Annotated in this window: 209 protein-coding genes, 1 tRNA gene, 3 pseudogenes and 3 riboswitches; of the genes and pseudogenes, 131 read left to right on the forward strand and 82 right to left on the reverse strand. The window is 58.0% G+C overall.

Features of this window, described 5'->3' with window-relative positions; genetic code table 11:
- Together ACR0J8_RS10900 and ACR0J8_RS10905 are read right to left on the reverse strand one after the other, a co-directional pair.
- Positions 1-233, reverse strand: a pseudogene (locus tag ACR0J8_RS10900) (hypothetical protein); the annotation flags it as partial.
- A gap of 54 nt (positions 234-287) precedes the next feature.
- Positions 288-929 carry a uroporphyrinogen-III synthase gene (locus ACR0J8_RS10905; protein WP_480890146.1) on the reverse strand — a complete coding sequence of 214 codons (642 nt, stop codon included), beginning with the start codon at positions 927-929 and terminating at the stop codon, positions 288-290.
- Positions 930-1,098: 169 nt separating this feature from the next.
- On the opposite strand from ACR0J8_RS10905, the gene tsaD reads away from it, so the two are divergent.
- The 5 genes from tsaD (at position 1,099) to ACR0J8_RS10930 (ending at position 5,316) form a co-directional block, all read left to right on the forward strand.
- Positions 1,099-2,196: a tRNA (adenosine(37)-N6)-threonylcarbamoyltransferase complex transferase subunit TsaD gene (gene tsaD, locus ACR0J8_RS10910; RefSeq protein ID WP_480890149.1), complete on the forward strand. Its 1,098-nt coding sequence runs from the start codon at positions 1,099-1,101 to the stop codon at positions 2,194-2,196.
- Positions 2,193-3,155, forward strand: a complete 963-nt coding sequence (locus ACR0J8_RS10915) for an NAD(P)H-dependent glycerol-3-phosphate dehydrogenase (protein ID WP_480523034.1) — start codon at positions 2,193-2,195, stop codon at positions 3,153-3,155. Before tsaD ends, ACR0J8_RS10915 begins: the two co-directional genes overlap by 4 nt.
- A gap of 1 nt (position 3,156) precedes the next feature.
- On the forward strand, positions 3,157-3,426 hold the full coding sequence (locus ACR0J8_RS10920) for a YciI family protein (protein WP_480523035.1): 270 nt from the start codon (positions 3,157-3,159) through the stop codon (positions 3,424-3,426).
- Positions 3,426-3,848, forward strand: a complete 423-nt coding sequence (locus tag ACR0J8_RS10925; RefSeq protein ID WP_480523036.1) for an EVE domain-containing protein — start codon at positions 3,426-3,428, stop codon at positions 3,846-3,848. Before ACR0J8_RS10920 ends, ACR0J8_RS10925 begins: the two co-directional genes overlap by 1 nt.
- A gap of 154 nt (positions 3,849-4,002) precedes the next feature.
- Positions 4,003-5,316: a hypothetical protein gene (locus tag ACR0J8_RS10930; RefSeq protein WP_480890153.1), complete on the forward strand. Its 1,314-nt coding sequence runs from the start codon at positions 4,003-4,005 to the stop codon at positions 5,314-5,316.
- Between the two features lie 236 nt (positions 5,317-5,552).
- Here ACR0J8_RS10930 and ACR0J8_RS10935 read toward each other — a convergent pair whose 3' ends face one another.
- On the reverse strand, positions 5,553-5,894 hold the full coding sequence (locus tag ACR0J8_RS10935) for a DUF2853 family protein (protein WP_170807098.1): 342 nt from the start codon (positions 5,892-5,894) through the stop codon (positions 5,553-5,555).
- Between the two features lie 191 nt (positions 5,895-6,085).
- Here ACR0J8_RS10935 and ACR0J8_RS10940 point away from each other — a divergent pair, with 191 nt between their 5' ends.
- Positions 6,086-6,733, forward strand: coding sequence for a DUF899 family protein (locus tag ACR0J8_RS10940; protein WP_480523038.1), 648 nt, complete (start codon positions 6,086-6,088; stop codon positions 6,731-6,733).
- A gap of 50 nt (positions 6,734-6,783) precedes the next feature.
- Here ACR0J8_RS10940 and ahcY read toward each other — a convergent pair whose 3' ends face one another.
- Together ahcY and ACR0J8_RS10950 are read right to left on the reverse strand one after the other, a co-directional pair.
- Positions 6,784-8,172 carry an adenosylhomocysteinase gene (gene ahcY / locus ACR0J8_RS10945; RefSeq protein WP_480890157.1) on the reverse strand — a complete coding sequence of 463 codons (1,389 nt, stop codon included), beginning with the start codon at positions 8,170-8,172 and terminating at the stop codon, positions 6,784-6,786.
- 101 nt (positions 8,173-8,273) lie between these two features.
- Positions 8,274-8,588, reverse strand: coding sequence for a hypothetical protein (locus ACR0J8_RS10950; RefSeq protein WP_480523040.1), 315 nt, complete (start codon positions 8,586-8,588; stop codon positions 8,274-8,276).
- Between the two features lie 206 nt (positions 8,589-8,794).
- Here ACR0J8_RS10950 and ACR0J8_RS10955 point away from each other — a divergent pair, with 206 nt between their 5' ends.
- A complete protein-coding gene (locus ACR0J8_RS10955) occupies positions 8,795-9,388 on the forward strand; it encodes an HD domain-containing protein (protein ID WP_170680079.1) in 594 nt (197 codons plus the stop codon).
- A 28-nt stretch (positions 9,389-9,416) separates the two neighbouring features.
- On the opposite strand, the gene ACR0J8_RS10960 is transcribed toward ACR0J8_RS10955, so the two are convergent.
- From ACR0J8_RS10960 to ACR0J8_RS10975, 4 genes are all read right to left on the reverse strand, one after another.
- Complete coding sequence (locus ACR0J8_RS10960; RefSeq protein ID WP_170612820.1) at positions 9,417-9,812, reverse strand: DUF805 domain-containing protein; 396 nt, start codon at positions 9,810-9,812, stop codon at positions 9,417-9,419.
- Between the two features lie 84 nt (positions 9,813-9,896).
- Complete coding sequence (locus ACR0J8_RS10965) at positions 9,897-10,391, reverse strand: lactoylglutathione lyase family protein (RefSeq protein ID WP_170612818.1); 495 nt, start codon at positions 10,389-10,391, stop codon at positions 9,897-9,899.
- A gap of 131 nt (positions 10,392-10,522) precedes the next feature.
- Entirely contained in the window at positions 10,523-11,077 is a 555-nt protein-coding gene (locus ACR0J8_RS10970) for an ActR/PrrA/RegA family redox response regulator transcription factor (RefSeq protein WP_170612816.1), read from the reverse strand.
- 76 nt (positions 11,078-11,153) lie between these two features.
- Positions 11,154-11,774: an SCO family protein gene (locus ACR0J8_RS10975; protein WP_480890162.1), complete on the reverse strand. Its 621-nt coding sequence runs from the start codon at positions 11,772-11,774 to the stop codon at positions 11,154-11,156.
- Positions 11,775-11,865: 91 nt separating this feature from the next.
- On the opposite strand from ACR0J8_RS10975, the gene regB reads away from it, so the two are divergent.
- From regB to ACR0J8_RS11025, 10 genes are all read left to right on the forward strand, one after another.
- Positions 11,866-13,263, forward strand: coding sequence for a sensor histidine kinase RegB (gene regB / locus ACR0J8_RS10980; RefSeq protein ID WP_480523041.1), 1,398 nt, complete (start codon positions 11,866-11,868; stop codon positions 13,261-13,263).
- Positions 13,264-13,327: 64 nt separating this feature from the next.
- On the forward strand, positions 13,328-14,836 hold the full coding sequence (locus ACR0J8_RS10985; RefSeq protein WP_480523042.1) for a PAS-domain containing protein: 1,509 nt from the start codon (positions 13,328-13,330) through the stop codon (positions 14,834-14,836).
- A gap of 41 nt (positions 14,837-14,877) precedes the next feature.
- On the forward strand, positions 14,878-15,351 hold the full coding sequence (gene tsaE, locus ACR0J8_RS10990) for a tRNA (adenosine(37)-N6)-threonylcarbamoyltransferase complex ATPase subunit type 1 TsaE (RefSeq protein WP_480890166.1): 474 nt from the start codon (positions 14,878-14,880) through the stop codon (positions 15,349-15,351).
- Entirely contained in the window at positions 15,348-16,352 is a 1,005-nt protein-coding gene (locus ACR0J8_RS10995; RefSeq protein ID WP_480523044.1) for an aminoglycoside phosphotransferase family protein, read from the forward strand. The genes tsaE and ACR0J8_RS10995 overlap by 4 nt, the downstream gene beginning before the upstream one ends.
- The gene (locus ACR0J8_RS11000) at positions 16,349-17,035 is read left to right on the forward strand and encodes a nucleotidyltransferase family protein (protein WP_480523045.1); all 687 of its coding nucleotides are present in this window, start codon (positions 16,349-16,351) and stop codon (positions 17,033-17,035) included. The genes ACR0J8_RS10995 and ACR0J8_RS11000 overlap by 4 nt, the downstream gene beginning before the upstream one ends.
- A complete protein-coding gene (gene addB / locus ACR0J8_RS11005) occupies positions 17,028-19,955 on the forward strand; it encodes a double-strand break repair protein AddB (protein ID WP_480523046.1) in 2,928 nt (975 codons plus the stop codon). The genes ACR0J8_RS11000 and addB overlap by 8 nt, the downstream gene beginning before the upstream one ends.
- Positions 19,952-23,311 (forward strand): double-strand break repair helicase AddA, encoded by a 3,360-nt coding sequence (gene addA, locus ACR0J8_RS11010; protein WP_480890169.1) that lies wholly within the window; start codon positions 19,952-19,954, stop codon positions 23,309-23,311. Before addB ends, addA begins: the two co-directional genes overlap by 4 nt.
- Positions 23,312-23,371: 60 nt before the next feature.
- Complete coding sequence (trxA, locus tag ACR0J8_RS11015; protein WP_170612799.1) at positions 23,372-23,692, forward strand: thioredoxin; 321 nt, start codon at positions 23,372-23,374, stop codon at positions 23,690-23,692.
- A 268-nt stretch (positions 23,693-23,960) separates the two neighbouring features.
- Positions 23,961-24,311: a Lin0512 family protein gene (locus ACR0J8_RS11020; protein WP_480523048.1), complete on the forward strand. Its 351-nt coding sequence runs from the start codon at positions 23,961-23,963 to the stop codon at positions 24,309-24,311.
- A complete protein-coding gene (locus ACR0J8_RS11025; protein WP_480523049.1) occupies positions 24,308-24,670 on the forward strand; it encodes a Lin0512 family protein in 363 nt (120 codons plus the stop codon). Before ACR0J8_RS11020 ends, ACR0J8_RS11025 begins: the two co-directional genes overlap by 4 nt.
- 57 nt (positions 24,671-24,727) lie before the next feature.
- On the opposite strand, the gene ACR0J8_RS11030 is transcribed toward ACR0J8_RS11025, so the two are convergent.
- A complete protein-coding gene (locus ACR0J8_RS11030; RefSeq protein WP_170612793.1) occupies positions 24,728-24,922 on the reverse strand; it encodes a DUF1127 domain-containing protein in 195 nt (64 codons plus the stop codon).
- Between the two features lie 199 nt (positions 24,923-25,121).
- Between ACR0J8_RS11030 and hslV the strand changes: the two genes are divergently transcribed.
- On the forward strand, positions 25,122-25,679 hold the full coding sequence (hslV, locus tag ACR0J8_RS11035) for an ATP-dependent protease subunit HslV (RefSeq protein ID WP_170680110.1): 558 nt from the start codon (positions 25,122-25,124) through the stop codon (positions 25,677-25,679).
- Here hslV and ACR0J8_RS11040 read toward each other — a convergent pair.
- Both ACR0J8_RS11040 and ACR0J8_RS11045 read right to left on the reverse strand, forming a co-directional pair.
- On the reverse strand, positions 25,671-26,912 hold the full coding sequence (locus tag ACR0J8_RS11040) for an MFS transporter (RefSeq protein WP_480890172.1): 1,242 nt from the start codon (positions 26,910-26,912) through the stop codon (positions 25,671-25,673). The two genes, hslV and ACR0J8_RS11040, sit on opposite strands and share 9 nt — an antisense overlap.
- 116 nt (positions 26,913-27,028) lie before the next feature.
- Positions 27,029-27,430, reverse strand: a complete 402-nt coding sequence (locus ACR0J8_RS11045; protein ID WP_480523052.1) for a DM13 domain-containing protein — start codon at positions 27,428-27,430, stop codon at positions 27,029-27,031.
- Positions 27,431-27,629: 199 nt separating this feature from the next.
- Here ACR0J8_RS11045 and hslU point away from each other — a divergent pair, with 199 nt between their 5' ends.
- From hslU to ACR0J8_RS11060, 3 genes are all read left to right on the forward strand, one after another.
- Complete coding sequence (hslU, locus tag ACR0J8_RS11050; protein ID WP_170612785.1) at positions 27,630-28,937, forward strand: ATP-dependent protease ATPase subunit HslU; 1,308 nt, start codon at positions 27,630-27,632, stop codon at positions 28,935-28,937.
- 96 nt (positions 28,938-29,033) lie between these two features.
- On the forward strand, positions 29,034-30,134 hold the full coding sequence (locus ACR0J8_RS11055) for an alpha/beta hydrolase (protein WP_170680116.1): 1,101 nt from the start codon (positions 29,034-29,036) through the stop codon (positions 30,132-30,134).
- Positions 30,131-31,351, forward strand: a complete 1,221-nt coding sequence (locus ACR0J8_RS11060; protein ID WP_480523054.1) for an MFS transporter — start codon at positions 30,131-30,133, stop codon at positions 31,349-31,351. The genes ACR0J8_RS11055 and ACR0J8_RS11060 overlap by 4 nt, the downstream gene beginning before the upstream one ends.
- On the opposite strand, the gene ACR0J8_RS11065 is transcribed toward ACR0J8_RS11060, so the two are convergent.
- From ACR0J8_RS11065 to ACR0J8_RS11075, 3 genes are read right to left on the reverse strand one after another with little or no spacing between them, the layout of a single operon-like run.
- Complete coding sequence (locus ACR0J8_RS11065; protein WP_480523055.1) at positions 31,348-31,935, reverse strand: Smr/MutS family protein; 588 nt, start codon at positions 31,933-31,935, stop codon at positions 31,348-31,350. The genes ACR0J8_RS11060 and ACR0J8_RS11065 overlap by 4 nt on opposite strands.
- Positions 31,935-32,975 carry a murein transglycosylase A gene (mltA, locus tag ACR0J8_RS11070; protein WP_480523056.1) on the reverse strand — a complete coding sequence of 347 codons (1,041 nt, stop codon included), beginning with the start codon at positions 32,973-32,975 and terminating at the stop codon, positions 31,935-31,937. Before mltA ends, ACR0J8_RS11065 begins: the two co-directional genes overlap by 1 nt.
- On the reverse strand, positions 32,972-33,628 hold the full coding sequence (locus ACR0J8_RS11075) for a Tim44/TimA family putative adaptor protein (RefSeq protein ID WP_480523057.1): 657 nt from the start codon (positions 33,626-33,628) through the stop codon (positions 32,972-32,974). The genes mltA and ACR0J8_RS11075 overlap by 4 nt, the downstream gene beginning before the upstream one ends.
- A 108-nt stretch (positions 33,629-33,736) precedes the next feature.
- Between ACR0J8_RS11075 and ACR0J8_RS11080 the strand changes: the two genes are divergently transcribed.
- Complete coding sequence (locus ACR0J8_RS11080) at positions 33,737-34,237, forward strand: FxsA family protein (RefSeq protein ID WP_480890177.1); 501 nt, start codon at positions 33,737-33,739, stop codon at positions 34,235-34,237.
- 54 nt (positions 34,238-34,291) lie between these two features.
- Positions 34,292-34,789 (forward strand): protein-export chaperone SecB, encoded by a 498-nt coding sequence (gene secB / locus ACR0J8_RS11085; RefSeq protein WP_170680123.1) that lies wholly within the window; start codon positions 34,292-34,294, stop codon positions 34,787-34,789.
- 27 nt (positions 34,790-34,816) lie between these two features.
- On the opposite strand, the gene dnaQ is transcribed toward secB, so the two are convergent.
- Genes dnaQ through ACR0J8_RS11105 form a run of 4 tightly spaced genes read right to left on the reverse strand, consistent with a single transcriptional unit; the run spans position 34,817 to position 37,551 of the window.
- Positions 34,817-35,539 carry a DNA polymerase III subunit epsilon gene (dnaQ, locus tag ACR0J8_RS11090; protein WP_480890180.1) on the reverse strand — a complete coding sequence of 241 codons (723 nt, stop codon included), beginning with the start codon at positions 35,537-35,539 and terminating at the stop codon, positions 34,817-34,819.
- Positions 35,532-36,125 carry a dephospho-CoA kinase gene (gene coaE / locus ACR0J8_RS11095; protein WP_480890183.1) on the reverse strand — a complete coding sequence of 198 codons (594 nt, stop codon included), beginning with the start codon at positions 36,123-36,125 and terminating at the stop codon, positions 35,532-35,534. Before coaE ends, dnaQ begins: the two co-directional genes overlap by 8 nt.
- Positions 36,122-36,955: a shikimate dehydrogenase gene (locus ACR0J8_RS11100; RefSeq protein WP_480890186.1), complete on the reverse strand. Its 834-nt coding sequence runs from the start codon at positions 36,953-36,955 to the stop codon at positions 36,122-36,124. Before ACR0J8_RS11100 ends, coaE begins: the two co-directional genes overlap by 4 nt.
- Positions 36,952-37,551: a Maf family protein gene (locus ACR0J8_RS11105; RefSeq protein WP_480523060.1), complete on the reverse strand. Its 600-nt coding sequence runs from the start codon at positions 37,549-37,551 to the stop codon at positions 36,952-36,954. Before ACR0J8_RS11105 ends, ACR0J8_RS11100 begins: the two co-directional genes overlap by 4 nt.
- Before the next feature lie 404 nt (positions 37,552-37,955).
- Here ACR0J8_RS11105 and ACR0J8_RS11110 point away from each other — a divergent pair, with 404 nt between their 5' ends.
- The 7 genes from ACR0J8_RS11110 to ACR0J8_RS11140 all read left to right on the forward strand — a co-directional run bounded on the left by ACR0J8_RS11110 (position 37,956) and on the right by ACR0J8_RS11140 (position 45,324).
- On the forward strand, positions 37,956-38,405 hold the full coding sequence (locus ACR0J8_RS11110) for a CopD family protein (RefSeq protein WP_170612763.1): 450 nt from the start codon (positions 37,956-37,958) through the stop codon (positions 38,403-38,405).
- 122 nt (positions 38,406-38,527) lie between these two features.
- Positions 38,528-39,799 carry a transcription termination factor Rho gene (rho, locus tag ACR0J8_RS11115; RefSeq protein ID WP_480523061.1) on the forward strand — a complete coding sequence of 424 codons (1,272 nt, stop codon included), beginning with the start codon at positions 38,528-38,530 and terminating at the stop codon, positions 39,797-39,799.
- Between the two features lie 30 nt (positions 39,800-39,829).
- A complete protein-coding gene (gene mnmE, locus ACR0J8_RS11120; RefSeq protein ID WP_480523062.1) occupies positions 39,830-41,116 on the forward strand; it encodes a tRNA uridine-5-carboxymethylaminomethyl(34) synthesis GTPase MnmE in 1,287 nt (428 codons plus the stop codon).
- A gap of 12 nt (positions 41,117-41,128) precedes the next feature.
- Complete coding sequence (mnmG, locus tag ACR0J8_RS11125; protein WP_480523063.1) at positions 41,129-42,997, forward strand: tRNA uridine-5-carboxymethylaminomethyl(34) synthesis enzyme MnmG; 1,869 nt, start codon at positions 41,129-41,131, stop codon at positions 42,995-42,997.
- Entirely contained in the window at positions 42,994-43,614 is a 621-nt protein-coding gene (gene rsmG / locus ACR0J8_RS11130) for a 16S rRNA (guanine(527)-N(7))-methyltransferase RsmG (RefSeq protein ID WP_480890189.1), read from the forward strand. The genes mnmG and rsmG overlap by 4 nt, the downstream gene beginning before the upstream one ends.
- Positions 43,607-44,410, forward strand: coding sequence for a ParA family protein (locus ACR0J8_RS11135; RefSeq protein WP_480523065.1), 804 nt, complete (start codon positions 43,607-43,609; stop codon positions 44,408-44,410). Before rsmG ends, ACR0J8_RS11135 begins: the two co-directional genes overlap by 8 nt.
- A 20-nt stretch (positions 44,411-44,430) precedes the next feature.
- Positions 44,431-45,324, forward strand: a complete 894-nt coding sequence (locus ACR0J8_RS11140; protein ID WP_321249903.1) for a ParB/RepB/Spo0J family partition protein — start codon at positions 44,431-44,433, stop codon at positions 45,322-45,324.
- Here the strand turns inward: ACR0J8_RS11140 and ACR0J8_RS11145 are convergent.
- Genes ACR0J8_RS11145 through rph form a run of 4 tightly spaced genes read right to left on the reverse strand, consistent with a single transcriptional unit; the run spans position 45,314 to position 48,139 of the window.
- Positions 45,314-45,667 carry a YbaN family protein gene (locus ACR0J8_RS11145; protein WP_170612749.1) on the reverse strand — a complete coding sequence of 118 codons (354 nt, stop codon included), beginning with the start codon at positions 45,665-45,667 and terminating at the stop codon, positions 45,314-45,316. The genes ACR0J8_RS11140 and ACR0J8_RS11145 overlap by 11 nt on opposite strands.
- A gap of 3 nt (positions 45,668-45,670) precedes the next feature.
- Complete coding sequence (gene hemW / locus ACR0J8_RS11150) at positions 45,671-46,825, reverse strand: radical SAM family heme chaperone HemW (protein WP_480523067.1); 1,155 nt, start codon at positions 46,823-46,825, stop codon at positions 45,671-45,673.
- Positions 46,815-47,429, reverse strand: a complete 615-nt coding sequence (gene rdgB / locus ACR0J8_RS11155) for an RdgB/HAM1 family non-canonical purine NTP pyrophosphatase (protein WP_480890194.1) — start codon at positions 47,427-47,429, stop codon at positions 46,815-46,817. The genes hemW and rdgB overlap by 11 nt, the downstream gene beginning before the upstream one ends.
- A complete protein-coding gene (gene rph, locus ACR0J8_RS11160; protein ID WP_480523069.1) occupies positions 47,426-48,139 on the reverse strand; it encodes a ribonuclease PH in 714 nt (237 codons plus the stop codon). The genes rdgB and rph overlap by 4 nt, the downstream gene beginning before the upstream one ends.
- A 112-nt stretch (positions 48,140-48,251) precedes the next feature.
- Here rph and hrcA point away from each other — a divergent pair, with 112 nt between their 5' ends.
- Complete coding sequence (gene hrcA, locus ACR0J8_RS11165) at positions 48,252-49,316, forward strand: heat-inducible transcriptional repressor HrcA (protein WP_480523070.1); 1,065 nt, start codon at positions 48,252-48,254, stop codon at positions 49,314-49,316.
- A gap of 10 nt (positions 49,317-49,326) precedes the next feature.
- Entirely contained in the window at positions 49,327-49,890 is a 564-nt protein-coding gene (locus ACR0J8_RS11170; protein WP_170612739.1) for a nucleotide exchange factor GrpE, read from the forward strand.
- A 58-nt stretch (positions 49,891-49,948) separates the two neighbouring features.
- On the opposite strand, the gene mutS is transcribed toward ACR0J8_RS11170, so the two are convergent.
- The gene (mutS, locus tag ACR0J8_RS11175; protein WP_480890365.1) at positions 49,949-52,564 is read right to left on the reverse strand and encodes a DNA mismatch repair protein MutS; all 2,616 of its coding nucleotides are present in this window, start codon (positions 52,562-52,564) and stop codon (positions 49,949-49,951) included.
- Between the two features lie 162 nt (positions 52,565-52,726).
- Here mutS and ACR0J8_RS11180 point away from each other — a divergent pair, with 162 nt between their 5' ends.
- Together ACR0J8_RS11180 and ACR0J8_RS11185 are read left to right on the forward strand one after the other, a co-directional pair.
- On the forward strand, positions 52,727-54,982 hold the full coding sequence (locus ACR0J8_RS11180; RefSeq protein WP_480890198.1) for an NADP-dependent malic enzyme: 2,256 nt from the start codon (positions 52,727-52,729) through the stop codon (positions 54,980-54,982).
- A 3-nt stretch (positions 54,983-54,985) separates the two neighbouring features.
- Positions 54,986-55,858 carry a ribokinase gene (locus tag ACR0J8_RS11185; protein WP_480523072.1) on the forward strand — a complete coding sequence of 291 codons (873 nt, stop codon included), beginning with the start codon at positions 54,986-54,988 and terminating at the stop codon, positions 55,856-55,858.
- On the opposite strand, the gene msrA is transcribed toward ACR0J8_RS11185, so the two are convergent.
- The 3 genes from msrA to ACR0J8_RS11200 all read right to left on the reverse strand — a co-directional run bounded on the left by msrA (position 55,855) and on the right by ACR0J8_RS11200 (position 58,277).
- A complete protein-coding gene (gene msrA / locus ACR0J8_RS11190) occupies positions 55,855-56,526 on the reverse strand; it encodes a peptide-methionine (S)-S-oxide reductase MsrA (protein ID WP_480523073.1) in 672 nt (223 codons plus the stop codon). The two genes, ACR0J8_RS11185 and msrA, sit on opposite strands and share 4 nt — an antisense overlap.
- Positions 56,527-56,624: 98 nt before the next feature.
- Positions 56,625-56,906 (reverse strand): SCP2 sterol-binding domain-containing protein, encoded by a 282-nt coding sequence (locus ACR0J8_RS11195; RefSeq protein WP_480890201.1) that lies wholly within the window; start codon positions 56,904-56,906, stop codon positions 56,625-56,627.
- 144 nt (positions 56,907-57,050) lie between these two features.
- Positions 57,051-58,277, reverse strand: coding sequence for an argininosuccinate synthase (locus ACR0J8_RS11200; RefSeq protein WP_170612729.1), 1,227 nt, complete (start codon positions 58,275-58,277; stop codon positions 57,051-57,053).
- A 141-nt stretch (positions 58,278-58,418) separates the two neighbouring features.
- Here ACR0J8_RS11200 and ACR0J8_RS11205 point away from each other — a divergent pair, with 141 nt between their 5' ends.
- The gene (locus tag ACR0J8_RS11205; RefSeq protein ID WP_480890204.1) at positions 58,419-59,180 is read left to right on the forward strand and encodes a hypothetical protein; all 762 of its coding nucleotides are present in this window, start codon (positions 58,419-58,421) and stop codon (positions 59,178-59,180) included.
- Positions 59,181-59,238: 58 nt separating this feature from the next.
- A complete protein-coding gene (gene ilvA / locus ACR0J8_RS11210) occupies positions 59,239-60,465 on the forward strand; it encodes a threonine ammonia-lyase IlvA (protein WP_480890207.1) in 1,227 nt (408 codons plus the stop codon).
- A 16-nt stretch (positions 60,466-60,481) separates the two neighbouring features.
- Here ilvA and ACR0J8_RS11215 read toward each other — a convergent pair whose 3' ends face one another.
- Entirely contained in the window at positions 60,482-60,811 is a 330-nt protein-coding gene (locus tag ACR0J8_RS11215) for an Hpt domain-containing protein (RefSeq protein WP_480523077.1), read from the reverse strand.
- Between the two features lie 162 nt (positions 60,812-60,973).
- Between ACR0J8_RS11215 and ACR0J8_RS11220 the strand changes: the two genes are divergently transcribed.
- Positions 60,974-62,248: a PP2C family protein-serine/threonine phosphatase gene (locus ACR0J8_RS11220; RefSeq protein ID WP_480890210.1), complete on the forward strand. Its 1,275-nt coding sequence runs from the start codon at positions 60,974-60,976 to the stop codon at positions 62,246-62,248.
- Here ACR0J8_RS11220 and ACR0J8_RS11225 read toward each other — a convergent pair.
- Positions 62,245-62,688: an NUDIX hydrolase gene (locus ACR0J8_RS11225; protein WP_480523079.1), complete on the reverse strand. Its 444-nt coding sequence runs from the start codon at positions 62,686-62,688 to the stop codon at positions 62,245-62,247. The genes ACR0J8_RS11220 and ACR0J8_RS11225 overlap by 4 nt on opposite strands.
- Positions 62,689-62,764: 76 nt before the next feature.
- Between ACR0J8_RS11225 and hslO the strand changes: the two genes are divergently transcribed.
- From hslO to ACR0J8_RS11265, 8 genes are all read left to right on the forward strand, one after another.
- On the forward strand, positions 62,765-63,751 hold the full coding sequence (hslO, locus tag ACR0J8_RS11230) for an Hsp33 family molecular chaperone HslO (protein ID WP_480523080.1): 987 nt from the start codon (positions 62,765-62,767) through the stop codon (positions 63,749-63,751).
- Positions 63,726-64,340, forward strand: coding sequence for a CoA pyrophosphatase (locus ACR0J8_RS11235; protein ID WP_480523081.1), 615 nt, complete (start codon positions 63,726-63,728; stop codon positions 64,338-64,340). The genes hslO and ACR0J8_RS11235 overlap by 26 nt, the downstream gene beginning before the upstream one ends.
- The gene (locus ACR0J8_RS11240; protein ID WP_480523082.1) at positions 64,337-65,491 is read left to right on the forward strand and encodes a CCA tRNA nucleotidyltransferase; all 1,155 of its coding nucleotides are present in this window, start codon (positions 64,337-64,339) and stop codon (positions 65,489-65,491) included. The genes ACR0J8_RS11235 and ACR0J8_RS11240 overlap by 4 nt, the downstream gene beginning before the upstream one ends.
- A 192-nt stretch (positions 65,492-65,683) precedes the next feature.
- The gene (locus tag ACR0J8_RS11245) at positions 65,684-67,522 is read left to right on the forward strand and encodes an ABC transporter ATP-binding protein (RefSeq protein ID WP_480523083.1); all 1,839 of its coding nucleotides are present in this window, start codon (positions 65,684-65,686) and stop codon (positions 67,520-67,522) included.
- Positions 67,519-69,351: an ABC transporter ATP-binding protein gene (locus tag ACR0J8_RS11250; protein WP_480523084.1), complete on the forward strand. Its 1,833-nt coding sequence runs from the start codon at positions 67,519-67,521 to the stop codon at positions 69,349-69,351. The genes ACR0J8_RS11245 and ACR0J8_RS11250 overlap by 4 nt, the downstream gene beginning before the upstream one ends.
- 59 nt (positions 69,352-69,410) lie before the next feature.
- On the forward strand, positions 69,411-70,640 hold the full coding sequence (locus tag ACR0J8_RS11255; protein WP_480890214.1) for a class I SAM-dependent RNA methyltransferase: 1,230 nt from the start codon (positions 69,411-69,413) through the stop codon (positions 70,638-70,640).
- 20 nt (positions 70,641-70,660) lie between these two features.
- Positions 70,661-71,446: an ion transporter gene (locus ACR0J8_RS11260; protein ID WP_480523086.1), complete on the forward strand. Its 786-nt coding sequence runs from the start codon at positions 70,661-70,663 to the stop codon at positions 71,444-71,446.
- Positions 71,447-71,507: 61 nt separating this feature from the next.
- A complete protein-coding gene (locus ACR0J8_RS11265) occupies positions 71,508-72,026 on the forward strand; it encodes a L,D-transpeptidase family protein (protein WP_170612703.1) in 519 nt (172 codons plus the stop codon).
- 2 nt (positions 72,027-72,028) lie between these two features.
- Here the strand turns inward: ACR0J8_RS11265 and ACR0J8_RS11270 are convergent, their stop codons facing one another.
- The 7 genes from ACR0J8_RS11270 to cysQ all read right to left on the reverse strand — a co-directional run bounded on the left by ACR0J8_RS11270 (position 72,029) and on the right by cysQ (position 80,032).
- Positions 72,029-73,453 (reverse strand): nodulation protein NodH, encoded by a 1,425-nt coding sequence (locus tag ACR0J8_RS11270; RefSeq protein WP_480523087.1) that lies wholly within the window; start codon positions 73,451-73,453, stop codon positions 72,029-72,031.
- A 6-nt stretch (positions 73,454-73,459) separates the two neighbouring features.
- A complete protein-coding gene (locus tag ACR0J8_RS11275) occupies positions 73,460-75,160 on the reverse strand; it encodes a DUF5927 domain-containing protein (RefSeq protein WP_480523088.1) in 1,701 nt (566 codons plus the stop codon).
- Complete coding sequence (locus ACR0J8_RS11280; RefSeq protein ID WP_480523089.1) at positions 75,157-76,143, reverse strand: glycosyltransferase family 2 protein; 987 nt, start codon at positions 76,141-76,143, stop codon at positions 75,157-75,159. Before ACR0J8_RS11280 ends, ACR0J8_RS11275 begins: the two co-directional genes overlap by 4 nt.
- Positions 76,144-76,329: 186 nt before the next feature.
- A complete protein-coding gene (locus ACR0J8_RS11285) occupies positions 76,330-77,373 on the reverse strand; it encodes a glycosyltransferase family 2 protein (RefSeq protein ID WP_480523090.1) in 1,044 nt (347 codons plus the stop codon).
- A gap of 7 nt (positions 77,374-77,380) precedes the next feature.
- Complete coding sequence (gene galE / locus ACR0J8_RS11290) at positions 77,381-78,364, reverse strand: UDP-glucose 4-epimerase GalE (RefSeq protein ID WP_480523091.1); 984 nt, start codon at positions 78,362-78,364, stop codon at positions 77,381-77,383.
- Positions 78,365-78,434: 70 nt separating this feature from the next.
- A complete protein-coding gene (locus ACR0J8_RS11295; RefSeq protein WP_480523092.1) occupies positions 78,435-79,235 on the reverse strand; it encodes a 3-deoxy-manno-octulosonate cytidylyltransferase family protein in 801 nt (266 codons plus the stop codon).
- Positions 79,235-80,032 carry a 3'(2'),5'-bisphosphate nucleotidase CysQ gene (cysQ, locus tag ACR0J8_RS11300; protein WP_480523093.1) on the reverse strand — a complete coding sequence of 266 codons (798 nt, stop codon included), beginning with the start codon at positions 80,030-80,032 and terminating at the stop codon, positions 79,235-79,237. Before cysQ ends, ACR0J8_RS11295 begins: the two co-directional genes overlap by 1 nt.
- A 122-nt stretch (positions 80,033-80,154) precedes the next feature.
- Between cysQ and ACR0J8_RS11305 the strand changes: the two genes are divergently transcribed.
- The gene (locus tag ACR0J8_RS11305) at positions 80,155-80,976 is read left to right on the forward strand and encodes an ABC transporter permease (RefSeq protein WP_170824985.1); all 822 of its coding nucleotides are present in this window, start codon (positions 80,155-80,157) and stop codon (positions 80,974-80,976) included.
- Here the strand turns inward: ACR0J8_RS11305 and ACR0J8_RS11310 are convergent.
- The gene (locus ACR0J8_RS11310; RefSeq protein WP_480523094.1) at positions 80,973-81,575 is read right to left on the reverse strand and encodes an alpha-ketoglutarate-dependent dioxygenase AlkB family protein; all 603 of its coding nucleotides are present in this window, start codon (positions 81,573-81,575) and stop codon (positions 80,973-80,975) included. The two genes, ACR0J8_RS11305 and ACR0J8_RS11310, sit on opposite strands and share 4 nt — an antisense overlap.
- A 214-nt stretch (positions 81,576-81,789) precedes the next feature.
- Between ACR0J8_RS11310 and dnaK the strand changes: the two genes are divergently transcribed.
- From dnaK to radC, 13 genes are all read left to right on the forward strand, one after another.
- On the forward strand, positions 81,790-83,697 hold the full coding sequence (gene dnaK, locus ACR0J8_RS11315) for a molecular chaperone DnaK (protein ID WP_321249926.1): 1,908 nt from the start codon (positions 81,790-81,792) through the stop codon (positions 83,695-83,697).
- 74 nt (positions 83,698-83,771) lie between these two features.
- Positions 83,772-84,917: a molecular chaperone DnaJ gene (gene dnaJ / locus ACR0J8_RS11320; protein ID WP_480523095.1), complete on the forward strand. Its 1,146-nt coding sequence runs from the start codon at positions 83,772-83,774 to the stop codon at positions 84,915-84,917.
- 262 nt (positions 84,918-85,179) lie between these two features.
- Positions 85,180-85,286: riboswitch (TPP riboswitch) on the forward strand.
- A 45-nt stretch (positions 85,287-85,331) separates the two neighbouring features.
- Positions 85,332-86,135: a bifunctional hydroxymethylpyrimidine kinase/phosphomethylpyrimidine kinase gene (gene thiD / locus ACR0J8_RS11325; protein WP_480523096.1), complete on the forward strand. Its 804-nt coding sequence runs from the start codon at positions 85,332-85,334 to the stop codon at positions 86,133-86,135.
- The gene (locus ACR0J8_RS11330) at positions 86,132-87,109 is read left to right on the forward strand and encodes an FAD-dependent oxidoreductase (protein WP_480523097.1); all 978 of its coding nucleotides are present in this window, start codon (positions 86,132-86,134) and stop codon (positions 87,107-87,109) included. The genes thiD and ACR0J8_RS11330 overlap by 4 nt, the downstream gene beginning before the upstream one ends.
- Positions 87,093-87,287, forward strand: a complete 195-nt coding sequence (thiS, locus tag ACR0J8_RS11335) for a sulfur carrier protein ThiS (RefSeq protein ID WP_480523098.1) — start codon at positions 87,093-87,095, stop codon at positions 87,285-87,287. Before ACR0J8_RS11330 ends, thiS begins: the two co-directional genes overlap by 17 nt.
- A 2-nt stretch (positions 87,288-87,289) precedes the next feature.
- A complete protein-coding gene (locus ACR0J8_RS11340; RefSeq protein WP_480523099.1) occupies positions 87,290-88,060 on the forward strand; it encodes a thiazole synthase in 771 nt (256 codons plus the stop codon).
- Positions 88,057-88,653 carry a thiamine phosphate synthase gene (locus ACR0J8_RS11345; RefSeq protein ID WP_480523100.1) on the forward strand — a complete coding sequence of 199 codons (597 nt, stop codon included), beginning with the start codon at positions 88,057-88,059 and terminating at the stop codon, positions 88,651-88,653. The genes ACR0J8_RS11340 and ACR0J8_RS11345 overlap by 4 nt, the downstream gene beginning before the upstream one ends.
- Positions 88,650-89,615, forward strand: coding sequence for a HesA/MoeB/ThiF family protein (locus ACR0J8_RS11350; RefSeq protein ID WP_480523101.1), 966 nt, complete (start codon positions 88,650-88,652; stop codon positions 89,613-89,615). Before ACR0J8_RS11345 ends, ACR0J8_RS11350 begins: the two co-directional genes overlap by 4 nt.
- A gap of 20 nt (positions 89,616-89,635) precedes the next feature.
- Positions 89,636-90,571 (forward strand): ABC transporter substrate-binding protein, encoded by a 936-nt coding sequence (locus tag ACR0J8_RS11355; protein ID WP_480523102.1) that lies wholly within the window; start codon positions 89,636-89,638, stop codon positions 90,569-90,571.
- A complete protein-coding gene (gene tenA / locus ACR0J8_RS11360) occupies positions 90,568-91,242 on the forward strand; it encodes a thiaminase II (RefSeq protein ID WP_480523103.1) in 675 nt (224 codons plus the stop codon). The genes ACR0J8_RS11355 and tenA overlap by 4 nt, the downstream gene beginning before the upstream one ends.
- Positions 91,239-91,967 carry an ABC transporter ATP-binding protein gene (locus ACR0J8_RS11365; RefSeq protein ID WP_480523104.1) on the forward strand — a complete coding sequence of 243 codons (729 nt, stop codon included), beginning with the start codon at positions 91,239-91,241 and terminating at the stop codon, positions 91,965-91,967. The genes tenA and ACR0J8_RS11365 overlap by 4 nt, the downstream gene beginning before the upstream one ends.
- Positions 91,964-92,701, forward strand: a complete 738-nt coding sequence (locus tag ACR0J8_RS11370; protein WP_480523105.1) for an ABC transporter permease — start codon at positions 91,964-91,966, stop codon at positions 92,699-92,701. The genes ACR0J8_RS11365 and ACR0J8_RS11370 overlap by 4 nt, the downstream gene beginning before the upstream one ends.
- A 35-nt stretch (positions 92,702-92,736) precedes the next feature.
- Positions 92,737-93,492 carry a RadC family protein gene (gene radC / locus ACR0J8_RS11375; RefSeq protein WP_480523106.1) on the forward strand — a complete coding sequence of 252 codons (756 nt, stop codon included), beginning with the start codon at positions 92,737-92,739 and terminating at the stop codon, positions 93,490-93,492.
- Positions 93,493-93,511: 19 nt separating this feature from the next.
- Here the strand turns inward: radC and ACR0J8_RS11380 are convergent, their stop codons facing one another.
- From ACR0J8_RS11380 to secA, 3 genes are all read right to left on the reverse strand, one after another.
- Positions 93,512-95,068: a phosphate ABC transporter substrate-binding/OmpA family protein gene (locus ACR0J8_RS11380; RefSeq protein ID WP_480523107.1), complete on the reverse strand. Its 1,557-nt coding sequence runs from the start codon at positions 95,066-95,068 to the stop codon at positions 93,512-93,514.
- 24 nt (positions 95,069-95,092) lie between these two features.
- On the reverse strand, positions 95,093-96,013 hold the full coding sequence (locus ACR0J8_RS11385) for a hypothetical protein (protein ID WP_480890228.1): 921 nt from the start codon (positions 96,011-96,013) through the stop codon (positions 95,093-95,095).
- Between the two features lie 100 nt (positions 96,014-96,113).
- A complete protein-coding gene (gene secA / locus ACR0J8_RS11390) occupies positions 96,114-98,831 on the reverse strand; it encodes a preprotein translocase subunit SecA (protein WP_480523109.1) in 2,718 nt (905 codons plus the stop codon).
- 176 nt (positions 98,832-99,007) lie between these two features.
- Here secA and ACR0J8_RS11395 point away from each other — a divergent pair, with 176 nt between their 5' ends.
- From ACR0J8_RS11395 to mutT, 3 genes are read left to right on the forward strand one after another with little or no spacing between them, the layout of a single operon-like run.
- On the forward strand, positions 99,008-99,856 hold the full coding sequence (locus tag ACR0J8_RS11395; RefSeq protein ID WP_480523111.1) for a peptidylprolyl isomerase: 849 nt from the start codon (positions 99,008-99,010) through the stop codon (positions 99,854-99,856).
- A 5-nt stretch (positions 99,857-99,861) separates the two neighbouring features.
- Complete coding sequence (gene argJ / locus ACR0J8_RS11400) at positions 99,862-101,088, forward strand: bifunctional glutamate N-acetyltransferase/amino-acid acetyltransferase ArgJ (protein ID WP_480523113.1); 1,227 nt, start codon at positions 99,862-99,864, stop codon at positions 101,086-101,088.
- A 55-nt stretch (positions 101,089-101,143) separates the two neighbouring features.
- Positions 101,144-101,542, forward strand: coding sequence for an 8-oxo-dGTP diphosphatase MutT (gene mutT / locus ACR0J8_RS11405; protein WP_480523115.1), 399 nt, complete (start codon positions 101,144-101,146; stop codon positions 101,540-101,542).
- Between the two features lie 268 nt (positions 101,543-101,810).
- On the opposite strand, the gene ACR0J8_RS11410 is transcribed toward mutT, so the two are convergent.
- Positions 101,811-102,275, reverse strand: a complete 465-nt coding sequence (locus tag ACR0J8_RS11410; protein ID WP_480523117.1) for a phosphate-starvation-inducible PsiE family protein — start codon at positions 102,273-102,275, stop codon at positions 101,811-101,813.
- Between the two features lie 469 nt (positions 102,276-102,744).
- Between ACR0J8_RS11410 and ACR0J8_RS11415 the strand changes: the two genes are divergently transcribed.
- The 10 genes from ACR0J8_RS11415 to ACR0J8_RS11460 all read left to right on the forward strand — a co-directional run bounded on the left by ACR0J8_RS11415 (position 102,745) and on the right by ACR0J8_RS11460 (position 113,696).
- Entirely contained in the window at positions 102,745-104,688 is a 1,944-nt protein-coding gene (locus tag ACR0J8_RS11415) for an AMP-binding protein (RefSeq protein ID WP_480890368.1), read from the forward strand.
- A gap of 78 nt (positions 104,689-104,766) precedes the next feature.
- On the forward strand, positions 104,767-105,585 hold the full coding sequence (locus ACR0J8_RS11420) for an ABC transporter ATP-binding protein (protein ID WP_170680230.1): 819 nt from the start codon (positions 104,767-104,769) through the stop codon (positions 105,583-105,585).
- A gap of 29 nt (positions 105,586-105,614) precedes the next feature.
- On the forward strand, positions 105,615-106,601 hold the full coding sequence (locus ACR0J8_RS11425; protein WP_480523119.1) for a branched-chain amino acid ABC transporter permease: 987 nt from the start codon (positions 105,615-105,617) through the stop codon (positions 106,599-106,601).
- Positions 106,602-106,604: 3 nt separating this feature from the next.
- Entirely contained in the window at positions 106,605-106,862 is a 258-nt protein-coding gene (locus ACR0J8_RS11430) for a hypothetical protein (RefSeq protein WP_170612645.1), read from the forward strand.
- A gap of 3 nt (positions 106,863-106,865) precedes the next feature.
- A complete protein-coding gene (locus tag ACR0J8_RS11435) occupies positions 106,866-107,942 on the forward strand; it encodes a branched-chain amino acid ABC transporter permease (RefSeq protein WP_480890234.1) in 1,077 nt (358 codons plus the stop codon).
- 74 nt (positions 107,943-108,016) lie between these two features.
- Entirely contained in the window at positions 108,017-109,300 is a 1,284-nt protein-coding gene (locus tag ACR0J8_RS11440; protein WP_170612641.1) for an ABC transporter substrate-binding protein, read from the forward strand.
- A gap of 113 nt (positions 109,301-109,413) precedes the next feature.
- Entirely contained in the window at positions 109,414-110,247 is an 834-nt protein-coding gene (locus ACR0J8_RS11445; protein ID WP_170612639.1) for an ABC transporter ATP-binding protein, read from the forward strand.
- Positions 110,248-110,266: 19 nt separating this feature from the next.
- Positions 110,267-111,484 carry a phenylacetate--CoA ligase family protein gene (locus ACR0J8_RS11450; RefSeq protein WP_480523176.1) on the forward strand — a complete coding sequence of 406 codons (1,218 nt, stop codon included), beginning with the start codon at positions 110,267-110,269 and terminating at the stop codon, positions 111,482-111,484.
- A 121-nt stretch (positions 111,485-111,605) separates the two neighbouring features.
- The gene (locus ACR0J8_RS11455) at positions 111,606-113,270 is read left to right on the forward strand and encodes an ABC transporter permease (RefSeq protein ID WP_480523121.1); all 1,665 of its coding nucleotides are present in this window, start codon (positions 111,606-111,608) and stop codon (positions 113,268-113,270) included.
- Positions 113,271-113,345: 75 nt separating this feature from the next.
- A complete protein-coding gene (locus tag ACR0J8_RS11460) occupies positions 113,346-113,696 on the forward strand; it encodes a DUF2794 domain-containing protein (protein WP_170824992.1) in 351 nt (116 codons plus the stop codon).
- Here ACR0J8_RS11460 and ACR0J8_RS11465 read toward each other — a convergent pair.
- The 3 genes from ACR0J8_RS11465 to ACR0J8_RS11475 all read right to left on the reverse strand — a co-directional run bounded on the left by ACR0J8_RS11465 (position 113,693) and on the right by ACR0J8_RS11475 (position 116,262).
- The gene (locus ACR0J8_RS11465) at positions 113,693-114,430 is read right to left on the reverse strand and encodes a C40 family peptidase (RefSeq protein WP_480523123.1); all 738 of its coding nucleotides are present in this window, start codon (positions 114,428-114,430) and stop codon (positions 113,693-113,695) included. The genes ACR0J8_RS11460 and ACR0J8_RS11465 overlap by 4 nt on opposite strands.
- The gene (locus ACR0J8_RS11470) at positions 114,427-115,809 is read right to left on the reverse strand and encodes a leucyl aminopeptidase family protein (RefSeq protein ID WP_480523125.1); all 1,383 of its coding nucleotides are present in this window, start codon (positions 115,807-115,809) and stop codon (positions 114,427-114,429) included. The genes ACR0J8_RS11465 and ACR0J8_RS11470 overlap by 4 nt, the downstream gene beginning before the upstream one ends.
- Positions 115,810-115,872: 63 nt before the next feature.
- Positions 115,873-116,262, reverse strand: coding sequence for a hypothetical protein (locus ACR0J8_RS11475; RefSeq protein ID WP_480890372.1), 390 nt, complete (start codon positions 116,260-116,262; stop codon positions 115,873-115,875).
- A 204-nt stretch (positions 116,263-116,466) separates the two neighbouring features.
- Here ACR0J8_RS11475 and ACR0J8_RS11480 point away from each other — a divergent pair, with 204 nt between their 5' ends.
- Complete coding sequence (locus ACR0J8_RS11480; protein WP_480523127.1) at positions 116,467-117,003, forward strand: SRPBCC family protein; 537 nt, start codon at positions 116,467-116,469, stop codon at positions 117,001-117,003.
- Positions 117,004-117,040: 37 nt separating this feature from the next.
- Here ACR0J8_RS11480 and ACR0J8_RS11485 read toward each other — a convergent pair whose 3' ends face one another.
- From ACR0J8_RS11485 to ACR0J8_RS11500, 4 genes are all read right to left on the reverse strand, one after another.
- Positions 117,041-117,958, reverse strand: coding sequence for an endonuclease/exonuclease/phosphatase family protein (locus ACR0J8_RS11485; protein ID WP_480523129.1), 918 nt, complete (start codon positions 117,956-117,958; stop codon positions 117,041-117,043).
- Positions 117,959-118,129: 171 nt separating this feature from the next.
- The gene (locus ACR0J8_RS11490) at positions 118,130-119,152 is read right to left on the reverse strand and encodes an aspartate-semialdehyde dehydrogenase (protein WP_170612623.1); all 1,023 of its coding nucleotides are present in this window, start codon (positions 119,150-119,152) and stop codon (positions 118,130-118,132) included.
- A gap of 114 nt (positions 119,153-119,266) precedes the next feature.
- Positions 119,267-120,334: a glycosyltransferase family 4 protein gene (locus tag ACR0J8_RS11495; protein ID WP_480890243.1), complete on the reverse strand. Its 1,068-nt coding sequence runs from the start codon at positions 120,332-120,334 to the stop codon at positions 119,267-119,269.
- On the reverse strand, positions 120,334-121,506 hold the full coding sequence (locus tag ACR0J8_RS11500) for an MFS transporter (protein WP_170680250.1): 1,173 nt from the start codon (positions 121,504-121,506) through the stop codon (positions 120,334-120,336). Before ACR0J8_RS11500 ends, ACR0J8_RS11495 begins: the two co-directional genes overlap by 1 nt.
- 151 nt (positions 121,507-121,657) lie before the next feature.
- Between ACR0J8_RS11500 and ACR0J8_RS11505 the strand changes: the two genes are divergently transcribed.
- Positions 121,658-122,800: a DUF3095 domain-containing protein gene (locus ACR0J8_RS11505; RefSeq protein ID WP_480714331.1), complete on the forward strand. Its 1,143-nt coding sequence runs from the start codon at positions 121,658-121,660 to the stop codon at positions 122,798-122,800.
- Positions 122,801-122,803: 3 nt separating this feature from the next.
- Here ACR0J8_RS11505 and ACR0J8_RS11510 read toward each other — a convergent pair whose 3' ends face one another.
- Positions 122,804-124,219: a pyridoxal phosphate-dependent decarboxylase family protein gene (locus ACR0J8_RS11510; protein ID WP_480890247.1), complete on the reverse strand. Its 1,416-nt coding sequence runs from the start codon at positions 124,217-124,219 to the stop codon at positions 122,804-122,806.
- A gap of 211 nt (positions 124,220-124,430) precedes the next feature.
- Between ACR0J8_RS11510 and ACR0J8_RS11515 the strand changes: the two genes are divergently transcribed.
- Positions 124,431-125,129 carry a fumarylacetoacetate hydrolase family protein gene (locus ACR0J8_RS11515; RefSeq protein ID WP_480523139.1) on the forward strand — a complete coding sequence of 233 codons (699 nt, stop codon included), beginning with the start codon at positions 124,431-124,433 and terminating at the stop codon, positions 125,127-125,129.
- 3 nt (positions 125,130-125,132) lie between these two features.
- On the opposite strand, the gene ACR0J8_RS11520 is transcribed toward ACR0J8_RS11515, so the two are convergent.
- Positions 125,133-126,347, reverse strand: coding sequence for a winged helix-turn-helix domain-containing protein (locus ACR0J8_RS11520; protein WP_480890251.1), 1,215 nt, complete (start codon positions 126,345-126,347; stop codon positions 125,133-125,135).
- Positions 126,348-126,351: 4 nt separating this feature from the next.
- Positions 126,352-127,377, reverse strand: coding sequence for a LacI family DNA-binding transcriptional regulator (locus tag ACR0J8_RS11525; RefSeq protein ID WP_170612609.1), 1,026 nt, complete (start codon positions 127,375-127,377; stop codon positions 126,352-126,354).
- A gap of 358 nt (positions 127,378-127,735) precedes the next feature.
- Positions 127,736-127,935: riboswitch (cobalamin riboswitch) on the forward strand.
- 129 nt (positions 127,936-128,064) lie between these two features.
- Here ACR0J8_RS11525 and ACR0J8_RS11530 point away from each other — a divergent pair.
- The 5 genes from ACR0J8_RS11530 to ACR0J8_RS11550 are packed head-to-tail and all read left to right on the forward strand — an operon-like array spanning position 128,065 to position 131,481.
- The gene (locus ACR0J8_RS11530) at positions 128,065-128,850 is read left to right on the forward strand and encodes a DUF4198 domain-containing protein (RefSeq protein ID WP_480523143.1); all 786 of its coding nucleotides are present in this window, start codon (positions 128,065-128,067) and stop codon (positions 128,848-128,850) included.
- Between the two features lie 6 nt (positions 128,851-128,856).
- Positions 128,857-129,468, forward strand: a complete 612-nt coding sequence (gene cbiM, locus ACR0J8_RS11535; protein ID WP_480523145.1) for a cobalt transporter CbiM — start codon at positions 128,857-128,859, stop codon at positions 129,466-129,468.
- Complete coding sequence (locus tag ACR0J8_RS11540) at positions 129,465-130,046, forward strand: cobalt ABC transporter permease (protein WP_480523146.1); 582 nt, start codon at positions 129,465-129,467, stop codon at positions 130,044-130,046. The genes cbiM and ACR0J8_RS11540 overlap by 4 nt, the downstream gene beginning before the upstream one ends.
- Positions 130,046-130,828 carry a cobalt ECF transporter T component CbiQ gene (gene cbiQ, locus ACR0J8_RS11545; protein ID WP_480523148.1) on the forward strand — a complete coding sequence of 261 codons (783 nt, stop codon included), beginning with the start codon at positions 130,046-130,048 and terminating at the stop codon, positions 130,826-130,828. The genes ACR0J8_RS11540 and cbiQ overlap by 1 nt, the downstream gene beginning before the upstream one ends.
- Positions 130,825-131,481, forward strand: a complete 657-nt coding sequence (locus ACR0J8_RS11550; protein ID WP_480523150.1) for an energy-coupling factor ABC transporter ATP-binding protein — start codon at positions 130,825-130,827, stop codon at positions 131,479-131,481. The genes cbiQ and ACR0J8_RS11550 overlap by 4 nt, the downstream gene beginning before the upstream one ends.
- Positions 131,482-131,526: 45 nt before the next feature.
- Here the strand turns inward: ACR0J8_RS11550 and ACR0J8_RS11555 are convergent, their stop codons facing one another.
- Entirely contained in the window at positions 131,527-132,555 is a 1,029-nt protein-coding gene (locus ACR0J8_RS11555; protein ID WP_480890257.1) for an AraC family transcriptional regulator, read from the reverse strand.
- 112 nt (positions 132,556-132,667) lie between these two features.
- On the opposite strand from ACR0J8_RS11555, the gene ACR0J8_RS11560 reads away from it, so the two are divergent.
- From ACR0J8_RS11560 to ACR0J8_RS11575, 4 genes are read left to right on the forward strand one after another with little or no spacing between them, the layout of a single operon-like run.
- Positions 132,668-134,431 (forward strand): acyl-CoA dehydrogenase family protein, encoded by a 1,764-nt coding sequence (locus ACR0J8_RS11560; RefSeq protein ID WP_480890260.1) that lies wholly within the window; start codon positions 132,668-132,670, stop codon positions 134,429-134,431.
- A 21-nt stretch (positions 134,432-134,452) separates the two neighbouring features.
- Positions 134,453-135,262, forward strand: coding sequence for a methylthioacryloyl-CoA hydratase (gene dmdD, locus ACR0J8_RS11565; protein ID WP_480523155.1), 810 nt, complete (start codon positions 134,453-134,455; stop codon positions 135,260-135,262).
- Positions 135,263-135,278: 16 nt separating this feature from the next.
- A complete protein-coding gene (locus ACR0J8_RS11570; protein WP_480523157.1) occupies positions 135,279-136,892 on the forward strand; it encodes an AMP-binding protein in 1,614 nt (537 codons plus the stop codon).
- A gap of 1 nt (position 136,893) precedes the next feature.
- Positions 136,894-137,997, forward strand: a complete 1,104-nt coding sequence (locus tag ACR0J8_RS11575; RefSeq protein ID WP_480890264.1) for a dimethylsulfoniopropionate demethylase — start codon at positions 136,894-136,896, stop codon at positions 137,995-137,997.
- Between the two features lie 102 nt (positions 137,998-138,099).
- On the opposite strand, the gene ACR0J8_RS11580 is transcribed toward ACR0J8_RS11575, so the two are convergent.
- The 9 genes from ACR0J8_RS11580 to ACR0J8_RS11620 all read right to left on the reverse strand — a co-directional run bounded on the left by ACR0J8_RS11580 (position 138,100) and on the right by ACR0J8_RS11620 (position 147,093).
- Complete coding sequence (locus tag ACR0J8_RS11580; RefSeq protein WP_480890267.1) at positions 138,100-138,723, reverse strand: hypothetical protein; 624 nt, start codon at positions 138,721-138,723, stop codon at positions 138,100-138,102.
- Positions 138,724-138,897: 174 nt separating this feature from the next.
- The gene (locus tag ACR0J8_RS11585) at positions 138,898-139,197 is read right to left on the reverse strand and encodes a hypothetical protein (RefSeq protein ID WP_480523161.1); all 300 of its coding nucleotides are present in this window, start codon (positions 139,195-139,197) and stop codon (positions 138,898-138,900) included.
- 414 nt (positions 139,198-139,611) lie between these two features.
- Positions 139,612-140,367: an ABC transporter ATP-binding protein gene (locus tag ACR0J8_RS11590; protein ID WP_480523163.1), complete on the reverse strand. Its 756-nt coding sequence runs from the start codon at positions 140,365-140,367 to the stop codon at positions 139,612-139,614.
- A 9-nt stretch (positions 140,368-140,376) separates the two neighbouring features.
- On the reverse strand, positions 140,377-141,132 hold the full coding sequence (locus ACR0J8_RS11595; protein WP_170612580.1) for an ABC transporter ATP-binding protein: 756 nt from the start codon (positions 141,130-141,132) through the stop codon (positions 140,377-140,379).
- A gap of 10 nt (positions 141,133-141,142) precedes the next feature.
- Positions 141,143-142,348: a branched-chain amino acid ABC transporter permease gene (locus ACR0J8_RS11600; RefSeq protein ID WP_170680281.1), complete on the reverse strand. Its 1,206-nt coding sequence runs from the start codon at positions 142,346-142,348 to the stop codon at positions 141,143-141,145.
- 3 nt (positions 142,349-142,351) lie between these two features.
- Positions 142,352-143,383 carry a branched-chain amino acid ABC transporter permease gene (locus ACR0J8_RS11605; RefSeq protein WP_170680283.1) on the reverse strand — a complete coding sequence of 344 codons (1,032 nt, stop codon included), beginning with the start codon at positions 143,381-143,383 and terminating at the stop codon, positions 142,352-142,354.
- Positions 143,384-143,486: 103 nt separating this feature from the next.
- A complete protein-coding gene (locus tag ACR0J8_RS11610) occupies positions 143,487-144,833 on the reverse strand; it encodes a substrate-binding protein (protein ID WP_170612573.1) in 1,347 nt (448 codons plus the stop codon).
- Positions 144,834-145,393: 560 nt separating this feature from the next.
- Complete coding sequence (locus ACR0J8_RS11615) at positions 145,394-146,140, reverse strand: FkbM family methyltransferase (protein WP_480890272.1); 747 nt, start codon at positions 146,138-146,140, stop codon at positions 145,394-145,396.
- Between the two features lie 407 nt (positions 146,141-146,547).
- On the reverse strand, positions 146,548-147,093 hold the full coding sequence (locus ACR0J8_RS11620; protein ID WP_480527985.1) for a hypothetical protein: 546 nt from the start codon (positions 147,091-147,093) through the stop codon (positions 146,548-146,550).
- Positions 147,094-147,291: 198 nt separating this feature from the next.
- Between ACR0J8_RS11620 and ACR0J8_RS11625 the strand changes: the two genes are divergently transcribed.
- The 3 genes from ACR0J8_RS11625 (at position 147,292) to ACR0J8_RS11635 (ending at position 149,700) form a co-directional block, all read left to right on the forward strand.
- Complete coding sequence (locus tag ACR0J8_RS11625) at positions 147,292-148,170, forward strand: tyrosine-type recombinase/integrase (RefSeq protein WP_480890276.1); 879 nt, start codon at positions 147,292-147,294, stop codon at positions 148,168-148,170.
- 116 nt (positions 148,171-148,286) lie between these two features.
- Complete coding sequence (locus ACR0J8_RS11630) at positions 148,287-148,949, forward strand: hypothetical protein (protein WP_480890279.1); 663 nt, start codon at positions 148,287-148,289, stop codon at positions 148,947-148,949.
- A gap of 109 nt (positions 148,950-149,058) precedes the next feature.
- Positions 149,059-149,700, forward strand: a complete 642-nt coding sequence (locus ACR0J8_RS11635) for a helix-turn-helix transcriptional regulator (protein ID WP_480890282.1) — start codon at positions 149,059-149,061, stop codon at positions 149,698-149,700.
- Positions 149,701-150,399: 699 nt separating this feature from the next.
- Here the strand turns inward: ACR0J8_RS11635 and ACR0J8_RS11640 are convergent.
- Positions 150,400-151,422, reverse strand: a complete 1,023-nt coding sequence (locus ACR0J8_RS11640) for an IS110 family RNA-guided transposase (protein ID WP_170693030.1) — start codon at positions 151,420-151,422, stop codon at positions 150,400-150,402.
- 582 nt (positions 151,423-152,004) lie between these two features.
- Between ACR0J8_RS11640 and ACR0J8_RS11645 the strand changes: the two genes are divergently transcribed.
- The 11 genes from ACR0J8_RS11645 to ACR0J8_RS11695 all read left to right on the forward strand — a co-directional run bounded on the left by ACR0J8_RS11645 (position 152,005) and on the right by ACR0J8_RS11695 (position 157,681).
- Positions 152,005-153,225, forward strand: coding sequence for a tyrosine-type recombinase/integrase (locus ACR0J8_RS11645; RefSeq protein ID WP_480890375.1), 1,221 nt, complete (start codon positions 152,005-152,007; stop codon positions 153,223-153,225).
- Positions 153,222-154,052, forward strand: coding sequence for a hypothetical protein (locus ACR0J8_RS11650; RefSeq protein ID WP_480890285.1), 831 nt, complete (start codon positions 153,222-153,224; stop codon positions 154,050-154,052). The genes ACR0J8_RS11645 and ACR0J8_RS11650 overlap by 4 nt, the downstream gene beginning before the upstream one ends.
- Positions 154,053-154,168: 116 nt before the next feature.
- On the forward strand, positions 154,169-154,372 hold the full coding sequence (locus ACR0J8_RS11655; protein ID WP_170587561.1) for an AlpA family phage regulatory protein: 204 nt from the start codon (positions 154,169-154,171) through the stop codon (positions 154,370-154,372).
- Between the two features lie 108 nt (positions 154,373-154,480).
- Positions 154,481-154,849 carry a hypothetical protein gene (locus tag ACR0J8_RS11660; protein WP_480890288.1) on the forward strand — a complete coding sequence of 123 codons (369 nt, stop codon included), beginning with the start codon at positions 154,481-154,483 and terminating at the stop codon, positions 154,847-154,849.
- Positions 154,846-155,046 carry a hypothetical protein gene (locus tag ACR0J8_RS11665; protein WP_480890291.1) on the forward strand — a complete coding sequence of 67 codons (201 nt, stop codon included), beginning with the start codon at positions 154,846-154,848 and terminating at the stop codon, positions 155,044-155,046. The genes ACR0J8_RS11660 and ACR0J8_RS11665 overlap by 4 nt, the downstream gene beginning before the upstream one ends.
- Before the next feature lie 100 nt (positions 155,047-155,146).
- Positions 155,147-155,353 carry a transcriptional coactivator p15/PC4 family protein gene (locus tag ACR0J8_RS11670; RefSeq protein WP_480616468.1) on the forward strand — a complete coding sequence of 69 codons (207 nt, stop codon included), beginning with the start codon at positions 155,147-155,149 and terminating at the stop codon, positions 155,351-155,353.
- Positions 155,354-156,049 carry a hypothetical protein gene (locus ACR0J8_RS11675; protein ID WP_480890294.1) on the forward strand — a complete coding sequence of 232 codons (696 nt, stop codon included), beginning with the start codon at positions 155,354-155,356 and terminating at the stop codon, positions 156,047-156,049.
- Positions 156,046-156,489 (forward strand): DUF5681 domain-containing protein, encoded by a 444-nt coding sequence (locus ACR0J8_RS11680; RefSeq protein ID WP_480890297.1) that lies wholly within the window; start codon positions 156,046-156,048, stop codon positions 156,487-156,489. Before ACR0J8_RS11675 ends, ACR0J8_RS11680 begins: the two co-directional genes overlap by 4 nt.
- Positions 156,486-156,812 (forward strand): hypothetical protein, encoded by a 327-nt coding sequence (locus ACR0J8_RS11685; RefSeq protein WP_480890300.1) that lies wholly within the window; start codon positions 156,486-156,488, stop codon positions 156,810-156,812. The genes ACR0J8_RS11680 and ACR0J8_RS11685 overlap by 4 nt, the downstream gene beginning before the upstream one ends.
- Before the next feature lie 246 nt (positions 156,813-157,058).
- Positions 157,059-157,325: a hypothetical protein gene (locus ACR0J8_RS11690; protein WP_480890302.1), complete on the forward strand. Its 267-nt coding sequence runs from the start codon at positions 157,059-157,061 to the stop codon at positions 157,323-157,325.
- 113 nt (positions 157,326-157,438) lie between these two features.
- The gene (locus tag ACR0J8_RS11695; protein WP_480890305.1) at positions 157,439-157,681 is read left to right on the forward strand and encodes a hypothetical protein; all 243 of its coding nucleotides are present in this window, start codon (positions 157,439-157,441) and stop codon (positions 157,679-157,681) included.
- 286 nt (positions 157,682-157,967) lie between these two features.
- On the opposite strand, the gene ACR0J8_RS11700 is transcribed toward ACR0J8_RS11695, so the two are convergent.
- Complete coding sequence (locus ACR0J8_RS11700) at positions 157,968-158,222, reverse strand: hypothetical protein (RefSeq protein ID WP_480890308.1); 255 nt, start codon at positions 158,220-158,222, stop codon at positions 157,968-157,970.
- Positions 158,223-158,603: 381 nt separating this feature from the next.
- Positions 158,604-159,236 carry a hypothetical protein gene (locus ACR0J8_RS11705; protein ID WP_480890311.1) on the reverse strand — a complete coding sequence of 211 codons (633 nt, stop codon included), beginning with the start codon at positions 159,234-159,236 and terminating at the stop codon, positions 158,604-158,606.
- 901 nt (positions 159,237-160,137) lie between these two features.
- Between ACR0J8_RS11705 and ACR0J8_RS11710 the strand changes: the two genes are divergently transcribed.
- Positions 160,138-160,812 (forward strand): SOS response-associated peptidase, encoded by a 675-nt coding sequence (locus ACR0J8_RS11710; protein ID WP_480890313.1) that lies wholly within the window; start codon positions 160,138-160,140, stop codon positions 160,810-160,812.
- Positions 160,813-160,919: 107 nt separating this feature from the next.
- Here the strand turns inward: ACR0J8_RS11710 and ACR0J8_RS11715 are convergent, their stop codons facing one another.
- The 3 genes from ACR0J8_RS11715 to ACR0J8_RS11725 all read right to left on the reverse strand — a co-directional run bounded on the left by ACR0J8_RS11715 (position 160,920) and on the right by ACR0J8_RS11725 (position 162,031).
- Positions 160,920-161,234: a hypothetical protein gene (locus ACR0J8_RS11715; protein ID WP_480890316.1), complete on the reverse strand. Its 315-nt coding sequence runs from the start codon at positions 161,232-161,234 to the stop codon at positions 160,920-160,922.
- A gap of 49 nt (positions 161,235-161,283) precedes the next feature.
- Complete coding sequence (locus ACR0J8_RS11720; RefSeq protein ID WP_480890319.1) at positions 161,284-161,676, reverse strand: thermonuclease family protein; 393 nt, start codon at positions 161,674-161,676, stop codon at positions 161,284-161,286.
- A gap of 279 nt (positions 161,677-161,955) precedes the next feature.
- Positions 161,956-162,031 (reverse strand) — tRNA-Lys (locus ACR0J8_RS11725).
- A 209-nt stretch (positions 162,032-162,240) separates the two neighbouring features.
- Between ACR0J8_RS11725 and dapF the strand changes: the two genes are divergently transcribed.
- Positions 162,241-163,083, forward strand: coding sequence for a diaminopimelate epimerase (dapF, locus tag ACR0J8_RS11730; RefSeq protein ID WP_480527204.1), 843 nt, complete (start codon positions 162,241-162,243; stop codon positions 163,081-163,083).
- Positions 163,080-164,336, forward strand: coding sequence for a tRNA (N(6)-L-threonylcarbamoyladenosine(37)-C(2))-methylthiotransferase MtaB (gene mtaB / locus ACR0J8_RS11735; RefSeq protein WP_480890323.1), 1,257 nt, complete (start codon positions 163,080-163,082; stop codon positions 164,334-164,336). The genes dapF and mtaB overlap by 4 nt, the downstream gene beginning before the upstream one ends.
- A 141-nt stretch (positions 164,337-164,477) precedes the next feature.
- On the opposite strand, the gene ACR0J8_RS11740 is transcribed toward mtaB, so the two are convergent.
- From ACR0J8_RS11740 to petA, 3 genes are read right to left on the reverse strand one after another with little or no spacing between them, the layout of a single operon-like run.
- Complete coding sequence (locus ACR0J8_RS11740) at positions 164,478-165,263, reverse strand: cytochrome c1 (RefSeq protein ID WP_170612568.1); 786 nt, start codon at positions 165,261-165,263, stop codon at positions 164,478-164,480.
- A 17-nt stretch (positions 165,264-165,280) separates the two neighbouring features.
- Entirely contained in the window at positions 165,281-166,612 is a 1,332-nt protein-coding gene (gene petB / locus ACR0J8_RS11745) for a cytochrome b (RefSeq protein ID WP_170612566.1), read from the reverse strand.
- An 11-nt stretch (positions 166,613-166,623) separates the two neighbouring features.
- Positions 166,624-167,208, reverse strand: a complete 585-nt coding sequence (gene petA / locus ACR0J8_RS11750) for a ubiquinol-cytochrome c reductase iron-sulfur subunit (protein ID WP_170612564.1) — start codon at positions 167,206-167,208, stop codon at positions 166,624-166,626.
- Between the two features lie 487 nt (positions 167,209-167,695).
- On the opposite strand from petA, the gene ACR0J8_RS11755 reads away from it, so the two are divergent.
- Both ACR0J8_RS11755 and ACR0J8_RS11760 read left to right on the forward strand, forming a co-directional pair.
- On the forward strand, positions 167,696-167,902 hold the full coding sequence (locus ACR0J8_RS11755; protein WP_480890327.1) for a c-type cytochrome: 207 nt from the start codon (positions 167,696-167,698) through the stop codon (positions 167,900-167,902).
- Positions 167,903-167,941: 39 nt separating this feature from the next.
- Complete coding sequence (locus tag ACR0J8_RS11760) at positions 167,942-168,139, forward strand: c-type cytochrome (protein ID WP_480890330.1); 198 nt, start codon at positions 167,942-167,944, stop codon at positions 168,137-168,139.
- A gap of 13 nt (positions 168,140-168,152) precedes the next feature.
- Here ACR0J8_RS11760 and ACR0J8_RS11765 read toward each other — a convergent pair whose 3' ends face one another.
- Positions 168,153-168,767 carry an FMN-binding negative transcriptional regulator gene (locus tag ACR0J8_RS11765; RefSeq protein WP_480527195.1) on the reverse strand — a complete coding sequence of 205 codons (615 nt, stop codon included), beginning with the start codon at positions 168,765-168,767 and terminating at the stop codon, positions 168,153-168,155.
- Positions 168,768-168,820: 53 nt separating this feature from the next.
- Positions 168,821-168,968: riboswitch (FMN riboswitch) on the forward strand.
- 128 nt (positions 168,969-169,096) lie between these two features.
- Between ACR0J8_RS11765 and ACR0J8_RS11770 the strand changes: the two genes are divergently transcribed.
- The 5 genes from ACR0J8_RS11770 to cobO all read left to right on the forward strand — a co-directional run bounded on the left by ACR0J8_RS11770 (position 169,097) and on the right by cobO (position 173,047).
- Positions 169,097-169,537 (forward strand): 6,7-dimethyl-8-ribityllumazine synthase, encoded by a 441-nt coding sequence (locus ACR0J8_RS11770; RefSeq protein WP_170807186.1) that lies wholly within the window; start codon positions 169,097-169,099, stop codon positions 169,535-169,537.
- Positions 169,538-169,663: 126 nt separating this feature from the next.
- Positions 169,664-170,764, forward strand: coding sequence for a chorismate synthase (gene aroC / locus ACR0J8_RS11775; protein WP_480527193.1), 1,101 nt, complete (start codon positions 169,664-169,666; stop codon positions 170,762-170,764).
- Positions 170,748-171,410 (forward strand): HD domain-containing protein, encoded by a 663-nt coding sequence (locus ACR0J8_RS11780; protein WP_170612555.1) that lies wholly within the window; start codon positions 170,748-170,750, stop codon positions 171,408-171,410. Before aroC ends, ACR0J8_RS11780 begins: the two co-directional genes overlap by 17 nt.
- Before the next feature lie 45 nt (positions 171,411-171,455).
- Entirely contained in the window at positions 171,456-172,391 is a 936-nt protein-coding gene (locus tag ACR0J8_RS11785; protein ID WP_170682646.1) for a DMT family transporter, read from the forward strand.
- Between the two features lie 56 nt (positions 172,392-172,447).
- Positions 172,448-173,047 carry a cob(I)yrinic acid a,c-diamide adenosyltransferase gene (cobO, locus tag ACR0J8_RS11790; protein WP_480527191.1) on the forward strand — a complete coding sequence of 200 codons (600 nt, stop codon included), beginning with the start codon at positions 172,448-172,450 and terminating at the stop codon, positions 173,045-173,047.
- Positions 173,048-173,059: 12 nt separating this feature from the next.
- Here the strand turns inward: cobO and ACR0J8_RS11795 are convergent, their stop codons facing one another.
- The 4 genes from ACR0J8_RS11795 to ACR0J8_RS11810 all read right to left on the reverse strand — a co-directional run bounded on the left by ACR0J8_RS11795 (position 173,060) and on the right by ACR0J8_RS11810 (position 175,858).
- Entirely contained in the window at positions 173,060-173,257 is a 198-nt protein-coding gene (locus ACR0J8_RS11795) for a hypothetical protein (RefSeq protein ID WP_480527190.1), read from the reverse strand.
- A gap of 184 nt (positions 173,258-173,441) precedes the next feature.
- Positions 173,442-173,807, reverse strand: coding sequence for an SPW repeat domain-containing protein (locus ACR0J8_RS11800; protein WP_480527188.1), 366 nt, complete (start codon positions 173,805-173,807; stop codon positions 173,442-173,444).
- A 108-nt stretch (positions 173,808-173,915) separates the two neighbouring features.
- Positions 173,916-174,866 carry an AraC family transcriptional regulator gene (locus tag ACR0J8_RS11805; protein ID WP_480527186.1) on the reverse strand — a complete coding sequence of 317 codons (951 nt, stop codon included), beginning with the start codon at positions 174,864-174,866 and terminating at the stop codon, positions 173,916-173,918.
- 125 nt (positions 174,867-174,991) lie between these two features.
- Positions 174,992-175,858 (reverse strand): branched-chain amino acid aminotransferase, encoded by an 867-nt coding sequence (locus ACR0J8_RS11810; protein ID WP_480527184.1) that lies wholly within the window; start codon positions 175,856-175,858, stop codon positions 174,992-174,994.
- Between the two features lie 157 nt (positions 175,859-176,015).
- On the opposite strand from ACR0J8_RS11810, the gene ACR0J8_RS11815 reads away from it, so the two are divergent.
- The 6 genes from ACR0J8_RS11815 (at position 176,016) to dxs (ending at position 181,274) form a co-directional block, all read left to right on the forward strand.
- Positions 176,016-176,528 carry a MarR family winged helix-turn-helix transcriptional regulator gene (locus ACR0J8_RS11815; RefSeq protein ID WP_480527182.1) on the forward strand — a complete coding sequence of 171 codons (513 nt, stop codon included), beginning with the start codon at positions 176,016-176,018 and terminating at the stop codon, positions 176,526-176,528.
- A complete protein-coding gene (locus ACR0J8_RS11820) occupies positions 176,525-177,226 on the forward strand; it encodes a response regulator (RefSeq protein ID WP_480527180.1) in 702 nt (233 codons plus the stop codon). The genes ACR0J8_RS11815 and ACR0J8_RS11820 overlap by 4 nt, the downstream gene beginning before the upstream one ends.
- Before the next feature lie 70 nt (positions 177,227-177,296).
- Positions 177,297-178,223, forward strand: coding sequence for a histone deacetylase family protein (locus tag ACR0J8_RS11825; RefSeq protein WP_480527178.1), 927 nt, complete (start codon positions 177,297-177,299; stop codon positions 178,221-178,223).
- Positions 178,220-178,462: an exodeoxyribonuclease VII small subunit gene (locus tag ACR0J8_RS11830; protein WP_170612539.1), complete on the forward strand. Its 243-nt coding sequence runs from the start codon at positions 178,220-178,222 to the stop codon at positions 178,460-178,462. The genes ACR0J8_RS11825 and ACR0J8_RS11830 overlap by 4 nt, the downstream gene beginning before the upstream one ends.
- On the forward strand, positions 178,463-179,329 hold the full coding sequence (locus ACR0J8_RS11835) for a polyprenyl synthetase family protein (protein ID WP_480890339.1): 867 nt from the start codon (positions 178,463-178,465) through the stop codon (positions 179,327-179,329).
- Between the two features lie 16 nt (positions 179,330-179,345).
- Entirely contained in the window at positions 179,346-181,274 is a 1,929-nt protein-coding gene (gene dxs, locus ACR0J8_RS11840) for a 1-deoxy-D-xylulose-5-phosphate synthase (protein ID WP_480527174.1), read from the forward strand.
- A 114-nt stretch (positions 181,275-181,388) separates the two neighbouring features.
- Here the strand turns inward: dxs and ACR0J8_RS11845 are convergent, their stop codons facing one another.
- The 6 genes from ACR0J8_RS11845 to ACR0J8_RS11870 form a co-directional block, all read right to left on the reverse strand.
- On the reverse strand, positions 181,389-183,812 hold the full coding sequence (locus ACR0J8_RS11845) for a M10 family metallopeptidase C-terminal domain-containing protein (RefSeq protein ID WP_480890342.1): 2,424 nt from the start codon (positions 183,810-183,812) through the stop codon (positions 181,389-181,391).
- Positions 183,813-183,853: 41 nt separating this feature from the next.
- Positions 183,854-184,303 carry a zinc metalloprotease gene (locus ACR0J8_RS11850; protein WP_480890345.1) on the reverse strand — a complete coding sequence of 150 codons (450 nt, stop codon included), beginning with the start codon at positions 184,301-184,303 and terminating at the stop codon, positions 183,854-183,856.
- A 302-nt stretch (positions 184,304-184,605) separates the two neighbouring features.
- The gene (gene arsB, locus ACR0J8_RS11855; RefSeq protein ID WP_480527171.1) at positions 184,606-185,628 is read right to left on the reverse strand and encodes an ACR3 family arsenite efflux transporter; all 1,023 of its coding nucleotides are present in this window, start codon (positions 185,626-185,628) and stop codon (positions 184,606-184,608) included.
- The gene (gene arsJ / locus ACR0J8_RS11860) at positions 185,625-186,890 is read right to left on the reverse strand and encodes an organoarsenical effux MFS transporter ArsJ (protein ID WP_480527169.1); all 1,266 of its coding nucleotides are present in this window, start codon (positions 186,888-186,890) and stop codon (positions 185,625-185,627) included. The genes arsB and arsJ overlap by 4 nt, the downstream gene beginning before the upstream one ends.
- The gene (locus ACR0J8_RS11865) at positions 186,887-187,885 is read right to left on the reverse strand and encodes an ArsJ-associated glyceraldehyde-3-phosphate dehydrogenase (protein ID WP_480890348.1); all 999 of its coding nucleotides are present in this window, start codon (positions 187,883-187,885) and stop codon (positions 186,887-186,889) included. The genes arsJ and ACR0J8_RS11865 overlap by 4 nt, the downstream gene beginning before the upstream one ends.
- Positions 187,882-188,715: an arsenate reductase/protein-tyrosine-phosphatase family protein gene (locus ACR0J8_RS11870; protein ID WP_480527166.1), complete on the reverse strand. Its 834-nt coding sequence runs from the start codon at positions 188,713-188,715 to the stop codon at positions 187,882-187,884. The genes ACR0J8_RS11865 and ACR0J8_RS11870 overlap by 4 nt, the downstream gene beginning before the upstream one ends.
- A gap of 451 nt (positions 188,716-189,166) precedes the next feature.
- Between ACR0J8_RS11870 and ACR0J8_RS11875 the strand changes: the two genes are divergently transcribed.
- From ACR0J8_RS11875 to ACR0J8_RS11950, 16 genes are all read left to right on the forward strand, one after another.
- A complete protein-coding gene (locus tag ACR0J8_RS11875) occupies positions 189,167-190,183 on the forward strand; it encodes a substrate-binding domain-containing protein (protein WP_480527164.1) in 1,017 nt (338 codons plus the stop codon).
- A gap of 98 nt (positions 190,184-190,281) precedes the next feature.
- Complete coding sequence (locus ACR0J8_RS11880) at positions 190,282-191,796, forward strand: sugar ABC transporter ATP-binding protein (protein ID WP_480527162.1); 1,515 nt, start codon at positions 190,282-190,284, stop codon at positions 191,794-191,796.
- Positions 191,797-191,810: 14 nt separating this feature from the next.
- The gene (locus ACR0J8_RS11885) at positions 191,811-192,806 is read left to right on the forward strand and encodes an ABC transporter permease (protein ID WP_480527160.1); all 996 of its coding nucleotides are present in this window, start codon (positions 191,811-191,813) and stop codon (positions 192,804-192,806) included.
- Positions 192,806-193,786 (forward strand): sugar-binding transcriptional regulator, encoded by a 981-nt coding sequence (locus ACR0J8_RS11890; RefSeq protein WP_480527158.1) that lies wholly within the window; start codon positions 192,806-192,808, stop codon positions 193,784-193,786. The genes ACR0J8_RS11885 and ACR0J8_RS11890 overlap by 1 nt, the downstream gene beginning before the upstream one ends.
- Positions 193,776-194,771 (forward strand): aldo/keto reductase, encoded by a 996-nt coding sequence (locus ACR0J8_RS11895; protein WP_480527156.1) that lies wholly within the window; start codon positions 193,776-193,778, stop codon positions 194,769-194,771. Before ACR0J8_RS11890 ends, ACR0J8_RS11895 begins: the two co-directional genes overlap by 11 nt.
- A 33-nt stretch (positions 194,772-194,804) precedes the next feature.
- On the forward strand, positions 194,805-196,526 hold the full coding sequence (locus ACR0J8_RS11900) for a glycerol-3-phosphate dehydrogenase/oxidase (RefSeq protein WP_480527155.1): 1,722 nt from the start codon (positions 194,805-194,807) through the stop codon (positions 196,524-196,526).
- Positions 196,517-197,359, forward strand: a complete 843-nt coding sequence (locus ACR0J8_RS11905) for a class I fructose-bisphosphate aldolase (RefSeq protein WP_480527153.1) — start codon at positions 196,517-196,519, stop codon at positions 197,357-197,359. The genes ACR0J8_RS11900 and ACR0J8_RS11905 overlap by 10 nt, the downstream gene beginning before the upstream one ends.
- Complete coding sequence (locus ACR0J8_RS11910) at positions 197,352-198,863, forward strand: FGGY-family carbohydrate kinase (protein WP_480890354.1); 1,512 nt, start codon at positions 197,352-197,354, stop codon at positions 198,861-198,863. Before ACR0J8_RS11905 ends, ACR0J8_RS11910 begins: the two co-directional genes overlap by 8 nt.
- 4 nt (positions 198,864-198,867) lie before the next feature.
- Entirely contained in the window at positions 198,868-199,878 is a 1,011-nt protein-coding gene (locus ACR0J8_RS11915; protein WP_480527149.1) for a zinc-binding alcohol dehydrogenase family protein, read from the forward strand.
- Between the two features lie 19 nt (positions 199,879-199,897).
- Complete coding sequence (locus ACR0J8_RS11920) at positions 199,898-201,511, forward strand: GMC family oxidoreductase (protein WP_480527147.1); 1,614 nt, start codon at positions 199,898-199,900, stop codon at positions 201,509-201,511.
- A 3-nt stretch (positions 201,512-201,514) separates the two neighbouring features.
- A complete protein-coding gene (locus ACR0J8_RS11925; protein ID WP_480527145.1) occupies positions 201,515-201,799 on the forward strand; it encodes a putative quinol monooxygenase in 285 nt (94 codons plus the stop codon).
- Between the two features lie 357 nt (positions 201,800-202,156).
- Positions 202,157-203,173 (forward strand): sugar ABC transporter substrate-binding protein, encoded by a 1,017-nt coding sequence (locus ACR0J8_RS11930; RefSeq protein ID WP_480527143.1) that lies wholly within the window; start codon positions 202,157-202,159, stop codon positions 203,171-203,173.
- A 209-nt stretch (positions 203,174-203,382) separates the two neighbouring features.
- On the forward strand, positions 203,383-204,897 hold the full coding sequence (locus ACR0J8_RS11935; protein ID WP_480890359.1) for a sugar ABC transporter ATP-binding protein: 1,515 nt from the start codon (positions 203,383-203,385) through the stop codon (positions 204,895-204,897).
- Complete coding sequence (locus ACR0J8_RS11940) at positions 204,894-205,922, forward strand: ABC transporter permease (RefSeq protein WP_480527139.1); 1,029 nt, start codon at positions 204,894-204,896, stop codon at positions 205,920-205,922. Before ACR0J8_RS11935 ends, ACR0J8_RS11940 begins: the two co-directional genes overlap by 4 nt.
- On the forward strand, positions 205,922-206,944 hold the full coding sequence (locus tag ACR0J8_RS11945; protein WP_480890362.1) for an ABC transporter permease: 1,023 nt from the start codon (positions 205,922-205,924) through the stop codon (positions 206,942-206,944). The genes ACR0J8_RS11940 and ACR0J8_RS11945 overlap by 1 nt, the downstream gene beginning before the upstream one ends.
- Positions 206,941-207,909 carry a sugar-binding transcriptional regulator gene (locus tag ACR0J8_RS11950; protein ID WP_480527136.1) on the forward strand — a complete coding sequence of 323 codons (969 nt, stop codon included), beginning with the start codon at positions 206,941-206,943 and terminating at the stop codon, positions 207,907-207,909. Before ACR0J8_RS11945 ends, ACR0J8_RS11950 begins: the two co-directional genes overlap by 4 nt.
- Here the strand turns inward: ACR0J8_RS11950 and ACR0J8_RS11955 are convergent.
- Positions 207,895-208,437, reverse strand: a pseudogene (locus ACR0J8_RS11955) (IS5 family transposase); the annotation flags it as partial. The gene ACR0J8_RS11950 and the pseudogene ACR0J8_RS11955 sit on opposite strands and share 15 nt — an antisense overlap.
- Positions 208,438-208,889: 452 nt before the next feature.
- Here ACR0J8_RS11955 and ACR0J8_RS11960 point away from each other — a divergent pair.
- A pseudogene (locus tag ACR0J8_RS11960) lies at positions 208,890-208,988 on the forward strand (IS5/IS1182 family transposase); the annotation flags it as partial.

Raw genomic sequence — 208,988 nt, forward strand, 5'->3', positions numbered from 1 at the left:
GCTTCGGCTTCGGCTTCGGCTTCGGCTTCGGCTTCGGCTTCGGCTTCGGCTTCGGCTTCGGCTTCGGCTTCGGCTTCGGCTTCGGCTTCGGAAACTACGTCGTTAGGCTGGTCAGCCGCGTCAAGGGGCTTACTATCCGGTTGATCCGTGGCTTCAGTTTCGACGCTTTCGGCAATATCTTCCGACTTAGGGTCTTTCTCCGGCTCCTGATCGGATTTCGTTTTACCAGCCACCGTCACATTCCCCTTATCGATTCCAAAAAATCCTGAACAACAGACCTGACCAAGTTAATCCGTGCTCTCTTTTCCCTCAACCCGCATCGCGTGTTTCACAAGCTTTTTCACGGCTTTCCGCATTTTCCCCGGCGTCGGTTGTTTCGCTACCTTCAGCCGGGCATAGTTCAATGCATAAAGCGGTTCAGCCGTCGCTTCGCTGATTGCCGCTAGCCATAAAGGGGCAGAACCGGACCAGATATCGGCAAATTGTCGCGCCGAGCGGGGGGAAAACAACGGCGCAATGACCGGATCATCGTCGTTCGCCATTTCCTCGGCCTCGGACGACAGCGGCAGCAGCTTTTGCTGATAGACCGGCTGCTCATGCACGGTCAGGCCGGATTCGGTCAGCCGCTCGGCGATATTGCCCCGGCTGTGTTCCCCCCGAATGTGCAGCAATGGGGTCTGCGGCCTGAGTTGCAGCAGATCTCCCATCAATTCCTCTGCCGTCTGCCCCGCCATCCGGGCAGTCCATCCTGCGGACAGGGCCGCGGACGTTGTTGCGGGACCGACGCAAAAGGCGGGAAGGTTCCGCGTTACGCCCAGCGACGCCGCTGCATTGACCCCGTTTGCGGAGGTGAAGATCAACCCGCGCATTCCCTTTGTGTCAACCTGAACGGCAAGCGGCCTGATATCCAGAATCGGGGAGTAAATCACTTGAACCCGCGATCTGACGCGGTTTGGCAACTGTGCAACAAACCTTTCGGATGCGGCGTGAGGGCGGGTCATCAACAAATACAACTATCGGCGCCTTCGGCCTTGGGATTGTTTGCGTCCGCGCAGGGTGATACCCCGCTTTGCAATCATGATGCAACGGATCAGGCCAATGGTGCAAACACTTACCGTTCTGGGGCTGGAAAGCAGCTGCGACGATACGGCCGCCGCCGTGGTGCGCCAGACCGAGGGTGCGCGGGCTGAAATCCTGTCCTCTGTCGTGCATGGCCAGACAGAGCTTCACAGTGCCTTTGGCGGCGTCGTGCCGGAAATCGCCGCGCGGGCCCATGCTGAAAAGCTGGATGTTTGCGTGGCGCAGGCCCTGAACGAGTCCGGCCTGAACCTTCACGATATGGACGCGATTGCGGTGACGGCCGGCCCGGGACTGATTGGCGGGGTAATCTCGGGTGTCATGTGCGCCAAGGGGTTGAGTGCTGCAACCGGCGTACCCCTGATTGGGGTCAACCACCTTGCCGGGCATGCTCTGACACCGCGCCTGACCGACGGCATTGCATTTCCCTACCTGATGCTGCTGGTGTCGGGCGGGCATTGCCAATATTTGATCGCCCATGGCCCTGACCAATTCACCCGTTTGGGCGGCACGATCGATGATGCGCCAGGGGAAGCGTTCGACAAGACCGCCCGATTGCTGGGACTGCCGCAACCCGGCGGCCCCTCGGTCGAGGCTGAAGCCCGTATGGGCAACCCGGACCGGTTCCGCTTTCCCCGGCCCTTGCTGGATCGTCCGGGCTGTGATTTGTCATTCTCGGGCCTGAAAACCGCATTGATGCGCATGCGGGACCAGATCGTGAGTGAAAAAGACGGCCTGACCCGTCAGGATCGGGCCGACCTGTGTGCGGGCTTCCAACAGGCCGTCGTCGATACTCTGGCGGAAAAGACCCGTCGGGCGATTACCCACTATCTCGGCGAAAAGCCATCTGAATCTGTCATTGCAGTGGCAGGGGGTGTGGCGGCCAACAGGGCAATTCGGGCAGCGTTAGAGACTGTTTCCGCGGAAACCGGCGCCCGGTTCACGGCACCCCCGTTGAACCTGTGCACGGACAACGCGGCCATGATCGCCTATGCCGGGCTGGAACGGTTCCGCAGTGGCACACTTGACGGAATGGACCTGACCGCCCGCCCGCGGTGGCCATTGGACCAAACCAGCCCGGCCATGCTGGGAAGCGGCAAGAAAGGCGCCAAGGCATGAGCATTTCAGTCCTAGGCTCGGGCGCGTTTGGTACAGCGCTGGCCGTGTCACTTGCCGGAAATGGGCCTGTGACGCTCTGGTCGCACTCGCAGGATCAGGCGCGGGCCATGCAGGACGGGCGCGAGAACGCGAAACGCCTTCCCGGCATTCAGCTCGGCCCGAATATCGCCGTGACGTCGGATATCAAAGTCGCTGCCGGCAACGATGTTCTGTTGCTGGCCGTACCCATGCAGCAGCTTCGCGCAGTCATCACGGAACATGCACCTTTGTTGCGGCACAAGACGCTTGTGGCCTGCTGCAAGGGGATTGAACTGACATCCGGGCTTGGACCGGTTTCGGTCATCCGCCAGACCGCCCGGGATGTAAGGCCCGCTTTGCTGACCGGTCCCAGCTTTGCCGACGACATCGCGCGCGGCTTGCCCACCGCGCTGACGCTGGCCTGCGATGAGGATGAACCGGGCCAGCACCTGCAACACGCGCTTACAACGACCAACCTGCGCCTGTATCGGACAACTGATCTGATCGGCGCCGAATTGGGTGGGGCGCTAAAGAACGTGATGGCCATCGGTTGTGGGGCCTGTATCGGCGCCGGTCTTGGCGACAGTGCTCGCGCGGCGCTGATGACACGGGGGTTCGCGGAAATGCAGCGCTTCGCGGCCATGCGCGGCGCACGGCCCGAGACCTTGATGGGCCTGTCGGGATTGGGGGATCTTGTCCTGACATGTTCATCCGAGTTGTCGCGAAACTATCGTTTTGGCCTTAGTTTGGGTCGAAACGATAGTTTCGACCCCGGAACAACAGTGGAAGGTGTGGCCACCGCAAAAGCCATGTCCGACATTGCCCGGGCCGAGGGACTGGACATGCCCATCAGTACAACAGTGGCGGAACTCAGCCATGGTGAATACAGTGTAACCAAGGCGATTCAATCGCTGCTCAATCGCCCTTTGAAGGAGGAATAAAATGCTGATCGCTCTGATCGCCCGCGACAAGGACGGGGCGCTGCAAACGCGACTGGACAATCGTGCTGCGCACCTGGCCTATATCGAAGAAACCGGCGTCGTGGCACAGGCCGGTCCGCTTCTGAACGGCGACGCGATGATTGGTTCGATGATCATTCTGGAAGTTGAAGATCTGGCAGCCGCGCAAAGCTGGGCCGACAACGATCCCTATGCCAAAGCTGGGTTGTTCAAATCGGTCGAACTGGTTCCCTGGAAGAAGGTCATTGGCTGATGGCGTATTGGCTGTTCAAATCCGAACCTTCCACCTGGAGCTGGGATCAACAGGTCGCCAAGGGCGAGACGGGCGAGGAATGGGACGGAGTGCGCAACTATCAGGCCCGCAATATCATGCGACAGATGGCCTTAGGCGATCGCGGCTTTTTCTATCATTCGCAAAAAGACAAGGCCATAGTCGGCATCGTCGAGGTCTGTGCCGAGGCGCATCCCGATAGCACAACGGATGACGACCGGTGGGATTGCGTAGATATCAAAGCCGTTCGCCCTTTCGAGACTGCAGTCACTTTGGAGCAGATCAAGTCGGATGAGCGTCTGGCCGAAATGGTTTTGGTCAAAAACTCCCGACTTTCCGTGCAACCGGTCACGGAATCGGAATGGGACGCCATTTGCGCGTTGGGGCAAACCCGCCCTGATTGAAACGCTTCTTGGGCCTAAACCTTCTCAAGCGACCTCCAAAATGCTATAACCCAATGGAATTCGCCTGTTGGGGGCATCTCGGTTGTGGTTTTGGCGATACCTTAATTTCTGGTGTTGTTTGTTCATAGTTTGATCTTGTTCGAAAGTCTGAGCCATGTCTGACGCCAGAGGCAGTACTGGGAAGTCCAAGCCGCGAAACCCAAAAAATTGGGAGGCGCGACTTGAAGAGGCGCGAAAGCAGCGGCAGAAGGCGCTGGCGCGTACGAATGGGTCAGCCCCCAGGAATGGCGTAGCCAAAATTCCAGCTGTAGCACGATCAAAGGATACTGCGCAGGCAATCCCGGACCCTGCGCCCGATCCAACGGTTTCGGAACCTGTACATCCGGAAATTCGACCGCACAAGAAACGCAATCGCGGCACGACAAGGCTCCTGCTTGTTGTGCTTATCGCAATGACATGCGGCGCGGCATTGCAATGGGGCGGTGCCAAGGTCACCACCAAATGGTCTCAGGTCGCTGAAGATGAAGCCATTCTGGACGCGGCGATGGGCGATCCCGAATTAACTGCTGAGGTTGCTGCCCCCGAGAATGAGCCTCCGGTCAGGATTGCCGCACCGGACACTATTGCAACTGAACCGCCGGCCTCCCGAAAAAAGGTGTACCCGCGAAGCCAAGTGGCCAGCATCAACCTTCCCGGAGCGGAACTGATGCCCCTTCAACGAGGGAGCCCTGCCTTTTCCAACAGTGTTGCACAGCCGGACCCCAAGCTGACTGCCCTGTCTGCAGAAGCGCAAAGCGCGCCTGCGCCTCAGGAAGACCTGAGTCCCCCGGCCGATCAAGTCGAAACAGGCGTGGTCGAAGCCCCGGTCGTCGAAGATGCCATTGTAGAAGCCGCAGTTGTTGAAGACCCAGTGGTTCAAGACGCAGTTGCCGAAGATGCAGTAACCCCAGACGCAGTTATCGATGATGTGGAAGTCGCAAAAACAGAGGTTGAAAACCTGCCCGATGAACCGCAGGTCAGCTTGGTGGCGTTGAACCCCGACCCGCCAGTCAGCATGATTGTCGAGCCTCAATTGCCCGATGAAGTACTGCCTGACTTAAAACCAGAACTGGATATCGAGGTCGCGCTGATTGTGCCGACCCGAGTTACAGAGGATGCGCGAAACGTGGCGCTGAAAGTTCTGGCCGACGGTGAAGCCAATGTGGTGGCGTCAGCCCGGGTGGGATATTCGGTCAAGGAAACCCAGGTTCGGTTCTATCACCCGAACGATGCGGAAATGGCGGCACTGACCGCGAAAGCCCTGGGTGCAATTTCCCGAGACTTTACGGATTCCAACGTGAAAACCAGGCCCGGCCGCATTGAGGTGTATCTGGCTGGACGTGGCGGCGGCAGCAGCAAAAGCGACGGCGACGAAAAACAAACCAGATTTGACCAGTTCATCGCCCGCCTGTTGGGCGGCGCAAACTGAAATATGCGGGAAGGTTCCGACGATGCAGAACCTTCCCTACCCCACGTGCTCCCAACTCACCACACGTGTATAGAATTCTTGGCTCTGACCGTCCTAGTCCTGAACTGAACCTACCCGGTTTCTTGCAGGTCGTTCAACAATCAAGTGTTTAGAATATAAGTAAAACTAAGCACACCCGCCGTAAGATCAGCGGGTGTCGATTCCCGTTCAGGCGCAATCAGATTCGGAATCCGGGATCAGCCGTAGACCGACTCTTTGCCGAAATGCTTTGTCAGCATGTAATAGACGACAGCACGGTATTTGTTGCGCTCGGACATGCCATAGGTTTCCATGGCCTTGTTGATCGCTTCCATCAGTTCCGGGCCGTCGGACAGGCCAAGTTTCTTGATCAGGAAATTGTTCTTGACTGTTTCCAGCTCGCTTTCCTGGCTGGCAGCCACGGTCGCGGCGTCTGCGTCATAAATGGCGGGACCACATCCAATCGTAACCTTGGTCAGCAGGTCCATGTCCGGGTCCATGCCGCATTTGGATTTCAGGTCATCGGCATACTTGGCGATCAGGTCGTCGCGTTTTCCCATTTTCGTCTCCTGTTAGATGTTCATGTCCTGTCCATTCAGCACAGCACATACGGTAGCGGGCGTGGAGATTTGCACAAAGGGAAAAAAACCGCGCTTTCCCCCCTAAGGTAAACGCCATTGGATAAGCAGGGGTTGATCGAAACGCAGCTTTAATTTAACATAAGTGTTAAATAATGAAAGCGAAGGAAGCAATGACCGTATCCCTGCCAAACGAAAGTCCCGAATATCGCAATGCCAGGAATGCTTTGTTGACGGCTGAAACCGAACTAAGAGCGCAAATCGAATCCGTCGCAGCCATGCGTCGCAGCCTGCCAAAAGGCGGGCAAGTACCAGACGACTATGCGTTCAGGTCGCTGGACGGTGAAGCCGCGAAGATGTCTTCATTGTTTGGCGAACATGACACGCTTGCCATCTATTCTCTGATGTACGGGCCGAATGCCACCAGCCCTTGCCCGATGTGTTCGGCATTTCTGGATGGGCTGAACGGGCAAGTCACCCATATCCGAAGGAAAATATCGATTCTGGTCGTAGCCGAGAATACGCCTCAGAAGCTGGCAGCGTTAAAGATGCAGATGGGCTGGAATGATCTGCCCCTGTTTTCAGCGCTTGGTACGGAATACCAGCGTGACTATCTGGCTGAAACGGAAGACGGTAATCAACTGCCGATCCTGAACGTGTTTCAACGGGATCAGGACGGAATTCATCATTTTTGGGGATCCGAGCTGTTCTTTGAGCCCAGCGACTGGCATCCGCGGCACATAGATGCGGCATGGCCGCTTTGGAACATCCTGGATTTCACACCGCAGGGTCGCGGAGATTTCATGCCGCCACTACGCTGAAACAAAAACGGCGGCCGGATCGACCGCCGTTTTCCTGAGTTTCGCCGCAATCAGTAGCGGTAATGCTCGGGCTTGTAGGGGCCTTCCGGCTTTACACCGATATACGCCGCCTGCTCGCTGTCCATCTGGGTCAGCTTCACGCCGATCCGGTCCAGATGCAGGCGCGCAACTTTCTCGTCCAGATGCTTGGGCAGGATGTAGACTTCGTTTTTGTATTGGTCACCCTTGGTGAACAGTTCGATCTGCGCCAGAACCTGGTTGGTGAACGAGGCCGACATCACGAAAGACGGGTGGCCAGTGGCGTTGCCGAGGTTCAGAAGACGCCCTTCGGATAGCAGGATGAGACGGTTGCCCGAGGGCATTTTGATCATGTCCACCTGTTCTTTGATGTTGGTCCACTTGTGGTTTTTCAGGCTGGCCACCTGAATTTCGTTGTCGAAGTGGCCGATATTGCCGACGATGGCCATGTCCTTCATCTCGCGCATATGCTCGATGCGGATCACGTCTTTGTTGCCGGTGGTGGTGATGAAGATATCTGCCGATGCGACTTCGTCTTCCAGCAGGGTCACTTCAAACCCGTCCATGGCGGCCTGCAGCGCGCAGATCGGATCAACTTCGGTGACTTTCACTCGGGCGCCTGCACCGCGCAGCGACGCGGCTGAGCCTTTGCCTACGTCGCCGTAACCGCAAACCACAGCAACCTTGCCGGCCATCATGGTGTCGGTGGCGCGACGAATACCGTCGACCAGCGATTCCTTGCAGCCATATTTGTTGTCGAACTTCGACTTGGTGACCGAGTCGTTCACGTTGATCGCCGGGAACGGCAGATGGCCGTCTTTCACCAGCTGATACAGGCGGTTCACGCCAGTGGTGGTTTCTTCGGACACGCCCTGGATCTGGTCGCGCATCTTGGTGAACCAGCCCGGGCTTGCTGCCATGCGCTTGGCGATCTGCTTCTTGATCACCTCTTCCTCTTCGGAAGACGGCACAGGGATGATGTCCTCACCCGCTTCGGCACGGGCACCCAGCAGGATGTACAGCGTCGCATCGCCGCCATCGTCCAGGATCATGTTGGGGCCATCTTCGAACAGGAAGGATTTGTCCAGATAATCCCAGTGCTCTTCCAGTGTCTGCCCCTTGATGGCGAAGACGGGGATACCCGCCTCGGCAATCGCGGCGGCTGCGTGATCCTGGGTCGAGAAGATGTTGCACGATGCCCAGCGCACATCGGCGCCCAGCGCAACCAGCGTTTCGATAAGAACGCCGGTCTGAATGGTCATGTGCAGCGAACCGACAATGCGCGCACCGTTCAGCGGCTTGGCTTCACCATATTCCGCGCGCAGGGCCATCAGGCCCGGCATCTCGGTTTCGGCAATATCCAACTCCTTGCGGCCAAACCCGGCCAATGAAATGTCTTTGACGATATAGTCCCCGGCCATAAGGTGCTCCACTCCGGTAAATCACGATCCGGAGTGCCCTAGCATTCCTTTATGCAGGTGGCAACTTGGATAGCCGGAAACAGGGAATTATGCCGTCAAATTCAGCTTGGCGCACCCTCAGGCTTGATAATCGGGATCGCCTCGAAGAAATCTGTGCCAACGGCGACAATACAGGTAATGCCATTGGCCTGTGTCACCAGAACGGTATAGCTGCCTGTTTCCTTTGAGGTCCAGACCTCCATGACCGATTGCGCACCGCGCGATTTCTGCAGACCGCCAAAGGCGAGTTCCTCGGCATATTTGTCCTGCAAGTTGGAAATCACGTGTTCGCGCACTGCGCAGCTTTGGGCCAACACCGGCGGCGCTGTCGCGGCCATGCCGAATGTCAGGGCTATTGAGAACAATCGCTTGAACATGACAAGCTCCTTTCGTTACGGGTTTCGCTACGAGAGGGGCACACCGGGAGGAGCGCGTGCCCCCCTCAGTTCTTTATGTCGGGATTGACTGTCATTCCTTCAAAGCACGAATGCTCAAGAAAACGTTGGCAGCCAGTGATCCAGACAGGTACATCATACCCTAAAAATGAGGCGCAATCGCGGCGGGTCGCGAGAGGTATGGTATAATGGCAACACAACCCCGGGCATGGCAGAGGATGCTGTCAGGTCGGCGTCTGGATCTGCTGGATCCGACGCCCGTGGACATCGAAATCGAAGATATCGCCCACGGACTTGCGTTTGTGGCCCGTTGGAACGGGCAGACGGACGGAGATTTCGCCTATTCCGTGGCCGAACATTCGCTGTTGGTCGAAGAGTTATTCGGCCGGATTGTCCCCAAGGCACCGGCAAAATGGCGGCTGGCTGCTTTGTTACATGATGCGCCCGAATACGTGATAGGAGATATGATTTCCCCGGTGAAATCTGCCGTAGGGCCAGATTACGGCGCGCTGGATGATCGACTGGCTGCTGCCATCCACATCCGGTTCGGCCTGCCTGCCGAGGTGCCGAAAACAGTGAAACGTCAAATCAAAAAGGCCGACAAGATCAGCGCCTGGATGGAGGCGACGCAGATCGCGGGGTTTTCCGAGGCTGAGGCGACAAAGTTCTTTGGCCGACCGGATAGGGCGGTCATAGAAGGTTTGGAAATCCGGTTGCGCCCGCCGGTTGAGGTTCGGCGGGCGTATTCTGCGCGTCACGAGGAACTTTTAAAGAAACTGTAGCCCAAATCCCCGTATTCCACCTGGAACTTCAAGGGAAAGTGTCAGGTTCTCCAAACTGGTTTAAACCACTCTCGCTTGGCTGAATGTAGAAGTAGATCAAAACCAAGGTTCCGATTAGCGGAATGAAGGCAATCAATAACCACCAAGCGGTTCGCCCGATGTCGTGCAAACGTCTGGCCCCGATCGCCACATTGGGAAGCAACAGCCCAAGTGACACCAAAACTGAGAGCGGCTGGCCCGCGCTCGGTTCAAACGCGCCAAATCCAAGCATCGGCGCGATCAATGCACCATCGACAATTCGCGTCACCAAAAGAACAAGAAATACGGCCAGGACCCACCACCAAAAGGTCGCGCGCGAAGCGCGACCGTGGAAGTTGGCGTAATTTGACAGTGCCCGCCGAAATGCCGTCGAAAGATTATTCATGCCGCCCTCCGCAATTGGACGGCATTCACATATCACTTTTTCTTGTTATTTGATATGCAGCCGTCTGTGCGGCCGCCGACAAACCTATACGTACGCGCCCGCCGAATAAGTCAGTTCGTACGAGTGGCTATAAAGTTCAAATACGTTCCCAAACGGGTCTTCCATGTAGACCATTCGATAAGGCTTTTCGCCAGGATAGTATTTTCGGATCTGGCTCATGCGTTGTTTTCCGCCTAACTCTTCTATGATCTTAACCCGCTCTTCCAGATTGGCGTCTTGCACGCAGAAATGAAAAAGACCGCGACGCCAATACTCAAACGGCCGTTCCTCTTCGATTGTGTTCGGAAACTCAAAGAGTTCAATGCCGGTTCCATCCCCCATCGACAGGTGGGCAATGCGGAATGAACCCCAGCCTTCACCAAAAACATCGTCACACATCTGGCCTATGGCGCTGTCGTCATGCAGCACTTCGGTGGGTTCCATGAGGACATAAAGCCCAAAAGCCTTGGAGTAGAACTCGACCGCTTTTTCAAGGTCCGGAACGGTTATTCCGATGTGGGAAAATGTTAGTGCAGACATCTTTGGAAACTCCTCGTTCAACAGCAAACAAGAGGAAGGGTATCAGCAGCCCTTGCCAATACCTTCCGAAATAGTGCGCTTGTTTGAGTTTCCACATCCAGAGAAGGGAGAATGCCAGCTTAGGTTCGATCTTAACGCGGGCTGCGCTTCGCCAAAATCCGCTGCAACGTCCGGCGGTGCATGTTCAGCCGCCGTGCTGTCTCGGAAACGTTCCGGTCGCACAGTTCATACACCCGCTGGATATGCTCCCAGCGGACGCGGTCCGCGCTCATGGGGTTTTCCGGGGGCGGGGGCAGTTCGTCGCCCTTGGCCAGCAACGCGTTGGTGATGTCGGTAGCATCGGCAGGTTTCGACAGGTAATCGGTCGCGCCGATCTTCACAGCGGCCACTGCAGTCGCGATCGCACCATATCCGGTCAGCACCACGACCCGGCTGTCGGGGCGCTTTTCGCGCAGCACTTCGACCACATCCAGGCCGTTGCCATCCTCAAGCCGCAGATCGACAACCGCATAGGCCGGGGGCCGAGCGGTGGAAATGGCGCGCCCTGCCGCGACCGAGCCTGCGGTTTCAACTTCGAATCCGCGTTTTTCCATGGCTTTTGCCAGACGTCTCAGGAACGGCTCGTCATCATCGACCAGAAGCAGTGATTTATCGGGCCCGATATCATACTGAGGACTGTCCGCCATATTCCGCTCTTTCCGCTGTTTCCTGCCTTCGGCCTAGCACTAAGTCATAGCAGCGCCATGACAAAGGTCAAACCGATCACGTCTGATCCAGAAAGCAGCCGACCTTGTCAGCAATCTGCTCCGCAGTGTCGTCACGTTTGAAAAACTCAAGGAACCCGTCCTCGGGCGTGACCAGATAGGTGAAGGTCGAGTGGTCGACCAGGTAATACTCGTCACTTTTGTCCTGCGCCTTGTAATAGGTCTTGTAGGCCTTGCTGGCGGCCTTGACCTGTTCGGGCGAGCCGGTCAGCGCGATCATCCGTTCATGCAGGTTAAAGGCATAGTCCCCGACCACTTCGGGCGTGTCGCGATCCGGGTCGATCGAGATGAACAGGGGTGTCACAGACTGCCCGCGCTCGGCCAGGATGTCGATCGCTTCGGCATTGCGCGACATGTCAAAGGGGCAGACATCGGGGCAGAACGTATAACCGAAATAGACCAGTGTCGGTTCGGTGATCACATCCTTGTCGGTGACAGTATCGCCATGCGCGTTCACCAGTTCAAACGGCCCGCCAATGGCTGCTGCGCCACCGGCGATCTGGCTGGACCGGCATTGGGCAAACTTGTCGTCCGACGCTGAACCCTGCACCAGCAGCCAGACGGCGCCCAATCCAACGGCAAGAATGACGGTAGCGAAAATGGCGTAAAGGCGGATCATGACGTTATCCTGATACCAGAGGGGTTGTTGATCGTTTCGGTCGGGACACCTATCAACATGAGGAACCGGTGCAATAGGACATAATTGACCCATGGCAGATTCCAACATCACATTTTGGCATGGTCAGGAACGCAGCAGCTGGATCCGGTTGCGCACCCTGATCCTGTTGCGCTGGGTCGCCATCGTCGGGCAGATCACGGCAATCACCGTGGCGCAGCAAACCTATCATGTGCAGCTCGAGGCCGGTTTGTGCTACCTGGCCATAGGCGTTTCGGTCATGGGCAACCTGACCGCAATTCTTCTGTTTCCCCGCAGCAAACGCCTGTCGGAGTTTGAGAACTTTCTGATGGTGCTGTTCGATCTGCTGCAGCTGGCCTTCCTGTTGTACCTGACCGGCGGGCTGAACAATCCGTTCGCCTTGCTGCTGGTCGGCCCGGTGACGATCTCGGCCAGTGTCATGAGCACCCGTTCCACCCTGATTGTCGGGGCCGTGGCAATCGTCCTGACCACGCTGCTGGCCGAGTTTCACCTGCCCTTGCGCACCAATCTGGGGCTCGAATTGCGAATCCCCGATATCCTGCTGTTCGGCAACTGGGCGGCGATCGTGATCGCCATCGTTTTTCTTGGCGCGTATTCGCACCGGGTCAGTTCCGAGGTGCAGTCCATGTCCGAGGCGCTTTCGGCCACGCATATGGCCTTGGCGCGTGAACAAAAACTGACGGATCTGGGGGGTGTCGTGGCTGCTGCGGCACATGAGCTGGGTACGCCGCTTGCCACAATCAAACTGACCAGTTCCGAGCTTTTTGAAGAGCTGGACGACAGGCCTGATCTCAAAGAAGACGCGGCCCTGATCCGCGAACAGGCCAACCGGTGCCGCGATATTCTGCGCAATATGGGTCGGGCAGGCAAAGACGACCTGCATCTGCGCCAAGCGCCGCTTTCAACCGTCACCTTTGAAGCGGCAGAGCCACATATCAACCGGGGCAAACAAGTGCATTTTGCCGAAGGTCCGGCGCAGGGCGGCGATGTCCAACAGCCCTCGATCCTGCGAAAGCCCGAGATCATCCACGGATTGCGCAACCTAATTCAGAACGCAGTGGATTTCGCCCGCGCCAATGTCTGGGTCGAGGCCGAGTGGACCGAAGACAAGATTACCGTCAACATCATGGATGACGGGCGCGGATACCCCTCGCAGATGATCGGACGCATCGGTGATCCGTTCATGCGGCGGCGCAGGACCGAAACCGATCAGCGGACCCGTCCGGAATACGAAGGGATGGGCCTGGGTCTGTTCATCGCGAAAACCCTGCTTGAGCGCAGCGGGGCGGAGCTGGAATTTGCCAACGGTTCCGACCCCTACCAGTCGCTGACCGACAATCCCGAACGGCGGGGTGCCATCGTCAAAGTGTCGTGGCCGCGCAACCTGATTGACGCGCAGACCGGGGATACGCCGGTACCGTCCGGGCTCAACCAGCCGATCGAGGTTTGAGTTAAGAAACCGTTAACTAATCAAGACCATAGTCCGGCCCAACTTTACTGGTGGCGGAGATCATATGGCCGACTGGATCATCCTTGTCGCAATCAGTCTGGTTTCATCCTGTTTCGCAGTGCAGTGGCTGTTGCCCCGCAAGGCGCAATACGATGCCAGTTTCGGGTTGGCTTCGCCTTCGTCTTTGTTCGACACCGTCTTCCTGTTTGACGAAAGTCGCCTGATCAGCCACTCGGACATCGCTTTGACAGGGTTCGACAAAGTCGCCGAGTGGGGCGATCTGCGCCGGTTGCTGCATCGGGATTTCCCAAGCTTTCCCGAAACGCCGGATTGCGTCCGAAGCGCCGGGACGCTGGTGGTCCCGGCGATCGATTGCACGGTCGGGCGCGAGGTGGTGTGTGAATGGATCGACGGCGTTGTGCGGGTTCAGTTGCGGGAACAGTGCAATGCCGCCACCCATGTAAGACGCGACGCCAATGACCCGATCCGACTTGCCATGGACCAGGCCCCCTATCCGGTTTGGCTGCTGGATCATCAGGCCAGTGTCCGGTGGTGCAACGCAGCCTATGTTTCACTGGTCCGAAAAGTGCGCGGACAGGATGCCGATTTGACAGACCCTCTGTTTCAAACGCTGGCCGACGATACGCGCCTGAATACCAGGATCCGGGTTTCTGCAGACGTCAAAGAAAGTGACAGCAAGCTTTGGTTCGATTTGACGCTGGTCGATCACGCCGAAGGGCTGCTGTGCTATGCCGTTGACATAAACGCCATTGTCGCCGCCGAAAACACGCAGCGCAAATTCGTTCAGACGATGACCAAGACCTTTGCCCAGCTGTCCATCGGTCTGGTCATCTTCGACCGCAACCGGCAACTGGCCCTGTTCAATCCGGCCCTGATCGACCTGACCACCCTGCCCCCGGATTTCCTGAGTTGCCGCCCCAGCCTGTCAAGTTTCTTTGACCGTCTGCGCGATCAACACATGATGCCCGAACCCAAGAATTACCGCAGCTGGCGCCGCCAGATGAATGATCTTCTGGAAGCCGCCGAGGACGGGAATTATCAGGAAACATGGTCTCTGCCCTCCGGGTCCGTCTATTCGGTCAGCGGGCGACCTCATCCTGACGGGGCGGTTGCGTTTCTGTTCGAGGATATCACCGCGGAAATCACGTTGACCCGAAGGTTCCGTTCGGAAATGGACCTGATGCAATCGATCCTGGACAAGCTCGCAGATGCAATTGCGGTGTTTGCCGATGACGGGACGCTGGCCTGCACGAATGATGCGTATCGCGTGTTGTGGCAGGACACAGGCCAGACCGGGTTCGAACCGGAATCGGTTCTTGAGGTCACACGGAGATGGCAACAACGCTGTGCTGCAACGCCCTTGTTGGGCGAGATCCGTGATTTTGTTGAAATGCGAGACAATCGGGCCGAATGGTCCGGCGAGCTGTTCATGCGCGACGGAACGCACATCCTTTGCACCGTCAGTCCGATGCAGAACGGCGCAACCATCGTGCGCTTTGCGGACGGGAAAACCGTCAGCAAGCCTATGGTGCGACAACAGATCAGCGCCTGAACCGGGTTGCAGCCGAACGGGCGCAGGTTCATTGTGGCGCCATGACACGAACCCCACTCTCGATCACCTTGAATTCGCCGGAAGAAACTGCGGATTTCGCAACCCGGGTCGCAGCCGGCTTGGCGCCGGGCGACACCCTGTTGCTGGAAGGTGAGATTGGCGGCGGCAAGACTCATTTTGCCCGCAGTCTGATCCAGTCCTTGATGGATGTACCCGCAGACGTACCCTCGCCAACTTTCACGCTGGTTCAGGCCTATGACACCCCGGCCGGAGAAATCTGGCATTGCGATCTGTATCGGTTAAGTGCCGTTGAAGAGATCGAGGAGCTGGGCCTGACCGAGGCATTCGACACTGCAATCTGCCTGATCGAATGGCCCGAGAAACTGGGTCCGCTTATGCCTGACGCGGCCCTTGCGTTGAAATTTCGCACCGACCCTGATTTACCCGACACAAGACACCTGACCCTGTCCTGGTCCGACCCGAAATGGGCACCCAAACTGGAGACCGCCGCATGACCAACCGCGCAGTGCTGGCCAAAGCACTGATTGAGCAAACACCCTGGGCGAACGCCTCACGCGCAGCATTGGCAGGTGATGCGTCCAATCGCCGTTATGAGCGCCTGACAGACCCGGATACCGGGCGCACGGCCGTATTCATGGACGCCCCGCCGGACAAGGCCGAGGATGTCGCGCAATTCGTGCGCGTCGCGGAATATCTGCGGTCAAACGGTCTGAACGCGCCCGAAATCTATGCCGAAGACATGGAGTTCGGGTTTCTGCTGCTCGAGGATCTGGGCGACGATCTGTTTGCCCGTGTTCTGGAAAAGAACCCCAAACAGGAACTTGCCTTGTATGAGGCCGCAACCGACGTTCTGATCCATCTTCACAACGCGCCGACACTGTCTTTGCCGTCGTACGGGCCTTCGCTGATGACCGAGTTGGCCGCGTTGTCCTTTACCAAATATGCACAAGGCATTCTGGGTTCGCATGACGAAGACGCGCGCGACCTGTTTGAACGCCGGTTCCAGGATATCCTGCACCGCGAAACTTCGGGCGCGAAAGTTGTTGTGTTGCGGGATTATCATGCAGAAAATCTGATCTGGATGCCCGATCGGGACGGTTTGCACAAAGTGGGTTTGCTGGATTTCCAGACCGCCATGCTGGGCCATCCCGCCTACGATCTGATGTCGCTGTTGCAGGATGTGCGCCGTTCAGTCTCGCCGGGTACCGAAATGCGCATGGTCAACCGGTACATCGCCGCAACCGGAATGGATGATCACGATTTCCGCACCGCGTACAGCGTTCTGGGGGCACAGCGGAACCTGCGCATTCTGGGCGGGTTCGCGCGTCTGGCGACCGAATATGGCAAACCGCACTATGTCGATCTGATCCCGGCCACGTGGTCGCATCTGATGCGGGACCTCGAGCACCCGGCGCTGGTATCAGTGGCTGATCTGCTGCGCGAATCCCTGCCCGCGCCGACACCCGAAAACCTGGCCAGGCTAAGACCGCAATGACCCGACCGCCCGAAGCTGTCATGCTGTTCGCCGCCGGGTTTGGCACCCGTATGGGGGCATTGACCAAAGACCGGCCCAAACCGCTGATCGAAGTTGCCGGCAAACCGCTGATCGATCACGCACTGGATCTGGTTAACGATCTTGGCCCCCAGCATGTCGTTGCCAATCTGCACTATCATGCGGATCAGCTCGCGGCGCACCTGGCTCCTCGGGGAGTTTTATTGTCACGGGAATCGCCCGAAGTACTGGAAACCGGTGGCGGATTGCGGGCGGCTTTGCCTTTGTTAGGGTCTGATCCGGTGTTTACTCTGAACACCGATGCAATCTGGTCGGGGCCGAACCCGCTGACATTACTGCGCGCGGCATGGAACCCTGACCGGATGGACGCGCTTTTGATGTGTATTCCTGTCGCGCAGACAATCGGACATTCAGGATCGGGCGATTTTTCGGCAGACGAAGCAGGGCGCATCACGCGCGGCGGACGGCTGGTATATGGGGGTGCTCAGATCCTTCGAACGGACGGTTTGCACGGGTTTCAGCAACCGGTCTTTTCGCTGAACCTGTTGTGGGATCAGATGCAACAGCAGGATCGTCTGTTCGCCCTGACCTATCCTGGTCGCTGGTGCGACGTTGGCCGCCCCGAAGGCATCGCAATGGCCGAAGGGTTGCTGGACAATGTTTGAACCCGGCATCCTGCCCCGTGTTTTTGCGGTTCCCCCCGGGGCAGACTTTCCAAAAGTGCTGGTGCAGGGGTTAAGGGCGCGCAGTGCGGAACTCGCGCCTGAAGCGCTGGCGCCGGTGCAACTGGTGGTGAATACCCGCCGCATGGCCCGCCGCGTGAGGGACTTGTTCGATCAGGGACCGCCCTGCCTGTTGCCAAGAATCTCGCTGGTGACAGATCTGGGGGAATCGGTTGATCTGGCGCAGGTGCCTCCGGCCATTCCAGCGCTGCGTCGGCGACTGGAACTGACCCAGCTGGTGGCGAAACTGCTGGACCAACAACCCGATCTGGCGGCAAGGTCTTCCGTCTTCGATCTGGCGGACAGTCTGGCCAGCCTGATCGACGAAATGCAAGGCGAAGGCGTATCACCAGACGCCATCCGGCAACTGGATGTCAGCGACATGTCCGGCCATTGGGCCCGCGCACAGCAATTCTTTGGCATCGCCGATCGATTCATCAACACCGGCGAAGACGCCCTGGACACGCAGGCACGGCAACGGCGCGTCGTCAATAACCTGATTGACCGCTGGCGGAACGACCCGCCCGAACACCCCATCATTCTTGCCGGGTCAACCGGATCGCGTGGCACGACCCAGATGCTGATGGAAGCCGTCGCAAGGCTGCCACAAGGCGCGCTGATCCTTCCGGGCTTCGATTTCGATCAACCGAATGAAGTCTGGGAAGGACTGGATGAGGCGCTGACCTCGGAAGATCACCCCCAGTTCCGGTTTCGAAAGCTGATGACTCTGCTGGGTTTGACGCCCGGTCAAATCACCAGTTGGACCGCCGACCAGCCACCCTCACCCGCGCGCAACAAGCTGATTTCACTGGCATTACGCCCGGCACCGATCACCGACGCGTGGATGACAGAAGGTCCGCGACTGACCGATCTGGCCGGTGCAACACAGAATTTGACCCTTGTCGAAGCCGCATCCCCCCGGAGCGAAGCATTGGCCATCGCGCTGCGGTTGCGCGAGGCGGCGGAAACCGGCCAGACCGCCGCCCTGATCACACCTGACCGAATGCTGACCCGTCAGGTCAGTGCCGCGCTGGACCGCTGGAACATCCTGCCGGATGACAGCGCCGGCCTGCCCCTGCAACTGTCGCCGCCCGGCCGGTTTCTACGCCACGTTGCCGGCTTGTTCGTCCGACGACTTGAGGGTGAGGCCCTCCTGACCCTGCTCAAACACCCGCTGTGTCATGACGGCGCCGAGCGAGGGGCGCATTTGCTTCATACCCGCGATCTGGAACTGGATCTGCGGCGGTACGGCCCGCCGTTCCCCGACAGTACCAGCCTGAGCGCATTTGCGATCCGCAAGGATGTTTCGGACGACTGGGTGCGCTGGGTCACCACTCATTTCTGCGATCAGGTGGTTGCAGGTGAGCGTCCGTTGGCGGAATGGGTGGAAAACCTGCGCGCACTTGCCGAAGCGATTTCTGCGGGCAGTAAGGGCGACCCAGGCAAACTATGGGACAAGAACGCTGGCCAAAAGGCCTTGTCCGTTTTGACCGCGCTGGAGAACGAAGCCCCATATGGCGGCCAGATGAACGCCCATGATTTCGCCGATCTTCTGGGCGCGTTGCTGGCAACGGAAGAGGTGCGCGACCGGGACGCGCCGCACCCTAATATCATGATCTGGGGCACCCTGGAGGCGCGCGTGCAAGGCGCTGACCTGCTGATCCTTGGCGGGTTGAACGAAGGCAGCTGGCCCGAGGCCGCTGCCCCCGATCCGTGGTTGAACCGGCAAATGCGCAGCCAAGCTGGTCTGCTGCTGCCCGAGCGTCGCATTGGTCTGTCAGCCCATGATTTCCAGCAGGCCGTCGGCGCGCCCGAAGTGTGGCTGACCCGGGCAACCCGGTCGGATGACGCGGAAACCGTCCCGTCGCGCTGGCTGAACCGCCTGACCAACCTGTTGCAGGGCCTGCCGGATCAGGGTGGGCCCGATGCCCTGTCCGAAATGCGGGCGCGCGGCCAAAGCTATCTGCGTTGGAGCGAAGCGCTGGAACACGCGCCCGATATCGCTTCGGCGCATCGCCCCTCGCCACGCCCCCCGGTTGCCGCACGTCCGCGCCGTTTGAGCGTCACCGAAATCAAGCGGCTGATCCGTGATCCTTATGCTGTGTACGCCAAACACGTGCTGCGGCTGAGGCCGCTGGACCCACTGGTACAGGCTCCGGACGCGTTGTTGCGCGGCATCGTCATTCACGAAATTCTGGAACATTTCATCGAAGACAGTGTTCTGGATTCCGCCTTGCTGACGCGCGAGAATTTCCTCAAACGCGCAGCGACGTTGCTGGAACAGCACGTCGCCTGGCCGACTGCGCGAAAACTTTGGTTGGCGCGTCTGGAAAGGATCGCCGACGCATTCCTGCTTGCCGAAACCGGGCGGCGAAGCGATGGCGGACCAGTGGCCTTCGAAACGGCAATGAAGCTGGTTCTTGCACCGCTGGACTTCACGATCGCCGGGCGCGCCGACAGGATCGATCGCAACAGCCGTGGCGCACTGCGCATTATCGACTACAAAACCGGTGTGCCGCCGACCGAAAGCCAACAGGCCAAATTCGACAAACAGCTTCTCATCGAGGCCGCAATGGCCGAGCAGGGCGGCATCGAAGGATTCGACCCCTTGCCAGTGGCCGAGGCGGTGTTCATCGGTATGGGCGGCACCTACAAAGAGGTGCCCGCGCCGCTGGCCAAGGAACCTTCCGACAAAGTTCTGGCCGAGCTGAAAGAGCTTATTTCTGCCTATTTAGAGCCTGATCAGGGCTTTTCGTCGCGTCGGATGCTGCACAAGGACACTGATATTGGCGACTATGATCATCTGGCGCGGTTCGGGGAATGGGATCGCACGGACGAAACGGCGCCCGAGGACCTGACATGAAAGCCCGCAACGATGCAACCGAACGGCAGGTGCAGGCCGCGCGACCCGATGCCTCGACCTGGCTTGCGGCCAACGCGGGGTCCGGCAAGACGCGGGTTCTGACCGACCGGGTGGCGCGGTTGTTGCTAGGCGGCGTGCAGCCGCAGCATATCCTGTGCCTGACCTATACCAAGGCCGCCGCCAGCGAGATGCAGAACCGGTTGTTCAAACGCCTTGGCGAATGGGCGATGTTGGGCGATTCGCAGTTGTTGGCGCAACTGACCGAACTGGGGGTTCCGGGCATCATTGACCCCGGGCGGCTGGCGCAGGCCAGAACCCTGTTCGCGCGTGCCATCGAAACGCCCGGCGGGTTGAAGATACAGACGATCCACTCATTCTGCGCATCGCTTCTGCGGCGCTTCCCGCTGGAAGCCGGCGTCAGCCCGCAGTTTGCCGAAATGGAAGACCGCGCAGCCGCCCTTTTGCGGGAAGAAATCATCGAAAACTTCGCAGAAGGTCCACAATCCGGGTTGGTCGAAGACATTGCCCGGTTTGTCACGGATACCGGTTTCGACAAGTTGACGGCCGCCATCACGCAAAAGAGGAACCTGTTTTCTCATCCTCTGGATTGGGACGCGCTGCTGAAACACTTTGACCTGCCGCCTGGTTTCGATGAAAACGCCCTGTCGAGCAGCGTCTTTCTGGGCGGTGAGGTCGATTTGATCCAGTCACTACTGCCTGCGTTGACCGAAAGCGGCAGCAACAATGCCAAGGCGGCGGCCAAGCTTACAGGATTCACCGAGGCGCGGATTGGGCATCTGCCGCTACTGGAATCCGTTTTGCTGACGGGAAAAGGCGCAAAGGAGCCCTTTGCCGCCAAAACCAACAGCTTCCCGACCAAGGCTCTGCGCGAGGGCGCCCTTGCGGACTGGATGCCACAGCTTGAGGCGCTGATGCTGCGTGTCGAAGCCGCGCGGGAAAAGCGGCTTGCATTGACGGCGGCGCAGAAATCGCGGGTTCTGCATCGTTTCGCGTCCGCTTTTCTGCCGGAGTACGAAAGACGCAAGCAATTGCGCGGCTGGCTGGACTTTGATGACCTGATCCTGCGCGCGCGCCATGTGCTGAACGATCCGGCCGTGGCGGAATGGGTGTTGTATCGATTGGATGGCGGCATCGACCATATCCTTGTGGACGAGGCACAGGACACAAGCCCGGATCAATGGGATGTGGTTGAAAAGCTGGCACAGGAATTCACCAGCGGGGAAGGGGCCCGGTCCGGGGTCGAACGTACGATTTTTGTAGTCGGTGACAAGAAACAGTCGATCTATTCCTTTCAGGGCGCCGACCCGCAGGCCTTTGACCGGATGCAGGCAGAATTTGGGCGAAAACTCCAGGAATCAGGCTCTAAACTGTGGGATTCCACACTTGAATTCTCGTTCCGGTCCTCCAGCGCCATTCTGGCGCTGGTCGATGTCCTGTTTAAAAACAAGACAGATGCAGGGTTTCACAAGGACTCGCTCCACCGCGCCTTCAAGGCAGATCTTCCCGGTCGCGTCGATCTGTGGCCGGTCGTGGAAAAGGTCGAGGATGAAGAGGACGGCGACTGGACCGATCCGGTCGACCGGCCCGGCGCACGCCATCACACAGTCATTCTGGCGGAACAGGTGGCACATTCGATCAAGGGCATGATCGAAAGTGGTGAAACCATTCCGGAAGATGGCGAAGACCCAGGCAGCTTTGTACGTCGACGGATTGAACCGGGCGATTTCCTGATCCTGGTGCAGCGCCGCTCGGACCTGTTTGCCGAGATTATCCGCGCCTGCAAGGCACAGGGATTGCCCATCGCCGGAGCTGATCGGCTGAAGGTCGGGGCGGAACTGGCGGTCAGGGACCTTGCCGCGTTGCTGAGTTTTTTGGCCACGCCCGAAGACAGCCTGTCGCTGGCCACGGTTCTGAAATCCCCGTTGTTTGGATGGTCGGAACAGCAGCTTTTTGATCTGGCGCACCGCAGGTCCGAGGAGTTTCTGTGGGCAGCGCTTCGCAGGCGGGCAGATGAGTTTCCTGAAACCAGTGCGGTTCTGAACGATCTTCGGGCTCAGATCGACTTTCTGCGCCCCTATGACCTGATCGAGCGTATCCTTACGCGCCATGATGGACGGCGCAAACTGCTGGGCCGTCTGGGGGCCGAAGCCGAGGACGGTATCAACGCGCTGTTGTCGCAGGCGCTGGCCTATGAGCGGACGGATATTCCCAGCCTGACCGGATTTCTGGTCTGGATGCAGACCGACGATCTGGAAATCAAGCGCCAGATGAGCGGTGTGGGCAACATGATCCGCGTTATGACCGTTCATGGCTCAAAAGGGCTGGAAGCCCCAATCGTGATCCTGCCGGACACCGCCAAGCGACAGCCGCCACGTGATGCCGAGATCATGGTTGCGGATGATTTGCCCTTGTGGAAAGTCCCCTCGGACGCATCGCCTGTGCTGATCTCGCAGGCGCGAAACACGGCTCGGGAACGGGAAGAAAATGAACGGCTGAGATTGCTCTATGTGGCTCTGACACGGGCCGAAAAGTGGCTGATAGTGGCTGCGGCCGGCGATGTGGGACCGGCGGATGGCAGCTGGTATCAGATGGTCAAAGGCGCATTGGAACAGGCGGGTGCCACCCGGCTGCCGGGAACAGACACACTCAGGTTGGCGCATTGCGACTGGGACGGACTGGCTCTGACGGAACAGGAGCAGTACGTGGCAAGCACGACGGACTTGCCGCAGATGTTTCTGCGGCCCGCCGGGGAAGCACCCAAAACAGCGGAAACAATAAGCCCTTCGGATCTGGGCGGTGCCAAGGCGTTGCCCGGCGATGCTGGTCTGGACGAAGACGCCGCCAAGCTGCGCGGGACGCAATTGCATCTGCTGCTCGAACACCTTCCATCCATTTCTCAGGAACGCTGGGCTCAGCTTTGCGCCCGCCTTTTGCCTGATATGCACGAAGCGGAGAGGCTGGAGCTGATGGCAGAGGCAACGCGCGTGCTGACCTGCGACCAGCTATCCTTGGTGTTTGCGCCAGATACATTGGCCGAAGTTCCGATCTCGGGCGAATTGAACGGCCAACGGATGCACGGTGTCATTGACCGTCTTATCGTGACGGAAACCGAAGTTCAGGCGATTGATTTCAAATCGAATTTCACTGTCCCTGACACTGCAGAGCAATGCCCCGAAGGCCTGTTGCGCCAAATGGGCGCCTATGCCTGCGTGCTGTCGCAGATTTATCCCGGGCGCACTATCCGCACCGCGATACTTTGGACCCGAACCGCCCGGCTCATGTGGCTGCCACACGATCTTGTGACAGATGCTCTGACCCGCTCCCGCGTATCTTGACGTTGCCTGCATCGGCCCCTACGTTCTCAGCCCGAGTTTACCCCATTCAGGAGACAGAATATGTCGACCGTTGCCGTTACTGACGAGACCTTTGACGCCGAAGTCAAGAATTCGGATATCCCCGTTGTAGTGGATTTCTGGGCAGAATGGTGCGGACCTTGCAAGCAGATCGGTCCGGCCCTGGAAGAACTGGCTGCGGAATATGGCGGCAAGGTAAAAATTGCCAAAGTTGACGTGGACAGCAACCCGAACGCTGCCGCCGCCATGGGCGTGCGCGGTATTCCGGCCCTGTTCATTTTCAAGGACGGTCAGGTGGTATCCAACCGCGCTGGTGCGGCACCGAAGGCGGCGCTGCAAAGCTGGATCGACGAATCCATCTGACCCTGTGAAATTCGGCATAAGACGCCCCGTTTTCGCGGGGCGTTTTTTTGGCCATCTGGTCAGAAGGGGCTGCGAATTTACCAGCATTCCCTTGACTGCCCGACATCGCACGACTGGATATTTGACCGAAGCCCCGCAACTGTCACCAAAGGGCCATTGCACAACACCTGCATCACTTGTCCTTACCTGAAAGGGCGTATTTCAATGCGTTAGCGCATCCGGTTTTCAGGGTGCCCTGGCCAAAAGTCTGACAGGAGGGTCGTCAAATATGGCAAAAACTCGGGTTCTGGTTGAATTCGGCATGGGGACGTCTTTGCGGCGCGAGGACTATACCGAGGCTGCGTTGCGGGCCATCAAGGATGCATTGTGGCACAACTCCGTCAATATGGCCGAGCTGTTTGATTTCCCAAAGCAAGCAATGATCATCGATGCGCAAATCGGTGTGCAGCAGCCGGACAAGGTCGACACCCAGATTCTGAAAGACGTATTCCCTTACGGGCAGCCCAATATCACGGTGACGCATGGCGGTCTGGACATCGACAAACCGAATTCCGATGGCTGCACGGTCATCGCCAACGCGGCCGTCATCGTTTCCTTCGATATGGAGCCTGCGCAATGACCGAAAAACGCATCATTCTGGAAATGGGAACCGGAAATGACCTATACGGTCAGGATTACACCAAGGCTGCGCGCCGGGCGGTTCAGGACGCGTTGCATCATTCTTCGATCACGCTGTTTTCGAAGCTGGGTATCGATCACTCGGAAATGCGGGTCCAGGTGACAATCGGCGTTCAGAACCCTGATTTTGTGGATTGCGATCTGGTCGCCGCCGATCTGCCCCGGGGGCGGGCGCAGGTGCGCGCCGTCAAGGGCGGACTGGATATCGAAGACAGCGACGCCGGCACCCGGCACGTTGTTGCGACCGCCGCCATCGAGGCCTTTTTACCGGATCAGTCGGGAAAGTTCGTGCAGTCCTGAAAAAGAAAAAAGCCGCTCGGTCGAGCGGCTCATCTCATGGTCTGACTTGCTTTGAAATCAGAGGTTTTTGATGTCGGCGCGGGTCAGGCCGATATCATCCAGCTGGGCGTCGGACAGAACTGACAGCGCCTTGCGGGTCTTGCGGGATTCGTTCCACTGTGCGGCAGCTTCGAAAGCTCCGGTGAATGCGTCCACTACGTGCAGGATGGTAGCTGCTCCGAGCGGCGCATGGATGTTTGCGGTGGTTGCCATTTGCGCATTCCTTCTAACAGAAACAGCCGACCCGTTGTCGGTTGTGATCCTCATCTAGTATGCCCGGCACGGACTCACAAATGCTGGTCTGGTAAACCCGCAATGCATTTTGTGCATATCAATTAGGCACTTCGGGAAGCGGTTGCGCATAACATCAGCGCAGCCCATATATGAGCCCGGACAACAAACGGAGGCTTTCATGGCGGACAGCGACTTTCCCGGATGGCACGGCACAACGATCATCGGTGTCAAAAAGGGCGGAAAGGTTGTCATTGCCGGTGACGGGCAGGTCAGCCTGGGGCAGACCGTGATCAAGGGAACGGCCCGCAAGGTGCGCCGTTTGTCGCCCGGCGGGTTCGAGATTGTTGCAGGCTTTGCCGGTTCCACCGCAGATGCCTTTACCCTGCTCGAGCGGCTGGAGACCAAGCTTGAGGCGACGCCGGGCCAGCTGGCGCGCGCCTCGGTCGAGCTTGCCAAGGACTGGCGGACAGACAAATATCTGCAAAAGCTCGAGGCGATGCTGATTGTCACCGACGGCAAGGATCTGTTCGTGATCACCGGGGCAGGGGATGTGCTTGAGCCTGAACACAACGTGGCAGCCATTGGATCAGGCGGAAATTTCGCTCTGGCCGCTGCGCGCGCGATGATGGACAGCGACAAGTCGGCGGAAGACGTCGCCCGGCAATCCATGGCGATTGCGGCGGACATTTGTGTGTACACCAACGGCAAGCTGACGGTTGAAACGATCTCAGGCTAACAGGACCGAGATCTCCTTCCCCTTCCAGCGGCGGTGCATTCCGATCAGGCCCAGTATCGCGGCAATGACCACGATGTAGTAAGGTACGCGGATGTCGATGCTCATCAAGCCGCCGCCGACCAGCGACATGACGCCTCCGGCCAGGCAAAACACCGCAGTGGTCACGCCCATGACCCAACCCTGATCCGTTTCGCTGACCGATGAAGAGAACAGGCCCAGCATGGTCGGATAGGCCACGCCGAACAGGAAGTAGAAGAAGAACACCGGCACGTAGCTGAATACACCGCTGGGGCTGAACGCAAAGGCGATGCCGCAGATGATCATGACCACAAGCGATGTATAGATAATGCTGTGTTTGCTGAATCTCTCCTGTGCTGGTTTCACAAGGAACGTGCTTGAGAACGCCAACGCAAAGCCGATAACCACCATCGCCATACTGCCGCCGATCACACCGTAGCCGAAAGCGCTGGTCAGGAAATTATCCACGAACACATAAAACGTGACGTTGGCGATCATGAAGAACGAATAGACAGGCAGGATCTTCAACACCATGGGATGCCCGCGGACTGCGATCAGGCTGTCGGTGACGTCACGGGGACGGAAGACAAAGGCCGTGCGTTCGGTTCTTGTGTCCTTGAAATAGAACAGCACCAGGAAAATCGCGATCAAAACCAGAACGAAGGCTCCATAGAACGGCGTTTTGAGTGTGGCCGCACCACCCAACAGAGCAGCATCCGAAAGAACCGCACCAATGATCGGGCCGCCCACCAGACCAAAGCTGACGCCGGTCACGATATAGCCCATGTTTCGGTCCCGGTCCGCCGCATCCGTACTGCCATCAATCATTGCCGCCTGTGCAATGGGTTGGTTTCCGGCGGTAAAGCCGGTGATTGACCGGCCGGCAATCAGCAGCAGCAAACTGTTGAGGTAAAGCGCCGCGATGGTGATGGCGTACCCCGCAAGCGCTCCGCTCAGACAAACCAGCAAAGCGTTCTTGCGCCCGATCGAATCCGAGACTTTGGACACGTAGACAACGCCCAGAAACCAGGACAGGAAAAAGCAGCCAATCACCAGACCATAGTAGAAATGCCGCCGACCGACCGGCGTATTTTCCGGCAGAAACACGGACTTCGTCTCCATGATCAGTGAGTTGATGATGGGAAAGACCAGTCCCTGTCCGATCAGATCTACAAATACAACAAACAACAAAGTGATTTTGGCAATCTTAGTCATGCAACCCGCCCCGTTTCTTCAAATGGGGTGAGTGTAGCAGACAGGTGTCCTGACACCTAACACCATGCAAAAGGCCGGGTTTTACCCGGCCCCCGGCAGTCCTGATCGCGTGCGGATCAGTTCAGCGATGCCACGCCCAACGGCACGCCCGCGACCTCGCACCAGATGTAAACTTCGTTGTAGCCGGAAACATCCATGGTCGGCGGAACGGCATAGGATTGTTTGCCGGTCAGGTTCAGCAGCGCACCCAGCTTGCTGTCAGGATCATATGATCCGTCCTTGCCGAAAGCGACACGCGGGTCGGGCCCGCCATCCAGCGAGAAATCGTCGCCCAGTTCGACAATGTAGCGGTCTCCATTCTTGACCAGCTTCACCGAACCCGAGGTGATGTGCTTCGAACGGCCCTCGAACGTGCCTTTCTTTTTGGCACCGCCAGCAACGGCGACATTGGCACTGGTCAATGTCAGTGCCGCGCCGGCTGCAGCGGCTTTCACAAAGAGCGAGCGACGAGTCATCATGATGAGTTTTCTCCATTGGTAGACACGGGCTGGTTTGCCCGATGTTGTACGTTATGCCGCAGGCCTCGCCGCATACTCCAATCACTTCGGGACGAATTTCTGTGTGCGCACCGTGTGTTGGCGTGATGTTTTCGTGATCGGCTTGTGTTTTCGCGCCTTATGATTAGGTTCCGCTTCGAAACAAACGGATTGAGTGCATATGACCGACCTGACCCCGCGCGAGATTGTCTCGGAACTGGACCGCTTCATCATTGGCCAGAAGGATGCCAAACGTGCGGTTGCCGTCGCGCTGCGAAACCGCTGGCGGCGCAAGCAGTTGCCTGACGACATCCGGGACGAGGTCTATCCGAAAAATATCCTGATGATCGGCCCCACCGGCGTCGGCAAGACCGAGATCAGCCGTCGTCTGGCCAAACTGGCCCGCGCGCCCTTCATCAAGGTCGAGGCCACCAAGTTTACCGAGGTCGGCTATGTCGGGCGCGACGTGGAACAGATCGTGCGGGATCTGGCGGACGCCGCCATCCTGCAGACCCGCGAGTTCATGCGCGAAGACGTCAAGGCGCGCGCCCATCAGGCCGCCGAAGACCGGGTCATCGCCGCCATAGCCGGGGAAGACGCCCGCGAAGGCACGCGCGAGATGTTTCGCAAAAAACTGAAATCCGGTGAGCTGGACGATACGGTGATCGAGCTGGAACTCTCGGACACCTCGAGCCCGATGCCGATGTTCGACATTCCCGGCCAACCCGGCAGCCAGATGGGGATGATGAACCTGGGCGACATCTTCGGCAAGGCCTTTGGCGGACGCACGGTCAAACGCAAGATGACTGTCGCCGAAAGCTACGATGCCCTGATCGGGGAAGAGGCCGACAAGCTGCTGGATGATGAAACGGTCAACCGCGTGGCGCTGGAATCCGTCGAACAGAACGGCATCGTATTTCTGGATGAGATCGACAAGGTTTGCGCCCGCTCTGACGCACGCGGCGCTGATGTCAGCCGGGAAGGGGTTCAGCGGGACCTCTTGCCTTTGATTGAAGGCACAACCGTATCCACCAAGCATGGCCCCGTCAAAACAGACCACATCCTGTTTATCGCCTCCGGGGCGTTCCACATCGCCAAGCCCTCGGACCTGTTGCCGGAACTTCAGGGGCGTCTGCCGATCAGGGTCGAACTGCGCGCCCTGACGGAAGAAGACTTTGTGCGCATCCTGACTGAAACCGACAACGCCCTGACCCTTCAGTATACCGCGCTGATGGGGACCGAGGATGTTACTGTCCGGTTCAGCGAGGATGGCATCGCGGCGCTTGCCCGCATTGCGGCGGATGTGAACCAGAGCGTCGAAAACATCGGTGCGCGGCGGCTGTACACCGTGATGGAGCGCGTGTTCGAAGAATTGTCTTTCGCCGCCCCCGACAAGGCCGGAACGGAAATCACGGTCGACGCGGAATTTGTCAGCAGCAATCTGGGTGAACTGACCAAATCCACCGATCTCAGCCGTTACGTTTTGTAACACGCTCAGCCGGATTTTGCCTTTCTTCTACCCCGCGCCGCTGGACGTGGGGCGAGAATTCGATAGCTTGGCGCAAACCTGATCCGGGGATTGTCCGTGTTGCGCCATCTGATCCTGCTGCTTGCCTGTCTTTCACTCAGCGCCTGTGTCGACAGGACGGTGTCTGAAATCGTGCCTTCGGCTGCGGTTGTCGGCACGCCCAAGACGATCCTGGCAACCACGACCCGCGCCAAAGAGGCGAATGGGTCATACGGGTTCCGTCGCGGCGAATCCTTGCGCTACCTGGAAACCACGGTTTCGATTCCGCCAAATCACACCCCGGGAACCCTGAAGTTCTCCTACGCCAACCCAAATCCGAAGAAAGAGTTCGTGTTAGCGAACGTCACCGAACTGGATGGGCCGCAGGACCTGAAAACCCATTTGCGCGGCAAAGAAGACGTCACAATTTTTGTGCACGGATACAACTCGACCCAGACCGAGACCTTGTTTCGGGCCGCACAATTGTCCCACGATATCGGCCTGCCCGGAAACACTCTGGTCTATTCATGGCCCAGCCGTGCGACAGGCTTTGGCTATGCCTATGATCTGGACAGCATGCTGTTCGCCCGTGACGGGCTGGAACAGACCATTCGCTCTTTGAAATCAATGGGGGTCAAGCGGGTCATTCTGGTCGCGCATTCCATGGGAAGCGCTCTGACAATGGAGATGATGCGTCAGGCCGAGTTGCAGGAACCCGGCTGGGCCAAAAGGAACCTGGAAGGCGTGGTTCTGATTTCACCGGATCTGGACGTGGATCTGTTCCGCTCGCAGATGGAACGGATCAAGTCCCCGCCGGATCCGTTTCTCGTCATGGTTTCGCAAAAGGACAGGATTCTGAACATCTCGGCCCGTTTGCGCGGAACGGATGAGGGTGAGCGGTTGGGCAACATCAGCTCGATCGACAGTCTTGAAGAATTTCCGATCAGCGTGATCGACACCACCGCATTTAACAGCGATGCAGAATCATCGCATTTTGTGGCTGCGACTTCTCCGGCGCTGCTGGCGATCCTCAGCTCGCTCAGACGCGTCAACAATACGTTCGGGCCGGAAGATAGACCGGCTATCGACATTCTTGTCCCGCCAAGCCAGCGGAACCCGGACGGTGCAACCGAAATAGTCCTGACTGAAACAGGGCAGGCCGAGGTTACGACTCCGTGAACCCGGGCGGCCTGCGTCGGTATCTTGCCCAGAACGCAAGCTGGCTGAGCGCGGGGGCGCTGCTGACCTTTCTGTCGAGTTTCGGGCAGACCTTCTTTATCTCGATCTTCTCGGGCCAGATCCGGTCCGAATTCGGCCTGAGCCACGGTGCATGGGGAAGCCTCTATTCGCTGGGCACGCTGATGTCTGCGGTGTTGATGGTCTGGGCCGGAGGGCTGACCGATATCTTTCGCGTGCGGGCGCTGGGCCCGGCGGTTCTGACGGGGCTGGCGGTGGCCACAGCAGCGATGGCGCTGAACCAGTTGGTTGTTCTGCTGCCATTGGTCGTTTTCCTTCTCCGCCTGTTTGGACAGGGGATGAGCACCCATCTGGCGCTGGTCGCCATGGCGCGATGGTTTACCGCAACGCGGGGCAGGGCGCTTGCCATCGCCTCGGTCGGGTTTTCCATCGGCGAGGCGCTTTTGCCCCTGATCTTTGTCGCTGCAATGGCCCATCTCGACTGGCGAACACTGTGGCTTGTTTGCGCTGCCGTCACTGCGTTGGGAATACCGATCCTGATCCGACTGCTACGCCAGGAACGAACACCTCAAAGTCTGGCCAGTGAATATACCGCCACCGGCATGCAGGGCCGCCACTGGACCCGCCGGGACGCGCTTTTGCATCCGCTGTTCTGGTTCATGGCACCTGCATTGTTGGGTCCGTCCGCCTTCATCACGGCCTTCTTTTTTCATCAGGTTCATCTGGCCGAGGTCAAAGGCTGGCTTCATATCGAACTGGTGGCGCTGTTCCCGGTCTTCACCGCAGTCGGCGTGCTGTCTATGTTTGCGGCGGGCTGGGCGTTGGACAAATGGGGTACGGCGCGCATTATGCCGTTTTACCAGTTGCCTATGGCGCTGGGGTTTCTTGTTCTGTCCTTCACCGGTTCGATTGGTGGCGCCCTGACCGGTCTGGTCCTTCTGGCGCTGACCGTCGGTGCCAACAGCACGCTGCCCAGCGCATTCTGGGCCGAGTTTTACGGAACGCGCCACATCGGTGCGATCAAGGCATTGGCAACAGCGATCATGGTGCTTGGGTCGGCCATCGGCCCCGGACTGACGGGCATTCTGATTGATACCGGCATTCCGCTTGCGACCCAGTTTCTCTGGATCGGAGGGTTTTTCATTCTGGTCTGCGGGGTAACTTGGATCGGTATCACACAAGCCGCACGCACACTTTAACGCGTTCGGCGCAGGTACACGTAATAGGCTCCGTCGCCCCCGTGGCTGATATGGGCGGGTGTTATCTGAAGGACGGCCTGCGCCAGTGGCGGCAACGACAGCCATTGCGGAACCTGATTGCGCAGGACACCCCGCGGCGTCGGGATCGGTCCGGGCTCATCCCTGTCCTTGCCTTTGCCAGTGACAACCAGAACCAGACGCTTGCCAGAAGCCTGCGCAGTCAGAACAAACCGCACCAGAGCCGGATGTGCCGTGTCCACGCGCATTCCGTGCAGGTCCAGCTTGCCTTCCGGCTTCAGCTTGCCGCGCTTCATTCGCGCAAAGGCCTTGGTGTCCATCTGCACCGGACTTGCCCGCAGACTGTCTCCAATTGCGGGTTTCAGGGCATGTTGCGCCGGATTTGTCGTTGCTTTCTGCCCCAGTTCAAACTCGTCAAATCTCGGTTTTGGCTGCCGGTTCGGCTTGGGTTTCGGCAAAACGGTCGGGTGGATCGTCTGCGGAATCTCGGGGTGCAAACGCTCGGCCCGTTTCGCAACCTTTCGCCACAATTCCACCTCTTCTGCGGTGAGCTTTCGGCGGGACATCACAACTCATCCGGCGACATGGCATAAGCGCGCTGAATCGGCAGCAACACAACCATGCGGCCCGGATCCTTCAGCCTCCCTGCAGCCTGACCGGCGGTGTCGCCGGTTCCGAAAAAGATATCGGCGCGCTGCGCGCCCTTGATGGCCGCACCAGTGTCTTGCGCGATCATCAGGCGGCGCAGCGGATTTGCCCCATCCTTTTCCAACCAGACTGGTGCTCCCAGCGGCGTATAGGCCGGGTCCGTCGCAATACTGCGCATGGTCGTGACCGATCGGTTCATGGCACCCAGCGGTCCCCGGTCTGGAGCAACCCGTGTGACTTCGCGGAAGAACACATAGGACGGGTTGTGGAACAACAGTTCCGCACCAGCCTCGGGGTTCTTGCGTACCCAGGCCCGGATCATCTGGGCGCTGACCTCGTGTGCGCCAAGAACACCGCGCCTGATTAGCTCGACCCCGATCGACCGATAGGGGTGGCCGTTCGCGCCGCCATATCCGACGCGCAAGGCGCTGCCATCGGGCAGGCGAATTCGCCCCGAGCCCTGAATCTGAAGAAAGAACAGCTCAACCGGATCGTCGACCCACGCAATCTCAAGCCCGCGCCCGGCCATGGCCTCGCCCGTCAGGATTTCGCGGCGGCTCAGCCATTTGTCGGCAGCGCGTGCCTCGGGCGGAATTTTATATAGCGGATATCTGAACCGATCCGATCGGGTTCTGGACCCGTCCAGTTCCGGCTCGAAATACCCGGTGAACAAAGCCTCCTTGCCGTCTTCGACAAGGACAGGGCGAAAGAACAGTTCAAAGAAGGCCCGGGCTGCGTCAGGGGAATAAGTCTTGGCCACGCCGCACAAGGCCCGCCAGTCCGGGTCATTCAGGTCGTTGCAGGTGTTCAGAAAAACCGAAAGGGCCGCCCCGTGATCGTCGGCGGCCCAGCCATCCAGATCGTCGAATGACAGGATGGATCGCGTCGCCTCGGCTCCGGCGGCGCTGGCGGCGGTCATCGCGCCCACCAGTAAGAGCGACCGGAGCGTGGCAATCATGCGTCCGTGGCGACAAGCAGCCAGTTCGGATCATCCGAGCCCATGACACGGGCAAAGGTCCAGCTGTCCTTCTGGCGTTTGACCGTGTTGGGGCTACCTTCGATGATGTCCCCGCCACGATCCCGCACCACCGAAGTCAGTTCACCCACAAACTTCATGGTGATCTCGGCCTGATTGGTGTCCTTGTCGAAACGGGCATCGGCCAGCACGGTTTCACGCACACCGATGAATTCGGCTTCGATGGTCAGGCCCCGGTCTTCGCGGTCGGCCACAACGGAAACGAAAGTGTCAAAGACCTCTTCCGACAGGAAAGGCTGGATTTCGTCCAGGTTGCCCTTTTCGAACCCCATCACGATCATCTCGTAAGCGCCGCGTGCACCCTGCACGAATTCGGTGACGGAAAATCCGGGCTCGATCCGTTTCATCGCGGCCAGTGTCTGGGCCTGCTCGCTGTCTTCGGGAACGTGGTCGGTGATGTCATGATCCGGGCCGCCGTCGATCACTTCAAAATCGCGGCGTGCCTTGTTGGAACCGGGCTGCTGCAGAGGAGGTTTCTCGAAACCTTCACGCGTACCCAGAACGCTTTTCAGGCGCAGGATCAGGAAAACGGCAATTCCGGCCAGGACCAGCAGCTGGATCATGGGTTCGTTCATTTCATCCTCTTTTCAGAACCGCGACTTTGTATACGCGGCCTCATGTCACTATGTAGGTGACAGTTTAGGGCAAGTCCACTGCCCTGCGCACGCGAAAGGATGACGAAAATGTATCTGTTTCTGGCATTTCTGTTGGTGCCGATCATCGAGATTGCCCTGTTCATTCAGGTTGGCGGTCTGATCGGACTTTGGCCGACACTTGCAATCGTTGTCCTGACAGCCTTTCTGGGCACCGCTTTGGTGCGGACGCAAGGCCGCATGGCGCTGGGTGAATTACAGAGAACATTCAACAATCTCGACGACCCGACCGAACCCCTGGCCCATGGCGCCATGATCATTCTGTCAGGCGTATTGTTGCTGACGCCCGGCTTTTTTACCGATGCCGTGGGCTTTGCGCTGCTTATCCCCGGCGTAAGGGTTGCCGTGTTCCGGTATCTGAAATCCAAAGTAACGGTGACGCATTTTCAGATGGGCACCGGTGCACAATTTCACCAGCGCAATGATCCCTTTGGTCAGGATGGCGTGATCGATGGCGAATTTACCGAGGTTCATCCCCGCAAAGAACCAACAAAACCGTCGAAATGGGTGGATGGTCCGCACGAGCATTGAGGTGCCGCGCCCAACTTGATAAGCAGTGGCGAAATTCAATTTTGGAGTAGATCCATGGCCGAAGAAAAAGCCGCAGACAACGCTGCGGCACAAACCGCCCCGCAGGTTCAGATGCGGGTTCTGGGGCAATTCATCCGCGATATGTCCTTTGAAAACGTGATGGCGCAAAAGGGTGTATCCGGCGATGTGCAGCCCGAGATTGCCGTACAGGTCAATCTGGACGCGAAAAAGCGCCCGGCAGACCACCAGTTCGAGGTTTCGATCAAGCTGAACCTGACCTCGAAAGCCAAGGGCATGGAAGACATCCTGTTCCTGTGCGAAATCGACTATTGCGGACTGTTCCACGTGGAAGGTGTGCCCGAGGATCAATTGCACCCGTTCCTGATGATCGAATGTCCGCGGATGCTGTTCCCGTTCCTGCGCCGCGTTGTCAGCGACATCACCCGCGACGGTGGTTTCCCGCCGGTCAACCTGGACACAATCGACTTTGTCGGCCTCTACCGTAACGAGTTGATGCGCCGCCAGGCCGAAGCCCAGAAGGCCGAAGCCTGATAAATCTGACCCGCGCCGGACATTGGTTCAGGCGCGGGTCCAAAGGGCATTTTCGCCCAGTTTTTCTAGAAATTCCTGATGTGCGGCGCGTTCATCTTCGGTGATCCGCGGCGCAAGCGGGGTTGCGCGCGGCGCCGGACGCCAATCCTCGCTGCCTCCGGAGGCATTTGCGGTAGACGCCGACAGGCCGAAATCGGGTTGCCGCCCGCCGATCAGTTCCAGATACACCTCCGCCAGAATCTCCGAGTCGAGCAGAGCGCCATGCAGAACACGGTTCGAGTTGTCGATGCCGAACCTGCGGCACAGCGCATCCAGCGAGGCGGGCGAGCCCGGAAACCGCTTTCGTGCAATGGCCAGCGTATCCAGAGCCTGATCCATCGGAATCGGGGCCAGGCCCATCCAGCCCAGTTCGGCGTTCAGGAATTTCATATCGAAGGATGCGTTGTGGATCACCAATCGCGCATCGCCCACAAAATCGCGGAATCCCTGGCCGACCTTGGCGAATACAGGTTTGTCCTTAAGCGTCACCTGGCCTTTTTCTGGCGGGCGGGGCGGATCCAGCAAATCCGGACCGATCCCGTGCACACCAAATGCCTCTTCCGGCATCAAGCGCTGGGGGTTGATGTAGACATGATAGGTTTCGCCCGTCGCGACGTGATTCCACAGCTCGACCGCACCAATTTCAACGATCCGGTCGCCGCTTTCGGGATCAAAGCCCGTGGTTTCGGTGTCGAGAACGATCTCACGCATTTGCCAGTCCTGCCCTGATCTGCCTGACCACATCCTGCACCTGCGCGCGCGCATGGTCCAGCGTATCGGTGACAATCACGAAATCCGACCGCGCACATTTTTCCTCATTCGGCATCTGCTTGGCGCGAATTTGCTCGAACTGCGCTTCGGATATCGTTCCGCGGGCCATGACGCGGCGTTTTTGTTCCTCGGCCGGGATCGACACGCAGGCAACGGCATCCATGGCGACGTTTCCGCCCGTTTCGAATAAAAGCGGGATGTCGAACACCAGAATATCCTCGGTCGCGGTTTCCCGGAACCTGGCTCGATCCGCAGCAACCAGCGGGTGCACTATGCTTTCTACGGTTTTCAGAGCGGAAGGATCAGAGGTGATGATCTGTTTCAACGCATCCCGGCTGACAGCGCCGTCAAGGACAGCCTCGGGAAACACAGCAGCCATCGGCGCAACTGCCGCTCCACCTGCAGAATAAAGCTGGTGGACTGCCGCGTCCGCGTCCCACAACCCGCAGCCTTCGGCCACGAACATCTGTGCCGTCGTGCTTTTGCCCATGCCGATCGAGCCGGTCAGGCCAAGAACAAAACTCATGCCAAGGCCGCCGCGCGGGTTTCTGCGGTGACTTCAGGGCGCACTCCGAACCAGCGCTCAAAACCCGGAACCGCCTGATGCAACAGCATGCCCAGACCGTCCACCGTTGTGCATCCGGCTTCTTCAGCCTGTTCCAGCAAGCGGGTGCGCAGCGGGGCGTAGACCAAATCATTTACTACGGTGCCGGGCTGCAAGCCATCCAGCGGCACGCGCAGTTCGGGTTGACCCTGCATTCCCAGCGAGGTTGTGTTCACCACAAGCTCGGCCTCTTCAATGACATTTCCGGCCTGCACCCAGTCAATCACGGTAATGCGCTGGCCGAATTCTTCTTTCAGATGATCGGCACGAGTGCGGGTTCGGTTGGTCAGCAGGATCTCGGGGACGCCAGCATCCGCCAGGGCGGACAGAATGGCGCGCGCTGCGCCGCCGGCCCCAAAGACCACGGCCGGCCCGTCCTGCGGGTTCCAGTCGGACGCGCCTGCGCGCAGGTTCTCCATAAAGCCATACCCGTCTGTGTTATCGGCATGGATCGAGCCATCGTCGCGAAACACAAGCGTATTCGCTGCCCCGATGACCGAAGCCCGGTCAGACACATGATCGGCCAGACGCAGTGCGGCTTCTTTATGCGGAACCGTCACATTCGCACCCACAAACCCGGCTTTCGTCAAACTCCGCAAAACTGTTTCCAGATCCGCGGGCGTGACATCCATGGGAACATAATGCCCGGCCAGACCATAGGTCTGTAGCCAATGACCGTGCAGCTTGGGCGACCGGGAATGCGCCACCGGGTGCCCGATCACCCCGGCCAGAGGAATACGATGTTCCGTCATTGATCGATCACCCCTTTTACGGCCAGATAGTTGAGCAACTCCAACAGGGGCATACCCAAGACGTTAAAATAGTCGCCGTCAATGGTGGCGAACAGCCGCGCGCCTTCTTCTTCCAGCTTATAGGCACCTACGGCGTATCGGATACTGTCCCAATTGCGCGCCACATAATCCTTCAGATAGGCATCCGAACTGGCCCGCATCCGCAGACGAACCTGCCCCACATGTCGCCAGATCGGTTCCCCGTTCTGATAAATGACGGCAGCCGACAGCAACATGTGCCGTTTCCCCCGCATCGCCTTCAACTGGGCCAGTGCGTCATCAGGCGTCTCCGGCTTGGACAACAAACGGCCTTCGAAGTCCAGAACCTGATCACATCCCAGAACTATGGCCCCCGGGTTCTTGTCGCTGATTTTTCGCGCCTTCATCTCGGCCAGCGCATCGGCAATGTCACGCGGTGATGCCTCTTCAGCCAACAGCGCGCGTTTCATGCTATCTTCATCTACGCGCGCGACCTGAACGGAAAACGGGACACCCGCGTTCTCCAGAAGTTGCGCCCGGATGGCCGAGCCCGAAGCGAGTATGATGGGGACAGGCATGTGGAAAACCCCGTGGGCAAAGCGTTGAGTGATCTGGGACGTTTTGTATGGTTTTCAGGTTGACACGCAACCCCGCGATTTCGGCGCGGATCTTCCCCGAGTCGCCCGAAAACTGTCAAAGCAGGACAAGAATAACTTTGGAAATCGGGAAAACCGCGATGTCCCCAGTTGGCCATCGAGTTATCCACAGTGAAGATCGCGTAATGGTATACTAACTATATGAATTTAAGCGATAAATAATTAAATTAACAAGATCAGCGGCATTGCGGTCAACTCTATCCACCTGGGGAAAAGTGAAGGGCAAAAAAGTAATCCACGGATTCTGCTCTCTCTACAAAACCATCATCCTTTCTCTTTTCTTATTTTTTTATTAGGGAGAGTTCCGAGCAACGCCCGGAGCCAGAATGACCGATCTTCTTTTCACGATTTACCCGTGGGTGAAGTCTTTACATATCATGGCCGTGATCTCTTGGATGGCAGGTCTGTTCTATTTACCCAGATTGTTCGTTTATCACGTGGAAAAGGCGCAATCCGTCGACGGGGCTGAACAGATTTTCTTTGAAATGGAAGAAAAGCTGTTACGGGTCATCATGCGCCCGGCAATGATCGTGGCCTGGGCCTGCGGCCTGATCATGGTTTTTACTCCGGGTATCGTCGGCTGGGACTGGTCCTGGCCCTGGGTCAAGGGCGCAGCAGTGATCGGGATGACCTGGTTCCATCACTGGCTGATGGCACGTCGCAAGGACTTTCTTGAAGGCCGAAACAAGCTCACTGGGCGCCAGTACCGCATGATGAACGAGGTACCGACCGTTTTGATGGTTGCCATCGTTCTGGCGGTCATTCTGAAGTTCTGAAGGCCTGTTTGACTCTGCCAGCCGTCGCGCTTATGTAGGGATCAACACGCCCGTCCGGGCGGCGTATCTTCCGTACTGAAATTCCACTTCGTGCCGCGATGCCAGCGGTGAAGGTATTTATCATGACAACTGAAGCCCTGAATCTGGCCGACCTGAAAGCCAAAAGCCCCAAAGACCTTCTGGCGATGGCCGAAGAACTGGAGATCGAAAACGCCTCGACCATGCGGAAAGGCGAGATGATGTTCCAGATTCTACGCGAACGCGCGGATGATGGCTGGACCGTTGGCGGTGATGGTGTGCTTGAAGTGCTGCAGGACGGTTTTGGCTTCCTGCGCTCGCCCGAGGCGAACTATCTGCCGGGTCCGGACGATATCTATGTCTCGCCTGACATGATCCGCCTGCACTCACTGCGGACCGGGGACACGGTTGAAGGCGAGATCAAGGCACCAGATGAGAACGAACGTTATTTTGCGCTGACCAAGGTCACAAAGATCAACTTCGAAGATCCTGATAAGGCCAAGCACAAAATCCTGTTCGACAACCTGACGCCGCTGTATCCGGATGAGCGTCTGAAGATGGAGATCGAAGATCCCACAATCAAGGACAAATCGGCGCGTGTCATCGACCTGGTTTCGCCAATTGGTAAAGGCCAGCGTTCGCTGATCGTGGCACCGCCGCGCACCGGTAAGACGGTGATCCTGCAGAACATCGCGCATTCGATCGAGCAGAACCACCCCGAGTGCTACCTGATCGTCCTGCTGATCGACGAACGCCCGGAAGAAGTGACCGATATGCAGCGCTCGGTGAAGGGTGAGGTTGTGTCCTCGACCTTTGACGAACCGGCGACGCGCCACGTGGCCGTGTCGGAAATGGTGATCGAAAAAGCCAAACGCTTGGTCGAACATAAACGAGATGTTGTTATTCTTCTCGATTCAATAACAAGACTTGGTAGGGCATTTAACACTGTGGTGCCATCCTCGGGTAAAGTTCTGACCGGTGGTGTGGACGCCAACGCGCTGCAGCGGCCCAAGCGGTTCTTTGGTGCCGCGCGGAACATCGAAGAGGGCGGCTCGCTGACCATCATCGCCACCGCGCTGATCGACACCGGCAGCCGGATGGACGAGGTGATCTTCGAAGAATTCAAAGGTACGGGTAACTCGGAAATCGTTCTGGATCGCAAGATTGCAGACAAGCGCGTGTTCCCGGCGATCGACATCCTCAAGTCCGGTACCCGGAAAGAGGACCTGCTGGTCGACAAGGGTGATCTGGCGAAGACCTTCGTTCTGCGCCGCATCCTCAACCCGATGGGCACGACGGACGCGATCGAGTTCCTGTTGTCGAAGTTGAAACAGACCAAGACGAACGGCGAGTTCTTCGATTCGATGAACACCTGACACAGGTCTTAAACGACGCGAGGCCTTCGAATGGATACGATATTCGCCTTGGCCAGCGCGCAAGGCAAAGCAGGGGTGGCGGTTATCCGCCTCTCTGGTCCACAGGCGCATGAGGCCGCGGCAGAACTGACCCGCGGTACATTGCCTTCCCGCGGCATGCACCTCCGATCCCTGTATGCGCAGGATGGGGGGCGGTTGGATGATGGACTTGTACTGACCTTCGAAGGACCGGCCAGCTTTACCGGCGAAGATGTGGCTGAGCTGCAGATCCATGGCAGTACGGCTTCAGTGAACGCCGTTTTGCGCTGTCTGTCTGACATGGAAGATCTGCGCTTGGCTGAACCCGGAGAGTTTACGCGCAGAGCATTGGAAAACGGCAAGATGGATTTGACGCAAGTCGAAGGTCTGGCCGATCTGATTGACGCGGAGACCGAAGCTCAGCGTAAACAGGCGCAAACGGTTTTGGCTGGTGAATTGGGTGTTCTGGCCGAGCGCTGGCGTCGTGACCTTATCCGCGCCGCGTCCTTGTTGGAGGCGGTTATCGACTTTGCCGATGAAGACGTGCCGACAGATGTTACGCCTGAGGTGCGGTCGCTTGTATCGGGTGTCATGGATGACCTGCGCCGGGAAGCGGAAGGCGTAAAAATAGCCGAACGAATTCGAACAGGATTTGAGGTGGCCATCGTTGGTTTGCCGAATGCAGGTAAATCCACTCTGCTAAATGCCTTGGCCGGGCGGGAAGCTGCAATAACCTCGGAATTTGCCGGAACAACCCGTGATGTGATTGAGGTTCGCATGGACCTTGCCGGGCTGCCTGTCACATTGTTGGACACAGCCGGGTTGCGCGAAACCGAGGATCACGTTGAAAGCCTAGGAATCGAACTGGCCCGAAAACGCGCCGAAGCTGCTGATTTGCGAGTGTTTTTGGCTGATTCTCCGCAAGATCTGGGTGTTCCGATGAGCGAAGGAGATATCCAGGTCTTTCCGAAATCCGACCTGCGTTCACATTCCAAAGGTGGAATATCAGGGAAAACCGGGGAAGGGATAGATCAGCTAATATCCCAGATATCGTGTGTCTTGGCGCAGCGATATACCAGCCATGGTATCGCCACGCGCGAACGGCACCGTGTATCGCTGAACAAAGCTTTGCAATCCTTGTCCGACGCAACAAGCGTTCTGGAATCAGGTCCGGATCTGTATGATATCGCAGCCGAGGAACTGCGTTCAGCCATACGCGCCCTTGAATCACTGGTCGGCAGAATAGATGTTGAAAACCTGTTGGACGAAATATTCTCCAGCTTCTGCCTGGGTAAGTAGGGAGTGTTTCACGTGAAACATTCAATGTTTGATGTCGTCGTAATTGGTGCCGGTCACGCCGGAACCGAAGCCGCACATGCCGCAGCCCGGTTGGGTGCCGCCACCGCATTGGTCACCTTGTCTGAAACGGATATCGGAGTAATGTCCTGCAATCCGGCAATCGGCGGGCTGGGCAAGGGGCATCTGGTTCGGGAAATTGATGCCCTGGGGGGCGTCATGGGTCAGGTCGCCGATCAGGCTGGTATTCAATTTCGCCTGCTTAATCGCCGCAAGGGTCCGGCCGTGCAGGGGCCCCGAACACAGGCTGACCGCGCGTTGTATCGGTCCGCCATGCAAGCGACGACGAAAAGACAGGAAAACCTGTCCGTGATTACCGGGGAAGTCGTCGACTTCCTGATGGATGGATCACGAGTTGCCGGAGTTCAACTGGCTGACTCATCAGAGATTCACGCGAAAACTGTTATTCTGACCTCAGGTACTTTTCTTCGGGGCGTGATACATATCGGAGATGCGTCAAAGCCCGGAGGTCGGATGGGGGACCGGCCATCGGTGAAACTGGCGGAGCGCCTGGACGGATTTGATCTTCCGATGTCACGTCTCAAAACCGGGACACCACCGCGATTGGACGGCAGAACCATCGATTGGTCGGGACTGGATGAGCAAAAGGGCGATGAGGATCCAACATTTTTTTCGTTTCTGACAAAAACAGCGGTCGCGCCACAAATTTCATGCGGGATCACCCATACCAACGAACGTACCCACGAGATAATTCAAAACAACCTGTCCCGTTCGGCGATGTATGGCGGTCACATAGATGGCGTTGGGCCCAGATATTGCCCGTCGATCGAAGATAAAATCGTTAGGTTTGCGGACAAGGATTCCCATCAGGTTTTCCTTGAACCAGAAGGTGTGAAAGACCACACAATCTACCCGAATGGAATTTCGACATCTCTGCCTCAGGATGTTCAACTGGCCTATGTGCGGTCCATAAAGGGACTTGAGGCCGCTGAAATACTACAACCTGGATACGCGATCGAATATGACTACGTGGATCCACGTGTTCTGACGAGTTCACTGTCTTTGCCTGATGTACCGGGTCTATATCTTGCGGGTCAGATCAACGGTACCACAGGATATGAGGAAGCGGCGGCACAAGGTATGGTCGCAGGTCTGAATGCGGCCTTGGAAGCGCAAGGGCGGGATCCGGTACACTTTACAAGGGCCGACAGCTATATCGGTGTCATGATCGACGATCTGACAACGCGTGGTGTGGCAGAACCCTATCGAATGTTTACATCCCGGGCAGAATTCAGGCTGTCCCTTCGTGCTGACAATGCAGATCAACGGTTGACACCCATTGGGATGAAACTGGGTTGCATTGATGAACGTCGAAGAATCCAGTTTGAAGAAAGAGTTCAAAAATTGGATCAGGTTAAGTCGCGCCTGAAAGAACAAAGCTTCACGCCAAAGGAAGTGCGAGCTGCGGGAATCAATGTCAACCAGGACGGAAACCGCAGGGATGGAATGGCAATCCTAGCCTTCCGAGATGTCAGTTTTCAGGATTTGATCCCGCTACTCCCGGATCTTGAACAGGTCGAAGATGAAATTCGGTTGCAGGTCGAGCGAGACGCGCTTTATGCGAATTATATCGCGCGCCAGCAAAGGGATGTCGAAGCTATGAAGCGGGATGAATCCTATGAAATCCCACGAGATTTCGATTATTTCGGGATGGAGGGGCTATCTTCAGAGATGAAGCAAAAACTCTCGTCAGCAAGACCCGAAAATATCGCACAGGCCAGCCGGGTCGAAGGCGTTACTCCTGCCGCTCTGGCACTGGTTCTTGCAAAACTAAGGCGCGGCCTGAAGGCCCGGAAAGCATGAGTTCAGAGTTTGCCTTGTTTGACGGGCTGAATGTTTCACGTGAAACATTTGCTCGGTTTGAGACCTACGTAGATTTGGTGAATCGCTGGAACCCTAAGATCAACCTTGTTTCGAAAAACAGTCATTCGGAGATCTGGACACGCCACATCCTGGATTCCGTGCAGGTATTCCGTTGTGTCGAGAGCTTTGGGCATTGGGTGGATCTGGGCAGCGGAGGGGGCTTCCCGGGCATGGTTTGCGCAATTATGGCCATTGATGAAGCACCTGACTCCAGATTCACCTTCTTGGAAAGCGATCAGCGAAAATCGGCCTTCTTGCGAAATGTAGCCCGGGAATGCGGCGCAAACTGCACTGTAGTTTCCAAGCGGATCGAGTTGGCGGAACCTGCCGAAGCAGATGTACTATCCGCCAGAGCATTGGCCGATCTGAGTAAACTATTGTCGTTCTGCGACAGGCATTTAGCCGATTCCGGCGTAGCGCTGTTCCCAAAAGGCGCAAACTGGAAAAAAGAACTGGAAGACGCGCGTAAGGAATGGAATTTTGGTGTTGAGCCAATTAGAAGTTTAACCGAACCCCAAGCCGTTATCCTTAAGGTCAAAGGAGTATTACGTGGTTGATCTGTCTCGCCCGGTAGGGCCTCGGATAATTGCGGTTGCCAATCAGAAGGGTGGGGTAGGGAAAACCACAACAGCGATCAACTTAGCGGCAGGCCTCGCCGAAGCGGGGTGTAAAGTTCTAGTTGTGGACCTTGATCCGCAGGGGAACGCGTCAACCGGTCTGGGCGTCGAGGACCGCGACTGGACGACCTATGACCTGATTCTTGACGATGCTCCGCTGGAGGCGGTGATTCAGGAAACGGAGATTGACGGGCTTTTTGTTGTCCCAGCCACTGTCGATCTGAGTTCAGCCGATATTGAGCTCATTTCCAATGAAAAACGCAGCTATCTGCTTCACGATGCGCTACGTCAGACCGCAATTGACAAATTTGAGTTGGATTATGTGCTGATCGATTGCCCGCCGTCCCTGAATTTGCTGACGATCAACGCCATGGTTGCGGCCCATTCGGTGCTGGTTCCGCTTCAAAGCGAGTTCTTCGCACTTGAGGGGCTGTCTCAGTTAATGCTGACTATTCGAGAGGTTCGCCAGACCGCAAATCCGGACCTGAGAATCGAAGGTGTTGTGTTGACCATGTATGACAACCGCAACAACTTGTCCCGCCAGGTTGAAAAAGACGCGCGTGACAATCTGGGTGAGATGGTATTTAAAACCAAGATACCCAGAAATGTTCGGGTCAGCGAAGCGCCGTCTTATGCGTTGCCGGTCTTGCAGTACGACTCGGGGTCTCTGGGGGCGATGGCCTACCGTCACCTGGCCCGGGAAGTCATGCAAAAAAATAACAGAGCCGCCGCCTAGGTAGCAGTGAGGAGGCCGACGTGAACGTCAAAAAAACAAAATCCCGGGGATTGGGGCGGGGATTGTCGGCCCTTATGGCTGATGTCGCAACTGAAACAGATGGGCGCGGCTTTTCTGAATCCCGCCGCCCTGATCTCAAGGTTCCGATCGAAAAACTGCGTGCGAACCCGAACCAGCCACGCCGTACTTTCTCAACCGATCAATTGGATGAACTTGCGGCGTCGGTAAAAGAAAAGGGCATCATCCAGCCGCTGATCGTGCGCCAGATCAATGGTAGCGAGTATGAGATCGTGGCGGGGGAGCGACGCTGGCGGGCCGCACAGATGGCGCAGCTGCACGACATCCCGGTCATTGTTCGGGACTTTGACGATACCGAGGTTCTGGAAGTTGCCATCATTGAAAACATCCAGCGCGCTGATCTGAACGCGGTGGAAGAGGCCGCTGGCTATAAACAGTTGATGGACCGCTTTGGTCACACGCAGGAAAAGCTTGCAGAAGCCCTGGGCAAAAGCCGCAGCCACATAGCCAACCTACTCCGCCTTCTGTCTCTGCCAATTGACGTTCAAACCCTTGTTATTGAAGGGAAATTGTCCGCAGGACATGCGAGGGCGCTTATCACGGCCGAAAACCCGTCTGAATTGGCGAAAATTGTCGTCCGAGATGGGTTGTCTGTTCGAGCAACCGAAGCTTTGGTCAAAAAGAAGCAAGACGGTCCGGCAACAACGACACCCAGGGCCAGAAATCTGGATGCGGGCAAGGATGCGGACACCCGAGCGCTGGAAAAGGATCTTTCGGCAATCCTTGCGATGAAGGTGTCCATCAATCACAAGGCCGGAACTGAATCGGGTCAGGTTGTTTTGACCTATGAAAACCTGGACCAGCTGGACGATTTGTGCGCCAAGCTCAGCCGTTAGGCCGGGTCCAGATAAAACCCATTACGCCGCCCAGAACGAGGGCCTGAATGATCAGGACGTGGGCTGGCAGGGAAAGCAGAACAGACAATCCAAACACGGCGGCAACCGACAAGGTTGCCGCCTTTTTTGCGGCCGGGCGGATCGCACCGGAACTTTGCCAATCCAGAATCATCGGGCCAAAGGTCCTGTGGGTGATCAGCCAATTGTGCAACCGGGATGAGGAGCGCGCGAAGAAAAACGCTGCAAGCAGTAAGAACGGCACCGTTGGAAGCAACGGCAGGACAATCCCCACAACCGCCAGTGCCACGCATAGCAACCCCAGTCCGGCCCAAAGAAACTGCATGCGCTACTCCAACAATTCGCAGATCACGGCATTCAGCACCGCGCGACCGTCTTTGGTTGCAAAAAGACGGTTTTGATCACGACTGATCATCCCGTAGGACTCGAGCTCATCCAATTTGTCCGGATTCAACGGGGCTTTGGAAAGGGCTGCGAGCCGGTCCATGTCCAGCCCCTCGGCAATACGCATCCCCATCAACAGGTATTCATTTGCCTGATCTTTTGATGACAGGGCGGTTCGGGACTTTTCGCCATTGCCGTTCAAAGCAGCTGTTAGCCACCTGGTCGGAGACAAATAGGTTTCGGTCGCCATCTTTTGCCCCGACAACGTCAGGCGCCCATGTGCACCGGGGCCAATGCCGACGTAATCTCCGTACCGCCAGTATATGAGGTTGTGTCGGGATTCCGCGTCTGTGCGGGCATGATTTGAAATCTCGTATGCCGGCAGACCATGAGCTTCGCAAATCTCCTGCGTGGCCAGATACATGTCTGCCGCGCTGTCATCTTCCGGAAGCCCGCGCAGTTTGCCGACCGCATAGCGGTCACCGAAAGCCGTGCCTTCTTCAATTGTCAGCTGATAAAGCGACAAGTGGTCCACCGCCATGCCCAGTGCTTCGGTCAACTCCGATTTCCACGCCTCCAGCGTTTGGTGCTGGCGGGCATAGATCAGGTCGAAGCTGACACGGTCAAAACAATGACGGGCAATGTCGAACGCCGCTTGCGCTTCGGCCACTGTGTGAACGCGTCCCAAACGGCGCAGATCATCATCGTTCAGGGCCTGAATGCCCATCGAAATGCGATTGACCCCGGCGTCACGATAGGCGGCAAAGCGTCCGGCCTCGACCGAACCGGGATTGGCTTCCAGTGTAATTTCAAGGCTGTTGGATGGGCGCCACAGGCTGCGCGCCTGCTCGATCACACCAGCAACGGTTTCCGGCGCCATCAAAGATGGTGTTCCGCCGCCAAAGAAGATCGTGTTCAGAACCCGGCCTGGCGTTTCGGCGGCCGAGCGGGTCAGCTCAGCAAGAAACGCTTCAAGCCATTGTTTTTGAACGATATTTCTAGAAACATGGCTGTTGAAGTCACAATAGGGGCATTTGGCCTCGCAAAAAGGCCAATGCACATACAGGCCAAAGCCCCCGTTGCGCCAATCATCCGCCAAAGCAGCCTTTCACGAACATCTCCACCGCGCGCCCACGATGGCTGATCTTGTTCTTTTCCCAACGGTCCATTTCGGCAAAGGTAATTTCGTATCCGTCGGGGACAAACATCGGGTCATACCCAAATCCGCCTTCGCCACGGATGGGCCAGACCAGGTGGCCGGGTGCGATTCCTTCGAACACTTCATCATGTCCGTCGGGCCAGGCCAGAACCAGCGTGCTGCGGAATTGCGCGGTGCGGGGGTGGGGCGCGTTTTTTTCCTCCAGCTCGTTATGCGCCCGATTCATCGCCATAAGGAAGTCGCGTCCGTCGCCGGTTTCGGCCCAATCGGCGGTGTAGACGCCCGGCGCGCCGTCCAGCGCGTCGATGGTAATTCCGGAATCGTCCGACAGGGCAGGCAGGCCGGTGGCCTTGGCAGCGGCATGAGCCTTGATCCGGGCGTTGCCGACGAACGTGTCCTCGGTTTCTTCCGGTTCGGGAAGATCCATTTCACCGGCGCCCACGACGGACACTCCAAAGGGCTCGAGAAGATGCGCCATCTCCTTGAGCTTGCCTTTGTTATGCGTGGCCACCAGCAGCCTGTCGCCGTCGAACTTGCGGGTCATGCGGCGGCGGCCTTTTGCGCTGCAGCCAATTCCGTCACGCCCTTTTCCGCCAAATCCATAAGCTGGTCCATCTGAGTGCGGCTAAAGACAGACCCTTCAGCGCTCATCTGTACCTCGATCAGCTTGCCCGACCCGGTCATGATGAAGTTGCCATCGACGCCGGCTTCGCTGTCCTCGGGGTAGTCCAGATCCAATACCGGCTGGCCTGCATAAATACCGCAAGAAACTGCTGCAACAGGGTCCACTAAGGGGTCCGAGATCACATCGCCAGTTTTCATCAGTTTGTTGACTGCCAAACGCAAGGCAACCCATCCACCGGTGATCGAAGCGCAACGGGTGCCGCCATCGGCCTGGATCACATCACAGTCCACGGTGATCTGACGCTCGCCCAGTGCAACCCGATCCACACCGGCGCGCAGGGCGCGGCCGATCAGGCGCTGGATTTCCACGGTGCGCCCGCCTTGCTTGCCCGATGCCGCTTCGCGCCGCATTCTTGTATTGGTCGCGCGCGGCAGCATGCCGTATTCGGCTGTGACCCAGCCAAGGCCCGAGCCTTTGATAAAGGGCGGCACACGATCCTCGATCGTGGCGGTACACAATACATGGGTATCGCCCATCTTGATCAGACAGGAACCTTCGGCATGTTTGGTAAAGCCCGTTTCAATTGAAACCGGGCGCATTTCGTTTAGATCACGTCCAGAGGGTCGCATTGAAAATCCTTTGTTTGCTGGCTTGGGGATAACGCCCCCTTGGCTTACGATGCAACCCCGATTGACCTTTCAATTGCCTGCGATTTAATGACGACCCAGCAGGGGACCGCCGATGAGCGAAGCAAATAAAATTCTGAACGAGATGAATGACCGGTCGCGCGAGGTGTTCCGGCTGATCGTTGAGAGTTATCTGGACAGCGGTGAGCCAGTAGGAAGCCGGACCCTGACTCGCACACTGTCGGAAAAAGTCAGCGCCGCGACCGTGCGCAACGTGATGCAGGATCTGGAGTTTTTGGGCTTGCTCGACAGCCCGCATATCAGTGCGGGTCGGGTGCCGACGCAAATGGGCCTGCGGATGTTTGTCGATGGTCTGCTTGAGGTCGGCGATCTGAGAGCGGATGACCGGCAAAAGCTGGATGAGACATTAGGCTCTAACGCGGGTGATGTGGGGGGAATGCTGGACCGGGTCGGCTCCGCCTTGTCACACGTGACACATGGCGCATCACTGGTTTTGACCCCAAAGCACGAATCCGAGATCAAGCATATCGAGTTTGTATCGCTGGCTCATGACCGGGCCCTGGTGGTTCTGGTTTTTGCGGACGGACATGTTGAGAACCGGCTGTTCACACCACCGCCCGGCCAGACACCCAGTTCGATGCGGGAGGCTGCAAATTTCCTGAATGCGCTGATTGAGGGCCGGACGCTGAGCGAAGTGCGGCGCCAGATGCAGACCCAGATTGATGCGCGGAAGCAGGAAATCGATATGCTGGCGCGCGGGATGGTCGAAAGCGGCATGGCCGCCTGGGACGGCGATGCGGGCGACTCGGCCCGTTTGATCGTGCGGGGGCGGGCGAATCTGTTGGGGGAGACCGGCGCGACCGAGGAACTGGACCGCATTCGAACGCTGTTTGATGACCTGGAACGCAAGCGGGACATCGCGGAATTTCTGGAACTGACCGAAGAAGGCGAGGGTGTGCGCATTTTTATCGGCTCAGAGAACAAACTTTTCTCACTTTCGGGTTCCTCTTTGGTGGTGTCTCCATATATGAACGCTGATCGTAAGATAATTGGTGCGGTCGGGGTCATCGGGCCCACGCGTCTGAATTATGGACGGATCGTGCCGATCGTGGATTATACGGCGCAACTGGTCGGCAAGCTGATATCCGACCGGAGCTAGAGGGTAAGAGATGGCAGAGCCCAAGAACGAAGAATTTCTGGATGATATCGCAACCGCCGAGGCGGAAGAACTTGCTGAGGAGCTGATGGATATCAGCGAAGAGGCGCTGGAGATCGATGCGCTGCGCGCTGAGCGGGACGATTTCAAAGACAAGTTCATGCGCGCCCTGGCGGATGCGGAAAACGCGCGCAAGCGGGGCGACAAGGCGCGCCGCGATGCGGAACAGTATGGCGGATCGAAACTGGCCCGTGACATGCTGCCGGTCTACGACAACATGAAGCGCGCGCTTGAGACTGTGACGGATGAACAGAAAGAGGTTGCCGCCGGTCTGATCGAAGGCGTTGAACTGACCATGCGGGCCTTGAAGGACGTGTTCCAGAAGCATGGAATCGAAGTGATCACGCCCGAGGTTGGCGACCGGTTCGATCCGAATGTGCATGAAGCGATGTTCGAAGCCCCGGTGCCGGGGACTCGTGCGGGTGATATCATTCAGGTTTCGGCCGAGGGGTTCATGCTGCATGACCGCCTGCTGCGTCCGGCGCAGGTCGGTGTATCGTCGATGCCTGCGAACTGATTGGCTTCTGCGAGGCCAAGCCTTCGGCGAGAGTATTTTTGAAAAGATGAAGGGGCGGTCAGGATCTGGCCGCCTCTTTCAGTTTGTAGATAAGGTCAAGTGCTTCCCGCGGGGTCAGTTCGTCCGGCAGAACTTGATCCAGCAGGTCGGTTACGGGCGAGGTTTTCGGTGCCGGTGGCGGTGGAGGTGGCGCAGCCGAAAACAAAGGCAGGTCGTCGATCAGGGCCTTTTGTTTGCCACCTTCGCGTTCGGTTTTTTCCAGCTGGTCCAGAACAATGCGGGCCCGTTCGACCACAGATGCCGGCAGTCCGGCGAGCTGCGCGACCTGAACTCCGTAGGATCTGTCGGCTGCACCCTTGTGAACTTCGTGAAGGAAGATGACTTCACCCTTCCATTCCTTGACGGCGACAGTCGCGTTTTCGACGCCTTCCAGTTGTCCGGCAAGAGCGGTCAGTTCGTGGTAGTGCGTGGCAAACAAGGCGCGGCACTGGTTGGCGGCGTGCAGATGTTCCAGCGTGGCCCATGCGATGGACAGACCGTCATAGGTGGCGGTGCCGCGACCGATTTCATCGAGAATGACCAGCGCGCGGTCATCCGCCTGATTGAGGATGGCGGCGGTCTCGACCATTTCGACCATAAAGGTCGAGCGTCCACGGGCCAGATCGTCTGACGCTCCGACGCGGCTGAACAACTGGCTGACAAGGCCGATATGCGCTTGTTCAGCGGGGACATAGCTGCCCATCTGGGCCAGCAAAGCAATCAGTGCATTCTGGCGCAGAAACGTTGATTTACCGGCCATGTTTGGACCGGTCAGCAGCCAGATCGCCGCGCCGCCATTGGCGCTGAGATCGCAGTCATTCGCGATGAAGGCGTCGCCGTTTTGTTGCCTCAGGGCATGTTCGACAACCGGGTGCCTGCCCCCTTGAATATCAAATGCGCGAGAGGTGTCGACCTGGGGTCTGCACCAGTTTTCACCGCGCGCCAGATCGGCCAGAGCTGTGGTCAGATCCAGTTCGGCCAGACCGCGTGCCGCCTGGTTCAGGCGCGCGGCTTTATTCAGAATTTCGTCAGAAAGCGCTTGATAGAGCCGCTTTTCGATTTCGAGTGCCAAGTTTCCTGCGTTCAGGATGCGGGTTTCGATCTCAGACAGTTCGACCGTGGTGAACCGCACCTGATTGGCTGTGGTCTGCCGATGGATGTAGGTTTCGCTGAACGGCGGGTTCAGCATCTTCTCGGCATGGGTGGCCGTCGTTTCAATGAAGTAACCCAGCACGTTGTTGTGCTTGATCTTTAGAGACGTGATTCCGGTATGTTCCGCATATTTCCGCTGAAACCCTGCGATGACCGAGCGGCCTTCGTCGCGCAGGGAGCGGGCTTCGTCCAGCTCTGTGTCATACCCCGGTGCGATGAATCCGCCGTCGCGGGCTAGCAGCGGGGGTTCGGCAACAAGGGCTTCATCAAGCAGGTTCAACAGGTCGTCGAAACCAACCAGATTTTGCAACGCGGTCGCCAGAAGGACGGGTAAGTCCTTATCTACGCAAAGCTCGGCAATCGCAGTTGCCTGCGTCAGGCCGTTTCGAATTGCTGCCAGATCACGAGGGCCGCCGCGATCCAGTGACAGGCGAGACAAGGCCCGATCCAGATCAGGGGTTTTCCTCAGCGCCTCGCGCAGGTCCGAAGCGATCAGGCTGTCTTCGGTCGCAAAACTCACCGCATCCAACCGCCCGTGGATGACATTCAGATTGCGGGAGGGGCTGGAGAGGCGCTGCTCCAAAAGACGCGCGCCGCCCGGTGTGACGGTTCGGTCGACCACAGACAGCAGTGAACCGGCGCGGCCTCCAGACAGTGATCGGGTGAGTTCCAGATTGCGCCGAGTTGCGCTGTCGATCTGAACAACGCGGTCTTCGGATTCCTTGAGCGGGGTCTGCAGCAGCGGCAGTTTGCCCTTTTGTGTGATTTCCAGATAGGCGATCAGCGCGCCCATTGCTGAAATCTCAGCGCGTCCAAAACTGCCAAATGCGTCCAGGGCGCCCACGTGAAACAATCCGCAGATACGCTGTTCCGCCGCGGCACTGTCAAAGCTGGCACGCCCGATCGGGGTTAGTGAGACACCAAGATCTCGGGCAGGCTCGTTCAGTTTGTCCTGAATTCCATCGGCCACGATCAGCTCGGATGGTGCCAGCCGTGCCAGTTCAGGGCTAAGGCGCACGGATGTCAAAGGCATCACGTGAAACGCCCCGGTCGAGATATCGGCCCAGGCCAGCGCAGCCTCGTCCCGGACCTCGGCGTAAGCAGCCAGAAAGTTGTGGCGGCGAGCCTCCAAAAGTGCATCCTCGGTCAGCGTACCGGGGGTCACCAAGCGTACAACATCGCGCTTTACGACCGATTTAGAGCCTCTTTTCTTCGCTTCCGCCGGGCTTTCCATCTGCTCGCAGACGGCGACTCGGAAACCTTTTCGGATCAGTGTCAGCAAATAGCCTTCGGCAGAATGCACAGGCACGCCGCACATGGGGATGTCGGCTCCGTTGTGCTTGCCGCGTTTGGTCAGCGCGATATCCAGCGCCTCGGCGGCGTTGACGGCGTCTTCAAAGAACATCTCGTAAAAATCGCCCATGCGATAAAACAGCAGGGCGTCGGCATGGGCCTCTTTGATTTCGAGATATTGCGCCATCATCGGCGTGACTGTGGACAAGGCTGATCCCTTCTGGCGTATTCCGGACGCGACCTTACAAATCCCGCATCTTCTGTAAAAGCCGAAAACTCATTCCCGTTGAGGCGCGCGTTCTCCTGCGCTATGAGGCAATCGTCCCGCAGATGTAAAGAAACGACCCATCACATGCCCAAAGCGAAGATCACCAACGAAGAGGCGCTGGCCTTTCACCTGGAACCAACCCCCGGGAAGTGGGAGGTGCAGGCCACCGTACCCATGACCACGCAGCGGGACCTGTCGCTGGCCTACAGCCCCGGTGTGGCCGTTCCCTGTGAAGCCATCGCTGAATCGCCCGAAACGGCCTATGACTATACCAACAAGGGCAACCTGGTGGCCGTGATTTCGAACGGGACCGCTGTGCTGGGTCTGGGAAATCTGGGCGCGCTGGGCTCGAAACCGGTGATGGAAGGCAAATCGGTCCTGTTCAAACGGTTCGCCGATGTGAACTCGATCGACATCGAACTGGATACCGAGGACCCGGATGAGTTCTGCCGCGCCGTGCGTCTGATGGGGCCGACTTTTGGCGGCATCAATCTGGAAGACATCAAAGCGCCCGAATGCTTCATCATCGAACAGCGTCTGAAGGAAGAGATGGACATCCCGGTCTTCCACGACGACCAGCACGGCACTGCGGTGATCTGTGCGGCGGGTCTGCTGAATGCGCTACATATCTCGGGCAAGAAGATCGAGGACGTAAAGATCGTCCTGAACGGCGCGGGTGCTGCAGGGATCGCCTGTATCGAACTGCTCAAGGCGATGGGCGCGCGGCATGACAACTGTATTGTCTGCGACACCAAGGGTGTGATCTATCAGGGCCGGACCGAGGGTATGAACCAGTGGAAGTCGGCCCACGCGATCTCGACCGAGCTGCGTACGCTGGACGAGGCCATGAAGGGTGCCGACGTCTTCCTGGGCGTGTCGGTCAAGGGTGCGGTCACGCAGGACATGGTGGCCAGCATGGCCGACAATCCGGTGATCTTTGCGATGGCGAACCCCGACCCCGAGATCACTCCGGAAGAAGCGCACGAGGTTCGGGTAGATGCCATCGTCGCCACCGGGCGTAGCGACTATCCGAACCAGGTGAACAACGTTCTGGGTTTTCCCTACCTGTTCCGCGGCGCGCTGGACATCCATGCCCGTGCCATCAATGACGAGATGAAAATCGCTTGTGCCCATGCTTTGGCCAATCTGGCACGCGAGGATGTGCCGGATGAGGTTGCCATGGCCTATGGCAAGTCTCTGACATTCGGACGGGATTACATCATCCCGACGCCGTTTGACCCGCGCCTGATCCATCGTATTCCGCCTGCCGTGGCCAAGGCCGGGATGAATACCGGTGCGGCCCGCCGTCCGATCATCGACATGGACGCCTATGAGCTGAGCCTGAAGTCCCGCATGGACCCGACGGCCAGCATCCTGCGCGGTCTGAACGCCCGCGCCCGCGCTGCGCAAAGCCGGATGATCTTTGCCGAGGGTGACGATCCCCGTGTGTTGCGCGCAGCCGTGATGTATCAGCGTTCGGGCTTCGGCAAGGCCCTGGTCGTTGGCCGACCCGATGATGTCAAGAAAAAGCTCGAGGACGCCGGCCTCGGGGACGCAGTGCGTGAGTTGGAGGTCGTGAATGCAGCAAACACCACGCATCTCGAGACTTACAAATCTTTCCTGTACAACCGGCTTCAGCGTAAAGGTTTTGATTCCAAGGATATTCACCGCCTTGCCGCGCGGGACAGGCATGTGTTTTCATCCCTGATGCTGGCCCACGGCCACGCAGACGGGCTTGTGACCGGTGCGACGCGTAAATCCGCGCATGTTCTGGATCGTATCAATCACGTGTTCGATGCCGACGCCACCCATGGTGCGGCCGGGGTTACGGCGCTGCTGCATAAGGGGCGCATCGTTCTGATCGGCGACACGCTTGTCCATGAATGGCCGGACGAGAACGACCTGGCCACAATCGCCGAACGCTCGGCCGCCGTGGCGCGCCATATGGGGATCGAACCGCGGGTCGCCTTTGTCAGCTTCTCGACCTTCGGGTATCCGGTCTCGGAACGTGCGGAAAAGATGCACCGCGCGCCAGCGGTTCTGGACCAGCGCGGCGTCAACTTCGAATACGAAGGCGAGATAACCGTGGATGTTGCGCTGAACGTGGATCAGCAGGCGGCCTATCCGTTCTCGCGCCTGACCGGTCCGGCCAATATCCTGATCGTACCTGCGCGTCACTCAGCGTCGATTTCAACCAAACTGATGCAGGAAATGGGCGGTGCGACGGTGATTGGCCCAATCCTTTCCGGGGTCGACAAGCCGATCCAGATCTGCTCGACCGTATCGACGGCGAATGACATTCTGAATATGGCCATCCTGGCCTCTTGCGATATCGGGTAAGTCATGACGATTTGGAACCTCGGTTCAATAAACGCGGATATGGTTTACGCCCTGCCGCACCTGCCTGCGCCGGGGGAAACTCTGGCCGCAAATGGGCTGGAGCGTTTTTTGGGCGGCAAAGGGGCGAACATGTCCGTCGCCGCTGCGCGGGCCGGATCGCATGTTAGCCATATCGGGGCCGTTGGTCCCGATGGGCGCTGGGCAAAGGACCGGCTGACAGAATACGGCGTGGACACCCGCCACATTGCCGAAGTTGACACACCTACAGGCCATGCGATCATCGCGGTGGATGCGCAGGGCGAGAACCTGATCGTCCTGTACCCTGGCGCCAATCATGCATTGCAGGCGGATCAGTTGGGCCAGGCACTGTCCGCGACCGATACCGGCGATCTGCTGGTGATGCAGAACGAAACCAACGCGCAGGTCGAAGCGGCCCGGCTGGGGCACAACCTGGGTCTGACCGTCTGTTACGCCGCAGCCCCGTTTCAGGCCGATGCGGTCAAGGCGGTTTTGCCTTACCTCGATTTTCTGATCCTGAACGAGGTGGAGGCCGAGCAGCTACAACAGGAAACCGGTCTGAACGCCAATGATCTGCCCGTCCGGCATGTCATCGTAACCCTCGGATCAAAAGGCGCGCGCTACTATCAACGGGGTGCCGAACCACAGGATTTTCCAGCCCATGCGGTCAAGGCAGTCGATACAACAGGCGCGGGGGATACATTCACCGGCTACGTACTGGCTGGAATGGACCGGGGGCTGCCGATGGAGCAGGCAATCGCACAGGCGACCCGCGCCGGCGCCCTGATGGTCATGCGGCACGGGACGGCTGACGTTATTCCCGATCTGAAGGAAGTGCGCGCGGCACGGTTCGATTAGGACCCGGCGAAGGACGCATCTCTTCCCCACAGTTGTTTGACCCGCGCATCGCGTCCGCATGCTTTGCGGTAGGCCTTGTAAGCGCTGCTCTGACGTTTGGGGCCAAAGCGGGTTAAGACCAGTTTGTCGCCTTTGTAATAATCCTGATGGTATTTTTCGGCCGGGTAGAACGTGGATGCGTTCAGAATGGGCGTGACCACCGTTTGTCCCAATGCGGATTGCGCATTGGACTTGGCTTTTTCCGCCAGCGCCTTTTCCCCTGAGTTAGAGACGAAAATTGCCGTCCGATAGCTGTCGCCCCGGTCGCAGAACTGCCCACCGGCATCGGTTGGGTCGACAGAGCGGAAAAACATGTTCAGCAACGTTCCACGTGACACCCGCGACGGATCGAATGTGATCTGAACGGCTTCGTAGTGTCCGGTTCCGCCACGTGTCACCTGCTTGTAGGTCGGATTGTCCACCGTGCCGCCCGTATAACCCGAAACGGCGCCGGTCACGCCGGGGACGGATTCAAAATCGGATTCAACACACCAGAAACAGCCGCCCGCAACCGTCAGTGTCTCGGTCCCGGCGGCAGGCGCTGGCAGTGCGCGCAGCAGCGCGGCCAGAACGATCAGAATGAACAGCAGGGTCGGTTTGAAACAAACGGCATTTGCAGTCCGGGTCATGGCAGGTCTCCTTCCAGAGACAGGCTGCCCCGTGTTCCCCGATCATGCAATCCGCTGACATCGTTTGTCACATGCTGGTGAAACGAAGTTATCGCGCGCTAACCCAGCAACTGCCCCAGCTTCATCGCCACGCCCATGTTGCCCGAGATTTTCAGCTTGCCCATCGCGATGCCCGTCATCGGGTTCAGCTTGCCGGTCAGCAGCTTTGTCAGGTTGTCCCTGGAAATCCGAATGGTGCAGTCAGTGTCCTGATCCGTCGTAGACGCCATGTTGTCCGCCAGAACGATGACGCCATCCGTGCCGCAATCGAATTTGAGCGATCCGTCAAAGCTTTTGCCGTTCAGACCTTTCTGAATTCCGTCGGCGATCTCTTGCAGCATGTGTTGTCCTTTCCCCAATTGACTTTTGCGTAAGGACAAACGGGGGCCGCGGGCAAGGGTGACGCAACAGGAACCAGAGCACGCAACAAAAAAACCCCGGCACCGGATTGCGGGCCGGGGTTTCAGAATTCGGTCGAGCAGGGCTTATTTTGAAAGCCGCTTGTCCCGCGCCGCCAGTAGTTTCAGGCGCAGGGCGTTTAGCTGGATGAATCCGGCTGCGTCCTTCTGATCATAGGCACCGGCGTCTTCCTCGAAGGTCACATGCGCCTCGGAATACAGCGAATGATCCGACCAGCGGCCGACGGTCGAGGCCAGGCCTTTGTACAGTTTCACACGCACGGTGCCGGTGACGTGTTCCTGAGACCTGTCAATTGCGGCCTGCAGCATTTCCCGCTCGGGCGAGTACCAGAAGCCGTTATAGATCAGCTCGGCATATTGCGGCATCAGCTGGTCTTTCAGATGCATCGCGCCGCGGTCCATTGTAATGGACTCGATCCCGCGATGCGCCTCCAGCAGGATGGTGCCGCCCGGCGTTTCATAGATGCCGCGCGATTTCATGCCCACGAACCGGCCTTCGACCAGGTCCAGACGGCCGATACCGTGCTTGCCGCCATATTCGTTCAGCTTGGTCAGGATGGTCGCGGGGCTCATTGCCTCACCATTGATGCTGACCGCATCGCCTTTTTCAAAGCCGATTTCGATGAATTCCGGCTCGTTCGGCGCATCCTCGGGGTGGACGGTGCGTTGGTAGACATAGTCGGGCGCCATATCGGCGGGATCTTCCAGAACCTTGCCCTCGGACGAGGTGTGCAGCAGGTTGGCATCGACCGAAAACGGAGCCTCGCCGCGTTTGTCCTTGGCAATCGGAATCTGGTTCGCCTCGGCAAATTCCAGCAGCTTGGTACGGCTGGTCAGATCCCACTCGCGCCACGGGGCGATGACCTTGATGTCGGGGTTCAGCGCGTAGGCCGCCAGCTCGAACCGTACCTGATCGTTGCCCTTGCCGGTCGCACCATGGGCCACGGCATCGGCACCGGTGGCTTGCGCAATCTCGACCAGACGTTTCGAGATCAGCGGACGCGCGATGGAAGTGCCCAGCAGGTACAATCCTTCGTATTGCGCATTGGCGCGGAACATCGGGAAGACGAAATCGCGGACGAACTCTTCGCGAATATCCTCGATATAGATGTTCTCGGGCTTGATCCCCAGCAGTTCGGCCTTTTTGCGGGCGGGTTCCAGTTCCTCACCCTGACCCAGGTCGGCGGTAAAGGTCACGACCTCACAGCCATACTCGGTCTGCAGCCATTTCAGAATGATCGAGGTATCAAGGCCACCGGAATAGGCCAGAACAACTTTCTTGGGCGCGGACATCTGACTTCCCCTTATGCGTAGAACGCTTGGCCCCTAGCGGGTTTTGGACCCGGGGGCAAGCTGTGTGGATTGACGCAGGGCGGGAATTGGGGTGAAACAGTTGGAAAGAGAACAAGGATTGGTTGAGAGGGCGGTTTTCAGATGCTGGGTTGGGAGATTTTTGCGCATTCGGTGCGGATGGTATTCGGGAATTGCAGACAGGTTTTGCAGATCGCACTGGGACCGGCCGTGATCGCAACCGCCGTGATCGTCGGGCTGTTTCTGCTGCTGGGAATTCCACTCGAGTCGTTTGATGACACCGCCAATGCGTCGCCAGAAAACCTTGGTTCGATTACGGTATTTACCTTTTTGGTTGTCGTCGTGGTGTTCATCGTGATGTTCTGGATCGCCGTGTCCTGGCACAGGTTCATATTGTTGGAGGAATACCCCAGCGGGCTGTTGCCCACATTCCGCTTCGACAGAATTCTCGCCTATCTTGGCCGCTTTGCTTTGTTGGGCCTGTTGATGGCAATCGGGTTCATACCGGTCGGACTAATTCTGTCTGTCCTGGGTGAAAGCGCCGGACTGATCGCGGTTGTCATAAGCTTCGGTGCCGCGCTAGTTCTGGTTGTTTGCTTCTACCGCTTGTCCATTATCCTGCCGGCTGCCGCGATCGGCAACCCGATTACACTGGGCGATGCGTGGAACCGAACATCGGGTGTGGCTGGCGCGATTGTTGTTCTGCTAGTGGTCAGTTTTGTGTTTCAGATCCTGGTGCAGTTTGCGCTTGCGGCGCTTGCCATTATCCCGGTTCTGGGCGTTTTGCTGACCGTGTTTTTCGGATCTCTCATTCTGCCGATGATCAATGTCAGCATCCTGACCACGATGTATGGGATCTTTGTCGAAAAACGCGAACTCACCTGAGCCGCGTACACATATGTATTCCTTGCCCTTCTTGCACTGATGCGGCACTGAAACGGTCATGACTGATTTCATGACCCGCGCCCGTGCCGCCGAACAGGCGATGCGCACCGTGTTTCCGCCAACGCCGTTGCAGCGGAACGCCCACCTGTCCGACCGGTTTGGGGCTGATATCTGGCTCAAGCGTGAAGACCTCAGCCCTGTGCGGTCTTACAAGATCCGGGGCGCGTTCAACGCCATGCGCAAGCAGTCGGGTCAGGATCTGTTTGTGTGCGCCAGTGCGGGCAATCACGCGCAGGGCGTGGCCTATATGTGCAAGCACATGGGTGTGAACGGTGTGATTTTCATGCCCGTGACCACCCCGCAGCAAAAAATTCAGAAAACCCGCATCTTTGGCGGCGACAATATCGAGATTCATCTGACCGGGGACTATTTCGACGACACGCTGAAGGCGGCGCAAAAATGGTGTGCGGAAAAAGGCGGGCATTTCCTGTCGCCGTTCGACGATGAGGATGTGATCGAAGGGCAGGCCTCCCTTGCGGTCGAGATCGAGGAACAGCTGGGCGGTGTGCCTGATCACCTGCTGTTGCCGGTGGGCGGTGGCGGGATGTCGGCGGGTGTGGCGACCTGGTTCGGGGATCGCACCCATTGCCTGTTCGTGGAACCGGCAGGCGGGGCCTGCCTGCGCGCGGCGCTGGCGGCGGGTCATCCGGTGGCGCTGGATCGCGTCGACACATTTGTCGATGGCGCCGCCGTCGGCCGGATTGGCGAAAAGCCCTTTGAACTGCTGCGCAATTGCCACCTGTCGGATGTCCTGGTGATGTCCGAAGATCGTATCTGCGCCACCATGATAGAGATGCTGAATGTCGAAGGCATCGTTCTGGAGCCCGCCGGCGCGCTGGCGGTCGAGGCGGTGACGGATGTTCAAAGCTTTGTGCGCGGCAAAACGGTGGTTTGCGTCACCTCGGGCGGCAACTTCGATTTCGAGCGTCTGCCCGAAGTGAAGGAGCGGGCGCAGCGCTATTCCGGCGTCAAAAAGTATTTCATCCTGCGCCTGCCCCAGCGCCCCGGTGCGTTGAAAGAGTTTCTGGGCATTCTCGGCCCCGAGGATGACATCGCGCGCTTCGAATACATGAAGAAATCGGCGCGCAATTTCGGCTCGGTCCTGATCGGGATCGAAACCCGCAAGCCGGAAAACTTCATGCGGCTGTTTGCGCATCTGGACGAGGCCGGGTTCACCTATACCGACATAACTGAAGACGAAACACTGGCCCAGTTTGTGATCTGAGCGCAAAAAGCAGCCTCTAACTAAGGCTCTCTGCCCGGTTTGCTAAAAATACTGCCCGGGATTCATCGTAGGCGGTCAGGATTGCGGTCAGATCCACATTGTCGCCTTCACCGGCTGCTGCCCGCCGTTCGCCATCCTGACAAAGTTTGGAAAACTGATCGAATCCCAGGCTCAGCGCGCTGCCTTTCAGGAAATGCAGGTTTTGTTCCAGTTCTGTCCGCGCGGTATCATTGTTCAGGCGCGCAAGGGCTTCCTGAACCTCGTCGAGAAAGATCTGCACCACTTCGTCAAACTCGTCGACGCCAACCTCATCCCGCAATTGTCTGACCCTGTGCCAGTGGATCATGGTGCCCTTCCCGCCTCGTTCTGTTGTGCCATGGAATTAGCATCTGTGCGGTAAAGGTCCGGTTAAGCCGGTCGAAGAAACCTCGGATTGCACCTTCATCGGATGTTAAATCACCGCGCGCTAGGGTTGTGACATTCGAAATCGCGTGCGGTGCAGAGGGTGATGGTGTCAGGACCCGGACAGGCGGAAGCCAGCGCAGAGATGGAGTTTGGTGCGATCCGCAGGGTGCTGGTCGTGGATGACAGCCGCCTGCAACGGCGCATTCTGGTCGCATACCTCAGAAAATGGGGGTTCGAGGTGATCGAGGCGGACGGCGGTGAAGCCGCCATTGCCTTATGTGCCGAAAGCCTTCCGGATCTGGTTGTCAGCGATTGGGTCATGCCGGGGATGAGCGGGCTGGAATTCTGCCGCACCTTTCGGGCGCTGGGCGGCGATCAATACAGCTATTTCATCCTTCTAACTTCCAAAAGCGAAAAGCAGGAGGTCGCGCGCGGGCTGGATGCCGGTGCAGACGATTTTCTGATCAAACCGCTCGAGGCGGATGAGTTGCGCGCCCGTATCTCGGCCGGGGCACGCATTCTGGATATGCAACGCGAACTGTCGGAAAAGAACCGTCTGATCGAAAACGCGCTGAACGAGTTGAAGCAGGCCCACGATGCCATCGACAAGGACCTGATGCAGGCCCGAAAAATCCAGCAGTCACTGGTGCCCGAGTTCAGCCGGGAATTCGGCAATTCCCGGGTCAGCCTGCTGCTCAAACCTTGTGGTCACATTGGTGGTGACCTTGTTGGCATGTTTTCCCCCGGCGTCAATCGTCTTGGGTTTTACAGCATTGATGTGTCCGGGCACGGCATCACTTCGGCGATGATGACGGCGCGCTTGGGCGGGTATCTGTCCAGCACACATTTCGATCAGAACGTGGCGATGGAGCGTCGGTTCGACAAGTTCTATGCCCTGCTTCCACCGGAACAGGTCGCTGCAACGCTCAACTCACGCCTGATGGCGGATGCCGGTGTCGAAGAATATTTCACGATGGTCTACGCCATTGTCGATCTGCGCAACGGCCATGTGAAAATGGTGCAAGCAGGGCATCCGCATCCGCTGCTGCTGCGCCAAGATGGCAGCGCTGAGTTTCTGGGTGAGGGCGGTTTGCCGATCGGCTTGCTGCCGGATGTTCACTTCCAACAGACCGAACTCTACCTCAAGCCCGGCGACAGGCTGATGCTGTATTCTGATGGGTTCACGGAATGCCGTCTGGCCGATGGCGGTTTGCTGGACGAATCCGGATTGCAGCAAATGGCGCTGGGGTGTGCGTCGGACCGGGCAGGAAGCGAGTTTCTGGACGACATGTTCTGGCAGCTCACCCAGGCAGTTTCGCCCGGCGAAGGCATGGGCGACGATGTCTCTGCCGTTTTTTTTGAGTTTAACCTTTGTTAGATCCTGTTAAAATGAAGTCTGGCAAAGTGCCGATCGCCGCCGTTGCCCAACATCTCAACCGCGTCAGCGCCATGCATCCACAATGCTTCGTGAAAGGGTTCGCTGGGCGGGCCCATGCGGCGCACGGGCCTTGCGCGATAGATCAGGCAAACCTTTTCAGCCCACAGATCGTATTCCGGCATGAACGTGTACCGTCGGAACGCGCCGATGCGCCGGGGCGCGGCGATTTGCCAACCTGTCTCCTCGTAAACCTCGCGGTGCAGCGCAGTGATCGGGGATTCGCCGGGATCGATACCGCCACCGGGTAACTGAAGGTCCGGCCCAGGTTCTGTCTGGCAGGTCAGCAACAGGTGCCGGCCTCGCGGCAGCAAACCGTAAACGCCCACCCTGCGTATGTACTTGCGCCCCGGTTCCGGGGTTTCACCGAACCGTCTGATCATGTATGGCCCCTTACAACCCAATCTGTTCGACCTATATGGTGGCGGTATGCCAACCCGTGGCGTGTAAGGAAACCCCATGTCTCTTGGAACGAAAATCGCGTGGGACGACACCGTCCTGCCCTTTCAACTCGATGTATCGGATATGCGCGGCCGCGTGGCCCGTCTGGATGGCGTTCTGGACGGCATCCTGAAACAGCACGACTATCCTGAAAAGGTCGAGGCATTGGTGGCCGAGATGGCCCTGCTGACCGCGCTGATCGGCCAGACTGTTGCGTTGCGCTGGAAGCTTTCGCTGCAGGTACAGTCCAAGGGTGCGGTGCGGATGATCGCAACGGATTATTACGCGCCTCAAAAAGAGGGTGAGCTAGCCCGCATCCGCGCCTATGCAAGCTTTGACCGCGATCGGCTGACCGATGCCGCGCCGTTTGATCAGGTGGGCGAAGGCTATTTCGCGATTCTGATCGATCAGGGGAAAGGCACACAGCCCTATCAGGGCATCACACCGCTGGCCGGCGGTTCGCTCAGCGCCTGCGCCGAGGCATATTTTGCGCAATCCGAGCAATTGCCAACCCGGTTTTCGCTGAGCTTTGGCAAATCGACCGAACCGGGCGTGGGGGAACACTGGCGCGCGGGTGGTGTCATGTTGCAGCATATGCCCAAGGCCTCGCCCTTTGTGGCAAGCAGTCAGGGCGAGGGCGAAATCCTGACAGCGACGGATCTGGTCGACGGCGAAGAAGGCGAAAACTGGGGCCGGGTCAATATCCTGCTGGATACGGTCGAAGATCTGGAACTCATCGGGCCTTCGGTGGCACCCACGGACCTGCTGATCCGCCTGTTTCATGAGGAACAGCCCCGCGTTTATGACGCGCAAGCCGTGCAGTTCGGCTGTACCTGTTCCGAGGACCGCGTGCGGCAGAGCCTGTCGATCTATTCCGCCAAGGACATCGAAAAGATGACCACGCCCGAAGGTCTGGTGACGGCTGACTGCCAGTTCTGTGGCGCACATTACGTCCTTGACCCCGAAACCGTGGGTTTCGATGCCAAAGAGTCCGGCGGTGCATGACCTGACTGAACAGCTCAGGGCGGCCCTGCGCCGACCGGGCGGTGGGTCCAGCGATTTTGACCTGAACCCGGATGCGGTTCTTCCGCCGGGGCGGAAACTGCGTCCGGCGGGTGTGCTGGTGCCAATTTCGCTGGTCGGAGACCAGCCGCGCCTGATCCTGACCAAACGGTCGTCGGCCCTGAAACACCATCCCGGGCAGATCGCCTTTCCGGGTGGCAAGCAGGACGGTGACGATGCCGACGTCACTGCCACGGCCCTGCGCGAAGCCCGCGAAGAGATCGCGCTGCCACCTGAACTGCCCGAAATCCTGGGACACCTGCCCGTGCATGAGACCGTGACATCGTTTCAGGTGACACCGGTCGTCGCCATATTGCGGCGGCCATTCACCCCGATCCCGGAACCCGGTGAGGTGGAGGAAGTTTTCTCGGTTCCGCTTGCACATGTCCTCAACCCTGCGAATTATATCGTGGAATCACGTCGTTGGCGGGGCCAGAGACGGCACTATTTCACAGTTCCGTTCGGTCCCTATTACATCTGGGGCGCAACGGCCCGCATGTTGCGGGGATTGGCAGCACGGTTGAATGAATGAAGCGGATTGTTGAACCCTGGGTTACGGAACCGGCAACGCAGAATGTCTGTGCGGCCCTGACAGAAGCCGGGGCGCAGGCGTTGTTTGTCGGTGGTTGCGTGCGCAACGCATTGTTGGGCGAACCGGTGTCGGATATCGACATCGCCACAGATGCGCCGCCGGAACGGGTCATGCAGCTTGCACGGCATGCGGGCCTCAAGGCTATCCCTACCGGGATTGATCACGGAACCATCACGGTTGTTTGTCACGGCATCGCGCATGAAATCACCACGTTCCGCCGGGACGTGCAAACGGACGGTCGCCGGGCCGTGGTGGCATTTTCGGATAAGGTGGAAGAAGACGCCGCCCGCCGTGATTTCACCATGAATGCGATCTATGCCGCCCCGGACGGGACGGTTCTTGACCCGTTGAACGGCCTGCCGGATCTGAAGGCGCGCCGGGTCCGTTTTATCGGAACCGCCGAACACCGCATTCGCGAGGATTACCTGCGATCCCTGCGCTTTTTCCGGTTTCACGCCTGGTATGGCGATCCGCAGGCCGGGTTCGATCAGGATGCGCTGGCGGCGATTGCGGCAAACCCGGACGGGCTGCGTCAACTGTCGCGCGAACGGGTCGGGGCCGAGTTGCTGAAGCTGCTGGCAGCCCCTGATCCCGCACCGTCGGTGGCGGGAATGCGAAGTACCGGCGTTCTGATGCAAGTGCTGCCCGGGGCGGATGACAGATCACTGGCGCCGCTGATTGCACTGGAACAGCAGGCTGGCGCGTCCCCTGACGCAGTGCGCAGGCTGGCAGCCATTGCAACACCCGAAGACGCCGCGACCCTGCGCCTTAGCCGGGCGCAACTGCAGCGGCTGACCCGAATGCGGGAAGAGGCCTCGGGGACCGCAAGCGTGGCCGAGTTGGGTTATCGCTATGGCGAAGATGGTGGATTGCATGAAACCCTGCTGCGCTGTGCGTTGCTGGAACAACCGTGGTCGGATGACCTGAAACAGCAGTTGAAAGCTGGCGCGGCGGCCCGTTTTCCAATCGGTGCAACGGACCTGATCCCCGATTTTTCCGGGCCCGCACTGGGCCAGAAACTTGCCGAACTGGAGCGCCGTTGGATCGAGTCGGGCTTCCGGCTAAGCCGCAAAGAGCTGCTTGCCGATTAGCGCGAGGTCTCAAAAAGGGATGACAAGTCAAATCGTTTGTGGTTACTTGCCCCTGTCACATGGATGGAGGAATGCGAATGTATTACGGGATCTGGTTCGGCTAAAGCCGGAACACTTTGACCCGTAAGGGTGGTGTTCTGGCGCCATCTTTCTTCGCACGCCCCTAGTTTATGCTCAATCGGAGCACTCTCCATGTTTCGCTATTTCGAAAACCTTGTTGACCCTTTTGTCGCCTATACCGAGACCGACACACCGCCGACGCGGCTGTGGCCATTCATGCTGGACTATTCGAGCCCGTTCTACAGGATCTTCATCTGGACGGCGCTGATTTCTGTCATCGTGGCCGGGGTCGAGATCGGTCTGATCTACTATATGGGGCGCGTCGTGGACCTGCTCAGCGGATCGCCTACCGAGGTTTGGCAGGCGCATGGAACGGAACTGATCCTGATGGCGGTCTTTGTCTTGTTCCTGCGGCCTTTGCTGCATGTGGTGGACGTGCTTTTGCTGAACAACGCAATCCTGCCGAATTTTGGCACCCTGATCCGGTGGCGCGCGCATAAACACGTGCTGCGCCAGTCCGTTGGCTGGTTTGAAAACGACTTTGCCGGACGTATCGCAAACCGGATCATGCAAACCCCTCCGGCTGCTGGCGAGGTGATTTTTCAGGTCTTCGACGCGATATCCTTTTCGCTGGCCTATCTGATCGGTGCGGCAATCCTTCTTTATGCGGCAGACGCGCGTCTTCTGATCCCGCTGCTGATCTGGTTCGCGCTCTATGCAGCTCTGGTCCGGTGGACCGTGCGGCGAGTGCAACCGGCGTCAAAGGCGGCGTCTGATGCGCGCTCGAACGTGACCGGGCGGGTGGTGGACAGCTACACCAACATTCATTCGGTGAAGATGTTCGCGCACGATACGCAGGAGCTCGACTACGCCCGCGAAGCGATCGAGGAAACGCGGCGGACCTTTCAGATCGAGATGCGGATCTTCACCGTGATGGATGCCGTTCTGGTCACGCTGAACGGTCTGCTGATCGTCGGCGTTGTGGGCTGGGCCATTTCCCTGTGGATGCAGGGCAGCGCAACGGTCGGTGTGGTTGCCGCCGCCACCGCCCTGACCCTGCGGCTGAATGCCATGACCGGCTGGATCATGTGGGCGCTGACCAGTTTTTTCCGCCAGCTCGGTATTGTTGCCGAAGGGATGGAAACGATTGCGCAGCCCATCGACCTGCTGGACGCACCGAAGGCCGACGATTTGCAGCTGACCAAAGGCCAGATCGAAATCCGCGACCTGTCCCATCACTATGGCCGTGAAACCGGTGGTCTGGATCACGTCGATCTGACAATCCGCCCGGGTGAAAAAATCGGCCTGATCGGGCGGTCGGGGGCCGGGAAATCGACCCTGGTCAAGCTGCTTTTGCGGTTTTACGACGTCGAGAGCGGTGCAATCCTGATCGACAATCAGAACATCGCCAACATCACGCAGGACAGTCTGCGCAGCCACATCGGCATGGTCCAGCAGGACAGTGCGCTGTTGCATCGATCGGTGCGGGACAACATCCTCTATGGTCGACCCGACGCCACGGAAGAGCAGATGATCGCCGCCGCCAAACAGGCCGAGGCGCATGACTTCATCCTTGACCTGCAAGACCCACAAGGGCGCACAGGCTACGATGCCCATGTGGGTGAACGCGGCGTGAAACTAAGCGGCGGTCAGCGGCAGCGGGTCACGCTGGCGCGGGTGATCCTGAAGGACGCGCCGATCTTGTTGTTGGACGAGGCGACTTCTGCCCTAGATTCCGAGGTCGAAGCCTCAATTCAGGAAACTCTTTACGGCATGATGCAAGGTAAAACCGTAATCGCCATCGCCCACAGGCTCAGCACCATTGCGCAGATGGATCGCATTCTGGTGATGGATGGGGGCCGGATCGTGGAACAGGGCAGGCACTCTGAACTGCTGTCGCAAGGCGGGCTTTACTCGCAGTTCTGGGCGCGGCAGTCTGGCGGCTTCCTGAACCCAGAGGCTGCTGAATGAGGCTTGCAAACCTCATCGATCCTTTCAAAGGCGCTGACACGCCCCCCCCGCAGAGGTTGGGGGCGTTCATTCGCTGGTGCCTGGCGGGGTCCTGGTCGATCCTGTTTGTGGCGGCGTTCCTTTCCATGCTGGGCGGAGCAGCAGAAGTGGCCACCGCGTGGATACTGGGAAAGGTGATCGACATTGCCACCACCAGCGGGCCGGAGAACCTGTTTGAAGAACGGAATCTGTGGGCCTTCGGTGGTGCCGCAATCTTTTTGATGCTGTTGCGGCCGATCATCGCGGCCTTGTCGTCCTTCTCGAACAATTACGTTGTGATGCCCAACATTACGCCGCTTGTTCTGGCCCGGTTGAATCGTTGGACGCTGGGCCAATCGACGACCTATTTCGACGACGATTTTGCCGGCCGGATCGCGCAGAAACAGATGCAGACGTCGAATGCCATGGCGTCGGTGGTGTCGGATGTCATCAGTGCAATCGTTTTTGCGCTGGCCTCGCTTGCGGGATCTTTGCTTTTGTTAGGGTCAATTCATCCGCTGGTCATGCTGCCTTTTGCCGGATGGCTTGCGGTGTATCTGCTGTTGATCCGATGGTACTTGCCACGCATCCGCCTGCGTTCGGCCGCGCGGGCAGGAGCCCGGGCAATGGTGTCGGGGCAGGTGGTGGATACCATCACGAACATCAAGACGGTCAAACTGTTCGCCCATTCCGACAACGAGGATCAGGCCGCGCGTGACGCCATGATGACCCTGCGCGAAAAGTCGCTGGATTTCGGTTGGCTCTCGGCCAGTTTCCGATCCATCCTGATGGCGTTGGCAGGCGTGTTGCCGGTGCTTTTGCTGGGAGCCACACTTTGGTTGTGGCAGGCAGGCTTTGCCACGGCAGGCGATATCGTCGCGGCAGGCGCGGTGTCGATCCGCATCGCGCAGATGACAGGCTGGGTCAGTTTCACGCTGATGGGCCTTTATGCCAATGTCGGCGAGATCGAGAATGGCATGAAGACACTGACCAGGCGGGACCGGATCGAAGACCGCAGCGGCGCAACACGTCTGAACGTCACCAAAGGGCGCATCGCTTTCGAAAACGTCAGTTTCGCCTATGGGCGGGATATCGGCGGGGTTGCAGATCTGAACCTGACCGTCGCGCCCGGCGAAAAGCTGGGTGTGGTTGGTGCCTCGGGGGCCGGAAAATCGACTTTGGTGTCCCTGCTGCTGCGGCTTTATGACCGGGAAGAGGGCGCGATCCTGATCGATGGACAGGACGTTTCTAAGGTGACGCAGGACAGCCTGCGCAGCCAGATCGGGATGGTCACGCAGGAAACGGCGATGTTCAACCGCTCGGCCCGTGAGAATATTCTGTATGGCCGGCCCGACGCCACGGAACCCGAACTGATCGCCGCCGCGCGGAAGGCCGAAGCGCATGAATTCATCCTCGGGCTTGAGGATGCGCAGGGTCGAACCGGTTATGAAGCGCATCTGGGGGAGCGGGGCGTCAAGCTTAGCGGTGGTCAGCGCCAGCGAATCGCGCTGGCCCGCGCCATTCTGAAAGATGCGCCGATACTGGTTCTGGACGAGGCAACCTCGGCCCTGGATTCCGAGGTTGAGGCATCGATCCAGGCCGCCTTGCATCGTGTCATGCAGGGCAAAACCGTTCTGGCCATCGCGCACCGCCTGTCGACCCTGATCGAGATGGATCGAATTATCGTGCTGGATCATGGACGCATCGTGGAAAGCGGTACCCATGAGGCGCTGTTGGAGCAGGGTGGGCTTTACGCCCGGTTCTGGCACCGTCAGTCGGGCGGCTTCATTCAGGCCGAAGCGGCGGAATAAGGCGCAAAGCGTTCAGTCAGGGGTTTTGTTGCGGGCGCAGCCCCGGTATCAGGCCACGCATGACGCAGAAATTCACCATCACCCGTCTTGGCCATCAGGGCGACGGCATCGCCGAAGGCCCGGTCTACGCGCCGCGCACCCTGCCGGGAGAAGTGGTCAGCGGGACGTTGCAGGGCCAGATTCTCGGCGATATCCGCGTGGACACCCCATCGGAAAACAGAGTCAAGGCGCCGTGCCGCCACTACAAAGCCTGTGGCGGATGCCAGTTGCAACATGCAGCCGACAGTTTTGTCGCGGACTGGAAGGTCGAAGTGGTGCGCAACGCACTGGCAGCACAGGACCTGAGCGCGCCCATGCGTCCGATCCATACGTCGCCGGAATGGTCGCGCCGTCGGGCAACAATCGCGGTGCGTCGAACGAAAAAGGGAACGTTGGCCGGGTTTCACGGGCGCGCTTCGGACACGATTACCGAGATCCCCGATTGCCAGTTGCTCGACCCGGCGCTGGTCGCTGCCATCCCCATTGCCGAAGCGTTGGCCGTTCTGGGCGGCAGCCGAAAAGGCGTGCTGGCCGTGACGCTGACATTATCCGAGGTCGGCCTGGATGTATCCGTTCAGGGCGGCAAGCCGCTGGACGGCTCGCTGAAACTGGCGCTGGCGCAGGAGACTGAGGCATACGGGCTGGCAAGGCTGGCCTGGGATGGAGAGGTGATCGCCATGCGTACGCCTCCGTTCCAGAGGTTTGGTCAGGCGGAAGTCACCCCGCCGCCCGGCGCATTCCTGCAGGCCACCAAGGACGGAGAACAGGCTCTGATACAGGCGGTTTTGCAGGCCACGCAGGGCGCGAAGCGCGTCGCCGATCTGTTTGCGGGTTGCGGTACGCTCTCGTTACCGCTTGCGGAACAGGCCGAGGTTCACGCCGTCGAAGGCGAAGCGGCGATGACCAAGGCGCTGGACCAGGGCTGGCGCAAAGCCAAAGGCCTGAAACGGATCACGACCGAGGCCCGCGATCTGTTTCGCCGACCCCTGATGCCGGATGAGCTCAAGTTTTTTGACGCCATTGTGCTGGACCCGCCTCGTGCGGGCGCGCAGGCGCAGGTGGCCGAACTGGCGCAGGCGCTGCGTCCGGTCGTGGCCTACGTGTCCTGCAACCCCGTGACCTTTGCGCGGGATGCAAAAATTCTGGTTGATGCCGGATATGCCCTTGAATGGGTACAGGTCGTTGACCAATTTCGGTGGTCGTCACACACCGAACTTGCCGCGCGGTTCACTTTAGGCCCAGCACAATGATCAGACCGGAGATATTCACAATGGGGATCACCCAGCGCCTTTCGACTGTTATCGAAGCCCCGGCATTCGGGCGTTTCATCACCGGTGTCATCATCTTTAACGCCGTCTTGCTGGGCATGGAAACTTCGCCCAGTCTGATGGAACGCGCAGGCCCCCTGATCGTGACGCTGGACAGCTTGTGCCTGACAATCTTTGTGGCCGAGATTGCCATGAAGCTTGTGGCAACCGGTCGGCGGTTCTTTCAAAGCGGCTGGAATATTTTCGATTTTCTGATTGTGGGTATCGCCCTCATTCCGGGTGGTGCGGGCCTGTCAGTGCTGCGGGCGCTGCGTATCCTGCGGGTTCTGCGTGTCATTTCGGTGGCCCCGCGCCTGCGCCGCGTTGTCGAAGGGTTCATCTCGGCGCTTCCCGGCATGGCCAGTGTGTTTCTGCTGATGGCGATCCTGTTTTATATCGGCGCCGTTATCGCGACCAAGCTGTTCTCTCAGTCTTTCCCCGACTGGTTCGGTGATCTGGGCCTGTCCGCCTATACGCTGTTTCAGATCATGACGCTGGAAAGCTGGTCGATGGGCATCGTCCGCCCGGTGATGGAGGTCTATCCCTACGCGTGGATTTTCTTTGTGCCCTTCATCATGGTCACGACCTTTGCCGTGGTGAACCTGCTGGTCGGTCTGATCGTCAACTCGATGCAGGATGCCCACCATGCCGAGGATGAAGTCAAAACCGATGCCTACCGCGATGAGGTTCTGGAGCGTCTGGAAACCATCGAGCGCCACCTGACCAGGCAGTTGAACAGCAAAAAGTGATTTCAAATTTCGCGTTTTCTGGCATAATCATCGCAAAAAAGCAGAAGCAGGCAGTGAATATATGGATCGTCGAGTATTTGGATTAGGGGCGATGGCGACGCTGGCCCTTTCGGCATGTGCATCCGCCAACCCGAAATTTCTGACATATCGCGGACCCGAGGTGACGTCGCTGGTCGTCAACAAGGGCGCGCGCAAGCTGTATCTGTTGCACAACGAACGGATACTGAAAGAATACGATGTCGCGCTGGGCTTTGCGCCCCAAGGCACCAAGACAAAACGCGGCGATGGCCGCACACCCGAAGGGTCGTACCTGATTGACCGCCGGAACCCGCGCAGCCGCTATCACCTGTCGATCGGGATTTCCTACCCGAATTCGGAAGACATTGCGCAGGCCAAAGCAGCAGGCGTCGATCCGGGCGGTGACATCTTCATTCATGGTGAGCCCAGCCTCAGGTCTGAAATCCGCCGCTCCCGTAAGACGCCCGACTGGACGGCAGGCTGTATCGCCGTAAAAAACAAAGAAATCGAAGAGATTTACGCGATGGTGAACAAAGGCACGCTGATCACCCTGCGCCCCTGATCCTAGACCGGTTTCCAGTCTCCAAACCCGAATTGCTGATAGTCGCGCTGGTAGGTTTCAACCGCCAGCGCTTCCAGTTCTGTGTCATAAATCTGATCCAGCGCGTAGGGGGTGTCCGGCGCACATGTTGCCGGTTGGGGCGGCGAAGGATGGCCCGTTTTACGCGCCAGTTCCGGCAGGGCGGCGGCCAGTTCATCTTCCCGCAGAATCAGATCGGGCAGCGCAAAGGCCGACATCCCCTCCAGCGCCTGCGCCTGACTGCACCAAACGCCGTCCACCCGAATGGACGTTTGCCCGGACAGATTGTGGTGCAGGAACTTCAGAAAGGCCGCAAACGCCTGATAGTGCTGTTCCAAGGGGTAATTACCGTCGCGGATCTGGCCGGGAATGGGCAGTTTGAAGCGGTTGCGCAGGGTATTTCGGATGGAAGCATAGGCGCCTGGATCGGTACTCAGAATCTTTGAACAGAACGCGGTATGGGCCCGCGCCAAAGGGTGGCGCAAGACACTGAATTTGCGGTGTCCGGGGTTGGCCTCCAGCCATTGCCGGATTTGCCTGCGATTGCGGTTCGTGACCGGCGCGCTGCCATCAAGATCGGCCATCCATGTCGTCACCGCGTTGTCGTTTCCGCCGCGCAAGGGAAGATACATCAAAGGTGTCCGGGCGGCAGTGACGTATTGGCCTACTGCCGGCCCGCGGCGCGGCTCGAATCCCGGGTTACGATGCAGGTTGAACGCGTCCATTCCGGACAACGCCTGTTCCAATTCCTCCGGGTTTGAGACTTTGGACAGGGCCGGGCCGGGATTCTGGGGTTTGAGCGTGTCGTCTAGGGCCGTCAGCCGCGCCTGTACCCCAAGCCACGATGCCAATCCGTTCAGAATATCCAGCCGGTTCAGATCGTCATAGGCCAGAAAAAATGCGGTCTGCCCGGTTTTCTGCAGCCGGTTCAGCAGCATCAGTTGAAATTCCTGCTGCTGATCCATGTAGTCCGAGAACTCTTCAGCCTGAAACGTGACCAGAGCATCGCGGCGGCGCTTTATGTTCTTCAACTGCCATTGCATGGTCTCCCGCGCAATTTTCAGTGAGATGTAGCTGTCCAGCGGATTTCGCGTCAGAACAATCTTGGCACAGCGCGGGTCGCTCAGCGCAGGCTCCAGCACGCGGGGATCGTGCCCCTGAAAATAGCGAAACCCGTTCAGTGCGCCGGGGGCTGCTTTGATGGCGTCTAGTAACAGGTCAGGATTTTGGTCGCGTTCGTCCAGCGAAACACCCAGCAATTCCTCGGACTTCAATCGGCCGATAAAATGCGGGTTGAACGCTTCTCCGTGGCAATTCACGCCCTCCAGTGCGTTCAGATTGGCTTCCAGCAGGTTGGATCCCGTGCGCATGGCGCCAAGAACGATGAAGTAATCCCAGGGACCGGACATGGCGATTTACTGAACCAAATAGGGTTTTCGGAACGGTTTGGTCTGGCTGCCAAACACGTCGTCTACCGGGAAATCGCCCATCAGATACGGGTGCATTCCCTGGTTCTTCAGGTTTTGCAGGAATTGACCGAAGCCGGACAGATCAACCATCTTCGGCGCCTCAATCAGGTGGCTCGGTTGCTGGGTTCCGATCTCGTCTATCACCTCATGCAGCGCCTCGATCGGAGATTCGACAAACTCTGCCAGACACCAGGTGCGCACCCGCGCCTTGGTCCAGACCGAGGTCAGAACCTCAAGCTGCTTGCTTTCGATCTGTTGCAGGCGCGCGGCCTCGTTGCGGATATCGGCGAAGTTCCGGTTCGACCGGAACAGAGGAATTGCCCAGGCTCCGGTGATCACTGAAATCTGTGCGTTCTTGTCGCGCGCCAGAAACCAATTGATATCCTGCGTGTCCGCCGGGCCGAACTGGAAACACTGTCTTTCGCCGCGAGTATTCCAGATCAGGTTCGACAGGAAAGCCTTCGAGTTGTAGTCGCGCAATGTGGCGCAATCGCTGAGTGCGCCGTTCGTAATTGTCTGGTCACCCGCAAACTCTGCCCGTTCAGGGCCGAACACATGACCATGTACGCGTGTGATTGTTGTGTTTTCCAGCCAGGTTTCGAAATCTTCAAAAAGGTCGGAAAAGCCCTGAAATACCGAATATGGAAACGACGTCAGGCCGTTTTCGCTGCCATGTCGGGGAAACCGGCTTTGCATGTAAAGCCCGTCGCGCCCGCGCATGCGCCGCTCGACCGCTTTGGAAAACACCCGGTCGATCTTGCCCGGATTTGGCTCGGCCGGTTTCATCGCCCCAGCTTGATCGGTCAAAAACGACTGATACAGCCGGTCGGCCTTCCACCAGATCTTGCGGGCCACAAAACAGTCCGAACGGCGCAGCAATTGCAGGTGGTCATCATAGAATATGTGCGGCCGACCCTGAAAGTCGAACTTGGACAAGGTCAGCGAGCGGCTTTCGATATGCGTTGAATAGAGCCTTGCGAGCGTCTGGAAATAGCTTTCATCGGGTATCCAGACGCGGCGGAAATAGCGGTCATACACGGGGCGTTTGGGGTCCTGCAGGATGGCCGACAGGGTCTGCCGGGTCAGGCACCACCACTGGCTGCCCATATGCGGGACCAGCCCGTCCGGGATACGCCGCCGCAAGCCCAGGGCGCGTTGAAGTTTGACGTAAGTATCAAACAATTTGCGGCGCTTGCGCCAGGAAAACGGGAATCGCAGGGTGAACCGTTCATGATCCAGACCGCCGATGGTCCAGCTGACATCGGCGGTGGTCGCGCTTTCGATGAAATCGACGCGCGGGCGGTCCGACAGATAGTCGATCAGCTCCTGCACGGGCCGCAGGGGCAGACAGGCCCCGGACGACAAAAATACGTGACGCACATCCGGGAACTGTTCAAGCATCAGCGTCGCCGCGCATTGCGAGGCTGCGACGATGCCCCAGCCGCCCCATTCGCAGGCATGCCGGTCCGAGAATACAATCAGGGGATTGTCGGCGCAGGCCTCGGAAAACTCGGCAAATGCCTGGTCGGAAACCTTACGATCCACGTGGATCACTACCGGGCAGCCGGACGTTGTCCAGTGGCGCGCGACCTGCTCGGCACGGTCCAGTGCTGTATGCACCAGCATGACGACGCCCAGACCGCTCATGCCCAGTTTCCTTTCGACAAGAGGCCCAGAATCTCAAGCTGTCTCCAGTTGATGTATTTCTCGGACCAGTCGCACCAAAAAACCGGTTTGCCTTCCAGTCGCTGGGCATAGGCCCGGTACTCGCCCGAGCCGCGATAATGCTGGCCGCGGTGCAGTTCTTCGCGCGCCTTGTCGCCCAGAGTGTTGATCAGCTTGGCATGCAGCAACGCGCCGCTGGCCTTTTCACCGCCCCATTCGTCATAGACCTGGTTCAGCCCGCGCGGCAGCAGGGAATGGGTCGAGCTGACATAGACATACCGCTTGTCCCATTTGACCAGCGGTATTTTGTTGAGCGCCGGAGCTTTTGAGGGATTGTCCTGAAAGAACACCCGCGCGCGGGGGCCGCCCTGAATCCACAGATTTCCATAATCGGGGTTTCGGGTAATCATGTAGTTGCCCGAGTCGAACCAGTTCGCGATTTCGAACGGATCCTGCCCTTCTTGATATGGCGCCTCATCGACCGGACCTTGCGGGTACATGTCGATCAGCATGGTGCCAAAGCTGCGCACGGCACAGCCATCCAGCCAGTCCGTCAACGCGCGGATCGGGCGGGTGTCACAAAACGGGTAAATGAAGAACTCATCCGGGTCGACCGTCAGGACCCAGTGATCGGGCGCGTATTTGCGCAGCAGGTAGTTGGACCAGTCCAGACCAAAGGATGCGCGCTTATAGCTGGCCTCGGCCTGCCAGACGGACACATCCGGCTGCGCCTCAAGAAAGGCGCAGGTTCCGTCATCGCTGTCGTTATCGACAAACAGGAAGTGATTGATGCCCAGGTTGCGATAATAGTCCAGAAAGAACGGCAGCCTGATCTTTTCGTTGCGCACAACGCTCATCAGCAGGACATCGCCACGCTGTATTTGCGCGGTGTTGTTCGAAACCGCGCGCAACTCACGCCGTTTACGCACACAGCGTACCAGACGGCGCTTGCGCCGAAGCCTCATTCTATATGAATCCAACAGGCTCACGCGACTGCCCAACCCTTATTATTACGCGAGCAGGCCCGGGGCCTGTTCAAGCCTGAGTGGATCCGAGCCATTGCCGTTTTATGCCACCTATGCATCTTGCGAGGCAACGGGTTTAAAAGTTGTTAGCCGGGGGCGTTGCAATTCTGTCGGGAAGGCGGCAATTCAGTTCCAGCCCCCGTCATTTATCAGCCCCAGCGCTCGCAATTGCTGCCATCCGGCGTAGTGCTCTGATCGCTCTGTCCACATGACAGGTTGCGCAATTATGCCATCGTAATATGGCCCGAATTGGTCCGGATCATGAAAATGCTGACGCCTGGTCTTCTCGGTTTCGGACCTGTCGACGACATCCGGCAGGAATTTGGTGTGCAGCAGGATACCCGAGGCCGCAGTCCCCCCCGGGCCGTCATAGGTGGTGTTCAACCGGCGCGGCAGCGCGGAATGGCACGAGTTTACAAAGGCATAATGCCGGGACCAGCGTACCAGAGGGATCTTGTTCAGCGTGGGCGACCGACGCGGGGCATTTGAGAAAAACATCCTCTCGCGGGCTCCGCCCTGCACCCAAAGATTACCCAGCGGGCTTTGGCGCTGCGCCCGGTAGGGACCGTTGTCGAACCCGTCCAGCACCCGGATCGGGTCGGTCTCGGGGTCATAGCTTTGATCCCCCAGCGGCCCTTGCGGATACAGATCCAGCATCAGCGCGCCAAAGGCGTCTTGCCTGTGCGACTCCAGCCATGCGGTCAGATCATGTAGCGATCTGGTCTCGTGATGGGCGTAAATCAGCAACTCGTCCGCATCAGCCATCAAGGTCCAGTGCCCGTGCCCGTATCGCATCTGCAGCCAGGTCAGCCAGTCCAGGCCAAACCGTGCGGCACGGTAGCTGGCCGTCGTGTTCCAGACCGAAACATCGGGTTGTTCCAACAGATATTCGGTCGATCCGTCGTCGCTGCCGTTATCGACGATCAGAAAATGATCCACGCCGAGGGTTCGGTAGTGTTCAAAAAACCACGGCAGCCGCGTCATCTCGTTGCGCAGTGTGGTAAAGGCCAGAATATCTCCCTTACCGATTTTCTCCGTCCGGTCCTCAAGACAGGACAGCTGGCGGCGGCTTCGGAATGAGCGCCACAAGAGCCCGCGGCGTTTCAGCCGCAACCGGTACATCTGCGCCCAGCCAATGGGTGGCAGATCCTGAACCGGGTGCGCGGTCACATGACCCTCATTTCTCGTAGTGTCCGGTCTGGTGCCAGCGCCATGCGTCCCGGACAATCGTCTCTAACGTTGATCTTTTCGGCCGCCAGCCCAGTTCCTGTTCCGCCCGGTCCGAGCCCGAAACCAGCCGCGTACAATCCCCGGCGCGACGGGGCCCGATCGTATAGGGCACTGTTCGGTTGGTGACCGCGCCGGATTGCTCGATCACTTCCATCACCGAAAACCCCGACCCGGTCCCCAGGTTGAACACCCGGTTGCCTTTACCGTTTTCCAGCCATTTAAGCCCCAGAACATGGGCATCCACCAGATCGCAGACATGAACGTAATCGCGGATACAGGTGCCGTCCGGCGTATCGTAATCGGTTCCGAACACGGTCAGACCATCCCGCTTACCGTCGATGGCATCCAGCATCAGCGGCACCAGATGGGTTTCGGGCCGGTGAAACTCGCCAACTTCCGCGTCAGGATCAGCTCCTGCAACGTTGAAATAGCGGAAAATGACGTGATTCAGCCCGTGCGCGGCCCCGAAATCATGCAGAATATCCTCAATCGCGCGTTTCGAGGAGCTGTAGGCATTCACCGGGTTCTGTGGCGCGTTTTCGTCCAGCACCACATTGTCCTGATCGCCGTAAGTGGCACAGGTCGACGAAAAGACGAAATCCAGACATCCGGCTTCGACGGCTGCTTCGATGAGGTTCAGCGAACCGGCGACATTGTTCGCCCAGTATCTGCCGGGTTGCACCATCGCTTCGCCCACCTGGCTGAGAGCAGCAAAGTGCATCACCGCAGCGGGACGGTATTTGGCAAACACCTGTTCCAGCCTGCTTCGGTCCAGCAGATCACCATGCTCGAACGGCCCGAATTTAACCGCGTCCTGCCAGCCCGTAACCAGATTGTCATATGTCACAGGCGTATAGCCTGCGGCAGCAAGGGCCTTGCAGGCATGCGACCCGATATATCCGGCGCCGCCGGTGACAAGAACAACTGTCATGGGTGATCCAATTTCCGAACGTCAAAAAACACTAGGCCATGAAAGGAGGCGGTGAAATGGGTAAAAATGTTCAATCCAACCCCATAGCGGCCATCATTTCTTCGATCTTGGGCACGTCCTGCGGGTTGTTCAGTTCCCAGAACTGGCGGCCCTTGGCCTCAACCTCCACGCACAGAACCTTGCGGCCGTTCTCCATGAACCGAAGCTGCTCCAGTCCTTCCAGTTTCTCCAGCGGCCCCACCGGCCAGTCGGGATAAGCGGCCAGCGCATCGGGTCGATAGGCATAAACACCCACGTGATGGAACACCGGGGTTGGCTCGTCACCCGCATAAGTGGCCGTGGTAAAGGGGACCACCTCTTTCGAGAAATACATCGCGCTGTGATCTGCACCGAACACGGCGGTTGTGCCGCCGACCCTTCCGTTCCTGCGATCATTCAGCAGGCTGTTCAGCGCATCACCGTCACAGCACAGGACCGGCGTGGCCACACCCGCGTCAGGGGCCGTACGTAACCCCGTGATCAGATCTTCGACGAACCAATGCGGTGTCAGCGGTGCGTCTCCCTGCAGATTGACGACGATCTCGTAACCCGAACCCAGATTGGCATGGGTTTCGGCGCAGCGTTCCGTGCCGTTACCGCAAGTCTCGGAGGTCATGACCACTTCCGCCCCAAACCCTTCGCACACGTCACGAATGCGGTCATCGTCTGTAGCCACTACAACGCGGTCCACGCCGGACACCGAACACGCAGCGCGCCAGGATCGTTCGATCAGGGTCATGGACACGCCACTTGCACCGGCCAGCGGCACCAGCGGTTTGCCCGGATAGCGGGTCGACGCGTAACGGGCGGGGATTGCGATCAGTACAGACATCAGGCTTCCTTCAGTTCCACACCCGGAGCGTAGGCAATGAAGAACGGATTTGCATAGTCTTCCTTGCCATAGGTCAGCGGTGAATGATCGTCGAAGCGAACGACCTTGCCCCCGGCGCCGGCCAGAACCGCGTGTCCGGCGGCGGTGTCCCACTCCATCGTGCGGCCAACCCGTGGATAGATGTCGGCCTCGCCAGTGGCCACAAGGCAGAACTTGAGCGACGAGCCGGCGCTTTTGCTGTCCTTCACCTGATATTTGTTGATGTAATCCTCGGTCGCCTGGTCCCGATGCGATTTCGAGGCCACGACCAAAAGAGCGGAATTGTCCGGTTCAGACACTGAAATTGGCGTAACGTCCCCGATAATGTCCATCTCAAGCGCACCTGTTTCTTCGACCGACCGGCCATCGGCCTGCGTGTAGAACATGCGGCCCCGGGCAGGTGCATAAACAACGCCGCGCGTGGGAACGCCGTTTTCGACCAGCGCGATATTGACGGTGAAATCACCTCGCCGGTTGATGAATTCCTTGGTGCCGTCCAGCGGGTCGACGATCAGGAACGTGTCGCCCTTCTGCGTGTGCGAGGCCGCCTGTTCCTCGGTCACCAGCAGGACGTCGGGAAAGGCTTCGCGCAGACCGGCCGAGATCAGGGCATCTGCCGCCTCGTCCGCTTCGGTCACGGGGCTGCTATCGGATTTGACCTTCACGTCGAAATCATCCGCCTCATATATCTGCATGATCTTGTCCCCTGCTTGCAGGGCAAGGCGTCTGATGACGGGAATTAACGCGTCGTAGGTCACAAAAATGCTCCGTTCCTGGGATTTGTTGATCCAATGTCCTGTTGGACTTATGATGTGACGGTTACGGAACGGCAAGAATTTCGTGCCAGTTTTTGGGCAAAGAAGCAGGAAAGACGCGTCGGGTGTTTTATTACAAGCGCAACCAAACGCTTTTGGGCGGTGCCTTCACCACGGCGGAACTGGTGTTTCACGCCGTCGTGCGGCAGATACGCTCGCAACATTCGAATGCTGTTATCGCGATTTTCATCAACATCATGCAGATCGTCATTCTGGCCACGGTCTTCTACCTGATCCTGTCATTCATGGGGGGACGGATTGCCAAAATCCGCGGCAACTTCGTGCTTTACATGCTGTCGGGCGTTTTCATGTTCATCATGCATGTAAAGTCGGTATCCGCGATTGCCGGTATTGCGCCGGGGAACAATCCGATGATGCTGCATTCGCCGATGAATCCGATGATCATGCTTTTGGCGGCGGCCTTCGGCGCGCTTTACACGCAGCTCGTTTCAATACTGGTGATCCTGTTCGTGTATCATGTCGCGGTTGAACCTTTGGATATTCTGGACCCAGGCGGCGCCTTCGGAATGCTGATCCTGTCTTGGTTTGTGGGATGCACGGTGGGATTGAACCTGATGGCCCTGAAGCCGTGGTTTCCAAGGACGGCGGAGATGTTGAAAAACATCTATCGGCGTCTGAACATGGTGTTCTCGGGCAAGATGTTCGTCGCCAATGCGCTGGGCGGCTATATCCTGATGATGTTCGCCTGGAACCCGCTGTTTCACATCATCGACCAGGCCCGGGGCTTCATTTTCCGCAACTATTTTCCACGGAACACAAACTGGGAATATGCCTTGTGGGTCGGCATAGCGCTGCTGATGATCGGGCTGTTGGGTGAGTTCTTTACACGCAAACACGTGTCTCAAAGCTGGGACGCACGCCGCTAACGGGCCACCCGCAGAGTCAGGTTGATCCGCCCGCCTTTTGGCAAGAGTTTGGAAGATCCGAAGCGGATGCGATCGATCCCGTGATAAGTCAGCCGTGCTGGCCCGCCCATGATGACAACGTCGCCCGAATTCAGCCAGATCGACTCGGTCTTGCCGCCTCGGGTGGTGTTGCCGATCCGAAAAAGCGCATCATCCCCCAGCGAAACCGAAAGAACCGGCCAGGAAAAATCGGCCTCGTCCTTGTCCTGATGCAGACCCATTCGGGCGCCTTCCCCGTAATAATTGATCAGACAGCAATCGGGGTCGCGTTCACTGCTGGCAAGGTCGTGCCACAGGTTCAGGATCGGTTCGGGAATGTCGGGCCAGGCCTTCCCTTGCGGGTGCTGTGTTTGATACCGGTAGCCATCCCGGTCCGTGACCCAGCCAACGGCCCCGGCCGAGGTCATGCGCACCGACATAGCCTTGCCTTGCGGCGTCACCGGCCGCACCAGTGGCGCCGCTTTCAGAATCGGGCGCAGCGTTTCGATCAGTTGCGTCTGGGCCGATGCATCCAGCCAGCCCTTTCTGATGTCGAATCCGCGCAAAATCAGCCGGGCCATCCCAGAATCCTCAATCCTTGCCAAAACCTTGCCGAAAAAGGCCACAAAATCCCGAAATCCTGCGTTTTACACCGCTTGCAGGCCTTTCGTCGCGCCCTTATATACGCCGGGACGCGCAATGGTGTAGGGCCATTACGCAATGCAGATCGGGGCAGGGATGCCATAACGGGTCCCGGCCTCGGGACATCGCCTTGAAGAGAAAGGGATTGAAAATATGGGTAAAGTAATCGGGATTGACCTTGGTACCACAAACTCGTGCGTGGCCATCATGGACGGCTCGCAGCCGAAAGTCATCGAAAACGCCGAAGGGGCGCGGACCACGCCCTCGATCGTCGCCTTCACCGAAGATGAGCGACTGGTCGGTCAGCCTGCAAAACGTCAGGCGGTCACCAACCCCGACAACACGATCTTTGGCGTCAAGCGTCTGATCGGTCGTCGTGTGGATGATGCCGAAGTCGAAAAAGACAAGAAAATGGTGCCGTACGCCATCGTTGATGGCGGCAATGGCGATGCGTGGGTCCAAGCCCGCGGTGAAAAGTACTCCCCAAGCCAGATCTCGGCCTTCACTTTGGGCAAGATGAAGGAAACCGCCGAGAGCTATCTGGGTGAGGAAGTCACGCAGGCCGTCATCACCGTTCCGGCATACTTCAACGACGCGCAGCGTCAGGCCACCAAGGACGCGGGCAAGATCGCCGGCCTGGAAGTGCTTCGGATCATCAACGAACCCACAGCTGCCGCGCTGGCCTATGGTCTGGACAAGAAAGACACTCAAACCATCGCGGTCTATGACCTTGGTGGCGGTACTTTCGACGTGACCATCCTGGAAATCGACGACGGCCTGTTCGAGGTCAAGTCGACAAACGGTGACACCTTCCTGGGTGGTGAAGACTTTGACATGCGCATCGTCAACTACCTGGCGGACGAGTTCAAAAAGGAACACGGTGTCGACCTGTCTGCCGACAAGATGGCGCTGCAGCGTCTGAAAGAAGCTGCTGAAAAAGCCAAGATCGAGCTGTCCTCGACCTCGCAGACCGAGATCAACCAGCCGTTCATCTCGATGGGTTCGAACGGCCAGCCGCTGCACATGGTCATGAAACTGACCCGCGCCAAGCTGGAATCGCTGGTTGGCGATCTGATCAAGAAGTCGATGAAGCCCTGCGCCGCCGCTCTGAAAGACGCCGGTCTGTCGGCTGCTGACGTGGACGAGGTTGTTCTGGTCGGTGGTATGACCCGGATGCCGAAAGTGATCGAAGAGGTCACCAAATTCTTCGGCAAAGAGCCGCACAAGGGTGTGAACCCGGACGAAGTTGTTGCCATGGGCGCCGCCATTCAGGCCGGTGTTCTGCAGGGCGACGTCAAAGACGTGGTTCTGCTTGACGTGACCCCGCTGTCGCTGGGCATCGAAACGCTGGGTGGCGTGTTCACCCGCCTGATCGACCGCAACACCACGATCCCGACCAAGAAGTCTCAGGTCTTCTCGACGGCCGAGGACAACCAGAACGCCGTAACCATCCGCGTGTTCCAGGGTGAGCGTGAGATGGCTTCGGACAACAAGATCCTGGGTCAGTTCAACCTCGAAGACATCCCGCCAGCACCGCGCGGCATGCCTCAGATCGAGGTGACCTTCGACATCGACGCCAACGGCATTGTCTCGGTTTCGGCCAAGGACAAAGGCACCGGCAAGGAACAGAAGATCACCATCCAGGCCTCGGGCGGTCTGTCCGACGAGGACATCGAGAAGATGGTCAAGGACGCCGAAGAGAACGCGGAAGCCGACAAGGAACGCCGTGAACTGGTCGACGCCAAGAACCAGGCGGAAAGCCTCATCCACTCGACCGAGAAGTCGATGGAAGAGCACTCCGACAAGGTCGACCCGACCACCATCGAAGCTATCGAACTGGCGATTGCTGCGTTGAAGGACGAACTGGAAACCGAAAATGCCGACAAAATCAAGTCGGGTATCCAGAACGTCACCGAAGCGGCCATGAAACTGGGCGAGGCCATCTACAAGGCGCAGTCCGAAGAGGCCGAGGATGAACCGGCAGCCGCGGACGCCGCTCCGGGTGATGACGATATTGTCGACGCCGAGTTCGAAGATCTGGACGACGACAAGCGTAACTAACGGGTAACCGGGCCAATTCGGGCCGGTCCGGATACCGGGCCGGCCCGTTTACGTTGAGGCAGAAGGAAACACTGATGTCAAAACGCGACTATTACGATGTACTCGGCGTGTCCAAGGGTGCATCGGCGGACGAGATCAAGAAAGGTTTTCGCAGGAAAGCCAAAGAGTTGCATCCCGACCGCAACAAGGACAACCCGGAAGCCGAGGCGCAGTTCAAGGAAGCGAACGAAGCCTATGACGTTCTGAAAGATTCAGAACGCAAGGCCGCCTATGACCGCTTTGGCCATGCCGCGTTTGAAAACGGCATGGGTGGCGGCGGACGACCCGGCGGCGGCTTTGGTCAGGGCGACTTCTCCAGCGCGTTTTCGGACGTGTTCGACGACCTGTTCGGCGATTTCATGGGTGGCCAGCGCGGCGGCGGTGGCCGTCGTGCCGCACGCGGTTCTGACCTGCGTTACAACCTGCGCGTCTCGCTGGAAGAGGCGTTTGCGGGTCTGCAAAAGACTATCAACGTGCCCGCTGCCGTGGCCTGTTCGGCCTGTGATGGGTCGGGCGCTGAAAGCGGCGTAGAACCGACGACCTGCCCGACCTGTTCGGGTATGGGCAAGGTCCGCGCGCAACAGGGCTTTTTCACCGTTGAACGCACCTGTCCGACCTGTTCGGGATTGGGTCAGATCATCAAGAAACCCTGCAAATCCTGCGGCGGCGCGGGTCGCGTGGAAAAAGAACGGGCGCTGTCCGTCAACATTCCAGCCGGTGTCGAAACCGGAACTCGCATCCGTCTGGCGGGTGAGGGTGAGGCCGGAATGCGTGGTGGCCCCCCGGGCGATCTGTATATCTTTGTCGAAGTGTCCGATCACAAGCTGTTTGAGCGCGACAGCATAAACCTCTATTGTCGCGTGCCGGTCAGCATGGCCAAGGCCGCGCTGGGCGGTTCGATCGAAGTGCCCACCATCGACGGCGGTCGTGGCCGGGTGCAGATCCCGGCAGGCAGCCAGTCGGGCCGCCAGATGCGTTTGCGTGGCAAGGGAATGCCCGCCCTGCGTGGCGGTGGCGTGGGTGACATGTTCATCGAACTGGCTGTGGAAACACCGGTCAACCTGACCAGTCGCCAGAAAGAACTGCTGCGTGAGTTTGACGATCTGGGAGAGGACAACCACCCGGAATCAAAAAGCTTTTTCTCGTCGGTCAAGTCCTTCTGGGATGGCATGAAAAGCTAAGGGAACCGCTTTCCCGACCAAAGCCGCCCGGTTTCGGGCGGCTTTTTTGTTGCAGGGGGCGCTGCCCCCGCCGCCCTTTGGGCGCCTCCCCCGGGATATTTTTGGCCAGATGAAGGAAAGATCCCTTGTTCATCTGGCCCCAAATATCCCGGAGCGCGAGGCAGAGCCTCGCAAATACTTTTGGCCTTACCCAAGGTGTCAGGGTGGCCATAATACAGATCAAATTCAGTCTTGTGTTTTTCCGATGTGCCTGTGATTGTCCGGTCAACCGTTGGGGTGCCCTGATCGAAGGGCTGAGAGGCGTTAATGCGCTAACCCATCGAACCTGATCCGGGCAATACCGGCGTAGGGAACGGTCTCAGATTGTCAGACGTTTTCCATGCGCGCGTTGCCCAATTTTGATGGAGTAACGATATGACGCCTATTGCGCTGACAATTGCAGGCTCGGACAGTGGCGGTGGGGCCGGAATTCAGGCTGACATCAAGGCAATGTCTGCCTTGGGGGTTTATGGTGCCAGCGTGATCACCGCCGTGACCGCGCAAAACACACGGGCCGTTACCGCCGTTCACGGGATCCCGCTGAATACTGTCGCCGCACAGATCGATGCCGTTCTGTCTGATCTGAGCGTGGGCGCCGTCAAGATTGGCATGTTGGCGACGCCGGAGATCATCCGATGTGTTGCAGACAGCCTTGCAGGGTTCCGTGGTTCCATCGTTCTGGATCCTGTGATGATCGCCAAATCCGGCGATGCCTTGCTGACAGAAGACGCGGTTGCGACATTGCGGGCGGTGCTCGTGCCCATAGCCACGCTATTGACGCCGAACTTGCCCGAGGCCGGACGCCTTCTGGATTGCCCGGCTGCGGAGACGCCGGATCAGATGGTAAAACAGGGGCTTGCCTTGTGTAACATGGGCGCAGATTCCGTTCTGATGAAGGGCGGGCATGGATCCGGCGACATTTGCCGTGATCTCTTGATCGACGCTTCGGGCTTGGTGGCAGAGTTCACGGCACCGCGCCGGAAAACCAGAAATACGCATGGCACCGGTTGTACATTGTCCGCGTCAATTGCTGCCGGCCTGGCGCTGGGAAAAACGCTGATGACGGCCGTTGCAGATGCGCACAGCTATCTGCAAGGCGCGATAGCCCGGTCCGATGATCTGGACATTGGTCGCGGGCATGGGCCAGTTCATCATTTTCATCAGCTTTGGCCCGCATGACCGTCTGGTCGGTCATAGGTGCCGGAGTAGCCGGTCTGACTGTTGCAGCCGAGTTGGTATCGCGCGGCGCTGACGTGCAGATATTCGACCCGGCAGGTGCGCCGGGTCCACATGGCTGTTCCTGGTGGGCGGGTGGCATGCTTGCCCCCTGGTGTGAATACGAAAATGCCGAGGAGCCGGTTCTGCGGCTTGGACAAGCAGCGATTGACTGGTGGGCCGCCAGAACGCGGGTGCATCGTTGCGGAACGCTGGTTGTTGCGCATTCGCGCGACCTGCCGGATTTGCGCCGCTTTGCACGCCGAACGGATGGGTATTCAGAAGTCGGAAGTGCGAAAATCACTGATTTAGAGCCTGAAATAAGCAATTTCGGTAACGGTCTCTTCTTCCGGGCAGAGGCCCATCTTGATCCCCGGCAAGCGTTGCGGGACCTCTACAGCCACCTCAGGGACAGAGGTGTGCTCTTTCACCGTAAACTGGCCCCTTCCCGGTTGGAGAATGCGATCGATTGCCGGGGGTTGCACGCGCGCGAGATCTTGCATGATCTGCGTGGCGTCAAAGGCGAGATGCTGGTGATCCGCTGCCCGGATGTCACGCTCTCTCGCCCTGTGCGACTGCTGCACCCGCGCATGCCGCTTTATGTCGTCCCGCGGGGTGACGGGGTCTACATGCTGGGCGCAACGATGATCGAATCCGAGGACAGCGGCCGGATTACCGCCCGCTCGATGCTGGAGCTTCTCAGCGCGGCTTATGCGCTGAACCCGGCCTTTGGTGAGGCTGAGATCCTGGAAGTCGGTGTCGATCTTCGCCCCGCTTTTCCCGACAACCTGCCTCGCATCCGCCGGTTGGGTCGAACGATCTATGCCAATGGCCTGTATCGCCATGGCTACCTGCTTGCGCCCGCGTTGGCACAGGGCGTCGCCGATCTGGCGCTGGAAAACAAACATTCGGAGATGGTCGATGAAGATCGTGCTTAATGGCGAGGCGCGCGAAAGCCGCGCAGAAACCCTGTCAGATTTGCTGGCGGAATGTGGATTCTCGGGCTGCGTCGCCACTGCTGTGAATGAACAGTTCGTCCCTAAAAGCCTTCGACTGGCCCGAAAACTCGAAGATGGTGACCGGGTCGAAGTTGTCGCCCCGATGCAGGGGGGCTGACGATGAAGACCTTTTACGGCACAGAACTGCCTAACCCGCTGATGCTGGGCACGGCGCAGTATCCCAGTCCGGCCATTCTGGAACAAGCGTTTCGCCTCAGCGGGGCCGGTGTTGCCACGGTATCCCTGCGCCGTGAAGGCGCGGGTGGGGCCGGGCAGAGCTTTTGGCGGATGATCCGCGACCTGGGTGTCATTGTCCTGCCCAACACCGCCGGATGCCACACGGTGAAAGAGGCCGTGACAACCGCCCAGATGGCGCGCGAGGTTTTTCAGACCAATTGGATCAAGCTGGAACTGATCGGTCATACCGACAGCCTGCAACCTGATGTGTTCCAACTGGTCGAAGCCGCCCGCGTCCTGACGGAAGATGGATTTCAGGTCTTTCCCTACACAACGGACGATCTGATCGTCGGCGAACGCCTGTTGCAGGCGGGTTGCGAGGTTCTGATGCCGTGGGGCGCGCCCATCGGGTCCGGGCGCGGTCTGAGCAACGAATACGCGTTGCGGGCGCTGCGCGCTGCGTTTCCCGATGTACCGCTTGTCATTGATGCCGGTATCGGCCGTCCAAGCCACGCCGCGCATGCGATGGAGCTGGGCTATGATGCTGTTCTTCTGAACACGGCGGTGGCCCGTGCCGGTGATCCGGTGGGGATGGCGCGTGCAATGGCATTGGCGGTTCAGGCCGGCCAATTGGCCCATAAGGCCGACCCGATCGAGGCACGCGACATGGCTGAACCCTCAACCCCCGTGATCGGAAAGGCATTTCTGTCATGACTTTGGACCGATTCTATCCGATCTTCGATCATTCCGACTGGCTGCAGAGGATGCTGCCTCTGGGCGTCAAACTGGTGCAGTTGCGGATCAAGGGCCAATCGGACGTCGCGGTGCGCGCCCAGATTATGATCTCGCTCGAACTGTGCCGCACCCATGGCGCTCAGTTGGTCGTGAACGACCATTGGCAGCAGGCAATAGAGGCGGACTGCGACTGGGTCCACCTGGGGCAGGAGGATCTGGATGATGCCGATCTGCATGCCATCCGTCGGGCAGGCCTGAAACTGGGCGTATCTACCCATGACGATGATGAGCTTGAGCGGGTTCTGTCGATGGACCCCGACTATGTGGCGCTCGGACCTGTCTATCCGACCATCCTGAAAAAGATGAAGTGGCGGCAGCAAGGTCTGCCCCGCGTGACCGAATGGAAGGCGCGGGTGGGGCGTATCCCATTGGTCGGCATTGGTGGAATGACCGTCGAGCGCGCGCCTGGCGTGTTCGAGGCCGGGGCCGATATTGTCGCGGCAGTGACCGACATCACGCTGAACCCTGACCCCGAAGTGCGGGTGCGCGAATGGATCGGCATCACGCGATGAACCGTTACGCTCGCCAGATGATCCTGCCCGAAGTGGGGCCCGAAGGGCAGGCGGGCCTGTCCGCTGCACGAGTACTTGTCGTCGGGGCCGGAGGGTTGGCCGCGCCGGTTCTGCCGCTGTTGGCCGGGGCAGGGGTGGGTCACATCATGGTTGTTGATGGCGATGTCGTTGATCTGTCGAACCTGCACCGGCAAACGCTTTTCACGGAACGGGATGTCGGCCTGCCAAAGGCTGAAGTTGCGGCGCGGCGCTGTCGCGACCTCAACTCCAAGCTTGAAGTCACCAGACAAAGTCAGGCCCTGACATGCGAAAACGCGGCAAATCTGGTGTCGCGGTCGGATGTGGTCCTGGATTGTGCGGATAGTTATGCGGCCAGTTATGTCCTGTCGGACAGCTGTCTGGCACAGGGAAAGCCGCTGATCAGTGCCTCGGTGCTCGGGTTGTCAGGTTATGTGGGCGGTTTTTGCGGCGGCGCGCCGTCCTTACGTGCGCTGTTTCCAGACGCGCCCGACAGTGGTGCCAGCTGCGCCTCAGCAGGTGTTTTGGGTCCGGTTGTCGGTGTGATCGGCGCGACGCAGGCGCAAATGGCGCTGAGCGTGATCCTGGGCCTGCAACCATCGCCGCTGGGCCAAATGGTGAACTTTGATGCCCGCACCCTGCGCAGCAACAGTTTCCGTTTCGATGATGCGCCAGAACCCGCAAGTTGTTTCCGCTTCCTGTCTGCCAGCCAACTCACGGCCGAAGACCGGATCATCGAGCTTCGCGGCACGGATGAAGCGCTGGTCCCGATACACCCCGGCGCAGAACGACTAACGCCAGTCGAATTGTCCGGATTAGAGCCTAAACAAGCAAAAAGATTGGCCCTTTGCTGCGCCACTGGTCTACGGGCGTGGCGCGCAGCCGAACGGATTCAATCGGATTGGCCGGGCGAGATTGTCCTCGTCGCGGCCTCAACCTCGTGAACAGGAAGGAAACGCGAGATATGAAGAAACTGATCACAGCCTTATCGCTGCTGGCCGCTGCACCGGCCTGGGCTGACGACAAGATGACCATTTTGCTGGACTGGTTCATCAACCCCGATCACGGCCCCATTATCGTGGCGCAGGAAAACGGCTATTTCGCCGAACAGGGGCTTGAAGTTGAAATCATCCCGCCTGCTGACCCGTCCGCACCGCCGCGTCTGGTTGCTGCGGGGCAGGCCGATCTGGCTGTGTCCTACCAGCCGCAACTGCATCTGCAGATCCACGAGGGTCTGCCCCTGAAACGCGTCGGCACACTTGTTGCGACCCCGCTCAACTGCCTTCTGGTGTTGGAAGATGGCCCGGTCAAAACCCCGGCGGACCTGAAGGGCAAGAAAATCGGCTTTTCTGTCGCTGGCGTGGAAGAGGCAGTTCTGGGCACCGTTCTGGGCAAATATGACGTCGCGCTGGCCGATGTCGAAATGATCAACGTCAACTTCTCGCTTTCACCGTCGCTGATGTCGGGGCAGGTAGATGCGGTGATCGGCGCCTACCGCAATTTCGAGCTGAACCAGATGGACATCGAAGACCATCCCGGCACCTGCTTCTATATCGAGGAAGAGGGCGTGCCGTCCTATGACGAACTGATCTATGTCGCGAACCCGGACACAATGGATACCGATAAGATCGCCCGTTTTCTGGCCGCGACGGAAAAGGCAACACAGTTCATCGTCAACAACCCCGAAAAAAGCTGGGAAATCTTCGCAGCAACCTCGCCCGAGCTGCAGGATGAGCTGAACGCCCGTGCCTGGGTCGACACGCTACCGCGTTTTGCCCTGCGCCCGGCCGGGTTCGATGCCGGGCGGTACACCCGGTTCGAGGCTTTTCTGAAAGACAGCGGCATGATCGACAGCATCAACCCGGTCAGCGCCATCGCCATCGACGTGACTGCGCAATGAATGAATATGGCAAGGCCTTCGCGCTGATGCGCGATGCGGCGCAGGGGCCGTGGCGGGATTATACCCGCCACGCCTTTGTCGAAGGGTTGAAGGACGGAACGCTTCCGCGCGCAGCGTTTCTTCATTATCTGCGGCAGGACTATGTGTTTCTGATCCATTTTGCCCGTGCCTGGGCGCTTGCGGTGGTGAAATCGGAAACCCACGAAGAGATGCTGGCCGCCTCGCGCACAGTGAACGGTCTGATCAGCGAAGAGATGAAACTGCATATCGGTGTCTGCGAGGCTGCGGGCATTTCACAGCGGGACCTGTTTGCAACGCCCGAGCGTGCCGAGAACCTGGCCTATACGCGCTTTGTGCTCGAGGCAGGCTACAGCGGTGACTTGCTGGACTTGCTGGCAGCGCTTGCGCCTTGCGTCATGGGCTATGGCGAGATTGGCGGGCGTCTGGCAACCGAGGCCACGTCCGAAACCTATCGGGACTGGATCAACGCCTATGCCAGCGAAGACTATCAGGCTGCATGCAAGGCGGTTGGACAATTGCTTGATCAGGCTCTAACACGGCGCATTGGGCACGATTTTGAAGCCTCCCCGCGCTGGGACCGCCTGAGCCGGACGTTCCGCACTTCGACCGAACTTGAAGTCAGTTTCTGGCAGATGGGCATGACGCCATGATGTCTGCTCCCGCGCTGACCATCAGCGGACAGGCCACAATCGGCGGCGCGACCCTGTTCGCGCCGCTTTCGCTTACACTGGCGGCAGGGGAATGGACCTGTCTTCTGGGCGGTTCCGGCGTCGGTAAAACCACCATCCTGCGCCTGATCGCGGGATTGCAGACCGGGGCGGAGTTCTCGGGGCAAATCACGGCCGACGATGGCTTGCCGGTGCCAGAACGTGTCGCGTACATGGCGCAGGACGATCTGTTGCTGCCTTGGGCAAGTGTTGCCCGGAATATCACGCTGGGCGCACAGTTGCGGGGGGAAAAGGCCGATCTGAACCGGCGCGACCGTCTGATCAAACGGATGCGCCTTTGGGATCACCTGACCACGAAACCGTCGGAACTGTCGGGCGGTCAGCGCCAGCGCGTGGCCCTTGCCCGAACTTTGATGGAGGACCGCCCTTTCGTATTGCTGGACGAGCCGTTTTCGGCCCTCGATGCCCGGACCCGCGCCGATATGCAGGATCTCGCGGCCGAGGTGTTGCGGGGCCGCACCGTTTTGCTGGTCACCCACGATCCGGCCGAAGCCGCCCGGCTGGGGCAAACCATTATTGTCATGACCCGGCACGGGCTGACCAAATGCCAGCCGCCCAGGGCTCCGGCCCCCCGCAAAGTGGACGACCCGGACTCGTTGGCCACGCAGGGCGCATTGTTGCGCCTGCTGAGACAGGAGGCAGCATGAAATACCTGTCTCCGCTTGCGGCCGCGCTTTTTGGCCTTGTCGTCTGGCAGGGCATCGTCTCCTTCACGGGCTGGCCGAAATTCATCTTGCCCGGCCCGGCCATTGTCGCCGAAACATGGTGGGACAACCGGTGGATCATCGCAAAAGACACATGGGTAACGGCGGTCGAGGTACTGACCGGCTTCGTTTCTGGTGTAACCTTGGGCGTTGTCACAGCCGTCTCGCTGGCCAGTTCGCGCATGACCCGGATCCTGGTGCGACCCTTGCTGGTGTTCACGCAAGCCCTGCCGGTTTTTGCCCTGGCACCGCTTTTGACGCTTTGGCTGGGGTTTGATCTTTGGTCGAAAGTGGCAATGGCCATGCTGATCATCTATTTTCCGGTCACGTCATCCTTTTTTGACGGATTGATGCGCTCTACGGCCGGATATCTGGACCTTGCACGCACCATGCAGGCCAGTCCGCGCGCGGTTTTGTGGCATATCCGAATACCAGCCGCGTTGCCCTCGCTGGCTTCGGGGATGCGGCTGGCGGCGGTCTACGCACCCATCGGGGCCGTGATCGGAGAATGGGTCGGTGGTTCCTCCGGGGGTCTGGGGAACCTGATGCTGCTGGCCAACGGCCGGGCGAAGACGGACCTGATGTTCGCGGCCATGCTGACGCTGGGTGTATTTTCGATCCTGCTGCACATGGTCGTGCACCGCGCCACGGCGCGCATGGCGGGTGAGGTGCGTTAACGTTTCGGAAAGCAATTCTGCGCCAGTCTGCGCGTATGACCAAGGACGCCTTTGCCGAAGCCCCGATGCTTTTTGAGAACGACGAAGCCCCGGTGCAGCCGCTGCCGGCAGGCCGGTTGCCGTCTTATATCAAGGACCATCGCAAAAGGCTGCGCGAACGGTTCATGTCTGGCGGTTCTGCAGCGATGCCTGATTATGAGCTGCTGGAGCTGGTCCTGTTCCGCTCGATCCCCCGGCAAGACGTAAAGCCTCTGGCCCGGGCCCTGATGGACGAACTAGGCGACTTCAACCGGGTGCTGACCGCGCCCGAAGAAAGGTTACGACAGATCAAAGGTGTCGGCGAAAGCGTGATCACGGATCTGAAGATTCTGGAAGCCTGCGCCCATCGCATGGCTCGCGCACGGGTGATGCAACGGCATGTGATTTCAGGCTGGGACGCATTGCTGGATTATTGCCACACCACCATGGCCCATCGCGAGACCGAGCAGTTTCGCGTGTTCTACCTTGATCGCAAGAACGTCCTCATCGCGGATGAGGAACAGGCCAAGGGCACGGTGGACCATGTTCCCGTCTACCCGCGCGAGGTGGCGAAAAGGGCGCTGGAACTGAATGCCTCGGCTTTGATTCTGGTGCACAACCACCCCTCGGGTGACCCCACACCATCACAATCCGACATCGACATGACCAATCGCATTCAAGATGCCTGCACCGCGCTTGGCCTGGTGCTGCACGATCACCTTATCATCGGAAAATCGACAGAGCTGAGTTTCCAGTCGCAAGGCTATCTGTAGCTGTCGGTGGGATTCGAAGTCACTTGATCCAGACTTCGACCCGGCGGTTGATCTTGCGGCCCCATTCGGTGTCGTCGCAGGCCATGGGCATGGCTTCGCCGAACCCTTCGACCGAGATCTCGACACTGTCGGGTATCGCGGTCTCAACAGCGGCCAGAACCGCGTTGCGCACTGTTTTGGCCCGCAATAGCGCAATGCGGGCGTTCCCCGCCGCTGGCCCGTCACCATCGCTGAATCCCACGAAGGTCAGCTTTCGGGCCTCGTAGGCCCCGGCCTCAAGCGCCTGCGCCAAGTGCAGGATGTTCGCGCGGGACTGGGCATCCGGGCGCGAAGACCCGGCCTCGAACCGGAAAGACAGCGACAGGCGTGACATCGGGCGCAGCGTTTCGATCATCTGTTTCAAGCTGTCCAGGCCAACTTCGTCCCCGCCGTTTGCGATGGCGTTTGCGAGGCGGTCCCCCTGCAATCCGATGCGCATGGTCTCGGGTGCCTGATCCACGAAACCGGCCTGCCGTATCGCCATCTGAGCTTCCGGGCTTTGGGTATAGGCCAGAAACTGTCGTGCGATCCGGGGCAGGCGGTATGACGGCAGGTACAGGAACATAGGTGAGGTTAGCGGATAATCCTCGGTCTTGATCGATTGCCGGGTCGCCGTCAGCGCGTGGCCGCAGCCCCCGGCAAGCGGCAGCGCGCGAACCTTGTCAGCTTCGGCCCGGCTGGCGATTCCGATGGCAAACGGATCCTCGGCCACTGCGTGAACCAAGTCGTTGCTGCGCCCATGCCGCAGGACCGTGTCGGACGGCGCCACGCCGGCGGGCGCAAGCAACTGATCCTCGAAGGCCTGGGACAAGCCCGATCCTATGTCCGGCAGATGCAGCGCAATCGGCGCATCGGCCCCGCCCAGTTCGGCCCAGTTCAGGATTTCGCCGGAATACACGCGTGCCAGATCCGTGGGCGAGATCTGTCGTATTGCGTTGACGGCGGACACCACAGGCACCATCGCATCCAGCGCCACAACCCGGGATCGCCGCGCTTTTGTCAGATCGCCCATCCCGGCGTCTTCCGCGGCCATTCGCTCACCCGGACGGATTTCGCGCAGGGCCATGACGATATCGGTTTCATTCGCGCTCAGATCGGAAAACCCCCGGCCTGTATTGCCCACGCGAAAGAAGAACCGCCCCAAAGGTGCGGGTCGACCGGGTTTAAACAGATCGTAGGCAAAGGTTGCCGAGTCAATCCGTGATGGGGTCGCCGACAACTCTTCTTGTTGGGCAAAACCCAGAATCAGGGCAGGCATGACCTTCTCGGCCATGACCGACGACCCGGAGAACCGGACCTCTGCCACAAAATCGGTCAGATTGGGGCAGGCGGGGCCATCGCAGGTCACGCCGGACCCGTCCACCGTCAGTTCACCGAATTGGGTATCGATACGATAGAACTCGCCATCATATCCCAGCAGGTTTCCAGTTACCTCGACCTTGCCGTCATGCGAGGTCAGCGTGATGTCCTGCGCCTTGGCACCAGATGCCAGCGTTGCCAGAAAAAGTGCAGCCACCGCTGCACGCAAGGATGTCATAGGAGTTTCGAGCCTGCCTGCCGTTTACTTTGCCGCGATTGTCAGGTCTTGGAACAGATTATTCAACACCAGAAACTCTCCGACCTGCGAACAGTCGGGCAGGTTCAGCACCAGATCGCGCGAGCGCAGGCGGCGGTCGGCGCGCAGTTCCAGCGACTGTACGCTCAGATCCGAGCCACAATTGGCCTTGGTCACGTCAGCCTCGACCGTCAGGCCGATGGCACCCGATTGCGCAGACTGGGCGGAAGGGAAGGAATAAATCTCGATATTCTGCGCGGTGCCAAGACCCGGCTGGCCCATATGGACAACTTCGCCGAGACCCGTTGCCGAGCTGTCCGCCCAAACATGCCCGTCACCGCCATAACTGGCACCAAACTCCAGCGCGTGAATCTGCAGATCGGTCGTGCCCTTCCATTGCAGCGCGACGCGGTCGTACTGGCTTATGTCCGGCACATGGGTTGTTGCCACCGTGCCTTTTTGATCCTCGAAGGAAATCAGAAAAATCGCGTATTCCGACAGCACCGGCATCGTCAGATCCAAGGCGCCGTTTTCATCCGTCTGTTGAGAAACGGCCAGCCCGCTGTGATGGACCTCGATCCGTTGATTGGCGTGGCAGGGGGCCTTGACGATCAACCTTGCCGCTGCGCCAGGCACCGCGGTGGCGCGCGCGCTCAGGTTGCAGTCGGCCGTTACTTCGGGGCCGGGTTGCAGGCTGCGCTGCGAGGGTGCCGGAGCAGAAAGTGACGCGGTGCTGGCAGAAGACGAAGTAAGCGCGAACTGCTCAAGCCCGGCCAGCCCAACAGGTTGGCTCGCGGCAGAAGCCACAGAGATACCGGCCTGATTTCCATCAGGTTGCGCGGCAGATCCATTCTGCATCAGGTAACCGATGGCGAGCGCGCAGACGACAGTGCCACCCATGGTCACGTAGTTTCTTACAACGAACAAGACACCCTCCCCAGTTGAAGGAGCGAGTCACACTTTCCCGGTCAATCGCGGCCAATTTGTGACCGCGACGCGAAGTCATTGTGTTCGAATTTGGGTGACGTTAGGTCAGCCTGCCGTGACAGTGTTTGAACTTCTTTCCGGATCCACAGGGGCAGCGGTCGTTGCGCGACGGGTTACCCCAGGTCGCCGGATCGCTTTCGTCAAATCCGGGCCGGGCATCACCCGAGGCGTCGGCTTCTGCGACTGCTTCGGCCTGACCGGCGGCCTGTTCGACCGCCTGTTGCGCCTGGGCCTGCTGCGCCGCCATCTGGGCCAGCATCTCACGCTGCTCTTCCTCGGTCAGCGGGCGAACACGCGACAATTGCTGGGTCACGGTTTCGCGCAGGCTGTCCAGCATCCCTTCGAACAGCTGAAAGCTTTCGTTCTTGTACTCGTTCAGCGGATCGCGCTGGGCATAGCTGCGGTAGCCCACGACCGAGCGCAGATGTTCCAGCGTCAGAAGATGCTCGCGCCACTTGCCGTCGATGGTCTGCAGCAGCACCTGCTTTTCGATGTTGCGCATGTTCTCGGGGCCAAACGCGGCGGCCTTCTGGGCCATCATCTCGTCGGCGGCCTTGATCAGGCGCTCGCGCACCTGCTCGTCATCGACGCCTTCCTCGGCGGCCCAGTCCTGAACCGGCGCGTCGATGGTCAGCTTGTCCTTGATTGCCTCGTGCAGACCGTCGGTGTCCCACTGGTCGGCATAGGTTTTCGGCGGCATATATTCGTCGATCAGATCGTCGATTACCTGTTCGCGCATGTCCGATACGATTTCCGAAAGGTCACCGGTCGACATGATCTCGCGCCGCTGGCTGAAGATCACCCTGCGCTGGTCGTTCATTACGTCGTCGAACTTCAGAACGTTCTTGCGCATGTCAAAGTTGCGGCCTTCGACCTTGGACTGTGCGCGTTCCAGCGACTTGTTCACCCACGGGTGGATGATCGCCTCGCCTTCTTTCATACCCAGCGTTGTCAGCACCTTGTCTAGCCGTTCCGAGCCGAAGATGCGCATCAGATCGTCTTCGAGGCTCAGGTAGAACACGGTGCGGCCCGGGTCGCCCTGGCGGCCCGAACGGCCACGCAACTGGTTGTCGATGCGGCGGCTTTCATGCCGTTCCGAGGCCATGACATACAGGCCACCGGCCTCAAGCACCTTCTGTTTTTCCTCGGCGTGACGCGCCTCTTCCGCCGCGCGCAGTTCGGCGGGGTCCGCTTCGGGGTTCTCGGCAAGTGCCTGCAGAACCTTCATTTCCACGTTGCCGCCCAATTGAATGTCGGTACCGCGTCCGGCCATGTTGGTGGCGATGGTCACCGCGCCCAGACGACCCGCTTCGGCGACGATTTGCGCTTCCTGCTCGTGCTGGCGGGCGTTTAGCACGTTGTGCTGAATGTCCTCCTCGGTCAGCATCTGGCTCAGCACCTCTGATTTTTCAATCGAGGTGGTGCCCAGCAAAACCGGCTGGCCCTTCTCGACCGCCTTTTTGGTTTCCTTGATCATCGCGTCGTATTTCTCGGGGGCGGTGCGATAGACCTGATCGTCTTCGTCCAGACGGGCGATCGGCTTGTTGGTCGGAACTTCGACCACACCCAGCCCATAGATCTCGGCAAATTCCTCGGCTTCGGTCAGCGCGGTACCGGTCATGCCGCCCAGCTTGTCATAAAGACGGAAGTAATTCTGGAACGTCACGCTGGCCAGGGTCACGTTCTCGGGCTGAATCTGCACGCCTTCCTTGGCTTCGATGGCCTGATGCAGGCCTTCGGACAACCGGCGGCCCGGCATCATCCGGCCCGTAAATTCGTCGATCAGTACCACATTGCCGTCGCGGACGATGTAGTCCTTGTCGCGCTGAAACAGCTTGTGCGCGCGCAGGCCCTGGTTGACGTGATGCACCACGGTCGTGCTTTCGGGGTCGTACAGCGAATGACCTTCAGGGATCAGGTCGTTTGCCAGCAACTGCTGCTCAAGATACTCGTTGCCTTCATCGGTAAAGGTCACCGAGCGCGACTTTTCGTCCAGCGAATAGTGATCGTCCTGCAGCAACGGGATCAGCGTATCGATCGCGGTATACAGGTCCGACCGGTCCTGTGATGGACCCGAGATGATCAGCGGTGTCCGCGCCTCATCGATCAGGATCGAGTCGACCTCGTCCACGATCGCGAAATTATGGTGCTTCTGATAGACGTCGTTCAGGTCCGCCTTCATGTTGTCGCGCAGGTAGTCGAAGCCCAGCTCATTGTTGGTGGCATAGGTGATGTCGCAGGCATAGGCCGCCTTTTTCTCTTCGTCCGGCTGACCGGACCAGATCACACCGGTCGTCATGCCTACGGCCGAGAAAACCTTGCCCATCCATTCCGCGTCACGCTTGGCCAGGTATTCGTTCACCGTGACCACGTGCACACCCTTGCCGGTCAGCGCGTTCAGATAAGCCGGGAGGGTGGCGACCAGCGTCTTTCCCTCACCCGTTTTCATTTCCGAGATGTTGCCCTGATGCAGGAACGCGCCGCCCATCAGCTGCACGTCGAATGCCCGCAGACCCAGAGCCCGCTTTCCTCCTTCGCGCACGTTGGCAAAAGCTTCGGGCAGCAAGGCATCCAGGCTCTCGCCATCCAGCGCGCGTTGGCGCAGCTCTTTGGTCTTCTCGATCAAACCCTCATCCGACAGTTTCTCAAACTCCGGCTCCAGCGCGTTGATCTTTTCGACCAGCGGGCGGGTCGCCTTGATCTTGCGGTCGTTCGGTGTTCCGAACACCTTTTTGGCAAGCGTTCCGAGTCCCAGCATGTTCACTCCAGCGGATCTGTTCTTGTCTTGGTTGCGACAGGCTTGCCCACCTTGCGCGCAACCCATAGATACGGGGGGTGAAAGGCGGCCCTGTCCAAGGCTTCAAAGCGATGTAAGCGGCAGGTTCCAGAGTGTCAACGCTGCGCCCTGTCGCGGCATGGAAATAGGATAATTCAATGCCCAAAGGCCTCACTTTTCTGCCATCGCTGGCCCTGGCCGCCGTGATGGCCCTGCCACTGGCCGCCCAGACCCAGCCGGATGCGACCACTGTGGTTGCGCGCGTCAACGGGGACGAGATCACTTTGGGTCACGTGATCGCCACCGCCGCAAGCCTGCCGCAGCAATACCAGCAGATGGAAGACCAGGTCCTCTTTGACTTCATCGTCGAGCAGCTGGTCCAGCAGCAATTGCTCAGCCAGGAACAGGAAGGCCTTTCCACCTACAACGCCCTGACGCTCAAGAACGAGGAACGTTCGCTGAGGGCCGTGCAGACGGTTGCCGAAATCACCGGCGGTCTGGTGACGGACGAGTCGATTCAGGCCGCCTATGATGCGCAGATCGCCGAGTTTGAAGGCGAGGACGAGTACGAGGCCAGCCACATTCTGGTAGAAACCGAGGATGAGGCCAAGGAAATCAAGACCCAGCTGGACGATGGCGCGGATTTCGCGGAGCTCGCCAGGGAAAAATCCACCGGCCCGTCTGGCCCCAATGGCGGCGTGCTGGGCTGGTTCGGCAAGGGTCGCATGGTGCCCGAGTTTGAGGCCGCCGTGCTGGAACTGGAAGTAGGCCAGATCTCGGATCCTGTGCAGACCCAGTTCGGCTGGCACGTGATCATCCTGAACGATCAGCGCAAGTCCGAGGCCCCCGAACTTGCCGATGTTCGCAATGAACTGGCCCAATCCATCCAGCAGGAAGCCATTCAGGCCCGTATCGACGAACTGACCCAGAAAGCCCAGATCGAGCGTCCGGCGCTGGAAGGTGCCGGTCCGGAAATCATGCGGCAGCTGGATCTGATTCAGGAGTAATCCCCTTGGCCAATATCACTAAAGTGTCGCCGCTGGCACCTGCGGCCTTCCCCGACCTTCCGGCCATCGACGGCGTGCGTTTCGCGACGGTTGAGGCCGGTGTGCGCTATCAGGGTCGTACCGATGTCATGCTGGCAGTGCTGGATCCGGGCACATCCGTGGCCGGGGTATTCACCCGCTCGGCGACCCGCGCGGCCCCGGTGCTGGATTGTCAGAACAAGATTGGCGGATCCAGCGAAGGACCGGCAGCGATCGTTGTGAACTCGGGCAATGCCAACGCCTTCACCGGCCATTATGGCCAGACCTCGGTGGCAGAAGTAACCCAGGCCGTTTCCAAGGCCACCGGCGTTCCGGTCGAACGGGTCTTTACCTCATCAACCGGCGTGATTGGTGAACCGCTGCCGCATGAACGCATCGTGGCCCAGCTTGAGACGCTGAAGGCGGGGCTCAGCCGGCATGCGATCGAGGATGCCGCCCGCGCCATCATGACCACCGATACTTTCCCGAAAGGGGCATCGGCGCAGGTTGCGATTGACGGCAAAACAGTCTCTATTGCAGGGATTGCCAAGGGCTCCGGCATGATCGCGCCGGACATGGCGACGATGCTGGTCTACATCTTCACGGATGCCCGGGTCGAGCAATCGGCACTGCAGGCGATGCTGGGCGCGCAGACGGACCGGACGTTCAACTGCATCACTGTCGACAGCGACACCTCGACTTCGGACAGTCTGCTGTTGTGCGCGACGGGGGCCTCGGGGATGGATGCCACCGGCAATGGGGCGTTTGCAGAGGCGCTGGAAGGCGTCATGCTGGATCTGGCACAGCAAGTGGTGCGCGACGGTGAAGGCGCCACGAAATTCGTGGAAATTCGCGTGACTGGTGCGGCCTCGGATGCGGATGCCAAGGTGCATGGGCTGGCTATCGCCAACTCTCCGCTGATCAAGACGGCCATCGCGGGCGAGGACCCGAACTGGGGCCGTGTGGTCATGGCTATTGGTAAGTCCGGTGCCGCGGCAGACCGTGACCTTCTGAGCATCTCTTTCGGTGACATTCTGGTGGCTGAAAAAGGTTGGGTCAGCCCGGATTACCGCGAAGAAGACGCGGCCGCATATATGAAAGGTCAGGATCTGGTGATTGCCGTTGATCTTGGGCTGGGCGAGGGCAAATCCACCGTCTGGACCTGCGATCTGACCCACGGCTATATCGAGATCAACGCGGATTATCGCTCGTGAAACCGGAGCAATTCCAGCAAAAGTGGAGCCCGGTTTTGCGTCCGGGAGTGCGACCATGAAAACCGTATTGGTGTCTGCGGTCGCTCTGATCGATATCGAAGGCCGGGTTCTGCTGGCGCAGCGCCCGGAAGGCAAATCCATGGCCGGTCTGTGGGAGTTCCCCGGCGGCAAGATCGAACCCGGCGAAACCCCCGAGGCCGCGCTGATCCGCGAATTGCACGAAGAACTGGGTATCGACACCTGGGCGTCCTGCCTGGCCCCACTGACCTTTGCCAGTCACAGCTATAGTGACTTCCATCTGCTGATGCCGTTGTTCGCCTGCCGCAAATGGCAGGGCATCCCGCAGTCGAAAGAAGGGCAGGCGCTGAAATGGGTCCGCGCCAACGACTTGCGCAACTACCCCATGCCTGCCGCAGATGTGCCGCTGATCCCGATCTTGCGGGACTGGTTATAAGTGGAATGCAAAGGGCATTCAGGGTGATCAGTCTGGATGTCGGGAACGTGGACCTGGCAGCTGTTTCTTTTCGCAAATGGTCAGCACAAACTGCGCCCTTCTGGTAAACGACACCAAGCCGTCACGCCCTAAAGGAAAATCCAGCAGATCGCATTGTGCCGACCCAGATCGAATGGCCCAACCGCAACTTTCCGATGGAGGGGTCAGACTCCGAGCAGGCCAAGCAAACGGCTTCACCGGTGCGTCGGACACAAACGAGCAGTTGGACTCACGGTTTTCTCGCGATAAGCCAGTATGTTACGCCCAAGGCTAGGCCGATTGCCGCGTAACCAAGAAAGTACTGCGGCTCCAGATTCTTGTCGTCGAGCGTGATGATTTTTCGTGCGACCGCCATCAAGGCCGTCGCGACCACAAGCTTGATGTGGATGACGTCAGCGGTCAGATAGAGCGTGATATTTGTATAGATCTCAATTGCGATAAGAACGACCAATACAGCGCTAAAAACTGTAAGAAGGTCACTGACTTCCAAGATGTAGACAGGCGGTTCCAGCAACTTCTGAAATGTTGTGAAACCTGCGTCTATAATAGCCATCAGAATGATTCCGAGCATGAGCACTGACAATGCTCTGACACCGTGGCGGATCATCCTGTTGCACCACCGAACGATGGCGTCTTCGTGATCGGGATCTAGTTCCACATGTGCCGGGATCGGTTTGTTATTTTCGCCACTCACTGTAATCTCCAATTCCGTGTTCGTTCACCAGCGTGAGATATTTCATACAGTTGCATCACTCGCCTCGGCTTTGACGGAACTTTTCCATGAAAGGGAATTGGTTTTCCAGTCCGATCTGTTGGTCGTCACAACGCCCCGTCGATGGCTCCCGGAAAACTTTGAAGCGGTATCAGCCGGTCTGCTGGATCTGTCCGTGTGCCAACGGCCCGTTTTCCGCCCCGCTTTTCCCGGAGGCATAATTTCGTTGCTTGTAAGTTTGGTGCAAATCAGAAGATCACCACTCTACCCCTGTTACAATTCGTAAGAATTGAGAAAACATCAGGAAAAAGTTGACGCTGACTGTGCCACTGTCCCAAATCGGGGCATTGGCGTTCGGACCCTGTTCCGGAACCGCCATTTCCGTCCCCGGGGAGAGGGGTCGGATGGGGAGGAGAAAAGATTGGCTCAGACGCAGTCGGGCGCCGAAGGGATGCAGTCTCTTCCGGCGCTGTTACACCGCAATGTGACCCGGTTCGGGGATGCCCCGGCCTATCGGGAAAAAGAATTCGGGATCTGGCAATGCTGGACCTGGGCAGAAGCGGCCCGGGAAATCCGCGCCATCGCGCTGGGTTTTCTGGAGCTTGGCGTCGAGAAGGGCGACCATATCGCGGTTATCGGCCGCAACCGCCCGGCGCATTACTGGTCCATGGTCGCGGCCCAGATGGTGGGCGCGGTTCCGGTGCCTCTCTATCAGGATTCAGTCGCCGAAGAGATGGCCTATGTTCTGGAACATTGCGGCGCGAAATACGTCGTCTGCGGTGATCAGGAGCAAGTCGACAAGGTCATCGAAATCCAGGGAAAAATGGATCAGGTCAAACACATCCTCTATACCGACAAGCGGGGGATGCGGAAATACGACCATAGTCAGATGAACGCTTTGGCCGATATCATGGCCGAGGGCAGCGCCGGCCATGCGCGGTTCGATGAGGAGTTGGACAAGCGCATCTCCGAGATCACCTATGACGACACATGTGTGATGCTTTACACCTCGGGCACCACCGGCAAGCCCAAGGGCGTGGTGTTGTCGAACCGCAACGTGATCGAGAGCGCCAAGAACTCGGCCGATTTCGATCATCTGACACGGAACGAAGACATTCTGTCCTATCTGCCGATGGCGTGGGTTGGGGATTTCATCTTTTCGATCGGACAGGCCTATTGGTGCGGCTTCTGCGTGAACTGCCCTGAAAGCGCCGACACGATGATGACGGACCTGCGCGAGATCGGACCGACCTACTTCTTTGCCCCGCCGCGCGTGTTCGAGACGCAGCTAACCAACGTGATGATCCGGATGGAGGATGCGAGCAAACTGAAGCAGCGCATGTTCCACCACTTCATGGCGCATGCCAAGAAGGTCGGAGGCCTGCTGCTGGACGGCAAGCCGGTGGGTTTCGGCGACCGGATGAAATACGCGCTGGGCAATCTGCTGGTGTATGGTCCGCTGAAGGACACGCTTGGTTACGGTCGCTTTCGCGTCGGCTACACGGCGGGTGAGGCAATCGGGCCGGAGATTTTCGATTTCTACCGCTCGCTGGGCATCAATCTGAAACAGCTTTACGGCCAGACCGAAGCGACGGTCTTTATCACCGTTCAGCCGGATGGAGAGGTTCGGGCCGACACGGTTGGCGTCCCTGCGCCGGATGTCGAACTGAAGATCGACGACAAGGGCGAGATTCACTACCGCTCGCCCGGTGTGTTCGTCGAGTATTACAACAACCCGGAATCGACTGCATCGACCAAAGATGCCGAAGGTTGGGTGGCGACCGGGGATGCCGGATTTATCGAAGAAAGCAGCGGCCATCTGCGGATCATCGACCGCGCCAAGGATGTGGGCAAAATGGCCGACGGGTCCATGTTCGCGCCGAAATATGTCGAAAACAAATTGAAGTTCTTTCCTGACATTCTTGAAGTTGTCCTGTTCGGCAACGGCAAGGATCGCTGCGTGGCCTTCATCAATATCGACCTGACCGCTGTCGGCAACTGGGCCGAACGTAACAACGTGGCCTATGCGTCCTATCAGGAACTGGCGGCGCATCCCCGTGTGTTAGAGACGATTCGCGGCCATGTGGAAGAGGTCAACAAGTCTGTGGCCGCTGACGAAATGTTGTCGGGCTGCCAGGTGCATCGCTTTGTGGTTCTGCACAAGGAACTGGATGCGGATGACGGTGAAATGACCCGGACCCGCAAGGTGCGGCGCGGCTTCGTTGAAGAGAAGTTCCACGACATCATCCAGGCACTTTATGATGGGTCCGAGAGCATTTCGACGACCACGGAAGTGACCTATGAGGATGGCCGCAAAGGCGCGATCAGCGCGACCTTGAAGATTGTCGATGCGCCGGTCGTGCCTGTCGCGCAGCACAAGGTGGCGGCAGAATGAGGGCCGGTCGTACGCCGCTCGACCTGCGGTCATCGCCCCGCCCGCCGTCCCGTTTTTCCAAACGTCAGGGAGCGACTGATGCTGGATAATTCCGAAGGATATGTCACCGAAGACGGCCGCAAGATCGGCGGTGTGGTGATGGAGATGAAGAACATCACCTTGCGCTTTGGCGGCGTCGTGGCGATCAAGGATATCTCGTTTGACATCCGCGAAGGTGAAATTCGCGCGATCATCGGCCCGAACGGGGCCGGTAAATCCTCGATGCTGAACGTGATTTCCGGGTTCTATGTTCCGCAGGAGGGTGAGGTCTGGTTCCACGGATCGAAACGCCCGGCGATGCGCCCCTACGAAGTGGCGCGCCAGGGCATTGCGCGCACGTTCCAGAACATCGCCCTGTTCGAGGGGATGAGCGTGCTGGACAACGTGATGACCGGCCGCCTGAACTTCATGAAGACCAACGTCCTGCAGCAGGCGTTTTGGAAGGGTAAGGCCGAGGCGGAAGAGGTCGAGAACCGTGAGGCAGTCGAGAAGATAATCGACTTTCTTGAAATTCAACACATCCGAAAGACGCCCGTGGCGCGCTTGCCATACGGGTTGAAAAAACGCGTCGAGCTGGCCCGTGCGCTGGCTGCGGAACCCAAGCTGTTGCTGCTGGATGAACCGATGGCGGGCATGAATGTCGAAGAGAAAGAGGACATGAGCCGCTTTATCCTCGACGTGAATGACGAGTTCGGCACCACGATTGCCCTGATCGAACACGACATGGGCGTGGTGATGGACCTTAGCGACCGGGTGGTCGTGATGGATTACGGCAAGAAGATCGGCGACGGCACACCCGACGAGGTGCGCAACAATCAGGAAGTCATCGACGCCTATCTGGGGGTCAGCCATGACTGAAGCCTTGGCAGAATTGGGGAGGGGCTGACATGCCTGAACAACTCGTATTTGCGATGGAGGTCATCCTCAACGGTCTGATGGCCGGGGTGCTTTATGCACTGGTCGCGCTGGGCTTTGTGCTGATCTACAAGGCGTCCGGGATTTTCAATTACGCGCAAGGGGTTATGGCCCTGTTTGCGGCGATGACACTGGTCGGGATCATGAACGGTCAGGTGCCCTTTGCGCATCTGATCAACGCGATCTTCGGCACCCATGTCCACTATTTCGGCTGGAACGTGCCCGCGTTGCTGGCGATCATTCTGACAATGGCGGTGATGGTCTTGCTGGCCTGGGCGGTGCAGCGGTTCGTCATGCGCCATCTGGTCGGGCAGGAGCCAATCATTCTGTTCATGGCGACCATCGGTCTGGCCTATTTCCTTGAAGGCGTGGCCGACCTGATGTGGGGATCCGAGATCAAGACGCTGGATGTTGGCCTGCCGCAGGGTATCAACCTGTGGATTGACGAGACGACGTTCAACATCTTTGATTACGGCTTCTTCATCGACAATCTGGATATCGTGGCGACGGTCATTGCGGCGCTGCTGGTGGCGGCGCTGGTGACCTTCAGCCAGTACACCAAACAGGGCCGGGCGATGCGCGCCGTGGCGGATGATCACCAGGCCGCGCTGTCGGTCGGCATTTCGCTGAACTTCATCTGGGTCATGGTCTGGTCGGTGGCCGGATTCGTGGCACTGGTCGCAGGGATCATGTGGGGCACCAAGTCCGGCGTGCAGTTCTCATTGTCGCTGATCGCGCTCAAGGCGCTGCCGGTGTTGATGCTGGGCGGGTTCACCTCGATCCCCGGCGCGATCGTGGGCGGGCTGATCATCGGTGTGGGAGAGAAGCTGTTCGAATTCGCGATCGGCCCGATGGTGGGCGGCGCGACCGAGAACTGGTTCGCCTATGTTCTGGCGCTGATCTTCCTCGTGTTCCGGCCTCAGGGTCTGTTCGGTGAGAAGATCATCGAAAGGGTTTAGGTCGTGCAGAAGCTGATCGCCATCATTAACGTCATCGCCTGGGCCGGGTTCTGGGCCTTCGGCTACATCGCGATCACAGCCGAGGGGCTGACGGACGGCCAGTTGATGATCGCCGCGATCCTGGCGTTTGCCGGTTTGGTGACGGGCGTGCTGGCCTATATGAAACTGGTGCGCAACACCGAGCAGAGCGGTTACGCCAAGTCTTCAAAACAATTGGACGCTGCGACCCGGAACCGGGCGCAGGAAGAATGGGGAAAGTAAGACATGTTCTATCGTGAAGCCGGGGACTTCAAAGTCTCGTACGTGGATGACAGCCAGACTTTCCCGATCAAGTTTGATCGGTACCGCTACTACGTGGTGCTGGCGGTGGCGTTCGGGATCATTCCGTTCATCATCAACGATTATTGGGCCAACGCGCTGCTGTTGCCGTTCCTGATCTACGCAATCGCGGCCATCGGGCTGAACATTCTGGTGGGCTATTGCGGGCAGGTATCGCTGGGGACCGGCGGGTTCATGGCTGTGGGCGCATATGCCTGTTACAAGCTGATGACGGCCTTTCCCGATGTCAGCCTGTTCATCCATGTCCTGCTTGCCGGAGGCATTACGGCCATCGTGGGTGTGCTGTTCGGTCTGCCTTCGCTGCGGATCAAAGGGTTCTATCTGGCGGTGGCCACGCTGGCGGCGCAGTTCTTTCTGGTCTGGCTGTTCAACCGGGTGCCGTGGTTCTACAACTATTCCGCTTCGGGTCAGATCAATGCGCCCGAACGTGATGTGTTCGGCATCATCATCACGGGGCCGAATGCTCCGGCCTGGGCGACCTATCTGTTCTGCCTGATCTTCCTGACGGTCAGCGCGCTGATTGCCCGCAACCTGACGCGCGGCACCACCGGGCGCACATGGATGGCGATCCGTGACATGGACATCGCAGCCGAAATCATCGGGGTGAACCCGCTGAAGGCCAAGATCAGCGCCTTCGCCGTCAGTTCGTTCTTTGTCGGCATAGCTGGTGCGCTGTTCTTTGCGGTCTATCTGGGCGCGGTCGAAGTGGGCGAGGTGTTCGGCATCCAGAAGTCGTTCCTGGTGCTGTTCATGGTGATTATCGGCGGATTAGGCTCTATTTTCGGATCCTTTGCCGGGGCTGCGTTTCTTGTGCTGTTGCCGGTGGTTCTGAAGGTCGTCGGGGTCGACGTTCTGGGCTGGCCCACCGATATCGTGGCGCATCTTCAGCTTGTGATCGTCGGTGCGCTGATCATCATGTTCCTGATCCTGGAACCACACGGGCTGGCGCAGCTGTGGCGCGTGGCCAAGGAAAAACTCAGACTCTGGCCGTTCCCGCACTAAACGGAACCGGCCCAATCATAAGACGGGTGCAAAGCCCGAAACCGCATCGGAATAACCAAGGGAGGAAACACCCGATGAACAAGAAACTGGCAACTATGGCGCTGGGCGCTCTGATGGCCGCAGGGCCCGCTTTGGCGGATCTTGTGATCCCGGACCTCAGCTATCGCACAGGGCCTTATGCTGCGGGCGGTATTCCGTTCTCGGACGGCTACAACGACTATTTCACTCTGTTGAATGAGAGGGATGGCGGTATCGGCGGTGTTCCCGTTCGTGTTGTCGAATGCGAGACCGGCTACAACACCGAAAAGGGTGTGGAATGCTATGAATCGACCAAGGGCGAGGGCGCGCTGATCTATCAACCGCTGTCGACCGGCATCACCTATCAGCTCATCCCGAAAGTGACGGCCGATGACATCCCGCTTCACACCATGGGATATGGCCGGACTTCGGCCCGCAACGGCAAGGTGTTCAGCCATGTCTTCAACTATCCCGCCAATTACTGGGACGGCGCCTCGGGCGCGGTGAACTATCTGCTGGAAGAAAATGGCGGTGATCTGAACGGCAAGAAAATCGCGCTGGTCTATCACAACTCGGCCTACGGCAAAGAGCCGATCCGCACGCTGGAAGAGCTGTCCAAGAAGCACGGTTTTGAACTGTCCACGCTGCCGGTAGATCACCCCGGTCAGGAGCAAAAGTCGCAATGGCTGCAAATCCGCCGCGAAAAGCCGGACTACGTTCTGATGTGGGGTTGGGGCGTGATGAACCAGGTCGCAATCCAGGAAGCCGCGAACATCCGTTTCCCGATGGAAAATTTCATCGGCGTCTGGTGGTCGGGTGCGCAGCATGACGTGCTGCCCGCAGGCGACAAGGCGAACGGGTACAAGGCCGTCACCTTCCACGCGGTCGGTAATGACTTCCCTGTATTCGATGACATCAAAACGCATGTTGTCGATGCCGGTAAGGCCGCAGGCGCAGGCGATCAGGTCGGTACCGTTCTGTACAACCGCGGTCTCTATTCCGCGATGCTGGCCGCCGAAGCGATCAAGGACGCGCAAGAGGCCAACGGAACTGGCGATGTTACACCGGGCATGGTGCGCGACGCGATGGAGAACCTCAACATCACCGAAGAGCGTATGGCCGCACTGGGCATGCCGAACTTTGGCCCAACCTTCCAGGTGTCGTGTGACAACCATGGTGGCCCCGGCCTGATCGGTGTGTCCCAATGGGATGCCGGCACCAAGACCTGGAGCCTGATTTCCGACTTCAAGCCAACCGATGGCGAAGTGATCGGCGCGCTGGTTGCGGAAGATTCTAACGCGTACGCGGCTGAAAACAACGTCGCACCCCGCTGCGAATAAGAGAAGACTCCGCGTCCCGGAGCGATCCGGGGTCGCCAAACAATCGGAGCGGCGGCGTGCCTGCCGCTCCTGATGAACCGCCCCGGATGGGGCAGGCATGAGGAAACACGCTGATGCTGGATGCGGCACAAACCACTGACGTGCAGGCGGAAACCCTGCTTGAAGTCAACAATATCGAGGTGATCTACAACCATGTGATCCTCGTGCTGAAAGGCGTCAGCCTGACTGTGCCCAAGGGCGGTATCACGGCCCTGCTGGGTGGCAATGGTGCAGGCAAGACGACGACGCTCAAGGCGGTGTCAAACCTGCTGCATTCCGAACGGGGCGAGGTGACCAAAGGTTCCATCAAATATCGCGGAACCAGTGTTCACGAAAGCGATCCGGCTGATCTGGTGCAGAAAGGCGTGATCCAGGTGATGGAGGGCCGCCATTGCTTTGAACACCTGACGGTCGAGGAAAACCTGCTGACCGGTGCCTATACCCGCAAGGATGGCAAGGCCGCGATTCAGCAGGACCTTGAGCTGGTCTACACATATTTCCCCCGCCTCAAGGAACGCCGCCGAAGCCAGGCCGGTTATACCTCGGGTGGCGAGCAGCAGATGGTTGCGATGGGACGGGCGCTGATGTCCCGGCCCGAGACAATCCTGCTGGACGAACCGTCGATGGGATTGGCGCCGCAGCTGGTCGAAGAGATTTTCGGCATTGTGAAGGATCTGAACGAGAAAGAAGGCGTGTCCTTCCTGCTGGCCGAACAGAACACCAATGTCGCGCTTAGGTTTGCGCATTATGGATACATTCTGGAATCGGGTCGCGTCGTGATGGACGGCCCCGCCGCAGAATTGCGCGAAAACCCGGATGTAAAGGAATTCTATCTCGGCATGTCGGACGAAGGCCGCAAGAGCTTTCGGGATGTGCGCTCTTATCGCCGCCGCAAGCGGTGGCTGTGAGCGGATGGAGGATTTGGCGATGACTTACTTCGATGCACTCGAAACCCGCTCGGCCGATCAACGTTTGTCTGATCAGACCCAGGCATTGCGCGCGCAATTGCAGCGGGCGAAATCGGCACCGGGATTTGCGGCTCATTTTGCGGATGCGGATGTCGACGCGGTTGCCACGATCGAGGATCTGGCGAAGCTGCCGGTTTTGCGGAAGTCCGACCTGACACAGGGGCAGGCCGCACGTGCGCCATTTGGTGGGTTCACGGTAAAACCGGCGCGTCATTTCCACCATGTGTTTCAATCACCGGGTCCGATATACGAACCGGGCAGCACGGATCACGACTGGTGGCGCATGGGCCGGTTTCTGCACGCCGCCGGAGTCGGACCCGGAGACATCGTGCAGAACTGTTTTGGGTATCATCTGACACCGGCCGGAATGATCTTTGAGAACGGCGCGCGGGCCGTCGGCGCTGCCGTGTTGCCAGCGGGCACCGGCCAGACCGAGCTTCAGGTCACTGCTGCCCGTGATATCGGATGCACCGCATATGCGGGAACGCCCGATTACCTGAAAGTGATCCTGGATAAGGCTGACGAGATGGGCGTTTCGCTGAATTTCTCGAAGGCGGTTGTGGGCGGGGGTGCGCTGTTTCCCTCATTGCGGCAGGACTATGCCGACCGGGGTATTTCCTGCCTGCAATGCTATGCCACGGCGGATTTGGGCAACATCGCCTATGAAAGTGCCGCGATGGAAGGGATGATCATCGACGAACATGTCATCGTCGAGATCGTCACCCCCGGCACCGGAATTCCGGTTGCACCCGGCGAGGTTGGCGAGGTTGTGGTCACGACCTTCAACCCGGATTACCCGCTGATCCGCTTTGCCACCGGTGACTTGTCGGCCATCATGCCGGGCCAGTCCCCTTGCGGGCGGACAAATACCCGCATCAAGGGCTGGATGGGCCGCGCCGATCAGACCACCAAGATCAAGGGCATGTTCGTGCGTCCGGAACAGGTTGCGGCGCTGGTGGACAAGCACGAGGAAATCGTCAAAGCGCGCGTGATTGCAGCCCGCCAGGGCGAGATGGACATGATGACGGTTCAGATCGAAAGCCCCTGCGAAAACGACGCGGCCTATGCCAAATCGGTCGTCGAGGTCCTGAAGCTGAAGGGCGCGGTCGAGGTGGTTGCACCCGGCTCGCTTCCCAAGGATGGGCTGGTTATCGAGGATCAGCGCGTCTACGAATGACGCATCGGAACAGTCTGCGGCAGTAAGTGCCGCAGAATTGTTGCCCCGCCTACTGGCTTTTCGGAGCGTTTTGGTCAATGAAAGACCAAACCTGCGCATTTGCCACTCGTTAGCCGGGACAATGGCCGAAATAGAGTATTCAGAACACGGATCCCGCAACCGCGGCGTATTGGGCACCAGGATTGTCGGCGGGGTCGCTCTTTTTGTGGCTGCGGCCTGTCTGCTGCCGATGGTGGCGGTTGTTCTGGCGGCCGCAACCGGTGGTACGGCCACGATCTCGCATCTGATGTCCACGGTTCTGCCCGGATACGCGCTGACCACGGCGGTTCTGGTGGTCCTGGTTTCGGCGGGGACCTTTTCGATCGGTGTCGGTGCCGCGTGGCTTGTGACCATGACACGCTTTCCCGGTGTGCGACTTCTCGAGATCGCTCTGGTTCTGCCCCTGGCCTTTCCGGCCTATGTTCTGGCTTATGCTTACACCTTTATTCTGGATCACCCCGGCATTGTTCAAACCAACCTGCGGCAAATAACGGGTTGGGGGCCACGCGACTACTGGTTCCCCGAAATCCGCTCGACCGAAGGCGCGGCGGTCATGCTGATCCTGGTACTGTATCCCTATGTCTATCTGCTGGCGCGCGCGGCGTTCATACAGCAAAGCGGCTCGGCCTTTCTGGCGGCCCGGGCGTTGGGCAACAGCCCGTGGATGGCATTCTGGCGCGTGTCCCTGCCGATGGCGCGCCCGGCAATTGCTGGCGGTGTTCTGCTGGCAGTGATGGAGACCATCGCCGATTTTGGAACAGTCGCCTATTTCGGCGTTCAGACTTTTGCCACCGGGATCTATACAAGCTGGTTTTCCATAGGCGACCGCGCTGCAGCCGCTCAACTGGCCCTGTGCCTGCTAGGGTTCGCGCTGCTGATGGCCGTAGCCGAACGGACCCAGCGCGGCAAAGCCAAATACTATCAGGCCGGTAAAAGCCACGCCGCGCTGCCAACAGCACATTTGAAAGGCTGGCAGTCGGTCGGGGCATTTGTCCTGTGCATCATTCCGGTCGTCCTGGGTTTTCTTCTGCCGGTGATCATACTGGTGCAGATGGGGATGACCTCAGAACAGAACCTTTTGTCGCGGCGCTATATCGGGTTCATCCAGAACTCACTAACTTTGGCCGGTATAGCCGCTGTGGTGACCGTGTTCGCCGCCATTTGCGTGGGCTTTTATCAGCGCCTGAGACCGGGGCGCGTCTCGTCAGCGGCGGCTTATCTGGCGCGGCTGGGATACGCGGTTCCGGGCGGTGTCATTGCGGTCGGTCTGATCGTGCCTTTTGCCGGGTTCGACAACGCGCTGGACGCGTGGATGCGCAAGACCTTCGATATTTCGACCGGGTTGCTGATCACCGGTTCGATCTGGTTGCTGGTCGCGGCGTATATGGTGCGGTTTCTGGCCGCCGCGCTCAGCGCCTATGAAGGCGGACAAAGCACGGTTCACGCAAATATGGATGCCGCGTCGCGGTCTTTGGGCCAGACGCCGCTGGCGACGCTGCGGCGGGTGCACCTGCCGATTCTGACGCCATCGCTGCTGACCGCGCTGCTGATCGTGTTTGTCGATGTCATGAAGGAACTGCCCGCGACGCTGATCATGCGGCCCTTCAACTTCGACACGCTGGCAGTGCAGGCTTACAGATTGGCGTCTGATGAGCGGCTGGAAGGGGCTGCCGTACCCTCGCTTGTGATACTGGCTGTTGGATTGTTGCCCGTGATCCTGATCTGCCGGCAGGTTGGCCGCAGGTAACAGGTTCAAGGCAAAATGAACCAGCGTGTCTGCCTCGGGGTTGATTAAAACAGAATTTCCGGCAAGGCTGAGAGTATGAACATGCAGCCACCCAGCGGGTTTTCTGCCAGCCCGGCTCAGATGCCAGTCGCTTTTGACCGGCGCGAGATGACCCAGATCCTGTCTGTTTATGGCCGAATGGTCGCCGCCGGAGAATGGCGCGACTATGGCATTTCAAACCTACGGGATACGGCAGTTTTTTCGATCTTCCGACGCACGGCCGAGCATCCGATTTATCGGGTGGAAAAACACCCCCGCCTTCGTCAGCGGCAAGGAATGTACTCGGTCATTGGCATGGACGGTCGCATTCTGAAACGCGGCCATGACCTGCGCACCGTGTTGCGCGTGCTTGAGCGGAAGCTGATCCGGGCGGTTGACCTGGATTAGAGCCTTTTATGTGACGTAACCGGCCCGTCGCCTTGTTCCCGGATACGGGCAATGGCCCGATCCATCGGTTCATATACGACCGCCATATCGTGGGCGTTGGCGTGCAGCAGCATGTTGTTGCCGCTGACCCAGGCCACATGTCCTTTCCAGAATAACAGATCGCCCCGTTTTGCGGGTGCATCCTGCGGCACCAGGTGTCCCAACGCCCTTTCCTGATCGCCACTGTCACCGGGGCAGGCAATGCCACAGGCCAGCAACCCGGCCTGAACAAGCCCCGAGCAATCCAGGCCGAACCGGCTGTTGCCACCCCAAAGATAGGGCGTGCCCAAAAACAGTTCGGCTACGGCAACCGGGTCATTCACTGTGTCGGAAATTGTGGTGGCGTGGGTGGACGGAATGAACCCCAGCTCGGTCTCAAGAAACCCGTTTTGCTTGGAAAGAGCTTGAACCTTGCTGCCAAAACTCAGCGATGCCCGATCCGCGCTTTTGATGTCCGCCCGCTCATAGGTATGAGTCGACGGGGCAATGATCCAGTGGGTCGGTGACGCCTCGGGCCCCAAACGGTCTGTCGCAACCCAGCCCTGATACCCGTCCTTGTCCGAAGTAATACGGCTCCACCCTTCCCGGTTTTCACGGACCTCAACCGTATCACCAAACAGCAATTGACGGTCGCGCGGTCCGTTGGGTTGGCGCAGAAGGTCGACAACCGGTTCGATGATGCGAAGACGGCTCATAGGTCCAACAACTCCGGCAACGCGGCCAGCAAGGCCCGAGGGCCTTGTCCAAGGCCACCTTTGCTGCGTCCCGGCTCCTTGGCGCGTTGCCATGAATAGATGTCAAAATGCATGTAGCGACTTTGGCCCGCAAAGCGTCGCAGAAACAAGGCCGCAGTGATCGAACCTGCGAACCCGCCCGATGGGGCATTGTCCAGATCTGCTATGCCGGGTTCGATCAAGGCTTCATAAGGTTCGTGGAACGGCATCCTCCAGACGGGATCCGCCGCTAACCGCGCCGCGCCGGTCAGAATTTCCGCCGCGCCATCGTCATCGGTATAGAATGGAGCCAGATCCGCTCCGACCGCAACGCGCGCCGCGCCGGTGAGCGTGGCCATCGAGATCAGCAGGTCCGGCTGCCCCTCATCTGCCAGTGTCAGGGCATCGGCCAGAACCAGCCGCCCCTCTGCATCGGTGTTGTTGATCTCGACGGTCAACCCCTTGCGTGAGGTCAGGATGTCGCCGGGACGGAATGCACTACCCGAAACCGCGTTTTCCACGGCAGGGATCAAGACCCGAAGCTGTAGCGGAAGGTTCAGGGACATGATCATGCGGGCCAGACCCAGCACATTGGCCGCCCCGCCCATATCCTTTTTCATCAGTCCCATCGCCGCCGCCGGTTTCAGATCCAGCCCACCGGTATCGAAACAGACACCTTTGCCCACCAGTGTCAGTTTGGGGCCGCTGGTGCCCCAGTTCACTTCGATCAGCCGAGGTTCCTGCGCGGCGGCACGACCGACAGCGTGGATCATTGGAAAGTTGTTTTCCAGCAGAGCGTTGCCTGCGATCACGTTGCAAGAGGCCCCAAAGTCCTGCGCGAGCGTTTCCGCGGCGGCCTGCAACTGATCCGGTCCCATGTCGGAAGCTGGCGTATTGACAAGATCTCGGATCAGCGCCTCGGCGGCGGCGATCGCTTCAATCCGCGCGCTGTCCAACCCGTCGGGTGCAACCAACCTGGCACCAACAGGAGACTGGCTGGCGTAGCGATCAAATGTGTATCCGGTCAAAAGCCAGCCAAGGCTTTCTGTGTCCAGCGCATCCTCGGGTACACCTGACGCTATGTGGTAATTGCTCTGCGGCAACGCTTCGGCCGCGGCCGCCAGAGGAAAACGTTTGCGCGCCCGCGTGGCGCCCGTTCCGTATCCCGCAACTGCGCAGCCCGGCACACCATCAGTGTCTGGTATCAACAGGGCCTGTCCCAAAGCACCGGTGAAACCGTTGACGGCAATCCATGATTGCACTTTCGCGCTCTGGTTTTTAAGCCAGTCCTCCAGCCGGGATTGTTCGATCACATGAAGCGGCAAGGACGGTTCAGAGGCAGGTGCAAAGGACAGGGTCATAGGGTTCTCGGCTGGCTCGGTTCGCGCCCAGACTAGCCACCGGACGCGCGCCTGCAACCCCCGTCAAACGGAAAGATCCTGCTGATCCCAAATTGCCGTCAGCGACCGCTCGCCCACACGGATCAGACGGCACAGCGTCGCCCCCGAGGCAACGGCGTCCCCGGCATCCACTGTCCGGGCCACATCATTTGCCACATGGGCCAGCGCCGTCATTCCGATCTGATCGGCAATCGCCACCAGTGATCTGGCGCATTTGCGCAGATCGGCCCAGTTGCGTTGCCGCCAGAAACGTTCGCATTTCGAAAGCCGCACGGCCAGTTCTTCAACGGTTCGGCACATGACATCCAGCGCGTTCTTGTCACCAAGTTGACGGCACAAGCCGCCAATGCGATCCGGATCCAGCCGCACGGATTCCGTGTGCTCCAGCGTGATTACATTATCCACCACGTTCACCCCTATGTTCATGCCCCCACGGCACAGGCAGAGAATGCGCCCCATAATCTTTGCAAAACCTTGCATTGGGTCGGGAAAGTTCTTCGAATTTATGTTGAATTCCGTTTGCGTGGCGCGGCAAAGTCAAGCTGGCGCGGCTCTGGTCCAATCTGGCGCCGCCGGTTTTTGAACATGAGATTATTCTGCTTGGAATCGGAGACAGCCATGCGATGGATAAAACGAATTCTTCTGATTTTACTTGTATTGATACTGGTTCTGGTGGGCGCGTCCTATCTGCTGCCCGGTAAGGCCGAAGTCTCGCGAAGCGTCACCATCAACGCGCCGGCTGCTGCCATCTTTCCTTTTGTGAACTCGATGCAGGCGACCGAGAAATGGTCGCCATGGCTGTCGCGCGATCCGGAAACCAAACTGGCCTACAGCGGCCCAGAAGCCGGCGTCGGGAATACCCTGAACTGGAGCTCTGAGCATCCTCAAGTCGGATCGGGATCACAAGAAATCATCGAAAGCGTTGAAAACCAGTTCGTCAGAACCGCGCTGGATTTCGGATCCATGGGGACGGCAAGTGCGTCGTTTACTTTGCAGCCCGAAGGCGATCAGACCGAGATTTCGTGGGGCTTTGAAAGTGATCTTGGTATGAACCCCATGTCGCGCTGGATGGGGCTCATGATGGATGAATGGGTCGGCGGGGATTACGAGCGCGGGCTTTCCAACCTCAAAGAACTGGTCGAATCCGGCCAGTAAGGCACAAACAGGCTCTAAAAAGCTGAAAAATGAGTTCTCAGGGCAGGCTGATGCGGGCCCTGATTCCCATATGGTCGGATCCCATGAACGGGCGCAGTTCCGCCGTGCCCGTCGTGCCATTGGGCACCAAAAGATTGTCGATCGGCATCGGCATCATCCAGTTGCCAAGAATGTGCGTGTTCATAACTGCGCCAAACACGTGATTGCCGGCAGCCATACCGATACGGCGCACGCTGCTGCCCCAATGGGCCATGTTGAAGTCCCCGGCGATCAGAACAGGGCCGTCCAGTTGTTCGATTTGGTGGGCGATCTTTTTGCTCTGTTCGAACTGGCCATAAGGGTAGGGCCAGTTGAGGTGAACGGAGACAACCCAAACCGGCTGACCACCCGGACCGATGACCTGAAGACCCACCAGTCCAAGCCCCTGTAGGCAAAGTTCTGAATCCTCAACAATGGCCAGTCTGGTCAGTATCGCAACGTTCTGCTCGGGCCTGAACTCACATATTGCCGATGTCGGGTAATTCCCGAACAGGTTTTCCATATATTGCCTGTTGTGGCTGGAAACTTCCTGAAGTGTCACGATGTCCGCGTCCGAAGAAAGGATGTCGTCGGCAAGGGAATACCGGGGCCATGCCACAGACATCAGGTTCTTTTGATACAGGGTCACACAAGGATCATCGCATTCGTCTGAAACAGGTACGAGCCCGGCGGCAACGGACCCCACCGCAATCACTGCGAAAGCAAGGGAGGCCAACGCGAAACCCCTGGCACGCACGGCCATGAGGATCGCGGCAAAGACGATCAGCAGCACGCCAATCTGGGGCCTCATCAGGGCGACCGAGTCACCGGGTGCAAAATACCGTCCGGTGAATCCAAAGATCACCAAACCCATGAGAAGCGTTGCACAACCCAGAATAGCGGATCGGGCAAACCTGTTGTTGTTCAGGAAACGCACGTTCTGCCTCAATCGAAATGCTCAGGGCAAACACTGTGCATTTTGTGGTGTATACGTCCAGTTGAAACTGGTGTGAGGGTCTCGAACGTCCGGCCTATCACCGGGCCGGGGCCGAGAAAAAAGGGCCACTTCATGTGAAGCGGCCCCTTCGTACATTCGGATGGGAAGAATTCAGCCCTTTTTCAGAACCTCACGGCCCAGCAGCTCGGCAATCTGAACGGCGTTCAGGGCCGCACCCTTGCGCAGGTTGTCCGACACACACCACAGGTTCAGACCGTTCTCAACGGTCGAGTCCTGACGGATGCGGCTGATGAAAGTGGCGAAATCACCAACGCATTCAATGGGCGAGACGTAGCCGCCCGCCTCACGCTTGTCGATCACCATGATGCCGGGTGCCTCGCGCAGGATGTCGCGGGCTTCGTCTTCGTCGAGGAATTCCTCGAACTCGATATTCACCGCCTCGGAATGGCCGACAAAGACCGGAACACGAACGCAAGTGGCCGTGACCTTGATCGACGGATCGACAATCTTCTTGGTTTCGACAACCATCTTCCACTCTTCCTTGGTCGAGCCGTCTTCCATGAAGACGTCGATCTGCGGAATGACGTTGAAAGCGATCTGCTTCTGGAACTTCTTCGGCTCAACCTCGTTGATCGGGTTGTACACGGCCTTGGTCTGATCCCACAGCTCGTCCATGCCTTCCTTGCCTGCGCCCGAAACCGACTGATAAGTCGACACGACAACGCGCTTGATCTTGGCGCGGTCATGCAGCGGTTTCAGCGCCACAACCATCTGCGCGGTCGAGCAGTTGGGGTTGGCGATGATGTTCTTGTTCTTGTAGTCGTGGATCGCCTGCGGGTTACATTCCGGCACGATCAGCGGAATGTCAGGGTCATAGCGATACAGCGACGAGTTATCGATCACCACGCAGCCGGCAGCCGCGGCTTTGGGCGCATAGTCCTTGGTTGCCGCTGAACCCACGGCAAACAGCGCGATGTCCCAACCGCTGAAATCGAACGTATCCAGATCCTTGGTCGTCAATGTCTTGTCGCCAAAGCTGACCTCGGTGCCCAGCGAACGGCGGCTTGCCAGCGCGGCAAGTTCGTCTACGGGGAACTGGCGTTCAGCCAGGATGTTCAGCATTTCGCGGCCCACATTGCCTGTGGCGCCAACGACGACGACGCGATAGCCCATATCATGTCTCCTGAAGTCTAAGGACGCGCGTTCATAGCCGCGTTGCGGCGAAGAAAAAAGACTAATCGAAGCGAATTTCGGCGCGGAACACCAATTTGACACCGTTGCGGCGGGTCAATGCGCCTCCAACAAGGATCGATAGACCCGAACGATGGCTTCTGCCTCGCCCTCGATTCGAAAATTCTTCTCGACATGGGCCCGTGCAGCCTGCCCGGCCAGCGCCAGTTTTTCGCGGTCTTCCAACATGTCCTGCAACGCGCCCGCCAGCGCCTTTGCATTGTCTTTCTCGACCAGACGGCCGGTCACACCATCTTTGATCTGCGCGCTGAATGCGCCAACACCGTGACAGGCGATGGCAGGCACACCCGACGCCATCGCCTCGAGCGGGGTCAGGCCGAAGCCTTCGTGCCGTGCCGGGGCCACGAACAGGTCCAGCGCGCGATAGGTTTCCACGATCTCTTCCCACGGACGCTCGCCCAGAAAATGCACCCGGTCCGCCAACCCGGCGGCCTTGAGCTTTTGTTCCTGTTCCTGCTGAAAGCCTTCGAACTCTTTGGTGGTCCGGCCGGTGAAGATAATCTGCGCATCAGGGTGGGACGGCAGAACCTCGATTGCGGCGTCCACCAGAAGGTCCACGCCCTTTTGCGGGCGGATACGGCCAAAACAGCCGATCAGAACGCCATCGGGCAGACCGAGCTTCTGGCGCAGGGCTTGCTTGGATTGTGCGGGATGAAACAGGTCCGTGTTCACTCCGTGCATGATGACAGTTGCTGGGTGTTTCAGAAACGAAGCCGCCTGCGGTGTGGTCGCGATCAGCGCATCCATCTTCGAGATCAGCCACTTGGTAAACCCCGAATGATCGCGCTGCGCGGCCGAAGTGAAGAGCAGACGGAAATTGCGCCGGAACAGATGTTTCAGCACCAGTCCTGCCAGCATCTCGGTGTTGCGCCGGGCATGCCAGACCCGTTGCACCCGGTTCGACAGAAACGGAACCTTCCAAAGCCGGATGTGCGGCAGATCGTCGGGCAGTCCGGGTCCTGTCGCGCGAATTTCGATCAGGTCGCGTTGGATCGGTAAAAGCCGAATGATCGTTGTGGTCACGCCTGACAGGCTGTGTTTCAGGTTGGGCGCGATGACCTCAATTTCCCGCACTGTGATCTCCTGTTCAGGGTTGATTGGCATCAGTCTATGCTGTCGCGGCTGAATAGGTAAATCAGGCAGCCAATCGCAACTGTTATGGCAAAGAACCCGAAAATGGCCGTATAAGGCGCAGCGGGCCCGGCGCCTCCAGTAGCGGCATGAAGCCGCCCGGTGGCAAACTGCGCCACGCCAACGCCGCCAATTCCAAACAGGTTCAGCAGGGTGACGCCCCGGCCGACCAGATGCGGGGGGATGAAGGCACGGCCATGCGCCATGATCACGGGAAATGTGGCGCCGGTAAATCCGATCAGGGCCAGTAGGATGACGGACACCCAGACCGCGTCGGCGACCCAGATACACAACAGGATCAGGGACACAGCGCTGAGCGCGTTGCCGCCGAAGATCACCCATTTGCGTGTGCCAAGAATCCGGTCAAGCGGGCCATAGACAAAGGTTCCCGCAATCATCGCTGCACCCATTACCAGGGTTGCCTGCCCGATTTGCGCGGTGCCCAGGCCAAAGACGTCCTGCAGGTACGGCCCGGCCCACAATCCTCGCAGCGCCCCGGAAGGCGCATAGGCCACCAGCATCAACGGAAGTATCGTCCAGAGCGCTGGTTCCCTGAGCAGATCCAGCAACGATCCTTTCTGTTCTGTTTCGATCTTATGCGGATCGTGGACCGTCAGCCAGATTCCAATCGCCACAAAGCCCGAGATCGCCGCCAGTCCGGCCAGCGTTGCGCGCCAGCCCATCAGTTCGACCGCCAGTGCCGTCGGGTACGAGGCCACCAGGTTACCGACGGAACCGACACCCAGCATGACGGCGGCCAGTGTGGCAAAACGGGCGGGAGGAAACTCGCGCGCGAAGATATAGTACGAGGCCATCAGCACCGGAGAACATCCGATGCCGATCAGGGCCATCGCGATACTGATATGCAACGGCGCAGTTGCCATCGCAAAAACAGCAGCCCCTCCTGCACCGCCAATCAGCAGCAACAAGGAAGCGGTCAGGCGGGGTCCGATCCGGTCAAGCGCCCAGCCGACCGGAATCTGCATCAGGGCGAATATGAAGAACCACAGGCCCGAGGCAAAGGCCAGGTCCTCGGGCGTGGCCCCCAGGTCCCGGCCCAGATCCACGCTGAGCACAGCCAGAAAAGCGCGAAAAAACTGGCTGAGCACATAGGCCAGACACAAAACCACCAATCCTGCCTGCATGATCTGCCCTCAACCTGAATACGGGCCATGCTTGGCATGTCGTGCCATCATGCACAAGCGCGTGTGCTATGCTGAATTTGGCGGACAGACATCACAATCGGGCTATTGTTCAAATCAGGAACCGACACAAGGCACCAACGCTGAGGGGACAATGAAAGACGTTCATTCCGATTTCTATGAATCCCTGCCGCTGTTGAGGGACTTTACCGAACTTGCAAAGCCTTCGCGATTTACACCAGTACCGGATGACTGGGTCGTCGGGGTTGCGGATATCGTCGATTCGACCGGTGAAATCGCGCGGGGCCGGTACAAAACCGTGAATATGGTCGGTGCGGCGGTGATTTCGGGCATGATCAACGCAGTGGGCGGCAAGCTGTTTCCCTATATCTTTGGCGGCGACGGCGCGGGTTTCGCTGTCCCGGCCAGCGCAGCGGATACAGCCCGCGCCACCCTGTCCGCTTTGCAGCGCTGGGCGCATGAAGAGTTTTCGGTTTCCCTGCGCGGCGCCGTGGTGCCGGTTGCGGATATCCGGAATGCAGGCCGGGATGTGCGCGTTGCCCGCTATGCGCCATCGTCGGGCGTGGACTACGCGATGTTCTCGGGCGGTGGGCTGGCCTGGGCCGAGACGCAGATGAAGTCGGGGCAATACACCGTGCCGGATGCGGTACCCGGCGCGCAACCGGATCTGACGGGCTTGTCCTGTCGGTGGTCCAACAGCCCGGCGAAACATGGCCAGATCGTATCGCTGGTTGTGCAACCGACCGCGACTGCGACAGAAATCGATTTTGCCGATCTGGCACAGTCGGTGCTGTCCGTGTCCGAGGCGCTGGATCGCGCGGGCCACCCGGTGCCGGTCAACGGGCCGCCAATCTCGTGGCCGCCGCCGGGTATTGCGATCAATGCGCGTGTCATGCGCGCCGGCGGCAACATTCTTTGGCACACTATGAAGATGTTGGGTGAAAACCTGTTCATCTTTCTGCTGTTTCTGTCCGGCAGGCGACTGGGCAGTTTCGAGCCCCAACATTACAAGGAAATGGTCAGCAAAAATGCGGACTTCCGCAAATTCGACGACGGCCTCAAGATGACGCTGGATTGCGATCAGGCCACGCTGGCACGCATCCGGCAGATGCTGGAACAGGCGCGCCAGCAGGGCAAGATCCGCTATGGCATCCATGCTCAGGACGAGGCGATGATGACCTGTTTTGTGCCCTCTGCCGTTCGCGATGATCACGTGCATTTTGTTGACGGTGCATCCGGCGGTTACGCCCAGGCCGCCGCCGGGATGAGGGCTTAGTCTCTAAGGAGTCAGGCCACGGGCAATGTCCGTTATGACGTCATAGGCCATCATCACGTCCTGTTCCGTGGTTTCGAACTGTCCGGCCTGGAACCGGATGACCAGATCGCCATCCACACGTGTTTGTGTCAGATAAATCCGTCCGTCATCATTGATGGCGTTGACCAGCCGCAAATTCAGATCATCCGGGTCGGCGCAGCCTTCGGGCATGTACCGAAAGGACCAGAGTGACCACATCGGCGCCGTCGTGATCTGAAAATCCGGTTCCGACGCAAGTTTGTCATGCAGCGCTTTGGACCAGTTGACGTGATTTCGCATCCGCTGGCGCAGGCCTTCCAGCCCGTAGGTGCGTATCACGAACCACAGTTTCAGCGCGCGGAAGCGACGCCCCAATGGAACGGACCATTCCGAGTAATTGACGATCCCGTCTTTACCATGTGTTTTTAGGTATTCCGGGCTGATAGCCAGCGTCTGGACCAGATCTTCGGGCTTCTTCAGGAAATGCGCGCAGCAGTCGAACTGTACCCCCAGCCACTTGTGGGGGTTGAAGACGATGCTGTCAGCCTGTTCGATCCCGGGCCAGTAGTGCCGGTATTCGGGGCAGATCATGGCCGACCCGGCCCAGGCTGCATCGACATGGGAATAGAGGCCGTATTTGGCGGCGATTTCTAAGCAACGATCCACAGGATCGGTTGCCCCGACGCCGGTCCCGCCGACGCACAAAATGACGCCCGCAGGCTGTAAATCAGAGTCTAAATCTGCCTGAATGGCCGCTTCCAGCGCGTCGGGGTCCATTCCGCGCCAGTCGCCCTTGATGGGAACACGCACAAGGTTGTCTTCGCCAATTCCGGCAACCCAGATGGCCCTGTCGATTGAGGTGTGAACCTCGGATGAACAATAGATGCGCAGGGGTTTCTGCGCGAACAGCCCCTGTTTGTTGCCCTGCCAGGCCAGTGCCTTTTCCCGCATCGTCAACACGGCGGCCAGCGTCGCCGACGAGGCCGAGTCCTGAATCACACCGGCGAATCCGTCCGGCAAATCCAAAGCCTGCCGCAACCAATCCATCATCCGGGTTTCCATCTCGGTTGCAGCGGGCGAGGTTTGCCACAACATACATTGCGGTGCGATGGCGCTGGCCAGAAACTCACCCAGAACCGATGGGGCCGAGGCGTTGGAGTTGAAGTAGGCAAAGAACCGGGGGTGCTGCCAATGGGTGATGCCGGGCATTACGATCTGCTCAAAATCCCGGAAGATGTCTTCCATGGGCTGGGCGGTTTCGGGCGGTTCAGACGGTAACGCATTCAAGACCTCACCCGGTTCGCACCGTGCCCGGACGGGCCTGTCGCCAACGGTTTCGTGATAGTTCTGCGTCCAGTCAGCGACTTTTCGGCCCCATTCCGCGAATTCGTTCCACTGCATGCTGTTCCCCGTGTTTCCGCCTGATCCGGGATGTCCCGGGTGTTTGAATTTCCGGGGCAGTGAGAGTTATCCGGAGCGAAAGGTCAATGCGTCTAAGAAACCCGAAGTCTTGAATGTCAGGTCAAAAGGGTGTGCATCTCGGTCGCCAACGTCTTGCCAGTGATGGGAAGACACCTAAGATGCCCGGCGATGTTTCAAACTGGGGGCTGTCATGCAGGACAAGCTGTTTTCTCTTCCCGACCCTGTTGCGATACCGGTTGTCGGCGAGCAGGCCGAATATCCGGTGGGCCGAATTTTTTGCGTCGGGCGGAACTATGCGGCCCATGCGGCTGAAATGGGAAATACTGTGGACCGCGAGGCGCCGTTCTATTTCACCAAGTCCGCACCAAACGCCATCCTGACCGGAGCGACCGCGCCATATCCGCCGGGTACAGAAAACTATCATCACGAAATGGAGCTGGCGATTGCGATCGGTCAGCCGGTGTTCCGCGTCAGTCGCGAGCAGGCTTTGGGCGCGGTGTTTGCCTATGGGTGCGCGCTGGACATGACCCGCCGCGACCTGCAAATCCGTGAACGGAACAAACAGCGCCCGTGGGATCTGGGCAAGGATCTGGAAAACGGTGCCGTTTTTGCGCCGCTGACCCGGTCAGAGAACTGGTCGCCGGACAAAGACAAGCGCATTCATCTGAGCGTCAACGGTGAAGTCCGGCAGGATGCGACCCTGGACGAACTGATCTGGAAAATAGATGAGATCGTCAGCCATCTTTCAAATTACTATCACCTTCGTCCGGGCGATCTGATCATGACAGGCACCCCGGCCGGTGTCGGTGCGGTACAGGCCGGTGATGTGATTGATGGCGGAATTGACGGTCTTGAATCGATCCACCTAACCCTGTCACAGGCTGAATAGAGCCTATTTAGGGTCTTTCAGCCAGCCGTTGGCAAGCTCAACACGATCAAGACCGGCAAATCTGCGCACCCGGTCCAGCTCGGCCTCCAGACGCCGGGTGCGGGCCTCTGACCAGCGCAACTTTCGCTCGGGCCAGACGGATTGTACCCGCAATTCGCCGCTATCCCTGTGGGCCTTCATGTCGATCCGGCCGATCAGCCGATCACCTTCGAGCAGGGGGAAGACATAATAGCCGTAGGTTCTTTTGGGCGCGGGCACAAACACTTCGATCCTGTAGTGAAACCCGAACAGGCGTTCGGCTCGGTTTCGATCCCGCAGCATCGGGTCAAACGGGCTGAGCACGCGAATTCTGCCCGGTGGCGCGGGCAGTTCAGGGGCCTCTTCAACCAATCCCGGGCGGGAAAACACTTTCCTTGTACGCCCATTCGCGCAATTGATTTCGACTTCCTCAATTGCGCCGTTTTTCTGGGCTGCGGCGCACCAGTCTTTCGCCTCGGCCGCGCTGACCGTATCCCAGAACGCAGCCAGTTCGCCCGATGTTGCAAACCCCAACCTGTCCAGGGCGGCGTTGCACAGCCAGTCCACCGTTCCTTCGGCATCGCATGGTGCATAACCGGGGCACAGATGAGTTTCTATCACCCGTTCGGTCAGGTCGTAGCGTTTCTGAAAGCCATCCCGGCCAATGACGGTCAGCGCGCCCGAGCGCCACAAGAACTCCAGCGCGGTTTTGGACGGGTGCCAGTCCCACCAGCCGCCCGATCCTTTCTTTTCGTCCTTTCCCACATCGGACGAGGATACCGGACCGTGATCGCGGATGTGCAGCAGAACCGAGGCGAACTGTTGTTCAAATCCATCCCGCCGCCAATTCTTCCAGCGGGCTTTCAACAAATCGGCGTCGCGCTGAAAGCGCAGGTGCCAATGCCGGTAGAACTCCATCGGAATGACGGCGGCGTCATGTGTCCAATGCTCGAACAGCGCCCTGTCCCGTTCATACAGGCGCTTCAGATGTGTGCTGCGATAGGTGGGCCTGCGCGAAAACAGGATCATGTCATGGGCGCGGGCCACAGTGTTGATACTGTCCAGCTGAACAAAACCAAGCCGTCGGATCAGGTCCAGAAGATCCGCGCCCTTTGCGCTGCCCGACGGGGTTTCGGACAGCAAGTGACGATCCATGAACACCGCACGGGCTGTCCGGTTGTCCAGTTTCGGCAGTGCCAAGACTCTAACGCCGCTTCAGTGTGTCGCCGTAGCTGATTTTTGGCGTCAGGGTTACGCGGGTTTCAATCTCGGCTTCCGGGTCGGCCAGCTGTGCCGCGATGATCCCTGCGGCCTGGCGGCCGATTTCCAGCCGGCAGGCATCCATGGTTGCCAGTTTGCGGGGCAGACCTTGCAGCAGTTCGACATTGTTGAACCCCGCCAACCCGATCTGACCAGGGATGTCGATCCCCTGATCCAGCAGGTACAACAGCCCGCCAGCGCCGATCATATCATTGGAATAATACAGAAAATCCAGTTCCGGCGATCGTTCCAGCATCGCCTGCGTCATCTCGCGCCCCTTGGCCAGTGCCGACCCGCCCGAGTAGAACTCGCGGTCCTCGATCTCGATCCCGTGTTTGCCCAGAACCTCGGTAAAGCCCTCGAAACGTTTGCGCGCGCGGTGGTCCAAAGGCATCTTGGTCCCCATGAAACCGATATGCTGGTATCCGGCCTTCAGAATGGCCTGCGCCATTTCACGGCCGGCACGGCGGTGTGAAATGCCGACCATCGCATCCACGGGTTTGCCGTCGGTATCCATGATTTCGACCACCGGAATGCCCGCGGAATCCAGCATCGCCCGGGCCGCTTCCGTGTGTTCCAGGCCTGCGATGATCACGCCCGAAGGCCGCCACGAGAGCATCTCGTAAAGGACCTTTTCCTCTTTTTCCGGCAAATAATCGGTCACGCCGACCACTGGCTGCAATTCGGTGTCTTCCAGAACCTGATTGATGCCGGTCAGGACCTCGGGGAAGACCATGTTGGACAGTGAGGGGATGATGACCGCAACCAGATTGACCCGGCTGGATGCCAGCGCACCCGCAATTTTGTTGGGCACGTATCCCAGCTCTTTTGCGGCGGCCAGAACCCGTGTTCGGGTCGCATCCGATACATCACCCCGATTGCGCAGGACCCTGCTGACCGTCATTTCGGATACCCCCGACGCTTCCGAGACATCGCGAAGGGTGAGCGGGCGTTTTGTTTCTGTGGTCACGAGGCACCTGCACTGTTGTTTTGCCCGATGGTAGCGTGAACACGGCGACAAGTACAACAACTCTGCTTCTGCATCGGGCGCTGGGCCGGTCGGACCTTTTGTGCATCGGAGCGACCCTACATATTTGTAACGAGTTCAATTAAACACGCGAGTCAACGCCCGCAGTTTCAGGCCTAAAAATCTCAAGTCCGCGAACTGAACCGACGACTATTGAACACATAAAGAGATCTAGGAAAACACACACACTCGCGGTGGCGCATACCAAACCGCGTAGCAAGCGCGAACATGCAATTTCTGATTTCGCAAATGGCCCATGCAACGCCGCAATCAATTGTTGACCGTGTCTTACATATTCTGGCATGAACGCGCCATGTTCGGTTCCGGGGACATCTTCGGAAGCAATAGGGAATGCAGTGCGGCACATTTTGCCAACTCTGCAACTGCCCCCGCAACTGTAGGCGGCGAGCGCGGCTGATAATGCCACTGGGGTATCCCGGGAAGGTTAGTTTAGCGCTTTGACCCGCAAGTCAGGAGACCTGCCGAACATGCGCCCTTGGAAGGGGCGTTCATCATCGGCGACGGGGTGTGCGCCGGATCTGTTTGCCCGACAAGGCAGATGGCTTCGCGTTCCCCATCGTCAAAGCAGAATTGTTCCGGGGAAGGCGCGACGTGAGAAGGACTCGATTTGTGAAAAAACTGCTGGTGGCTGCAACGGCTGCTTTGGCGATGCCTGCATTGGCGCAGGCCCATTTCCTGCTGGAATATACCGACGACACGATGATCGAACGCCCCGGTGACGTTCCGGTCAAACTGGTTTTCTGGCACCCGTTTGAAGCTGGTCACGTGATGACCCTGGAAAAACCGGAAGAATTCTTTGTGATCCACAACGGTGAAAAAACCGATCTGATGGGTACGCTGCAAGAAACCACCTTTGAAGGACCGGACAACATTGCCAAAGCGTTCCTGGGCTCGATTCCGGTGAAGCGCTCGGGTGACTATGTGGTGGTTACAGTTCCTGCGCCTTACTACGAAGAATCCGAGGATATCTATATCCAGCAGATCACCAAGGCTTACCTCAACCGAAACGAACTGCCGACCGATTGGGATCAGCCGCAGGGGCTGGCCGCCGAGATTCTGCCGCTGAACAAGCCTTACAACATCATCGCCGGGTCAACCTTTACCGGTCGCGTGTTGAGCGAGGGACAGCCCGTCGCCGGCGCAAAAATCGAAATCGAGTACATCGCCGCAGCACCGGACATGACCGGCACCGGCGCGAAGGACGCCACCGTGTCCCCATTGCCGGGCGGCGCGTTGGTCGCGATTTCGGATGACAACGGATATTTCACTTTTGGTGTGCCAAAAGCCGGGTACTGGGGCTTCGCCGCTTTGGGCGTGGGCCCGGAAACCGAGCATGAAGGCAAAGAGCTGAGCCAGGATGCGGTCATCTGGATCCGCGCCTGGGATCTGGAGTAAGCCTGAATGCACATCGTCGACGGAGCCCTTTCCAACCCTGTCGTGATCGGCGGTGCGGTCGCCGCGGCTGGCGGGATCGCATTGGGCCTGAAATCGCTGGATCTGGATCGCATTCCCACGGCGGGCGTGTTGTCGGCCAGCTTTTTTGTCGCCTCGCTGATCCATGTGCCGATTGGCCCGTCGTCTGTGCATTTGATTCTGAACGGTCTGGCCGGGCTTCTGCTCGGCTGGGCCGCCTTTCCGGCCCTTTTTGTCGGCTTGCTGCTGCAGGCCGTGTTCTTTGGTTTTGGCGGATTGACCGTGCTGGGGATCAACACGGTGAATATCGCCCTTCCGGCGGTGCTGACCTGGATGATCTTTGGTCGCCTGATCGCACGTGGCTCACCTGTTCAGGGGGCGATCTGGGGCGGAATTGGCGGCGCGTTTTCGATCGCGGCCACAACGGCTTTCGTCGCGGTTTCGCTGGCGCTGTCCGGCGATGAGTTCCTGCCCGCTGCCAAGCTTGTCTTTTTCGCCCACATTCCCGTCATGGCTATCGAGGCCGTGCTGACAGGTTTTGCCGTTCTTCTGGCCCGCAAGGTCAAACCGGAACTTTTTGTAAAGGTTGCGTCCACATGAAACAGTTGATCCTTGTTTGTACGCTTGCTCTCGCCCCGCTCCCGGCTCTTGCGCATAAGGTTATTGCAGGCGTTTTTCCGGCAGGCGACGCAATCGAAGGCGAGCTGGGGTTTTCCAATGGCGATATGGCCGCAGACCAGGAAGTCATCGTCTATGGCCCCGATGGCTCTGAACTGGGACGCACAGTAACCGATACGGACGGTTTCTTTCTCTACAGCCCGACCAAAGCTGTGACTCATACATTCAAGGCAGATCTGGGTGCAGGGCACGTCGCCGAAGTTGCCATGCCGGCCGACGAAGTGGCCGAAATCATGGGGGTCGAAGCCGAGCTTTCTGAAACAGCCACGCCGGTTGCATCTGCGGATGGCGCGGCAGCGGTGACAGTGGCCTCGCTCTCGGATGAGGAACGAGCGGCCATCGCCAAAGCGGTGCGCGACGAAACCCGCCCACTGCGGCGCGAGATCGCCGCCTATCGCGAGCACAATGATCTGCAGAACATCTTGGGTGGTATTGGCTATATCATTGGTCTGTTCGGCATCGGCTTTTACCTGGCCGCGCGTAAAAAGATGGCCACCTGATGGCACATGCGCTGGAACCACAGGCCAAAACACTGGCCGAGGCAGGCAAAGCCGCCCATTTCGGGATGATCGGAGACTACGATCCCCGTATGCGCATCGTGCTGGCCTGCATCTTTGCCATCGTCACGGTTGCCCTCAACAGCATTCCGGCGCTGATCGGCGCTTTGTCCGTCTCGCTTGGGTTACTGGTGATGTCACGCTTGCCAGTCGGCCGGACCCTCAAGCGTATGGCCATGATGGACAGCTTCATCATCTTCATGCTGGTGTTGCTGCCATTCTCAATGCCCGGTGACGCGATGTTCACGGTTTTTGGCTTTCCGGCCAGTTGGCAGGGCCTTTGGAAAGCTTTCGAGATTGCACTGACGGCCAACGCGGTCATCCTTGCGCTGATGGTTCTGGTCGGAACGATGGAACCTGTGACGCTTGGACACGCTTTGCACAAGCTGCGCTGCCCCGAGGCGCTTGTGCACCTTTTGATGTTCACCATCCGCTACATCGAGGTGTTGCGGGAAGAATACCTGCGCCTGCGCGGCGCGATGAAGATTCGCGGATTTCGCCCCGGCACAAACTGGCACACCTACCGAAGCTTCGGGTATCTGGTCGGCATGATGCTGGTGCGCGCGATTGAACGGTCAGAGCGGATTCTGGCGGCGATGAAATGCCGGGGGTTTTCCGGGCGTCTTTTGTTGCTGCAGGACTTTAACATGACACGACGCGATCACATGTTCGCCGCGATGCTGTGCACCGTTTGCCTTGGCCTGCTGTTCCTGGATTATCTATGACGATCCTCAAGCTTGAAGACATTTGTTTTGCGTACCCTGGCCAGCCACCAGTGCTGGACGGCGCTTCGCTGCAGCTTGAACCGGGGCAGCGCCTCTCGATTGCGGGCCCGAATGGCGCGGGAAAGTCTACCCTGTTTCGTATTGCCCTTGGCCTGCAAACGCCAAGCGCCGGGCGCGTGACCGTCCTGGGAAAGGAAAGGCGCGTCGAGGCGGATTTTCACGAAGTCCGCCGTCAGGTCGGGCTGGTTTTTCAGGATCCCGATGATCAGTTGTTTTGCCCGACGGTGGCGGAAGACATCGCATTTGGTCCTCTCAACCTCGGGCGCAGCAAGTCCGAGGCGCTTGCCATCGTCGACAAGGTGCTTTCCGATCTGGATCTGTTAAACCTGCGTGATCGCATTACGCACAAGCTCTCTGGTGGAGAGAAGCGGCTTGTGACCCTTGCAACCGTTTTGGCGATGGAGCCGGAGGCGCTGCTTTTGGATGAGCCCACCAATGCGCTGGACGCCAAAAATGAAGCGCGACTTCTGGAAATTCTGCGAAGCCTGCCGCAGGCTATACTGCTGGTAAGCCACGCACCATCGTTTCGCGCGGCATTGGCACCAGACACGCTGGAACTGCGAAACGGGCGGATTGTCAGCCCAAGTGAATGACCTGTTCGCACGAGCTATGCGAATGTCCGCGACGGAGTGCCGTCGTCAGGAAGCCTGCGCGTGCACGCGGTATGACCCGGGGGTCCGGCTGGTCCACTTTCGAAAGGCGCGGTGAAAATTCGCCGGAGCCGAAAACCCGGTGTCAAAGGCGATCTGTTCAATACTGAGCGTACTTTGCTGAAGCGCGCGGATGGCAATGTCGCGGCGCAGTGCATCCTTGATGTCCTGAAAAGAAGTCCCTTCTTCTTTCAAACGCCTGTTCAAGGTCCGCGGCGTCATTTTCAGGGCACGCGCTGCATCGGGAAGCTGGCAGGTTTGCCATGTTGCGCCGTAGAGAAACGCGCGGACGCGAAGGCTGTTTGTATGTGCGCGCGAACCGGTAAAGATCCAGTCCAGCGGCGCGCGTTCAAGGAACACGGATGCCTCAGCCGAGCTGCGGGTTACCGGGCGGGTGAACTGGCGCGGGTCGAAAAGGATACTGGTCTGCCGAGCGTCAAACTCGACAGCGCATGGGAAGACGACGGCGTAGTCGGCGGCAAATTCCGGGCGGGCAAAGGCAAAGCGAACGGCTTTTACTGGTGTTTCCGTCCCGCCAAGCCAGGACAAAAGCCCATGCGCCAGTTTCAGGATCAGCATGTGGCCGAAACGCTGCGGGCGCGTGTCGTCCGAATATGGGACCAACGCCAGTTCCACCGCGTCGGATTTGCTGTGCAAGTCCAGGCGGAAGTCATCCAGAAGCAGGTTCCAAAATGTCGAGAAACGATAAAGCGCCGAGGTCAGGCTGCTCGCTTCGCGCTGTACCGTCACCAAATGCTGCAGGGCGCGGGGCCGGATCGGACGGCTCCAGAGCCCCATCATTTCGTCCCCGGTTTCGGGCGCGGCAAGCTGATAGAGCCGGGCGATTTCATTCAGTGTGACGCGCTGAGAAGGTGCCATCGGGTTGGCCTGCAGGCCCGAACGCTCCAACAGCGATGTCATTTCTGCCGGAGTGCAACGGGACTTCAGCGCATCCAGCCAATCCTGGACAAATCCCGCCGATACAGTCGTCAGAGATATCGGGTCATGGCTGGTCATCTGAACCTCACGTTGGCGTAATCGGATATCATTTTGTCAAGAAATGAGCTTATCGGCAAACCATTGGGCGGGTAGATGACGCGAAACCATAGTCGCCGCAGGGGAGCCTGGCATGTCCTATCAGCCGCCCGTACAGGATTTGATGTTTTGCATCGAACACTTGTCCCACTGGGACAAGGTGTCCCGGGTGGAAGTGTATTCGGAATACGACCTGACGGATATTGGTGCCGCTCTCGAGGGATATGCCCGGTTCTGCAGCGAACAGATCGCGCCATTGTCACATATCGGGGACACGCTGGGCGCGCAGTTCGACAATGGCCGTGTGACAATGCCCGAGGGTGACGCGCAAGCTTATGTGCAGTTCGTCGAAATGGGGTGGCAGGCGCTGACCCATCCGGTGGAATATGGCGGTATGGGATTGCCGCGCGCCGTCGGCGCGGCAGCCGTTGAAATGCTGAATGCCGCTGATATGAGCTTTGGTCTTTGCCCGCTGCTGACCGACGGGGCGATTGAGGCGTTGCTGCTGACCGGTTCGGACGAACAGAAAGCCACCTATCTGGAACCGCTGATCGCAGGGCGCTGGTCCGGCACGATGAACCTGACCGAACCGCAGGCAGGCAGTGATCTGGGCCGCGTGGCGACCAGGGCGGTGCAGCGCGGGGATGGCAGCTATGGCGTCTCTGGCACCAAGATCTTCATCACATATGGCGCGCACGATCTGACCGAGAACATCATTCATCTGGTGCTGGCCCGCACACCTGACGCGCCTGCCGGGCCGAAGGGGCTGAGCCTGTTCATCGTCCCGCAAAAACTGGTGGGGCCGGATGGCACGCCAGGCGTCGAGAACACGGTCAATTGCATAAGCATCGAACACAAACTGGGCGTTCGTGCCAGCCCGACTGCGGTTCTGGAATACAAAGACGCCACCGGTTTCCTGATCGGCGAGGAAAACCGCGGGCTGGAATATATGTTCATCATGATGAACGCCGCTCGGTTTTCTGTTGGGGTTCAGGGCATCGCGACCTCTGAACGGGCTTACCAACGCGCTCTGGCCTATGCGCGCGACCGGGTGCAGAGCCGTCCCGTGAATGGTCAGACCAAAGACGCGGTCGCCATCATCGAACACCCGGATGTGCGCCGTATGCTGATGCGGATGCGCAGCCTGACCGAAGGTGGCCGGGCTATGGCGGCCGCAACGGCAGGCCTGCTGGACATCGCACATCATCAGGACGATCCGGCAATCGCTGCGCTGGCCGAATTCATGGTCCCGCTGGTCAAAGGTTTCTGCTCGGAACGCGCGGTCGAGGTCGCCTCGCTGGGCGTGCAAATCCACGGCGGCATGGGCTTTATCGAAGAAACCGGAGCCGCGCAGCACTACCGCGACGCCCGCATTCTGCCGATTTACGAAGGCACCACAGCCATTCAGGCCAACGACCTTCTGGGGCGCAAAGTGATGCGCGACGGAGGAGAAACCGCCCGCCGGTTCGCCGCCCGAATTGCCGAGACCGAAGCGCAACTGGCAAAAGGAGATGCCAGCGCGCAGGCAATTGGCGCAAGTCTTGCTCAGGCGCGTGGCGCATTTGAGGCCGCGCTGGACTGGTTGCTGGAAAACAGCCGAATGGACATCGACGCGGCCTTTGCAGGCTCTGTCCCGTTCCTTATGCTGGCCGGGACACTGGCGGCGGGGTGGAAACTGGCAAAAGGTGCCGTGGCTGCGCAAAATGCACTGGACGCCGGGCAGGATACACAATTCATGACCCAGAAAATCGCCACCGCCCTGTTCTTTGCTCAGCACATTCTGCCTGAATATGCCACCGAACACGCCCGCATCCTGCATGGCTCGCGCAGTCTGCTTGACGCGACTTTCCCCGAATAACGCCTGGATAGGATCTGACCCATGAATGACGTCGTGAACCCCGACACATATGAGAACCTTGCGATTTCCGAGCGTGAGAACGGTCTGTACGTCGTGACCCTGAACCGTCCCTCTAAGCGCAACGCGCTGGATGTGGCCACGATCGAGGAACTGATCCGCTTTTTCAGCAGCGCGCGTATGGCCGGTGTCAGAGCCGTGGTTCTGGCCGGCGAAGGCAACCACTTCTGCGCAGGTCTTGATCTGGTCGAGCATTGGAAGGCCGACCGCAGTCCGGATGACTTCATGCATGTCTGTCTGCGCTGGCATGAAGCGTTCAACAAGATGGAATATGGTGGTGTGCCGATCATCGCCGCGCTGAAGGGCGCGGTAGTGGGCGGAGGGCTGGAATTGGCCAGCGCGGCGCATATCCGTGTAATCGACCCCGGCACCTATTTTGCCTTGCCTGAAGGCCAGCGTGGGATTTTTACTGGGGGCGGGGCAACCATCAGGGTTTCGGATATGATCGGCAAATACCGCATGATCGACATGATCCTGACCGGCCGTGTCTATCAGGGGCAAGAGGCCGTCGATCTGGGGTTGGCGCAATACATCACCGAAGAAGGCGGCAGCATGGCCAAGGCGATGGAGCTGGCGGAACAAATTGCGCAGAACCTGCCTTTGACCAATTTTGCAATCTGTTCGGCAATCAGTCACCTGAACAACATGTCCGGCATGGACGCGGCGTATGCAGAGGCTGTGGTGGGCGGAGTGGTCAATACCCAGCCCGCCGCCCGCGAACGGCTGGAAGCCTTCGCAAACAAGACCGCCGCCCGCGTGCGGCCTAACAGCTGATAAAGGCGGTACCGGGATGCGTCACCATTTCGAAGCTCTTCAGAAGACACGGGCCAACCATGTGCCCCTGTCGCCGTTGTCCTTTCTGCACCGCGCCGAAAACCTGCATGGAGCCCGCACGGCGGTAATCTATGGCGACGTCCGGCGAAGCTGGGCTGAGACCACCACCCGCATTCGCGCGGTGGCCGGTGGGTTGGCGGCACTTGGTGTGCAGAAAGGTGATACGGTTTCGGTGCTCAGCCCGAACATTCCAGAGCTGTTCGAATTGCACTTTGCCGTACCGCTGACAGGCGGAGTGCTCAACACACTGAATACAAGGTTGGAGCCGGAAACCATCGCATACATCCTGGATCACGCGGACACGAAACTGGTGATCGTGGACCGGGAGCTTGTGCCGCTTCTGTCCCAAGCGTTTGATCTGCTCGGTCGAACCTTGCCCGTGGTCGAGATCGTCGATCCCGCTGCAGCAGGTGAGAGCCTTGGTGGCCAGACCTATGAGGCGCTGACCAAATCCGCCCCTTTGCCGACAGACCTGCCCGAAGATGAGTGGGATGCGATTGCGCTGAACTACACCTCGGGCACGTCCGGGCGCCCCAAGGGCGTCGTCTATCACCACCGCGGAGCTTATCTGATGGCGCTTGGCACCGGGACAGCGTGGCAGATGCCGCCCTATCCGGTCTATCTGTCGGTGGTGCCGATGTTCCACTGCAACGGTTGGGGGCACCCCTGGTTGATGGCCATGCTTGGGGCGACGGTTGTATTCACACGCGTTCCGGCAGCAGACCGTATTCTGGATGCGATCCGCACCCATGGTGTGACCCATTTTGGTGCGGCGCCCATTGTGTTGCAGATGCTGGCCGAAGCCGAAAGCGGTGCGGCCCCCTTTGATCCCGCGATCCGCGTATTGACGGCCGGAGCGCCGCCGCCACCGTCGGTGCTGGAAAAGACGCGATCCATGGGATTTGACGTCATGCAGGTCTATGGCCTGACCGAAACCTACGGACATATTTCACAGTGTCTCTGGCAGGATGAGTGGGACGATCTTAGCCCCGCAGAACAGGCCGAGTTACAGGCGCAGCAGGGCATTGCCTTTCCTATGGTCGAAGACGTCTCGGTTATCGACCGCACCAGCGGCACGCCGGTCACGCGCGATGGGTCCACGCAGGGCGAGATTGCTATCCGGGGCAACACGGTCATGGCGGGGTATTACAAGGATGCCGAGGCCACCGCCAAAGCCTTCGAAGACGGATGGTTCTGGTCTGGTGATGGTGCGGTCGTACACGAAAACGGCTATATACAGATCCGCGACCGCCTGAAGGACGTGATCATCTCGGGCGGAGAAAACATCTCATCCGTCGAGGTCGAAGCGGTGCTTTATCGTCATGACGCCGTGCAGGCCGCAGCCGTGGTTGCAATGCCGCACGAGAAATGGGGCGAAGTCCCTTGTGCGTTTGTCGAATTGCGTGAAGGCGCCAGGGCAACATCTGACGAGATCATTGCGTTCTGCCGAGATCACCTTGCCGGGTTCAAGGCCCCCAAGGCTGTTGTATTCGAAACCCTTCCCAAAACCTCCACCGGAAAGATCCAGAAGTTCCAGCTTCGGGATCGTATCAAATCAATGGACCTTTGATATGCGTCTGTTATCCCAATCCCGCCGCCTGCGCCAAACGCCCTTTTCCGAAGGGCTCGAAGACAAGGGCGTCACCGCCTACACCGTCTATAACCGGATGCTGTTGCCCACGGTGTTTGAGAGCATCGAGGCCGACTACCGGCACCTGAAATCTCATGTGCAAGTCTGGGATGTGTCCTGTGAACGGCAGATCGAGCTGAGCGGTCCGGATGCTGGCCGGCTGATGCGTCGGCTGACCCCCCGCAACCTGGAAAAGATGCAGGAAGACCAGTGCTATTACGTGCCGATCGTTGATGAGAACGGCGGCATGTTGAACGACCCGGTGGCGATCAAGCACAGCGAGGATCGCTGGTGGATTTCCATTGCGGACAGCGACCTGCTTTTGTGGGTCAAGGGGCTGGCTGTCGGTGCGGGCATGGATGTGCAGGTGTTCGAGCCCGACGTTTCACCCCTGGCCGTTCAGGGGCCAAAGTCGGATGACCTGATGGCGCGGGTCTTTGGAGGCGAGGTGCGTGACATCCGCTTTTTCCGCTACAAGCGGCTGGCTTTTCAGGACACGTCCTTTGTGGTGGCGCGGTCCGGGTATTCCAAACAAGGCGGCTACGAGATCTATGTTGAGAATGGTGCCTATGGGATGCCACTGTGGAACGCCTTGTTCGAGGCGGGCGAAGATCTGAATGTGCGCCCCGGCTGTCCGAACCTGATCGAACGGATCGAAGGCGGCCTGCTGAGCTATGGCAACGACATGACAATGGAGAACTCGCCATTGGAATGCGGATTGGGCAAGTTCTGCAATCCGGCCGAGGGCAGCGACCATATCGGCAGGGACGCGCTATCGCGCGAGGCCGCCGCAGGCCCGGCCAGGCAAATTCGCGCGATTTCCATCCCCGGTGATCCGGTGCCGCCGGCCCGGTCGGCCTGGCCGCTGTACAAAGACGGAAAGCGGGTTGGGCAGGTCACGTCTGCCGCCTGGTCGCCTGACTTCGAAACAAATGTCGCAATTGGCATGGTCGATGCCAGCCACTGGGACGCCGGGACGGTGCTTGAGGTTCAAACTCCAACCGGGGATCGGCGGGCCGAGGTGCAAAAGGCGTTCTGGGGATAGCCAAATTCCGCCCCAACGCAGGCAAGAACAGGCGGATTCAACATTGTGCTTGGGGGGAGCGGCCCTTTGATAGTATGTCAAATTGCCCAAGTCGTTCCGGCGTCAGTTGATGCCGATCCCGATGTCAAAGGCAACCGGTTGTGCGCCCGCGTTCACAACTTCAATGATATGTTCGCCCGACTGCCATAGCTGACCCTGATATGGCTTCTCCGAAGGAATCAAATCCAGCAGCAAAGTGCCGTCGGGATTGAAGATCCTGTAGTCCAGAGCGCCACCATGTGATCCGACGTCCACGTTCAGAAACTGACCGTCGTTTGCCCCCAGGATGTAACGCACCGACGTGCCGGCCTGAAGTGTGGCGCTTAGGGTTGTGCCACTTGTGCCGGCATCAAACTTGACGATCTGATCCCCTGAAACTGTCGGCGCAGTGTCAGAGGCACCATCCAATGCGCCGCCTCCATCATCAGCAGTGTCAGTGTTTTCACCCACGCGTCGTAAATCGGCGACTTCGGGTCCGGACCAAACGATGCACTCATACTCGACACCGGTGCCATCGCGAAGCCGGACCATGATGGCGGCTTCGCTGAATTCCTGGCCAAGGACCTCACCGCCCACATTGCCAAAGCGGGATATCAACTCATCGATGCAAGCGTTCGCCTCATCAGAGATGTCGGAAAACGCGGGCATTGGGAAAAATGCAAGCGCCCAAAAGAACTTCTTAAACATCACAATTCCCTTCTGTTTGGCAGAATGTTTGTCCTGGCGCGTTCAAGCGGCGAAGCGTGTCGCACCTGCGAGGCCGCAAAAAGCGCTCGCTTCGTCTTTCCGGGGCTGGAAAGCCAAGGGTACGGTCTCATGCGGCTAAACCGAGCCTCGAAGTTGCGACAATCACGCAAAAGATCACAGCGCGCCTTCGTCGCTGAGCGATTCAATACCCGCCGTTGCACCATCAGTGTAAGCGATACAATTCCATGGTGCCTGATCCGGACCCACGCCAACTTTTACCAGTGTCCCGGCCTCGCTGAACTCGGACGAAAGCACAACAACTTGCGTGTTGTTGGTTGCGGCGGCCACGTCGCGCAAACAGGCTTGTTGTGCGGGAGTGACTTCGGTGGACCCGCTTGTGCCACTGGTCTCGTCACACGCAGAAAGCGCCAAAGTCGTTGCGCCCAGCAAAGTAAATACGCTGAATCTTGTCATTGAAAATTTCCTTCCGTAGCTCTGCAAAAAGCCCAGGATGCGGGCTCAACAAGTGAAAAAAACTTATTCAAAACTGTCAATGCGTTGATCTTGACGGGGCAAGGCGCGTACACAAAACATGCAGTTGCGCCCGCATAACAGACGGTCCGCTTACCAAAATCGGGATCAGAATAAGCTCAAAGCAGACCCTGATTTCGTAACGCGAACCAGGTTTCAGTTTCGCCTGAACTGATCAGGTTTGCGCACGAACCAACAATGACACGTCCCCGACAGCCTGTCTTTCAGCCATCGCCGTTATCGCGTTGATATCAGTCTGCCGAGGAAGCCAGAACAGTCCGGACCCGGGATCGAGAGCTTCCGAGAAATCCCGCTCGTAGTCCGAAAATTGCGCCTGCCTTCAAGCTCGAGGCAAAGTTAAATCGCCAGATACTCTTCACGAAGATTGGTGTCTTCAAGCACCTCTTTGGCGGTGCCGTCGAATACGATGGTTCCCGTATCCAGGATAATAGCCCGGTCCGCCAACTCCAAAGCACGAACTGCGTTCTGCTCGACAATGATTGTAGTCATTCCCTGCTGCTTGACGTGGATCAGCGTTTTTTCGATTTCGTCGACGATGACAGGGGCCAAGCCTTCATAGGGTTCGTCCAGAAGCAGGACCTTGATGTCTCTGGCCAGAGCCCTGGCGATTGACAGCATTTGCTGTTCACCGCCCGACAAGGTAATTCCCTCTTGTTTCCGGCGCTCGCCCAGTCGTGGGAACAATTCGTAAAGCCGGTCCAGCGACCAGCCGATTGGTGGCGCAATCTGCGCAAGTTGCAGGTTTTCCTCGACAGTCAGCCCTGGAATGATTCTTCTGTCTTCCGGCACCAGACCAAGGCCAGCCGCCGCCGCTTCGTAACTTGTCATTTTGTGGAGCGGTTGATGGTCCAGCCAGATTTCGCCATGCCGCACTTCCGGCTCGCCCACTCTGGCAATGGAACGGAGTGTCGAAGTCTTTCCTGCACCGTTGCGCCCGAGAAGGGCAAGAATCTCGCCTTCGTGCACGTTGAAGCTGACGCCCTGCACGATATAGCTTTCTCCGTAGTAGGAATGCATGTCCCAAACCGAGAGAAATGCAGGCGCGGTGCTGGCCATATTGGCGTTTTTCGAAAAGTCAGGTTTCTCGTTCATAGCTTTTCCTTACGCAGCTTCGCCGAGATAGGCTTCGCGGACCTTGGGGTTTCCGCGGATATTTTCCGGAGTGTCTTCAACAAGGGGCGTGCCCTGCGCCAGCACTGTGATGCGCTCGGCCAGGCTGAAAACCACGTGCATGTCGTGTTCGATGATGGCGATGGTGATGTCGCGCTCGTCCTTGATTTGCTTCAGCAGATCAATCGTGTTGTTGGTATCGGCCCGCGCCATGCCCGCCGTCGGTTCGTCCAAGAGCAACAGTCGGGGATTCTGGCTGAGGCACATGCCGATCTCCAACCGCCGTTTGTCGCCACGCGACAGTGCGGCAGCGTGCATCTCGCGCTTGTCGGCCATGTTCATCTCTTCCAGCATCGCCTCGGCCTGTTCGACTATGGCCTTTTCGTTGGCAATGGTCTCATAGGCGTGCATCCGGAACGCGCCGTCCCGCATTGCAAAGATCGGGATCAGCATGTTTTCCATAACCGTCAGTTCGCCGAAAATCTCCGGCGTCTGAAACACGCGGCTGATGCCCATCTGGTTGATCTGGAAGGGTTCAAGCCCCAGCACCGAGTTGTTGTCGAACAACACCGAACCAGTGTCCGGCATCAGTTTGCCCACAAGACAGTTCAGCAGGGTCGACTTGCCCGCCCCGTTGGGTCCGATGATTGCGTGAACCGTGTTCTCCTCGACATTGAGGTTCACATCCGTCAGCGCTTTGAGGCCACCGAAGCGTTTGCTGACATCTTTGACTCTTAGAATTGCCATGGTCCGCCCCTTACTCCGCCGGTTCCGTTTTGCCCGACGGCGCATCGTCGGTACCAGATTTCTTGCGCTTCAAGCGGTTCAGCAATCGTTGACCACCTTCGACAAGGCCACCAGGCAGGTAGATCACCACCAGCATGAACAGGATGCCCAGCGTCAGGTGCCAGCCTTTGCCGATGAACGGGTGGATCAGGAACACCACCGCGTCCTCCAGCCCGTCGGGAAGGAAGGCGAACCAGCTATGCAGGACGTTGTCGTTGATCTTCGAGAAGATGTTCTCGAAATACTTGATGAATCCAGCGCCCAGAACCGGTCCAATCAAGGTGCCGGTGCCGCCAAGAATGGTCATCAGAACAACCTCGCCCGAGGCGGTCCACTGCATCCGCTCGGCCCCTGCCAGCGGATCCATTGCCGCCATCAGACCACCGGCCAGGCCAGCGTACATGCCCGAGATGACAAAGGCCGCCAGGGTGTAAGGTTTGGAGTTCAGGCCGGTATAGTTCATCCGCTGCTGGTTCGATTTCACCGCGCGCAGCATCATTCCAAAAGGTGAGCGGAAAATGCGGATCGAAAGATAAAACACAACCATCATGACTATCGCGCAAAGGTAATAACCCGCGTTGAAGTCAAAGCTCCACGCGCCGACATCCATCGTATAGGTCGCGCGCATCGGCAGGCCGAACAGGTGTGGCAGATCCGGCGAATTGGCCCCCTGCAGAATTTGGGGATCGTCGGCATAGACCTGCAGACCGGTTTCCCCGTTTGTCAGGTTGAATTTGGGGTTCGACAGCACCGAATAGGCCAGCGCAAAACTCATCTGTGCAAAGGCCAGCGTCAGGATCGAGAAATAGATGCCGGACCGGCGCAAGCTGACAAAGCCGATCAGCAGCGAGAATAGCCCTGCCACCACAACGCTGAGCGCTATGGCCGGGATGATGTTGTAACTCAGCAGCTTGAACATCCACACGGCCGAATACGACCCCACGCCCAAAAAGGCCGCGTGACCGAAGGACAGGTATCCGGTCAGACCGAACAGGATGTTGAACCCGATGGCAAAGATGCCAAAGATAACAAAGCGCTGCATCAGGTCCGGATAGCCCGCGTTGAACTGCGCCATGGCGCTGCCTTCCGGGAACGGGTTCAGGATGAAGGGGGCCAGCAGGGTAAGAAGGCCGACGATGATCAGAAGGCTGGTGTCTTTCTTGTTCAGTCCCAACATCGATTATTCCTCCATCACGCCTTTGCGTCCCATCAACCCGCGCGGGCGTGTCAGCAGCACGATAATGGCAACAAGGTAGATGATGATTTGGTTGATTCCGGGGATTGTTGTGGTGGCCCAGGTCGTTGAGGCAAAGCTTTCAAGAATGCCCAGCAGGAAGCCAGCCAGCACCGCTCCGGGCAGCGAACCCATGCCGCCGACAACAACCACAACAAAGCTGAGGACCAGAAAGTCCATCCCCATGTGATAATTTGGCGGGTTGAGCGGCCCGTACATTACACCGGCCAAGCCAGCCACAGCGGCCGCGATGCCGAACATGATGGTAAAGCGGCGGTCGATATTGATACCCAGCAAGCCCACCGTCTCGCGGTCGGCCATTCCGGCGCGGACGACCATGCCAAACGTCGTGAACTGCAGGAATGAGAAGACTGCGCCGATGATGGCGACGGCAAATCCAAAGTAAACCAGGCGCCAGATCGGATAGATGATCGCGTTGGGATCGAAGCCGATCATTGTGCCAAGGTCGACAGAGCCGCTGAGTGCGTCGGGCGGCGGCGTCTGGATCGGGTTGGCGCCGAAGAAATACTTCACGATTTCCTGCAACACGATCGCCAAACCAAAGGTGACAAGGATCTGGTCCGCGTGGGGGCGCTTGTAGAAATGCTTGATCAGCCCGCGCTCCATCACATAGCCGACGAACAGCATGATCGGGATCGCGAACAGGATGGCCAGCGGAACAGACCAGTCGATGATCGTCGCGCCGAACTCGGGACCGAACCAGGCCTCGACATAGGGTGTTTCGACCTTCAGCGGGTTGCCCAGAAAGTCGGTTTGGGTTTCGTCGATGGTCACGAAGCTCAGGTTCATGAGCTTTTGCAAGGTTACGGCACAGAACGCACCGATCATGAACAGTGCCCCGTGGGCAAAGTTCACAACGCCCAGCGTTCCGAAAATAAGGGTCAGTCCCAAGGCAATCAGTGCATAGGCCGAGCCTTTGTCCAGACCGTTCAGGATTTGCAGTAGGATGGCGTCCATTGGCCCACCTCAGGCTTGGTCAGTGTGGAGTGTGGTGCGACAGGATCAGCCCTGCCGCGAATGTCTGGCCGCCGATGGGGCGGCCAGACTCAAACACAGGGGCTTACGCGCCCGGGTTGCATTCTCCGAGTGCGCCACCGGCGAACATCGGATGCTCCGGATCGTACTCGACCTGAGCACGCGGCGTGATCTCGACGATTTCCAGCGTGTCGTAAGCGTTGGTCGGGTTCTCGTTGCCGCGAACGACCAGCACGTCCTTGAAGCACTGATGGTCGGCGCCGCGATACCAGGTTGGGCCGTTGCCCAGACCGTCGAACTCGAAGTCTTCCAGAGCTTCAACAACACCGCACGGATTGAAGGTACCCGCACGCTCGCAGGCATCCGCATAGAGCAGCACCTGCGCATAGCAGGTCTGTGCCGAGTTGGACGGCGGTTTGCCGTACTTTTCGCCAAAGGACTTCACGAAGGCCTTGGTGCCCTCATCCTGCAGCTGCCAGTTCCAGTTCATCGAACCCAGCACGCCTTTGATGTTCTCGCCCGCACCGGCGGCCATCAGTTCCGAGTACAGCGGCACGACGATCTTGAAGTCCTTGCCGTTGGCCACCTTGTCCAGCAAGCCGAACTGGATCGCATTGGTGAGCGAGTTCACCATGTTGCCGCCGTAGTGGTTCAGGACCAGAACGTCTGCGCCCGAGTTCAGAACCGGCGTGATGTAGGACGAGAAGTCCGTTGACGCGAGTGGTGTCTTGACCGTGTTGACCGTTTCCCATCCCAAGGCTTCGGTCGATGCGACGATCGACTCTTCCTGGGTCCAGCCCCAGTTGTAGTCGGCCGTCAGGTGGTAGGCGCGGCGTTCCTTGCCCATTTCCGCTGCCAGCACGGGTGCAAGTGCTGCGCCCGACATGTATGCGTTGAAGAAATGGCGGAAACCGTTGGCTTTCTTGTCCTTGCCTGTCGTGTCGTTGGCGTGGGTCAGACCCGCCATGAAAATCACGCCTGCCTCCTGGCACAGACCCTGAACGGCAACGGCCACGCCCGAGGACGAACCACCGTTGATCATGATCGCGCCGTCTTTTTCGATCATCGACTTTGCCGATGCGCGTGCGGCGTCTGACTTGGTCTGCGTGTCGCCGGTGACGAACTCGACCTTCTTGCCCAGGATGCCGTTCCCTTTCAGCGCCTTGGACGTAAAGGTGTTCAGGCAGCCGCCATCACCCTCACCGTTCAGATGCTCGACCGCCAGCTGTTGCGCCAGCAGTTCGTCATTGCCTTCCTCGGCATAAGGCCCGGTTTGTGGGACATTGAAGCCCAAAGTGACGGATGACCCCGTCGGTTCGTTGGTAAAAGCAGCAGCCGACGAAGCTGTGAAGATCGTAGGCAGGGCCAGACCGGTACCTGCAACGGCACCAGACTTCAGCACGCCGCGGCGTGTGACAGATTTGTTGGTCATTAATTCCTCCCATTTCCCTTTCTTTCGCCGTCTGGCTCCTCTTCCAGCAGACGAAAGCGCACTTATGTGCATTTCAATAATGGAAAGCGGGTGGAAAATTTCACAATAAATAACTGGATTTGAAACAAAATTTTGTAAACTTTTTTACGAAAATTTTGAAACTCTGAAAAGTTTTTGAAACTCCCTTTTGCACTAACTATGAACTTCAGGTGTTTAGATGTGAATTCCCGCTGTGAGCGCCGTCAGGCGTAGATTTTCTCAAATTCAGCGCGCCGTTACTGAGCGAAAATACTTAATGAACTGATGTTCTCATGGCTGAATGCTGAGAGAGGCGGCAGCATGCCTCAGTGGCATGATGACAAAATCTCAGGGTCAATCGAGACAGATCGGTATCACACAGCATTCAACTTCGTGGCGGATTGCCTCTACTCTCAATTCGAGTGAATCAGCGACTGACAAACCAATCAACGGGCTTCATAAACGCTATCCGGACAAAGCGGTCATCCGCATTAATTCTCAAACCTCGGACTCTAGTGATGTCATGAGCACAACTCATCGGATCATTTCAGCGAAGATTCACGACAAACATGCAAATCTAACCAACCAGGAGCGAGTTCGTCGTCGAGCATGCGCAGCTCACGCCACCTACGATAGATATCCGCGATCTCGCTGAGGGGACGCCACCTTTTCGAGTTCAACTCACGCCCAAACAGGCCGCTCATTTCACCTGTGAAACGAGCATCAACATACTTTCCCTCGCGCGGCGGATCCGGCGGTCCTTTGAATGGGTTGAACCATTGATTGACGATCTGACCAAATTCATACCCGCAGTTCATTAATATATCGCTCTCAGCGCCGTCGTTCATCTCAATCGAAACAAAACTTGGCCGTTCTGAGCAGGCGAGCAGTTGATCTCGCATTATGATGTCCCCTCCCTCCATATCGCATTTCAGATAGTAGGGTGTGCCGTAGGTCGCGAATAATGTGCTGAGATCCACTGTGCGGACTTTTATCTCGACCGCTTCCTCGACACCTTTCTCAGCGGTGGCGCGATCCAAACTCCCCCAATCATCCTTATTTGGGACTTTGTAGAAAGATACCGTCTCGTCAGCTCGGTAGAAAAGAGCCTTGTTTAATAATATCACGCGCTCTCCGAAAGCCCGCGTTGAACGCGTTGCGAATTCGTGGAGTTCCGGAACGGCCTCCAAACCGACAACTCGAAATCCCTTCTTCAAATAGAACTCAGTGTCAAATCCTTTGTGTACTCCAAAGTCGAAGATCAGATCGTTTTGCAATTTTGCAATCATAGATTTGCTTCCTTGCTTTCGCTTCGTTGGTACCAGCGCTCCTTTGCTAACCTACCAAACTCAACAGAAAAATGCACCGCAGCGAACAAAAATCTATTCTTCGTTCCCGGTGGACATTGTCCGGGCTCAGAAGCGGGGACTTACAAACGCCGCTATAGGCATATTTTGTTGAAAAACTCTGTCTTAATAGAGTTGTACATTGTTGATTCAATCCTGCCAAAGAGTGAGAGGATTAGTCATGATGGGACCAAGGCAGGAAGCCCATGCGGCGCTGTTTTATTAGTTCTCGCTGGAGGACCATAGCGGTCGCTAACGTGGCTTGGGATGCGGGAAGCGTTGGAACGAGCTTTTTATCGGTGGTGAAAGAGGAAACAAGAGTTCACCTAGTGAGGTTTCGCTGCGGACGCTTATTCTTCGACAATTCCCACGGCGAGACCTTCCGTGAAGCTCAGAGCTACTTTGTCTCCCGAGCTAAGCTGCTCGACAAACTCGCGACCAACGTCTGATTCAACCTCGATCATTTGTTCTGTACCACTGCTATCCGTCACAGTGGCGATTGAGCTCGCGGTGTCGAAGGACACAAAAGTCAGAATCAAGGTGACCATTGTTCCGGCAGCCATGCCCGGTGTTGATCCCTCTGCAGCCTGGCCTTCCAATTCAACCAAACTGTCAACCTCGCCAGGGAAAGCAATGCTTGCAGCCATCCCCAGTGTGTACATCGCTTTGACTGTGTCACCCTCTTCAATTTGATCGAAGTTTTTGACTTCCGGTCCTGCAAGAATGGTCTCTTCTTCACCTGTCTCTGAGTTTTGCAGCACGATGAGCCGAGTGTCCGGATCAACTGACTTAACTGTCGCGTCGGCTTCGATGGTAACGCTGCGCTCAGCTGTTTGAGCAAAACTGAGTGCGGGCAAAATAAAGAAAAATGCAGACGTTAGAATTTTCGTTAGCATGTCTTCTCCTTATGAGATTCATGGTGGAAGTCTGTACACTAGCATGCAGTTCTTCAGGATGGCGAAACGTTGCCACACCAATTCGAAGTAATAAAGATCTTTGTCCGTCATCATTACAAAAGACCGATTTTGTCGAAATTCAGATTTCCGACAGACAGAGCATAGGAAATCTGGAGCGAATGCGCGGACAATGCTTCAATGCTTCGTAACACGACGGCAAACGAGGTTCGGCGGCGATTATTGACCGATGCGCCTCATTGGCTGGACACTCCACTCGCCGAGATCTCAGCCGTAGATATCAGAAAGCAAATCGAGTTAATCAGGGACGGTGATAACAATGCCTCCCCCGCGTTGCGGCCGCGTCCATATCTCGCTAACCGGTTCTACGCGTATCTTAAAACTTTCTTCTCATGGTGCGCAGAACCCGGAATTGAGAAGATTGAAAAGTCAATAATGATCGGCATGCGACGGCCGTGGAACGGCGAAGCAAAAAGGAACAGGTTTTTTGATGACGATGAGCTGAGGAAATTATGGAAGGCCGCGGAAAGTCTTGGACCAATTCGGGGCGCTTACTTAAAAGCCGCAATTTTGACCGGAAAACGTCGGACTGCGATTGCCTCTATGAAGTGGAGTGAAATCGACAACACTTGGTTCTGGAAGCCACCTGAGCCTACGCAGGCAAAGAAGACGAACAAGCGCCTCAATGCGATTCCGTTCCCAAAGTTACTAGTTGAAACACTGGAGCCATTACGACCAGACCCAAGCGAGCTCGAGTTTAACCCACACGTTTTTCCGGGAAAAAAGCTCGGATCCAAATTCCACCCAGGCTCCAAGTATCAAAACGACATCAAAACTGCATCTGGTATCGAAGACTTTTTTGTCCACGCACTTCGTCACACGGCGGAAACAAGAATGGCACAACTTGGCGTTCAACCACATATACGGGATATCTTGTTGGACCATGCTCCGTCCCGAGGGTCTGGCGCGGGTTATGATCACTACCACTATCGTTACGAGATGCTCGCTGCATTGGAAATGTGGGCATCTCACATTCAGTCTCTTGTGAAAATTGGTTAGAAAGTAGGCAAAAGGCAGAGCGAAACTAAAAAATGCAGACACAAAGTTCACCCTTGCGCACAAAACTTCATGACCCAACTCCAGCTGAGCAAGAATATAATTCAGCTATCAGACAGATGGCCGAACTCGACGTCGCAATCAAGAAGATGATCGGGACCAAAGTCGAAAATGAGTATTCACCTACGAAACTAGAGGACTTCCCCGAGCACGTCGTACGTTTTTTTTGGTATCCAAGCCCCTCCGAAAAAGGTCCTTTGCTAGAAGAACGAGAGGCCATGCAACGCTTAAGGAAGTCAGCGGGGAGCTTTCGGAAAGCAATAGAAGAAGCCAAATTGAACCATGGTGGGCTTATCGATAAGATCGAAGCCGCCAACGATGTAAGGCGGCCCAGTCCCCATCTTGGCCTTGCTCCTAGTAACATTGTGGATTTGGGTGGACCGGTAGAGTTTTCATTAGAATCAGTTATTTGCCTGGAGCTAAGACTTTCCCGAATGCTCTCAGAGTTGGAGCTTGAACTTGAAAAATTCAACAAACAGGGGCCCCCGATAAACGTCAGAGCATACGAAGTCGCGGAAATACTTGCGGAAATATATTTCAATCACTGCGGGGAGATCCCCACATTTGGCATGAATGGGCCTGTTCCCAGCGGGGCATTCACCGTCGCACTGGAGGAAGTCTTCAATATTTTGGAGGTAAATGTGAAGACTTTACGCAACCCAGCAACAGCCGCGATAGATAAGCTAAAAGCTAAAATTAATTCCGCGTCAGGAGGCTGTTAGCACACGAACCTCGCTCGTGACCCGTTTTTGTTAGTCAATTATCTCCGTTTGCAGACTGCTGCACATCAGCGACCAACGTTGAAGCAGCCTGAAAAATGGAAGAGCAGAAATGAGAACACGCATTGGTGCGGATACAACTACTGAAGATACGGGCCTATTACAGGGATTTTTCACCAAGAAGCAGGCCGCGAGAAAACTCGGAAAGTCAGAGCACACATTAGATCGCTGGTACAGAATGCGCCAAGGACCGGCACGAATTAAGATTGGCCGTTCAGTCGTGTATCGTGAAGAGGCCATTCGAACGTGGTTGCTTTCAAACAGCGATGCGTTCCCGTTGACAATCTTGGCGACCGGCGAAAATGCGTTTGACTGGGACACACCCTACGAGGGTCTTGGCGGCCACCCGCGCGGGGCGGGAAGTTATGCGCTTGTTTTGCGACTGGTGCGAGAGGACGACCTTATGTCGTTAATGACAGCCCTCGGCAAAATGAGCTACGACGTGGCACGTTTCCTTGAAGACAGCGGCGTCTCTCTCATGGCGTATAAGGGCCGAATTCAAGTAGGTGCCGACGCCGACATCACCATTTTCGATCCGGAAACAGTCACCGAGAATTCGACGATGGACGAACCTGGTTTGCCATCAACGGGTATTCCATACGTCTTGGTTAATGGCACCATCGTGGTCAAAGACAGCGAGGTTCTCGAAGGGGTTTACCCTGGGCAAGCGGTTCGCATGCCGGTCAGAAACTAATTGCAAACCTCGGTGTTCAAATTTCTGGAGTGCGGTTGCAAGCAGCAATAGTAGGCTACCAAAGAAAACTAGCCTCATCTTGGCTAAGCCGCTCAAGTAAAAAGATGTTTTGTACCCGGTTCAACTCCAGAAATCATCCAAAATGAAGCTATTTCCGCAATGTGGTCGTTGAATAGGATGAGATAACCAATGATTGAAAGCAATGCGACGACCCGCGTTATGTCATTGTTGGTAACTCGTTCGACAGACTGCCATTGGGTAGCCATGACTAAGCTCCAAACTTCAAGAGCCAACCAGTTTGATCGTGATCCAAACAATTGTAAGCACTGGTTCAATTTTTGCTGTCGATATGCTGGGTGCGTTACAAGGCAAAGGGTTGGTCTGGGTTGCACGCAAAACTTTGCAAAGCCCGCTTTCTGCGCATATCCGACATAGGCGCAAGTCGCAGCGAAAGACTTGTGTGGATGGCTCCTTCCTAGCAAGACATTTTTGATCTGATTTGCGCATTTGTCAGAAGCAGTCATGTGTCCGGCCTGTCTGCGCGGTTTTGACCGCTGGCCCTGATGGGTTCCGCAAACCAAGTTCCTATCAGCTTTACGGGCTATTATACCCGCGCCATTCGGCGGAGTTTCTTGGCTTTGGCGGCAGACTTATGCACCATCATCTCGCGGGTCTTGCTAACTCATTGTTCCTTTCGTCTCAGACGGCAGCACGTGGGCTGTAGGGTTCGTTGCGGGTGAGCACTGCCCAGACGATCCGGGCGGTCTTGTTGGCCATCGCGACAGTTGCGACGCGGGCGGCTTTGCGTTCGAGCAATGATGTCAGCCACTTGCTGGCGCGTTCGGGGTGGGATCGTGTTTGTCGGACCAATGACGTCATGCCGACGACGAGCAACGATCGTAAATACTGGTCGCCCATCTTGGTGATTCGTCCCAGCTTCTCCTTGCCACCGCTGGACTTATTCGCCGGCGTCAGGCCCAGCCAGGCAGCGAACTCCCGACCATTGCGGAACTGATGCCCGTCTCCAATGCTAGCGATGATTGCAGAAGCCGTTACAGCGCCAACACCGGGGATCGTGCGAAGAAGACGAACACGCGCATCCTCTTTGGCGACTTGTTTTATACGATCTTCGTACCAGCGGACCCGTTTGTGCAGAGCCATGAGTTGCTCGCACAGATTATGGATCACTTCATTGGCAATCTTAGGCAGATCGAGAACTTCGCCAAGCGTAATGTCTTCGGCAAACCCAATCACCCGGGCGAGACCTCTCGGAATGAAGATGCCAAACTCGGCAACCAAACCGCGCAGATTGTTGATGAGTTGCGTTCTCTGGCGCACCAGAAGATCACGCGCCCGATGCAGCGAGAGGAGGGATTGCTGCTCGACCGTCTTGATTGCAACAAAGCGCATGGTCGGACGAGTAACCGCTTCACAGATTGCTGCGGCATCAATTGCATCAGACTTCCCGCGTTTGACGTATGGTTTCACATACATCGGCGGGATCAACCGAACCTCGTGGCCCAAGGCCATGAGCTCGCGCGCCCAGTGGTGGGCGCTACTGCAGGACTCCATACCAATCAGGCAAGGCTCCAACTTCGCAAAGAACGACAGAAACTGCGCCCGCCGCAGGGCTTTGTTGAACACAACCTCCTCGGACGCGGTGATCCCGTGGACTTGAAAGACGTTCTTGGCCAGATCAACGCCAATTGTGGTAACTTGCATGGGGTGGCTCCTTTCAAAAGCAGACTTTGACACCTGCACTATGGCGCATTGCGACGCCGGTTGAAGCAGGAGCCATCCACCCCATCAGCTTCCCCGCCAATCCATCAGATAACTCCACACCCACAGCAAGAGTTTTGCGACCGGAGCGAACAGCAATTCTTGGCCCAACTAACCTATAGGTCTTGTTAGTTTGCACGAGCAGGCGAGCCAAATTGTACGAAACCTGCCACCACGCGAAACTGTAATCTCGGGTATCGGATCTGCGGACACGAGGCGGACACGGGATAACCGAACTTCGACGCCACTTCTGGCGCCAACGTAAGCTTTTGTTATTATTGAAAAAGTGGTGAGCCGTGCAGGATTCGAACCTGCGACCCACTGATTAAAAGTCGAAGGACTCTTCTATTGGATGATTCCAAATCAATCTTTATCCTTCCGAAGTAGGCTATCTATTCTTGTTTAAAATCAGAAGCAAGGATAGAGCGAAGGCCTTATCCTTCCGATAGGTTCCGTTGCGTTATTCTGTGTTCCGACTATAATTGTCCCCCATATGTCCCCCAAAATGGTGAAATGGGAACGAAGATGCCTCGACTGCGACTGACCGACAGATATGTGGACGCGATTAGACCTCCAGCTAGTGGAAGGGAAGAATATGCCGATGAGCTGCGTGTAGGTCTGCGGCTTCGCGTTTCCTACAGCGGCTCAAAGATTTGGTACTTTGAGAAACGCATTAAGGGAGGACCCAAGAGAAAGCATAAACTGGGACCATATCCGACAATCGGAATAGGCGCGGCACGGGAGATGGCTGCCGAACTTGAACTGGAGGCGATACAGGGCGTTGATCGAGTTGCGTTAGCTAAGGAGGCCTCAGAAAGACAAAGCGAACAATTGCCCACCAATCTTTCTGTCCGAGAGGTTCTCGATATTTACTATAGGTTGCACGTTGATGGCCTGAGAACAGTAAAAGAGCGTAAACGGAGTTTGGAAAAGAGCTTCAGTACACTCTTGTCGAGACCAATTGGCAGTATCACTCGTCATGAGCTGCAAAGCATCATCGACAAAAAAGCTGCGTCTGGAGCAAAAGTTCAGGCAAACAGAGTTAAGTCAGAGTTGAGTGCATTCGCCAACTTTGCCTGGAAGCGCGATTACCTGCCGGAAAAGATAGGCGCACAGCTCACAAAGTCATATAAAGAGGTCGCTAGAGACAGAGTTTTGAGCTTGGCTGAGATCAGAGAAATCTGGTCAAGGTCATTCGAAATGGGCGACCTTTGGGGTCCAATTCTCAGGTTACTCATTCTGACGGTTCAACGTCGAAGTAACATCAGCGAACTTGTTTGGCCTGAAGTTAATTTTGAGGAACGGCGAATTGAAATGGCCTCAGGGCGTGAGAAGAACGCAAAATCGCACAAAACTCACCTGTCCGACCCAGCCTTTCAAGAACTCCGTGCACTTAAGAAAAGGGCCAAAACCGATGCTGAATGGGTGTTTTCTACAACCGGCAAAACCCCAGTTTCAGGTCACGGCAAAATGAAGAAAAGGCTAGATAAGCTGCTGGGAAATAAGTTTGAACCTTGGACGATACACGATATCAGGACCGCTTTCGCGACGGCTATGGCTGAGTCCGGAGAAGCCGAAAGCGTTGTTGACCGAATACTGAACCACGTAGCGAGCGGCTCGGCCCCCAGCGCAGTGGCGCGTGTCTACAATCAGGCAGAACTGCTGCCTGAGCGCGCCAGGGTATTAGATAAGTGGGCAGAAATGGTAACCGGCACTACCGCCGAAATAGTAAGGTTCGGCAGATGACAAAGGGCGATGAAATATACCCACCCTCCGAAGGTGATGGGGTTCAACCGTTCCGCGACGTAGCAAAACTTATTGGCTGCGACCTCAAAACAGTCATAAGGGCATTCTCTGGGTTGCCGGTTCCAGAATGGTCTACCCCGGAACATCAAAGAGCTTTGAAGAATGCTGCTGGTAAGCTGAACGAGGCCGTTAGGCACGCTGAAAACCTAGTAAGGTCCCTGAATCGCCTATCCAACAATGAACTGAGTTTTTTGATCCAAGCTGGAACGGTTACGCCACAGCAGATTGAGTTTCTCATTCAAACTATGCAGCAAGACGCCGACCAAGTTGTCGGATGGAGAGACGAGCTCCCATCGTCCACAAGCAGAAATCATGCGGCCTACATCGTTTCCGAAGGTGTAAGACGACTCTTCAGGCGTCTGAGAAAGGAAATCTCGTATGGGCAAAGCGCCGACAGCGGCGCACCATCAGGGGAGTTTTGCAAAACTGTCGACTTTGCAATTGGCGCTTTCGGAATCGTGGCGAGCTGGAGAGGCCCTGCAAAGGAAGCCTGGGAGAAGCATCTCGCTATCGAGAACCGTTACCGGTTGTTGAAAATGAAAAAGCATATTTCGGATGCCCACCTCACTTCAGTTCGCGAAGAGATTGATTTGTCAGGTGTGCAAATTGACTATGAAGGAACTGGAAATAATAAACGCGCTCTTGTCTCGATACGCGAGCGCCCAGATATCCCTGCCATTCCTTTGAAACTGTCGTGGTTTTCGTCTGGTGTTGAAATCAAAAAGTATGCGAGCGAACTCGCGGAGAGACTCTCCAGCCCAGACTAATACCAACTCCGTATGCAATTTTTTTTAGTTCGTATTTTCACTAAGCAGCTCGCATTCCTCATCTTTCCGACAGAAGCCAAGGCAATCGTGCCAAGGCAGAGGAAAGAGGACCGGCAATGACTGAACGCATTCTACGCCGCCCCGAGGTCGAATTGGTAACCGGGATATCCCGCAGCACAATCTACGAAAAAATGAACCCGAAGAGCGCATACTTTGATGCCTCTTTTCCTACACCAGTTCGGCTTGGCCCAAAATCGGTTGGATGGAAAGAAACGGAAATTCAAAGCTGGATTTCAACTCTTTCCGAGGTAGCAGCCTAGAAACCCGCACCCCAGGAACAGGGCGCGGGCGGTGTTTGATTGCGGCTTGTGGAATAGTTGTAATTGTAACCGTTTCGGCCCTTTGGTGCAAGAACCAAGGAGCAGAAAATGAGTACTGAGCAGAAACCAGACTTTGAACTCCCTCCAGCAAACGCGCTTCGTGTGTATCGCTGGGCAGACCTTCCCAACTTGACGGCCCCGGCGCTATACAGGATCACTGATCCGGGTCAGGAATCGCGCGAAATCTACGCATCCAAGCACAAGCGCCAAGTCCTTGAAGGTCTAATGCGGTCGCCACTCTACGCGGCCAGTTACTGCCGCCTTTCGGACCAAGTGCTGCCCCTGCGCCGAGATGACGGCGTAAACATCGAATGCAAGATGTACCGAGGCGATGCAGACACCGGACGCCAGAAATTCGGCATCTATTTCCTCGTCAGCAAAGTGGAATTGATTGCGACCGGCGAGGTGGCGGCATGAGACCTCCAGTCAATCCTTACAATGTATCGCTGTCACTAAGCGAAGGGACACCCTGTGTTTCGGTCACAAACCAGCATGGCGATGACTGGGTCGAGTTCAACCGGAGGTACGAAAACGAGAATGAGGCAATCTGGGCCGGTAAAGCATTGGCCGAGTACCTTCGCGTTGAACTGAACGACATAAGAGGTGCGCTATGAGAACCCGCGACCTCCAGATCCACACCCTTCGTCGCAAGCACGGCCTTTCGGAGGCCGCTGCACGCATCGTCGCAGCGCTGTATTATGGGGAGGGCCGCTAATGGCCCTCATCACCCAAATCCCCAAGAACAGCCGCGAGGAGTTTCGTGTCAGCCGGGATGACTTCCAGGGACATGACCTCATCAACATCCGTGTGTTCTTCGTCTCCAAAGACGGAGAGATGCTGCCCGGCAAACAAGGTGTCGCCTTTAAGGCTGAGTTGCTGCCGGAGTTCATAGATGCCCTCAGCAAGGCGGAGGCTGCGTAGATGGGCGGCGCGTACAAAGCAAACAAGCGTGGCGGTCCTCGCCACGTTCAATTGTTGGAGTGGTTCCAGGCGTCACAAGCCTGGGCCACCCTCAAGCCCGGCCCACGTGCGCTCTATGTCGAGCTGAAACGCCGCTTTAACGGCGGCAACAACGGCGGGATATACCTCAGCCACCGGGACGCTTCTGTGGTTTTGAACGTCAGCCGGAAAACAGTCGCCGGTTACTTCGAAACCCTGATTGAGCGTGGCTTCATTGTAGTCACCCGTGGGCATTGCCTTGGGCCTTCCGGTATCGGCCAATCCGCCACCTACCGTCTGACCGAAGAAAAGACTTCTGAGGGTTCAGCCACGAAGGAATTCATGCGCTGGAAACCGGCCTCGAAAAAGAAAAAGCCCCGGGTAAAAACTACCCATTCCTTGGGGGAAAAATTACCCATGGGTGGGGTAAATTCTACCCATTTGGAAAATCAAAGGCGTAAAAATTACCCCGCTTTTGGCCCAAATGGGGCGTCTGCCGTGGGTAAAAACTCCCCCATATATACATCTAGCCATATACCCCTGAACGAAGTGGACGCTTTTGAGCGTGTCCTGTTGGGGCTGGGGCTTTGTGGGAAAGCAACCCGAAGCAACGCGACTGCGACACCAGAATTGCAGCGCGTCGTGAACATCAATCAAGAAAATGAGGAAAGAGCATGACGGATGAATCCGAACGAAAAAACGTGGCCAATTCGTACACGGACGAGAGCGGCAAATTCGCCCAGGGCAACCCCGGCAAGCCCCGAGGAACCCGGCACCGGGTCACACGGGCAGTTGAGGAACTGCTTGAGGGCCAATCTGAGCAAATCACCCAGAAGGCGGTCGAGATGGCACTTGAGGGCGACAGCACGGCCCTGCGCCTATGCCTTGAGCGGATAGCGCCCACCAGAAAGGATGCTCCGGTCAACTTCGACCTGCCACCCATCCAATCCGCAGAGGAAGCCTCAGAGGCCGCGCAGGCGGTTCTACAGGCTGTTTCTAAGGGCGAGATAACCCCGTTGGAGGGAGCAACCGTCATGGGGCTGATAGAGCAGTACAGGCGGGTGCTGGAAACGACCGAATTGGAAAAACGCATCACGGCATTGGAGACACAGAAATGAACATCAGAAACAGGTTAGCGGCTTTGGAAAGTAGAAAGTTGGAAAGCGCCTTCTCAAACTCGGACGCGTCGAACCTACTGGTGAAGCGATTGCAGGCCACAGCGGAACGCATACGTGAAACACCGTTGAACCAATTGACTGCCAATGCGTCACCTTTGGAAATCGCCGCCCTCATTATGGATGGCCGTGTTGATGACGAAGTGGCTCGGCAATGTGTCGAGTTTTCAAAGCACGAAACCGGCAGCGCTGCTCTTTTCTCAGCATTTCTCGGCGCGGCCAACGGCGCTGACTGCAACCCAACTCAAAAAGAGCAGCAAAAATGACCATTAGGAACCGAGTCCAAAAATTGGAGCAAACACACAGCCACGGAACGGTCATCTACATCTCTGCCCCCTTCAAAGGCAAAGACGATGGCGAACCAGTCATTCTAAGTGCGTACGTCGGTGGCAACTTGCACGAACGCAAGTCGGGGGAGGATCAGAGCGCGTTCACCAGACGCGTAAACCCTACCGGGCAGCGAAGTGTTTTTCTTGAATCAGACGCGGATCAACTTTGAGGGAGACAGACACATGAGCGTGAAGAGCAGGATATCCAAGCTGGAAGCCCGGAAGGGCACCAAGAAAATGACGGCGATTATCCACTTGCCGAAAGACATGACGGATGAAGATAAGGTGCGCGAAGTCGTGGCCCGTCTTACTGCCAACATCTCAGAGCCGTTTGATGAGTGGATAATTCATGACAACGACGCCACAGAGCCGAGGATTGGCGTTGTGGATCTAGATGAGTTGTTGGCTGACATAGCCGCCGACAGCAAACGGATTGGTGTGGACGCATGAGCATCAGACGCCGACTAGACAAGCTGGAAACCGCAGTTTTCACTGAGGCGAAAAGAAAGCCCCTATTCGTAAGCGTTGTGCCCGCAAAGGAAGGGCAACAATGCGGGCCTGCCGTGTTTCACCATGCCATTATTGCCGGAACCACGCTTGGCAAAATCACGCGGGATAAAGCTGAGTGTGAGCATGCATTTGCCCGCCGCGTTTATGCCATGGCAGCAGGCGACAAACGTCTTGAAGACATGACCCCTGAAGAGTTGGAAATCGCGTTGACTGCGGCAGACGAGGAGCTTGTTTTGGAGAAGGCTAGCTCCGGCAGGCTGAGCGAAGAAAGTCTGAATAATTTGGCGGATGAGTGAATTTGCCATACCATACAGCACCGCCGCCACCTGACAGAAAGCCAGCGCTCTATGGTTGCGGCGAAGCTGGCTAAATTGTCTCACGGCGGCGACCGAATTTCAGAGCAAGCGGCAAGTTTGCCTATTGCTCCTACGCAGGCACAAGCTGCCGAGTTGCTGAATGTAGCAGAGCGCTCAGTTCGAACGGCCAAGAAAGTTGAGCGCGGACAGAAAACCTCCGACTTCGCCGCTAAGCGTTCGGTTCGGACAGCCAAGAAGGTTGAACGCCGACGACCCCAAGCCTGCCCTAAGGTCTCTGTTCTTTCCCCATGAAGCCCAACGCGCCTTCGTTGTTCAGGATATCAATTGCTGTATCCAGGGCTTCTTGGTCCGAGTTGAACTTGTCGTCCCAGACATAGCTGGCGTCTTCATGGTCCACCACTTCCAACGTCCATTTGTCCTGGTTGTCCAAGCGGTAGATTTCGATTTCAAACCGATACCCGTCTAAAAGCACAGCCTTGCACCTGTCTGACATCACCAGCTTCGGGTCATCTACATTCATGTCCGTGCCATCCTGACTATAAACTCTGTGGTTTGGCGGACTTGCGACAGCCTGTGGGTTTCCGTCCGTTTCCAGAATATGCTGTAACACCGCAGGCCCGACAATTCCACGCGCGCAGAGTTTCCTTGTCCTGCGCGGAGTCTCTCTTCCAGCGGCACGAGACTTTCTCTTTGTTTGCCCCGAATACGTGGAGCATCAATCGCAAGGCCAAATAAAGTAGGATGACGCCCAGAAGTATTCCGGCGATGAGCCAAAAATCCGGGCCGCTACTCTGCACTGAAATAGATTTCAAACCGCCTCCAGAAGGACACTTACAACCGGCCAGATTTCCCCATAACTTGGCAGGTATCGATAATGCGTCATCCCCAAACTCGTACCCTTTTAGTGAATGGAAACAACCTTACATTTACTCAGCCCGAAGCGGCGTGTGAGCTTCGTTGCCTTCAACGCCTTTACCAAACGGGCGCTGAAAAACAGGCTCCACGCTAGGCATGGATCAACCCACAAATCGGGCCCCTCCAAGGCTATGTCTGCAACAACAAAGTCGAAGTCTTTGGGCTTCATACCCCGTTTGATCCAAGTATCTGGTTTATTACCCAAAGGTTTGACCATTTTCGACCGATCCGGAACAAACGCCGTTTTCTGTTCGCCAAGGGCGAGTGTAAAATACTCACCTTCAACTGGTGTCACACGGTCGTGTTGGCAAACGTTCAAAGGATAGATTTTCGTTTTTCCCAACTCTGCTTCGCGAAGTACATCCGCTACCGCGCGAGATATGACGGGACCAGCAGGCCCGTTGAATATGTCGGGAAGTGCCTTGAGCTTTTTATACGGGTACAACCCAAATATCATATCCGGAAAGGCGTCACGGGATTGGACTATCCCGGCTTTGTTTCTTTCTGTAACTGCACCTGCGGTCGGCAAGTCATTTAAAGCCTGCTCGGAGGTAATGGGCTTCATCAACGTTGGGTCATACATGACCTGGCTAAACCAGACGCCTTCATTCTCTTCCACTAATCACCCATTCTCAAAATCGCAAACTGGATCAAAAGATAGTATTTTAACAAATCAAAGGACAACGAGTATGTCCGGCGATGGTGGTACGACGCGCCGAACTCGTACCCCCTCATTGAAATCATAATCCCCATCAAGGCGCGCCGCTCCGCACTGATATTTGCGGAGAGTGTTCAAATTGCGTCCATGAGATGAAAAGTGCGTTGGCGCTCCGGCACTCGGAAAGTGCAGTTCAATACTCTGGCGGTTCGATGAAGTACTCGTGGGGCGGCGCGCCGAACTCAACAACCCCCTCAAATCCAGATGGAAAAACTGGAACGCTCTAAAATCGACACGCGCCACCCACGGACAGAGGATCGCATTGCGGCAAAATTGTGTCCACATCTCGTTTTGAAACTCACTGTTCGCCCATTGGAAACAAACTTTTTCGGTGAAGTTTGCAATGTTACGGGAAACCCCCAATTTCGGGCTTTGCTTGAGTTTGATAGATTGGGATCAGAATAACCATTTACCCCCTCGTGACGAAGATAGGGGCTGGCCTCGACCCCCTCAGCCAGCCCTTATTCTTGTTCTGGCCACCCCGGCAGATTGTTTGGAACAGGGACGTCATTCCGAACCAGCCAGTCACGTATTGCTGCCCAGTGGTCCTGTGACCCAGCTGTGTACCGCCGTGAATGTAAATCGGCTATCTGTTGTTCAAGGTAAGGCCACCAGTGCAGCTTGATCCTTAGGCCATGGGATTTGGCCCAAGCGCGGATCGCCGCCTGCCAATCATCAACTCGCCGGGATTCAAGTTCCTTGTAAAGGTCAAAGGGGATTCGATAAGGCCAGTCAGACATGCGGAACAGATAGCGAACTTCTGGAGCTTGTCCAAACGGTTTAAGAAGCCTACCGTTGTCTTATGTGCAACCTGTACTCAAACACCACTCCCGCAGAAGCAATGCGCCAGCTGTTTGATGTAGCAGTTGAACAGAACCGTCTCGGGAATGCTGAACCGCTGCCCGCAATTTATCCAAAGCACATGGCCCCGGTTGTCAGGCTGGCTGAGGATGGAAAGCGGGAACTCGTGCAGCTTAGTTGGGGATTTCGAACCACGAAGAAATCGAAGAAGACAGGGGCAATTATCCAACCTGGAGCTTGGAACAACGCGCGAGATGACAAGGTGCGCTCAAGCGGGCTTTGGCGTGGCAGTTTCGAGGAAAGGCGCTGTTTGGTTCCTGCCAGTTCGTTCTGTGAAGCCAAGGGACGTAGCCCTGCAACCTATTACTGGTTTGCCCTCAAGGGTGAAGAAGACCGCCCGCCTTTTGCGTTTGCCGGAATGTGGCAGACGTCGCGCTATCAGGGCAAGGAGGGACCGGAAGAAGTAGCAACCTACACCGTTATCACCACGACAGCGAATGAAATTGTAAAACCAATACACCCACAAAGAATGCCGGTGATCCTGAAGCCGGACGACTACGAGCAATGGATGTCGGGAAACCCTGAAGAGGCCTTAGACCTACTTCAGCCCTACAATGCGGACGATATGCAAATCGTTCGCAGCGGCGAAAGTGAGAAGTCAGATCCGTTGACCTGAATGCTCCACCCTTTGAGCTTTCCATTCGTCCGCTTTGAGAGACCACACCAGCCTGTCATAAATCACGGCCGAAGGGGAACCGATTTTCGCTTTCGTCATAAACCCGTTTATTGGTTGTTCTTGCGGCGTGCGCGTACTTCATCGACAACTGCGCGAGCAAGAAACAAAACACCTATTGAAGGCGGCAGCCAGATCAGCCACTGGGCATCGGCCATCAAAAGCGCGACAACGAAGCCACCCCCCAGACTAACCAACAGCGCAAACAGAATAAGTGGGACAACGAGAAACGTCAGTCCAACAACCGCGGCTGTCTTCGCGCGTTCGCTACAAAATCTGAGCCCTAGCAAGTCCAAAGTTCCCATTTGCTGTGGATCAAGCCCCACGGTGCTATTCGATTTTGGTCCGGTGATCAGAAAGTACAACCTCGGCGCGGCTTCGTGTCAACCGACTGGTTTGTCCGCAGAGCAGATATTACCTGCAATAACCCGCCCGTCTAAGCCGTGACTTAGCCGCTGCCGTCTCCAAGTGCCGGTATCGGCCACCTGAGTACCTACGGCAGTCCAACGCGTGCCCAGCGGCGATAACAGCGGCCCCTATGTCCTGGCCGTCGGCATAGCACACCCCAACCCAGCGGTCGTGCGTACGTTCACCGTTCAAATCGCACGAAATGGTCTTGCTGCGCAGATAGTTCACCATCCAGCGCTTTGCGTCCTGACCTGACCTTGTCCCGAGTTCGGGGGCATCGACGCCATTCAGTCGAACCGGCGTTCCATCGACAACAATCGTGTCAGCGTCACGCACATGCAGGCTGGCGGCATTAGCAGATGGCGCAAGAAGGATCAAAAGCAAAAGTAAGCGTTTCATTCCGACGATATAGGCAATCCGCACAAACTCTTCACCCCTACGGTTGACTTGTTGTCCTTGGTGACTCTGGGCGATTTATCCTTGGCTCCCTCAAGAACAGACGAGTTTTAATCAGATTTCTATTCTTTGAACTGATCAAAAACCGCTTTGAGGCGATAATGAATGCGAAATCTCGCCGCGAGTCCCCCAAGTGTCCCCCCAGCACGTCATGCGGTTCTCGAGTCAGAGACATTCGATGCGGCTTACTAACCGGAAGTCATTGATTTGTATTAGAAAAAGTGGTGAGCCGTGCAGGATTCGAACCTGCGACCCACTGATTAAAAGTCAGTTGCTCTACCAACTGAGCTAACGGCCCACTCTTTTTTGGATCTCGTCGATCCGTGGCGCTCTTTAAGGCAAGTTCCCGGTTGGGTTCAAGACCTTTTTTGCACCTCGTTCCGCTTGAAAAATCAGTGTTTCAGGCGACCCGATAGGCGGCCTAATTAGGCAGGTGGCGCAGGGGGGTCAACCCCTTTTTTTACGAATCTTCCTGTCAGACTGGATTCATGTCCTGCGCGGGGTTATATGCGCGCCATGCAGCTGAGACTCGATACCGGATTGCCCTTTATGAAGATGCACGGGCTGGGAAATGACTTCGTCATTCTCGACGCACGTGCGGCGTCGGTGGAGATGACGCCCGCCCTGGCGCGGGGAATCGGGCATCGTCAGATGGGCGTGGGTTTCGACCAGCTTGCCGTCATTCAGCAAGGTGAAGAAGACGCGCATCTGGTGTTTTACAATGCAGATGGGTCGACGTCTGCGGCTTGCGGGAATGCCACCCGCTGCATTGCCCGGTTTCTGATGGAGGAGACCGGAAAATCCAACCTGACCCTGACAACAGAACGCGGTACGCTTGTTGCGCGGGATGTGGGCGACGGGCTGACTGCAGTGAACATGGGGCCTCCGCAATTGGACTGGCATGAGATCCCGCTCGCAGAAGAGGTCGATACGCTGGAACTGCCGATCGAGGGCAGCCCGAGCGCGACCGGTATGGGCAACCCGCATTGCACCTTCTTTGTCGAGGACGCCGAGGCGATTCCCCTGACGGAATTCGGCGCGCGATACGAGCATCACCCCCTTTACCCCGAACGCACCAATGTACAGGTGGTGCAGGTCATCGGACCGGATCACCTGCGTATGCGCGTGTGGGAACGTGGCGTGGGTATCACTTTGGCTTCGGGCTCGTCCTCATGTGCGACGGCGGTTTCGGCTGCGCGCCGGGGCCTGACCGGGCGCAAGGTTCAGATCGAACTGGACGGCGGAACAATCTGGATCGACTGGCGCGAGGATGGCGTCTGGATGACCGGGCCGACCTGCCATGTCTTCTCGGGTACGTTGACGCCCGAATTCCTAGGGTCGCTGGGATGAACCCGCCCAAATTCACCACACTAGGCTGCCGCCTGAACGCCTATGAAACCGAGGCGATGAAAGAACTGTCGCAGGAGGCGGGGCTGACAGATGCTGTTGTCGTGAACACATGTGCGGTCACGGCCGAGGCGGTGCGCAAGGCCCGGCAGGAAATCCGCAAGCTTCGGCGGGAAAACCCCAATGCGCGTCTGATTGTCACCGGTTGTGCGGCCCAGACCGAGCCCGAGACATTTGCCAGTATGGACGAGGTCGACGCGGTGATCGGGAATACTGAAAAAATGCAGCCCGCGACCTGGAGAAGCATGGCTGCCGACTTCATCGGCAAGACCGAATCCGTGCAGGTCGACGATATCATGTCCGTGACCGAAACCGCGGGGCATCTGATCGACGGGTTCGGCACGCGCTCGCGCGCTTATGTGCAGGTCCAGAATGGCTGTGACCATCGGTGCACTTTCTGCATCATCCCTTATGGCCGTGGCAATTCGCGTAGCGTGCCAGCGGGCGTCGTGGTCGATCAGATCAAGCGGCTGGTGGAGCGGGGGTATAACGAAGTTGTCTTGACGGGTGTTGACCTGACCTCGTGGGGGGCAGACCTGCCGGCGCAGCCTAAGCTGGGCGATCTGGTGATGCGCATTCTGAAGCTGGTACCGGACCTGCCGCGCCTGCGGATCAGTTCGATTGATTCCATCGAAGTGGATGAAAACCTGATGCAAGCGATCGCGACCGAGCCGCGCCTGATGCCGCATCTGCACCTGTCGTTGCAGCATGGCGACGATCTGATCCTGAAGCGCATGAAGCGCCGCCACCTGCGCGATGATGCAATTCGCTTCACGGAAGAGGCTCGCAAGTTGCGCCCCGATATGACCTTTGGCGCCGATATCATCGCGGGTTTCCCAACCGAATCCGAAGCGCATTTCGAGAACTCGCTGAAGCTGGTCAAAGATTGCGACCTGACCTGGCTGCACGTCTTCCCGTATTCCAAACGCGATGGCACTCCGGCGGCCCATATACCGCAGCAGATCAACGGCAATGTCATCAAAGACCGCGCCGCCCGTTTACGCGCGGCAGGAGCGGTTCAGGTCTCCAAACACCTGACCGCCCAGATCGGCAGAACCCATCACATCCTGATGGAGAACCCGAACATGGGCCGGACCGAGCAGTTCACCGAAGTGACGTTTTCCACACCGCAAACCGAAGGCAAGATCGTGACCGCCACCATTAGGGGCAACACGGACACTCAACTGACAGCCTGATCCGCTTTTCATCTGGCCAGAAATATCCCGAGGTTGAATTGGCCGCAGGCCAAGAAGGGGCTGGCCCCTTCACTCCGATCACAACAAAAAACCCCCGCTGCCAATGGCGCGGGGGTTTCTTCGTTCTTTGCGGGTCAGTGCTTAGTGCAGCTTCTTGCCTTTGTGGGGTGCCCAAAGGCGCTTGTTGACCAGATACAGCAGAACCGACAGCACCGACAGGAACAGAACGCCAACGAAACCGGCATTCTTGCGATCCATCATCTTCGGTTCGGCGGTCCACATCAGGAAGGCGGCGATGTCCTCGGACATGGCTTCGACGGTGGCAGGGTGGCCATCGGCGAATTCCACCTGATCTTCGGCCAGCGGCGGTGCCATCGAAATCCAGCCACCCGGGAAGGCGGTGTTTTCGTACAGAACCGCACCTGCCTCTTCCTTTTCCTTACCGGTATAGCCATCCAGCAGCGAGGCGATGTATTCCGCACCACCCATGCCTTTGAACAGCTGGTTGATGCCCAACCCGTAAGGGCCGTGGAAGCCGGCACGGGCCTTGGCCATCAGGCTCAGGTCCGGTGCGCCAACGCCGTCATTGGCCGGGAAGTGGTCCGTCGGGATTGCCGGACGGAAATCATCCAGCTCGGGATCGAACACTTCAAAGTTGCCAGCCGCATAGGCGATGACTTCTTCTTCCGAATATCCCAGCGCCTCAAGGTCGCGCAGGGGTACGTATCTCAGGCCGTGGCAGGCCGCACAGACTTCAGTGTAGACCTGAAGACCACGCTGCAGCTGGTTTTGATCCCAGGTGCCAAAGGGGCCTTCGAACGAGAAGTCGAAGTCTTCGATGTGCTGCTCGCCGCCGCCTGCCGCGAAGGACGCAGCAGGGGTAAGGGCGATGGCAAACGCGGCACCGATTGCAAGTTTCTTGAACATGTTTCCGGTCCCTCTTCTTACTCGGCCGGCGTGGCGTCGGCGTCTGCCTTGCCATAATGCGCGTTGAAGTCTTCTTCGATGGTTTCCGGCTGCGCCTCGGGTTTTTCGATAACACCCAGGATCGGCAGGATCACGAAGAAATAGGCGAACCAGTAGGCGGACGCGATCAGCGAGAAGGTTGCGTAAGGCTCTTCCGCGGGCATCGCACCAAGCCACATCAGGGCGAAGAAGTCGATGATCAGCAGGTAGAACCACCATTTGAACATCGGGCGGTACTTGCCCGAACGCACGGTCGACGTGTCCAGCCAGGGTGCCAGAGCCATTGCCAGGATCGCACCGAACATCGCAATCACACCAAAGAACTTGGCGTCGACGATACCGCCTGTGATGAAGCTGGCGAACTGAACAACCCAGACCTCACCGGTGAACGCCCGCAGGATCGCGTAGAACGGCAGGAAGTACCATTCGGGAACGATGTGCGCAGGCGTAACCAACGGGTTGGCTTCGATGTAGTTGTCCGGGTGGCCCAGGTAGTTCGGCATGAAACCGACAATCGCCCAGAAGATTACCAGGATCACGGCCAGCGCAAACAGGTCCTTGATCACGAAGTAGGGCCAGAACGGCAGCGTGTCTTTCTCTGCCTCGGCCTTCGAGCCACGACGCACCTCAACACCCGTGGGGTTGTTGTTTCCGGTGGTGTGGAAGGCCCAGATGTGCACGATGACCAGCGCCGCGATTATGAATGGCAGCAGGTAGTGCAGCGAGAAGAAGCGGTTCAGCGTGGCGTTGTCTACGGCGGGTCCGCCCAGCAGCCAGGTCTGGATCGCATCGCCAATGAACGGGATCGCGCCAAACAGGCCGGTGATCACGGTCGCACCCCAGAAGGACATCTGACCCCAGGGCAGAACGTAGCCCATGAAGGCAGTGCCCATCATCATCAGGTAGATCAGCATACCGATGATCCACGTGATCTCACGCGGGGCTTTGTACGAGCCATAAAACAGGCCGCGGAACATGTGAATATAGACCGCGACAAAGAAAAGCGACGCGCCGTTCATGTGCAGATAGCGGATAAAGTAGCCGCCATTCACGTTGCGCATGATGTGTTCGACGCTGGCAAAGGCCAGATCGACATGCGGAGTATAGTGCATCACCAGGATGATGCCGGTGACGATTTGCAGCGCCAGGCAGAACGCCAGAACGATGCCCCAGATCCACCACCAGTTCAGGTTCTTGGGGGTCGGGATCATGAGGGTGTCATACAGCAGGCCGACGATGGGAAGGCGGCTGTTCAGCCACTTTTCGCCGTTTGTCTTCGGCTCGTAATGATCGTGGGGAATTCCGGACATCTGGGTCTCCCTTAGCCGAGTCTGATGGTGGAGTTATCCGTCCACTCCGCAGGCGGAACGGGCAGGTTTTCAGGCGCGGGGCCTTTGCGGATACGACCGGCAAGGTCATAGTGCGAACCGTGGCAGGGGCAGAACCAGCCGCCAAAATCGCCGGCATCACCCAAAGGTACGCAACCCAGATGGGTGCAGACGCCCATCTGAACGATCCATGCGCCCGGTGCTTCGCCTTCGGGCGAAGGCATGACGCGGTTGGCGTCGGTTGCCGGCGCATCAGCGTTCAGGTTGAAGTTGCGGGCCAGCGGATCCGGCAGAGCGTCAACGCCTTCGGCGTCCTGCTCCTGCGCTTCCTGGATCTCGGCACCGGTGCGGTGACGGATGAACACGGGCTTGCCCAGCCACTTGACTGTCAGCTGCGTACCCGGCTCAACCCCGCTGACATCCACGCGGATCGAGGACAGCGCCTGAACGTCTGCCGATGGGTTCATTTGGTTGACCAGGGGCCAGACGGCCGCCCCCGTTGCAACGACACCTGCGCCGCCAGCGACGTAGTAGAGGAAATCTCTGCGGGTGCCTTCGTGGTCTTCTGCGTGGGACACGAGGTTTTCTCCGATTCCGACGCCCGGGTGGACCGGGCAAACATGCATCAGCACCGCATCAAATACGGCGTCTCATCGCGGCTATCTATCCGGGAGAAAACGGTTCGTCCAGCGGTCATAGGCGCGCACTACGCCGCATCTGGGCATTCATGTCACAACGAAGGGGCATTTTTTCAAGATATCAGTGGGGTTAAGCAGGGAAATTTGCCGATCACCGCGGATCGGGCGCAACGTGATTCGGGGTCACATATCGAAACGGGGAACCTGTCCTGATGCTGACACCAGACGTGCCACAAGGTCCCCGGTCTGCATACTCCTTACCAGATTTCGCCGCGCAAATTTCCACTTTAGGGGCCTCCACCGTCACGTAAATTTTGAGTTGAAAATACATATTTTTCAATAACATAGTTGTGACTGTTTTCGATTGCACTTTTAACGGGAATCCCGGAAGGGCGGGGGAAACCTCACCCGCAACAGGACGTTCTCTATGTCAAAGCTCTTTGCAACCGTCGTGACCCTGGCGCTGGCCGCTGCATCTCAGGCCACGGCCGCCGGCGATCCGGAAAAAGGCGAAAAACTCTACAACCGCTGTTCTTCTTGCCACGCAATCATCAAAGATGGCGAGGTTTTGGTCAAAGGCGGCATAAACGGCCCGAATCTCTTTGGTGTCATCGGCCGCGTTGCCGGAGCCTAAAATGATTATCGCTATGGCAGCGAGCGTCTGCCGATCGGTATGTTTACCGACGACATGATACGGGCGGGCGAGGAAGGGCTGGTTTGGACCGAAGAGAACATTTCTGCCTACTCCCAAGATCCGATCGGCTTCATCAGGGAGTATCTTAATGACGAAACCGCGCGTCCGAACATGAGCGTCAGGCTGAAAAAGGGCGCCGACGATATCGCGGCCTATCTGGCGACCTTCAGCGAATGACCGATCCGGCTGGTCATGTTCCCCGCATCAATGTGGCCAGCAATCCGGTCTCGCTGCCAAAACCATCCGCTTCAACGTAGTCGGCCGCAGTATGCCGCATCTTGTCGGCTTTGTTCTGATTCAGCTTCCAGGTGCCCTGAATGTCGTCCACCTGTATTCTGCACGGGACAATCATCCGCATCATGCGCTCCAACGCGTCCGAACTCATCTTTCCGGCGGTCCAGGGCGGCTTGGGCCGCAGGCGCTCTTCGTAGAAAGCGGATTGGCGATCCAGCAAATCCCGCAATTCAGAATGTGGCAGTACCCTGATCCGGCCTGTCAGGTGCACGGCGACATAGTTCCATGTTGGCACCTGGTCCTCGGCCTCGTACCAATCGGGTGAGATGTACCCGTCCGGCCCGGACACGGCGATCCGGGCAACACGCGGCTGTTTCAGTGCGTGCACAATCGGGTTCGATCGCACCAGATGCAGGTCGGCAACGGCCCCATCTTCGCTGATTAAGAAAGGCACATGGCTGAGCAACGGCGCCTGCTCCGTGGAAAGGGCCAGAACCCCGAACGCCCGTTCTCGGGCAAAGGCGATATGGCGCGCAGTGTCTTCAGCGCGGAAGGCAGGGTTCGGGTGCATGTCTATCCTCCTGCGAAATCTCTTGCAGAACCGCCCGCACCTTGGCAAGGTCCGCGCGTTCTCAGGGCGGGGCGGAATTCCCCACCGGCGGTATGCGGGCCACGACCCGCAAGCCCGCGAGCGGCCCCGGCGACCGGGGTGTCAGCAGATCTGGTGAGAGGCCAGAGCCGACGGTTACAGTCCGGATGAAAGAGAACGTGCTGGCGCGCCGCCAAACGGCGCGGCGGCTCGTGATCGCCTTGGGTGACGTGTCATGCCGGGCTGGCAGTGAAAAGTGGGAACCGGTTCTCGCGACAGCCAGTTGGCAACCAAACCGATAGGAGATCTTGATGACACACACCCGCTATGCATTCGTCAAAGCCAACTGGCATTCGGACATCGTTGACCGTGCGCTCGATGGTTTTCTGGAACTGATCCCTGCCGATCAGGTCGATGTTTTCGACGTGCCGGGCGCGTTCGAGATGCCTCTGCTGGCCCGCGATCTGGCCCAAACCGGGCGCTACGCCGCTGTTGCCTGCGCCGCCTTTGTCGTGGATGGCGGCATCTACCGGCATGATTTCGTGGCGCAGGCCGTGGTCGACGGGCTGATGCGCGCCGGAATGGACACGGGCGTTCCGGTCCTGTCGGTTTCGCTCACGCCGCACCAGTATCAGGAAACCGATCACCACAACGCCATCTATCGTGCGCATTTCGTTCAAAAAGGGCGCGAAGCCGCACAGGCCGCTCTCAAGATCACCGAATCCCGTGCAGAGATTGCGCAAGTCGCCTGAACTTCATCTTTTCAAAAATACTCAAAACGCGCTGCCCATCGGGTAGCACCGCCCGGACCAATCAGCAAATCCGCTTGAGGCCGGGCCCCGCGACCGCTAATCACATCGCGCAAAGGAGCACGCCTCATGTCGATGAACAGCTTTGGCCATCTTTTCCGCGTCACCACCTGGGGTGAAAGCCACGGACCCGCTTTGGGTGCGACCGTCGATGGCTGCCCGCCGGGCGTCGCGATTGACGAGGCGATGATCCAGCACTGGCTGGACAAGCGCAAACCGGGGCAGAACAAGTTCACCACCCAGCGGCGTGAACCGGATCAGGTGAAAATCCTCTCGGGTGTGTTCGAAGGCCAGACCACCGGGACCCCCGTGCAGCTGATGATCGAAAACACCGATCAGCGCTCGAAAGATTACGGCGACATCATGGACAAGTTCCGCCCGGGCCACGCCGATATCACCTACTGGCAGAAATACGGCATCCGCGATTATCGCGGTGGCGGGCGCAGTTCGGCCCGCGAAACGGCCTCTCGTGTTGCGGCCGGAGGTCTGGCGCGTGAGGCGATCAAACAGATTGCCCCCAATGTTCAGATCACCGGTTACATGACGCAGATCGGACCCCACAAGATTAATCGTGACAATTTCGACTGGTCCCAGATCGAACAAAATCCGTTCTGGACCCCGGATGCGCACGCGGCCGAGGGTTGGGCGGCTTTTCTGGACGATCTGCGCAAATCCGGAAACTCGGTTGGTGCCGTGGTCGAAGTGGTCGCGCGCGGCGTTCCTGCCGGTCTTGGTGCGCCGGTTTATGCCAAGTTAGACACTGATCTGGCCGCCGCGATGATGTCGATCAATGCGGTCAAGGGCGTCGAGATCGGCGAGGGCATGGCCGCGGCGGAACTGACCGGAGAGGCCAATGCAGATGAGATCTTCATGGGCCAGAACGGCCCGCAATACAGTTCGAACCACGCGGGCGGTATTCTCGGCGGTATCTCGACCGGACAGGATATTGTTGTCCGTTTCGCGGTCAAGCCGACCTCGTCCATCCTGACCACTCGCAAAACGATCACCAAATCCGGGGAAGAGACCGAAATCATCACAAAAGGCCGCCATGACCCCTGCGTCGGCATTCGCGCTGTCCCGGTAGGCGAGGCGATGATGGCATGCGTGATCCTCGACCACCTGCTGCTGCACCGCGGCCAGATCGGAGAGAACCGTGGACGGATCGGCTGATCTGCGTACGCGCCTGCGCGGCATCGTTGCGCAGCGGATGGAGACCGACCCTGCCCATGATCTGGCCCATCTGGACCGGGTCTGGGTGAATGCGCAGGCCATCGCGGATCGCGAAACGGATATGGCCGTGCTTCTGGCCGCAAGCTATCTGCATGATTTGGTGAACCTGCCAAAAGATGACCCTTGCCGGCATCTGGCCTCGCGCCGGTCCGCCACGGAATCAGAGACTGTTCTGAGGGAATTGGGCTATCGCCCGGATCAAATCCGCGCCATTCAGCACGCAATTGAATCCCACAGCTTTTCGGCCAACATCACGCCTGAAACGGATGAGGCCCGTATTCTGCGGGATGCCGACCGGCTGGATGCGTTGGGCGCGATCGGCGTAGCCCGCAACTTTTCTGTTTCGGGCGCGTTGGGGCGGTCGCTTTATGACCCGGCCGATCCGTTTGCAGAACACCGGCCTCTGGATGACCTGCACTTCTCGGTCGACCATTGGAAAGTCAAGCTTCTCAGCCTGCCGAACGACATGCTGACCGAGACCGGAAAACAGATCGCACAGCAGCGGATCGGTCGGATGATCCGTTTTCTTGAAGAATTCGCGGAAGAGATCGGCAGTACCTTGCCACCAAGCTGGACAGACCGCTGATTCCAGCCGTTGATCTTTGCGCCGCAAAGGCGCAGGGTCGCGCCGATGGCAAAACCCTTAACATCGCATCGACCCGTACTGGCCGTGGCGCTGAAACTCAGCGCCCTTTTTCTGTTCACCTCGATGTCGGCGCTGGTCAAGGCATTGTCCGAAGATTTTCCTCCGGGTGAGCTGGTTTTTTTTCGGTCGCTCTTTGCCATTCCGGTCATCATCATCTGGCTGGTATCGCGTGGGGAACTGGCGCAGGGCTTCGTGGTCAAAAAGCCGATGGGTCACTTCTGGCGCGGTGTTCTGGGCACGACCGCAATGGGTTTGACTTTCACCGGGCTCAGCCTGCTGCCGCTGCCCGAAGTGACTGCCATTGGCTACGCGACCCCGATTTTTACCCTGGTTCTCGCAGCGGTCATGTTGGGCGAACGTATCCGTTTGATCCGCATTGGTGCCGTCGTTCTGGGCCTTTTGGGTGTTCTGATCATGCTGTGGCCGCGGCTTGGCAGCACCGAACTGGAACTGGCAGCCACAATTGGTGCGCTTTGCGTGCTGGGCGCAACAATCGCGCGGGCCTTTGTGCAGATTCACATCCGGCAATTGGTTCAGGTGGACCATCCGGCAGCGATTGTTTTCTACTTTTCGGTTACGGCGACCGCCCTGTCCGGGCTGACGGTATTCTGGGGCTGGGCCGTGCCGACATGGGAGCAACTGGCGATACTGATTGCGATGGGACTGACCGGGGGGGTCGCGCAAATCCTGGTGACGTCCTCGTACCGGTTTGGACAGGCCTCGATGCTTGCCCCATATGACTACACGACCATGTTGTTTGCCATCGGCATCGGCTATGTCTGGTTCGATGAGCTGCCAACGCTGGCCATTCTGCTTGGGGCAGTTCTGGTCATCGCCGGCAATGCGGTGGTGATCTGGCGCGAGCATCAACTGGGGCTGGAGCGCGGCAAGGCCAGATCTGTCACGGACCCCAAAGCGTGACTTTACCTTTCGCCATCTTTCCCTAGTTTGGGCGCGACAAACAACGAGGTTTCCCGATGAGTGACGCACAGGATCACAAGGAAAAGATGCAAAAGGTGCAGGCTGAGCACCGTAAGAAGGTTTCCGAGGCGGTCGATCCCGAACGCGGCCTGGTTCTGATCAACACAGGCAAGGGCAAAGGCAAATCCTCGGCCGCATTTGGTGTCGTGATCAGGGCGCTGGGCTGGGGTCAGCAGGTTGCCGTTGTACAGTTCATCAAGGGCAAATGGAAAACCGGTGAACGGCGCTTTTTTGAAGAGCGCGATCTGGTGACGTGGCACACCATGGGCGAAGGTTTCACCTGGGATACACAGGACAAGGAACGCGATATCGCCGCCGCAAACGCCGCTTTCGACAAAGCGTGCAAGCTGATGAGCAGCGGAGATTATGATCTGGTCGTGCTGGACGAGATCAACATCGCATTGCGCTATGAGTACCTTTCGGTCGAACAGGTGATCGACGGGCTGAAGAACCGGTCAGGGCGTACCAGCGTCTTTCTGACAGGTCGCGACGCGCCTCAAGCGCTGCGGGACTACGCCGATCTGGTCACGGAAATGACCGTGGAAAAACACCCGTTTCAGGCCGGTATCAAGGCCCAGCGCGGCGTCGATTTCTGATATCGGGCTGATTCATTGATCGTTCATCGGGCCGCTTCGCGCGGCTCGGGCTTCAAACACACGGCGCACTGACTCGCGTAGACGAGCCGGCTCTTCTTTGAAAATTCGGGTGTCTGCATCTTTGCTGATTGGCCCGTTCTGATCGAGATAGGCGGCATAATCTTCATTGCGGCCACACCCGCAGGAGGTCGCAGCCTTGTGTTTGGACATGAGTTCATCAAACGGGCGACACATCCCAAACCTCTCATAGTCGTTTTCGGGGCGGTGGCGTGCCGTCACCTTGTGCCGCGCTAAGCTCGCAGACCGCCCCGAAACCTGATGCCGAAACAGATGCATCTGGCGCCTCTTGATATTCTGACTGTTTTAGTCGGAATGCTCAAGTCTGAAATTGCACTCAGGCGGTGACGCCTTGCTCGGGCGCGCTGAGTGAAATGACAACAACTACGGCCGCACCGTTCAGCCAGTAAAAGACCGCGTCCAGCCCGGTGAAACCAAAAAGGCTGGGTGCCAGCAGAAAGGTGATCCCGACAATCAGGTCCACCGTGAGATGGAGCTTGTAGGGCAGGACCCGCCAGATCCCAAGGTGATGATCGGTCAGAACGGTCAGAACAAATGCGGCGACGCCTGTTGTGACTGACAGCCACAAGGCCATCGGGTTTGATTGACCCAATCCCAGAACAAAAGGCAGGATCATAAGGGCCAGGGCGACCGGGTAATCAAGATAGGCGTGCACGGTGCGCGTTACGAAACGAAGAGACATGATGTTTCCTTTCCTTGCTTGGAGTAGCCCCAAGATAAGGGTGCAAGTCGGGACGCATTAGCTCTTGGCGTTCGCAATTCTTTGCAGATCGTTCAACAGATCGAGGTATTAGTTCATCGCCCGATAGGCCGCGGGGGACAGGCCGATCTGTTTTTTGAAAACGCGGGAAAACGCAGCCTCCGAGGCGTAACCCACTTCGGCGGCGGCATCAGCGACGTTCCAGCGGCTTTCGGTCAGGCCATGGCAGGCAATCTGCATGCGCCAGTTGGTCAAATACTGCATGGGTGTCGTTCCCATCTTCTCGGCAAACAACTGTGCGAATGCCGTGCGCGACATTCCTGCCTCGCGGGCCAGTGTCTCCACGCTCCACTCCTGTGCGGGGGCGCGGTGAAACGCGGTAAGCGCGCGCGAAACCCGCTGGTCGGCAAATCCCGCCAGGGCGGTGTTACTGGGGCTTAGGTGTTCCAGATAGGCACGAATTGCCTGTGCAAACAGGACCTCGGACAGTTTCAGCGCGATCAGGTCACCCCCAATCCGGGCCCCGCTCACTTCCGAGCCGATCATGCGCAGGGTAGCCTCGATCCAGGCGCCCGCCTCTTCGCCGTAATTTTCGATCAGAATATAGGGCGGCAGCCGGTCGATCAGCATATGTCCTGTTCCGCGTCGCCCCGGTGGCCCGGTGAAAGAGAAATGCCCGCAGATCAGCTGGGTGTCGCGATCTTTGGCCTCTCCCCCATAGACCAGAACACCGTCACCCTGATAGCCGGACTGCTGCAGCACCTGCTCCAGTGGCAACGCATCGAATGGTCTGACCTCGTTGCACAACAACGCATGGGCCGCACCATGCGGAACAAGGATCAAATCCCCTTGTTTGAGACGCAATGTGTCTCCGGTTGAGGACACATGAACCTTCAATTCCCCGCGTTGCACGAAATGGAACCGAGCCACGTTTTCAAAGGCCGGAACCTGAATTCCAAAAGGGGGCGTAAAGGATGTCCGGAAATAGAACGTCCCGCGCAGGGACAGGCGCGTGAGGATATCGCTGAGCAGGTCCAACATGACTGTAATCTACACATCCTTGCGTAATCGTCCATCCGGCTGAACGTTCAGCAAGGAAATCCGGACAACCTGCAAAGAAAAACCCCCGCCAAAAGCAAGGGTTTCAATGGTTTTCGGGCTCTGGATTAGGCGCGGACGAGGGCTTCGTAGTCTGCCGCGATTTCGCGGGTCAGATCGCCAACTTCGAACGTATAGTTGCCGATCTGCCCAACCGGGGTGACCTCAGCAGCGGTGCCGGTCAGCCAGCATTGCTCGAAATCGGCCATCTCTTCGGGTTTGATCCGCCGCTCATGCACGGTGATGCCTTTGTCCTTCAGCATCTGAATGACCGTTTGGCGGGTGATGCCGTTCAGGAAGCAGTCGGCCAACGGTGTGTGAACCTCGCCATCCTTGACGAAGAACACGTTGGCGCCGGTTGCCTCGGCCACAAACCCACGCCAATCCATGAACAGGGCGTCCGAGCAGCCTTTCGCTTCGGCCTTGTGTTTCGAGATCGTGCAGATCATGTAGAGGCCCGCCGCCTTGGCGTGAACCGGTATGGTTTCCGGGCTGGGCCGCTTCCATTCGGCGATGTCCAACTTGGCGCCCTGCATCTTGGCGTCGCCATAATATGCGCCCCAGGGCCAGACCGCGACAGCCATCCGCACCGGGTTTCTGGCCGAAGCCACACCCATATCGTCACCCGAACCGCGCCAGACCAGTGCGCGTACATAGGCATCCTGAAGACCGCTGGCTTTCAGCGCCTCTTCCTTGGCGGCTTCGATCTGATCGACGTCATAAGGCATGGGCATGTCCAGTGCCTCGGCCGAGGCGATCAGACGTTTCGAATGCTCGCGACTTTTGAAAATTTTGCCGTTATACGCCCGTTCGCCTTCGAATACGGACGAGGCATAATGCATCGCGTGGGTCAGAATATGCACATTGGCCTCGCGCCAGGGTACAAGTTTGCCATCCAACCAGATGACACCGTCACGATCGTCATATCCCGCCATGCGAACCTCCTGAGCCGGTAATTGTTTCCGATTGTTGCGCAAGTTTTGCCTGAAATGGACATGAAATTGCGCAAAAACTGGGAATCGATTCCTGTGTGCACTTGGAATGTCAATATCACTGACATAAAGTCAACCCGAGTAACGAATGAGGCGCAATATGTCCGACACCCGCCCGGCTCAGGTCTTTGGTGGAGAAAGCCTGCTGTTTCTGACTGACGAGCAGTTGCGGCAGGGGATCGAGGCGATGTTCTTTGCGTATCGCGGCTTTACCGCCGATCCGGATCGCATTCTGGCGCAGATGGCCTATGGCCGTGCGCATCACAGGGCCATCCATTTCATCAACCGCGCGCCGGGGACAACGGTCAATAATCTGCTGGCCATTCTGGGGGTGACAAAACAGTCTCTGAACAGGGTCTTACGCACTTTGATCGAAGACGGTTTGGTGGAAAGCCGGGTCGGAACAGTGGACAAACGGGAACGACACCTATTTCTGACAGACAGTGGCAGGGCACTGGAGGCGACGCTGTCCGAGGCGCAGCGCGTTCGGATGCGCGCGGCTTACAAGGAAGCCGGACCCGAGGCGGTCTCGGGTTTTCGCAAAGTGCTTGAAGCGATGATGGATGCTGATATGCGTCATGCATATACGAAATTGCGGGATACGACTTCATGAGCGAAATGGACGCCCATCTGCTGATCGTCGATGATGACGAGCGCATTCGTGATCTCCTCAAGAAATTCCTGATGCGTAGCGGATTTCTGGTCACAGCGGCCCGGGATGCGGCGCACGCCCGGCGGGTGCTGTCCGGACTGGACTTTGACCTGATCGTTCTGGATGTGATGATGCCCGGCGAGGACGGCGTCAGCCTGACGCGGTCCCTGCGCGAAACTCATGCGACACCGATCCTTCTGTTGACGGCAAAGGGTGAGACCGAGCATCGGATTTCCGGGCTGGAAGCGGGCGCGGACGACTACCTGTCCAAACCCTTTGAGCCCAAGGAACTGCTGCTGCGGATCAATGCGATCCTGAGGCGGATGCCAGACACGCCTGCACAGGACAGCGCAACCAAGATTTTGCATCTTGGACCCATTCGGTACGATATCGAGCGCGGAGAGATGTGGCAGGGCGAGAACCCGGTACGGCTGACGGCGACGGAAAGCCAGTTGATGAAGATTTTTTCGGCCCAGCCGGGTGAACCGATCAGCCGCGCCAAACTTGTCGAGGATTTGGGCCGGGACAAAGGCCAGGCACAGGAGCGGGCGGTGGATGTGCAGATCACCCGCCTGCGCCGCAAGATCGAACAGGACCCGAAGCAACCGCGCTATCTTCAGACAGTGCGCGGGGCCGGGTACATGCTGGCGCCGGACTGAGAGGTGCCGCTGCGCGGCGACTTCAAGCCTTCGGCGAGGATATTTTTAGCCAGATGAAGAAGGGATCCCCATGAAAACAGCCCTTTTGACCCACGCGGATTGCCTTGGGCATGTAACACCCGACGGGCACCCCGAACGTGTCGCACGGCTGGAGCATATTCTGCATGCGCTTGAACCCCTGGACCTGAATCGGGTGACCGCCCCATTGGCGGCGGATGACGATCTTTTGCGCATACACCCGCAAAGCTACATCAGCGACCTGCGCAAAATGCGCCCCGTCGACGGATTTGCCCAGATTGACGGGGACACGTTCCTGTCTCCGGGTTCGATCGACGCTGCCTATCGCGCCGCCGGTGCGGTTGTTCGGGCCGTGGACATGGTTTTGGGGGGAGACGCCGGAAATGCCTTCTGCGCCATCCGACCCCCGGGGCATCATGCCGAAACTGACACGGCCATGGGGTTCTGCCTGTTCGGCAATGCTGCGCTGGCGGCCAAACATGCGCTGGACCATCATGGTCTTGGCCGGGTGGCGGTGGTGGATTTTGATGTACATCACGGCAACGGTACACAGGATTTGCTTTGGGACGAGCGGCGCGCGTTGCTGATCACCAGCCAACAGATGCCATTGTGGCCCGGATCGGGTCGTCCGGATGAGACCGGCGCCTTCGAGACAATCCTGAATATTCCGCTGGCGCCCGGTACGGGTGGCCCTGAAATGCGCAGGGCCTACGAAACGCAAGCCTTTCCGCGTTTGCGTGCATTCAAGCCGGAACTGATCATTATCTCGGCCGGGTTCGACGCGCATCAGAACGATCCCCTGGCCAATCTCAACTGGTCGACCGGCGACTTCGCCTGGATCACGGCCGAACTGTGCAGGATCGCCGATGAGGTTTGCGGCGGCCGCATCGTCTCGACTCTGGAAGGCGGATATGATCTGAACGCACTGGCCGAGGCGACACGCGCCCATGTGGAAGAACTGATGAAGGCAGCACGATGACCGATACCCCAGTTGAGCAGATGACTTTCGAACAGGCGATGAAAGAGCTTGAGGCCGTGGTCGGCCAGCTGGAGCGCGGCGACGTGGCGCTGGACCAATCCATCGCGCTGTATGAGCGTGGCGCGCAGCTAAAGAAACGCTGCGAGGACGAGCTGAAGCGGGCCGAGGAAAAGGTGGCTGCGATCACTTTGGACGCCGACGGGCAGCCGACCGGGACGACCTCTGTCGAAGGTCTGTAGATGTTTCAGGACATTCTAGCGCAGGATGCCGCGCGGATTCAGCACCAGTTCGATCTGGTGCTGGGGGCGCTGGACGATCTGGATGTGACCCGGGCGATGGCCTATGCCACCGAGGGCGGAAAGCGCCTGCGCGGGTTCCTGGTACTGGAAAGCGCACGGTTACATGGAATTGACGCCGCGCAGGCGATCTGGCCCGCAACAGGGATCGAGGCGTTGCACGCTTATTCGCTCGTCCATGACGATCTGCCTTGCATGGACAACGATGATATGCGCCGAGGTCGCCCGACAGTGCACGTGAAATGGGACGAAGGCACTGCCCTTTTGACCGGCGATGCCTTGCAGACGCTGGCATTTGAGTTGTGCTCCCTACCCGAGGTCGGAACCGCCGAAGCGCGCGCGGAACTGGCCGTGACATTGGCCAAGGCGAGTGGGGCGCAGGGGATGGTGCTGGGTCAGGCGCTGGATATTGCGGCGGAAACGGCGGAAACGCCGCTGACACTGGATGAAATCACGCTCCTGCAGGCGGGCAAAACCGGCGCACTGATCGAATGGTCCGCCTGTGCGGGTGCGCGCCTGGCGCAGATCGACCCGGAGCCGATGCGCCAATATGCCCGTGCCCTTGGACTTGCCTTCCAGATTGCTGATGACATCTTGGATGTAGAAGGTGACGCCGAAAAAGCCGGTAAGCGCCTGCAAAAGGATGCGGCGGCCGGAAAGGCGACCTTTGTCTCGCTGCTGGGTCTGGACGCGGCCAAGGCTCGTGCCGTGGACCTGGCAAATCAGGCCTGTGCCGCTCTGGATGGGTATGGACCGCAGGCAGAAACCTTGAAGGACGCCGCCCGCTTCGTTATTGCCCGGGACAGCTAAGCCAGGAACGCGCAAAATGTCTGACCGCCCAAATACGCCCCTGCTGGACCTTGTGAACCGCCCTGCGGACCTCAGACGGTTCTCGGACGCGCAGTTGCATCAGGTAGCGCAGGAGCTGCGGGCTGAGACGATTTCGGCGGTTTCCGTCACCGGCGGGCATCTGGGTGCGGGATTGGGCGTGGTCGAACTGACCACGGCGTTGCATGCGGTTTTCGAAACACCGCGCGACAAGATCATCTGGGACGTCGGCCATCAGTGCTATCCGCACAAGATTTTGACCGAACGCCGCGACCGAATCCGGACCCTGCGCCAGAAAGATGGCCTGAGCGGGTTCACCAAGCGCAGCGAAAGCCCATATGACCCCTTTGGCGCGGCGCATTCCAGTACGTCGATCAGTGCGGCGCTGGGCTTTGCCGTGGCGCGCGATCTGGGCGGAGTAACACCCGAAGGTCTGGGTGACGCGATTGCCGTGATCGGCGACGGTTCGATGTCTGCGGGCATGGCCTTTGAGGCGATGAACAACGCCGGCCATCTGAAGAAACGCCTGATCGTCATTCTGAACGACAATGAGATGAGCATTGCGCCACCGGTTGGTGCGCTCTCCAACTATCTGTCGCGAATTTACGCTGAAGAACCGTTCCACGATCTGAAAGCTGCCGCCAAAGGCGCGGTCTCGCTGCTGCCGGAACCGTTCCGTGAAGGCGCAAAGCGCGCCAAGGAGATGCTGAAGGGGATGGCCGTAGGGGGCACGCTGTTCGAAGAACTGGGCTTTTCCTATGTGGGACCGATCGACGGGCATGACATGGACCAGTTGCTGCCGGTGCTGCGCACCGTCAAGGCGCGGGCAACCGGGCCGATCCTGATCCATGTGTTGACTAAGAAGGGCAAAGGTTTCGCCCCGGCCGAACAAGCCCGCGACAGGGGCCACGCGACGGCGAAATTCGATGTGGTGACGGGCGAACAGAAAAAGGCACCATCCAACGCGCCGTCTTACACTTCGGTTTTCGGCAAAACGCTTGTGGAAGAGGCCGCGCGTGACGACAAGATCGTCGCGGTCACAGCCGCAATGCCGGATGGTACGGGCCTGAACCTGTTTGCCGAACGCTACCCATCGCGCTGTTTTGACGTGGCGATTGCCGAACAACACGGGGTAACATTTGCCGCCGCACTGGCTGCAGGCGGGATGAAACCGTTCTGCGCGATGTACTCAACCTTTTTGCAGCGCGGGTATGATCAGGTTGTTCATGATGTTGCCATACAGCGGTTGCCGGTGCGATTTGCAATCGATCGCGCCGGGCTGGTGGGCGCGGATGGCGCGACGCATGCCGGTTCGTTTGACATCGCTTATCTGGCCAATCTGCCGGGCATGGTGGTGATGGCCGCCGCTGACGAGGCGGAATTGATGCATATGGTTGCGACTGCCGCAGCCCATGACGACGGCCCTATCGCGTTCCGCTATCCGCGTGGCGAAGGTGTTGGCGTTGAACTGCCGGAAAGCGGTGAAGTTCTGGAAATCGGCAAGGGACGCATGATCCGGAAGGGTGCGCGCGTGGCGTTGCTGTCGTTTGGCACGCGCCTGGCCGAGGTGGAGAAGGCGGCAGAATCCCTGACAGCCAAGGGGATTTCGCCGACTATTGCCGATGCCCGCTTTGCCAAACCGCTGGATCGGGACCTGATCCTGTCGCTGGCTGAGGATCACGAGGCCCTGATAACCATCGAAGAAGGCGCAGTCGGCGGGTTCGGCAGCCACGTTGCGCAACTGCTGTCGGACGAAGGGGTGTTCGACCACGGCCTCAGGTATCGCTCGATGGTTTTGCCTGACACGTTCATCGATCAGGCCAACCCGGCGGATATGTATGCCGAGGCCGGAATGAATGCCGAGCATATCGAAGCAAAAGTACTGGATGTGCTGGGTATCGCGACAATCGGCGAAAAACGCGCCTGATTTCAGTGGGCGGTTTTTAGGCCAGATCCCCGGTTTTTTACGCTTTCTGCAAAATGGCCGCAGTCATCTGTTTGACGGCGGCCATTCTCTTCTGTTTTGCAATCAGAACTCTGATCAGATCAGGAATGCATCTTCTTCCAGAGGATCAAAGACTTCCAGTTCATCCTCCGAATGGTGATCAAGGCTGTCACCGTGCTCTGGCTGAGTTTTCGAAATGTTTCGTGCGGCAAGTTCGCCATCTGTCTCGAAGAAAGGCTCCGTTTCTTCGGCGTCTTCGAGTTCCGCGACGAAGATCAGATTGTCCGTATCTTCCTCATCGACGGCCAGAAGCAGATCGGCGACAAATTGGTTTGCAACAGGACCCAGAGCATCGGGGTGGGCCAGTTTCGGTTGGGCAAATCCGACTGTTCCGCTGACGTCAAAATCCCACTGGTAAAAGACTTCGACGGCGACAACATCAGGAACCGCGGCACCGCTCGTATATTGACCTGAACCATCCAGCGTCCATTCTGCATAGCTACCATCCGTGTTTTTCCACAAAAGCCTGTAACCACCACCAGAGGCCTCGACATGAATTGCGTTCCATCCGCTCAAACTGTCAGGGCCGATATTCGCGCCGTTCAACGAAACCGCAATGGTTCCGTTGATCATGTACATACCTTGTGTCGAAGCCCCCAGATTCGTCGACCCGGCTATTTCGATGGAGTTTACCGTGTGCCCTGTTGTGCCATCACCGTTGATGTCGGCCCCATAGAAGGTCTCAAGACTAACGACGTTGCCTACAGCACCACCACCAGTGAACTGGCCCGCACTGTCCAATGTCCATTCGGCGTAACTGCCGTCACTGTTTTTCCACAGCAAACGATACTCGCCGCCTGACGCTTCGACCTGAACGGCATCCCAGCCGGCCAGACTACCAGGTGCAATTGTCGTGCCGTTCAAGGATACCGGGGTACTGCCATTAATAAGGTAAGAGCCCTGGGTCGAGGAGGATAGGGTTGTGGACCCGTTACTCTCAATAGGCGTCACCACATGTCCGGTAGTGCCGTCATTGTTGATATCGGCTCCATAAAAGCTTTCGACGTCAATGACGTTGGCTATTGCTGTTCCGTTGATAAACGCACCCGTCCCGTCCAGCGTCCATTCGGCATAGCTTCCGTCCGAGTTTTGCCACAGGATCCGATACCCGCCACCTGACGCTTCGGCTTGGATCGCAGACCAGCCGCCCAGCGTTCCCGGAACCACCGTTGCCCCATTCAGTGTCACGGTTGCAGTTCCGCCAATGACATAGCCGTTTTGTGTGGAAGCAACCAGGTTTACGAGGCCATCGCTCTCGATTGTGGTCGAGTCATGCCCAATCAGGTTGTCGTTGTTGAAATCAACGCCATAGACGTTCTCAAGACTGACGATATTGTTGACTGCCGCTCCGCTGAGAAACTGTCCCTGGCGGTTGGTGGTCCATTCGGCGTAACTGCCGTCTGTGTTCTGCCAAAGTACGCGATAGCCGCCACCGCTGGCCTCAGTGTGAATGGCCTGCCAGCCGCCCAGCGTGTTCTGGCCGACCGCTTGTCCATTGTAGGTCAGCGCCACATTTGCGGATCCGCCATCCAGCACATAGATTCCTTGATTTGCATGTTGAAGCACCGTACCGACCGTCTCAATGTTCACGACACCCATCGCCGCTACTACCCCGGTGCTGTTAAGCGATTGCGCGCCATTCGAGAACTGAAACTGTTCCACGTCCGACGAAACAGAGAACGTTGCTCCGTTCGCGACGCTTTTGAATTCGTAGGTGCTGCCGTTCTGAATAAGCAGGTAACGGTCCATAGCGTCGACAAAACGGACCGTGTCGAAATTGCTTCCACCCGAAAACGAACCGTTGTTGCGTGTTACAATTGCCAGATCGTTTCCGGCACCACCGAGAACTGTGTCCGAGCCGGTTCCTGTAGCGACGTAGATTATGTCATTTCCATTGCCGCCAATGATTGTGTTGTCATTTGACCCGTTGGACAACGAATAAATCGTGTCATTCCCCCAGTTTCCGTTCAGAACGTTCTGCGCACTGTTTCCGACAAGCGTATCGTTTCCCGAGCCGCCGGTGGCGTTTTCGATCACAGCGCCCTGAGCGATCGTGAAGCCGCCCCGAACGCCAGCGACGTTGGAGACTATTCCACCACCGGTTGCTGAGTAGACTATCGTTGCTGCACGCAGATCGATGAGCGCGCCTGTACTACCGAGATGTTGGATCGTATCAATGCCACCTGTGTCCCAGATGGACTGATACCCTGTTCCGCTGACGTTGGCTGACGGCAGTGTATAGACGGTGTTGCCTGAGTTGTGCGTTGTATTTGCACCATAAAGTGCTTGCAGGGCTGCAATGTCCAATGCGCCCAACCCGGTCGACCCGCCATACTGCGCGTTTGAGAATAGATTACCGTTCACCTGTGTCCAACCGTCATTGTAGGACATGACAGTGTAGACGCCCTGATTCAGATTGTTTGTACCGTAGTCATTGAAGGGCGACGTCACCCCGCTCATGACAGTGGTAGACAGACCCCTGTCGTGCGGATGCCCGAGGCCTAGGGCATGGCCAATTTCATGCAAATCGTCGTGAAGAAATAGGCACCCGGTGTGCCGTTGCCACCCGGCCCAGCCGTCCACCAGTTTGTGTTGAACGCCCCCTCTGACGGCCCATTGTGGGGGTAGTAATGGTATCCCAATGTGTTCGGGGAAAACCCCTGGCCAGTAAAGAAACTGCTCGGGGCGATATATTCAACAAGATCGGCGGCAAAGGCGTTGGCGGTTTCAACGAACTGGATGTTTGCAACCGATTCTATGACAGCCAGTGCCTGCTTGAACTCATTCTTATACGCGTTCGTCCAAAACGAAGTACCTGATTTGTCGAAGAAATCACCAAAATGATACGTAATCGTCGTGACGGTCGCCGGGTTTCCGTCACCGTAAGCTCTGTCACCTTGAATTGCGCTGAGGGGGGAGGATGACGGGGGTTGCGGCGGGAACGTAAGCATCTGAGGACCTCAAAGAAAATTTGTTTCAAAGCTGAATTCAGTTTCAAATTGTCATTTTCATGGCAATTGAAGATTGCGGATTCAAAAATATCTGAACAAATCGTTAAGTCCAGAACCTCCAAACGATGTGGGGCTGAATCGCACGTTCTGAACCCAGTATCCGAAAGCCCTGGAACTACCTAGTTTTCAGGAATTACCTTGTCTTTCATCGACTTGGCCAACCGCGTTGCGTCCGAATACTGGCCTGCTTATATTATTTGTCATCCGGCGCTTTTTTTGCGCACCTGTTCAATACTGCGACTTCAGCTTTCTGCGCGCTGTTGAACCGAAATGCGCGTCCTGTTGGCAAAAGCAACCAGTGACAGCATCACCGGAACTTCGACCAGAACCCCGACCACTGTCGCCAAGGCGGCGCCGGAATTGAGGCCGAAAAGGCTGATGGCGACGGCAACCGCCAGTTCGAAAAAATTCGAGGTTCCGATCATGGCGCAGGGTGCAGCGATGCGATGCGGAACTTTCAGCGCATAGGCCGCGCCATAGGCAAGCGCGAAGATACCATAGCTCTGAATCAGGATTGGAACAGCGATCAGCAAGATGACAAGCGGCTTCGAGAGGATCGTCTCTCCTTGCAGGCCGAAAAGGATGACGACGGTTGCGATCAGGCCCATGACCGACCACGGCTTGACACGCGCTGAAAAGGCGTCAATCGCCGCTTGCGAGCCCAGTTTGCGACGGGTGATCAGCCCGGCGATCAGGGGCAGGACCACGTACAGCACGGTTGCCAGAACCAGGGTTTGCCACGGCACCGAGATGTCCGTTACGCCCAGCAGAAAGGCAACAATTGGCGCGAAAGCCACGACCATGATGAGGTCATTTACCGACACCTGAACCAGCGTATAGGTCGCATCGCCCCGGGTCAGTTGAGACCAGACGAACACCATCGCCGTGCAGGGCGCCGCGCCAAGCAGGATAAGGCCCGCTGTGTATTGGGCGGCATCCTCGGGTTCGATCCACGGAGCAAAAACGTAATCGAAGAACAGGACCGCCAGCAGCGCCATGGTAAAGGGTTTAATCAGCCAGTTGACCGTCAGGGTAACGATCAGTCCGCGGGGCTGGCGTGCCACGCCCGCCACCGCGCCGAAATCGACGCCGACCATCATCGGATAAACCATCGCCCAGATCAGTACAGCCACCACAAGGTTGACACTGGCCACCTCGGCCGAGGCAATCAGCCCGACCAGTCCAGGCGCGGCAAGCCCGATCAGGACACCTGCGACCATGGCAAGGGCAACCCAGACGGACAGGTAGCGTTCAAAAATAGTCATGAGACAACCTCGGACGTCTGATCGATGAGTTTGCCGGATGTCAGAGCAGCAACGGCGACCATCACCGCCGCCGTTCCCAGAACCAGCGGCAGGCCTCCGACCTGATAGGTGAGGCCGGACAGGACGGTGCCGATCAGGCGGCCCGTCGCGTTGGCCATGTAATAAAACCCCACATCCATCGTGACCCGCTCCGAATGGGTGAAGGCCAGGATGAGGTAGGAGTGCAATGCGGAATTGACGGCGAAGATCGCGCCGAACGCCAGCAAGCCCAGAACCAGCGTTGCGGTCAGCCATGTCTCGGGACCCGAAGACAGCAGAACCGCCAGCGTTAGAGCCGCAGGAACGCAGAACAGGGCCACAGCCCAATTGCGTGCGGCTTGGATCAGGTCGCCCTCGCTGCGCTCTGCCGCGTGCAGTATTTTCGGCGCATTGGCCTGTACTGCCCCGTACAGGATCACCCACACAGCCATGAAGGTTCCGATCACGAAGAATGCGGCGCGGTTGCCTTGGTCAGTTCCGTCCGACAAAACCGCATAGAAATAGATCGGGATACCGACCACAAACCAGACGTCCCGCGCGCCGAACAGAAAGACGCGTGCCAACGACAGCCAGTTCACATTGGCGGATTTCGAGAAGACCTCGGAGAATTTTGCGCCTTTGCGTCCTTTGGGCAGGCCGGGCGGCATCAGAACGAAGACTGCGATCAGAATGATTGCAAGCACAATGGCCATGGCCAGCGTGGCCCACATAAAGCCCAGCGTCGCCAGCAACCCGGCCCCCAGCAGAAAACCCAACCCCTTCACCGCATTCTTCGATCCGGTGAGGATGGCGACCCAACGAAACAGCCCGTCGCCTTCGGCCGGCGCCAGCAGCTTCACAGCGGATTTTGAAGACATTTTGGCCAGATCCTTGGCGATCCCGCTCGCCCCCTGAATGATCATCACAAAGGCTACTTTGGTCGGAATGTCCCAGTTAGGGTCTAATTGCGTCAGGGCAAGCAGCGCCGCGACCTGCAAGCAAAGCCCCGCGTAAAGCGTTGATGCCAACCCGAACCGCGCCGCGACCCAGCCGGCCGCCAGGTTCGTGCCCATCCCGGCGACTTCATACAGGACGAACAGATATGCCAACTGCACCGGCGAGAACCCCATGGTATGAAAGTGCAGCAACACCAGCATACGCAAGGCTCCGTCGGTCAGCATAAAGGCCCAATAGGCCGCCGTGACCGCAATATAGGCCGACAGTCCTTCGGGTCGCTGGGTCACAGCGCGTTTCCAACCATCATTGCGACGTCCACCAGACGGTGTGCGTAACCCATTTCATTGTCGTACCACGCGTAGACCTTCACCTGCGTCCCGTTCACCACCATGGTCGACGGCGCATCGATGATCGAAGACCGTACGTCATTGGTGTAGTCGGTCGAAACCAGCGGCCGGGTTTCATAACCCAGAATACCTTTCAGCTCACCTTCGGCTGCAGATTTGAAGAATGCGTTGACTTCCTCGGCGGTGGTTTCAAGTTCCACTTCGAACACGCAATCGGTCAGCGAGGCGTTCAGCAGCGGCACCCGCACTGCATGGCCATTCAACCGCCCTTTCAGTTCCGGATAGATCAGCGTGATCGCCGTGGCCGATCCGGTGGTGGTTGGAATCAGCGAGTTCAGCGCGGACCGGGCGCGGCGCAGGTCTTTGGCGGGGCGGTCTACAATGGTCTGCGTGTTGGTCACGTCATGGATTGTCGTCATTGAACCGTGGCGGATGCCGAGGTTTTCGTGAATGACCTTCACAACCGGCGCCAAACAATTGGTGGTGCAGGAGGCCGCCGTCACGATGTGATGCGTGGCGGGGTCATAGGTGTCTTCGTTCACGCCCATGACGATATTGGCGGTGGGGCCGTCCTTGACCGGGGCCGAAACAACGACCTTCTTCACGCCCGCCTCAAAATACGGAGCCAGCTTGGCTTCGGTTTTGAATACGCCGGTGCAGTCGATCACCACATCGACACCGTCCAGTGGCAAGGCGTTCAGGTCTTTGGTTCCGATGAAGGGCAGGCGCGTCCCGTTAACCGTGACGCTGTTCGCATCATGCGCAAATGTTGCGTCCCAGCGCCCGTGCACAGTGTCGAACTCCAGCAGATGCGCATGCATCGCCGGGTCGCCAACTGCGTCATTGATCCAGGCGATCCTGGCGCCCTTGTCCAGCAAAGGCTTCAGCGCCAGCTTTCCCATCCGGCCCAGGCCATTCACAGCATATGTCGTCATTTCATGTCCCCGGCGACATTCCTGCCGATGTCATCGACAGCAGATTGCAATGCGATCCGGTCGAGGCTTTCGACCGGCAACGATATAAAGGTTTCGATGCGCCGTTTGAGCGCGCCGTAAGCGTTCTGAAAGGCCAGCGCTTTTTCCGCGTCGGTGCCCTGCGCCTTGACAGGGTCGACCATGCCCCAATGGCCGCTGATCGGCTGGCCCTCCCAGGCCGGGCATTCCTCGTTGGCTGCCTGATTGCAGACGGTAAAGACAAAATCCATTTCCGGGGCGCCGGCCTCGAAGAACTCGGACATATGTTTGGAACGCAGAGCCGAAACGTCATGTCCCTTGTCCTTCAGAACCTGAACGGCGAACGGATTCAGTTCAGAGGTGGGCTGGGTTCCTGCGGAATAGACATTGAAACGATCCGGTCCAAGGGACCGCAGCAACGACTCCGCAAATATCGAGCGGGCGGAATTGCCGACACACAGAAACAATACGTTGTACTTGCGCTCGGTCTTGGCACCATCTCCTTTTGTGAAGGGCATGCAGATATCTGGCCGGCCACGGCAGCAATCGACGATCAGAAAGTCGAGCATGCGCTGCACGTTCGTCATTTCAACCGAATAGAGCAAAGAGGTTCCGGACCGCGTCTGCGACACCAGGCCCGACCGCTGCAGAGCGTTGAGGTAGTTGGACATCGTGCTGGGCTTGATGCCCAGTTCGGTTGCCAGCTCTCCTGCGGGCACAGTGTCGGGAAAACGCCGCATCAACATGCGGAAAACGGTTATCCGCTGCGGGTGCCCAAGGATCGACAACTGTTCTGTGATTCTTTCTGTCATATTTCATGAAATATTGAATTATAGGTGGCGCGTCAATCGGGCGAAGGCTGTTTTTGGATATTCTTCAGGGACAGAAAAACTACAGTTCCGCGTATGCGAAGCAGATCTGGATCCGATCTTCCAGCCAGTTTTCCGGAAGACTTCGCTCGTCTGGTTTTACTCTCAATTCAGTCGAGCACGTCAGCTCCGCAGGAGTATAGCTTTGGCAGTGGGTACAAGACTGCCGAGAGCGACCGATCCGCGCGTGCCCATTCAATTTTAGCTATCCAGAACACTTAAACGAAATAAATTTCACCACAGAAAATTTTTGTCAAAAATTATTGACGCCACCGGTGTATCACCCTTAGACAGGGAGTGTGCAATAAACATCACACGCAGAAATTTCTTGCACAGTTGGTGCTGAACGAACAATGCGCCGCAGTCGCAGGAGCATTCTGCAGGGAGGAAACCAATGAACATCAAGAAGGCAAACAGTATTATTGCGTCTGCCGCGTTGGCGGTTGCCGGGATTTCTGCCGCGCCAGCGCAGGCCGAAAGCATCATGTGCGAACCCGATGAGACATACATCATGAACGTGATGGTCTCGGGTCATCCCTATTGGGTACCGGTATACCAGGGCTTCAAACAGGCTGCCGAGGCGTTTGGTTGCAAAACCGTGTTCTCAGGCACGCCGGATTACGACATCACCAAGCAGATCGCCTCGTTCGAGCAGGATCTGGTGAAGCAGCCCGCAGGTGTTCTGTTGCACCCGATGCAGTCCGACCCGTTCATCGAGCCGATCAATCGCGCTGTCGACAATGGCACCGAGATCGTCACCTTTGCCGCCGACAGCCCAAGCTCAAAGCGCACCGGCTATATCACCTCGGACAACCATGCCGAGGCGAAGTTCGCGGCAGAAGAGATCGTCAAACAAGTAGGTGACAGCGCCGAATACGCGGTTCTCGAGAATCCGGGACAGTCAAACCACGATCTGCGCGTCACGTCGCTGATTGCATACATGGAAGACAATTATCCGAACATGAAACTGGTCGGACGTCAGGCCACGAACCAGGACAGCAATGCGGCCTATCGCGCGACAGCCTCGATCATTCAGGCCAATCCGAATGTGGCGGCGATCTGGATTCCCGAAGCGGGTTCTGCCGAAGGTGCGGTTGCGGCGAAACTGGAAGCCGGCTCGGACCTTCTGATCATGCACGCGGATGTGACGCCCACCACGTTGGAACACATCCGAGCGGGCAACATCCATATGTCGCTGAACCCAAACCAGGGTGTACAGGGCTTCATGGGCTTCATGGCGGTGCATCTGGCAAACCGGTCGGACATTTTCGATCCGTTCAACGATTGGCGGACCAGCGGTTTCAACCCGGTTCAGATTCCGTTCGTGGACAATGGCTTTGCAGTCATCACCCAGGACAATGCGGACAGCTTTGACCTGAACGTCTACATGGAAGGCCGCGATCCGGCCTGATCCGAGTACTCCCCGACGAGCCGCCCGCGCAGTTCCAAATCAGTTCGCGGGCGGTTCAGGACATCAACCAAAAATGAGACACCCGAACAGGTGGTGCAATGCAAGACGATGTGATCCTTCGGATATCGAACCTCAGCAAGTCTTTTGGCCCGGTCAAAGCACTGCGCGGGATCGACTTTGAACTCCGCAAAGGAGAAATCCACGCGATTGCAGGGGAAAACGGTGCAGGAAAATCGACACTGATGAACGTGATCGACGGGATTTTGCAACCGGACAGCGGTCAGATCGTTCTCGACGGCAAGCCGGTCAAAATCTCGTCACCCACGATGGCGCAGCAACTGGGTATCGGCTTTGTCCATCAGGAGATCGCTCTGTGCCCGGATGTGTCGGTGGCCGAGAACATCTTCATGGCCAAAACCAATATCAGCCGGTCATGGCTGATGGATTATAAGAAACTGGAGCGTGATGCGGTCGATGTGTTTCGCCAACTCAGCGACATCGATCCTTCGATTCTGGTTAAGAAACTTTCGATCTCCAACCAGCAACTGGTTGAGATTGCAAAGGCCCTGACGCTGGATTGCCGCATTCTGATCCTTGACGAGCCCACAGCCGCACTCACGGAATCGGAGGCTCGGACCCTGTTCGGGATCATGCGCAATCTGGCGGATCAGGGGATTTCCATCATCTATATCTCGCATCGAATGGTTGAGATCTTTGACAACTGCGACCGGGTTTCGGTGTTCCGGGATGGCCAGCACATCGTCACGCGGAATGTGGCCGACATACAGCCCGGTGACGTGGTGAATGCAATGGTCGGACGGGTGATCGATGACCTGTACCCCAAGAAGCAGGGTACCCCGTCAGACGAGGTGATCCTGGACGTGCGCAACCTGACCGAGGCGGCGCGATTCCGTGATGTATCGTTCACCCTGAACAAGGGTGAGATCCTGGGCATTGCAGGACTTATCGGTGCGGGCCGCAGCGAGATCGCAAGGGCAATCTGCAAGCTGGAAGGGGATGCGTCCGGGCAGGTTTGGCTGAATGGCGAAGAACTCAGGTTGCGCAACTATCAGGACAGTATCGCCAAGGGGATGGTGTACCTGTCCGAGGACCGCAAAGGCGATGGAGTTTTCCTTGAACTGCCAATCGCCGCCAACGTCTCGGCCCTGAAGCCTGAACAGGTGGCCAACGGACTTGGCCTGATCCAGCCCGCAGCGGAAACGGGCCAAGCCGAAGCGCTCGGGCGCAAGCTGAACCTGAAATGCGGATCGTTGAGCGACCCGGTGTCCTCGCTTTCGGGCGGAAATCAGCAAAAAGTGGCGCTTGCCAAGATGCTTTCGGTCAACCCGCGTCTGATCTTTCTGGATGAACCAACCCGCGGTGTCGACGTTGGCGCGAAGTCTGAAATCCACCGCATTCTGCGTGACTTGGCGAATGAGGGCGTGGGGATCGTCGTGATTTCTTCGGAATTGCCCGAACTGATTGGTGTCTGCGACCGCGTGCTGGTTGTGCGTGAAGGGCGCATCAGCGGACAGGTCACAGGCGACGAAATGACGGAAGAAAACATCATGCATCTGGCTTCCATTGCGGAAGTGCAGGCTTCGGTCGCATGAGCGGAGGGACGAATATGGACAACACGGTGAACCTGACCCAAGCGGGACCCGCCGAAAGCATACCGCCGCTGAAACGCCTGTTTCAAATGCGCGAAACGGGGTTGATTGTCATCATTCTGGCGTTGTTTTTGATCATGTCCTTCGCCTCCCCCTATTTCCTGACCTGGGCCAATATGCGGGCGATGTCGATGGCCTTTGCGGTGGACGGACTGCTGGTGATCGGCATGACAATCCTGCTGATCTCGGGGGGGATCGACCTGTCGGTCGGTTCGGTCACGGCGCTGGCCATGGTGATCGCCGGGTGGCTTTTCCTGAGCGGGGTGAACCCGTGGGTAGCCTCGGCTATGGCGATCGCGCTGTGTACGGCCATCGGGGCCTTCATGGGGTTCTTCGTAACCCGCGTTGGGCTGCATCATTTCATCGTATCACTGGCGATCATGGTAATTGCGCGGGGGGCTTGCCTGTTGTTCACCGGTGGACGGCCGCTGGGGCTGTATACTCTGCCGCCCGAATTCAAATTCATCGGACAGGGATCGGTCGGGCCGATCCCGATAGTGATCATCATTTTCCTTGTCTTCGTGATCGCCTTTGATTTCATGCTGCGGCGCACGACCATGTTCCGGAAGGTGTTCTATACCGGTTCCAACGAAAAGGCCGCGGCCTATTCGGGCATCCGCACGAAGAAGGTGATCTTTCTGACCACCACGTTGTGTTCAACGCTCTGTGGCGTGGCGGGTATCATCTACATGGCCCGGTTCGGCTCGGCGCAGCCGACGTTCGGGTTGGGGCTGGAACTGACCATCATCGCCGCTGCCGTGATCGGCGGGGCCAGTCTGAATGGCGGCTCGGGGTCGATCCTTGGCGCAATCCTCGGCGTCATCCTGTTGTCGCTGGTGTCCAGTTCGCTGGCGCTGCTGGACGTGTCGGTCTACTGGCAGGACATCATCCGTGGGTCGATCCTGCTGGCGGCGGTCACCATCGACCACTACCTGAACAAGAGGCGCGGGTGATGGTGGACAAGAAGAAAGACTTCGAACTGATCCGGCAGATCCACACCGTTCTGGTCCTGCATTACCTGGAAGGTCAGAAGCAGGCCGATATTGCCCGGACGCTGAACCTGTCGAACTCGAAGGTCAATCGCCTGATCACACAGGGCCGCAATATGGGCATGGTAAAGATTGACATCGAAAGCCCGTTCGAGACGTTGATGGATATCGAACGTGATCTGGCCCGGTCGACCGGTCTGAGCGACGCCATTGTCACCCCGTCGGTCGCCGGCAGCGCCGAGACGACCCTGCAGCAGGTCGGCCGCGCTGCCGCCAATCATCTGGTTGAAACCCTGCGGGATGGGGATGTCATCGCAATCACCGGCGGCAAGGCCGTCAGTGCAACAGTCGAGGCGCTGGAACCCGAGCGTGATTTTGACGTGACCGTTGTACCGCTGACGGGGGGTATTCAGGGCAAGTACTACACGGACGTTAACCATCTGGCGACGCAGATGGCAGACCGGTTGGGCGGCAAAACCATGCTGTTGCACGCACCGCTGTTCGCCGAAAGCCGTGAACAGCGCGACATGCTGGAGCAGGTCTCCTCGATCCGCGAGGTACTGGACCTGGCCCGCCGGGCAGATGTCGCTCTGGTCGGGGTCGGATCGATCGAGCCGGAAGGCTCCAGCTATTACGACCTGCACCCTGTGCCCGAGGCGGATCGCAAGATGCTGGTGGGCATGGGCGTGATCGGAGAGCTCCTGGCCCATCTCATCCATATCGACGGGTCGGTGTCGAACTATGCACTGAACTCACGATTGGTGTCGGTTTCACCATCCGATCTGGCGCAGTGCTCGCGCGTGATCGGGGTCAGTGCAGGGGCGCAGAAAGTGCAGCCAATCAAGGCAGTGCTGAACGGAAAGTTTCTCAACTCGCTGATCCTGGACGAAGATACAGCGACCGCAGTCATACAGGAAATGGAAGGAACACGGGATGTCGCATGAGATGCTGACACGGGAAATCGGAACGTCTGGGATCGAAGCGTCGGTCATCGGGCTGGGCACATGGGCCATCGGTGGCTGGATGTGGGGCGGCACGGACGAGGCTAAGTCCATTGCGGCAATTCAGGCCTCGGTCGATGCGGGGGTGACGCTGATCGACACGGCCCCCGCTTATGGTCAGGGCATCGCTGAAGACATTGTGGGAAAGGCGCTAAAGGGTCGGCGCGACAAGGTCGTGCTGGCCACGAAATGCGGGCTGGTCTGGCATACGCAAAAGGGAAACCACTTCTTCGACTATGACGGCAAGCCGGTGCATCGCTATCTGGGCAAGGACGCGATCATCCATGAGGTTGAGCAGAGCCTGACCCGCCTGGGCACCGACTACATCGACCACTACATCACCCACTGGCAGGACCCGACCACACCCATTGCCGAGACGATGGAGGCGCTGGAAACCCTGAAACAGCAAGGCAAGATCCGCTCGATCGGGGCCAGCAACACCTCGGTCGACGAGGTACGGGCCTATGTGGCCGCGGGGCAGTTGGACGCCATCCAGGAAGAATACTCGATGGTCAAGCGCGACATCGAAGGCACTTTGCTGCCGGTGTGCCGTGAGAATGGCGTATCCGTGCTCAGCTATTCCTCGCTGGCACTGGGGTTGCTCAGCGGCAAGATCGGTCCGGATCGTGTGTTCAACGGCGATGATCAGCGCAAGGACAACCCGCGCTTTTCCATGGCGAACCGCCAGAAAGTGGCGGACTTGATGGCGACCATCGCACCGATTGCCGAAGGGCATGACGCGACGCTGGCACAGACTGTCATCGCATGGACGGTACAGCAGCCGGGGATCACCTTCTCACTTTGCGGTGCGCGGGAAGCGGCGCAGGCAGTCGAGAATGCGAAGGCAGGGCGGCTGCGCCTGACCGAAGCCGAGATCGCCGAGATCGACACCCAAGCCCGCGCGCATCTGAGCGATCTGGACAGCTGAACCATCGAAGCCTTCGCGAAAAACAGGACCATCATGTCAGAACAACGACAACAAAACCTGACAAAACTGCGCGAGAACGCCGCGTTTGACGTGGTGGTGATTGGCGGGGGCGTGAACGGGATCGGTGTCTACCGCGATCTTGCCCTGCAGGGGCTGCGGGTGCTGCTGGTCGAACGCAACGATTTTGCCTCGGGCTGTAGTGCCGCGCCATCCCGGATGATCCATGGTGGCCTGCGCTATCTGGAAAACGGCGAGTTCGATTTGGTGCGGGAATCGCTTCAGGAACGCGATGCGCTTTTGGTGAATGCTCCACACATGGTGCGGCCATTGCCGACGGTGATCCCGATTACCTCGGTCTTTTCCGGAATGTTCAATGCAGCGGCGAGCTTTTTCGGCCGGCATGGCAAACCCTCCAGCCGAGGGGCGGTGCCGATCAAGCTTGGCCTGTCGCTTTACGACTGGGTGACGCGCAAGCGGCGAATTCTGCCCAGGCATCATTTCAACAGCGTTGGTCGCACACGCAAGGACTGGCCCGCGCTAACGCCAAAAGCCACACGTTCAGCGGTGTACTACGACGCGCAGATCACCCATCCCGAACGTTTATGCGTTGAAATGATCCGCGACGTTCAGATCGCGGTCCCGGAATGCGTTGCCCTCAACTACGCGGAGATGGCAACAGATGGCGATGGCTATTCAGTGATCGACAGGCGCAGCGGCGACACCCTGCAACTTGATCCAAGGGTAATCGTAAACGCGACCGGCGCTTGGCTGGACGATACCATGCAAGTCCTGGGTGGCACCTTGGATGAGCAGATGGTCTCGGGCACCAAGGGCTCGCACCTGATCATCGAAAACCCGGCGCTATGCCAAGCGCTTGGTGGGCATATGGTCTATTTCGAAAACACGGACGGGCGGGTGTGCATCGTGTTCCCCTATCAGGGCAAAGTGTTGGCCGGATCGACTGACATCCGCGTCGAGAAAGCCGCGCGGGTGCGCTGCGAGCCGGAGGAACTCGACTACATCCTCGGCTCACTTCGGTTGGTTTTTCCCAAGATCAAGGTCACGCCCGACCAGGTGGTGTTCAGCTTTAGCGGCATCCGTCCGTTGCCGCGCAGCGATCAAGATTTCACCGGTCGAATATCGCGCGGCCATTTCACGCGACGTTTGGACGGAGCTGTTCCCCAGTTCTGCATGGTCGGCGGCAAATGGACCACGTTCCGCGCTTTTGGAGAACAGACCGGGGATGAGGTTCTGGCCGAGTTGGGCAAGCCCCGGCAAACTTCGACTCTGGGGCTCGCCATTGGCGGCGGCGCGCTGTTCCCCGACGATCCGCGTACCTTGGAAAGCCGGCTGGAAGAAGAATTCCACGTTACACCTGATCGCGCACAACACCTGATCGGGCACTACGGCAGTCAAGCGGATGATGTTGCGCTGTTCTGCCAGTTGGTTGACGACACGCCTCTGGCGGCAGGCTGCTCTTACACCAGGGCCGAGATCATCTGGCTGATGCGCACCGAATTTGTCGAAACCCTGTCCGACATTGTCCTGCGCCGGACCGCGCTGGCCATAACAGGTCAGATTTCCGAAGTACTGTTGGACCGGCTGGGCGGCATCTTTGTCGATGAGCGTGGTCTCAGCCAGCAAGAAATTACCGATCAGACCCAAGCCCTGATCCACGAATTGTCCGAGTTTCACGGCGTGTCCGCCGAGGCTCTGACCGCACGAAACAAGGAACGGAGAACAGAATGCGTGTAAGCACCAAGGCCCGGATGAACCGGATGTTCACGAACGGGGGATGTCTGGATGTGGCGATCGATCACGGCGTTTGCAACGAGCCCAGCTTTATGGTCGGGCTGGAGGATATGGCCGGTGTGATGGACACGCTGATCGGGGCCAAGCCGGACGCGATCCAATGTGCCTACGGGCAAGCCGATCTGCTGCAATCGCGCCCCGAAAAGGACAAGCCCGCGCTGGTGATGCGGATCGACATGGGCAACCCTTACAACGATCAGCGCCACCGGGTGATGTGGTCGATGCTGCAAAACGCAGACGAACCGATCATCGGCGCGCTGGAAATGGACGCCGCAGCCGTCGTTGTGAACCTGTTCATGCTGCCGGATGAGCCTGAACTGTTCCGCCAATGCGTCGAGAACATCAGCAAGGTGCGCGCAGCCTGCCATAAATACGGGATGCCGCTGATGATCGAGCCCCTGGTCATGCTGCCCAACGATGTGCGCGGAGGCTACCAGGTGGATGGCAATGCCGAGAAGATCGTGACACTGGTGCGTCTCGCCTCGGAAATGGGGGCCGATATCATCAAGGCCGACCCAACCGAGAACCCCGAGGATTTCCACCGCGTGATCGAGGCCGCCCGCGTGCCGGTTCTGGTGCGTGGTGGTGGCAAGGAAGACCTTAAGAATGTTCTGATGAAGTCGGCGGCGCTGATGGCACAGGGCGCGCAGGGCATGGTCTATGGCCGCAATATCTATCAGCATGACAACCCCAAGGCAGTTGTGGCCGCTCTGATGGCGATGATCCACAATAACGCAAGCGGTGAAGAAGCGTGGGATATCTATAACAGTGGCTGAGAACGGGTATATTCTGGGGCTGGATGCAGGAAACACAGTCATCAAGGCTGTGCTGTTTGACCTGCAGGGGCGCCCTGTGGCGATGCAGGCGCTGGACGGGCAGTCCTCGACGCCGCAGCCAGGGCATGTCGAGCGTGACCTGAACGAGCTGTGGGCAAATGCCCGGCAGGTAATCGGCGGATGTATCGACCAGGCCGGGATAACCCCCGACCAGATCATCGGCGTTGGTTGTGCCGGGCATGGCAACGGGCTTTACCTGCTGGACAAGGCGGGGGCGCCGTTGATCGGCATCCAATCGCTGGACACGCATGCCGCATCTCTGGCTGAGGAGCTTTCCGAGGTGGCCGGCGACGCCTTGCACGCGTTGTGCCTGCAAAAGCCGTGGCCGTCTCAGACCCCGGTTCTTCTGGCCTGGATCAAACGGCACCGACCCGAGCTTTATGCGCGGACCGGTACGGTTATGCTGTGCAAGGATTTCATAACCTACAAGCTGACCAGTGAGCGGGTTAGCGAGATTTCGGACATGTCAGGTTGCGGCCTGACTCGCATGCCGGATTGCACCTATGACGACGGCCTGTTGGCACATTACGGCCTGAGCGATGCGCGTGAGATGCTTCCGCGCCTGATCGATCCGGCGGATATTGCCGGGGCCGTCAGTCAAGAGGCCGCCGTCGCAACGGGTCTGGCCGAGGGCACACCGGTGATCGGCGGCTATTTCGATGTGGTCTCCAGCGCGATGGGTTCGGGGGTCGTGCGCGCCGGAGAGGCTTCGATCATCGCGGGCACCTGGAGCATCAATCAGGTTTTCTCGGATGCGCCAGCGGTCAATGACGACTTGTTCATGGTGTCGGGTTTTGGTCCGAACCGGTTCGTGAATATCGAGGCCAGTGCCACGTCGGCGGCCAATCTGGAATGGTATGTGCGCGAGTTCGTAGAACGCGGCGGTCATCATGACGACCCGTTCGGACACTGCAATGCCAAAGTGGCCGAGGTTGATCCCGCGCCAGACGATCCGTATTTCCACCCCTTTCTCTACGGCTCGGGACAGGGGGCGTCTTTCCGGGGTGGGTTCTATGGTGTAGCGGGCTGGCATGGCGAAGGCCACATGCTGCGGGCCCTGTTCGAGGGCGTCTTGTTCGAGCATCGCCGCCATATCGAGGTTCTGAAAACCGCAGGCGTCGGATTCGACCAGGCGGTTCTGTCTGGCGGCGGGTCACGCAGCCCGGTCTGGCCGCAGATGTTCGCGGATTGCCTTGGCGTGCCGATCTATGTGGCCGAGGCGCAGGAGACGGGCGCTTTGGGCGCGGCCATCGGAGTAGCGGTGGCGACCGGAACTTATGAAACATACGAAGACGCGATTGGTCAGATGACACGCCGCGACTCTGAGTTCCAGCCGAATGCGGCGATGCAGCGCCATTACGACACTCGCTACGCCAAGTATCTCGCGTTGATCGAAGCGATGCGCGGGTTCTGGGACGACGCTCAAACGACATTTGAAAGGTAGAAAAATGAAAGCTGTAGGGTTTCTGAAATCACTGCCGATTGAAGCACAGGACAGCCTGTTGGATGTCGACCTGCCGGAACCGGTCGTGCTGCCAAACGATCTTCTGGTGGAAATCAAAGCGATCTCGGTAAACCCCGCAGATGCGAAACGCCGCATCCGGACAGCCGCCGAGCAGGATCATGCGGAGCCGTTCATTCTTGGATATGACGCGGTTGGGATTGTCCGCGACATGGGCGCAGAGGTCACGGGTTTTTCCAAAGGCGACCGGGTCTGGTACGCGGGTGATGCCAATCGTCCGGGATCATATGCAGAGTTGCAGGCGCTTGATCATCGGATTGCGTCCGTGGCACCGTCCTCGGTCAGCCCCGAAGCAGCAGCGTCGCTTCCCCTGGTGTCGCTGACCGCATGGGAAATGCTGTTCGACCGTCTGCAAGTGCCCGCCAATGAGACGCCAGCCAGTCTGCTGGTCATAGGCGGGGCCGGAGGGGTCGGATCGATCACCTTGCAACTTGCGCGCAAGCTGACTGGCCTGCACCTGATCGCAACCGCCTCGCGCCCGGAAACCACCGAGTGGTGCAAGGAAATGGGTGCGCATCAGGTGGTGAACCACCGCGATCTTGTCGCCGATTTCCGGGCCGCCGGGCATGACACTGTCGACTACATCACCCAATACGCCGACACCGCGCAGCATTGGGACGCGATGTGCGAACTGATCGCGCCACAGGGACGGATCGGGACCATCGTCGAGACGGATGAAAAGCTGGACATCTCAGCCCTGCAAGGCAAATCCGCCGCGTTGATGTGGGAGCTAATGTTCACGCGATCTCTGTTTGGCACCGCGGATATGGCGCGTCAGGGGCAGATATTGGCGCGGGTTGCCAGACTTGTTGATGACGGGATCATTCGGACAACTGAAACCAAAACGCTGCGTGGCTTGTCGGCGGGCACGCTGAAAGAAGCTCATGGGATCATTGAAACCGGCCGCATGATCGGCAAACTTGTCCTCGCGTATTAATCAGAAAGACCAGAAATTCATGACAGACGCCCGGCAACTTGATGGGGACTACGACTATATCATCGTCGGCGCAGGCACGGCCGGATGTGTTCTGGCGAACCGATTGACCGAAGACCCCAAAACACGAGTTCTGCTGCTCGAGGCAGGCGGGTCAGACAACTACCACTGGGTGCATATTCCGGTTGGCTATCTCTATTGCATCGGCAACCCGCGTACCGACTGGATGATGAAAACCGCGCCCGAACCGGGGCTAAACGGGCGTTCTCTGGCCTATCCGCGCGGTAAGGTGCTGGGGGGATGCACGTCGGTCAACGGCATGATCTACATGCGGGGCCAGGCCGCGGACTACGATCACTGGCGGCAGCTGGGAAATACTGGCTGGGGTTGGGATGACGTGCTGCCCTATTTCCTGAAATCCGAGGATCACCATGCCGGGCGGACCGACATGCATGGGCATGGCGGTGAATGGAAGGTCTCGAAACAGCGTTTGGAATGGGACATCCTTAGGGCCGTGCAGGAAGGTGCCAAGGAGTTCGGCATTCTGCCGCGCGCCGATTTCAACGATGGCAATAACGAAGGTACGGGTTTTTTCGAGGTTAATCAGCGTAAAGGTGTGCGCTGGAACACGACCAAAGGCTTTCTGCGCCCGGCGATGAAACGCCCCAACCTGCGTGTTTTAACCCACGCCGAGACCGAGACGCTGTTGTTCGACGGCAAACAGGTAATGGGCGTGCGCTATCAGCACAAAGGCGAGCGATGCGAAGCTTTTGCCCAGGCCGAGGTGTTGCTGGCGGCCGGAGCGGTCAACTCGCCCAAGATTCTGGAACTGTCGGGTGTCGGGCGGGGTGATGTGCTGGCTGAACATGGCATCGCTCTGCACCACGAAAGCCAAGGTGTGGGCGAGAACCTGCAGGACCATTTGCAGATACGGACGGTGTTCAAAGTCCAGAACGCAAAAACTCTGAACACGATGGCGAATTCCCTGGTTGGAAAGGCGAAGATCGCTCTGCAATATGGTCTGACGCAATCCGGGCCGATGTCGATGGCTCCCAGCCAGTTCGGCATGTTCACCAAATCCAACCAGGATCTGGCCACGCCAGATCTGGAATACCACGTGCAGCCCCTGTCCACGGACAAGCTGGGCGACCCGTTGCACCCGTTCCCGGCGATCACCGTATCGGTCTGCAACCTGCGCCCTGAAAGCACGGGCACCTGCCATATTCAGGCGGCGGATACCAAGGCGCAGCCTGACATTCGCCTGAACTACCTGTCGACCGATAATGACAAACAGGTCGCCGTGAAATCCGTGCGGCAGGCGCGGATGATTATGACGGCGAACGCTCTGAAACCCTATCAGCCGCAAGAAATCCTGCCCGGTCCGGTGATGGAGTCCGAAGACGACTTGGTGAAAGGCGTCGGGGATATCGCCACCACGATTTTCCACCCCGTCGGCACCTGCAAGATGGGGTCGGACGCCTCAGCCGTGGTGGGCGCGGATCTCAGGGTGCATGGGCTGAAGGGATTGCGGGTGGTCGACGCGTCGATCATGCCGAAAATCGTTTCGGGAAACACCGCGTCACCTGTTGTGATGATCGCGGAAAAGGCGGCGGATATGATCCGCAAGGGAGTCTGACAAGTGTCGGAAGTCGTGATTATCGCGCGGATCGTGCCGGAAGACGGCCACAAGGAAACGCTGCGTGCTGCTATTGATGATCTGGCCGCTGCCAGCCGCGAAGAGGCAGGAAACAAAAGCTATGACGTTTTTGTTGCATCCAGCCGACAGGCTGAGTTTCTGATCCATGAAATCTGGTCAGATGCCGAGGCGATTGCCAATCACGGGCGCACGTCGCACATGGCCAGGTTCAAAGAAATCGTAAAGGGAAAGGCCCAGATTTCGGTTCAAAAAATGGCCAAAACCTAAGGGCCAAGGGATTCGTTTTTCTGATTTTTTGCTGAGTTTCCGCATAATTTTTTTCTCTGTCATAGTTCTGGTGACAGAGGGGCAATTCGCATGTGGAGTATGCAAGGCATTGGTGGAAAAAATATGCAATAAAAGCAATAAGATACGCAAAAAATATACTGGCCGATCTCACGGAACATCTTAGCCGCAAAACCGCCAAAAACGTTGACTGCACACCTCAAAATGATAATAATAACAATTACTGCAATATATTTCAGTTTCAATTCCTGAGGAGGGGCATTGGCTGAGATCGCGGCTCCGGAACGCTCTGTCCCGGATCGACCGCACTCTGGAGAAAACAAAAGGGAAGAGAAGAAAATGCAGCGGAGGAATGTACTCAAGGCCGGCCTGCTGGCAACAACACTAACGCTTGTTGGAGGCGCCGGAGCTTTTGCCGATGATAGCAAGCGGATTGCGTTCTTTGTATCTGACCTGTCGAACGTGTTTCACCAGTCTCAGGCCGCCGAGGCCGAGCGCTACGCAAAAGAAAAGTACGGCGCTGAGGTGGTGGTGTTTGATGGCCGGGCGGATTCAGCCGTCATGACTCAGAACGTTGACCAAATTGCAGCAGGTGGATTCGATGCTGCCACGCTGCACATCTGGGATGCCGAGGCCGCCACACCCGGTGTCGAGGATGCTTTGGCTGATGATATCGTCATGACCTCGTTCTTCAGCCCGATCACGGATACCGGCATTCCGACCGCACGAAGCGATGAAGCCGCCGTGTCGTTCGAGATGGGCGCGCAAATGGCCAGGGCCTGGAAAGAGGCACATCCCGATAAACCTATCGTCATGGTGCAACTGGGTTGGCCAAACCATACTGAAGTCAACTCGGGCCGGACCGCGCCATTTGCCGAAGGTGTCCTGTCGGTTGATCCCGACGCCGAAAATCTGGGCGCGCTGGATTCCAGCAAGGGCCAAGAAGCGGCCAAGCAGATCATCGTCGACCTGCTGACACAGCGCCCCGAAGTGAACCTGATCTATTCCGAAGCATCGAACCTTACCGTGGGAACAATGGCCGGGCTGGCGCAGTTGGGGCGCGGCAAGTTCGACAATGGCAAGCCGCTGACCGAGATTGTGGCCAGTGTCGACTTTGACTCGGTCGAGTTCGAACAGGTTTATGATCCTGCTTCCAGCCTAAAAGTTTCGATGGGTCTGCCGCCTGTGGAAACCGCGCAGGGCCGGATTGACCTGATCATGGATGTGCTGGACGGCAAGATCGAACGGACCTCGGACACGGCGGAAGAGTTTTTCTACAAGGCCTACACTGTTTCCTACTGGTCCATGCCAAAGGAAGAGGCCGAGCAGTGGCTGAAGGACCAGTTCGGTGGCTGATGGACGTTGACTGAACCAGGCTTTGGCAAACAGGTCCGTTGGCCGACAACGGGCCTGATCTGCCCAGCCGGTTCTTTCAATGCAGCCTGCTCCAACACCTCAAACCCGCTCGGGGTTCCGGCGCTGGTGGCAACGCATCCAAACTCGGATAAGCTTGATCCAGGGACGCGGCCCTTTGCGCCGGTCGGAGGCTTGCGGATTAAAAGGGGATGATCGTGCAGATTGCTTTTGCCGAAAAAGCGCTGTCCGTCAGGGATTTGACCAAGGACTACCCCGGCGTGAGGGCCGTGGACACCGTGTCATTCGACATTGATCGCAACACGGTGCATTGCCTGGTCGGAGAGAACGGTGCCGGAAAATCGACCATCGTGAAGATGTTGACCGGGGCACTGGCCCCGACCAGCGGAACGATGGCCATCCAGGGCCAGGCCTATGAGCCAAACAGCACCCAGGATGCCCGTGAAAGCGGTGTAGGGACGCTGTTTCAGGAACTGCATGTGGTTGATCAACTGACCGTCGAGGAAAACCTGACACTGGGGATGGAAGCCAGTCGCTTTGGTTTTCTGGTCAAGTCAGACCTTGAAGACCGCGTGATCAAAACTCTAGCGGCGATTGAGCCGACAATTGATCCCAAAGCGCGTGTGTCCTCGCTGAGCGTCGCGCAGAAACAAATCGTCGAGATCGCCCGTGCCGCGTCCTCGGGTGCGAGCATCATCATCATGGACGAACCGACTGCAGCGCTGTCCGAGCGTGAAGTGGAGCGCCTGTTCGGCGTGATCAGGCGGCTGCGGGACGCGGACGTGACGGTCATCTATATCTCGCACAAGCTGGATGAGATTTTTGAACTGGGTGACAATGTCACCGTCATGCGCGATGGCAAACACATCGCCACCAAACCACTGACCGAAGTAAACGGCCGCCCTGAACTGATTGAGATGATGGTGGGACGCGCGATCACTCATGATTATGAGCCGCGCGGCGAAATTGCGGATAGTCCGCTGCTGACAGTCAAAGGTCTGAGCAATCACCTGCTGAAAGACGTGTCTTTTCATGTAAATGAGGGAGAGATCGTTGGCTTTTACGGTCTGGTCGGTGCAGGCAAGACCGAGGTCGCCCGGGCGATATATGGGGCTGACAAGGCCGAAGGGCAGATAGATTTCAAGAACCGCAAACGCGCGGCCTCGCCCAAGGAAGCCATCGCGGCAGGGATCGCCCTGGTTCCCGAGGAACGGCGCACGCAGGGCCTGTTCACCGAACTTACGATCCGTCGCAATATTCCGATCATGAACATCCGCAAGCTGGCCCGGTTCGGCATCTTTCAGGATGAGCGCGAAAAAGAAGTCGCTCGCGAGTATGTCGGCAAGTTGGGGATCGCGACGAATTCCATCGAGAAATACGCCGAGAAATTATCGGGCGGAAACCAGCAAAAGGTTGTTCTGTCCAAATGCCTGTTCGCTGATGCGGATCTGTTGCTGCTGGATGAACCCACGCGCGGCGTCGACGTGGGCGCAAAATCCGAAATCTACGATCTGATCCGCGACCTGGCGAACAACGGCCGCGCGATCTGCATCTTTTCGTCAGAACTGGAAGAGGTGCTGGGCATCTGCGACCGGGTCTTTCTGATGTATGACGGCCGCATCGAGGCCGAGATCAAAAACGGGGCAGAGGTCGACATTCCACGCATCCTGAATGTCGTTACCGGTGGGGGCGGTGAAAACTCATGACCGATCAGGCAATTCAGGGCCGAAGGCTGGCTGAGCGGGACAACAGTCTGAGTGACGAGATGTTCATCACCTCTCTGGTAGCGGGGGCCGCCATGGCACTTTTCGCGCTCGCCTCCGTTTTGGTGCCCAACTTCTTCCAGTTTCAGAACGTCGTGAACCTGGTGACGAATAACTGGGCGGTGATTTCGCTGGGCGTTGGGGTCACGTTCTTACTGGTTTCGGGAAACTTCGACCTGTCGGTGGGCGGTATCGTGGCGCTTTCGGGCGTATTAGCGGTGTGGTTCGCGCAGTCTACGGATGGGGCGAATGCACTTTCTTCAGGCTGGGGGATACCGACATCGCTGGCGATGGTCTGCGCGCTGATCGGGGCAGTGCTGATCGGGGCCATCAACGCGGTCTTCGTGGTTGTGCTGCGTGTGCCGTCGATCATCGTCACGTTGGGCACCATGATGCTGGCGCGCGGAATTGCACAGGTGATCACCCAAGGCTCGCAACGCAACACCAACCTGCCCTCGGATTTCGGAACGTTGGGGAACATGACCATGTTCGGCACCTCGATCAAACTGCCGGTGGTGCTGATGGCGATTCTGATCCTCGTGGCCGTTTTTGTTGAGCGTAAGACGGTGTTCGGACGGCTGACCTATCTGATCGGCGCAAACCCGGTGGCCTCACGTTTGTCTGGCGTCGACAACGCGCGGCATGTGGTGAAGCTCTACCTGTTCAGCGCCTTTGTTGCCGGGGCAGTGGGGATTCTGCTGGCATCCGAGTTCAAATCGGGCTTTTCCAACCGCGGCACACTGATGGAATTCGACGCCCTGGTCATCTCTCTGCTGGGCGGCGTTGCGATTGCCGGCGGGTTCGGGTCGATCATCGGCATGTTCTTTGGGGCGATCGTTCTGGCCACCGTGACCTCGGCCGCGACGGGGTTGGTGCTGTCACCGGACTGGCAGTTCACCCTCAAGGCCATCGCGGTGTTCATCGCGATCATGGCCCAGACATGGGCTTTGGCGCGGAGGCACGCGTGATGACCGACCTTACCCAAAACCCAAGGGCCGGAGACCGTGTGAAACGGTTCCTGAAAGACTACTACATCTATCTGGTCCTCATCCTTGTCGTCGTGCTGCTGAGCACCGCCAACCTGGACAAGTTCCCGCTGTTCGAGCGTGGCAACTTCCTGAGCGAGCGAAATATCATCAACATCCTGCGTATCTCGGCCCCGATCCTGACACTGGCGGGAGCTTTCACGCTGCTGATGATCTCGGGTTATATCGACCTGTCCGTGGGCAGCGCGATGAGCCTGAGCGCGGTCGTCTACGCCCTGCTGGCCATCAACGGGGTGCCCTTCCTGCCCGCTTTTATTGCGACGGTTCTGGTGGGGGTTCTGTTGGGCGCGCTTAACGGGTTTCTGGTGATCCGGCTGAAGATCACACCGGTCATTGCAACGCTGATCACACTGAGCCTCTATAAGGGCATTGCGCTGCTGCTGGTCGAAGATGGCGTCTCGGCCATCAAATCCGGCGGCGGGCTGAAAATGCCGAGTTGGTTCAACGACTACGGGCGCGATGGCGTCCTGTTTGGCCTGCCCTGGGCCTTCTGGGTGGCCGTTCTGGTGACGATTGCGATGATCATTGCGCAGGATCGGATGAAGCTGGGCAAATACGCGGCGGCAACCGGAGGCAACCCAACGGCGGCGAAACTCTCGGGCATTAATACTGCCCGTACGGTGATCATCCTTTACGTGCTGGTCGGCATCTGCGCTGCGCTGGCCGGGATTGCCCGGTCAAGCTTTATGTCGCTGGGTGATCCTTTGTCAGGCGACGGCATGGAATTAACCGCTATACTTGTGGTTCTGTTGGGTGGTACAGCCTTCAGCGGCGGTGAGGGGCGTGTTTTAAAATCCTTCATCGGCGCGTTGATCATCATGTCCCTGACAGTTGGCATGTTGACACTTGTGCCCGCCTATTTCCAAACTCTGGTCGTGGGCACCGTGTTGTTGCTGGCGGCCGCGTCGAACCATTTGGTGAGCAGAAAGGACAACGAGAGTTGAACGCCAGCGGACCCGATCCCGATACCCTGCGCCTGATTGCCCGCGTCCTGACCTTGCATTTTCAGGAAGGTCAGCTGCAAGCCGAGATTGCGAAGAACCTTAGGCTATCGACCGCCAAGGTGAACCGACTCATCAAGCAAGGCCGCGAGATGGGTATGGTCGAGTTTCGGATCCACAGCCCATTCCAACGGTTGTTTGATCTGGAAAACCAACTGAAGCAGCGATGGTCCGGTGTCGAATTTCTGGTCGTCGATACGGTCACCGAAAATGCAGGCACCACACTGGATCTGGTCGGCAAAGCCGCAGCCCAGTATTTTCAGGAAATTGTCCAAGAAGATGACGTCATCGCAATCTCGGGTGGCAAGGCGCTGAGCGTCGTTGCCAACCACCTGCGGCCCAAGAGGTCCACATCAAACAGGGTCATTCCAATGACCGGCGGCGTTCAGGGGCAACACTATACGGATGTAAACCATATTGCGACGCGCATTGCGGACGGGCTTGGCGGTGTGGCTACCCTCATACACATCCCCCTGCACGCCGATACCAAAGAAGAGCGTGACATGCTTATGTCGGTCCGAGCGGTACGGGATGTGCTGGATCAGGCGCGAAACGCAAATGTCTCGCTTTTGGGACTGGGTGCTGTGACCGGAGAGGATGCAACCTACTACCAAGCTCACCCCCTGTCAGAAGAGAACAGGATTCAGCTGTATGACAGCGGCGTCAGGGCCGAGCTGCTGGGGCATCTGGTCAATTCCGCAGGCGAGCTATGCAGCAGTGAACTAAATTCCAGACTGGTCAGCCTGCCGCTTTCAGATGCCAAGTTGGTTCCCATCCGTATTGGCGTGGCAAGTGGAAAAGAAAAGGTTGAGCCAATCCTGGCGGCATTGAATGGCGAACACGTCAATACCTTGGTGGTTGACGACATAACCGCTCAGCCAGTTTTGGATAGTTCAGCAAAGGAATAGTATTATCCATCCGTCGCGTTTCCCCACGTCTAACCGGAATGTGTGAATAGCCATTGATTCGGATTGGCTTAGGCTCAAGGCACATAGCCAATAGATGACGGTTGCGGCGAGGGTGATGGTTGAGAGGAAGACCCTGGGGCAACGAGCATAACATTTTGCTACGCGTTTCCAATCCTTGAGCCTGCCAAACATGATTTCAATCCGATTGCGGCGTTTATATCGGCGCTTGTCGCACCGAAGAGTTGCCTTGCGCCGTTTGCAATCCGGGATGCACACGCATTTCCTTTTATCTTCGAATTTTTCCCTGATGCAGTCGGCGTCTTTGCCGCGACCCCCGAGCAACCAATCTACCTTTGGCATGTTGCCAACGAGAGCCCGTGCGCCGATGTAATCGCTGAACTGACCAGCGGTGACATACAGGTTCAGAGGGCGTCCTTGGGTGCCACAGATGGTATGAAGCTTGGTGTTCATACCGCCTTTGGTTCGGCCAATCTCGCGGCCACGCCCCCTTTTTCGGCGCCCAGACTGGACGTTGCGCGATGCGCCATAAGATAAGTTGCCTTAATCATAACTGACTTTTTCTCACCATGATCAGCCGCCAAACCAATCCGCATCTCGGCAAATCTACCTCATTTATCCAACGCTTCCAGCGGTTGTAGGCGTTTTGTGAGGTTCGTATTCTTTGGGCGCATCACGCCAACGTAAACCGTTGTGGTTGATGAAGATAATGTAACTCAAGACCCGTTTGTCGCCCGCAAGAGGCCTGCCACGGGATTTGGGGAAGGAACGCACAAGACGCGCCATCTGCCCGTCACTCAACCAGAAAAGACCAGACATGTTCACCGCTTGTGTTACCCGTCGTGAAACACGCGGCAAAACGCAAGTCAATGGGTCCTAATTCGATGCTCCGTTGGCTAGGGTCAGGACCCATTGATTTCCAGCGGTCGGCATGATTCACGGCTGAAAAACGAGCGGTGAACATGTCTGGTCTTTTCTGGTTGACCGACGCGCAGATGGCGCGTCTTGAGCCCTTCTTTCCCAAGTCTCACGGTAAGCCGCGTGTCGATGACCGGCGTGTG

This window comes from Ruegeria sp. N11, from assembly GCF_056531525.1.

Bases quoted from the DNA above. Each gene is read 5' to 3' on its own strand.
- tsaD (WP_480890149.1), top strand. From the start codon at position 1,099: ATGGTGCAAACACTTACCGTTCTGGGGCTGGAAAGCAGCTGCGACGAT.
- ACR0J8_RS10915 (WP_480523034.1), top strand. From the start codon at position 2,193: ATGAGCATTTCAGTCCTAGGCTCGGGCGCGTTTGGTACAGCGCTGGCC.
- ACR0J8_RS10920 (WP_480523035.1), top strand. From the start codon at position 3,157: ATGCTGATCGCTCTGATCGCCCGCGACAAGGACGGGGCGCTGCAAACG.
- ACR0J8_RS10925 (WP_480523036.1), top strand. From the start codon at position 3,426: ATGGCGTATTGGCTGTTCAAATCCGAACCTTCCACCTGGAGCTGGGAT.
- ACR0J8_RS10930 (WP_480890153.1), top strand. From the start codon at position 4,003: ATGTCTGACGCCAGAGGCAGTACTGGGAAGTCCAAGCCGCGAAACCCA.
- ACR0J8_RS10935 (WP_170807098.1), bottom strand. From the start codon at position 5,894: ATGGGAAAACGCGACGACCTGATCGCCAAGTATGCCGATGACCTGAAA.
- ACR0J8_RS10940 (WP_480523038.1), top strand. From the start codon at position 6,086: ATGACCGTATCCCTGCCAAACGAAAGTCCCGAATATCGCAATGCCAGG.
- ahcY (WP_480890157.1), bottom strand. From the start codon at position 8,172: ATGGCCGGGGACTATATCGTCAAAGACATTTCATTGGCCGGGTTTGGC.
- ACR0J8_RS10950 (WP_480523040.1), bottom strand. From the start codon at position 8,588: ATGTTCAAGCGATTGTTCTCAATAGCCCTGACATTCGGCATGGCCGCG.
- ACR0J8_RS10955 (WP_170680079.1), top strand. From the start codon at position 8,795: ATGGCAACACAACCCCGGGCATGGCAGAGGATGCTGTCAGGTCGGCGT.
- ACR0J8_RS10960 (WP_170612820.1), bottom strand. From the start codon at position 9,812: ATGAATAATCTTTCGACGGCATTTCGGCGGGCACTGTCAAATTACGCC.
- ACR0J8_RS10965 (WP_170612818.1), bottom strand. From the start codon at position 10,391: ATGTCTGCACTAACATTTTCCCACATCGGAATAACCGTTCCGGACCTT.
- ACR0J8_RS10970 (WP_170612816.1), bottom strand. From the start codon at position 11,077: ATGGCGGACAGTCCTCAGTATGATATCGGGCCCGATAAATCACTGCTT.
- ACR0J8_RS10975 (WP_480890162.1), bottom strand. From the start codon at position 11,774: ATGATCCGCCTTTACGCCATTTTCGCTACCGTCATTCTTGCCGTTGGA.
- regB (WP_480523041.1), top strand. From the start codon at position 11,866: ATGGCAGATTCCAACATCACATTTTGGCATGGTCAGGAACGCAGCAGC.
- ACR0J8_RS10985 (WP_480523042.1), top strand. From the start codon at position 13,328: ATGGCCGACTGGATCATCCTTGTCGCAATCAGTCTGGTTTCATCCTGT.
- tsaE (WP_480890166.1), top strand. From the start codon at position 14,878: ATGACACGAACCCCACTCTCGATCACCTTGAATTCGCCGGAAGAAACT.
- ACR0J8_RS10995 (WP_480523044.1), top strand. From the start codon at position 15,348: ATGACCAACCGCGCAGTGCTGGCCAAAGCACTGATTGAGCAAACACCC.
- ACR0J8_RS11000 (WP_480523045.1), top strand. From the start codon at position 16,349: ATGACCCGACCGCCCGAAGCTGTCATGCTGTTCGCCGCCGGGTTTGGC.
- addB (WP_480523046.1), top strand. From the start codon at position 17,028: ATGTTTGAACCCGGCATCCTGCCCCGTGTTTTTGCGGTTCCCCCCGGG.
- addA (WP_480890169.1), top strand. From the start codon at position 19,952: ATGAAAGCCCGCAACGATGCAACCGAACGGCAGGTGCAGGCCGCGCGA.
- trxA (WP_170612799.1), top strand. From the start codon at position 23,372: ATGTCGACCGTTGCCGTTACTGACGAGACCTTTGACGCCGAAGTCAAG.
- ACR0J8_RS11020 (WP_480523048.1), top strand. From the start codon at position 23,961: ATGGCAAAAACTCGGGTTCTGGTTGAATTCGGCATGGGGACGTCTTTG.
- ACR0J8_RS11025 (WP_480523049.1), top strand. From the start codon at position 24,308: ATGACCGAAAAACGCATCATTCTGGAAATGGGAACCGGAAATGACCTA.
- ACR0J8_RS11030 (WP_170612793.1), bottom strand. From the start codon at position 24,922: ATGGCAACCACCGCAAACATCCATGCGCCGCTCGGAGCAGCTACCATC.
- hslV (WP_170680110.1), top strand. From the start codon at position 25,122: ATGGCGGACAGCGACTTTCCCGGATGGCACGGCACAACGATCATCGGT.
- ACR0J8_RS11040 (WP_480890172.1), bottom strand. From the start codon at position 26,912: ATGACTAAGATTGCCAAAATCACTTTGTTGTTTGTTGTATTTGTAGAT.
- ACR0J8_RS11045 (WP_480523052.1), bottom strand. From the start codon at position 27,430: ATGATGACTCGTCGCTCGCTCTTTGTGAAAGCCGCTGCAGCCGGCGCG.
- hslU (WP_170612785.1), top strand. From the start codon at position 27,630: ATGACCGACCTGACCCCGCGCGAGATTGTCTCGGAACTGGACCGCTTC.
- ACR0J8_RS11065 (WP_480523055.1), bottom strand. From the start codon at position 31,935: ATGTCCCGCCGAAAGCTCACCGCAGAAGAGGTGGAATTGTGGCGAAAG.
- mltA (WP_480523056.1), bottom strand. From the start codon at position 32,975: ATGATTGCCACGCTCCGGTCGCTCTTACTGGTGGGCGCGATGACCGCC.
- ACR0J8_RS11075 (WP_480523057.1), bottom strand. From the start codon at position 33,628: ATGAACGAACCCATGATCCAGCTGCTGGTCCTGGCCGGAATTGCCGTT.
- ACR0J8_RS11080 (WP_480890177.1), top strand. From the start codon at position 33,737: ATGTATCTGTTTCTGGCATTTCTGTTGGTGCCGATCATCGAGATTGCC.
- secB (WP_170680123.1), top strand. From the start codon at position 34,292: ATGGCCGAAGAAAAAGCCGCAGACAACGCTGCGGCACAAACCGCCCCG.
- dnaQ (WP_480890180.1), bottom strand. From the start codon at position 35,539: ATGCGTGAGATCGTTCTCGACACCGAAACCACGGGCTTTGATCCCGAA.
- coaE (WP_480890183.1), bottom strand. From the start codon at position 36,125: ATGAGTTTTGTTCTTGGCCTGACCGGCTCGATCGGCATGGGCAAAAGC.
- ACR0J8_RS11100 (WP_480890186.1), bottom strand. From the start codon at position 36,955: ATGACGGAACATCGTATTCCTCTGGCCGGGGTGATCGGGCACCCGGTG.
- ACR0J8_RS11105 (WP_480523060.1), bottom strand. From the start codon at position 37,551: ATGCCTGTCCCCATCATACTCGCTTCGGGCTCGGCCATCCGGGCGCAA.
- ACR0J8_RS11110 (WP_170612763.1), top strand. From the start codon at position 37,956: ATGACCGATCTTCTTTTCACGATTTACCCGTGGGTGAAGTCTTTACAT.
- rho (WP_480523061.1), top strand. From the start codon at position 38,528: ATGACAACTGAAGCCCTGAATCTGGCCGACCTGAAAGCCAAAAGCCCC.
- mnmE (WP_480523062.1), top strand. From the start codon at position 39,830: ATGGATACGATATTCGCCTTGGCCAGCGCGCAAGGCAAAGCAGGGGTG.
- rsmG (WP_480890189.1), top strand. From the start codon at position 42,994: ATGAGTTCAGAGTTTGCCTTGTTTGACGGGCTGAATGTTTCACGTGAA.
- ACR0J8_RS11145 (WP_170612749.1), bottom strand. From the start codon at position 45,667: ATGCAGTTTCTTTGGGCCGGACTGGGGTTGCTATGCGTGGCACTGGCG.
- rdgB (WP_480890194.1), bottom strand. From the start codon at position 47,429: ATGACCCGCAAGTTCGACGGCGACAGGCTGCTGGTGGCCACGCATAAC.
- rph (WP_480523069.1), bottom strand. From the start codon at position 48,139: ATGCGACCCTCTGGACGTGATCTAAACGAAATGCGCCCGGTTTCAATT.
- hrcA (WP_480523070.1), top strand. From the start codon at position 48,252: ATGAGCGAAGCAAATAAAATTCTGAACGAGATGAATGACCGGTCGCGC.
- ACR0J8_RS11170 (WP_170612739.1), top strand. From the start codon at position 49,327: ATGGCAGAGCCCAAGAACGAAGAATTTCTGGATGATATCGCAACCGCC.
- mutS (WP_480890365.1), bottom strand. From the start codon at position 52,564: ATGATGGCGCAATATCTCGAAATCAAAGAGGCCCATGCCGACGCCCTG.
- ACR0J8_RS11180 (WP_480890198.1), top strand. From the start codon at position 52,727: ATGCCCAAAGCGAAGATCACCAACGAAGAGGCGCTGGCCTTTCACCTG.
- ACR0J8_RS11185 (WP_480523072.1), top strand. From the start codon at position 54,986: ATGACGATTTGGAACCTCGGTTCAATAAACGCGGATATGGTTTACGCC.
- msrA (WP_480523073.1), bottom strand. From the start codon at position 56,526: ATGACCCGGACTGCAAATGCCGTTTGTTTCAAACCGACCCTGCTGTTC.
- ACR0J8_RS11195 (WP_480890201.1), bottom strand. From the start codon at position 56,906: ATGCTGCAAGAGATCGCCGACGGAATTCAGAAAGGTCTGAACGGCAAA.
- ACR0J8_RS11200 (WP_170612729.1), bottom strand. From the start codon at position 58,277: ATGTCCGCGCCCAAGAAAGTTGTTCTGGCCTATTCCGGTGGCCTTGAT.
- ACR0J8_RS11205 (WP_480890204.1), top strand. From the start codon at position 58,419: ATGCTGGGTTGGGAGATTTTTGCGCATTCGGTGCGGATGGTATTCGGG.
- ilvA (WP_480890207.1), top strand. From the start codon at position 59,239: ATGACTGATTTCATGACCCGCGCCCGTGCCGCCGAACAGGCGATGCGC.
- ACR0J8_RS11215 (WP_480523077.1), bottom strand. From the start codon at position 60,811: ATGATCCACTGGCACAGGGTCAGACAATTGCGGGATGAGGTTGGCGTC.
- ACR0J8_RS11220 (WP_480890210.1), top strand. From the start codon at position 60,974: ATGGTGTCAGGACCCGGACAGGCGGAAGCCAGCGCAGAGATGGAGTTT.
- ACR0J8_RS11225 (WP_480523079.1), bottom strand. From the start codon at position 62,688: ATGATCAGACGGTTCGGTGAAACCCCGGAACCGGGGCGCAAGTACATA.
- hslO (WP_480523080.1), top strand. From the start codon at position 62,765: ATGTCTCTTGGAACGAAAATCGCGTGGGACGACACCGTCCTGCCCTTT.
- ACR0J8_RS11235 (WP_480523081.1), top strand. From the start codon at position 63,726: ATGCCAAAGAGTCCGGCGGTGCATGACCTGACTGAACAGCTCAGGGCG.
- ACR0J8_RS11240 (WP_480523082.1), top strand. From the start codon at position 64,337: ATGAAGCGGATTGTTGAACCCTGGGTTACGGAACCGGCAACGCAGAAT.
- ACR0J8_RS11245 (WP_480523083.1), top strand. From the start codon at position 65,684: ATGTTTCGCTATTTCGAAAACCTTGTTGACCCTTTTGTCGCCTATACC.
- ACR0J8_RS11250 (WP_480523084.1), top strand. From the start codon at position 67,519: ATGAGGCTTGCAAACCTCATCGATCCTTTCAAAGGCGCTGACACGCCC.
- ACR0J8_RS11255 (WP_480890214.1), top strand. From the start codon at position 69,411: ATGACGCAGAAATTCACCATCACCCGTCTTGGCCATCAGGGCGACGGC.
- ACR0J8_RS11260 (WP_480523086.1), top strand. From the start codon at position 70,661: ATGGGGATCACCCAGCGCCTTTCGACTGTTATCGAAGCCCCGGCATTC.
- ACR0J8_RS11265 (WP_170612703.1), top strand. From the start codon at position 71,508: ATGGATCGTCGAGTATTTGGATTAGGGGCGATGGCGACGCTGGCCCTT.
- ACR0J8_RS11270 (WP_480523087.1), bottom strand. From the start codon at position 73,453: ATGTCCGGTCCCTGGGATTACTTCATCGTTCTTGGCGCCATGCGCACG.
- ACR0J8_RS11275 (WP_480523088.1), bottom strand. From the start codon at position 75,160: ATGAGCGGTCTGGGCGTCGTCATGCTGGTGCATACAGCACTGGACCGT.
- ACR0J8_RS11280 (WP_480523089.1), bottom strand. From the start codon at position 76,143: ATGAGGCTTCGGCGCAAGCGCCGTCTGGTACGCTGTGTGCGTAAACGG.
- galE (WP_480523091.1), bottom strand. From the start codon at position 78,364: ATGACAGTTGTTCTTGTCACCGGCGGCGCCGGATATATCGGGTCGCAT.
- ACR0J8_RS11295 (WP_480523092.1), bottom strand. From the start codon at position 79,235: ATGTCTGTACTGATCGCAATCCCCGCCCGTTACGCGTCGACCCGCTAT.
- ACR0J8_RS11310 (WP_480523094.1), bottom strand. From the start codon at position 81,575: ATGGCCCGGCTGATTTTGCGCGGATTCGACATCAGAAAGGGCTGGCTG.
- dnaK (WP_321249926.1), top strand. From the start codon at position 81,790: ATGGGTAAAGTAATCGGGATTGACCTTGGTACCACAAACTCGTGCGTG.
- dnaJ (WP_480523095.1), top strand. From the start codon at position 83,772: ATGTCAAAACGCGACTATTACGATGTACTCGGCGTGTCCAAGGGTGCA.
- thiD (WP_480523096.1), top strand. From the start codon at position 85,332: ATGACGCCTATTGCGCTGACAATTGCAGGCTCGGACAGTGGCGGTGGG.
- ACR0J8_RS11330 (WP_480523097.1), top strand. From the start codon at position 86,132: ATGACCGTCTGGTCGGTCATAGGTGCCGGAGTAGCCGGTCTGACTGTT.
- thiS (WP_480523098.1), top strand. From the start codon at position 87,093: ATGAAGATCGTGCTTAATGGCGAGGCGCGCGAAAGCCGCGCAGAAACC.
- ACR0J8_RS11340 (WP_480523099.1), top strand. From the start codon at position 87,290: ATGAAGACCTTTTACGGCACAGAACTGCCTAACCCGCTGATGCTGGGC.
- ACR0J8_RS11345 (WP_480523100.1), top strand. From the start codon at position 88,057: ATGACTTTGGACCGATTCTATCCGATCTTCGATCATTCCGACTGGCTG.
- ACR0J8_RS11350 (WP_480523101.1), top strand. From the start codon at position 88,650: ATGAACCGTTACGCTCGCCAGATGATCCTGCCCGAAGTGGGGCCCGAA.
- ACR0J8_RS11355 (WP_480523102.1), top strand. From the start codon at position 89,636: ATGAAGAAACTGATCACAGCCTTATCGCTGCTGGCCGCTGCACCGGCC.
- tenA (WP_480523103.1), top strand. From the start codon at position 90,568: ATGAATGAATATGGCAAGGCCTTCGCGCTGATGCGCGATGCGGCGCAG.
- ACR0J8_RS11365 (WP_480523104.1), top strand. From the start codon at position 91,239: ATGATGTCTGCTCCCGCGCTGACCATCAGCGGACAGGCCACAATCGGC.
- ACR0J8_RS11370 (WP_480523105.1), top strand. From the start codon at position 91,964: ATGAAATACCTGTCTCCGCTTGCGGCCGCGCTTTTTGGCCTTGTCGTC.
- radC (WP_480523106.1), top strand. From the start codon at position 92,737: ATGACCAAGGACGCCTTTGCCGAAGCCCCGATGCTTTTTGAGAACGAC.
- ACR0J8_RS11380 (WP_480523107.1), bottom strand. From the start codon at position 95,068: ATGACATCCTTGCGTGCAGCGGTGGCTGCACTTTTTCTGGCAACGCTG.
- secA (WP_480523109.1), bottom strand. From the start codon at position 98,831: ATGCTGGGACTCGGAACGCTTGCCAAAAAGGTGTTCGGAACACCGAAC.
- ACR0J8_RS11395 (WP_480523111.1), top strand. From the start codon at position 99,008: ATGCCCAAAGGCCTCACTTTTCTGCCATCGCTGGCCCTGGCCGCCGTG.
- mutT (WP_480523115.1), top strand. From the start codon at position 101,144: ATGAAAACCGTATTGGTGTCTGCGGTCGCTCTGATCGATATCGAAGGC.
- ACR0J8_RS11415 (WP_480890368.1), top strand. From the start codon at position 102,745: ATGCAGTCTCTTCCGGCGCTGTTACACCGCAATGTGACCCGGTTCGGG.
- ACR0J8_RS11420 (WP_170680230.1), top strand. From the start codon at position 104,767: ATGCTGGATAATTCCGAAGGATATGTCACCGAAGACGGCCGCAAGATC.
- ACR0J8_RS11425 (WP_480523119.1), top strand. From the start codon at position 105,615: ATGCCTGAACAACTCGTATTTGCGATGGAGGTCATCCTCAACGGTCTG.
- ACR0J8_RS11435 (WP_480890234.1), top strand. From the start codon at position 106,866: ATGTTCTATCGTGAAGCCGGGGACTTCAAAGTCTCGTACGTGGATGAC.
- ACR0J8_RS11440 (WP_170612641.1), top strand. From the start codon at position 108,017: ATGAACAAGAAACTGGCAACTATGGCGCTGGGCGCTCTGATGGCCGCA.
- ACR0J8_RS11445 (WP_170612639.1), top strand. From the start codon at position 109,414: ATGCTGGATGCGGCACAAACCACTGACGTGCAGGCGGAAACCCTGCTT.
- ACR0J8_RS11450 (WP_480523176.1), top strand. From the start codon at position 110,267: ATGACTTACTTCGATGCACTCGAAACCCGCTCGGCCGATCAACGTTTG.
- ACR0J8_RS11455 (WP_480523121.1), top strand. From the start codon at position 111,606: ATGGCCGAAATAGAGTATTCAGAACACGGATCCCGCAACCGCGGCGTA.
- ACR0J8_RS11460 (WP_170824992.1), top strand. From the start codon at position 113,346: ATGAACATGCAGCCACCCAGCGGGTTTTCTGCCAGCCCGGCTCAGATG.
- ACR0J8_RS11465 (WP_480523123.1), bottom strand. From the start codon at position 114,430: ATGAGCCGTCTTCGCATCATCGAACCGGTTGTCGACCTTCTGCGCCAA.
- ACR0J8_RS11470 (WP_480523125.1), bottom strand. From the start codon at position 115,809: ATGACCCTGTCCTTTGCACCTGCCTCTGAACCGTCCTTGCCGCTTCAT.
- ACR0J8_RS11480 (WP_480523127.1), top strand. From the start codon at position 116,467: ATGCGATGGATAAAACGAATTCTTCTGATTTTACTTGTATTGATACTG.
- ACR0J8_RS11490 (WP_170612623.1), bottom strand. From the start codon at position 119,152: ATGGGCTATCGCGTCGTCGTCGTTGGCGCCACAGGCAATGTGGGCCGC.
- ACR0J8_RS11495 (WP_480890243.1), bottom strand. From the start codon at position 120,334: ATGCCAATCAACCCTGAACAGGAGATCACAGTGCGGGAAATTGAGGTC.
- ACR0J8_RS11500 (WP_170680250.1), bottom strand. From the start codon at position 121,506: ATGCAGGCAGGATTGGTGGTTTTGTGTCTGGCCTATGTGCTCAGCCAG.
- ACR0J8_RS11505 (WP_480714331.1), top strand. From the start codon at position 121,658: ATGAAAGACGTTCATTCCGATTTCTATGAATCCCTGCCGCTGTTGAGG.
- ACR0J8_RS11510 (WP_480890247.1), bottom strand. From the start codon at position 124,219: ATGCAGTGGAACGAATTCGCGGAATGGGGCCGAAAAGTCGCTGACTGG.
- ACR0J8_RS11515 (WP_480523139.1), top strand. From the start codon at position 124,431: ATGCAGGACAAGCTGTTTTCTCTTCCCGACCCTGTTGCGATACCGGTT.
- cbiM (WP_480523145.1), top strand. From the start codon at position 128,857: ATGCACATCGTCGACGGAGCCCTTTCCAACCCTGTCGTGATCGGCGGT.
- ACR0J8_RS11540 (WP_480523146.1), top strand. From the start codon at position 129,465: ATGAAACAGTTGATCCTTGTTTGTACGCTTGCTCTCGCCCCGCTCCCG.
- cbiQ (WP_480523148.1), top strand. From the start codon at position 130,046: ATGGCACATGCGCTGGAACCACAGGCCAAAACACTGGCCGAGGCAGGC.
- ACR0J8_RS11550 (WP_480523150.1), top strand. From the start codon at position 130,825: ATGACGATCCTCAAGCTTGAAGACATTTGTTTTGCGTACCCTGGCCAG.
- ACR0J8_RS11555 (WP_480890257.1), bottom strand. From the start codon at position 132,555: ATGACCAGCCATGACCCGATATCTCTGACGACTGTATCGGCGGGATTT.
- ACR0J8_RS11560 (WP_480890260.1), top strand. From the start codon at position 132,668: ATGTCCTATCAGCCGCCCGTACAGGATTTGATGTTTTGCATCGAACAC.
- dmdD (WP_480523155.1), top strand. From the start codon at position 134,453: ATGAATGACGTCGTGAACCCCGACACATATGAGAACCTTGCGATTTCC.
- ACR0J8_RS11570 (WP_480523157.1), top strand. From the start codon at position 135,279: ATGCGTCACCATTTCGAAGCTCTTCAGAAGACACGGGCCAACCATGTG.
- ACR0J8_RS11575 (WP_480890264.1), top strand. From the start codon at position 136,894: ATGCGTCTGTTATCCCAATCCCGCCGCCTGCGCCAAACGCCCTTTTCC.
- ACR0J8_RS11580 (WP_480890267.1), bottom strand. From the start codon at position 138,723: ATGTTTAAGAAGTTCTTTTGGGCGCTTGCATTTTTCCCAATGCCCGCG.
- ACR0J8_RS11585 (WP_480523161.1), bottom strand. From the start codon at position 139,197: ATGACAAGATTCAGCGTATTTACTTTGCTGGGCGCAACGACTTTGGCG.
- ACR0J8_RS11590 (WP_480523163.1), bottom strand. From the start codon at position 140,367: ATGAACGAGAAACCTGACTTTTCGAAAAACGCCAATATGGCCAGCACC.
- ACR0J8_RS11595 (WP_170612580.1), bottom strand. From the start codon at position 141,132: ATGGCAATTCTAAGAGTCAAAGATGTCAGCAAACGCTTCGGTGGCCTC.
- ACR0J8_RS11600 (WP_170680281.1), bottom strand. From the start codon at position 142,348: ATGTTGGGACTGAACAAGAAAGACACCAGCCTTCTGATCATCGTCGGC.
- ACR0J8_RS11605 (WP_170680283.1), bottom strand. From the start codon at position 143,383: ATGGACGCCATCCTACTGCAAATCCTGAACGGTCTGGACAAAGGCTCG.
- ACR0J8_RS11610 (WP_170612573.1), bottom strand. From the start codon at position 144,833: ATGACCAACAAATCTGTCACACGCCGCGGCGTGCTGAAGTCTGGTGCC.
- ACR0J8_RS11615 (WP_480890272.1), bottom strand. From the start codon at position 146,140: ATGATTGCAAAATTGCAAAACGATCTGATCTTCGACTTTGGAGTACAC.
- ACR0J8_RS11620 (WP_480527985.1), bottom strand. From the start codon at position 147,093: ATGCTAACGAAAATTCTAACGTCTGCATTTTTCTTTATTTTGCCCGCA.
- ACR0J8_RS11625 (WP_480890276.1), top strand. From the start codon at position 147,292: ATGCTTCGTAACACGACGGCAAACGAGGTTCGGCGGCGATTATTGACC.
- ACR0J8_RS11630 (WP_480890279.1), top strand. From the start codon at position 148,287: ATGGCCGAACTCGACGTCGCAATCAAGAAGATGATCGGGACCAAAGTC.
- ACR0J8_RS11635 (WP_480890282.1), top strand. From the start codon at position 149,059: ATGAGAACACGCATTGGTGCGGATACAACTACTGAAGATACGGGCCTA.
- ACR0J8_RS11640 (WP_170693030.1), bottom strand. From the start codon at position 151,422: ATGCAAGTTACCACAATTGGCGTTGATCTGGCCAAGAACGTCTTTCAA.
- ACR0J8_RS11645 (WP_480890375.1), top strand. From the start codon at position 152,005: ATGCCTCGACTGCGACTGACCGACAGATATGTGGACGCGATTAGACCT.
- ACR0J8_RS11650 (WP_480890285.1), top strand. From the start codon at position 153,222: ATGACAAAGGGCGATGAAATATACCCACCCTCCGAAGGTGATGGGGTT.
- ACR0J8_RS11655 (WP_170587561.1), top strand. From the start codon at position 154,169: ATGACTGAACGCATTCTACGCCGCCCCGAGGTCGAATTGGTAACCGGG.
- ACR0J8_RS11660 (WP_480890288.1), top strand. From the start codon at position 154,481: ATGAGTACTGAGCAGAAACCAGACTTTGAACTCCCTCCAGCAAACGCG.
- ACR0J8_RS11665 (WP_480890291.1), top strand. From the start codon at position 154,846: ATGAGACCTCCAGTCAATCCTTACAATGTATCGCTGTCACTAAGCGAA.
- ACR0J8_RS11670 (WP_480616468.1), top strand. From the start codon at position 155,147: ATGGCCCTCATCACCCAAATCCCCAAGAACAGCCGCGAGGAGTTTCGT.
- ACR0J8_RS11675 (WP_480890294.1), top strand. From the start codon at position 155,354: ATGGGCGGCGCGTACAAAGCAAACAAGCGTGGCGGTCCTCGCCACGTT.
- ACR0J8_RS11680 (WP_480890297.1), top strand. From the start codon at position 156,046: ATGACGGATGAATCCGAACGAAAAAACGTGGCCAATTCGTACACGGAC.
- ACR0J8_RS11685 (WP_480890300.1), top strand. From the start codon at position 156,486: ATGAACATCAGAAACAGGTTAGCGGCTTTGGAAAGTAGAAAGTTGGAA.
- ACR0J8_RS11690 (WP_480890302.1), top strand. From the start codon at position 157,059: ATGAGCGTGAAGAGCAGGATATCCAAGCTGGAAGCCCGGAAGGGCACC.
- ACR0J8_RS11700 (WP_480890308.1), bottom strand. From the start codon at position 158,222: ATGAATGTAGATGACCCGAAGCTGGTGATGTCAGACAGGTGCAAGGCT.
- ACR0J8_RS11710 (WP_480890313.1), top strand. From the start codon at position 160,138: ATGTGCAACCTGTACTCAAACACCACTCCCGCAGAAGCAATGCGCCAG.
- ACR0J8_RS11720 (WP_480890319.1), bottom strand. From the start codon at position 161,676: ATGAAACGCTTACTTTTGCTTTTGATCCTTCTTGCGCCATCTGCTAAT.
- dapF (WP_480527204.1), top strand. From the start codon at position 162,241: ATGCGCGCCATGCAGCTGAGACTCGATACCGGATTGCCCTTTATGAAG.
- mtaB (WP_480890323.1), top strand. From the start codon at position 163,080: ATGAACCCGCCCAAATTCACCACACTAGGCTGCCGCCTGAACGCCTAT.
- ACR0J8_RS11740 (WP_170612568.1), bottom strand. From the start codon at position 165,263: ATGTTCAAGAAACTTGCAATCGGTGCCGCGTTTGCCATCGCCCTTACC.
- petB (WP_170612566.1), bottom strand. From the start codon at position 166,612: ATGTCCGGAATTCCCCACGATCATTACGAGCCGAAGACAAACGGCGAA.
- ACR0J8_RS11755 (WP_480890327.1), top strand. From the start codon at position 167,696: ATGTCAAAGCTCTTTGCAACCGTCGTGACCCTGGCGCTGGCCGCTGCA.
- ACR0J8_RS11760 (WP_480890330.1), top strand. From the start codon at position 167,942: ATGTTTACCGACGACATGATACGGGCGGGCGAGGAAGGGCTGGTTTGG.
- ACR0J8_RS11765 (WP_480527195.1), bottom strand. From the start codon at position 168,767: ATGCACCCGAACCCTGCCTTCCGCGCTGAAGACACTGCGCGCCATATC.
- ACR0J8_RS11770 (WP_170807186.1), top strand. From the start codon at position 169,097: ATGACACACACCCGCTATGCATTCGTCAAAGCCAACTGGCATTCGGAC.
- aroC (WP_480527193.1), top strand. From the start codon at position 169,664: ATGTCGATGAACAGCTTTGGCCATCTTTTCCGCGTCACCACCTGGGGT.
- ACR0J8_RS11785 (WP_170682646.1), top strand. From the start codon at position 171,456: ATGGCAAAACCCTTAACATCGCATCGACCCGTACTGGCCGTGGCGCTG.
- cobO (WP_480527191.1), top strand. From the start codon at position 172,448: ATGAGTGACGCACAGGATCACAAGGAAAAGATGCAAAAGGTGCAGGCT.
- ACR0J8_RS11795 (WP_480527190.1), bottom strand. From the start codon at position 173,257: ATGTCCAAACACAAGGCTGCGACCTCCTGCGGGTGTGGCCGCAATGAA.
- ACR0J8_RS11800 (WP_480527188.1), bottom strand. From the start codon at position 173,807: ATGTCTCTTCGTTTCGTAACGCGCACCGTGCACGCCTATCTTGATTAC.
- ACR0J8_RS11805 (WP_480527186.1), bottom strand. From the start codon at position 174,866: ATGTTGGACCTGCTCAGCGATATCCTCACGCGCCTGTCCCTGCGCGGG.
- ACR0J8_RS11810 (WP_480527184.1), bottom strand. From the start codon at position 175,858: ATGGCGGGATATGACGATCGTGACGGTGTCATCTGGTTGGATGGCAAA.
- ACR0J8_RS11815 (WP_480527182.1), top strand. From the start codon at position 176,016: ATGTCCGACACCCGCCCGGCTCAGGTCTTTGGTGGAGAAAGCCTGCTG.
- ACR0J8_RS11820 (WP_480527180.1), top strand. From the start codon at position 176,525: ATGAGCGAAATGGACGCCCATCTGCTGATCGTCGATGATGACGAGCGC.
- ACR0J8_RS11825 (WP_480527178.1), top strand. From the start codon at position 177,297: ATGAAAACAGCCCTTTTGACCCACGCGGATTGCCTTGGGCATGTAACA.
- ACR0J8_RS11830 (WP_170612539.1), top strand. From the start codon at position 178,220: ATGACCGATACCCCAGTTGAGCAGATGACTTTCGAACAGGCGATGAAA.
- ACR0J8_RS11835 (WP_480890339.1), top strand. From the start codon at position 178,463: ATGTTTCAGGACATTCTAGCGCAGGATGCCGCGCGGATTCAGCACCAG.
- dxs (WP_480527174.1), top strand. From the start codon at position 179,346: ATGTCTGACCGCCCAAATACGCCCCTGCTGGACCTTGTGAACCGCCCT.
- ACR0J8_RS11845 (WP_480890342.1), bottom strand. From the start codon at position 183,812: ATGAGCGGGGTGACGTCGCCCTTCAATGACTACGGTACAAACAATCTG.
- ACR0J8_RS11850 (WP_480890345.1), bottom strand. From the start codon at position 184,303: ATGCTTACGTTCCCGCCGCAACCCCCGTCATCCTCCCCCCTCAGCGCA.
- arsB (WP_480527171.1), bottom strand. From the start codon at position 185,628: ATGACTATTTTTGAACGCTACCTGTCCGTCTGGGTTGCCCTTGCCATG.
- ACR0J8_RS11865 (WP_480890348.1), bottom strand. From the start codon at position 187,885: ATGACGACATATGCTGTGAATGGCCTGGGCCGGATGGGAAAGCTGGCG.
- ACR0J8_RS11870 (WP_480527166.1), bottom strand. From the start codon at position 188,715: ATGACAGAAAGAATCACAGAACAGTTGTCGATCCTTGGGCACCCGCAG.
- ACR0J8_RS11875 (WP_480527164.1), top strand. From the start codon at position 189,167: ATGAACATCAAGAAGGCAAACAGTATTATTGCGTCTGCCGCGTTGGCG.
- ACR0J8_RS11880 (WP_480527162.1), top strand. From the start codon at position 190,282: ATGCAAGACGATGTGATCCTTCGGATATCGAACCTCAGCAAGTCTTTT.
- ACR0J8_RS11885 (WP_480527160.1), top strand. From the start codon at position 191,811: ATGGACAACACGGTGAACCTGACCCAAGCGGGACCCGCCGAAAGCATA.
- ACR0J8_RS11890 (WP_480527158.1), top strand. From the start codon at position 192,806: ATGGTGGACAAGAAGAAAGACTTCGAACTGATCCGGCAGATCCACACC.
- ACR0J8_RS11895 (WP_480527156.1), top strand. From the start codon at position 193,776: ATGTCGCATGAGATGCTGACACGGGAAATCGGAACGTCTGGGATCGAA.
- ACR0J8_RS11900 (WP_480527155.1), top strand. From the start codon at position 194,805: ATGTCAGAACAACGACAACAAAACCTGACAAAACTGCGCGAGAACGCC.
- ACR0J8_RS11905 (WP_480527153.1), top strand. From the start codon at position 196,517: ATGCGTGTAAGCACCAAGGCCCGGATGAACCGGATGTTCACGAACGGG.
- ACR0J8_RS11915 (WP_480527149.1), top strand. From the start codon at position 198,868: ATGAAAGCTGTAGGGTTTCTGAAATCACTGCCGATTGAAGCACAGGAC.
- ACR0J8_RS11920 (WP_480527147.1), top strand. From the start codon at position 199,898: ATGACAGACGCCCGGCAACTTGATGGGGACTACGACTATATCATCGTC.
- ACR0J8_RS11930 (WP_480527143.1), top strand. From the start codon at position 202,157: ATGCAGCGGAGGAATGTACTCAAGGCCGGCCTGCTGGCAACAACACTA.
- ACR0J8_RS11935 (WP_480890359.1), top strand. From the start codon at position 203,383: ATGATCGTGCAGATTGCTTTTGCCGAAAAAGCGCTGTCCGTCAGGGAT.
- ACR0J8_RS11940 (WP_480527139.1), top strand. From the start codon at position 204,894: ATGACCGATCAGGCAATTCAGGGCCGAAGGCTGGCTGAGCGGGACAAC.
- ACR0J8_RS11945 (WP_480890362.1), top strand. From the start codon at position 205,922: ATGACCGACCTTACCCAAAACCCAAGGGCCGGAGACCGTGTGAAACGG.